136 protein-coding genes and 3 pseudogenes (1 of these 139 only partly in view) are annotated in these 186708 nt (G+C 71.3%); 62 read left to right on the top strand and 77 right to left on the bottom strand.

All coding sequences use genetic code 11. The features are described 5' to 3' along the window. Positions 1-183: 183 nt before the first annotated feature. Positions 184-531 (top strand): VOC family protein, encoded by a 348-nt coding sequence (locus ACZ7DE_RS28470; protein WP_470766060.1) that lies wholly within the window; start codon positions 184-186, stop codon positions 529-531. Between the two features lie 29 nt (positions 532-560). Here the strand turns inward: ACZ7DE_RS28470 and ACZ7DE_RS28465 are convergent. After that, a pseudogene (locus ACZ7DE_RS28465) lies at positions 561-1435 on the bottom strand (IS5 family transposase). A 354-nt stretch (positions 1436-1789) separates the two neighbouring features. Between ACZ7DE_RS28465 and ACZ7DE_RS28460 the strand changes: the two are divergent. Both ACZ7DE_RS28460 and ACZ7DE_RS28455 read left to right on the top strand, forming a co-directional pair. Beyond that, a complete protein-coding gene (locus ACZ7DE_RS28460) occupies positions 1790-2731 on the top strand; it encodes a polysaccharide deacetylase family protein (RefSeq protein ID WP_470766058.1) in 942 nt (313 codons plus the stop codon). 54 nt (positions 2732-2785) lie between these two features. Beyond that, on the top strand, positions 2786-2974 hold the full coding sequence (locus tag ACZ7DE_RS28455) for a hypothetical protein (RefSeq protein WP_470766056.1): 189 nt from the start codon (positions 2786-2788) through the stop codon (positions 2972-2974). Between the two features lie 21 nt (positions 2975-2995). Here the strand turns inward: ACZ7DE_RS28455 and ACZ7DE_RS28450 are convergent, their stop codons facing one another. Together ACZ7DE_RS28450 and ACZ7DE_RS28445 are read right to left on the bottom strand one after the other, a co-directional pair. Next, positions 2996-3667 (bottom strand): ABC transporter, encoded by a 672-nt coding sequence (locus ACZ7DE_RS28450; RefSeq protein ID WP_470766054.1) that lies wholly within the window; start codon positions 3665-3667, stop codon positions 2996-2998. After that, positions 3664-4521: an ATP-binding cassette domain-containing protein gene (locus ACZ7DE_RS28445; RefSeq protein ID WP_470766052.1), complete on the bottom strand. Its 858-nt coding sequence runs from the start codon at positions 4519-4521 to the stop codon at positions 3664-3666. Before ACZ7DE_RS28445 ends, ACZ7DE_RS28450 begins: the two co-directional genes overlap by 4 nt. 152 nt (positions 4522-4673) lie before the next feature. Here ACZ7DE_RS28445 and ACZ7DE_RS28440 point away from each other — a divergent pair, with 152 nt between their 5' ends. The 4 genes from ACZ7DE_RS28440 to ACZ7DE_RS28425 all read left to right on the top strand — a co-directional run bounded on the left by ACZ7DE_RS28440 (position 4674) and on the right by ACZ7DE_RS28425 (position 9899). Beyond that, positions 4674-5375 carry a peptidyl-tRNA hydrolase gene (locus ACZ7DE_RS28440; protein ID WP_470766050.1) on the top strand — a complete coding sequence of 234 codons (702 nt, stop codon included), beginning with the start codon at positions 4674-4676 and terminating at the stop codon, positions 5373-5375. Positions 5376-5541: 166 nt separating this feature from the next. Beyond that, a complete protein-coding gene (locus ACZ7DE_RS28435) occupies positions 5542-6996 on the top strand; it encodes an MbnB/TglH/ChrH family RiPP precursor modification enzyme (RefSeq protein ID WP_470766037.1) in 1455 nt (484 codons plus the stop codon). Positions 6997-7330: 334 nt separating this feature from the next. Beyond that, positions 7331-8107: a DUF4142 domain-containing protein gene (locus tag ACZ7DE_RS28430; protein ID WP_470766019.1), complete on the top strand. Its 777-nt coding sequence runs from the start codon at positions 7331-7333 to the stop codon at positions 8105-8107. Between the two features lie 172 nt (positions 8108-8279). Continuing rightward, positions 8280-9899 carry an alpha/beta hydrolase gene (locus tag ACZ7DE_RS28425; protein ID WP_470766016.1) on the top strand — a complete coding sequence of 540 codons (1620 nt, stop codon included), beginning with the start codon at positions 8280-8282 and terminating at the stop codon, positions 9897-9899. 101 nt (positions 9900-10000) lie between these two features. Here ACZ7DE_RS28425 and hemQ read toward each other — a convergent pair whose 3' ends face one another. Both hemQ and hemG read right to left on the bottom strand, forming a co-directional pair. Beyond that, a complete protein-coding gene (hemQ, locus tag ACZ7DE_RS28420; RefSeq protein WP_470766014.1) occupies positions 10001-10732 on the bottom strand; it encodes a hydrogen peroxide-dependent heme synthase in 732 nt (243 codons plus the stop codon). 5 nt (positions 10733-10737) lie between these two features. Then, positions 10738-12195, bottom strand: a complete 1458-nt coding sequence (gene hemG, locus ACZ7DE_RS28415) for a protoporphyrinogen oxidase (RefSeq protein WP_470766012.1) — start codon at positions 12193-12195, stop codon at positions 10738-10740. A gap of 160 nt (positions 12196-12355) precedes the next feature. Here hemG and ACZ7DE_RS28410 point away from each other — a divergent pair, with 160 nt between their 5' ends. Together ACZ7DE_RS28410 and ACZ7DE_RS28405 are read left to right on the top strand one after the other, a co-directional pair. After that, positions 12356-13360: a DUF4349 domain-containing protein gene (locus tag ACZ7DE_RS28410; RefSeq protein ID WP_470766083.1), complete on the top strand. Its 1005-nt coding sequence runs from the start codon at positions 12356-12358 to the stop codon at positions 13358-13360. 27 nt (positions 13361-13387) lie between these two features. Continuing rightward, the gene (locus ACZ7DE_RS28405; protein WP_470766010.1) at positions 13388-14776 is read left to right on the top strand and encodes an FAD-dependent oxidoreductase; all 1389 of its coding nucleotides are present in this window, start codon (positions 13388-13390) and stop codon (positions 14774-14776) included. A 41-nt stretch (positions 14777-14817) separates the two neighbouring features. On the opposite strand, the gene ACZ7DE_RS28400 is transcribed toward ACZ7DE_RS28405, so the two are convergent. Continuing rightward, a complete protein-coding gene (locus ACZ7DE_RS28400; protein ID WP_470766008.1) occupies positions 14818-15087 on the bottom strand; it encodes a hypothetical protein in 270 nt (89 codons plus the stop codon). A 125-nt stretch (positions 15088-15212) separates the two neighbouring features. On the opposite strand from ACZ7DE_RS28400, the gene ACZ7DE_RS28395 reads away from it, so the two are divergent. Next, a complete protein-coding gene (locus tag ACZ7DE_RS28395; protein ID WP_470766006.1) occupies positions 15213-16025 on the top strand; it encodes a rhomboid family intramembrane serine protease in 813 nt (270 codons plus the stop codon). 7 nt (positions 16026-16032) lie between these two features. On the opposite strand, the gene hemE is transcribed toward ACZ7DE_RS28395, so the two are convergent. Beyond that, on the bottom strand, positions 16033-17100 hold the full coding sequence (gene hemE / locus ACZ7DE_RS28390; RefSeq protein ID WP_470766004.1) for a uroporphyrinogen decarboxylase: 1068 nt from the start codon (positions 17098-17100) through the stop codon (positions 16033-16035). A gap of 384 nt (positions 17101-17484) precedes the next feature. On the opposite strand from hemE, the gene ACZ7DE_RS28385 reads away from it, so the two are divergent. The 5 genes from ACZ7DE_RS28385 (at position 17485) to ACZ7DE_RS28365 (ending at position 24210) form a co-directional block, all read left to right on the top strand. Beyond that, positions 17485-18111 (top strand): DUF3000 domain-containing protein, encoded by a 627-nt coding sequence (locus ACZ7DE_RS28385; RefSeq protein ID WP_470766002.1) that lies wholly within the window; start codon positions 17485-17487, stop codon positions 18109-18111. A gap of 243 nt (positions 18112-18354) precedes the next feature. Beyond that, positions 18355-19014, top strand: coding sequence for a helix-turn-helix transcriptional regulator (locus ACZ7DE_RS28380; RefSeq protein ID WP_470766000.1), 660 nt, complete (start codon positions 18355-18357; stop codon positions 19012-19014). Positions 19015-19137: 123 nt separating this feature from the next. Beyond that, entirely contained in the window at positions 19138-20424 is a 1287-nt protein-coding gene (locus tag ACZ7DE_RS28375) for a ribonuclease D (RefSeq protein ID WP_470765998.1), read from the top strand. A 436-nt stretch (positions 20425-20860) separates the two neighbouring features. After that, complete coding sequence (locus tag ACZ7DE_RS28370) at positions 20861-22081, top strand: thiolase family protein (protein WP_470765996.1); 1221 nt, start codon at positions 20861-20863, stop codon at positions 22079-22081. Then, positions 22078-24210 (top strand): 3-hydroxyacyl-CoA dehydrogenase NAD-binding domain-containing protein, encoded by a 2133-nt coding sequence (locus ACZ7DE_RS28365; protein WP_470765993.1) that lies wholly within the window; start codon positions 22078-22080, stop codon positions 24208-24210. Before ACZ7DE_RS28370 ends, ACZ7DE_RS28365 begins: the two co-directional genes overlap by 4 nt. Before the next feature lie 502 nt (positions 24211-24712). Here ACZ7DE_RS28365 and ACZ7DE_RS28360 read toward each other — a convergent pair. Beyond that, on the bottom strand, positions 24713-25729 hold the full coding sequence (locus ACZ7DE_RS28360) for a DUF8189 domain-containing protein (RefSeq protein ID WP_470765991.1): 1017 nt from the start codon (positions 25727-25729) through the stop codon (positions 24713-24715). A 102-nt stretch (positions 25730-25831) separates the two neighbouring features. On the opposite strand from ACZ7DE_RS28360, the gene ACZ7DE_RS28355 reads away from it, so the two are divergent. Then, the gene (locus ACZ7DE_RS28355; protein ID WP_470765989.1) at positions 25832-26203 is read left to right on the top strand and encodes a PIN domain-containing protein; all 372 of its coding nucleotides are present in this window, start codon (positions 25832-25834) and stop codon (positions 26201-26203) included. Positions 26204-26446: 243 nt separating this feature from the next. Here the strand turns inward: ACZ7DE_RS28355 and ACZ7DE_RS28350 are convergent, their stop codons facing one another. From ACZ7DE_RS28350 to ngcE, 9 genes are all read right to left on the bottom strand, one after another. Further along, the gene (locus ACZ7DE_RS28350) at positions 26447-27970 is read right to left on the bottom strand and encodes an amino acid permease (protein ID WP_470765987.1); all 1524 of its coding nucleotides are present in this window, start codon (positions 27968-27970) and stop codon (positions 26447-26449) included. 157 nt (positions 27971-28127) lie between these two features. Next, positions 28128-30056 (bottom strand): 1-deoxy-D-xylulose-5-phosphate synthase, encoded by a 1929-nt coding sequence (gene dxs / locus ACZ7DE_RS28345; protein ID WP_470766081.1) that lies wholly within the window; start codon positions 30054-30056, stop codon positions 28128-28130. Positions 30057-30248: 192 nt separating this feature from the next. After that, on the bottom strand, positions 30249-31640 hold the full coding sequence (locus ACZ7DE_RS28340) for a sugar ABC transporter permease (protein WP_470765985.1): 1392 nt from the start codon (positions 31638-31640) through the stop codon (positions 30249-30251). Continuing rightward, complete coding sequence (locus ACZ7DE_RS28335; RefSeq protein WP_470765983.1) at positions 31637-32428, bottom strand: ATP-binding cassette domain-containing protein; 792 nt, start codon at positions 32426-32428, stop codon at positions 31637-31639. The genes ACZ7DE_RS28340 and ACZ7DE_RS28335 overlap by 4 nt, the downstream gene beginning before the upstream one ends. Before the next feature lie 260 nt (positions 32429-32688). Next, entirely contained in the window at positions 32689-33789 is a 1101-nt protein-coding gene (locus tag ACZ7DE_RS28330) for a sugar ABC transporter substrate-binding protein (protein ID WP_470765981.1), read from the bottom strand. A gap of 123 nt (positions 33790-33912) precedes the next feature. Then, positions 33913-35112, bottom strand: a complete 1200-nt coding sequence (locus tag ACZ7DE_RS28325; protein ID WP_470765979.1) for an ROK family transcriptional regulator — start codon at positions 35110-35112, stop codon at positions 33913-33915. 319 nt (positions 35113-35431) lie between these two features. Beyond that, complete coding sequence (locus ACZ7DE_RS28320) at positions 35432-36364, bottom strand: carbohydrate ABC transporter permease (RefSeq protein ID WP_470765977.1); 933 nt, start codon at positions 36362-36364, stop codon at positions 35432-35434. A gap of 2 nt (positions 36365-36366) precedes the next feature. After that, a complete protein-coding gene (locus tag ACZ7DE_RS28315; RefSeq protein WP_470765975.1) occupies positions 36367-37293 on the bottom strand; it encodes a carbohydrate ABC transporter permease in 927 nt (308 codons plus the stop codon). Positions 37294-37338: 45 nt separating this feature from the next. Continuing rightward, positions 37339-38802 carry an N-acetylglucosamine/diacetylchitobiose ABC transporter substrate-binding protein gene (gene ngcE, locus ACZ7DE_RS28310; protein ID WP_470765973.1) on the bottom strand — a complete coding sequence of 488 codons (1464 nt, stop codon included), beginning with the start codon at positions 38800-38802 and terminating at the stop codon, positions 37339-37341. A 394-nt stretch (positions 38803-39196) separates the two neighbouring features. Here ngcE and ACZ7DE_RS28305 point away from each other — a divergent pair, with 394 nt between their 5' ends. The 3 genes from ACZ7DE_RS28305 to ACZ7DE_RS28295 all read left to right on the top strand — a co-directional run bounded on the left by ACZ7DE_RS28305 (position 39197) and on the right by ACZ7DE_RS28295 (position 45707). Next, positions 39197-43021: a GH92 family glycosyl hydrolase gene (locus ACZ7DE_RS28305; RefSeq protein ID WP_470765971.1), complete on the top strand. Its 3825-nt coding sequence runs from the start codon at positions 39197-39199 to the stop codon at positions 43019-43021. Between the two features lie 112 nt (positions 43022-43133). Then, positions 43134-43658: a hypothetical protein gene (locus ACZ7DE_RS28300; RefSeq protein ID WP_470765969.1), complete on the top strand. Its 525-nt coding sequence runs from the start codon at positions 43134-43136 to the stop codon at positions 43656-43658. A gap of 54 nt (positions 43659-43712) precedes the next feature. Then, positions 43713-45707: an alpha-glucuronidase gene (locus tag ACZ7DE_RS28295; RefSeq protein ID WP_470765967.1), complete on the top strand. Its 1995-nt coding sequence runs from the start codon at positions 43713-43715 to the stop codon at positions 45705-45707. On the opposite strand, the gene ACZ7DE_RS28290 is transcribed toward ACZ7DE_RS28295, so the two are convergent. The 6 genes from ACZ7DE_RS28290 to ACZ7DE_RS28265 are packed head-to-tail and all read right to left on the bottom strand — an operon-like array spanning position 45704 to position 53581. Next, positions 45704-47752: a beta-galactosidase gene (locus tag ACZ7DE_RS28290; RefSeq protein WP_470765965.1), complete on the bottom strand. Its 2049-nt coding sequence runs from the start codon at positions 47750-47752 to the stop codon at positions 45704-45706. The genes ACZ7DE_RS28295 and ACZ7DE_RS28290 overlap by 4 nt on opposite strands. Beyond that, positions 47749-48432, bottom strand: a complete 684-nt coding sequence (locus ACZ7DE_RS28285) for a hypothetical protein (protein ID WP_470765963.1) — start codon at positions 48430-48432, stop codon at positions 47749-47751. The genes ACZ7DE_RS28290 and ACZ7DE_RS28285 overlap by 4 nt, the downstream gene beginning before the upstream one ends. Before the next feature lie 51 nt (positions 48433-48483). Next, positions 48484-49992, bottom strand: coding sequence for a GH39 family glycosyl hydrolase (locus tag ACZ7DE_RS28280; RefSeq protein ID WP_470765959.1), 1509 nt, complete (start codon positions 49990-49992; stop codon positions 48484-48486). After that, positions 49989-51647 carry an ABC transporter substrate-binding protein gene (locus ACZ7DE_RS28275; RefSeq protein ID WP_470765958.1) on the bottom strand — a complete coding sequence of 553 codons (1659 nt, stop codon included), beginning with the start codon at positions 51645-51647 and terminating at the stop codon, positions 49989-49991. Before ACZ7DE_RS28275 ends, ACZ7DE_RS28280 begins: the two co-directional genes overlap by 4 nt. A gap of 33 nt (positions 51648-51680) precedes the next feature. Further along, complete coding sequence (locus ACZ7DE_RS28270) at positions 51681-52595, bottom strand: carbohydrate ABC transporter permease (RefSeq protein ID WP_470765956.1); 915 nt, start codon at positions 52593-52595, stop codon at positions 51681-51683. Then, positions 52592-53581, bottom strand: a complete 990-nt coding sequence (locus tag ACZ7DE_RS28265; protein WP_470765954.1) for an ABC transporter permease — start codon at positions 53579-53581, stop codon at positions 52592-52594. The genes ACZ7DE_RS28270 and ACZ7DE_RS28265 overlap by 4 nt, the downstream gene beginning before the upstream one ends. Positions 53582-53851: 270 nt before the next feature. Between ACZ7DE_RS28265 and ACZ7DE_RS28260 the strand changes: the two genes are divergently transcribed. Next, positions 53852-54844, top strand: coding sequence for an acetylxylan esterase (locus tag ACZ7DE_RS28260; RefSeq protein ID WP_470765952.1), 993 nt, complete (start codon positions 53852-53854; stop codon positions 54842-54844). Positions 54845-54951: 107 nt separating this feature from the next. On the opposite strand, the gene ACZ7DE_RS28255 is transcribed toward ACZ7DE_RS28260, so the two are convergent. Together ACZ7DE_RS28255 and acnA are read right to left on the bottom strand one after the other, a co-directional pair. After that, entirely contained in the window at positions 54952-56016 is a 1065-nt protein-coding gene (locus tag ACZ7DE_RS28255) for a lytic polysaccharide monooxygenase auxiliary activity family 9 protein (RefSeq protein WP_470765950.1), read from the bottom strand. A gap of 424 nt (positions 56017-56440) precedes the next feature. Beyond that, the gene (gene acnA / locus ACZ7DE_RS28250) at positions 56441-59158 is read right to left on the bottom strand and encodes an aconitate hydratase AcnA (RefSeq protein ID WP_470765948.1); all 2718 of its coding nucleotides are present in this window, start codon (positions 59156-59158) and stop codon (positions 56441-56443) included. 767 nt (positions 59159-59925) lie between these two features. Between acnA and ACZ7DE_RS28245 the strand changes: the two genes are divergently transcribed. The 3 genes from ACZ7DE_RS28245 (at position 59926) to ACZ7DE_RS28235 (ending at position 62286) form a co-directional block, all read left to right on the top strand. Then, entirely contained in the window at positions 59926-60126 is a 201-nt protein-coding gene (locus ACZ7DE_RS28245) for a DUF4236 domain-containing protein (protein WP_389338375.1), read from the top strand. 64 nt (positions 60127-60190) lie between these two features. Next, complete coding sequence (locus ACZ7DE_RS28240; protein ID WP_470765946.1) at positions 60191-61720, top strand: helix-turn-helix domain-containing protein; 1530 nt, start codon at positions 60191-60193, stop codon at positions 61718-61720. A gap of 125 nt (positions 61721-61845) precedes the next feature. Next, the gene (locus tag ACZ7DE_RS28235; RefSeq protein WP_470765944.1) at positions 61846-62286 is read left to right on the top strand and encodes a pyridoxamine 5'-phosphate oxidase family protein; all 441 of its coding nucleotides are present in this window, start codon (positions 61846-61848) and stop codon (positions 62284-62286) included. Positions 62287-62421: 135 nt separating this feature from the next. Here the strand turns inward: ACZ7DE_RS28235 and ACZ7DE_RS28230 are convergent, their stop codons facing one another. From ACZ7DE_RS28230 to ACZ7DE_RS28220, 3 genes are all read right to left on the bottom strand, one after another. Then, positions 62422-63435, bottom strand: coding sequence for a 2-hydroxyacid dehydrogenase (locus tag ACZ7DE_RS28230; RefSeq protein WP_470765942.1), 1014 nt, complete (start codon positions 63433-63435; stop codon positions 62422-62424). Between the two features lie 181 nt (positions 63436-63616). Then, positions 63617-64309: a response regulator gene (locus tag ACZ7DE_RS28225; protein ID WP_470765940.1), complete on the bottom strand. Its 693-nt coding sequence runs from the start codon at positions 64307-64309 to the stop codon at positions 63617-63619. A 227-nt stretch (positions 64310-64536) separates the two neighbouring features. After that, positions 64537-64965, bottom strand: a complete 429-nt coding sequence (locus ACZ7DE_RS28220) for a DUF6299 family protein (protein WP_470765938.1) — start codon at positions 64963-64965, stop codon at positions 64537-64539. Between the two features lie 231 nt (positions 64966-65196). On the opposite strand from ACZ7DE_RS28220, the gene ACZ7DE_RS28215 reads away from it, so the two are divergent. Next, a complete protein-coding gene (locus ACZ7DE_RS28215) occupies positions 65197-65391 on the top strand; it encodes a DUF5999 family protein (RefSeq protein WP_470765936.1) in 195 nt (64 codons plus the stop codon). A 25-nt stretch (positions 65392-65416) separates the two neighbouring features. On the opposite strand, the gene ACZ7DE_RS28210 is transcribed toward ACZ7DE_RS28215, so the two are convergent. Next, on the bottom strand, positions 65417-65854 hold the full coding sequence (locus ACZ7DE_RS28210) for a RidA family protein (RefSeq protein WP_470765934.1): 438 nt from the start codon (positions 65852-65854) through the stop codon (positions 65417-65419). Then, positions 65851-67113: an acyl-CoA dehydrogenase family protein gene (locus ACZ7DE_RS28205; protein WP_470765932.1), complete on the bottom strand. Its 1263-nt coding sequence runs from the start codon at positions 67111-67113 to the stop codon at positions 65851-65853. The genes ACZ7DE_RS28210 and ACZ7DE_RS28205 overlap by 4 nt, the downstream gene beginning before the upstream one ends. A gap of 215 nt (positions 67114-67328) precedes the next feature. Between ACZ7DE_RS28205 and ACZ7DE_RS28200 the strand changes: the two genes are divergently transcribed. Together ACZ7DE_RS28200 and ACZ7DE_RS28195 are read left to right on the top strand one after the other, a co-directional pair. Continuing rightward, positions 67329-68933, top strand: coding sequence for an AMP-binding protein (locus ACZ7DE_RS28200; RefSeq protein ID WP_470765930.1), 1605 nt, complete (start codon positions 67329-67331; stop codon positions 68931-68933). A 15-nt stretch (positions 68934-68948) separates the two neighbouring features. Further along, entirely contained in the window at positions 68949-69761 is an 813-nt protein-coding gene (locus ACZ7DE_RS28195; RefSeq protein WP_470765929.1) for a PaaX family transcriptional regulator, read from the top strand. Positions 69762-69834: 73 nt separating this feature from the next. Here ACZ7DE_RS28195 and ACZ7DE_RS28190 read toward each other — a convergent pair whose 3' ends face one another. Continuing rightward, complete coding sequence (locus tag ACZ7DE_RS28190) at positions 69835-72240, bottom strand: bifunctional salicylyl-CoA 5-hydroxylase/oxidoreductase (RefSeq protein WP_470765927.1); 2406 nt, start codon at positions 72238-72240, stop codon at positions 69835-69837. Further along, the gene (locus ACZ7DE_RS28185; protein ID WP_470765926.1) at positions 72225-73052 is read right to left on the bottom strand and encodes an enoyl-CoA hydratase family protein; all 828 of its coding nucleotides are present in this window, start codon (positions 73050-73052) and stop codon (positions 72225-72227) included. Before ACZ7DE_RS28185 ends, ACZ7DE_RS28190 begins: the two co-directional genes overlap by 16 nt. 291 nt (positions 73053-73343) lie before the next feature. Here ACZ7DE_RS28185 and ACZ7DE_RS28180 point away from each other — a divergent pair, with 291 nt between their 5' ends. Further along, the gene (locus ACZ7DE_RS28180; RefSeq protein WP_470765924.1) at positions 73344-73829 is read left to right on the top strand and encodes an ATP-binding protein; all 486 of its coding nucleotides are present in this window, start codon (positions 73344-73346) and stop codon (positions 73827-73829) included. 110 nt (positions 73830-73939) lie between these two features. Here ACZ7DE_RS28180 and argF read toward each other — a convergent pair whose 3' ends face one another. Together argF and ACZ7DE_RS28170 are read right to left on the bottom strand one after the other, a co-directional pair. Further along, entirely contained in the window at positions 73940-74947 is a 1008-nt protein-coding gene (gene argF, locus ACZ7DE_RS28175) for an ornithine carbamoyltransferase (protein ID WP_470765922.1), read from the bottom strand. A gap of 107 nt (positions 74948-75054) precedes the next feature. Then, complete coding sequence (locus ACZ7DE_RS28170; protein WP_470765921.1) at positions 75055-76278, bottom strand: arginine deiminase; 1224 nt, start codon at positions 76276-76278, stop codon at positions 75055-75057. 161 nt (positions 76279-76439) lie between these two features. Here ACZ7DE_RS28170 and ACZ7DE_RS28165 point away from each other — a divergent pair, with 161 nt between their 5' ends. Together ACZ7DE_RS28165 and ACZ7DE_RS28160 are read left to right on the top strand one after the other, a co-directional pair. Then, on the top strand, positions 76440-77609 hold the full coding sequence (locus ACZ7DE_RS28165) for an SPFH domain-containing protein (protein WP_470765919.1): 1170 nt from the start codon (positions 76440-76442) through the stop codon (positions 77607-77609). Next, complete coding sequence (locus ACZ7DE_RS28160) at positions 77606-78520, top strand: NAD(+)/NADH kinase (protein ID WP_470765917.1); 915 nt, start codon at positions 77606-77608, stop codon at positions 78518-78520. Before ACZ7DE_RS28165 ends, ACZ7DE_RS28160 begins: the two co-directional genes overlap by 4 nt. Before the next feature lie 62 nt (positions 78521-78582). Here the strand turns inward: ACZ7DE_RS28160 and ACZ7DE_RS28155 are convergent, their stop codons facing one another. From ACZ7DE_RS28155 to ACZ7DE_RS28145, 3 genes are all read right to left on the bottom strand, one after another. Continuing rightward, the gene (locus ACZ7DE_RS28155; RefSeq protein ID WP_470765915.1) at positions 78583-81165 is read right to left on the bottom strand and encodes a polynucleotide kinase-phosphatase; all 2583 of its coding nucleotides are present in this window, start codon (positions 81163-81165) and stop codon (positions 78583-78585) included. Further along, complete coding sequence (locus tag ACZ7DE_RS28150) at positions 81162-82658, bottom strand: 3' terminal RNA ribose 2'-O-methyltransferase Hen1 (protein WP_470765913.1); 1497 nt, start codon at positions 82656-82658, stop codon at positions 81162-81164. The genes ACZ7DE_RS28155 and ACZ7DE_RS28150 overlap by 4 nt, the downstream gene beginning before the upstream one ends. Before the next feature lie 341 nt (positions 82659-82999). Continuing rightward, complete coding sequence (locus ACZ7DE_RS28145) at positions 83000-83923, bottom strand: LLM class F420-dependent oxidoreductase (protein WP_470765911.1); 924 nt, start codon at positions 83921-83923, stop codon at positions 83000-83002. A gap of 243 nt (positions 83924-84166) precedes the next feature. Between ACZ7DE_RS28145 and ACZ7DE_RS28140 the strand changes: the two genes are divergently transcribed. Continuing rightward, positions 84167-84349 carry a hypothetical protein gene (locus ACZ7DE_RS28140; RefSeq protein WP_470765909.1) on the top strand — a complete coding sequence of 61 codons (183 nt, stop codon included), beginning with the start codon at positions 84167-84169 and terminating at the stop codon, positions 84347-84349. Between the two features lie 56 nt (positions 84350-84405). Here the strand turns inward: ACZ7DE_RS28140 and ACZ7DE_RS28135 are convergent, their stop codons facing one another. From ACZ7DE_RS28135 to ACZ7DE_RS28115, 5 genes are all read right to left on the bottom strand, one after another. Next, positions 84406-84885 (bottom strand): DUF6099 family protein, encoded by a 480-nt coding sequence (locus ACZ7DE_RS28135; RefSeq protein WP_470765908.1) that lies wholly within the window; start codon positions 84883-84885, stop codon positions 84406-84408. Positions 84886-85091: 206 nt separating this feature from the next. Further along, positions 85092-85421, bottom strand: coding sequence for a nucleotide pyrophosphohydrolase (locus ACZ7DE_RS28130; protein ID WP_470765906.1), 330 nt, complete (start codon positions 85419-85421; stop codon positions 85092-85094). Then, entirely contained in the window at positions 85418-86536 is a 1119-nt protein-coding gene (locus ACZ7DE_RS28125) for an AAA family ATPase (RefSeq protein WP_470766080.1), read from the bottom strand. Before ACZ7DE_RS28125 ends, ACZ7DE_RS28130 begins: the two co-directional genes overlap by 4 nt. A gap of 655 nt (positions 86537-87191) precedes the next feature. Next, complete coding sequence (locus tag ACZ7DE_RS28120) at positions 87192-87587, bottom strand: cell division protein SepF (protein ID WP_470765904.1); 396 nt, start codon at positions 87585-87587, stop codon at positions 87192-87194. A 411-nt stretch (positions 87588-87998) separates the two neighbouring features. Further along, complete coding sequence (locus ACZ7DE_RS28115) at positions 87999-88514, bottom strand: YceI family protein (RefSeq protein ID WP_470765902.1); 516 nt, start codon at positions 88512-88514, stop codon at positions 87999-88001. 115 nt (positions 88515-88629) lie between these two features. On the opposite strand from ACZ7DE_RS28115, the gene ACZ7DE_RS28110 reads away from it, so the two are divergent. Then, positions 88630-89160: a MarR family winged helix-turn-helix transcriptional regulator gene (locus ACZ7DE_RS28110; RefSeq protein WP_470765900.1), complete on the top strand. Its 531-nt coding sequence runs from the start codon at positions 88630-88632 to the stop codon at positions 89158-89160. A gap of 125 nt (positions 89161-89285) precedes the next feature. On the opposite strand, the gene ACZ7DE_RS28105 is transcribed toward ACZ7DE_RS28110, so the two are convergent. After that, positions 89286-90929, bottom strand: a complete 1644-nt coding sequence (locus tag ACZ7DE_RS28105) for an MFS transporter (RefSeq protein ID WP_470765899.1) — start codon at positions 90927-90929, stop codon at positions 89286-89288. A gap of 219 nt (positions 90930-91148) precedes the next feature. On the opposite strand from ACZ7DE_RS28105, the gene ACZ7DE_RS28100 reads away from it, so the two are divergent. Together ACZ7DE_RS28100 and ACZ7DE_RS28095 are read left to right on the top strand one after the other, a co-directional pair. After that, positions 91149-91928: a TetR/AcrR family transcriptional regulator gene (locus ACZ7DE_RS28100; RefSeq protein WP_470765897.1), complete on the top strand. Its 780-nt coding sequence runs from the start codon at positions 91149-91151 to the stop codon at positions 91926-91928. After that, the gene (locus tag ACZ7DE_RS28095) at positions 91928-92716 is read left to right on the top strand and encodes an LmeA family phospholipid-binding protein (protein WP_470765895.1); all 789 of its coding nucleotides are present in this window, start codon (positions 91928-91930) and stop codon (positions 92714-92716) included. Before ACZ7DE_RS28100 ends, ACZ7DE_RS28095 begins: the two co-directional genes overlap by 1 nt. A gap of 53 nt (positions 92717-92769) precedes the next feature. On the opposite strand, the gene ACZ7DE_RS28090 is transcribed toward ACZ7DE_RS28095, so the two are convergent. Continuing rightward, the gene (locus ACZ7DE_RS28090) at positions 92770-93510 is read right to left on the bottom strand and encodes a TetR/AcrR family transcriptional regulator (RefSeq protein ID WP_470765893.1); all 741 of its coding nucleotides are present in this window, start codon (positions 93508-93510) and stop codon (positions 92770-92772) included. A gap of 430 nt (positions 93511-93940) precedes the next feature. Here ACZ7DE_RS28090 and ACZ7DE_RS28085 point away from each other — a divergent pair, with 430 nt between their 5' ends. Continuing rightward, positions 93941-95077 (top strand): phospholipase D-like domain-containing protein, encoded by a 1137-nt coding sequence (locus ACZ7DE_RS28085; RefSeq protein ID WP_470766078.1) that lies wholly within the window; start codon positions 93941-93943, stop codon positions 95075-95077. A gap of 283 nt (positions 95078-95360) precedes the next feature. Here the strand turns inward: ACZ7DE_RS28085 and ACZ7DE_RS28080 are convergent, their stop codons facing one another. Beyond that, entirely contained in the window at positions 95361-95531 is a 171-nt protein-coding gene (locus tag ACZ7DE_RS28080) for a hydrophobic protein (protein ID WP_470765891.1), read from the bottom strand. A 236-nt stretch (positions 95532-95767) separates the two neighbouring features. Here ACZ7DE_RS28080 and ACZ7DE_RS28075 point away from each other — a divergent pair, with 236 nt between their 5' ends. Next, positions 95768-96727 carry a YihY/virulence factor BrkB family protein gene (locus tag ACZ7DE_RS28075; protein ID WP_470765889.1) on the top strand — a complete coding sequence of 320 codons (960 nt, stop codon included), beginning with the start codon at positions 95768-95770 and terminating at the stop codon, positions 96725-96727. A 252-nt stretch (positions 96728-96979) separates the two neighbouring features. Here the strand turns inward: ACZ7DE_RS28075 and ACZ7DE_RS28070 are convergent, their stop codons facing one another. The 4 genes from ACZ7DE_RS28070 to ACZ7DE_RS28055 all read right to left on the bottom strand — a co-directional run bounded on the left by ACZ7DE_RS28070 (position 96980) and on the right by ACZ7DE_RS28055 (position 101963). After that, on the bottom strand, positions 96980-97822 hold the full coding sequence (locus ACZ7DE_RS28070; RefSeq protein WP_470765887.1) for an RNA polymerase sigma factor SigF: 843 nt from the start codon (positions 97820-97822) through the stop codon (positions 96980-96982). 105 nt (positions 97823-97927) lie between these two features. Next, positions 97928-99691, bottom strand: a complete 1764-nt coding sequence (locus ACZ7DE_RS28065) for a thiamine pyrophosphate-dependent enzyme (protein WP_470765885.1) — start codon at positions 99689-99691, stop codon at positions 97928-97930. Positions 99692-99705: 14 nt separating this feature from the next. Beyond that, the gene (locus ACZ7DE_RS28060) at positions 99706-101289 is read right to left on the bottom strand and encodes an FMN-binding glutamate synthase family protein (protein WP_470765883.1); all 1584 of its coding nucleotides are present in this window, start codon (positions 101287-101289) and stop codon (positions 99706-99708) included. A 170-nt stretch (positions 101290-101459) separates the two neighbouring features. Further along, positions 101460-101963, bottom strand: a complete 504-nt coding sequence (locus tag ACZ7DE_RS28055) for a MarR family winged helix-turn-helix transcriptional regulator (protein ID WP_470765881.1) — start codon at positions 101961-101963, stop codon at positions 101460-101462. A 152-nt stretch (positions 101964-102115) separates the two neighbouring features. On the opposite strand from ACZ7DE_RS28055, the gene ACZ7DE_RS28050 reads away from it, so the two are divergent. Next, positions 102116-102703, top strand: coding sequence for an NADPH-dependent F420 reductase (locus ACZ7DE_RS28050; RefSeq protein WP_470765879.1), 588 nt, complete (start codon positions 102116-102118; stop codon positions 102701-102703). 219 nt (positions 102704-102922) lie between these two features. Here ACZ7DE_RS28050 and ACZ7DE_RS28045 read toward each other — a convergent pair whose 3' ends face one another. Beyond that, positions 102923-103552: a TetR/AcrR family transcriptional regulator gene (locus tag ACZ7DE_RS28045; RefSeq protein ID WP_470765877.1), complete on the bottom strand. Its 630-nt coding sequence runs from the start codon at positions 103550-103552 to the stop codon at positions 102923-102925. A gap of 36 nt (positions 103553-103588) precedes the next feature. On the opposite strand from ACZ7DE_RS28045, the gene ACZ7DE_RS28040 reads away from it, so the two are divergent. Continuing rightward, entirely contained in the window at positions 103589-103915 is a 327-nt protein-coding gene (locus ACZ7DE_RS28040; protein ID WP_470765875.1) for a rhodanese-like domain-containing protein, read from the top strand. Positions 103916-104029: 114 nt separating this feature from the next. Here ACZ7DE_RS28040 and ACZ7DE_RS28035 read toward each other — a convergent pair whose 3' ends face one another. Beyond that, a complete protein-coding gene (locus ACZ7DE_RS28035) occupies positions 104030-105349 on the bottom strand; it encodes an MFS transporter (RefSeq protein WP_470765873.1) in 1320 nt (439 codons plus the stop codon). Between the two features lie 733 nt (positions 105350-106082). On the opposite strand from ACZ7DE_RS28035, the gene ACZ7DE_RS28030 reads away from it, so the two are divergent. The 21 genes from ACZ7DE_RS28030 (at position 106083) to ACZ7DE_RS27930 (ending at position 133757) form a co-directional block, all read left to right on the top strand. Then, entirely contained in the window at positions 106083-107561 is a 1479-nt protein-coding gene (locus ACZ7DE_RS28030) for a sugar transferase (RefSeq protein WP_470766076.1), read from the top strand. 76 nt (positions 107562-107637) lie between these two features. Continuing rightward, positions 107638-108954 carry a nucleotide sugar dehydrogenase gene (locus ACZ7DE_RS28025; RefSeq protein ID WP_470765871.1) on the top strand — a complete coding sequence of 439 codons (1317 nt, stop codon included), beginning with the start codon at positions 107638-107640 and terminating at the stop codon, positions 108952-108954. Continuing rightward, positions 108944-110215, top strand: coding sequence for a glycosyltransferase family 4 protein (locus ACZ7DE_RS28020; RefSeq protein WP_470765869.1), 1272 nt, complete (start codon positions 108944-108946; stop codon positions 110213-110215). Before ACZ7DE_RS28025 ends, ACZ7DE_RS28020 begins: the two co-directional genes overlap by 11 nt. Next, complete coding sequence (locus ACZ7DE_RS28015; RefSeq protein ID WP_470765867.1) at positions 110205-111581, top strand: Wzz/FepE/Etk N-terminal domain-containing protein; 1377 nt, start codon at positions 110205-110207, stop codon at positions 111579-111581. Before ACZ7DE_RS28020 ends, ACZ7DE_RS28015 begins: the two co-directional genes overlap by 11 nt. Further along, on the top strand, positions 111578-113131 hold the full coding sequence (locus ACZ7DE_RS28010; RefSeq protein ID WP_470765865.1) for a Wzz/FepE/Etk N-terminal domain-containing protein: 1554 nt from the start codon (positions 111578-111580) through the stop codon (positions 113129-113131). The genes ACZ7DE_RS28015 and ACZ7DE_RS28010 overlap by 4 nt, the downstream gene beginning before the upstream one ends. Positions 113132-113134: 3 nt before the next feature. Then, positions 113135-115060, top strand: coding sequence for an asparagine synthase (glutamine-hydrolyzing) (asnB, locus tag ACZ7DE_RS28005; RefSeq protein WP_470765863.1), 1926 nt, complete (start codon positions 113135-113137; stop codon positions 115058-115060). 25 nt (positions 115061-115085) lie between these two features. Beyond that, entirely contained in the window at positions 115086-117275 is a 2190-nt protein-coding gene (locus ACZ7DE_RS28000; RefSeq protein ID WP_470765861.1) for a bi-domain-containing oxidoreductase, read from the top strand. Beyond that, the gene (locus tag ACZ7DE_RS27995; RefSeq protein ID WP_470765859.1) at positions 117272-119251 is read left to right on the top strand and encodes a heparinase II/III family protein; all 1980 of its coding nucleotides are present in this window, start codon (positions 117272-117274) and stop codon (positions 119249-119251) included. Before ACZ7DE_RS28000 ends, ACZ7DE_RS27995 begins: the two co-directional genes overlap by 4 nt. A gap of 14 nt (positions 119252-119265) precedes the next feature. After that, positions 119266-120789 carry a right-handed parallel beta-helix repeat-containing protein gene (locus tag ACZ7DE_RS27990; protein WP_470765857.1) on the top strand — a complete coding sequence of 508 codons (1524 nt, stop codon included), beginning with the start codon at positions 119266-119268 and terminating at the stop codon, positions 120787-120789. Position 120790: 1 nt separating this feature from the next. After that, positions 120791-122026: an O-antigen ligase domain-containing protein gene (locus ACZ7DE_RS27985; RefSeq protein ID WP_470765855.1), complete on the top strand. Its 1236-nt coding sequence runs from the start codon at positions 120791-120793 to the stop codon at positions 122024-122026. A 2-nt stretch (positions 122027-122028) separates the two neighbouring features. Next, a complete protein-coding gene (locus tag ACZ7DE_RS27980) occupies positions 122029-123303 on the top strand; it encodes a glycosyltransferase (RefSeq protein ID WP_470765853.1) in 1275 nt (424 codons plus the stop codon). Further along, entirely contained in the window at positions 123300-124535 is a 1236-nt protein-coding gene (locus ACZ7DE_RS27975) for a class I SAM-dependent methyltransferase (RefSeq protein ID WP_470765851.1), read from the top strand. The genes ACZ7DE_RS27980 and ACZ7DE_RS27975 overlap by 4 nt, the downstream gene beginning before the upstream one ends. Continuing rightward, a complete protein-coding gene (locus ACZ7DE_RS27970) occupies positions 124532-125359 on the top strand; it encodes a glycosyltransferase family protein (RefSeq protein ID WP_470765850.1) in 828 nt (275 codons plus the stop codon). The genes ACZ7DE_RS27975 and ACZ7DE_RS27970 overlap by 4 nt, the downstream gene beginning before the upstream one ends. Next, on the top strand, positions 125356-126003 hold the full coding sequence (locus ACZ7DE_RS27965) for a PIG-L deacetylase family protein (RefSeq protein ID WP_470765848.1): 648 nt from the start codon (positions 125356-125358) through the stop codon (positions 126001-126003). Before ACZ7DE_RS27970 ends, ACZ7DE_RS27965 begins: the two co-directional genes overlap by 4 nt. A 3-nt stretch (positions 126004-126006) precedes the next feature. Next, positions 126007-127032: an NAD-dependent epimerase/dehydratase family protein gene (locus ACZ7DE_RS27960; protein ID WP_470765846.1), complete on the top strand. Its 1026-nt coding sequence runs from the start codon at positions 126007-126009 to the stop codon at positions 127030-127032. Beyond that, a complete protein-coding gene (locus ACZ7DE_RS27955) occupies positions 127020-128303 on the top strand; it encodes a DUF4910 domain-containing protein (RefSeq protein ID WP_470765844.1) in 1284 nt (427 codons plus the stop codon). The genes ACZ7DE_RS27960 and ACZ7DE_RS27955 overlap by 13 nt, the downstream gene beginning before the upstream one ends. Before the next feature lie 5 nt (positions 128304-128308). Further along, positions 128309-129613 (top strand): hypothetical protein, encoded by a 1305-nt coding sequence (locus ACZ7DE_RS27950; RefSeq protein ID WP_470765842.1) that lies wholly within the window; start codon positions 128309-128311, stop codon positions 129611-129613. Continuing rightward, positions 129610-130557: a glycosyltransferase family 2 protein gene (locus tag ACZ7DE_RS27945; RefSeq protein WP_470765840.1), complete on the top strand. Its 948-nt coding sequence runs from the start codon at positions 129610-129612 to the stop codon at positions 130555-130557. Before ACZ7DE_RS27950 ends, ACZ7DE_RS27945 begins: the two co-directional genes overlap by 4 nt. Continuing rightward, positions 130554-131792, top strand: a complete 1239-nt coding sequence (locus tag ACZ7DE_RS27940) for a polysaccharide pyruvyl transferase family protein (RefSeq protein ID WP_470765838.1) — start codon at positions 130554-130556, stop codon at positions 131790-131792. Before ACZ7DE_RS27945 ends, ACZ7DE_RS27940 begins: the two co-directional genes overlap by 4 nt. A gap of 71 nt (positions 131793-131863) precedes the next feature. Further along, positions 131864-132415 carry a dTDP-4-dehydrorhamnose 3,5-epimerase gene (rfbC, locus tag ACZ7DE_RS27935; protein ID WP_470765836.1) on the top strand — a complete coding sequence of 184 codons (552 nt, stop codon included), beginning with the start codon at positions 131864-131866 and terminating at the stop codon, positions 132413-132415. A gap of 7 nt (positions 132416-132422) precedes the next feature. Next, positions 132423-133757 (top strand): glutamate-1-semialdehyde 2,1-aminomutase, encoded by a 1335-nt coding sequence (locus ACZ7DE_RS27930; protein WP_470765834.1) that lies wholly within the window; start codon positions 132423-132425, stop codon positions 133755-133757. 7 nt (positions 133758-133764) lie between these two features. On the opposite strand, the gene ACZ7DE_RS27925 is transcribed toward ACZ7DE_RS27930, so the two are convergent. From ACZ7DE_RS27925 to ACZ7DE_RS27900, 6 genes are all read right to left on the bottom strand, one after another. Beyond that, a complete protein-coding gene (locus tag ACZ7DE_RS27925) occupies positions 133765-134475 on the bottom strand; it encodes a phosphatase PAP2 family protein (RefSeq protein ID WP_470765832.1) in 711 nt (236 codons plus the stop codon). Then, a complete protein-coding gene (locus ACZ7DE_RS27920; protein ID WP_470765830.1) occupies positions 134472-135281 on the bottom strand; it encodes a hypothetical protein in 810 nt (269 codons plus the stop codon). The genes ACZ7DE_RS27925 and ACZ7DE_RS27920 overlap by 4 nt, the downstream gene beginning before the upstream one ends. 157 nt (positions 135282-135438) lie before the next feature. After that, positions 135439-138336 (bottom strand): non-ribosomal peptide synthetase, encoded by a 2898-nt coding sequence (locus ACZ7DE_RS27915; protein WP_470765828.1) that lies wholly within the window; start codon positions 138334-138336, stop codon positions 135439-135441. A gap of 58 nt (positions 138337-138394) precedes the next feature. Further along, positions 138395-139243, bottom strand: a complete 849-nt coding sequence (locus tag ACZ7DE_RS27910) for a mycofactocin-coupled SDR family oxidoreductase (protein WP_470765826.1) — start codon at positions 139241-139243, stop codon at positions 138395-138397. Continuing rightward, positions 139240-139947: a thioesterase II family protein gene (locus tag ACZ7DE_RS27905; protein ID WP_470765824.1), complete on the bottom strand. Its 708-nt coding sequence runs from the start codon at positions 139945-139947 to the stop codon at positions 139240-139242. Before ACZ7DE_RS27905 ends, ACZ7DE_RS27910 begins: the two co-directional genes overlap by 4 nt. 337 nt (positions 139948-140284) lie before the next feature. Continuing rightward, a complete protein-coding gene (locus tag ACZ7DE_RS27900) occupies positions 140285-140953 on the bottom strand; it encodes an LmbU family transcriptional regulator (protein ID WP_470765821.1) in 669 nt (222 codons plus the stop codon). Positions 140954-141604: 651 nt separating this feature from the next. Between ACZ7DE_RS27900 and ACZ7DE_RS27895 the strand changes: the two genes are divergently transcribed. Continuing rightward, positions 141605-144856 carry a non-ribosomal peptide synthetase gene (locus ACZ7DE_RS27895; protein ID WP_470765819.1) on the top strand — a complete coding sequence of 1084 codons (3252 nt, stop codon included), beginning with the start codon at positions 141605-141607 and terminating at the stop codon, positions 144854-144856. A gap of 557 nt (positions 144857-145413) precedes the next feature. On the opposite strand, the pseudogene ACZ7DE_RS27890 reads toward ACZ7DE_RS27895, so the two are convergent. Continuing rightward, a pseudogene (locus ACZ7DE_RS27890) lies at positions 145414-145602 on the bottom strand (transposase family protein); the annotation flags it as partial. A 172-nt stretch (positions 145603-145774) separates the two neighbouring features. On the opposite strand from ACZ7DE_RS27890, the gene ACZ7DE_RS27885 reads away from it, so the two are divergent. Then, on the top strand, positions 145775-146170 hold the full coding sequence (locus tag ACZ7DE_RS27885) for an NAD(P)-dependent oxidoreductase (protein WP_470765817.1): 396 nt from the start codon (positions 145775-145777) through the stop codon (positions 146168-146170). A 232-nt stretch (positions 146171-146402) separates the two neighbouring features. Beyond that, positions 146403-146512, top strand: a pseudogene (locus tag ACZ7DE_RS27880) (IS5/IS1182 family transposase); the annotation flags it as partial. A gap of 45 nt (positions 146513-146557) precedes the next feature. On the opposite strand, the gene ACZ7DE_RS27875 reads toward ACZ7DE_RS27880, so the two are convergent. From ACZ7DE_RS27875 to ACZ7DE_RS27845, 7 genes are all read right to left on the bottom strand, one after another. Next, entirely contained in the window at positions 146558-148255 is a 1698-nt protein-coding gene (locus ACZ7DE_RS27875) for a carbamoyltransferase N-terminal domain-containing protein (RefSeq protein WP_470765815.1), read from the bottom strand. Between the two features lie 70 nt (positions 148256-148325). After that, positions 148326-151574: an aminotransferase class III-fold pyridoxal phosphate-dependent enzyme gene (locus ACZ7DE_RS27870; RefSeq protein WP_470765813.1), complete on the bottom strand. Its 3249-nt coding sequence runs from the start codon at positions 151572-151574 to the stop codon at positions 148326-148328. 22 nt (positions 151575-151596) lie between these two features. Next, positions 151597-154155, bottom strand: coding sequence for a type I polyketide synthase (locus ACZ7DE_RS27865; protein WP_470765811.1), 2559 nt, complete (start codon positions 154153-154155; stop codon positions 151597-151599). Next, a complete protein-coding gene (locus ACZ7DE_RS27860; RefSeq protein WP_470765808.1) occupies positions 154148-157501 on the bottom strand; it encodes a non-ribosomal peptide synthetase in 3354 nt (1117 codons plus the stop codon). The genes ACZ7DE_RS27865 and ACZ7DE_RS27860 overlap by 8 nt, the downstream gene beginning before the upstream one ends. Before the next feature lie 5 nt (positions 157502-157506). Continuing rightward, positions 157507-158913: an acyltransferase domain-containing protein gene (locus tag ACZ7DE_RS27855; protein WP_470765806.1), complete on the bottom strand. Its 1407-nt coding sequence runs from the start codon at positions 158911-158913 to the stop codon at positions 157507-157509. A 511-nt stretch (positions 158914-159424) separates the two neighbouring features. After that, the gene (locus ACZ7DE_RS27850; RefSeq protein ID WP_470765804.1) at positions 159425-159682 is read right to left on the bottom strand and encodes a phosphopantetheine-binding protein; all 258 of its coding nucleotides are present in this window, start codon (positions 159680-159682) and stop codon (positions 159425-159427) included. Then, complete coding sequence (locus ACZ7DE_RS27845) at positions 159679-159906, bottom strand: MbtH family protein (protein ID WP_470765802.1); 228 nt, start codon at positions 159904-159906, stop codon at positions 159679-159681. The genes ACZ7DE_RS27850 and ACZ7DE_RS27845 overlap by 4 nt, the downstream gene beginning before the upstream one ends. Before the next feature lie 215 nt (positions 159907-160121). Between ACZ7DE_RS27845 and ACZ7DE_RS27840 the strand changes: the two genes are divergently transcribed. Beyond that, positions 160122-161165, top strand: coding sequence for a MupA/Atu3671 family FMN-dependent luciferase-like monooxygenase (locus ACZ7DE_RS27840; RefSeq protein ID WP_470765799.1), 1044 nt, complete (start codon positions 160122-160124; stop codon positions 161163-161165). Positions 161166-161570: 405 nt separating this feature from the next. Here the strand turns inward: ACZ7DE_RS27840 and ACZ7DE_RS27835 are convergent, their stop codons facing one another. The 12 genes from ACZ7DE_RS27835 to ACZ7DE_RS27780 form a co-directional block, all read right to left on the bottom strand. After that, the gene (locus ACZ7DE_RS27835; protein ID WP_470765797.1) at positions 161571-164903 is read right to left on the bottom strand and encodes a non-ribosomal peptide synthetase; all 3333 of its coding nucleotides are present in this window, start codon (positions 164901-164903) and stop codon (positions 161571-161573) included. A gap of 45 nt (positions 164904-164948) precedes the next feature. Continuing rightward, positions 164949-165908, bottom strand: a complete 960-nt coding sequence (locus ACZ7DE_RS27830) for a fatty acid desaturase family protein (RefSeq protein WP_470765795.1) — start codon at positions 165906-165908, stop codon at positions 164949-164951. 339 nt (positions 165909-166247) lie between these two features. Next, on the bottom strand, positions 166248-166481 hold the full coding sequence (locus ACZ7DE_RS27825) for an MbtH family protein (protein ID WP_470765793.1): 234 nt from the start codon (positions 166479-166481) through the stop codon (positions 166248-166250). 248 nt (positions 166482-166729) lie between these two features. Beyond that, positions 166730-167698 carry a TauD/TfdA family dioxygenase gene (locus tag ACZ7DE_RS27820; RefSeq protein ID WP_470765791.1) on the bottom strand — a complete coding sequence of 323 codons (969 nt, stop codon included), beginning with the start codon at positions 167696-167698 and terminating at the stop codon, positions 166730-166732. 129 nt (positions 167699-167827) lie between these two features. Beyond that, positions 167828-171613 carry an amino acid adenylation domain-containing protein gene (locus tag ACZ7DE_RS27815; RefSeq protein ID WP_470765789.1) on the bottom strand — a complete coding sequence of 1262 codons (3786 nt, stop codon included), beginning with the start codon at positions 171611-171613 and terminating at the stop codon, positions 167828-167830. A 19-nt stretch (positions 171614-171632) separates the two neighbouring features. Further along, the gene (locus ACZ7DE_RS27810) at positions 171633-172940 is read right to left on the bottom strand and encodes an MFS transporter (RefSeq protein ID WP_470765787.1); all 1308 of its coding nucleotides are present in this window, start codon (positions 172938-172940) and stop codon (positions 171633-171635) included. Between the two features lie 171 nt (positions 172941-173111). Beyond that, positions 173112-179735 carry an amino acid adenylation domain-containing protein gene (locus tag ACZ7DE_RS27805; protein WP_470765785.1) on the bottom strand — a complete coding sequence of 2208 codons (6624 nt, stop codon included), beginning with the start codon at positions 179733-179735 and terminating at the stop codon, positions 173112-173114. Positions 179736-179993: 258 nt separating this feature from the next. Next, a complete protein-coding gene (locus ACZ7DE_RS27800; RefSeq protein WP_470765783.1) occupies positions 179994-181793 on the bottom strand; it encodes a flavin-containing monooxygenase in 1800 nt (599 codons plus the stop codon). Positions 181794-182331: 538 nt separating this feature from the next. Continuing rightward, positions 182332-183501, bottom strand: a complete 1170-nt coding sequence (locus ACZ7DE_RS27795) for a 2-oxo acid dehydrogenase subunit E2 (RefSeq protein ID WP_470765781.1) — start codon at positions 183499-183501, stop codon at positions 182332-182334. After that, a complete protein-coding gene (locus ACZ7DE_RS27790) occupies positions 183494-184501 on the bottom strand; it encodes an alpha-ketoacid dehydrogenase subunit beta (RefSeq protein WP_470765779.1) in 1008 nt (335 codons plus the stop codon). The genes ACZ7DE_RS27795 and ACZ7DE_RS27790 overlap by 8 nt, the downstream gene beginning before the upstream one ends. 3 nt (positions 184502-184504) lie before the next feature. Further along, the gene (locus ACZ7DE_RS27785) at positions 184505-185422 is read right to left on the bottom strand and encodes a thiamine pyrophosphate-dependent dehydrogenase E1 component subunit alpha (RefSeq protein WP_470765777.1); all 918 of its coding nucleotides are present in this window, start codon (positions 185420-185422) and stop codon (positions 184505-184507) included. Between the two features lie 350 nt (positions 185423-185772). After that, positions 185773-186708, bottom strand: partial view of a C45 family autoproteolytic acyltransferase/hydolase gene (locus ACZ7DE_RS27780; RefSeq protein WP_470765773.1) — the 3' portion only. The gene runs 165 nt beyond the window's last position; 936 of the gene's 1101 nt are visible here — the last part of the coding sequence; the start codon falls outside the window, past its right edge; its stop codon occupies positions 185773-185775.

Genomic DNA, 186708 nt, shown 5'->3' with positions numbered 1-186708 from the left:
CGTCCGACAGTGTCAACTCGGCCTTCGGCCGCCCCGTCCGTGCCATGCAGCAAGCCTATACATCTGAACAGAATTCCTGACTCAGAACACTAGGGCGTGTATCGAAAGTGCGTGCGGCGGCCGGTGTGGCGTAGTACTGCTGGAGAACTTCAACGCCGTTCTGTTGTCACCTTGGAGTTGCCGATGGCCGTTCGCCGTGTCGTACCCAATGTCCAGTCGGAGGCTGCGCAGGAGAGCCGGGATTTCTACGACCTGCTCGGATTCGAGGAGGTCATGAACCACGGCTGGATCATGACGCTCGCGTCCCCGTCCAGTCCGACGGCGCAGATCAGTTTCATGGCCAGTGACAAGACCGCACCAGTCACTCCCGATATGAGCGTCGAAGTAGATGACGTGGACGCGGCCTACGCGGCCATGCGGGAGAGCGGCGCGGAGATCGTTCACCCCCTGCAGGACGAGGAGTGGGGGGTACGCCGGTTCTTCGTGCGTGACCCCAACGGCCGGGTGGTCAACGTGCTGGGCCACCGCTGACGGTCCTCACGGCTACACGGGAATGCGAGTCACAGCCATTCGTTGATGGCCGCGACGAGCACGGTCGCCTCGTAGCGGACGGCGAGTTTTCGTAACGGGTGGCCACCGCCCGATGTCTCTTGAGCCGGCTGATCCCGCACTCCACCGCGTGCCGCTCCCTGTAGTCGATCTTGTCGAACTTCGGTGGGCGGCCACCGCGGGAGCCCAGCTTCTTGCGGTTGCGGACGTGGTCGGCCTTGTCCGGGATGGTGCAGCGGATCCCGCGCCGACGCAGGTAGGCGCGGTTCTTGCGGGAGGCGTACGCCTTGTCGGCGCGCACACGATCGGGCCGGGTGCGGGGCCTTCCCGGCCCGATGCGGGGCACACGGACCTTCTCCAGGACGGGCTCGAACTGCGGGGAGTCCCCGCGCTGCCCGGCCGTGACCACGATCTACATGGGCTTCTGTCCTTGCTCGGTGGCCAGGTGAAGCTTGGTGGTCAGGCCGCCACGCGAGCGTCCGAGGCCGTGGTCGTCCGGCTCGGTGGCGATGCCGCCCGGCGGTTCCTTTTGCAGGTCCCCCTTTTCCTCGCCCCGGCGGCGTGCTGGTGGGCCCGGCAGACAGTGGAGTCGACGTTGAGGTCCCAGGTGATCAGGCCCCTGGCGTCGGCCCGGGCCTGCAATTCGGTGAAGACCCGCTGCCAGGTGCCGTCCCGCTGCCAGCGGCGGAACAGGTCGTACACCCGGCCCCATGGCCCGTACCGCTCCGGAACGTCCCCGCCATGGCGTTCCAGTCCGCGTCCGCCACCGTATGCCGTCGATCAGCTGCCGCCGGGCCCATATCGGCGGCCGACCAGACTTCTTGCCCTTCGGCAGCAGCGGCTCCAGCACCGCCCACTGCGCATCCGTCAGATCTCCACGTGCCACGAACCAGGATCATCGCACTCCAAGATCCACTTTCGATACACGCCCTAGGCCGGGCCGGCGGACCGGTCGGCGTGTCCTGGGCGTCATGTCGGGGGCACGCCAGGGGCGTGGGCAGGGCCCGAGGCAGTCGCAGAGGCGATACGGAGGCAGCTGGCGCGCTCCTGACGTGAGCGCGAGCTCACGAAGATCTCTCCGTGCGGCAGGGACCGGCCTGGGGGGACGAGTCCGGTGACGGTCGGCCTGCGCCGAAGCTCGGCCGTTCACCGGTGCTCGGCGAGAGGCCGGTCGGGTGACAGCGGCGGGCATGCGTCATGGGGCGGCACGGCACCGGCGCGTTCCTCATATCTTCATACGATGATCACCCCCGTATGTCGTCGCCTGGTCGCCCTCTGCGCACTCGGCACCGCCCTCGGAGCCCTCGCCGCGTGCGGCACCCCTCAGCAGTCCCGGGCTTCTCACCCGACCGCCCCCGCCCACTCCTCCGCCGCCCCTTCCCGCTCGCCCGACTCCCCTCCCCGCACCCCCGGCGCCCCTCCTCATACCTCTGCCGTTCCTTCCCACACCCCTGCCGTTCCCTCCCGGCCCCCGACGCTCGCACCTGGTCCGGCCGGTCTCACCCCCGTCTTCCGCAACGCCCCCCGCACCGCCGGCAAGACGGTCGCCCTCACCTTCGACGCGGACATGACCGCAGACCAGGGGGCCCGGGCGGCTGACGGCGAACACTTCGACAACCCCGGGCTGATCGCGGCGCTGCGCCGGATGAAGGTGCCGGCCACCGTGTTCATGACCGGCCGCTGGGCCGAGGAGTACCCGGACCAGGCCCGCTCCGTCGGCCGCGACCCCCTCTTCGAGGTCGCCAACCACTCCTACAGCCACTACGCCTTCACCGATGACTGCTACGGCCTGCCGACCGTCTCCCCGGACCGGATGCGGGCGGATGTGGAAAGGGCGTACACCGCGTTCCGCAAGGCCGGCGTGGCGGACGCGATGCCCTACTTCCGTTTCCCGGGGGGCTGCTACGACCGACGGGCGCTGCGTGCGGTGAGCGGCACGGGCGTGACCGCCGTGCAGTGGGACGTGGTGAGCGGAGACGCCTTCGCGACGGACGCGCAGGCCGTGGCCCGGCAGGTGCTGGACGGTGTGCGGCCCGGCTCGGTGGTCGTCATGCACTGCACCCGCAGCGCCGCCCCGACGACCGAGCAGGCCGTGCGGACGATCGTGCCCGAGCTGCGCCGCCAGGGCTACCGCTTCGTCAAGGTCTCGGAGTTGATCGGAACGGCCGGCGCACCGCGCTGAGTGGTGCGGCGGCGGGTTCGCCGGCCTCGCGCGCGGCTTTCGTACGCTGGAGGCATGAGCGACGACGGTGACCGGGACTACTGCCTGATGGACGCGGCGACACCGCCCAGGGCCGACGGACCGCCCTACGCGGAGTGCGTGCTGTGCAGGAAACCCACCGAACACCCGGAGTCGTACAAGGGAATCACCTTGTGCCCGGTGTGCGAGTGGCAGGAGGCACAGCGGACGGCTTGCTCCGGGTGACCGCTCCAGGTCTCTCCCGCCTCACGGTGATCGGCGGGACGTGAGCGCACAGGCCGTGGCGATCGCGGCGGCGCTCAGAAGTGCCGCCGCGGCCAGGGGCAGGATCGGCGCGTGGACCGTCGCCGTGTGGGAGCCGCCGACCAGACCGCTGACGGCGGCTTGCGCCGGGGAACCGGACACGACCAGCGCCAGCAGCGCCGCCAGCAGCAGTGCGGGGACCGCGCGGCCCGGCGAGCGCAGCACGGGCCAGGCGGTGAGCGCGCCGACGGCCGCGCCGAGCAGGGCACAGGTCAGGACGGCGAGCAGTCCGGCGCCGGCCGCTTCGAGCACGGGAACGCGTTTTTGGTGGTCGCTGCCGACCGGGTCGCTGACGAGCGTGACGATCACCGTCGCGGCCGTGCCGAGCGCGGCGGCCGCCGTCAGCGCGACCAGCACGCAGGCCGCGTGCGCCCGGCCGGGACCGACCGCCGCCGCGACCACGGTGCGGGCGGCCGGGGGCTCGTTGGCTACGCAGATCCGCACCAGCCAGGCCGCGACGGGCAGCAGGAACGCGGCGGCGTAGCCCAGCGAGTCCAGCAGCGGCTGGCCGCCCTGTACGCCGACGCCGAGGAACACGGCGTAGAGGAGGAACGGGGGCAGCCAGCGCTGCGAGCGCACGAGCAGGGCGGTCTGGTAGCGCAGGAGGGCGGTCATCGGCGGCTCTCGTCCGGGCGGACGCCGACCACGTGCCACGGGGGGCGGGCGGTCAGCAGGGCGCGGAGCAGGACGTCGGAGTGGGAGGCGGGGACGGTGAGCCGGTGGGTCCGCTCGGGTGTCTCCTCGGCCAGGACGGCCAGACGCAGCGCCTCCGCGGGCAGGGGGGCGTCGGGGCCGTGCACCTCGACGATCGTGTGCGGGCCGGCGGCGGCAACGGCCGGTTCGGCGTCGGTACGGCGGTGGAGACCGCCGTCGCGCACCGTGTGAGCGGCGTCCGCGGTGCCGGCGAGGCGGCGCGGGTCGTGGTCGACGAAGACGACGGCGGCGCCGGCGGCGGTCCGCTCGGCGACCGCCCGCTCCAGTTCGGCCCGTGCGTCCGTGTCCAGGCCGGTCCACGCCTCGTCCAGGACCAGCAGTTCCGGATCCGCCAGGAGCGCCTGGGCCACGGCGACCTTCTGGCTGCTGCCCTTCGAGAGGCGGTTCATGGGCGTGCCGGCGTAGGCGGCGGCGCCGAAGCGGTCCAGCCACTCGTCCGCGGCTCGCCGGGCCGACGCACGCGGCAGGCCGTGCACCGTGCCGAGGTGGGTGAGGTAACCGGCCGCGGTGAAGGGCAGGGCCGCGGGGAAGCGTTCGGGGACGTAGGCCGTGCGGGGGCGGCCGGTGACTCTGCCCTCCGTGGGGGCGTCGATTCCGGCGATGAGCCGGAGCAGAGTGGACTTGCCGGTGCCGTTGGGGCCCTCGATGCGGGTGAGGCTGCCGGGGGGCAGCTCCAGGTGCACGTTGCGCAGCACCCACGGGCCGCGTAAGCCGTAGCGGCGGCCCACGTCGTCCAGGCGTAGATCGCGTTCCATGGGAGGCATCTTTTCGTATGACGGCCGCTCGCACGACGGCCGCTCCCGCGCCGGCAGCTCCTGCGCCGGCCCGGTCCCGGGAGGGGCCGAGGTGAGCGAACGGGAGCGGACACGCCCCCCGCCGCGCTGAAGCGGTCCAGTAGCCTGCGCCTGTGAGTGAGAGTCCCTTTCAGACCGAGCCGAACCCTCGTGACCAGGCTCCGCAGTTCGTGCTGCCCCTCGTCGTGCGGATGGAGAAGTCCGCGCCCCCCGCCCGTACCGACGCCCTGGAGACGGCCGCTCGTGCCGTGCTCGTCATGCTCGGCGACGAGCGGTCCGTCGGGGACGGCGAGTGGGCGCAGCTCATGCGTGACTGGCAGGACGCCCGGATCCGCAAGGTGGTGCGGCGGGCCCGCGGGGCCGAGTGGCGTCGGGCCGGGGAGTTGCCGGGGATCACGGTCACCGGGAAGTCGGCGGAGGTGCGGGTGTTCCCGCCCGTGCCGCTGGACGGGTGGCCGAAGGAACTGGCGAAGCTGCAGGTCTCCGGAACCGATCTCGACGATCCGGAACAGCCCGCGGACGCCGAGCCGGGTACGGTCGTGCTGTGGATGAGTCCGGATGTGGAGATGTCCGCCGGGAAGGCGATGGCGCAGGCCGGGCACGGCGCGCAACTCGCCTGGTGGGAGCTGTCGGACGAGGAGCGGGCCGCCTGGCGCGAGGCGGGCTTCCCGCTCGCGGTGCGGACCGCGGATCCGCGGCGGTGGCGTGAGCTGACGGCGAGCGGGCTGCCCCTGGTGCGGGACGCGGGGTTCACCGAGATCGCCCCGGGGAGCTGCACCGTGGTCGCCGAGCATCCGGCCCTGCGCGCCCGCTGATCCCTCCCGGCCCCTGCCGGCGCCCCGCCCCTCTTTCGTCTGCTCCGCATCGCCCCCGCGTCCGAACCTCAAATGTTGCTCTGAAGGGCGGGCGCGGGCGGTTCGTCGGACGGCGGCGGGGCCATACCACCCTCACCACGCAGGGGGCACGAAGGAGGCGGGGACCATGATGCGGCTGGGGACGGGGATCGGCTGGCGGCCGGAGATCGCGGACGCCGTGGAGCGGATGCCGGGCATCGACTGGGTCGAGGCCGTCGCCGAGAACGTCTGTCCCGGGCATCTGCCCGACTCTCTGCTGCGGCTGCGCGAGCGCGGCGTCACCGTGGTCCCGCACGGCGTCTCGCTCGGACTCGGCGACGCGGAGCGGCCCGACAAGGGGCGGCTGACCGCACTCGCCGAACGCGCCGAGGCGCTGGGCTCACCGCTGGTCACTGAGCACATCGCCTTCGTCCGGGCGGGCGGTCCGCTGACGGCGTCCCCGAGGCTGGAGGCCGGACACCTGCTGCCAGTGCCGCGCACGCGGGACGCCCTGGACGTGCTGTGCGAGAACGTGCGCATCGCCCAGGACGCGCTGCCCGTGCCGCTCGCCGTCGAGAACATCGCCGCGCTCATCTCGTGGCCGGGCGAGGAGATGACCGAGGGACAGTTCCTGTACGAACTGGCCGACCGCACGGGCGTACGGCTGCTCATCGACGTGGCGAACCTGCACACCAACCACGTCAACCGGGGCGAGGACCCCGCCAAGGCGCTCGCCGAACTGCCCCTGGAGGCCATCGCCTACGTCCATGTCGCGGGCGGCTTCGAGCGGGACGGCGTCTGGCACGACAGCCACGCCCACCCGGTGCCCCGGCCGGTCCTCGACATCCTGACCGACCTCGCGTCCCGGGTGTCCCCGCCGGGAGTGCTGCTGGAGCGCGACGAGAACTTCCCCGAACCTGCCGAACTGGAAAGGGAGTTGGCCGCGATCCGGGAGGCTGTCACGATCGCGGCGGCCGGGACGGCAGAGGGCGCCCGCGCGGGAACGTCGCCGGCCACGGGCGCTCACCGTACGACGCGCGAACGCGACCACCCGGACGCGCAGCACGGCGGGAGGGGCGGACTCGGCGGGACGGGCGGACACCGCGCCCCGGCAGAACGCGCCGCGACGGCGGAACGTGCCGCGGCGGGAACCGAGCCCGCGCCGTCGGCCGGGGAGCCGGAGCGGATCGCCCCCGACGAGGCCGTCCGTCAGCGTCTCGCTCTCGCCCAGGCGGCCCTGCTGTCCGCCCTGGTCGCCGGGACACCGGTTCCCGAGGGTTTCGACCGGGTCCGCCTCGGCGTGCAGGCGCGGGCGCTGGCTGCGAAACGGGCGGACGTGGTGGCGAAGGTGGCGCCGGAACTGCCGCTGATCCTCGGGAACGGCTACCGGGCCGCTTTCATCGCCTACGCCCAGGGGCACCCTATGCGCGGCGGCTACCGGCAGGACGCCCTCGACTTCGCGGAGCAGATGATCGTGGTCGGAAGGGCGGCGCAGGGCCGGTCCCGCCGCGAACTGCGGCGCTGGTGGCTGGACCGCTCGGGCCCCGCACCACGACGGAGGTCGCGGCTGATGCGGGCGGGCCGGTCACTGATCCGGCACTGACACGGCGGGGGCTGACCTTGCACCGACGCCTTCGGGGCCGATCCTGCACCCACGCCTTCGGGACCGACCGGGGCGGCGACGCCCACGGAACGGGTGCTCCGCCCCGAATGTGCCGGGGTTAACACCGCAGTCGCACCACGTGTCCGCCGTAGCCACAGCACCCGTTTGCAGCCAGTTCCTCCCGCTGTGCCCGACACCCTCCTTTCCCCTTTCACCCGGTATGCGGGTGATGCAACCCTTCGCCCCCGTACGGCAGTTGGCGGGGCGGGCGCAGTAATATGCCAGTCCCGTAATCGAAGCGCACTAGTGTGCAGTGCCGCGAGCAGGAGGCACCATGCGCCCGCGACCCCCGATCAAGGGCAGAGGCATCTTCAGTGGCACCGGGCTCATCATCACCGGCCTGGCTGCGACCCTCGCGGCACTGGTCTTCCCGGTCTGGTCCTACTCCGAGCAGCCGGCGCCGGATGCGAACGTGCTGAACGCGGAGGCCGTGGCGACCCAGTACGGGCCGCTGTCCGCGCTGGACCAGGAGTTCGTCACCAAGGTGCGGCTGGCCGGGCTGTGGGAGCTGCCGGCCGGACGGCAGGCGCAGACGAAGGGCACGACCGAAGCCGTACGGACGGCGGGCCGACACCTGGTCGAGGGGCACGCCTTCCTCGACCAGCGGGTGCGCACCGTCGCCTCCCAGCTGGGCCTCACCCTGCCGAACGAGCCCAACGCCCAGCAGCAGAGCTGGCTGGGGGAGCTGGACGCGGCACAGGGAGGGGAGTACGACCGCGCTTTCGCCAACGTCCTGCGCCTCGCGCACGGCCGGGTGTTCTCCGTCGTCGCCCAGGTGCGGGCCGGTACGCGCAACTCACTGGTGCGCGAGCTCGCCGACGACGCCAACACCACCGTGCTGGACCACATCAAGATCCTGGAGGCCACCGGGTACGTCGACTTCGACGCGCTCGCCCAGAACCTGGCCGCCGACAGCGCGCCCTCGGCCACCGGCTCCCCCGGTCCGTCGGCGCCGGCCGCCGACCCGGGGCCGGTCGTGCCGCTCACGGCGTCGCCGTACCCCACGTACACCCTCCCGCCGGCCGCCGCCAGCCCGCCGCCCGGTTCCTGAGCCCGCCTGGCGCGCGGCGAGCAGGACGGGCACGGCCGAGAGGCGGGGCGCGCTCCACCGACGGGGGGCGCACAGGGGGCATTGGCGCCGACACCCGCCGGTGGTGCTTGCCTTCCCGCAAGGCCGAACCAACCATCCCTTGTGTCGCCGCCGTGCACCGAAGGGACACCCGATGCGAGCCGCCGCCCTCCATTCGGCCGCAGGAGCCCTGCTCCTGACCGCCCTGTCCGCAGTCCCGGCGGGCGGTGTCCCGAACGCCCCCGACCACACGGCCGCTCCCGGCCGCGTCGCCGGCCCCGACCGCCACGCCGCCGTCGGCGTGGCGGTCGCCGCCGCGCGGGCCGCGGCGAAGGGCGTCGACTTCGGGGCCTGCTCCGCCGGGAAGGATCTGCCCGGTGCCATGCAGTGCGGCACCGTGGCCGTCCCGCTCGACTACGCCCGCCCCGACGGCAAGCAGATCAAACTGACCGTCAGCAGGGTGCAGGCCACCCATCGGGACCCGCACAACAGCAAGCGGCGGGTGCCACGGCAGGGCGCGCTGGTCTTCAACCCGGGCGGCCCCGGCGGCTCCGGCCTGTACTTTCCGCTGACCGGGCTGCTGCCGGAGTGGAAGCGCATCGGAGGCGCCTACGACCTCGTCGGCTACGACCCGCGCGGCGTCGGCCGCTCGGCGCCCGTGTCCTGCCAGGACCCCAAGCGCTTCTTCAAGGGCCCCTCCCCCGCCCCGACCCACCCTTCGGAGTCGTACAAGCAGGAGCGCATCGCGCAGGCGAAGGCGTACGCGCAGGGTTGCGCGAAGCGGACGGGCAGCGCTCTGCGGCACTACAACTCCCTCAACAACGCCCGCGATCTGGACGTGCTGCGGGCCGCGCTGGGCGAGGAGCGGCTGACGTTCATGGGGGCGTCGTACGGCACCTACTTCGGGGCGTTGTACGCGACGCTGTTCCCCTCGCACGTGCGGCGGATGGTGTTCGACGCGGCCGTGAACCCGGACCCGGCGCAGATCTGGTACCGCAACAACCTCGACCAGTCGGCGGCGTTCGAGAGCCGCTGGACGGACTTCCGGGAGTGGATCGCCGAGCACGACGACGTGTACGGCCTCGGCGACACCGCGCAGAAGGTGCTGACCAGCTATGAGCGGGCCCGGGCCCGGCTGGCCGCGGAGCCGGCCGGCGGGAAGGTGGGGCCGGGCCAGCTCCAGGGCGCGTTCCTGCAGGCCGGGTACTACGACGACTACTGGCCCGCCCGGGCGCAGGCACTGTCGGAGTACCTGAAGGGCGATCCCGAACAACTGATCGCGCAGGCCGGACCGGTGCAGGAGGCCGCCGCCGAGGCGGAGAACGCCAACGCCGTGTACACCGCCGTGGAGTGCAACGACGCGCCCTGGCCGACGGAGTGGAAGGTGTGGAACCGCGACAACACGCGGCTCGCACGCGTCGCCCCGTTCGAGACGTGGGACAACGTGTGGGCGAACCTGCCCTGCGCCTACTGGCCGGCGTCCCGGCAGCAGCCGCTCGACGTGCGGACCGGGCCGGGCGAGCTGCCGCCGGCGCTGATCCTGGCCGCCGAGCGGGACGCGGCCGCGCCCTACGCCGGCGCCCTCGAGATGCACCGGCGGCTGTCGGGCTCGGTGCTGGTGACGGAGCGGGACGCGGGCACCCATGGCATCGCGGGCGGGCCCAACCGGTGCGTCAACGGGCATCTCGACGCGTATCTGCTGGAGGGGCGGCTCCCGTCCCGGCGCGCCGCCTGCGCCGGGCACGCGGAGCCGAAGCCGCTCGCTCCGCGGTGAGGCCGTCGGGGAACCGCGGGCCGTGACGCCCGTCCACCGGTTTCCCGACCGGCTCCCCGCACCAGCCACGCCGGCCGGCCCCCCGGGCCGGCACCCGGCCGTCAGGCCAGTCCGGCGATCAGGTCGGCCACCGACTTGCGACGGCCGGTGTAGAACGGGACCTCCTCGCGGACGTGCATGCGGGCCTCGGAGGCGCGCAGGTGGCGCATGAGGTCGACGATGCGGTACAGCTCGTCGGCCTCGAAGGCCAGGATCCACTCGTAGTCGCCCAGCGAGAACGAGGCGACCGTGTTGGCTCGGACGTCCGGGTAGCCGCGGGCCATCTTGCCGTGGTCGGCGAGCATGCGGCGGCGGTCCTCGTCGGGCAGCAGGTACCAGTCGTAGGAGCGCACGAAGGGGTAGACGCTCACGTAGTCGCGGGGCGTCTCGTCGGCGAGGAACGCCGGGATGTGCGAGCGGTTGAACTCGGCGGGGCGGTGCAGCGCCATGTTCGACCAGACCGGTTCCAGCGCGCGGCCCAGCCTGGTGCGGCGGAAGAGGTTGTACGCCTCCTGCAGCTGGTCGCTGGTCTCCGCGTGCCACCAGATCATGACGTCGGCGTCGGCGCGCAGACCGGAGAGGTCGTACGTGCCGCGGATCGTCACGTCCTTGGCGGCGAGCTGGTCGAACAGCTCCTGGACCTCGTCGGCGTAGCCCGCGCGGTCCTCGGGCAGCACGTCCTTCAGCTTGAAGACGGACCACAGCGTGTAGCGGATGACCTCGTTGAGGTCCTTGGCCAGCTTGCCCTTGTTCGGGATCCTGCCGGGCTCGGTGGTGGAGGCGTCGTCACTCATGGCTCTCATTCTCCCGCGCCGCCGTGCAGACTCTGCACCGGGTTGGCCATGAGCTGCGCCGCGGCGCTCAGGTCGCCGCCGATCTGGTCCACTGCGGCGTACGCGCTCGCGATGCAGGCGGGGATGCCCACTCCGTCGTACGGCGCGCCGCACACCGCGACGCCGGGGAGCTTGGCCACGTGTTCGCGTATGCGGGCCACGCGCGCGTGGTGCCCCACCGGGTACTGGGGCAGGCCGTCCGTCCAGCGGGTGACACGGGTTTCCAGCGGGGTCGCGTCCAGGCCGGTGGCCTCCCGCAGGTCGTGGCGGGAGACGGCGACGAGCCCGGCGTCGTCCCTCCGGAGGATCTCCGTCTCGCCGTGGCGGCCCACCGAGGTGCGCAGCACGACCGTGTCCGGGTCCTCGTCGGCGATCCAGCCCCACTTCTGGGAGGCGAAGGTGGACGCCTTGATGGTGTGTCCGTCGACGGGCGGGACGAGGAAGCCGCTGCCGTCGGGCAGGGTGGCGTCGGCGCGCCGGTAGGCGAGGGTGACGAGGGCCATGGAGGCGTACTCCACCGTGCGCAGCTCGGCGGCGGCCCCGGGGGACTCGGCGGCGAGCAGCGCGGCGGCGGCCGGCGCGGGGACGGCGACGATCACGGCGTCGGCCCGCAGCACCCGCTCCCCCGCGGTGACGCGCCAGCCGCCCGCGGGCTCCCGGCGCAGTCCGGTGACCGGTGCGCGCGTGTGGATCTCGCCTCCGTGCGCCTCGACGGACGCGGCGACCGCGAGCGGCAGGGATCCCACCCCGCCTTGGACGCCCATGAACACGGGCCCGGCCGGCGGGGCGGCCGCCGCCTTGTGCTGGATCTCGCGCACGGCCTCGGTCAGCGAGGTGTGGGTGCGTGCGGCCTGGAAGAGCTGCGGGACGGCCGACCGCATCGAGATCCGGTAGGCGTCCCCGGCGTACACGCCGCCCAGCAGCGGTTCGACGAGGCGGTCGACGACCTCGCGGCCCAGGCGGGCCGCCACGTACTCCCCGACCGCGACGTCCTCCCCGACCTCGGTGGGGGGCAGGTCGGCGTCGCGCTCGACACGGGCGAGGCCCTCGTCGGAGAGCACGCCGGAGAGGGCCGCGGCGGTGCCCGGGACGCCCATGACGTGGCCCTTGGGCATGGGGCGCAGCACGCCGCGGGTCCAGATCGAGGCCGTGGCGGTGGCGGGCGGCTGCAGGCGGTCGGCGAGGCCCGCCTCGCGCGCCAGGGCGACCGCCTCGGGCCGGCGGGCCAGCATCGACTCGGCGCCCAAGTCCACGCGCACGCCCGCGATCTCGCCGGGCAGCAGCTTGCCGCCGACCCGGTCGGACGCCTCCAGCACGGTCACCCGCGCCCCGCGCCGGAGCAGCCGGTGGGCGGCGGCCAGCCCGGCGATTCCGGCTCCGACGACGACTACGTGATGCCCCGTGCCCGTACCCGTTGCGCTCATGACCCCACTCTCTCAGACCCCTGCGACACTCCCGCCGTGCCCCGGTGTCCTGGCCGCGTCCGGACCGTGACCTGTTCGGAACCGGTCGCCGCCAACGTCCCGGCCCGCCCCGGCGTCGAAGGAGGGTCAGGTGGTCACGACCCCCGGGGGGTACATCAAGATGCGTACACGACGCTCCGTAAGAGGATCCGCACGCTCCGCACGACGTTCCGCACGGCCCGTCGGGGCACGGTCCGCCCACGCGCTGGCCGCGGTCGCGCTGGCCGCCGCCCTCGCGCTCACTGGATGCGGCGGCGCCGACGACTCGAGCGCGGGCGCCACGTCCGACAAGGCCGCCGCCGGAGAGGCCGCCGCCGGGGACGCGGGCGCCGACGAGGCGGGCGCGGGCCGGGAGGTGAAGGAGGGCGCGGGCGGCTCGAGGGCGACCGCGGCGCCGAAGCCCGCAGCCGACCGCATCATCCGCACCGCTTCCCTGACCGTGCAGGTCAAGGACGTGCCGAAGGCCTTGGACGAGGCCCGCGCGACCGCCGAGAACGCGGGCGGGTACGTCGGCGACGAGACGACCGTCCGGGACGAGGACGGCGCCGAGCGCACCCGCGTCGTGCTGCGGGTGCCCGTGCAGAAGTACGACGACGTCCTCACCGGCCTCCAGGGCGCGGGCAAACTGCTGGAGCGCACGGCGAAGGCCCAGGACGTCACCGCCGAGGTCGTCGACGTGGACAGCCGCATCGCCTCCCAGCGGGCCAGCGTCGCGCGGGTCCGGGCGCTGATGGACCGGGCCACGAAGCTCAGCGACGTCGTCACCCTGGAGGGCGAGTTGAGCGGCCGGGAGGCCGATCTGGAGGCGCTGCTCGCCCAGCAGGCGTCCCTGAAGGACCGCACGAGCCTGGCGACGGTCACGCTGACCCTGTCGGAGAAGCCGGTGGCGCAGGCCGCCGAGGACGACGACCCGGGGTTCGTGGACGCGCTGGCGGGCGGCTGGGACGCGTTCGTGACGACGCTGCGCTGGATCGCCGTCGCGTTCGGCGCGGTGCTGCCGTTCCTCACGGCCGCCGCGCTGCTCCTGCTGGTGTGGCTGCGGCTGGTGCGGCCGCGGCGGCGGGCGGCGCGGGCCGGCGGGCCCGGAGCCGGCGGTGAAGCGGGAGGCGAGCCCGGGCAGGACTGAACTGGGAGTCCCCCGTAGCGTGTTCGCATGAGCATCGAGCGACTGGTCGTGATCGGCGGCGACGCCGCGGGCATGTCCGCGGCGTCCCAGGCCCGCCGGCTGAAGGGGCCCGAGGAGCTGGAGATCGTCGCCTTCGAGCGCGGCCGCTTCACGTCCTACTCGGCGTGCGGCATTCCGTACTGGGTGGGCGGCGACGTCACCGCGCGGGACGACCTGATCGCGCGCACGCCCGAGGAGCACCGCGCGCGGGACATCGACCTGCGGATGCGCACGGAGGTCAGGGAGATCGACGTCGCCGGGCGGCGGGTACGCGCGCGTGACGCGGGATCCGGGACGGAGTCCTGGACGTCGTACGACAAGCTCGTCATCGCGACGGGGGCCCGGCCGATCCGGCCCGACATGCCGGGCGCCGACGCGGCGGGCGTGCACGGGGTGCAGACCCTGGGCGACGGGCAGGAGCTGCTGGAGACGCTGGCACGCGCGCGTGGCAGGCGGGCCGTGGTCGTGGGGGCCGGCTACATCGGCGTGGAGATGGCCGAGGCGCTCATCAAACGCGGCTACGAGGTGACGGTCGTCAACCGGGGCAGCGAGCCGATGGCGACCCTCGACCCGGACATGGGCCGGCTGGTGCACCGGGCCATGGAGGGGATGGGCATCACCATGGTGAACGACGCCGAGGTCACCGAAGTGCGCACCGACGCGGAGGGCCGGGCCCGGTCGGTGGTGACCGCGGACGCCGAGTATCCGGCGGACGTGGTGGTGCTGGGCATCGGCGTCCGCCCGGAGACCGCTCTCGCGCAGGCCGCCGGGCTGCCCGTGGGCGCGCACGGCGGGCTGCTCACCGACCTGGCGATGCGGGTGCGCGGCCCCGCCGCCGACGGGACCGTCTGGGCCGGCGGCGACTGCGTCGAGGTCCTCGACCTGGTGTCCGGCCAGGAGCGGCACATCGCCCTGGGCACCCATGCCAACAAGCACGGCCAGGTCATCGGCACCAACGTCGGGGGCGGGTACGCCACGTTCCCGGGCGTGGTCGGCACGGCCGTCAGCAAGGTGTGCGACCTGGAGATCGCCCGCACGGGTCTGCGCGAGAAGGACGCGCGCAGGGCGGGCCTGCGGTTCGTGTCGGTCACCGTCGAGTCCACCAGCCGCGCCGGCTACTACCCGGGTGCCTCTCCCATGACGGTGAAGATGCTCGCCGAGCGAAGGACGGGCCGCCTGCTGGGGGTTCAGATCGTGGGACGGGAGGGTGCGGGCAAGCGCGTCGACATCGCGGCGGTGGCCCTGACGGCCCGCATGACGGTGGAACAGATGACGGCCCTGGATCTCGGGTACGCGCCGCCGTTCAGCCCGGTGTGGGACCCGGTGCTGGTGGCCGCCAGGAAGGCCACGGCGAAGGTGCACGGCGGCGCACGATAGGGGGCGGGCCGCGGCCCGCCCCCGGGGTGTTCGTGGTGCGGTTACGCGGTGCCGCTCAGCCGCGGCAGCGCGGAGACCGCCGCTGCGGCGGGCTGTTCCGCCGGCTTCGCGTGCGCCGCGGCCGCCGGCCGCGACCGCAGCCGGTTGCTGACGGCCTCGTCCAGTGTCACCGGCCGCTGCATCTGCGAAGCCAGCCGCCCGGCCTCCTGGCCGAGCCGTGCCACGTCCTCCCAGGGCAGCCGGATCACCAGGGAGAGCTCCGCCTCGCCATCCGGGGTGGCGTGCATCGGGGGAGTAACTCGGTCGTTCATCGCCTGTTCCTCACGTCGTCCCCGCGACCCGCCTTCCTCGTGCCGCGAGCGGTTGACGGTTCATACGCGGTCGTGGGGAACCGCGTTCACCGATTCGCCGAACGGATCGCGGGCAGTACTTCCTTGTGGTCATCCCCGTGCATGACGTGAACCCCGTGCGCCGCACCCCGGTGGTGACGTACGCGCTGATCGCCGCGAACGTCTTCGTGTTCGTGTTCATGCCCGGCCTGTCCGGCTCAGTGGCGGGCGACAGCAGCCTGGCCCAGTCGTGTCATCTGCACGCCTTCCTGCAGCATTACGCGGCCGTGCCCAGCGAGTTGATCCACCATCGGCTTCCGCAGCTCGTGCCCACCGGCGAGGTGCGCGGCGCGGTCTGTCAGCTGGGGCCGCCCGGCTACGACAAGACGCCGGCGCTGAGCGTGCTCACCGCGATGTTCCTGCACGGCGGCTGGCTGCACCTGCTGGGCAACATGCTGTTCCTGCTGATCTTCGGGAACAACATCGAGGACCGCATGGGGCACGTCCGCTTCGCGCTCTTCTATGTCGTCTGCGGGTACGCGGCTTCGTACGGTTTCGCGCTGTTCAACGCGGACTCGACCGATCCGCTGATCGGCGCGTCGGGAGCGGTCGCGGGAGTGCTGGGGGCCTATCTGGTGCTCTATCCGAAGGCCAGGGTGTGGGTCCTCGTCCCGTTCCTGGTGTTCCTCCCGCTGCGACTGCCGGCCTGGCTCGTGCTGGGTTTCTGGTTCGTGCTGCAGGCGGTGTACTCCTCCGGGGAGGGCGTCTCGGGCGCGGGCACCGTGGCGTACGCGGCGCACGTCGTCGGCTTCCTCGCGGGAATGCTGCTCGCCTGGCCGCTCAAGCCGGGCACGCCTCCGCCGCCGGAGCCGCGCGGTCTGCTGTTCGGCAGACGGGCCCGGCCCCGGCACTCGTGGTGAACCCAGGTCAGCGGGCGGTCTGCCTGTGGACGTACTCGACGAGGCGGGTCAGCGCGTCCGGGTCGGTGGACGGCATGACGCCGTGCCCGAGGTTGAAGACGTGGCCCTCGAGGCCGGCGGCCGCGTCGAGCACCTCGCGGGTCTTGGCCTCGACGGCCTCCGTGCCGGCGAACAGGACCGTGGGGTCGAGGTTGCCCTGGAGCGCCTTGCCGGGGCCGATCCGGCGGACGGCCTCGTCGAGCGGGACGCGCCAGTCGACGCCGACGACGTCGGCGCCGGCCTCGCCCATGAGCTTCAGCAGTTCGCCGGTGCCCACGCCGAAGTGGATGCGCGGGACGCCGTAGCCCTCGACCGCGCGGAAGACCTTCGCGGAGGCCGGCAGCACGGAGCGGCGGTAGTCGGCGGGGGCGAGGGCGCCGGCCCAGGAGTCGAAGAGCTGGACGGCGCTCGCGCCGGCCTCGATCTGCACCTTCAGGAAGGCGGCCGTGATCTCGGCGAGACGGTCGAGCAGGTCGGCCCACAGCTCGGGGTCGCCGTACATCATCGCCTTGGCGTTCTCGTACGTGCGGGACGGACCGCCCTCGACGAGGTAGCTCGCGAGGGTGAACGGAGCGCCCGCGAAGCCGATGAGGGGGGTGGCGCCGAGCTCGGCCGTCAGCAGGCCGATGGCCTCGGTGACGTAGGAGACGTCCTCGGGGGTGAGATCGCGCAGCTGGGCGAGATCGGCGCGGGTGCGGACCGGCTTCTCGACGACCGGGCCGACGCCGGGCTTGATGTCGAGGTCGACGCCGATGGCCTTGAGCGGGACGACGATGTCGCTGAAGTAGATCGCCGCGTCCACGTCGTGCCGGCGCACCGGCTGCAGGGTGATCTCGGTGACCAGGTCGGGCCGCATGCAGGACTCGAGCATCCCGACGCCCTCGCGGACCTTGCGGTACTCCGGCAGCGAGCGCCCTGCCTGCCGCATGAACCACACGGGCGTGTGCGGCACCGGCTCGCGCCTGCACGCCTTCAGGAAGGCACTGTCGTACGTCGCTGTCGGCTGCCGGCCCGCGGGGCTCTCGTTCGCGCTCACGACGGCAAGTCTCCCACGGCGCCGGAGGCGGTGCGGCCCGCCCCCGGGGCGCCCGGTCCCGCTTCCTCGTCCGTGCCTTCCGCGCGCTCCACCCTCGCCCCGCGGCCCCTCGGCGGCCTGTCCCCAGCCCTTCACCGACCCCGCCCCGGCCCCTCCGCGCCCGTTCCTCAGCCCCTGCGCGCCCCTTCCGCGGGAAGCCCGCGCCGCCCGCGCACGCCCCCGGCCGTACCTCTTCGGAGCACCGCGGTCCGTGCGCCTGTTCGCCCAGCGCGCACCCGTCCGCGAGCCGCGCGCGGGTGTCTTGCCCTGCGCGAAGGCCCCGTTCCCCTTAATCTTCCCCGCATGGCTGCGGCTCAGGGACGACTGTCGGACGGCGCTGGCGGGATGGATGACGCGAACGAGGGGGACCGGGACAAGAGCCCGTCGGCTCCGCTGCCCTTCCGGGCCGCCGTCGACGCGCTGAGAGCGGCTCGGCTGCGGCCGCAGATCGAGGTCGAGGTGACACCGGCCCCCAAGCGGCTCGCCCCGTTCGCCCACGCACTGGAAGCGACGGTCGTGGACGGCGATCAGGACCTGGCCGACGGCCGGCTGGTGCTGCTGCACGATCCGGCCGGGCACGACGCCTGGCGTGGAACGTTTCGGCTGGTGACCCTCGTGCGCGCCGAGCTGGAGCCGGAGATGGCCGCGGATCCGCTGCTGCCGGAGGTGTGCTGGTCGTGGCTGACGGGCGCGCTCCAGGCGCGCGGGCTGACGTACGGGGAGCCGAGCGGGACCGTCACGCGCGCGAGTTCGCACTACTTCGGCGGGCTGTCGGAGCGCCCGGCGGCCTCGCAGATCGAGATCCGGGCCTCGTGGACGCCGCGTGAGGGCCTCGGCGGAGTCCCGGACTCCGGGGCGCACCTGGCGGCCTGGTGCGATCTGCTGGCGCAGGTGGCGGGGCTGCCGCCGGCCGGGCCGGGGGACGCGTCGGTGGTGACGCTGCCGCAGCGCCGGGGGCCGCAGTCACGTTGACCATCTCTTTGTCGATACGACCATTTTCGGTCCCGTAAGACTCCCACTTAAACCGACTCGATCTTCGGATGATCGATCGCTTGTCCGAATTGCACGTATTGTTACTCACTAGATCGTGATCATTCTCTAAAGGACCCCGGGTCGGCTGCCGAAGACGACTGTGACCTTGAAAGCACGGTTCGTCCCGGCTTCCTCCCCACAAGCCCCCACGAGCCGGCCCCCGTCCCCCACCCAGGAGGCCTGGTGTCCGTTCTCCTCGAGCAGCCCGCAAGCCTGGTCGCCTACCGCCCGAACAAGCCCACCGCCATGGTGGTCGTGGCCGACCCCCGCGTCCGCTCCACCGTCACCCGCCACCTGTGGGCGCTCGGTGTGCGCGACGTCATCGAGGCCTCGTCCATCGCGGAGGCTCGTCCCCGCATCGGCAACCCCCGCGACATCTGCGTCGCCGACGTCCACCTGCCCGACGGCTCCGGCCTCACCCTTCTGTCCGAAACCCGCGCCGCGGGCTGGCCCAACGGGCTCGCCCTCTCCGCGGCCGACGACATCGGCGCCGTGCGCAACGCCCTCGCGGGCGGCGTCAAGGGCTACGTCGTCACCGGCACCCGCACCAACCTCGGGCTCCCCACCCGTCCCGGTGCCGCCCCCCTCGGCTCCGCCGCCCGCCTCCACCGCCGCCCCCCGGGTGCCCCGAGTCACCCGGGTGGCTACCGCGAACTGTCCGGCCGTGAGGTCGAGGTGCTGCGGCTGGTCGCGGAGGGCCAGTCGAACAAGGCCATCGGCGTCTCGATGGGCCTGTCCGCACTGACCGTCAAGAGCCACCTCGCCCGCATCGCCCGCAAGCTCGGCACGGGCGACCGCGCCGGGATGGTCGCGGTCGCCCTGCGGACCGGCATCATCCACTGACCCGCCCGCCCGTCGGCCGATCGCCCCGATCATTCACCGACCTGACTGGTTTACGACCCCCCGGCGCCCGCCGACGGAACGTTCCGTCGGCGGGCGCCGTCCATACACGGATACCCTTGACAGGTGACCGACGCCCAAGAAACCGCAGCAGCCAGTTCACTGCGAACCACCGGAGGCGCCCCTCCGGACGACGGCGGATCTACTGCTTCCGGGGCGCCGACACCTTTGCTCGAACCGCGCGAGGGCATCCCTCCCGTGATCGCCGACGAGGCCTCGCTCGCGGAGGTGATCGCCGCCTTCGCCGCCGGCTCCGGGCCCGTCGCCGTGGACGCCGAGCGCGCCTCCGGTTACCGCTACGGCCAGCGCGCCTATCTGGTGCAGCTACGCCGCGAGGGCGCCGGCAGTGCGCTGATCGACCCGGTGGCCTGCCCCGACCTGTCCGCGCTCGGCGAGGCGCTGTCCGGCGTGGAGTGGGTGCTGCACGCGGCCACCCAGGACCTGCCGTGCCTGCGCGAGATAGGCATGGTGCCGACGCGGCTGTTCGACACCGAGCTGGCCGGACGGCTCGCCGGATTCCCGCGGGTCGGCCTCGGTGCGATGGTCGAGGGCGTGCTGGGCTTCGTACTGGAGAAGGGCCACTCGGCGGTGGACTGGTCGACCCGGCCGCTGCCCGAGCCGTGGCTGCGGTACGCGGCCCTGGACGTCGAGCTCCTGGTCGACCTGCGCGACGCGCTGGAGAAGGAGCTGGACCGGCAGGGCAAGCTGGAGTGGGCCCGGCAGGAGTTCGACGCGATCGCCTCCGCTCCGCCGGCCGAGCCCCGCAAGGACCCGTGGCGTCGCACGTCCGGCATGCACAAGGTGCGTCGGCGGCGGCAGCTGGGCGTCGTGCGCGAGCTGTGGCAGACACGGGACGCCATCGCCCAGCGACGGGACGTCTCACCGGGCAAGGTGCTGTCGGACGCGGCCATCGTCGAGGCGGCGCTCGCCCTGCCGGTGAACGTGCACGCGCTGGCCGCGCTGAACGGGTTCGGGCACCGGATGGGGCGGCGGCAGCTGGAGCAGTGGCAGGCGGCGGTCGACCGGGCGAGGGAGCTGAGCGAGTCGCAGCTGCCGCAGCCGGGACAGCCGGTGGCGGGCCCCCCGCCGCCGCGCGCCTGGGCCGACAAGGATCCCGTGGCGGCGGCCCGGCTGTCCGCGGCGCGGTCGGCCGTGTCGGCGCTGGCCGAGGAGCTGAGCATGCCGCAGGAGAACCTGATCGCTCCGGACGCGGTGCGGCGGCTGTGCTGGGAGCCCCCGGCGGCCGACCTGGACGCGGTGGCCGGTGCGCTCACCGCGTACGGGGCGCGTCCGTGGCAGGTCGAGCAGGTCGCGCCCGTGCTGGTCGCGGCACTGTCCGGCCCGGAGGCCTAGCCGCCCCGGAAACCGGATGCCGGGCCGCCGTAGCGCCTCACGGCGTACGGCGGCCGCCGGAGGACGGCACCCGCCGAGACCGTTTCCCGGTGGGCGGCGCGGGCCCCGGGAAGCGGGACGGCGACGTCGAGATCACGCCAAGATCTTGTGAGGCATGGGGCATGTGCCGGAATCGGTGGATCGTGAAGACGTCGGCGCCGTCGGCGCCGTCGAGGCGGGCCGGCCGGTGCGACTTCGCCCGCGTCCGGGCACCGGACGCCGGGGCACGAGGCGCCACCACTCCGGCCTTTCGGGACGCGTCCGGGTGTGTGACGTTCGCCGCTCCTCCCGGCAGGGGTGTGCAGCTACGTTACCCACAAGTAGCATGGGTCCTGAGCGCGTGCTCAGCGCTTGCGTGTCGCAGCAGTGCCATCCCGCACCCTGGAGGAGAGCCATCGTGCCTCGTACCGTCAGGGACGTCGTCTTCGTAGACGGCGTCCGTACCCCGTTCGGCAAGGCGGGCCCGAAGGGCATCTACCACGAGACCCGGGCCGACGACCTCGTCGTCAAGGCGATCCGGGAGCTGCTGCGCCGCAACCCGGGCCTCGACCCGAAGAAGATCGACGAGGTCGCCATCGCCGCGACCACGCAGATCGGCGACCAGGGCCTGACCATCGGCCGCACCGCCGGCATCCTGGCCGGTCTGCCGACCTCCGTGCCCGGTTACTCCATCGACCGCATGTGCGCGGGCGCCCTGACGGCCGTGACCGCGGTCGCCGGCTCGGTCGCCTTCGGCGCGTACGACGTCGCCATCGCGGGCGGCGTCGAGCACATGGGCCGCCACCCGATGGGTGAGGGCGTGGACCCGAACCCGCGGTTCGTCAGCGAGAAGCTGGTCGACGAGTCCGCCCTGTTCATGGGCATGACCGCGGAGAACCTGCACGACCGCTACCCGCAGATCACCAAGCAGCGCGCCGACGAGTACGCGGTGCGTTCGCAGGAGAAGGCCGCCAAGGCGTACGCCAACGGCAAGATCCAGGCCGACCTGGTGCCGGTCTCGGTGCGCCGCACCAACGCGGAGGCCGGTGAGACGGGCTGGGGCCTGGTCACCGCCGACGAGCCGATGCGTCCGGGAACGACGCTGGAGAGCCTCTCCGGTCTCAAGACCCCGTTCCGTGTGCACGGCCGGGTCACCGCGGGCAACGCGGCCGGTCTGAACGACGGTGCGACCGCGTCCCTGATCGCTTCCGAGGACTTCGCGCGCGAGAACGACCTGCCGGTCAAGATGCGCCTCGTCTCGTACTCCTTCGCGGGCGTCGAGCCCGAGGTCATGGGCTACGGCCCGATCCCGGCCACGGAGAAGGCGCTGGCCCAGGCGGGCCTGTCCATCTCCGACATCGGTCTGTTCGAGATCAACGAGGCCTTCGCCGTCCAGGTCCTGGCCTTCCTCGACCACTACGGCATCGCGGACGACGACGAGCGCGTCAACCAGTACGGCGGCGCGATCGCCTTCGGTCACCCGCTGGCCTCCTCCGGCGTCCGTCTGATGACGCAGCTGGCCCGCCAGTTCGAGGAGCAGCCGCAGGTCCGCTACGGCCTGACCACCATGTGCGTCGGCTTCGGCATGGGCGCGACGGTCATCTGGGAGAACCCGCACTTCGACGGAGGCGACAAGTGAGCACCACCACCGCTGAGCTTCTGAAGGGCGCGGCCGAGCTGTTCCCGGACGAGGTCGTCACCCAGGCCCACGTACGCCACCTGGACCTGCCGTTCGGTGCCGGGCGCTTCGCCCTGATCACGCTCGACAACGGTTTCGACCACACCAAGCCCACCACCTTCGGGCCGCAGTCCCTCGCGAACCTCGACCTCGCGATCGACCAGGTCGAGAAGGAGGCCGCGGCCGGCGAGATCGTCGGTGTCGGCGTCACCGGCAAGCCGTTCATCTTCGCCGTCGGCGCGGACCTCAAGGGCGTCGAGCTCCTCAAGGAGCACAAGGACGCGCTGGCCATCGGCAAGGGCGGCCACGAGGTCTTCAAGCGCCTCGCGGGTCTCGCCGTGCCGACGTTCGCCTACTACAACGGCGCGGCGATGGGCGGTGGCGTCGAGGTCGGGCTGCACTGCTCGTACCGCACGGTGTCCGCGGCGCTGCCGGCCTTCTCGCTGCCCGAGGTCTTCCTCGGTCTGGTTCCCGGCTGGGGCGGCTGCACACTGCTGCCGAACCTGATCGGCGCGGACAAGGCCGTCTCGGTGATCATCGAGAACTCGCTCAACCAGAACAAGCAGCTCAAGGGCGTGCAGGTCTATGAGCTGGGCATCGCCGACGCCCTGTTCGAGGGTGCGGACTTCCTGGAGCAGTCGCTGCTGTGGACGGCGTCCGTCCTCAAGGGCGAGATCGTCGTCGAGCGTCCGGTGATCGACCGCGGCGAGGCCTGGGACCAGGCCGTCGCGCGCGGCCGGTTCGTCGCGGACAGCAAGGTGCACGGGGCGGCCCCGGCCGCCTACCGCGCCCTCGACATCATCGCCGCCGCCAAGAACGGCGACCTCCAGCAGGGCTACGACGCCGAGGACCTCGCGCTCGCCGACCTGATCATGGGCGGTGAACTGCGCTCCGGCATCTACGCGTTCAACCTGGTGCAGAAGCGCGCCAAGCGCCCGGCCGGGGCCCCGGACAAGAACCTGGCCCGTCCGGTCACCAAGGTCGGCGTGGTGGGCGCGGGCCTGATGGCCTCGCAGCTCGCGCTGCTGTTCCTGCGCCGCCTGGAGGTGCCGGTCGTGCTGACCGACATCGACCAGGAGCGCGTCGACAAGGGTGTGGGCTACGTCCACGCCGAGATCGAGAAGCTGCTCGGCAAGGGCCGGATCAACCAGGACAAGGCCAACCGTCTCAAGGCGCTGGTGTCCGGTGTCCTGGACAAGGCCGAGGGCTTCGCCGACGCGGACTTCATCATCGAGGCCGTGTTCGAGGAGATCGGCGTCAAGCAGCAGGTGTTCGCGGAGGTCGAGGCGGTCGCCCCGGCGCACGCGATCCTCGCGACGAACACCTCCTCGCTGTCGGTCTCCGAGATGGCGTCGAAGCTGAAGAACCCCGAGCGGGTCGTGGGCTTCCACTTCTTCAACCCGGTCGCCGTGCTGCCGCTGCTGGAGATCGTCCGCGGCGAGCAGACCGACGACGCCTCCCTGGCCACCGCCTTCGCGGTCGCCAAGAAGCTGAAGAAGACGGCCGTGCTGACGAAGGACGCCCCGGCGTTCGTCGTGAACCGCATCCTGACCCGCTTCATGGGCGAGGTGCAGAACGTCATCGACGAGGGCACCCCGGTCGAGGTCGCGGAGAAGGGCGTGGAGCCGCTCGGCCTGCCGATGTCCCCGCTGGTCCTGCTGGAGCTGGTCGGCCCGGCGATCGGTCTGCACGTCTCGGAGACCCTCAACCGGGCCTTCCCGGACCGCTTCACGGTCTCCCCGAACCTCGCGGCCGTCGTCAAGGCGGGCAAGCGCGGGTTCTACGTCTACGACAGCGGCAAGCCCGAGCTGGACCCCGAGGTCGCCGCGCTCCTGAAGCAGGGCGACAACGTCCTGACCGAGGAGCAGGTGCGGGCCCGCGTCCTGGACGCGGTGGCGCAGGAGATCGGGCTCATGCTCGACGAGGGTGTCGTCGCCGAGGCGCAGGACATCGACCTCTGCCTGATCACGGGCGCCGGCTGGCCCTTCCACCTGGGCGGCATCACGCCGTACCTGGACCGCGAGGGCGTCTCCGAGCGGGTGAACGGCAAGAAGTTCCTGGCACCGGGCGTGGCATCGGTTCCGGCGTAACCGTCATGACCGCTTGCATGCCTCGCGCATGACAGAGGGCCTCCGCTCACCGGCGGAGGCCCTCTGTCATGCGTCGCCCTCGCCGCGGATCAGGTCATCAGCTCGCCCGAGCCGGTCCCCACGGCCCGGCGTACCGGGCAGCGGACACGGACACCCTGTGTCGCCACACGGGCCGCACGCGCCGCACGGCCGCGTCGACGAACCGCCCCGCCACGTCCGCCCCCCGCCACGTGCGCCCCGGCTGCCGGGCCACCGCATCACGCCGACCGCCCTCGGGCCGCCCCTCCGGCCACGTTCACACCGGCCGCCAGGCCCCCTCGACGGCCGGCCAGGCCACGTTCGCCCCGGCCGTCGGGCCGCCCCACCTCAACGGGCCGCCGGCCGCGTCACACGGTCCACCAAGGCGCGTCGACGAACCGCCCCGGCCACGTCCGCCCCGGTCGCCGAGCCGCCGCAGCACGCGGACCCGCCCTCAGGCCACCTCGACGGACCGTCGATCGCGTCATACGGTCCGCCAGGCCGTCAGGGCCAGGCCCGGCTCGTCCTTGCGGCGGGTGAGCTGCAGCGTTCCCGTCGACGGGGACAGGGTCGCCGCGACCACCCGGTCCTCGTGGTCCTTCGTCAGCGCCACCACGGCGTCGGCGGGCAGCGGGGGGCCCGACTCGGTCCACCAGGCGCCCGCCGACTCCCGCTCGGTCGGGTACGCGGCGAAGGCCACGCGGCCGCTCGCGGAGCGCTGGGCGAGCAACGTGCAGTCGTGGCCGTCCAGTTCGGTGCGGATCGCGGCGACCGGGCCGGGGCCGGCGGCCTCCAGCACAGCCACGGGCTCGGCGCCGGGGCGCCAGGCGCACACATCGCCGGAGTCGTCGGTGTAGAAGAGGGTGGTGTGTTCGGGGGAGGTGGCCAGAGCCCGCAGCGTCCCCGGCCGGACCGTCGCCTTCAGGGGCTCCTGGAGCACCGGCGGGGCACCCGGCTCCGTCTGCCGCCAGTGCAGGACCTCGCCGGAGGCGTCCGCGTACGCCTCGACGCAGCCGGACGGCGCCGTCACCGCGACGGGCGACCCCTCGACGCCCTGCCCCTTCAGGTCGCGCCAGGGTTCCCAGCCGCCCTTCTCCTTCTGGGCGATCATGCTCAGTCCGGCGCCGGCGTTGCGGACGAAGACGTGTGCGCGTCCCTGGGCGTCCACGGCGACGGCGGGCGTGCCCGTGCGGCCGCCCTTCTTGTCGGGATGCCCGACGGGCGCCCAGTCCAGCGCGGAGAGCAGGGGACGGAAGTGCGTGGAGTGCACCAGGCCCGTCACCCCCTTGAGCGTGGTCCACCAGGTGGCCAGGTGGGCGTAGTCGTCGGCGCCCTGGCCGACGGCCAGGGCCGGATGCACCTTCTGGTCGCCGCCCACCCTGCGTGAGGCCTCCCAGGTCCCGCCCGGGGTGCGTTCCGCCCGGCACAGGACGGCGTCGTCCGACATCAGATAGACACTGAGCCGCCCGTCGCGGCCGCGTATGAGCCAGTCGCCGTTCACCCGATCACTGTATGACGGCCCCTCGCGGCGCCCGCGCGAGGGGCACGCCTCGGGCCCGCGTGACGGTCTCGTCCGCCGGGCCGTCCGTGCGACCCTGAGCCCATGGACGACGCCCCCGCACTGCTCGTGATCGTCGACGCCGCGAACGTGGTCGGGTCGGTGCCCGACGGGTGGTGGCGGGACCGGCGCGGGGCCGCCGAGCGGTTGCGCGACCGGCTGGCCGCGGACGGGGTGCCGGGGCACGCGGGGCCCGAGGAGATCGTCCTCGTGGTCGAGGGCGCGGCGCGCGGGGTGGAGTCGGTGCCCGGCGTGCGGGTGGAGCCGGCGTCCGGCAGCGGCGACGACCGCATCGTGGAGCTGGTCGCCGAGGCCGGGGGCCGGCCCTGTCTGGTCGTCACCGCCGACCGCGAGCTGCGCCGCCGGGTGACGGAGCTCGGCGCGGACGTGACCGGCCCGCGTTCGGTGCGCGGCTGAGGCGGCGCACCCGGGTGCAGTTCCGAGGCGGCGCACCCAGCACGGTGCTCGGCTGAGGCGGCAGCGGGCGCCGGGCGTCCGGTACAGCTGTTGACGGTGGTCGTGCCCGGCGCGTGGTGATGGTCGGTGCCCGGGGCGGGGCGAGCGGTGCCGGACGGTGCCCGGCGGCGGGACGGGGACGGTACGACGCCACGGCCGGTCCCGCACGCGGCGTGCGGGACCGGCCGTGGCGGCGGGGCGGTGTCAGACGGTGTCGTCACGGCCGGGCCCGGCGGGCCCGCCGACGGCGGCCTCCTCGTGCCGTGCGAGACGGCTGTGCGAGCGGCCGTAGAGGAAGTACACGACGAACCCGACGACCATCCAGATGCCGAACCGCAGCCAGGTCTCGGCGGGCAGGTTGAGCATCAGCCACAGCGAGGCGCAGACCGACAGGATCGGCACGACCGGCACCCACGGGGTGCGGAAGGCGCGGGGCAGGTCGGGGCGGGAGCGGCGCAGGAGGATGACGCCGATCGCGACGACCACGAACGCGAACAGCGTGCCGATGTTCACCAGCTCGGCGAGTTCGCTGAGGCTGGTGAAGCCGGCCAGGATCGCGATGAGCACGCCGAGCAGGATGGTGGGCCGGTGCGGGGTCTTGAACCGCGGGTGGACGTGGGAGAAGAAGCGCGGGAGCAGTCCGTCCCGGCTCATGGCGAAGAACACCCGGGTCTGGCCGAGGAGCAGGATCATGCAGACCGTCGTCAGGCCGACGGCGGCGCCGAAGCTGATGAAGCCCGCGAACCAGGGGTGCCCGGTGGCCTTGAAGGCGTCGGCGAGCGGGGCGCTCACGGACAGCTTGGTGTAGTGCTGCATGCCGGTGACGACGATCGACACCGCGACGTACAGGACCGTGCAGATGATCAGGGAGCCGATGATGCCGCGGGGCATGTCCCGCTGCGGGTTCCTGGTCTCCTCGGCGGCCGTGGCGACGACGTCGAAGCCGATGAAGGCGAAGAAGACGACGGAGGCGGCGGTGAAGATGCCCATCACGCCGAAGTTGGAGGGCGCCCAGCCGAACATCAGCTGGATGAGCGGGGCGTCGAGGCCGCCGCCCGCATCGACGGTCTGCGCCTTGGGGATGAACGGGTCGTAGTTGTCCCCGTGGATGAAGAAGGCGCCCGCGATGATCACGGTCAGGACGACGGTCACCTTGATGGCGACCACGACGGAGGTGACCCGCGCGGAGAGCTTCGTGCCGACCACGAGGATGGCGGTCAGCACCAGGACGAGGGCGGCGGCGAGGATGTCGAAGCCGAAGCCGTCGGCTCCCTCTCTGCCGCTGAGCGCCGCCGGCAGGTGCCAGCCGGCGTTGTCGAGCAACGAGGCGATGTAGCCGGACCAGCCGACGGCCACCACCGCCGTGCCGAGCGCGAACTCCAGGACCAGGTCCCATCCGATGATCCAGGCGGGGAGCTCTCCGAGGGAGGCGTACGAGAAGGTGTACGCCGAGCCGGCCACCGGGACGGTGGAGGCGAACTCGGCGTAGCAGAGCGCGGCGAGCGCGCAGGCCACCCCGGCCGCGACGAAGGCCAGGGCGACGGCGGGACCGGCGTTGTTCTTGGCGACCGTGCCGGTGAGGACGAAAATGCCGGTGCCGATGATGACGCCGACGCCGAAGACGGTCAGATCGAGCGCGGACAAGGATTTCTTGAGCGCGTGCTCTGGTTCCTCGGTATCGAGGATGGACTGCTCGACCTTCTTCGTCCGGAAGAGGGTGCTGCTCACGGGGTACCTCCCACGCTGTGTCGTCCTCGACATGATCGAGAGGGGGCGTAGACCGTATGCCCCGGCGCGGGCCGGTTAACGCGAATGGACCGGTCGCACCACTCTTCACAGTGGCGCAACCGGTCCATCCGGGCGTGTCGGCGGGCCTGCGACGGCGTCAGTCGCGGGCGGACTCCACGGAGTCGACCTCGGCGGCCGCGGCGCTGCCGTACCGCCCGTCGAGCTTGGAGACCAGGCCGGTGACCTGGCGGGCGATGTCGGGGGCGGTGAGCCCGATCTCCGCCATGACCTCGGCGCGGGAGGCGTGGTCGAGGAAGCGCGGCGGGATGCCGAAGTCGCGCAGCGGCACGTCGACGCCCGCGTCGCGCAGGGCCTGGGCGACGGTCGAGCCGACGCCTCCGACGCGGGAGTTGTCCTCGACGGTGACGACCACCCGGTGCCGTTCGGCGAGGGGGGCCATCGCCTCGTCCACGGGCTTGACCCAGCGCGGGTCGACGACCGTGGTGGTGATGCCCTGGCGGTCGAGAAGGGTCGCGATCTCCAGGCACATCGGGGCGAGGGCGCCCACGGAGACCAGGAGCACGTCCGGGGTGTCGGTGCCGCTCTCGCGCAGCACGTCCATGCCGCCGACGCGTCCCACGGCGGGTACGGCCGGACCGACGGCGCCCTTGGAGAAGCGGACGACGGTCGGCGCGTCCTCGACCTCGACGGCCTCGCGCAGCTGGGCGCGGACCTGGTCGGCGTCGCGCGGGGCGGCGAGCCTGAGGCCCGGGACGACCTGCAGGATCGACATGTCCCACATGCCGTTGTGGGAGGCGCCGTCGGTGCCGGTGACGCCGGCCCGGTCCAGGACGAACGTCACACCGCACTTGTGCAGGGCGACGTCCATGAGGACCTGGTCGAAGGCGCGGTTGAGGAAGGTGGCGTACACCGCGAACACGGGGTGCACGCCGCCCGCGGCGAGGCCGGCGGCGGAGACGGCGGCGTGCTGCTCCGCGATGCCGACGTCGTAGACGCGGTCCGGGAAGGCCTTGGCGAACTTGTCGAGGCCGACCGGCTGGAGCATGGCCGCCGTGATGGCGACGATGTCCTCGCGCTCCTTGCCGAGCTCGACCATCTCCTCGCCGAAGACGGACGTCCAGTCGGCGCCGGAGGTGGCGATCGGCAGGCCCGTGTCGGGGTGGATCTTGCCGACCGCGTGGAAGCGGTCGGCCTCGTCCTGGAGGGCCGGCTGGTAGCCGCGGCCCTTCTCGGTGAGGCAGTGCACGATGACCGGGCCGCCGAAGCGCTTGGCGCGGGCGAGGGCGGACTCCAGGGCCTCGATGTCGTGACCGTCGATCGGGCCGACGTACTTCAGGCCGAGGTCCTCGAACATGCCCTGGGGGGCGATGAAGTCCTTCAGGCCCTTCTTGGCGCCGTGCAGGGTCTCGTACAGGGGCCTGCCGACGACGGGGGTGCGCTCCAGCACCTCCTTGGTGCGGGCGAGGAAACGCTCGTAGCCGTCGGTGGTGCGCAGGGTGGCGAGGTGGTTGGCGAGGCCGCCGATGGTGGGCGCGTACGAGCGCTCGTTGTCGTTGACGACGATGACCAGCGGGCGGTCCCCGTCGGCGATGTTGTTCAGCGCCTCCCAGGCCATGCCGCCGGTGAGCGCCCCGTCCCCGATGACGGCGACCACGTGGTCGTCGCGGTCGAGGATCTGGTTGGCCTTGGCGAGGCCGTCCGCCCAGCCGAGGACCGTGGAGGCGTGGCTGTTCTCGATGACGTCGTGCTCGGACTCGGCCTGCGAGGGGTAGCCGGAGAGGCCGCCCTTCATCTTCAGCCGGGAGAAGTCCTGTCGGCCCGTGAGCAGTTTGTGCACGTAGGACTGGTGGCCGGTGTCCCACAGGACCTTGTCCTTGGGGGACTCGAAGACCCGGTGCAGGGCGATGGTGAGCTCGACCACGCCGAGGTTGGGGCCGAGGTGGCCGCCGGTCTTGGAGACGGCGTCGACGAGGAAGGTCCGGATCTCCCCTGCCAGCTGGTCCAGCTCCTCCAGGCTGAGCCGGTCCAGATCGCGCGGTCCCCTGATGCGGGAAAGCAGCGGCACCCGTGCCTCCTTGCAGTAAAAGCTGATCGAGCTGTTGCCGGGCTTGTCGAGTCTAATGTTCCGCCGGGGCGGCCGGAGTCCGGCCCGTGCGTCATAGGTCACGCGAACGGCCGTACCCAGGATCGGCCGCTCCTATGACACGACGGTGCCCGGCATCCGAAGGATGCCGGGCACCTGGGGTCGTGCGCGGGGCTAGCCCCGGCCGGCCGCCTTCTGGCTCTTGCGGGACACCGAGTCGATGACGACGGCGCCGAGCAGAACGCCACCGGTGATCATGTACTGGATCGAGGTGTTCATGTTCAGCAGGTCGAGACCGGTCTGGATGGACTGGATGACCAGCATGCCCAGGAGGGCGGACCAAACGGTGCCGCGGCCGCCGAAGAGGCTGGTGCCGCCGATGACGGCCGCCGCGATGGCGAGCATCAGGGTGTTGCCGCCACCGGCGCTCAGCGACGCGCCCGCGGTCTGGCCCGCGAAGAACATGCCGCCGAGCGCGGCGAAGCCGCCGGAGATGGCGAACACGGTGATCCGGACCATCGGCACGTTGATACCGGCACGGCGGGCGGCCTCGATGCCGCCGCCGACCGCGAACACCTTGCGGCCGTACGTCGTGCGGCGCAGCACGAAGTCCACGATCACCAGCGCCGCCAGGAAGATCACCAGCGCGTTGGAGACGCCGGAGGCGTTGTTCAGCACGGCGGCGGAGACGAACGCGGCGAGGGCGAGCAGACCGACGCGCAGCAGGATCTCGCTGGTCGGACGGAACGGAACGCCCGCGGCCCGGCGGCGACGCTGCTCACCGAAGTTGCCGATCAGGGACAGCCCGACGGCGAGGCCGGCCAGGATCCACGCGCCGATGATGGCCTGGTCCATGAAGAAGGAGTTCTGGCCGAACAGGTGGATGGGGCCGGAGTCCGACGGCAGGTTGATCGTGCCGCTGGAGCCCAGCAGCCACAGCATCAGGCCGTTCCAGCCGAGGAAGCCGGCCAGGGTCACCACGAACGCCGGTACGCCGATCCTGGCGAAGAACCATCCCTGCAGGGCACCCACGGCGATGCCGGTGAGGACCGCCAGGACCAGGGACATCCATGGGTTCATGCCGTGGTCCGTCACGAAGACGGCGAACAGCGCGGACGCCAGACCGCTGACGGAACCGACCGACAGGTCGATCTCGCCGAGCAGCAGCACGAACACCAGGCCGATGGCGAGCATGCCGGTGGCCGACAGGAAGTAGCTGATGTTGGAGAGGTTGTCAGCGCTCAGGAAGCGGTCGTTCTGCAGCTGGAAGATCGTCCAGATGACGATCAGGCCGATGACGACCGGGATCTGGCCCAGCTCACCGCCCTTGACCTTGCGCTTGAACTCGGTGAGGTAGCCCTTGAGGCCCTCCTCGCGGATCAGCAGCCGAGGGTCGACGACGGTGACGGGCGCCGCCGTCGGGTCGTCGGCGGGGGCGACGGTCTCCTGGCCCTCGACCACGCCTTCGGACTTCGTGACCTCGGTCGCCGTCGCGGCCTTCTCGGTCTTGCCGCCCTTCCCGGGCTCCGAGGAGTCGCTCTTCACGGTCTTCGACGTGTCACTCACTTTGCCGCCTCCGCGGTGCGACGCCCCGCACGACGGGTCACGGCGTTGTCCGTGGCACCCGTGATCGCGGCGATGATCTCTTCGTGGCTGGTGTCCTTCACGGGGAAGGAGCCGTTGTTCTTGCCCAGACGCAGGACGGCGACGGTGTCCGCGACCGCCTTGACGTCGGCCATGTTGTGGCTGATGAGGATGACGCCGAGGTCGCGCTCGCGCAGCCGCTCGACCAGGTCGAGGACCTGCGCGGTCTGCTCGACGCCGAGGGCGGCCGTGGGCTCGTCGAGGATGACGACCTTCGGCTCGCCGATCAGGGCGCGGGCGATGGCGACGACCTGGCGCTGACCGCCGGAGAGGCTGGCGATCGGGATGCGCACGCTCGGGATGCGGATGGAGAGCGTGGACAGCAGCTCCCGGGCGTTCTTCTCCATCGTCACCTCGTCGATGACGCCGCGGTGCAGCAGCTCACGTCCGAGGTAGAGGTTGCCGACGACGTCGAGGTTGTCGCACAGGGCGAGGTCCTGGTAGACGGTGGCGACGCCGAGTCCCTGGGCGTCGTGCGGCTTGGTGATGCTGACGGGCTTTCCCTCCCACTCGATGACGCCGTCATCGATGGGGTGGACACCCGCGATCGTCTTGACCAGAGTGGACTTTCCTGCGCCGTTGTCGCCCACCAGGGCGACCACTTCTCCGGCGTGAACCTCCAGCTCGACGTCGGTGAGTGCCTGCACAGCACCGAATCGCTTGGAGACTCCGCGCAACGCCAGCACGGGCGTAGCGGACACGTGAACCATCTCCTTCGCCGCCTGACCGGCGGGGATGCCGCGCGCAAAAGACAGGCGCGGAGGGATGTGGGCGACGCGCGGGTGACGCGGCGTCGACGCACGAGGTTTACAAGATGAACATGCGCGAATCCGCTGCTCTTGGCAACGGTTCCGTCCGGCGCCCGCCCCGGCAGCGGGGTGTGAAGAAGGGACGGGCGCCGGACAGGTCTCGCGGGACCGCGGGGCGGTCGACGGGTCCCGGGGAGCGGTTTCCCCGGGACCGGGTGCCGCTACTGGAGGCCGGCGGCCTTGCAGGCGGCGGCGTACTCGGGGGTGCAGATCTGGGCGACCGTGAACAGGCCGTCCTTGACGACGGTGTCCTTGATGTTGGCCTTGGTGACCGACACCGGGGTCAGCAGCTGCGAGGGGACCTTGTCGCCGGAGCCGCTGGTCGACGTGGCGGTGGCCAGGGACTTGATGTCCTTGCCCTCGAGCAGGTTGACGGCGAGCTGTGCGGCCGTCTCCGCCTCGGGCTTGTAGGCCTTGTAGACCGTGGCGGCCTGGGTGCCGGCGACGATGCGCTGGATGGCCGCGAGCTCCGCGTCCTGACCGGTCAGCGGGATGTTGCTGATCTTCGCACCCTTGAGGGTGTTGGCGATGCCGCCGGCCATGCCGTCGTTGGCGGAGTAGACGCCCGCGATGTTCTTGGCGCCCAGCTGGGTGATGGCCGCGGACATCTTCTGCGCGGCGACGGTGTCCTTCCACAGGCCGGACTGCTCGTAGGCGATGTCGACCTTGCCGTCGAGGACCTTGTGCGCGCCTTCCTTGAACTGGGCGGCGTTCGGGTCGGCGTCGTCGCCGTTGATCATGACGATCTTCGACTTGGTGGTCGCCTTGGCGCCGAGGGCGTCGAGCAGGGCCTGGCCCTGGAGCTCGCCGACCTTGACGTTGTCGAAGGAGACGTAGGCGCTGACCGGGCCCTGGGCGAGGCGGTCGTACGCGACGACCTTGACGCCCTTGTCCACCGCGGACTGGATGGAGGACTTGATCGCCGCGGAGTCCTGGGCGGAGATCACGATGACCTTCACGCCCTTGGTGACCATGTTGCTGACCTGCTGGGCCTGCTTGGCGGGGTCGGCGGCGGCGTTCGCGTACTCGAGCTTGCAGTCGGAGCAGAGCGCCTTGACCTTGGCGTCGAAGTACGGCTTGTCGAACTTCTCGTACCGCGCGGTGACGCTGTCGGGGAGCAGCAGGCCGATGGACTTGTCGCCCGAGCTGCTGCTGCCGGAGTCGCTGCCCTTGTCGTCGCCGGCCTTGCCGCACGCGGCGATCGACAACGCCATGGAGACGGCGGTGGCGCCGATCACGACTCTACGCATCGTTGCGTTCATTTGGGGTGTGCCTCCCTGACAGGGCCGCAACGCTGCGGCCGAGGTGGCTGGAAGTCAACTCGGCCACACGTGCGACGTCAAGAAGTAAATACTTAACGAGATGGCAACGGCGTCATTCGTTCTCTAAGTGAAGGCAGGTGTCGCCGCGGTCAGAGTGCCATCCAAAAGGGTGGAATCGCCCATTTCGCTCAGCGCGAGAGCGAGCGCTCCGAGCACCTCCGCGCGGCCTCCAAGTGCCCCCGGGAGAACGGAGAGTTGACGCGCCGCACTCGGGATCGCATAGCGGCCGACGGACTCTCTGATCGGCCCGAGCACCAGCTCACCGGCCTCGGCGAGATCACCGCCGAGCACCACCCGGCTCGGGTTCAGCAGGTTGCAGAGATTGGCGACTCCACTGCCGATATGTCGGCCGACGTCGGCGATCACCCGACGGCAGCCCGGGTCTCCGTCCCTGGCCAGCCGCACAACGCCTTCCATCGTCAGATCCGTGCCGTGACTGGACTGGAGGAGCGGCAGCACATAGCGCGCGGCCGCGAAGGTCTCCAGGCAGCCCCGGTTTCCGCAGCGGCAGACAGGGCCGGATTCATCAAGTGTAATATGTCCGATTTCTCCTGCAGTTCCGCCGGGCCCGCGATAGATTTTCCCGTCTATCACCAGACCGGCGCCGACACCGCTCGCGACCTTGATGTAAGCAAGATCACGAACGCCCCTCCCGCTGCCCCAGACCATCTCGCCGAGGGCGCCGAGGTTGGCGTCGTTGTCCACGTGTACGGCCACACCGAGCCGGTCTCTCATCTCCTCGGCGGGCCTGGTGCCGATCCAGCCGGGCAGGATGGCGGAGGAACCGAGCGAGCCGGACTCCAGATCGATCGGCCCGGGGACGCCGAGACCGACTCCGGCGACCTTCGTACGATCCACCCCGGTCGCCTCGATCAGGCGGGTGACCAGCTGTTCCGCCCGGTCGAAGCCCTGTGTCGAGGAGGCGTCCACGTCCAGCGGCTCGGCCTCCTCGGCCAGGACCTGGTGGGCCAGGTTGCCGACCGCGACCCGTAGATGGGTATGGCCGAAATCGACGCCGATGACGATGCCGGCGTCACCGCTCAGGCTGACGCTGCGGGCCCGTCGCCCGCCCGCCGAGGTGGGCGTCACCTCGACGGTGCCGCCGTCCTTGAGTTCACGCACGATATTGGAGACGGTCGCTGCGGACAGGCCCGTCGTCCTGGCGATCTCCGCCTGTGTGAGGGACCCGGCCAGACGCACGGCGCGTACGACTCGCTCCAGGTTGGCTCGGTGCAGCGACGACTGCGACCCCGGAGTCTCCACGACGACCTCCCGCGCGCGGGACCGCTTCGATGAGGCCCCGTCTATGTCCAACTAGTGAACTCTAAGCTGAGCCGTTCGGGTCGCCTCCCGTCAAGAGGTTGAACAGTATCCGCCTGCTTGCAGAGAGACACGGAGCGTGGTCGGGCCTCCGTCGCGGGGCGTACGGGGCCGGGTGCGGGGCGTGGCGGAAGCGGCCGGGCGAAGGGCGTCGCGCATTCCACCGCTTCGGCCCATCGCCCCTCACCCACTTGCCGGACGCGGGTCGCCGGATGCGGGGCTCGGGCTCGGGCTCGGGGCGCCGGACGGGAGGCGCGCGTCCCTACTTCAGCGCTCCGGCGGTCAGTCCCTGCACGACCTGCCGCTGGAAGACGATGTACGCGGCCAGGACCGGCAGCATCGCCATCACCAGTCCCGCGAACAGCCCCGACCAGTCACCCTTGTATCCCTGGCTGACGGCCAATTGGACCAGCCCCTGGGTGAGGACGCGCTTGTCGGGGTCGGTGTTGAGGACCGTGGGGAGCATGTACTGGTTCCACTGGCCCAGGAAGTTGAAGATGCCCACGCTGATCAGACCGGGCTTGGCCATGGGCAGCATGATCTGGAAGAACGTACGGCTGTGCGAGGCGCCGTCCACGAAGGCCGCCTCCGCCACCGACGACGGCAGCGTGCGGAAGAAGGCCGTCAGGAAGAACACCGTGAACGGCAGCGAGTACGCGATGTAGACGAGGATCAGGCCGTGGATGGTGTTCAGCAGCCCCATGTTGTTCACGACGTAGAACAGCGGGACCAGCGCCAGCATGACCGGGAAGCTCATGCCGCCGATGAAGAGGAAATAGACGAAACGGTTGCCGGGGAAGTCGAACCGGGCCAGGACGTAGGCCGCCATGGAGCCGAGAGCGAGCGTGCCGATGAGCGAACCGCCCACCACCAGAACGGTGTTGAGGAAGTAGTCGCTCATGTTGGCCTCGGTCCAGGCCCGCGACCAGTTGTCGAAGTGCAGAGTGTCCGGCAGCGACCAGGGCGAGCCGAAGATGGAGCCGTCGTCCTTGAAGGAGGTCATCACCGCCCAGAGCAGGGGCAGTACGACCATGATCGCCCAGATGACCAGGATGCCATGAGAGAAGACGTTGAGGACCTTTCCGTCCGTTTTCTCCTCGGCCGGAGGCTTTCCGGAGGGCAGGTCGATCTTCGTGACGGACGTGCCGGCGCCTGAGCCGGCCGGCAGGGGTGCGGGGGTTTCGGTCGTCTTCATCGTCAGTACTCCAGCCGCTCGCGCCGTCCCAGTCGCAGCACGACCGCGGCGAAGGCCAGCGTCACGACGAGCAGGGCGACACCGATGGTGGTGGCGTAGGCGGCCTGACCGTCACGGAACGCCTTCTGGTACACGTACAGGACCATGACGGTGGTCGAGTAGTCGGGGCCGCCCGGTCCGGTCGTCATGATCTGCACGACCGCGAACGACTCGGCGCCGAGCGCGAGAATGCCCATGTAGACCCAGCCCGACTGCACCGTGTCCCAGAGCAGCGGGAGGGTGACGCGGAAGAACGTCGTGGCCCGGTTCGCGCCGTCGAGCAGCGCGGCCTCATAGAGGTCCGCCGGGATGGAGGCCATGCCGGCGGAGAACAGGACCACGAAGAAACCGACCGTCGACCAGACGAGCACCGCCATCACGCACCACAGCGCGAGGTCCGGGTCGCCGAGCCAGAGGGGCTGGAGACCGTCCAGCCCGACACCGCGCAGGAACGAGTTGATCGCGCCGCTGTCCGGGTTGTACGCGAAGGCGAACAGCAGCGCGACGATGGCGATGGAGAGCACCTGCGGGAAGAAGTAGACGATCTTGTAGAAGGAAGAGCCCCGGACGCCGGAGATCGCCGGGCCGCCCTTCCTCCGCCGTCCACCGACATTGATCATGAAGGCGAGGAACAGCGCCAGGCTGATCGTCACCAGCGGCAGCACGATCGCGAACATCAGGCTGTGCTGCAGGGACTTCCAGAAGATGTCGTCGTCCAGCATCCTGCGGTAATTGCCGAGGCCGACCATCCTGAATTCGGGGCTGAGGCCGGTCCAGTCGGTGAACGAGTAATAGATGGACTGGATGAAGGGCCACACCACGAAGAGCGCGTACAGCCCCAGGGGGGGTGCCAGGAACCCCACGATGAACCGGTACTTGCCGTGCTGCATCGCCACTCCGGTGCTGTGATGGACGCTTCGCCGGGATTCCCGTCGTCACTGGTGCTTGTAATGCTTGATCGTCGTGTCCTTGGCCGTCGCGTCGGCGTAATCCTGGATCTTCTTGATCGCCTCGGCCGGAGTGATCCGGCCGGCCATCATCTCGCCGAGACCGGACACCCCGATCTTCTCCTTCTGCAACTGCACGTACCAGTCCTGCAGTCGGGGATTCACCACGTTCTCACCGGCCTTGTCCAGCGCGGCGACGCCCGATTTCAGCCCGGGAGTGAGGGTGATGCCGTCGGTGCCGCCGTTGTACGCGGTCAGCGACTTGACCTTGGCGGTGAAGTTCCTCGAGGACGCCTCGCCGAGCATGATGCGCAGTTGTTCCATGCCGCCGGCCGTGTTCTTCGCCTTGGCGGGCACGACGAACGGCTCGCCGCCGGAGGCCCAGATGGTGCCGAAGGGCATCCTGTCGGAGGAGTCGATGCCGGTGGGCGCGGAGACCGCCAGGTCGAAGTCCTTCGGGATGACGTTCGCCGACTCGTTCTCGACCCAGGAGCCGTTGGGGATGAACAGCGCCTTGCCCTTGGCCCACGCGGTCTGCGACTGGATGTGGTCCAGCCCCGGGGTGCCCCGCAGGACGTACCCCTTCTTGTAGAGCTCGTAGTACGCCTCGAAGCACGCCTTCACTGCGGGGTGTTTCCAGGCGTTCGGTTCCAGGTTGTCGATGGCGTCGAGGACTTCGCGGCCGCCCACCTTGCCGATCATCGGGTACAGCGAGAAGGGAAGGTAATACGGGTACTTGCCCGCGTATGTCCAGCCCGCAATGCCCTTCTTCTTCGCTTTCGCGCAGACCGCGAGCATCTCGTCCCAGGTCTGCGGATACGTGACGTCGAGCGAGTCCAGGGCCTTCTGCGAGTACCAGACGCCGTAGACGGTGTAGGCGTAGTACATGATCCAGACCGGGTCGCCGTCGAACTGGCCCATCTCGACGATGCCGGGGCGCAGGGTGTCGCGGACCTTCTTGGCCGGGTCGTCGTAGGACGCGGCGTCGAGGAGCGGTGTGAGGTCGGCGAGCTGGTTCTTGCCCACCAGGACGCCCATGTCCATCTGTTCGGCGCCCGAGTTGTCGATGAGGTCGGGCGGGGTGCCCTGGTTGAAACGGGGCTGGAGCGTGGACTGGATCTTCTGGGTGGCCGAGAACCTCACCTTCGCCTTCGGGAAGTCCTTTTCGTAGATCTTCACGGCGTCCTCGGCGTACTCCTTGCCGAAACCGCCGTCGAACAGGACGAATTCCATCTGGGCGGTCTCGTTGACCGCGAGGGGGTTCTTCGCGGTCTTCTTTCCGGCCTTGGCCTTGTCCTCGCCGCCCCCGCCGCTGCTGGCGCAGGCCGACAGAAAGCTCATCGTGGGGACGGAGATCAGGCCGAGCGCCGCCGATCTCCTGATCAGGTCTCTGCGGCCGACAACCGCAGAGCCGCTCGTGTCGGAGCCGTTGTACTCGGAGTGGGATCCCATGCTCAAGTCCTCGCCTTCTCCAGGACTCAGGCGGTGAACCGGATCCTTCCCGGCACCGCGGTCAGGTCAAGCAGGGTCGTGCGGATCGCGCGGTTCGACGGTCTCGACGGGTCTCGACGGGTCTCGACGGTGAATCGCCGACAGGTATAGTCCACTCTCGGCCAATGGGGCAAGATCGAATGCAGGGTTGGCCATGGGTCTTTTCCGAGTTGAGACCTCCCGGAAATATGACCGGCCGGTGGGCGCCTTGCCGGAAAATGGCATGACATGAACCCCGCTCTGACGCAATCAACATCCTTGACATCACCCTCCACTTGCCCACCTACTGATTCCTGCGCAATCAGGAGGACATCGTTGTCCGGGGCGTCGTCCGGCGCGGGGAGGGTGCTCAGCGATGCAGCGTTGGGGACGGTTGCGGGCGGTCGTGGTCACGGCCGTCCTGGTCATGACGGCGGGCGTGCCGGGGTCGGCGGCGGCGCTGCCGACCCCGGTCCCCTTCCCGGCCCGGGGCTTCGCCTCGTCCTTCGAGGCGGGTGATCGCGCCCCCGACTGGCAGAGCGCCGTCGAGACCTCGCCCGACGGCGGCAAGCGCGCCTCGGGAGTCGACGGCGGCTACGGCGGCGGGCTCCCCGGCGACGTGACCGAGCGCATCACGGACGTCCGGGCGAGTGCGGAGAACACGGCCGGCGGCGAGGTGAAGGAGAACCTCGTCGACGGCGAGGCGAGCACCAAGTGGCTCGCCTTCGCCGCCACCGGCTGGGTCGAGTTCGACCTCGACGCCCCGGCGCGGGTAAGCGCTTACGCGCTCACTTCCGCAAATGACGTCGCCGAACGCGATCCCGCCGACTGGACTCTGTCCGGCTCGGCGGACGGCATCGCCTGGACGCGGCTCGACGCACGCTCCGGGGAGGTCTTCGCGGAACGGCTCCAGACCCGCGCCTACCGCCTCGCGGCCCCGGCCGAGTACCGGCACTTCCGGCTGGAGGTCACCAGGAACCGCGGCGCCGGAATCCTGCAACTCGCCGACGTGCGGTTCGGGACGGGCGCGAGCGACGGGCCCGTCCCGCCGGACATGCTCACCGTCGTCGACCGCGGCCCGAGCGGCTCGCCGACCGCGAAGGCCCGGGCCGGCTTCACCGGCCGACGGGCGCTGCGCTACGCGGGCCGGCACACCGCGCCGGGCCGGGCGTTCTCCTACAACAAGGTCTTCGACGTGAACGTCCGGGTGGGCCCACGCACCCGGTTGGCCTACCGGATCTTCCCGGCCATGGCGGACGGCGACCGGGACTACGCCGCCACCCACGTCGGCGTGGACCTGGCCTTCACGGACGGGACCTATCTGAGCGGGCTCGGGGCGAGCGACCAGTACGGCTTCTCCCTGTCGCCCCGCGGGCAGGGCGCGGCGAAGGTGCTGTACGTCAACCAGTGGAACGACGTGGTGTCGGACATCGGGACGGTGGCCGCCGGGAAGACGGTCGACCGGATCCTGCTCGCCTACGACTCCCCCGGCGGGCCCGCGCGGTTCCGGGGCTGGGTGGACGACATCGCGCTGCGCACGGCCGCCCCGGAGCCGAGGAAGGCGCACCTTTCGGACTACGCGGTGACCACCCGCGGCACCCACTCCAGCGGCGGCTTCTCGCGCGGCAACACCTTTCCCGCGACGGCCGTGCCGCACGGCTTCAACTTCTGGACGCCGGTGACGAACGCGTCGTCGCTCGGCTGGCTGTACGACTACGCGCGGGGCAACAACGCGGACAACCTGCCCACGATCCAGGCGTTCGGCGCGAGCCACGAGCCGAGCCCGTGGATGGGCGACCGGCAGACGTTCCAGGTGATGCCGTCCGCCGCGGCCGGCGTCCCGGACACCGGCCGGACGGCCCGGGCGCTGGCGTTCCGGCACGCGAACGAGACGGCTCGCCCGTACTACTACGGGGTGCGTTTCGAGAACGGTCTCAGGGCCGAGATGGCGCCGACCGACCATGCGGCCGCGCTGCGCTTCACCTATCCGGGGTCCGACGCGGGCGTGGTCTTCGACAACGTCACCGAACAGGCGGGACTCACGCTCGATCGGGAAGCGGGGGTGGTGACCGGCTACTCCGACGTGAAGTCGGGACTGTCGGCGGGAGCGACCCGGCTCTTCGTGTACGGCGAGTTCGACGCCCGGGCGACGGACGGGGCGTCGAGCGGGGTGAAGGGATACCTGCGGTTCGACGCAGGGGCCGACCACTCCGTCACCCTGCGCCTGGCGACCTCCCTCATCGGCGTCGCGCAGGCCCGCGACAACCTTCGCCAGGAGATTCCGGAGGGCACCGATTTCGAGACGGTGAAGTCGCGGGCCCAGCAGCAGTGGGACAGGCTTCTGGGCACGGTGGAGGTCGAGGGCGCGAGCCAGGACCGGCTGACGACGCTGTACTCCAGCCTGTACCGGCTGTACCTGTATCCCAACTCCGGTTTCGAGAGGGTCGGCGCGAAGGACCGGTACGCCTCGCCGTTCTCGCCGATGCCGGGTCCCGACACCCCGACGCACACCGGCGCGAAGATCGTGGACGGCAGGGTGTACGTCAACAACGGCTTCTGGGACACCTACCGGACGACCTGGCCGGCCTACGCGCTGCTGACGCCGACGCGGGCCGGCGCGCTGACCGACGGCTTCGTGCAGCAGTACAAGGACGGCGGCTGGACCTCGCGCTGGTCCTCCCCCGGCTACGCCGACCTGATGACCGGCACGTCCTCGGACGTGGCCTTCGCGGATGCCTTCGTCAAGGGCGTGGGCTTCGACGCCGAGACGGCCTACGAGGCAGCGCTGAAGAACGCGACGGTCGTGCCCCCGGCCCCGGGGGTGGGCCGCAAGGGCATGTCGACCTCCCCCTACCTCGGCTACACGAGCACGGCGACGCACGAGGGCCTGTCGTGGGCGCTGGAGGGATATCTCAACGACTACGGCATCGCCCGGATGGGGCAGGCCCTGTACCGGCGGACCGGGCACAAGCGCTATCAGGAGGAGGCCGCCTACTTCCTGAACCGCGCACGGGGTTACGTCCACCTCTTCGACAGCCGGGCCGGGTTCTTCCAGGGCAGGGACGAGAAGGGCGACTGGCGTACGGCGTCCGGGACGTACGACCCGCGGGTGTGGGGCTACGACTACACCGAGACCAACGGCTGGGGCTACGCCTTCACCGCGCCGCAGGACAGCCGGGGCCTGGCCAACCTCTACGGCGGCCGTGACGGTCTGGCCAGGAAGCTCGACGCCTATTTCGCGACCCCGGAAACCGCCTCGCCGGAGTTCGTGGGCTCGTACGGCGGTGTGATCCACGAGATGACCGAGGCGCGGGACGTGCGGATGGGCATGTACGGGCACTCCAACCAGGTCGCCCACCACGCGATCTACATGTACGACGCGGCCGGGCAGCCGTGGAAGGCGCAGGCGAAGGCGCGTGAGGTGCTCGCCCGGCTCTACACCGGCAGCTCCATCGGGCAGGGCTATCACGGTGACGAGGACAACGGCGAGCAGTCGGCCTGGTACCTGTTCTCCGCACTCGGGTTCTACCCGCTGGTGATGGGCAGCGGTGAATACGCGGTCGGATCGCCGCTGTTCACCAAGGCGACCGTGCACCTGGAGAACGGCAGGGACCTGGTGGTGGGAGCGCCGAAGAACAGCGCGAAGAACGTCTACGTCCAGGGCTTGAAGGTCAACGGCCGAGCCTGGAGGTCCACTTCGCTTCCCCACTCCCTCCTGGCCGCGGGCGCGACCCTGGAGTTCGACATGGGACCGCGCCCCTCGGCCTGGGGGACGGGCAAGGACGCCGGTCCGGTCTCCATCACCCGGGACGACAAGGCGCCGACGCCTCGCACGGACGTGCTCAAGGGCGGGGAAGGCGCCCTGTTCGACGACACGTCGGACACGCGGGCAACAATTCCGGGGACGCTCCCCCTGCCGGTCACCGCGCGGAGGAAGGCGGTGCAGTACACCCTGACGTCCGCCGAACACGCCCAGGCTCCCGAAAGCTGGTCCCTGCAGGGGTCCGTCGACGGGCTGACGTGGACCGAGCTGGACCGGCGCGCCGGGCAGACGTTCCGCTGGGACCGGCAGACACGGGCCTTCACGGTCACCCGCCCCGGCACGTACGGGCACTACCGGCTGGTCTTCGGCGGCGAAGGCGGACCGAGCGGTGGCGCGGGAGGTGAACTGCGCCTGGCGGAGGTCGAGTTGTTGTCATGATCTGGTAACCAACAGCGATCGTCCGCTGTACCGGGCGTCACTCGTGATCCAGAATCATCGGGTCGCCCGCGCGCGAACACGGGGCGGTCCGTCACGGAGGGGGAAAGCGGCTATGAGCGTCATCAGACGGTTCACGGGACTGCTCGCGGGTGCGGCGCTGGGAGCGGGGGCGCTCTTCGCGACGGCCGCGCCGGCCCAGGCGTACAGTCCGAACCCGTCGTACCACGCGTACTACTACGACACCGACAACTGCCCGTGCAGCGGCGGCAACCTCACCGACCCGTTCGACAACACGTACTTCGCGAACGACGCCGGCGGCTACGCCGTGAAGATGGAGCTGACGAACTCCGGAGCGTTCGTGGGCAAGGTGGAGTTCCACCCGAACGACGAGAAGCTGTGGGTGTACGACACCGCCAACGACGGCGACACGTACTACGTCAAGGTCAGCTACACGTCCGGCGGCGCCACCCACAACCTGGGCACCTTCAGCCCGCCCGGGACTTCCGCGGTGCTGGACTACGAGGTCGAGGACTTCGACCTCCCGGAAGGCGCCGACGTCGACATCTCCGTGTACGACGACGCGGGGCTCACGGACCTCATCGGCGCCGCGCGCGGTACCGGAGCGGCCGTCGCCTAGGACCTCTCCGGCCGATCAAGCTGCAGGAAGGCGACCGCATCATCCGGAGGGACCATGCCGATCACCGTGCCCGTTCTGCCGGAGGGGATCGACCCCGCCTGGTTGCCGCCGGACGCGTTCCGGGCGCTGGGTGGCCGGCGGACGCTCGTCGACGGTTCGGGACCGCCGGCGGAGACCGTGCACGGTGAAGTGGCGCACGCCTGCGCGCAGTTCGGCGGCGAGGTCGTACGGGGCACCTCAGGTGCCGGGTACGACCTCGTGCTGCGGGTGGCGGACGACGCCGGTGCGGGTCTCGGCGAGGAAGGGTTCGCACTCGAGCGCGCCGACGGTACGACCACCGTCGTCGCGTCCGGTCAACGCGGCCTGCTGTACGGCCTGTTCCACGTCGTACGGCTCGGGGAGGACGCGTTCCGGGGTACACGGCCGCGTGAGGCGCACCGGCCGGCGACGGCTCTGCGGATGCTGGACCACTGGGACAACGTGGCCGTGCATCCGGTCATGGGCCAGGTGGAGCGCGGGTACGCGGGCGGCTCGCTGTTCTGGCGGGACGGCCGGGCCCGCGAGGAGCCCGAGCGCGTCCGTGCGTACGGCAGGCTGCTGGCGGCCTGCGGGGTCAACGCCGTCTGCGTCAACAACGTCAACGTGCACGACGCCGAGGCGCGGCTGCTCACCGACCGGATCGGCGAGGTGGCCGCGATCGCTTGGGCGTTGCGGCCGTACGGGATCCGCACGCATCTGTCGGTGACTTTCGCCGCGCCGGTCGTGCTCGGCGGGCTGGCCGGCGCCGATCCGCTGGACGAGGCGGTGCGCGCCTGGTGGGCCGAGGCCGTGCACGGGGTGTACTCGGCGATCCCGGACTTCGGCGGGTTCGTGGTGAAGGCGGACTCGGAGGGGCAGCCGGGCCCGCACGCCTACGGCCGTTCTCACGCGGACGGCGCGAACATGCTGGCCGCCGCCCTCGCCCCGCACGGCGGCACGGTCCATTGGCGGGCCTTCGTGTACGACCACCGCCAGGACTGGCGGGACCGCTCGACGGACCGGGCGCGGGCCGCCTACGACCATTTCGCCCCGCTGGACGGGGAGTTCGCCGACAACGCGGTGCTCCAGGTGAAGCACGGGCCCATGGACTTCCAGGTGCGCGAGCCGGTCTCGCCGGTGCTCGGCGCGCTGCCGCGCACCCGGGTCGCCGTGGAGGTGCAGGCCACCCAGGAGTACACGGGGCAGCAGCGGCACGTGTGCTGGCTCGGACCGATGTGGAGCGAGGTGCTGCGTTTCCGCCCGGACGGCGAACAGGGCTCCACGGTGGCGGAGTTGTCGCGGGGCGGGCTGGTCGCGGTGTCCAACGTCGGCGACGACCCGTTCTGGACGGGGCATCCGCTGGCTCAGGCGAACCTCTACACCTTCGGCCGGCTCGCCTGGCGACCGGACGCCGACCCGCTGCGGATCCTGGACGAGTGGATCGCGCTCACCTTCCCCTCCGCCCCCGAGCGGCTGGCCACCGGGCTGCGCGCGCTGTTGCGGCCTTCCTGGCAGACCTACGAGAAGTACACCGCCCCGCTGGGCGTCGGCTTCATGGTGCAGCCAGGACATCACTACGGTCCCGCCGTCGACGGCTACGAGTACAGCCCCTGGGGGACGTACCACTTCGCGGACCGGGACGGGATCGGCGTCGACCGCAGCGCGGCGACCGGCACCGGTTACGCGGCGCAGTACGGCAAGCCCTGGTCGGCGCTGTACGAGTCGGCGGCCTCGTGTCCCGACGAGCTGCTGCTGTTCTTCCACCACGTGCCGTACGGGCATCGGCTGAAGAGCGGGAAGACGGTCGTCCAGCACATCTACGACGCGCATTTCGAGGGCGTCGAGGAGGCGGAGGAGGCCCGCCGGGTGTGGGCGGGCCTCTCGGACCTGGTGGAACCGGCGTTGCACGCGCGCGTGGCGGAACGGTACGAGGAGCAGGTGCGCGGCGCACGGGAGTGGCGGGACCAGGTGAACAGCTATTTCCTGCGCAAGTCGGGCATCCCCGACGAGCGGGGGCGCACGATCTACTAAAGCCGAAGGACGACGACGCCCGACGGGTCCAGGGTCAGGGCGTCGCCCCGCTCGAGCCGCTTGCCGGTGAGGAGGTCCGTCGCCGGGGCGTGGGCGGTCAACTCGGTCGGCTCGGTCGCGTGGTTGAGCAGGAAGCACAGACGGGTTCCGTCGGGGGCGACACGGGTGGAGGTCTCCACGGCCCGGTAGCCGGCGTAGGGGCCGATCAGGCCGTGGCGGGAGAGGACGCCGCGCACCACATGGTTCACGCCGGGCTGGTCCAGAGCCGTCGCCACGTACCAGGCCTCTCCGCTGCCGGCGCCGAAACGGTTGCGGGTCACGGCCGGGGTGCCCGCGTAGAAGTCGGCGCCGTACACGGCGACCGGTTCGGCGCCCCGCAACCGGACGATCTCGAAGACCAGACGGGCCTGCGCGGTGAGCTCCCCCAGCCGTACCGGCTGTACGACGTCTTCCGGGCGGGCGTCCCATTCGTCGATACGGATGCCGAGGAGCGGGGCCAGCGGGCCGGGGACGTCGGTGAGGAAGGCGCGGTCGTGTTCGTCGGACCGTGCGGTGAGGAACGTGGCGAGCACGGTGCCGCCGCGCCGGGCCACCCCTTCCAGACTCGTGGCCAGGCCTGCCTTGACCAGGTGGAGCACAGGGGCGAGCACCACGTCGTACGGCGTCAGGTCCGCGGTCACCGGCACGACGTCCACGTCGGCGCCCGCCTCTCGGGCAGCACGGTAGTAGGCGTGTACGACGTCCGGGTAACGGATGAGCCGGGAAGGGCCGTCGGACGTCTCCAGGGCCCACCAGCTGTCCCAGTCGAAGAGAAGGGCGGTGCGGGCGGGGGTTCGGGCGCCGAGGGTGACCCCGCCCAGTCGGCCCAGCTCGGCCCCGAGAAGGGCCACTTCGGTGAAGACCCGGGTGTCGTCACGTCCCGCGTGGCCGATCACCGCGCCGTGGTACTTCTCGCAGGCGCCGCGTGAGGCGCGCATCTGGAAGTAGAGGGCGGCGTCCGCTCCGTGGGCGACGGCCTGCCAGGTCGCGAGGCGAAGCTCGCCGGGCCGGCGCAGGGGGTTGACGTCGCGGCAGGCGGTGGTGGAGGGGGTCTGCTCCATCAGCCAGAAGGGCGCGCCGCCCTTGAGGCCGCGCATCAGGTCGTGGGCGAGGGCAGGACGGGTCGGCGGGGCGTCCAGTGGCGGGTAGTTGTCCCACGAGACGAAGTCGAGGTGGGGCGCCCACCGGTGGTAGTCGAGCGGGCGGTACGCGCCCATGAGGTTGGTGGTGACGGGGGTGTGCGGGTCATGGACGCGGACGGCCTCCTTCTCCGCGATGAAGCAGCCGAGCAGAGCGTCGGTCATGAAGCGCTGGTAGTCGAGGGTGATGCCCTGGAAGGCGGTGTGGTCGGGGCCGCGCCAGTGTTCGGTGAGCGCGCTCGGCGGCTCGATCTGGTCCCAGTCGGTGAAGCGGTGCGACCAGAACGTCGTCCACCACGCGTCGTTGAGGGCGTCGAGCGTGCCGTGCCGCTCCCGAAGCCAGCCGCGGAACGCCTCGGCACACCGGTCGCAGTAACAGGCCCCGCCGTACTCGTTGTTGATGTGCCAGGCGAGCAACGCGGGGTGTCTTGCGTAGCGTTCGGCAAGACGGGCGGCCAGGTCTGTGGACAGCCGCCGGTACGCGGTCGAACTCGGGCAGAAGTTGTGCCGTTGCCCGTACCGGTGACGGCGGCCCTCGAAATCGGTTCGGTTGACCTCGGGGTACTTCTTGGCGAGCCAGGGCGGAACGGCGGCGGTCCCGGTGGCCAGGCAGACCCGGCGGCCCTCGGCGGCGGCCCGGTCGAGGATGCCGTCGAGGGTGGTGAAGTCGTAGACGTCCGCCGCGGGCTGGGTGAGGGACCAGGTGAAGACCCCGACGGTGAGCGTGTCGATGCCCGCTCGCGTGAACAGACGGTGGTCCTCGTCCTGGACGTCCGGCGGCCACTGCTCCGGGTTGTAGTCGCCGCCGTACGGGATCGTGTGGGTGCGTGGGAGCAGGCCGTCGTCTCCGGTGTCGGGCAGGGTCATGCGATGAAGTCCTCCTGGGTCTCGACGATCACCGGGCGGCTCGACTGCAGCAGGGAGAGCAGCAGCGGTGCGGCCAGCAGGGCGGGCAGTGCCTCCGTGAGGAGGGCGGTCGCACCGGCGGCCAGGAGCAGCAGGGAGGCCGCGGCGAGGGTGACGCGTCCGCGCCGCAGCAGGAAGTAGGCGGCCAGGCGGGCGGTGTCGCGGGCGCGGAACGTGAACAGCGAGGTGAGGACGAGCGCGTGGCCGCCCCAGAGCAGGGAGGTCACGCCGACGAGGCCGAGGAGCACCGCCCACCAGGCGGGCAGGCCGGTGGCCGCGAAGTGGGTGAGGCTGACGGCGATCACGGCGAGCCAGGCCGACAGAGGCGTCCAGAGTTTCAGCGCGGGGAGGGTGTTGAGGCGCAGGCCGCGCCCGTAGGCACGGGCCGGGTGCAGATCGGTGAGATCACGGCTGCGGTGGTGCAGGGCGTACAGCGCGGCGGAGGCGGCCGGGCCGAGCGGCAGCAGGCAGAGGGCGGCGAGGGGCAGGTTGGCGGGGTCGGGGCCCAGGGCGAGCAGGCCGGCCAGGCCGGGTGCGGCCGTCGCGAGGAGCAGGGCCTCGACCGTGAGAAGGGTGTGCAGGAGGGCGGCGGCGCGGGAGAGGGGGCCGGACCCGAAACCCACGGTGTGCACGCTGCTCATGGGACCCCTCTGGTGGACGGAATCGGGAACACTTCGACGCGTCTGCCTCGCTCATGACACCGCCCGGCCGAGCAGTCGTCGCTCGTCCCACCAGGGCGGGGTCTCGTCGGCCGCCGGTGTGAGCTCCACGAGGGTGATCTCGTGGCGGGCCAGGGTGAGGCCGAGTTCCACGCGGCCCTCCCGGGCGGACAGCCGTCGGTGGCTGCGGGCCGGCTCGGCGGCCTCGTGCAGGACGTCCAGTTGTCGGGACCGCGGCGATCGGGGGCTGCCCATGTGCCGCCAGGCTGTGTAGGCGTTTCCTCGTTCCTCGTCGACGGTGGACCGGCGGACGAAGACCTCGTGGGCCGCCACCGGCAGCGACAGGCGCAGCGCGTGCCGGTCGGGGCCCGGGGTCTCGCCCGTCGGATCGACGGGCGCCCAGGCCAGGACCGTGATCCCGCCGTCCGGACCGCGGGTGACGAGGTGGTCGTCACCGCGCGCCAGCAGGTCGGACCCCATCCGTGCCATGAAGGCGTACAGGTGGTACGTCGGCTTTCTGACCTGCCGGTGGGTGAGCAGTCCGAACCCGCCGTGGAACAGGGCGGTGGGGACACCGGTTTCCTCGAACACGTCGCTGAACGTCCAGTACGAGAACGAGTCGGCGAGGTCGCCGCCGCGCGCCAGGACGGGGGCGAGGTAGGCGGCGTGGAACGCGGTGTCGTGGATCGGGTTGTCGGGACGGTAGGACGAGTTGAACTCCGTGATGTGCACGGGGAGTTCGGCCAGCCGAGTGCCCTTGAGGCGCTCTCGGGGTGCGGCGAACTGGTCGAGCAGGTCCAAGGCCGGGGCCAGCGTCTGGTGGACGCCGAACGGAACGTGCTGGGCGGGGCCGGAGCTGTACGCGTGCTTCGACACGAAGTCGACCGGCACGTCCCGGCGTTCGGCGAACTCGGCGAACCGGTCCAGCCAGTCGTCGGCGCCCGGGGAGATCGCCGGGCCTCCGACCTGAAGACCGGCGTCCACCTCCTTCACGGTGTGCGCGGTGATCTCGTACAGGCGGTGGTACGCCGTCTCGTCCGCGCCCTGCCAGAAGTCGGGCAGGTTGGGCTCGTTCCACACTTCGACGGGCCAGGTGCGGACCTCGTCGAGGCCGTAGCGGTCGACGAGGTGGACGAGGGTCGCGCGCACCAGGTCGGCCCACTCGCGATGAGAGCGGGGCGGGGTGACGTTGCCGCGCCACCAGAAGACCGTCTGCTCGCCGGAGGCCAGCCCGGCGGGCATGAAGCCGAGTTCCAGGAACGGCCGGACACCGGCTTCGAGGTACGCGTCGAGCACCTGGTCGATGTACGTGAAGGAGTGGTGGACGCGGCGGACGCCGTTGTGGTCGTAGGGGCGGTGCACGCCCATGCCGTCGCTGAGCATGCCATGGCCGCGGATGTGCCGGAAACCGATGTCGCGCCGGATCAGGGCGAGGGACTCCTGGTAGTCGCGTCGAAGGGCGAGCTCGACGCGGCCGGTGCCGACGCAGTGCCGCCAGGCGTCGGGGAGCCTGCCTGCCGGTTCGGCGGGGACGCGGATCACCCGTTCTCCTTCTTGTAGCGTTCGCGCGCCTTGTTGTGCAGGTCGACGAGCCGGTCCATGTTCTTGGCCTTCAGCTCGGTGACGTAGTCGTCCCACTCGGAGAGCGGGCGCTTGCCGAGGGCGAACTTGAGCATGTTCTGGGTGACGTGGTCCCGCAGCGGGGTCTCCCAGAGCGAGGCCTGTTCCTGCTCCACGGACTGCAGGGGATGGGCCGGACCGATGGGGAGTTGTTCACGCTGGGCCATGGCGTCCTGGAACTTCTTCTCGTCCGGGCTGAAGGACGAGGAGACCAGCGCCCAGCTGCCGCCGTAGGTGAAGACTCCGTTGTGGAAGCCGTAGTCCTTCTGCAGATCCTTCGGCGCGGCGGGGTCCGAGCCCATGAGGCTGACGCCAGGCTCCAGCCTGTACCGGCCGCTCGAGTAGGTGTACGTGGTGCCCTGCACGCCCCACTTGGCGAACCGCTGGCCCTCGTCCGAGTACCAGAGCCAGTCGACGAACTGCATCATCGCGACGAAGGTGTCGCTCTGGAGAGCCTTGGTGGAGACCATGACGCCGTTCTCCAGCCGGGCCCCGCCCAACACCACCGGGCCGGCCGGCCCCAGCGGCACCGGCACCATCTCGATCCTCGCGCCCCTGACCTGCTTCTCCAGGTTGTAGCGGTAGTTCTGGACCAGCTCCTGTGGATTGGCGCTGATCGCGAAGGACTTCTCGCCCAGCAGTTTCTGCACGGCTTCGTCGTCGGTCTGGGTGAAGCTCTCGGGGTCCATCAGTTTCTCGGCGACCAGCTTCCTCAGGTACTCCACGACCTGGCGGAATCCGTCCGTGGCGCCGGTGAAGACGAACTCCCCCGCCTTCGCGTCGAAGCTGATGTTGTCGTAGGTCCAGCCGGCCCTCACCCCGTGCGCCTGGCCGAGATAGCTGAGCAACGCGGCTGCCGGGAACGGTGTGTTGGTGCTCCAGCGGTCGGAGAAGGGATAGCGGTCCGGGTATTCGGCCTTGATGGCCTTGAAGACGTCGTGGACCTCGTCCCAGGTCGTGGGCGGAGTCAGGCCGAGCTTGCCGAGGACGTCGGTGCGGAAGGACAACGAGTAGCCGGACTTGACCTTCTCGTGCAGCCCTGGCAGGAGGTAGTACCTGCCGTCGGACTGACGGATGGAATCGAGTTCGGGCTCCAGCTTCCACTTTCTGACCTTGTCCTGGAAGTTGGGCATCAGGTGCACGTACTCGCTCACGGGAAGGATGGCGCCCGACGAGACGAAGGCGACCTCCGACGGGTGGTAGGTCTTGGGGATGAGAAACGGCGCGTCACCTGCCCCGATGAGGACACTGCGCTTCTTCTCGTAGTCGCTCAGCGGGACCGCGATCGGCTTCAGGGTGATCCCGGTACGCCTGGTGAGCTCCTTCCAGAACAGCCAGTCGTCCTTCATCGGATAGACCGGGTTGTTGTTGTGCAGCACCGAGAAGGAAAGCGGCTTCGACGCCTTGAACTGCTGTCCGACGCGGTACTCCTCCATCGCTCCGTTCTGCTTCTTGGAGAGGTCCTTGGTGTCGCCGCCGTCCTCGCCCCCGCTTCCACAGCCGGTGAGGGTGGCGAGGCCGACGAAGCCTGCGGCGGAGAGGATCTGGCGTCGTGACAGCCGGCCTGCGTTCTTCACGGAGACTCCTTTGTTCCGTCAGAGGTGTGGCATTCAGCCCTTGACCGCGCCGAGCGTGACGCCGGAGACGAAGTAGCGCTGGACGAACGGGTACACGCAGAGGATGGGCAGCGCCGTCAGCACGATGGTGACGGCCTGGATGTTCGCCCCGACCTGGCTGAGCTGCTCGGTTCCGGCGCCGGCGTTACCGCCTGTGGTGGCGCCCGAGATCAGGTTGCGCAGATAGACGGTGGCCGGCATGAGCTCGGTCCGGTCCATGTAGAGGTACGCCGAGAACCAGGAGTTCCAGAACGACACCGAATAGAAGAGCACCATGGTCGCGACGACGGCCTTGGACAGCGGCAACACGATTCTCAGCAGGATCCCGTAGGTGTTCAGCCCGTCGATCTGCGCGGCCTCCTCGAGTTCGCTCGGCAGGCTCTCGAAGAAGGCCTTCATCACCAGCAGGTTGAAGACGCTGATCGCGTTGGGCAGGGCGATCGCCCAGACGGAGTTCTTCAGGCCGAGGCTCGTGACCAGGACGTAGTTGGGGATCAGCCCGCCGGTGAAGAACATGGTGAACACGGCGACGCCGACGAGCACCCCTCGCCCTTTGAGGTTCCTCTTCGACAGGACGTAGGCGTAGCACGTGGTCAGGACCATGGCGATGACGGTGGAGACGACCGTGTACAGAACGGTGTTCCCGTAGTTGCGCCAGAACATCGAGTCATGGAAGACGATCTTGTACGTGGTGAGGTTGAACCCCTTGGGCCACAGGGTCACTTCGCCGGTGCGGATCTGACGTTCACCGCTGAGGGACCGGGCGACGATGTTGACGAAGGGGTAGAGGGTCACCAGCACGACGAGCGTGAGGATCACGCCGTTGACGCCCTGGAAGACCCGGTAGCCACGCGTGGGCTGGTGCACCGAGGTACGCGGACGCGGGGCACGCGGGTTGCGGAGGCTCACCACAGACTCGTCCCCACCGTGCGACGCGACACCTGGTTCGCGCTCGTGATCAGCACCAGACCGATGACCGCCTCGAACAGCCCGATCGCGGCGGCGTAGCTGAAGCTGTTGGACTCGACACCGGCTCGGTACAGATAGGTGGAGACCACGTCGGCCGTCGGGTAGGTCAGCGGGTTGTACAGCAGCAGGACCTTCTCGAAGCCGACCGCCATGAACGTGCCGATGTTGAGGATCAGCAGCGTGATCATGGTGGGACGGATGCCGGGCAGGGCGACGTGCCAGATCTGCCGCCAGCGGCTCGCGCCGTCGATCCGGGCGGCCTCGTAGAGGTCCTCGTCGATGGTGGTGAGCGCGGCGAGGTAGAGGATCGTCCCCCAGCCGGCCGTCTGCCAGATCTCCGAGCCCACATAGATCGTGCGGAACCATCCGGGTTCCTGGATGAACCGGACCGGGTCGTGCCCGAGCCGGTCCAGCACGTGGTTGACGGGCCCGTCCGTCGCCAGCATCTGCATGGTGATGCCCGCGACGATCACGATCGACAGGAAGTGGGGAAGGTACGAGATCGACTGCACGAACTTCTTCAGCGAGCGTCTGCGCACCTCGTTGAGCAGCAGCGCCAGGACGACCGGAACGGGAAAACAGAACACCAGAGTGAGCCCGCCGAGCCACAGGGTGTTGCGGAAGACCTGCCAGAACGTGGGGTCGGTCAGGAACATCCGCACATAGCGAAGGCCCACCCACCGCTCCCCGAAGATCGACCCACCCGGTTCGAAGCGGCGGAAGGCGATGACGTTGCCGATCATCGGCAGGTAGCGGAAGAGCAGGAAGAACAGCAGCGGCAGCACGGCCAGCGAGTACAGCTGCCAGTCCCGGCGCAGCGCCCGTCGCCAGCCCCGGCGCGCGGTCGGACGCGCGGGACCGTGGCGGGTCTTCGGCGGCGGGTCCTGGGTTCCTGGGGGCGGGGCCGATCTGGTGGAGGTGCTCATGCTCGGGCCTCCCGGGGCGTCGTTCGAAACGCTGGACTCACCGCGCGTGGTATCGAAACTTTCGTGCCCTTACCGGTAACTCTGCGGCAACGTAAGGGGTCACGGAAAGCGCTGTCAATGGGTGCTGCACCGTGGGCTGGTGAGGCCAGGTGTGGCGTTGGAACACTCCACGGGTGGGGTAGAACCGGGGAGTCGAGTGCTACCGTCGCCCGCAAATTTCTGGATGAGCTACGCAACGATCGATCGCCGCCGACTCTGCGAGGTGCCGCTGTGCCCGCGTTCGACCTGCCGCTGCCGGAACTGGAACGCCATCGCCCCGAGCCCGAGGAGCCCACCGACTTCGACGCGTTCTGGACGGACACCTTGAAGGAGGCAGGACAGCGCGATCCGCTGGTGTCGGTGCATCCCGTCCGAACCGGTCTCCGTCTCGTGCAGACCTGGGACGTGACGTTCCGGGGCTTCGCGGGAGACCCGGTGCGCGCCTGGTTCAGCCGTCCGGCCGACGTGCGCGAACCGCTCCCGGCGGTCGTCGAGTACGTCGGCTACGGGCGCGGCCGCGGTTTTCCGCACGAGCGGCTGACCTGGGTGAACGCGGGCTACGCGCACCTGCTGATGGACAACCGCGGGCAGGGCGACCAGTACGGCGACGGGGGCGTCACCCCTGATCCGCACGCCACGGCGCCCGGTGGCCCCGGGCCGGCCGCCCGCGGCCTGCTCTCAGCGCGGGACTACCACTACCGCCGTCTGATCACGGACGCGGTGCGGGCGGTGACGGCGGTCCGCGCCCTGCCCGGCGTCGACCCCGCCCGGACGGCCGCCGTCGGCAACAGTCAGGGCGGTGGGCTCGCGCTCGCCGTCGCGGGCCTGGTCCCCGACCTCGCCGCCGTCGTCGTCACGGCCCCTTTCCTGTGCGGCATCCGGCGCGCACTCGAGCTCACCGACGCGGGCCCGTACGGGGAGATCGCCGCCTACCTCTCCGTTCATCGCGGCGCGGAGGAAGCCGCTCACCGCACGCTCTCCTACGTGGACGGCGTCTCCTTCGCCCGCCGAGCCCATGCTCCGGCACACTTCGGCACGGGTCTGCGCGACACCGTCTGCCCGCCGAGCGGGGTGTACGCCGCGTTCAACCGCTACGGGGAGCTGACCGGCGGCCCCGATCCCCGCAGGGAGATCCACGCGTATCCGTTCAACGGGCACGAGGGAGGCGAGGGTGAGCAGGTGAGGCGACAACTGCGGTGGCTGCCGGAGCTGCTGGCCGGCTGAGCCCGGCCCGGCGGCGCCGCAGTCCGGGCGGGCTCCCTGCGCATGGCGCCGACCTGGTGGGCGGCCGCAGGGGTCCGCCCACCAGGTCCGCCCGGAGCGACTGCCGCTCAGCCGACCCTGCAGGGAAGGCTTGTGGCGCTGTCACCGCCCGGGCCGGAGACGACGTAGCCGAACGTCGCACTCTGTCCCGGACTCAACGAGCCGTTCCAGTCGGCGTTGTGGACCATCACCGCCTGCCCGGTGTACGTGGCGCTGCCGCTCCACAGGCTGACCACCGACTGGCCCGACGGCAGCGTCCAGTCGACCATCCAGCCGAGCATCGGGACGTCGCCCGAGTTGGTCACGGTCACCTCGGACTGGTAGCCGCCGTTCCAGGTGTTCGTGGTCCTGCGGGTGGCGGTGCAGGTGCCGGGCACGGGCTCGGTGGGGTTTCCGGGCTCGTGGATACCGGTCACCTCGCCGTTCCCCCCGTCGAAGACGACGTCGGAGCAGGAGTAGAAGGTCTCCGCACTGTCCGAGCGCTGCCAGACCATGTAGATGATGTGCCGACCGGACTTGTTCGCCGGGAGCTTGCCGGTCCAGGAGTAGTTGGCCTCGACCGTGCCGGGGCTGCCGTGGAGCGGCGGGTGGTCGACGGAGAGGAAGGGCTGGCTCTCCATGGCGTCCCAGGTGAGGGTCCTGGTCGGGTCGAAGCCGTCCTTCGTGACGTAGACGTAGAACCAACCCGGGTGCGCGGCCCAGGCGTTGTAGGAGAAGTCGACGGTCGCACCCGAGGTGAGGTGGGTGAGCGGCCAGTCGTCGCGGGCCGCGTTGAAACCGGTGAAGTTGGCGTTGCCGCCGCTGCACAGCTGCCCGTCGGGCACGAAGCCGCGCGTGCGGCCGGCGCCGTCGGAGCGCAGCACCGAGAACCAGTTGTAGAACGGCGTGGTACCGCTCACCTGCTGTGCGTTCTTGCAGGCCGGGTTGACGGGCTTGATCTCACCCGTGTCGGTCAGCGCGTCCTGCCAGCACAGGAAGGTACGGCTGCCGGGCTTCATGGGGGTGCCGTGAGCCTCCGCCGTGCCGCCGGCCGTGACGATCAGGCCGAGGGCGGGAACCGTGGCCAGCAGGGCCAGGAGAACGAGGAGCAGGGCTCGGGAGCGTAACCGGGACCTCAAGCTTGGTGTGATCATGACAGATCGCATGGCGAATGAATCCGCCTTCCGTGTACGGACCGTGCGGGTATGGGAGTGCACTGCGGGTGCGGGTGCGGTGCGCGTGCGCTCGGGTGCGCGGGCACGGGACGCGCGAGCGCGCCGGTGCACGTGGGCCGGCGCATGGGCACGCGGCGCAGGGTGCGACGGTGCAGGGTGCGACGGTGCAAGGGTGCGCGAAGCGGGAGCGTTCCCGGGCCCGGGCCCGGCAGGTTCCGGTCTGCCGGGCGCGGGCCGATATGGGAGCGCTCCCACTTCACCTGTGGCGGAAGATAGCGCCGTTCGGCGCACTTGTAAACGGGCGCGACCGGACCGGGACCGTACACGGCTGAGGGCCGCACCCCCGTCACCGGGGATGCGGCCCTCGACTGCCTTGCGGTGCCGCTTTTCTCGGCCTGGCCGCTTACTTGCGGATCAGGCTGCGCAGCACGTACTGCATGATGCCGCCGTTGCGGTAGTAGTCGGCCTCACCGGGGGTGTCGATGCGGACGACCGCGTCGAACTCGACGCCCGTGTCGGTGGTGACCTTGACCGTGCGCGGGGTGGTGCCGTTGTTGAGCTCCTCGACGCCGGTGAAGGAGAAGGTCTCCTCGCCGGTCAGGCCGAGGGACGCGGCGGTGGCGCCCTCCGGGAACTGCAGCGGGAGCACGCCCATGCCGATGAGGTTCGAGCGGTGGATGCGCTCGTACGACTCGGCGATGACGGCCTTGACGCCGAGCAGCGCGGTGCCCTTGGCGGCCCAGTCGCGGGACGAGCCGGAGCCGTACTCCTTGCCGGCCAGCACGACCAGCGGGATGCCCTGCTCGATGTAGTTGCGGGAGGCGTCGTAGATGAACGACACCGGGCCGTCGGCCTGGGTGAAGTCGCGGGTGTAGCCGCCCTCGGTGCCCGGCGCGATCTGGTTGCGCAGGCGGATGTTGGCGAACGTGCCGCGGATCATGACCTCGTGGTTGCCTCGGCGGGAGCCGTAGGAGTTGAAGTCACGACGCTCCACACCGTGCTCGGTGAGGTACTTGCCGGCCGGGGTGTCGGCCTTGATGGCGCCCGCCGGGGAGATGTGGTCGGTGGTGACCGAGTCGCCCAGCTTGGCCAGGACGCGCGCGCCCCTGATGTCGGAGACCGGGGTGGTCTCCATCGTCATGCCCTCGAAGTAGGGGGGCTTGCGGACGTAGGTCGACTCGGCGTCCCACTCGAAGGTGTTGCCGGTCGGGATCGGCAGCGCCTGCCACTGGGCGTCGCCCGCGAAGACGTCCTGGTAGGACTTGTTGAACATGTCCTCGCCGATGGCGTTCGCCACGACGTCGTTGACCTCGGCCTCGGAGGGCCAGATGTCCTTGAGGAAGACCGGGTTGCCGTCCTGGTCGATGCCCAGGGCGTCCTTGGTGATGTCCACCTTCATGGAGCCCGCGAGGGCGTACGCCACGACCAGCGGCGGGGACGCCAGGTAGTTCATCTTGACGTCGGGGTTGATCCGGCCCTCGAAGTTGCGGTTGCCGGAGAGGACCGAGGTGACGGCGAGGTCGTGGTCGTTGACGGCCTTGGAGACCTCCTCCGGCAGCGGGCCGGAGTTGCCGATGCAGGTGGTGCAGCCGTAGCCGACGAGGTTGAAGCCGACCTTGTCGAGGTACGGGGTGAGGCCCGCCTTGTCGAAGTAGTCGGTGACGACCTTCGAACCCGGGGCGAGGGTGGTCTTGACCCACGGCTTGCGGGTCAGGCCCTTCTCCACGGCCTTCTTCGCGACGAGCGCGGCGGCGACCATGACGTACGGGTTGGAGGTGTTGGTGCAGGAGGTGATGGCCGCGACCGTCACCGCGCCGTGGTCGATCTCGTACGTCGAACCGTCGGGGGCGGTCACGGTGACCGGGTTGGACGGGGCGCCGTTCGGGGCGACGGCCGGGGCGTCGGAGGCCGGGAAGGACTCCTGGCCCGCCTCGTCCACGCTGTCGACGTAGTTGCGCACGTCGACCTTGAACTGCTCGGCGGCGTTGGCGAGGACGATGCGGTCCTGCGGGCGCTTCGGGCCGGCGATCGAGGGGACGACCGTCGAGAGGTCGAGCTCGAGCTTCTCGGAGAAGTCCGGCTCGGCCTTCGGGTCCAGCCAGAGGCCCTGCTGCTTGGCGTACGCCTCGACGAGCGCGACCTGCTGCTCGTCGCGGCCGGTCAGGCGCAGGTACTTCAGGGTCTCGTCGTCGATCGGGAAGATCGCGGCGGTGGAGCCGAACTCGGGCGACATGTTGCCGATGGTGGCGCGGTTCGCGAGCGAGGTGGCGGCGACGCCCTCACCGTAGAACTCGACGAACTTGCCGACGACGCCGTGCTTGCGCAGCATCTCGGTGATCGTGAGCACGAGGTCCGTGGCGGTGGTGCCGGCGGGCAGCTCACCGGTGAGCTTGAAGCCGACGACGCGCGGGATGAGCATGGAGACCGGCTGGCCGAGCATCGCGGCCTCGGCCTCGATGCCGCCGACGCCCCAGCCGAGGACGCCGAGGCCGTTGACCATGGTGGTGTGCGAGTCGGTGCCGACGAGGGTGTCGGGGTACGCCTGGCCGTTGCGGACCATGACCGTGCGCGCCAGGTGCTCGATGTTCACCTGGTGGACGATGCCGGTGCCGGGCGGGACGACCTTGAAGTCGTCGAAGGCGGTCTGGCCCCAGCGCAGGAACTGGTAGCGCTCCTTGTTGCGGCCGTACTCCAGCTCGACGTTCTGGGCGAAGGCCTCGTTGGTGCCGAACTTGTCGGCGATGACGGAGTGGTCGATGACCAGCTCGGCCGGGGAGAGCGGGTTGACCTTCGCCGGGTCGCCGCCGAGCTCCTTGACGGCCTCACGCATGGTGGCGAGGTCGACGACACAGGGCACGCCGGTGAAGTCCTGCATGATCACGCGGGCCGGCGTGAACTGGATCTCCTGCGACGGCTGGGCCTGGGAGTCCCAGTTGCCGAGCGCACGGATGTGGTCGGCGGTGATGTTCGCGCCGTCCTCGGTACGGAGCAGGTTCTCCAGCAGCACCTTCAGGCTGTACGGAAGGCGAGCCGAGCCTTCCACCTTGTCCAGCCGGAAGATCTCGTACGACTCGTCGCCCACCTGCAGCGTGCTGCGGGCGTCGAAGCTGTTCGCCGACACGACAGTCTCCTTCATTGATGTGCGCGTACCACCGCATCCTGCCGTCACGCGGGCTTGGCCGAACCGCTGAGGTCAGGCTAAGTTAGGTAACCCTTACCAGGGTGGCGGCTGCGGTGCGCCTTCGGCAGATATCTCGATGTCGAGATAACTCTAGTACATGGGGGCTGAATGGTCATGCCCGGGCTCGCTGTCACCTGCCGCTGAAAGCCGGACCCCCCACGCGCCGGGCCACACCGGCAGCCCCCTGCACCCCGGACCGGGAGCGCCAGGCCACCGACACGGCGCGCTGCTCCCGGTCCACGTCGCGGCGCCGACGGCGGGGACGGCGGCCGGATCGCGGGCACGGACGCCCGAGCACGGACGCGACAGCCCGACCACGGACACGGCCGCCGGGCCACGGACACGGCGACCTGCTCGCGGGCGCAGCGCCGGGAACGGGCACGGCCGCCGGATCACGGCCCCGGCACGCCCCGGCTCTCCCCTTGCAGCTCCCCGACCAGCCCCCGTACGACATCCCGACCCGACTTCCGGCGGACCACGCGCCGGAGACGCCGGACCAGTCGGCGGAGACGCCGGACCAGTCGGCGGAGGCACCTGTCGGCCGGGGCGACCGTCGACGGACACACGGAGCGGCGGCCGCACGGCGCCTTTCACGGCGGTGGCGACGGCGGACGCACGGCAAGGCGGTTCCTGAGCGGGCGTCATGGGGTCGCCGGGCCGGGGTAGACGAGACCGGAGACAGGCAGTTCCCTGACGAAGGAGGCCCGATGCCCCTCACTTTCCGCAAGAGTTTCCGCATCCTCCCCGGTGTGCGACTGAACATCAACCGGCGGTCGTGGTCGATCACCACCGGCGGCGGGTCGCACGGACCGCGCCACACGCACAGCAGCACGGGACGTCGTACGACATCGATGGATTTGCCCGGGCCTTTCGGGTGGCGTCGCACACGTAACGCCAAGCGCCGTTGACGGGCCATCACCCGAACGGACCCCCCGAGAGGCGCCATCTCATATCTGAGATAACCTCAACCCCATGGCAGACGACTACCTCGTACGCATCGGCAAGCTCATCCGTGACGCCCGACAGCACCGGGGCTGGACACAGGCGCAGCTGGCCGAGGCGCTCGGAACCAGCCAGAGTGCCGTCAACCGCATCGAGCGAGGCAACCAAAACATCAGCCTTGAGATGATCGCTCGAATCGGTGAAGCCCTGGACAGCGAGATCGTCTCTCTGGGCTACGCGGGCCCGATGCACCTGCGCGTCGTGGGCGGGCGTCGGCTGTCCGGCGCGATCGACGTGAAGACCAGCAAGAACGCGTGCGTGGCCCTGCTGTGCGCCTCGCTGCTCAACCAGGGGCGCACGGTGCTGCGCCGGGTCGCCCGTATCGAGGAGGTCTACCGCCTGCTCGAGGTCCTGAACTCCATCGGTGTACGGACGCGTTGGATCAACGACGGCGTCGACCTGGAGATCGTGCCGCCGGCCGAGCTGGACATGGCGGCGATCGACGCCGAGGCCGCCGTGCGCACCCGTTCCATCATCATGTTCCTCGGCCCGCTGCTGCACCGTATGGACCACTTCAAGCTGCCGTACGCCGGCGGTTGCGACCTGGGCACGCGGACCATCGAGCCGCACATGATCGCGCTGCGCCGGTTCGGGCTGGAGGTCGCGGCGACGGAGGGGCAGTACCACGCCGTCGTCGACCGTGCCGTCCGCCCGGACCGGCCGATCGTGCTGACCGAGCGCGGGGACACGGTCACCGAGAACGCGCTGCTGGCGGCGGCCCGCTATGACGGCGTCACCGTCATCCGCAACGCTTCCTCGAACTACATGGTCCAGGACCTGTGCTTCTTCCTGGAGGCGCTCGGCGTCCGCGTCGAGGGCATCGGCTCCACCACGCTCACCGTGCACGGCGTGCCGAACATCGACGTCGACGTGGACTACTCCCCCTCCGAGGACCCGGTCGAGGCGATGAGCCTGCTGGCCGCCGCGGTCGTCACGGAGTCGGAACTGACGGTGCGCCGGGTGCCGATCGAGTTCCTGGAGATCGAACTCGCGGTCCTGGAGGAGATGGGTCTCGACCACGACCGGACGCCGGAGTACGCGGCCGACAACGGCCGCACCCGGCTGGTGGACCTCACGGTCCGGCCCTCCAAACTGGAGGCGCCGATCGACAAGATCCACCCGATGCCGTTCCCCGGCCTGAACATCGACAACGTCCCCTTCTTCGCCGCCATCGCGGCCGTCGCCCAGGGCAAGACCCTCATCCATGACTGGGTCTACGACAACCGCGCGATCTACCTGACGGACCTGAACCGGCTCGGCGGGCGGCTCCAGCTGCTCGACCCGCACCGGGTGCTGGTCGAGGGTCCGACGCGCTGGCGGGCGGCCGAGATGATGTGCCCGCCGGCCCTGCGCCCCGCGGTGGTCGTGCTGCTGGCGATGATGGCGGCGGAGGGCACGTCGGTGCTGCGCAACGTGTACGTGATCAACCGCGGCTACGAGGACCTGGCCGAGCGGCTCAACTCCATCGGGGCGCAGATCGAGATCTTCCGCGACATCTGAGTGGGCGGCGCTCGCGCCCGCTGGAGTCGTGGTGGGTGTCGGGTGCGGGGGGGCGGGCGGGGGCCGGGGGAAGAAGGGCCGACCGGCCCTACCCGGCTTCGGGGGGTCGCGCCGAGGATGGTGTGATGCTCGAGAACGACGCCTTTCGCATTCTCGGCCGGCAGGACTGCCTTCGGCTGCTGGCCAAGGCGCCGGTCGGCCGGGTCGTCTACACGCGGCAGGCGCTGCCCGCGGTCCTCCCGGTCAACTTCTCCCTGGACGAGGACGCTGCGGTCCTGCTGTACACCCCGGCCGGCTCCGATCTGGTGCGTGCCATCGACGGGGTCGTGGTCGCCTTCGAGGCGGACGAGTTCACCGCGGCGAACCGGTCCGGCTGGAGCGTCGTCGTCACCGGCCGGGCCAGGGTGGTGACCGACCCCGCCGACCACGAACGGCTCTCGCAGACCGGCCCGCGGTCCTGGATGCCCGTACGGGACGGGGTCTTCGTACGGATCGAGTCCGAGCTGGTCACCGGGCGGGAGATCACTGGGGCGCCCGCAGAAGACCCGACGACCGGGCGGCTCTGACCGCGGACAGGCGCGCGATGGCGACAGGCGTGAGGGCCGGGCTGCCCGACCGCCGGCTGGTTCGGTCGCCGCTGGTTCGCTCGCCGACCGTTCGGTCGCCGGTCCTCTCGCCCGGTGCGGTGGGCGGGGCCGGTCTCAGTCGGCGGGCCGGCGGACGAGCGTGTTGTCGCTGCTCCGGCCCGCGAAGTGGTCCGCGACGTTGGCCGCCGTCGTCTCGGCGATCTGGCCGACGGCGTCCCGGGTGAAGTACGCCTGGTGCGAGGTGACCAGGACGTTGTTGAAGGTCATCAGCCGCGCGAGGCGCTCGTCGGTCATCACCTCCAGGGACTTGTCGAGGAAGAACACCCCGGCCTCCTCCTCGTACACGTCCAGGCCGACCCCGCTGAGCCGTCCGGCGCGCAGGGTCTCCAGCAGGGCGTCGGTGTCCACCAGGCCGCCGCGGCTGGAGTTGATCAGGATGGCGTCGTCCTTCATCAGGGCCAGCCTGCGCGCGTCCACCAGGTGGTGGGTGTCCGGCACCAGCGGGACGTGCAGGCTGACCAGGTCCGCCTCGGCGAACAGCCGCTCGCGCTCGACGTACTCGATGCCCAGGGCCAGACAGTCGGGGTTCTCGGCGACGTCCCAGCCCAGCAGCCGCATCCCGAAGCCGTGCGCGATCCGCGTGAACGCCGCCCCGATCTTTCCGGTGCCCACCACTCCCGCCGTCCGGCCGCGCAGGTCGCGCCCCATCAGCCCGTCGAGCCGGAAGTCGAACTCCCGGGTGCGGTGTGCGGCCCGCACGATCCGGCGGTCGACCGCGAGCGCGAGCGCCCACGCGAACTCGGCGACGGAGTAGGGCGAGTACGACGACACCCGCGCCACCGTCATCCCCAGTTCCTCGGCCGCCGCCAGGTCGATGTTGTTGTAGCCGGTGGCGCGTTGGGCGATCATCCTCGTCCCGCCCTCGGCCAGCGCGCGCAGCACCTCGGCGTCGAGCGTGTCGTTGACGCTGCTGAGCACCACCTCGTGCCCGGCCGCCGTCGGGCTGGTGTCCCGGTTCAGGAACAGACCGAGACAGCGCAGGTCATGCCGGTCCGCGAACTGCCGGACGAACGCCTCGCGCAGCAGCGGCTCCTCGTCCGCGAGGACGCCGTACGCCATGACCTCCACGTGCTCTCCTCCCGCCGGGGTGGTTGGCCGCCCCTCCACCGTAGGCCGGGACGGGGGGGCGGAGGAGGCGACAGGCCCTGCGGACGGCGACCGCGTCACTTGTCGTGGCCCATGCGTGCCGGGCCGCACGGGACGGCATCGGGGACGCTCCCGCCCGGCGGCCCCTGCCGGGGACGAGGGCTCAGTGTCCTTCGGGCCGGAGCCTGTCCTGCGCCTGCGTGGCGATGACCGCGGCCTGGACGCGTCGCTCCACGCCGAGCTTGGCCAGCAGCCGGGAGATGTGGTTCTTCACCGTCTTCTCCGCGAGGTAGAGCCGTCGGCCTATCTGGCGGTTGGTCAGCCCTTCACCGATCAGGGCCAGGATCTCCCGCTCCCGGTCGGTCAGGCCGGGCAGCGCGTCGGGCTCCTCCTGCTTGTGCCGGTCGTTGCGCAGCCGGGTCATCAGCCGGGTGGTGGCGCTGGGGTCGAGCAGCGACTGGCCCGCGGCCACCGTGCGGACCGCCGAGACGAGGTCGGAGCCCTTGATCTGCTTCAGGACGTAACCCGACGCGCCGGCCATGATCGAGTCGAGCAGGGCCTCCTCGTCGTCGAACGAGGTCAGCATCAGGCAGGCCAGCTCCGGCAGGCCCGACCGCAGTTCGCGGCACACGGTCACTCCGTCGCCGTCCGGCAGACGCACGTCGAGCACGGCCACCTGCGGGCGCAGCGCGGGCACCCGTGCCAGCGCCTGCGCCACGGTCCCGGCCTCGCCGACCACGGTGATGTCCGGCTCGTCGTCCAGCAGGTCGCGCACCCCACGCCGCACCACCTCGTGGTCGTCCAACAGGAAGACCCGGATCGGGTTGTCGGGGCCGGGCCGCTCGCTGTCCGCCATCGTCGTCTCCTCGTTCTGCGCCGTCCGTCGGGGGCTCCGGAAAGCGGCGCCCCCTGGGCCTGACCGGTTCCCGCGCCTGTCGGAGATCTTCCGCGATTGCGGGGCGAAGAGCCAGGGCGTCGTCCTACGGCGCGCGCGGCGGCTGAGCGGCCGGGCCGGGCCCGATCGCGGGCCGGCCCGGCCGTCGGCGCCGTCCCTGCGGCGGGAGGGCGCCGGACGTGCCGTGCTCAGGCCTCGGTGAGGGTGACGTCCTGCTTCAGCACCGCGTGGAAGCGGGGCAGGGGAAGGCCGCTCTCGGGGCGGAGCTCCATCAGCGTGGCCTCGACGTGGGCCACTCCGGGGTCGAGGTCGTCCGGGGTGGCCTTGCCGGTGTTCACCCAGCTGTGCTCGGCGCCGTCGCACACCGCGCGCGTGCCGCCGATGCCGTGCTGGGCGCCGTCGGAGCTCTGGCCGACGGAGGAGCTGACGAAGACCGGGCCGGTGTTGCCGACACAGCGGTAGGTGCCCGAGAGCGTGACGGTGCCGTCGGCGGCGATACGGCCGACCGGGTCGACGGTGACGGACTCCGACGGGTCCGCGTGGGCGGTGACCGCCGGGGCGGCCAGCAGCAGCAGGACGGCACCGGCTGCCGCGGACAGGGCGGGGCGCAAGGACATGGGAGAACCTCCTGTTGTGGGGGCCTCCACTGGTACCGGGCGGGCGGGCCCGAGACGGTGATCGTCACTCCTTCGGTGGCGAGTCCGCATCCGTCGTCGACGAACGGTCCTGGACTTGTCCTGGTGCTGTCACGCTTCGGGCCGGTCTCTGGCGACGGACCGCGGGCCGGGCGCATCGTCGTTCCATGCGGACCGGCCGGACGGCCGACTCCGCCGACGTGGAGGTGCGCCATGTGTTCCCACCAGATTCCCAGCGCTTCTGCCGACGCCCACACCGGGCACGTCGTCGCCGCCCACCCCGAGCAGGGCTGGAACCTGCTGTGCGACGGCACGATCGTCTTCGACGACTCGGGTGAGCTGCTGCCCGACGGCCGGATCGTGGACCCGCACCGGGTGACCGTGGCGGGGCTGGCCGCGGCCGCCTGACCCGACGGCGGCTCGCTCGCGGGCGTCAGCGCGACGGGTGCGGCGACTGCCCCTGGGGCGGCGGCGTGTCGAGTACGGCGATCGCGTCGAGCTCGACGAGCGCCTGTTCGTCCCAGAGCCGGACGACTTCGACGACGGCCATGGCCGGGTAGTCCCGGCCCGCCAAGTCCCGCCAGATCCGCCCGAGTTGCGGCGCGTGCGCACGGTAGTCGGCGACGTCGGTGGCGTGGACGGTGACCCGGGCCAGGTCGGCCGCGGTGCCGCCGCAGCCGCGCAGAGCCGTGAGGAGATTCCCCAGGGCGCGGGCGAACTGCTCGGGGAGCGCGTCGCCGACGATCTTCCCCTCGGCGTCGAGCGCGGTCTGCCCCGCCAGGAAGACGATCCGGCCGCCGGTGGCGACGACGGCGTGGGAAAAGCCGGTGGGCGGGGAGAGTTCGGGCGGATTGACCCGCTGGACGGTCACCTGGCCTCCAGATCGGTTCGGTCGGTTCGGTCGGATGAGCCGGTTCGGTCGGATGGGGCGGATGAGTTGAACGGGTTGGACTGCCCGGATCGGTCGGCGCGCTCGGTCCGCTCGGCCTGCTCCGCGTACAACTCCCGTGCGATGATGCCGCGTTGAACCTCGCTGGCCCCCTCGTAGATCCGGGGTGCGCGCACCTCGCGGTAGAGGTGTTCGAGCAGATGGCCGCGGCGCAGCGCCCGCGCGCCGTGGAGCTGGACTGCCGCGTCGACGACGTACTGCGCCGTCTCGGTGGCGAGCAGCTTGGCCATGGCGACCCGTTTGGGGACGTCCGGTTCCCCGTTGTCGTACGCCGTCGCCGCCGCGTGCACCATCAGCCGGGCGGCCTCCGTGCGCAGGGCCATCTCGGCGACTCGGTGGGCGACGCTCTGCAGGTCCATCAGCTTGCCGCCGAACGCGTCGCGTCGGGCGGTGTGGGAGAGGGAGGCGTCGAGGGCGGCCTGTGCCATGCCGACGGCGAAGGCGCCGACGCTGGGACGGAACAGGTCGAGGGTGCCCATGGCGACCCGGAAGCCGCGGTCCACCTCGCCGAGGACGTCGTCCACGGTGACCGGGACGGCGTCGAAGCGGAGCGCGCCGATGGGGTGGGGGGAAAGCATGTCGAGGGCGGAGCCGGTGAGGCCGGGCCGGTCGGCGGGGACGAGGAAGGCGGTGACGCCACGCGCGCGGGCCCCGGGCGTCGTGCGGGCGAAGACCGTGTAGAAGTCGGCTTCGGGGGCGTTGGAGATCCAGCACTTCTCCCCGGTGAGCCGCCAGCCGCCCGCACCGCCGCGGCCCCCCGTGCCGCCTGTGCCGTCCCGCTCGGCCGCCAGTGACAGTGCCGCCGCGTCCGAGCCCGCACCCGGCTCGCTCAGGGCGAACGCGGCCACCGCGCTGCCGTCGGCGACGCGGGACAGCCAGCGCCGCCGTTGGGCGGGGGTGCCGTGGGCGTGCACGGGATGCGCGCCGAGCCCCTGCAGCGCGAGCGCGGTCTCCGCCTCCGTGCAGGCGTACGCGAGGGACTCGCGCATCAGGCAGAGGTCGACGGCGCCGGAGGTGAACAGCCGGGACAGCAGGCCGAGTCGGCCGAGTTCGGCGACGAGCGGGCGGTTGACGCGGCCCGGCTCGCCCTTCTCGGCGAGGGGGCGCAGCCGGTCGGCGGCCAGGACGCGCAGCTCGGCGCACCAGGCGGTCTGTTCCGGTTCGAGCGAGAATGCGGGCATCGCCGGTCCCCTCTGCCGTGCCTGTCCTGCTGCCGTGCCCTTCCTGCCCCGGCCGTGCTCCCCCGGCGCCGGTCGGCCGGTCACGGCTTCCCTCGACGGTATCGCGTACCGTTGACTGTCGTCACCAAGGCGATACGCTCGTTGCGCGACCCCACGACGAAGCCCTCCCGGGCAGCCCAGCCGGAAGTCCATCCAGGCAAGGGGGACGATCGCTGATGAACGTCTCGGCCCACGTCGACACCTTCGCGCGCGACCACCTCCCGCCGCCCGCCCAATGGCCCGAGCTGCGCTTCGATCTGCCCGAGCTGGCCTACCCCGAGCGGGTGAACTGCGCCGTCGAGCTGCTCGCCCACGCCGACCCCGACCGGCCCGTGTTCCACGTTCCCGCCGGACGCTCGTGGACGTACGGGGAGCTGCGCGCCCGCGTGGACCGGATCGCGCATCTGCTGAGCGGCGACCTCGGAGTCGTCCCCGGAAACCGCGTCCTGCTACGCGGGCCCACGACGCCGTGGCTCGCGGCCTGCTGGCTGGCGGTGCTGAAGGCCGGCGCGATCGCGGTCACCGTCCTGGCCCAGCAGCGGCCGAACGAGCTGCGCACCATGTGCGAGATCGCACGGGTGGAGCACGCGTTGTGCGACGTCAGGGCGGTGGACGACCTCGCCAAGGCGGAGATCCGCGGGCTGCGGATCACGACGTTCGGCGGTGACGCCCCCGACGACCTGCTGAACCGGCCGGCGCCGGCAGAGCCGTACCGGGCCGTCGACACCGCGTCCGACGACGTCGCGCTGATCGCCTTCACCTCCGGCACCACCGGCCGCCCGAAGGGCTGTCTGCACTTCCACCGGGACGTGCTGGCGATCGCCGACACCTTCTCGCGCCATGTGCTGAAACCGGTTGCGGACGACGTCTTCGCCGGCAGCCCCCCGCTGGGCTTCACCTTCGGCCTGGGCGGGCTCGTCGTCTTCCCGATGCGGGCCGGGGCGAGCGCGCTGCTCCTCGAACAGGCCGGGCCGCGGCAGCTGCTGCCCGCGATCGCCGCACACGGGGTGAGCGTGCTGTTCACGGCCCCCACCGCCTACCGCGCGATGCTCGACGACCTCGGCGGCCATGACGTCTCGTCGCTGCGGCGCTGTGTCTCGGCAGGTGAGAATCTGCCCGCGGCCACCTGGCGGGCCTGGCACGAGCGGACCGGGCTGCGGCTCATCAACGGCATCGGCGCCACCGAGTTGCTGCACATCTTCATCTCCGCCGCCGACGAGCGCGTCCGGCCCGGCACGACCGGCGTCCCGGTGCCGGGCTGGCACGCGCGCGTGCAGACCGCCGACGGCGTGCCCGTGCCGGACGGCGAGCCCGGACTGCTCGCCGTGCGCGGCCCGGTCGGCTGCCGCTATCTCGCCGACCCGCGACAGGGGCAGTACGTGCGCGACGGCTGGAACGTCACCGGGGACACCTACGTCCGCGAGGCGGACGGCTATTTCCGGTACGTCGCGCGCGCCGACGACATGATCGTCTCGGCCGGGTACAACATCGCGGGCCCCGAGGTGGAGGAGGCGCTGCTGCGCCATCCGGACGTGGTCGAGACGGCGGTCGTGGGACGGCCCGACGAACGCCGGGGCCAGGTGGTCGTCGCGTTCACCGTCCTGCGCGAGGGCGCCCGGCGCGACGCGGAGGCGCTGCGCGCGTTCCTCCGGGAGGAGCTGGCGCCGTACAAGTGTCCGCGCGAGTTCGTGTTCCTGGACGCGCTGCCACGCACCGCGACCGGGAAGCTGCAGAGATTCCGGCTGCGCGCAAGCGGTTGCACCAATGGTGACCAGCAGTGATGCCGAAGACCTAAGATGATCAACGTGTCCGACCAGCCCGCACCTCGGTCTCTCATCGTCACGCTCTACGGCGCGTACGGACGCTTCGCCTCGGGCCCGGTGCCCGTCGCCGAGCTGATCCGGCTGCTCGCCGCGGTCGGCGTCGACGCGCCCTCCGTGCGTTCGTCGGTGTCCCGGCTGAAACGGCGCGGCCTGCTGCTGCCGGCCCGCACGGCACGGGGCGCGGCCGGTTATGAACTCTCCGACGAGGCAAGACAGCTGCTCGACGACGGCGACCGGCGCATCTACTCCACGGCGCCGCCCCCGGACGAGGGCTGGGTGCTGGCGGTGTTCTCAGTGCCGGAGTCGGAGCGGCAGAAGCGGCACGTGCTGCGGTCACGGCTGGCGGGGCTGGGCTTCGGAACGGCCGCCCCCGGGGTGTGGATCGCCCCGGCGCGGCTGCACGACGAGACCCGCCACAGCCTCCAGCGGCTGCGTCTGGACCCGTACGTCGAGCTGTTTCGCGGCGAGCACCTGGGGTTCGCGCCGACCGTCGAGGCGGTCGCCCGCTGGTGGGACCTGGCCGCGATCGCCAAGCAGCACGAGAGCTTCCTCGACCGCCACGCGCCGGTGCTGCACGCCTGGCAGCAGCGGCCGGACACCCCGCCGGAGGCGGCCTACCGCGACTACCTCCTCGCCCTGGACTCCTGGCGCCATCTGCCCTACGCCGACCCCGGCCTGCCCGCCCGCCTGCTGCCGCACGACTGGCCGGGGACCCGTTCCGCCGCCGTGTTCCAGGAGCTGCACGAGCGACTGCGGGACGCGGGAGCACGGTTCGCCGGGGTGTGAACCCCGCCCGGCGCAGGCGCGCGCTCGGGCGGGTGTCCATGTGCCGGTCGGGCTGCCGTCGCCGCGAGGGGCGTCAGCCTCTGAGCTTCAGACGGGGGCCGGGGGCGTCCGTACGACCGGTGCGTGGGGGGCGGCTGCCCGCCCGGTAGGGGGCCGGCCAGTCGGCGCCCGGTCCGGCGTAGCCCTGTTCGGCGGCCGCGTGCAGGGTCCAGTGGGGATCGTAGAGGTGGGGTCGGCCGAGTGCGCAGAGGTCCGTACGGCCCGCCAGGATCAGGGAGTTGACGTCGTCCCAGGAGGAGATCGCGCCGACCGCGATCACCGGGACGCCCGCCTCGTGCCGGATGCGGTCGGCGAACGGCGTCTGGTAGGAGCGTCCGAACTCGACCTGCTCGTCGGCCACCACCTGTCCGCTGGACACGTCGACCGCGTCGACGCCGTGCGCGGCGAAGGCGCGGGCGATCTCGACGGCGTCGTCGGCCGAAGTCCCGCCCGGCGCCCAGTCGGTGGCTGAGATGCGGACGGTCGTCGGCCGTTCCTCCGGCCACACCTCGCGGACCGCGTCGAAGACCTCCAGCGGGAAGCGCAGCCGCTCGGCGACCGAGCCTCCGTAGGCGTCCGTGCGTCGGTTGGTCAGCGGGGAGAGGAAGCCGGACAGCAGGTAGCCGTGCGCGCAGTGCAGTTCGAGCAGGTCGAAGCCGGACCGGGCGGCGCGTCGGGCGGCCGCCGTGAACTGCTCGCGCAGATCGGTCAGTTGGGCCCGGGTGAGCTCGCGGGGCGTCTGGCTGTCCGGCTTGTAGGGCAGCGGGGAGGCGGCGACGAGCGGCCAGTTGCCGTCGGGCAGCGGTTCGTCCATGCCCTGCCACATCAGCTTCGTGGAGCCCTTGCGTCCGGAGTGGCCGAGCTGGACGCCGATCGCGGTCCCCGGCGCCCGTTCGTGGACGAAGTCGGTGATCCGGCGCCAGCCGTCGGCCTGCCGGCCGCTGTAGATGCCGGTGCAGCCGGGTGTGATGCGGCCTTCCGGGGACACGCACACCATCTCGGTCATCACCAGTCCCGCCCCGCCGAGCGCGCGGGCGCCCAGGTGGACGAGGTGGAAGTCGCCGGGGACGCCGTCCACCGCCGAATACATGTCCATGGGTGAGACGACCACCCGATTGCGCAGGGTCAGGCCGCGCATTCGGAAGGGGGTGAACATCGGCGGTGTGCCCGGCGGACAGCCGAACTCCCGTTCCACGGCGTCGGTGAAGTGGGCGTCGCGCAGGCGCAGGTTGTCGTGCGTGACACGGCGGCTGCGGGTGAGCAGGTTGAAGGCGAACCTGCGGGGCGGCTGGTCGAGATGGAGGCCGATGTTCTCGAACCACTCCAGGCTGGCCCGGGCCGCCCGCTGGGTGGAGGCGACGACGGGCCTGCGCTCCTGCTCGTAGGCGGTCGCCGCGCTGTGCGGATCGGGGTGTTCCTCCAGGCAGGCCGCCAGCGCCAGCGCGTCCTCGACGGCGAGCTTGGTGCCGGAGCCGATGGAGAAGTGCGCGGTGTGGGCGGCGTCGCCGAGCAGGACGACGTTGCGATGCGACCAGCGTTCGTTGACGACCGTGCGGAACGTGGTCCAGGTGGACTTGTTGGACCTGAGGGGGCGTCCGCCGAGGGCGTCCGCGAAGATCTTGGCGCAGGCCTCGATCGACTCCCGCTCGGGGAGTTCGTCGAAACCGGCCGCCCGCCAGACCTCTTCCCGCATCTCCACGATGACGGTCGAGGCGTCGGGCGCGTAGGGGTAGCCGTGCAACTGCATCACGCCGTGCTCGGTCTCGGCGATCTCGAAGCGGAAGGCGTCGAAGGCGAAGTCGGCGGCGAGCCAGATGTAGCGGCAGCGGTGGCGGGCCACCCTGGGCCGGAAGACGTGGGCGTACGCCTCACGCGTGGTGCTGTGGACGCCGTCCGCCGCGATGACGAGGTCGTACTCCTCCGACAGCCGTGCGGGGCAGGGCGCCTCGGTGCGAAAGCGCAGGTCGACGCCGAGGGTGCGGCAGCGTTCGTGCAGGATCTCCAGGAGGCGTCTTCTGCCGAGGGCGGCGAAGCCGTGTCCCGTGGAGGTGTGGCGGGCGCCTCGGTGGACGATGTCTATCTCGTCCCAGCGGATGAAGTCCTGTTGGAGCGTCCGGTGGACGACCGGGTCGGCGTGTTCGATGCCGCCGAGGGTTTCGTCGGAGAGGACCACTCCGAAGCCGAAGGTGTCGTCGGGCGCGTTGCGTTCCCAGAGCGTGACGTCGCGGGCCGGGTCGAGGCGTTTGAGCAGCGCCGCCGCGTACAGTCCGCCGGGGCCGCCGCCGATGATCGCGACGCGCAGGGGGCGGTTCGTCGAGGCGGGCGGCTGCGGGGGCGCCGTGGCCGGTCGCGCCCCGCGGCGGGGCCGCTCGTCGGCGCCGCCCTGCGGCCCGGGGAACGACGTCCCCGTGTCGGCTGCCCTTGTCACCGTCCCCTCCATGCGGGAGGGCGCTTGTCCTTGAACGCCGCGTGGAACTCGGCGTAGTCCTCGCCGTTCATCAGCAGCGCCTGGGTGGCGGCGTCCAGCTCCACCGCGGCCGCCAGCGGCATGTCCAGTTCCGCGGTGAGGAGGGCCTTCGTCTGGGCTTGTGCCAGGGCGGGGCCGTCGGCCAGGCGGCGGGCCAGAGCCCGGGCGGCCTCGTCGGCCCGTCCCTCGTCGGTCAGTTCGCTGATCAGGCCGATCCGCTCGGCCTCGGGGGCGCGGACCGGTTCGCCCAGCATGAGCAGCCGGGTGGCGTGCCCGAGGCCGACGACCCGGGGCAGCAGGTAGGCGGCGCCCATGTCGCCGCCGGACAGGCCGACGCGGGTGAAGAGGAACGCGAAGCGGGCGCTCGGGTCGGCGACCCGGAAGTCCGCGGCCAGGGCGAGGACCGCGCCGGCCCCCGCCGCGACCCCGTGCACGGCCGCGATCACCGGGAAGGGGCACTCCCGCAGTGCGCGGACGACCTGGCCGGTCATCCGGTTGAAGTCGAGGAGCTGGGCGGTGTCCATGCCGAGGGTGGCGGCGATGATCTCGTCGACGTCTCCGCCGGAGCAGAAGCCGCGGCCCTCCCCGGCCAGCACCAGGGCGCGCGCCGAGCGCTCCCGGGACAGCTCGGCGAGCAGGTCGCGCAGGTCGGCGTAGGCGCCGAAGGTGAGCGCGTTGAGTTTCTCGGGGCGGGCCAGGGTGACGGTGGCGATGCCGTCGGCGAGCTCGACGTGCAGATGGCACCAGTCGGAGGTGCGGGCGGCGGAGCCGGTGAAGGGACTCATGAGGGCGGCCTCCTCGACGGTCACTCTCGAAGTTATCACTCTCTTCTGACTGTCGTCATGAGTACGCGATAGAGCGGGTGGGAAGAATCGCCGTGTCACCGCACGACATGCCCCCGTCACACACGTCACCGGTCGTCGATAAGGCGGTAACAACGGGATCAGGTGCGCGAGGCGGCCCGTTGTCCCGGGTAAGCCGACCGGCAACGGGGCCGGAGGCCCCGTACGACGCCCGCCGAGCGCTTCTGCCGGAGGCCGCCGTACCATTCCTGAAATTGAAGGCAGGACCGTCTGATGTCGATCACGGGAACCTGCGCCATGAACGGACTCGCCTTGCACGAACGCTCCGCCGACACCCCCGCCTCGTGGCGGATCGCGCTGCCGCACTCCGCCGCGGCCGTGCCGGTGGCCCGTGCCCTGGTCCGTACGGCGTTGGCCGAGCTGAAGCACGGGGCGGACATTGACACGGCGGAGCTGCTCACGGCGGAGCTGGTGGCCAACGCCGTGGAGCACACCGCGGGGGACGCCCCGATAGAGCTGGTGGTGGAGCTGCGGCCGACCGGCTGCCAGGTCGAGGTGCACGACGCGGACCCCGAGCCGCCCGGCGACCTGACCCGCCCGTCCGGGGCGGAGCCCGACCCCTGGCAGGAGCACGGGCGCGGGCTGCTGCTGATCCGCGCCCTCAGCTCGTCCTGCGGGCACCGGCCCACGGAGCAGGGCAAGGCGGTGTGGTTCAGGCTGGCCGCGGTCCCGCAGCAGCGCGGGCCCCGGCCGGCGTGAGCCCGGCCGAGGCGGCCTGAGCCCGGGAGACGCGGCCCGGTCGGCCCGGGAGGGGCCGGCCCAGGAGTGGCGGAGCCAGGAGGGCGGCCGCCCAGGAGCGGCCCGGGCTCTCAGGCGAGAGTGGCGACCAGCACGGCCTTGATCGTGTGCAGCCGGTTCTCCGCCTCGTCGAAGACGATGGAGTGGGCCGACTCGAAGACCTCGTCGGTGACCTCCAGACAGTCCAGGCCGTGCCGCTCGTGGATCTCGCGGCCGACCTTGGTGCCGAGGTCGTGGAAGGCCGGAAGGCAGTGCAGGAACTTGACGTCGGGGTTGCCGGTGGCGCGCAGGACGTCCATGGTCACCGCGTAGGGGCCGAGGGCGGCGATCCGCTCGTCCCAGACGTCCTTGGGCTCGCCCATGGACACCCACACGTCGGTGGCGACGAAGTCGGCGCCGAGCACGCCCTCGGCCAGGGACTCGGTGAGGGTGACGCGGGCGCCGCCCGCCTCGGCGAGCTCGCGGGCGCGGTCGACGACCTCCTGGGCGGGCCAGTAGGCCTTGGGGGCGACGATCCGTACGTCCATGCCCAGCAGGGCGCCGGTGATCAGGTAGGAGTTGCCCATGTTGAAGCGGGCGTCGCCGAGGTAGGCGAAGGCGATCTCGTTCAGGGGCTTGGCGCTGTGCTCGGTCATCGTGAGCACGTCGGCGAGCATCTGGGTGGGATGCCAGTCGTCGGTGAGGCCGTTGTAGACCGGGACGCCCGCGTGGGCGGCGAGCTCCTCGACCTTGTGCTGGCTGTCGCCGCGGTACTCGATGCCGTCGTACATCCGGCCCAGCACGCGCGCGGTGTCCTTCACCGACTCCTTGTGGCCGATCTGCGAGCCGGACGGGTCGAGGTAGGTGGTCGACGCGCCCTGGTCGGCGGCGGCGACCTCGAACGCGCAGCGGGTGCGCGTCGAGGTCTTCTCGAAGATCAGCGCAATGTTCTTCCCGCGCAGGAGCTGGACCTCGGTCCCGGCCTTCTTGGCGGCCTTCAGCTCGGCGGCCAGCGCGACCAGGCCGCGGAACTCCTCCTCGGTGAAGTCCAGCTCCTTGAGGAAGTGGCGGCCGGCGAGGGCGGTCGGGGCTGTCGCCATGGGGGCGCTCCAGAGATGCGGTGAGAACTGCGGTGAACGGTTGCTGCCAGGGCAGGATCTCGGAAGTCTATACGACGCTCAGCATTTTTATACAGACGCGCGTACGCCTATACGGCACTCCGTTCGACCGGGCAGCTCATGCAGCGCGGACCGCCCCTCCCCCGGCCCAGCTCGCTGCCCGGGATCTCGATCACTTCGATGCCCTGTTTGCGCAGGTGGGTGTTGGTGGTGACGTTGCGCTCGTAGGCGACGACGACACCCGGCTCCACGGCCAGCACGTTGCAGCCGTCGTCCCACTGCTCGCGTTCGGCCGCGTGGACGTCCTGGGTGGCGGTGAGCACGCGGATCTCGCTGAGTCCGAGTGCGGCGGCGATCGCGCGGTGCATGTGCTCCGGCGGATGGTCGGTGACCTTCAGCTCCTTCTCCCCGACGCCCGGCTCGATGGTGTACGAGCGGAGCATGCCGAGGCCCGCGTACTGGGTGAAGACGTCGGCGTCGACCATCGTCATCACGGTGTCCAGGTGCATGAAGGCACGCCGCTTCGGCATGTCGAGGGCGACGATGGTCTCGGCCGAGCCCGCCGCGAACAGCTTGTGGGCGAGCATCTCGACGGCCTGCGGGGTGGTGCGCTCGCTCATGCCGATCAGCACGGCGCCGTTCCCGATGACGAGGACGTCACCGCCCTCGATGGTGGACGGATAGTCGGCCTGCCCCTCCGACCAGACGCGGAACGTTTCGCCGCGGAAGAGCGGGTGGTGGCGGTAGATCGCCTCGAAGTGGACCGTCTCGCGCTGCCGGGCCGGCCAGCGCATGGCGTTGATGGCGACGCCGTCGTAGATCCAGGCGGAGGTGTCCCGGGTGAAGAGGTGGTTGGGGAGCGGGTCGAGGAGGAAGTCGTCGAGTTCCATGACGTGGAAGCGCACGGAGGTCGGCTCGGTGTGCGCCTCCAGGAACTCCCGCTTGGTCATGCCGCCGACCAGGGCCTCGGCCAGCTCGGGGGCGGGGAGGGTCTCGAACGCGGCGCGGAGGTGGTCGGTGGCGAGCACCCCGTACTCCTTCTCGTCGAAGACGCGGTCCAGGACGAGCGCCCGCGCCGCCGGGGTCTCCAGGGCCTCGGTGAGCAGGTCGCCGAAGAGGTGGACGGCGACGCCGCGGTCGCGGAGCACGTCGGCGAACCCGTCGTGCTCGGCGCGCGCCCGGCGCACCCACAGCACGTCGTCGAAGAGAAGGGCGTCCTTGTTGCTGGGGGTGAGCCTTTTGAGCTCGAGATCGGGCCGGTGCAGGATGACGCGGCGCAGCCGCCCGGCCTCGGAGTCGACATGGAATCCCATGACTCCATCCTGACCACCGCGGACCGCCTTCACCCCCTACTGGACCGTTTCCGCACGAGCTTGTTCCGCTCCCCCTTCTCGTCCCCTTGACGACAAAGGGAGGGGTGGCTATCGTTTTCTTATCGTCGTAGTGACGAAAAACAGAACGAGGGGGGTCTCTCATGGCCGACATCACCCGGCGCCTGGGCTGGCGCCATCTGCGCGGCGCACCGACGGCGCACGTGCGCCACCACCGCTCCGGCAAGCTGGCGCACGACGGGCCGGGCCTCAGCTTCTGGTTCCGCTCGCTGAGCGCCGCGCTCTCCGAAGTGCCGGTCGACGACCGCGAGCTGGCCATGACCTTCCACGCCCGCACGGTGGACTTCCAGGACGTGACCGTGCAGGCCACGGTGACGTACCGGATCAGCGACCCGGCGGCGGCCGCCGCCCGCCTCGACTTCTCCATCGACCCGGACACCGGGGTGTGGCGCGGCGCCCCGCTGGAGCAGCTCGGCACCCTGCTGACGGAGACGGCGCAGCAGCACGCGCTGGACGTCCTCGCCCGCACACCGCTGTCGTCGGCACTGGTCGACGGTGTGACGGCGGTGCGGGAGCGGGTCGCGGCGGGGCTGGCGGCCGAGCCGCGGCTGCCGTCCACGGGCATCGAGATCGTGGCCGTCCGGGTCGTCGCGCTACGCCCGGAACCGGAGGTGGAACGGGCGCTGCGCACCCCGGCGCGCGAGCAGATCCAGCAGGAGGCCGACCGGGCGACCTACGAGCGGCGGGCGGTGGCCGTCGAGCGGGAGCGGACGATCGCCGAGAACGAACTGGCCAGCAAGATCGAACTGGCCCGCCGTGAGGAGCAGTTGGTCGAGCAGCGGGGCACCAACACCCGCCGCGAGGCGGAGGAGAACGCGTCCGCCGACAAGGTGCGCGCCGAGGCGGAGGCCCAGCGCTCGGTGCGGCTCGCGGAGGCGGAGGCCGCCCGGTCGGTGAAGCTCGCCGAGGCCGAGGCCGCGAAGCAGGTGCGGCTGGCGGAGGCGGAGGCCCAGCGCACGGAGCGGCTGACCGAGGCGGAGGCGGCGCGCACGGTGCGGCTCGCGGAGGCGGAAGCGGCCCGTTCGGTGCAGCTCGCCCGCGCCGAAGCGCAGGCGGCGCGCGAGGTCGGCGATGCGCGGGCCCAGGCCCAGGCGGCCTGGCTGCGGGTGCACGGGGACGTCGACGTGGCGACCCTGCACGCCCTCACCGGGACACGGCTCGCGGAGAACCTTCCGCAGATCGACAGCGTGACGATCTCGCCCGACGTCCTGACCGGTCTGCTGTCGAGGCTCGGCGCCGGGGATCGGGGATGAGTCTCGCCCCGCGGGCCGTGCTGGTCCATCGCACCACGGAGTACGAGGAGTTGGTGGCCCGGCACGGCACGCACGGCCAGGCCGCCTTCTTCCTGTCCTCGCGGGGCCGGGACATCGAGGAGATCGCCGAGCGGCACCGGCGCACGCGGCGCGCCCTGGCCGAGGTGACCGCCGCGATTCCACTGACCTGGCGTCAGACTCGGGTGGAGCGCGCCGACTTGGACCGGTTCCTGTTCGCCCCCGAGGACGTGGTGGTCGTCGTCGGCCAGGACGGTCTGGTGGCGAACGTCGCCAAGTACCTGGCCGGTCAGCCGGTGGTGGGCGTCGACACCGACCCGGGACGCAATCCGGGCGTCCTGGTGCGCCACCGGCCTGCCGACGCGCGCACCCTCCTGCCCTCCGCCCTCGCGGCCGGCACCGGCGCGACGGAACTGACCATGGTCGAGGCCGTCGCCGACGACACCCAGCGGCTGCTGGCGCTCAACGAGATCTACCTGGGCGCCGCCGGCCACCAGACCGCCCGGTACCGCCTGGGCCTCGACGACGACGGGGGTGTCGTCGAGGCCCAGGCCTCGTCCGGGGTGCTGGTGGGCACCGGCACGGGGGCGACCGGCTGGATCCGGTCGGTGTGGCAGGAGCGGGGCGGCGGCAGGACGGACGGTGACCTGCGGCTGCCGGGCCCGACGGAGGAACGGCTGGTGTGGTTCGTACGGGAGGCGTGGCCCTCCCCCACCACCGGCACCTCGCTGGTGGCGGGCGAGCTCGCGGCCGGCGGACGCCTGACCCTCACCGTCGAGTCGGAGCGCCTCATCGCCTTCGGCGACGGGATCGAGACCGACGCGGTGGAACTGACCTGGGGCCAGCGCGTCCGGGTGGGGGTCTGCGAGCAGCGTCTGCGGCTGGTGGGGTGAGCGGCGCACGGTCCGCGCGGGCGGCGCGGACCGTGCCGGGGGGGGCGGCAGGCCCCGAGGGCTCACAACCGGGGGTCCACCGGCTCCGACTCCAGCGCCAGCACTCCGAACACCACCTCGTGGACCCGCCACAGGGGCTCGCCCTCGGCGAGGCGGTCCAGGGCCTCCAGACCCAGGGTGTACTCGCGGATCGCCAGCGACCGTTTGTGGTTGAGGAAACGGCCGCGCAGCCGGGCGAGGTTGTCGGGGCGGGTGTACTCCGGGCCGTAGATGATCCGCAGGTACTCGCGGCCCCGGCACTTGACGCCGGGCTGGACCATGCGCCCCTCCCCGTCGCGGACCACCGCGCCCAGCGGCTTGACGACCATGCCCTCGCCGCCCCGGCCCGTCATCTCCAGCCACCAGTCGACGCCCGCCCGGACCGACTCGGGGTCGGCCGTGTCGACGTACAGGCGCCGGGTGGTCTGGAGCAGGCCGGTGCTGTCGTGCTCCACCAGGCGGTCCAGCAGTGCCAGTTGCTCGTCGTGGGGCAGCGCCGCGAGGCTGCGGCCCTGGACGGCGAGGATCTGGAACGGCGCCAGCCGAACGCCCTCCAGACCGTCCGTCGGCCAGCAGTAGCGGCGGTAGGCCTGCGTGAACGCGGCCGCGTCGGAGGCGCGTTCACGCTGACGGGCCAAGAGGTCCGCGACGTCGACTCCCCTTGCCGCCGCGCCCTCCAAGGCGGACAGGGCGCCCGGGAATGCGGCGCCGGCCGCGGCGCCCACGGCCGCGTACTGGGAGCGCAGGAGGCCCGACGCCTTCAGCGACCACGGCAGCAGCTCGGCGTCCAGCAGCAGCCAGTCCACCGTGCCGGAGGCGCTGCCGGGTGCGGCCAGGTCCGTCCAGAGGCCCGCCTCGTCCACCGCCGCGCGCACGCGCCCGAGGATCTCCTCCGTCACCGCCTCGTCGTCGAAGAACGGGCGGCCCGTGCGGGTGTAGAGGGAGCCGGTGGGGCCGTCCACGCCGAATCGCCTGCGTGCCGCTTCCGCGTCCCGGCACACCAGGACCACCGCCCGCGAGCCCATGTGCTTCTCCTCGCACACGACCCGGGCGACGCCGTCCCGCGCGTACTGCGCGAACGCCTCCGCCGGGTGCTCCAGGTAGCCGTCCACCCGGCTGGTCGCCGTGGGGGCCATCGTCGGCGGGAGGTACGGCAGCAGTCGCGGGTCTATCGCGAAGCGGCTCATCACCTCGAGGGCCGCGGCCGCGTTCTCCTCGCGGATCGAGATACGGCTGTGGCCTTCGTAGCGGGTTTCCACGACGCGTCGGCCGTGGACGTCGGCGAGGTCGAGCGGACGACCGTCGCGTCCGCCCGGCGCCCGCGACTTCAGCGGCTTGGCCGGCTCGTACCAGACCTGCTCGGCGGGGACGTCGACCAGCTCGCGCTCCGGCCAGCGCAGCGCGGTGAGCCTGCCGCCGAACACGGCGCCGGTGTCCAGGCAGATGGTGTTGTTCAGCCAGGTCGCCTCGGGCACGGGGGTGTGGCCGTAGACGACCGCCGCGCGGCCGCGGTAGTCCTCCGCCCACGGGTAGCGCACCGGCAGGCCGAACTCGTCGGTCTCGCCGGTGGTGTCGCCGTAGAGCGCGTGCGAGCGGACGCGTCCGGAGGTGCGGCCGTGGTACTTCTCCGGCAGGCCGGCGTGGCACACCACCAGCCTGCCGCCGTCGAGGACGTAGTGGCTGACCAGTGAGTCGATGAACGTCCGCACCTCGGCGCGGAACTCGTCGCTCTCCCCCTCCATCTGCTCGATGGTCTCGGCGAGTCCGTGGGTGTGCTGGACGTTGCGGCCCTTGAGGTAACGGCCGTACTTGTTCTCGTGGTTGCCGGGGACGCACAGGGCGTTGCCCGACGCCACCATCGACATCACGCGGCGCAGCACGGCCGGGCTGTCCGGGCCCCGGTCGACCAGGTCGCCGACGAAGACGGCCTGGCGGCCCTCCCGGTGGACGCCGTCCTCGTAGCCCAACTTTTCCAGCAGGGACTCGAGTTCGGACGAGCAGCCGTGGATGTCGCCGATGATGTCGAACGGGCCGGTGAGGTGGGTCAGGTCGTTGAAGCGCTTCTCGGTGACGACCGAGGCGTTCTCGACCTCCTCGACGCCCCGCAGGACGTGCACCTTGCGGAAGCCCTCGCGCTCCAGGTGGCGCAGGGAGCGGCGCAGTTCGCGGGTGTGGCGCTGGATGACGCGGCGGGGCATGTCGGCGCGGTCGCTGCGGGCCGCGTTGCGCTCGGCGCACACCTCCTCCGGCACGTCCAGCACGATGGCGATGGGCAGCACGTCGTACTGCTTCGCCAGGTCGATCAGCTGACGGCGGGCGTCCTGCTGCACGCTGGTCGCGTCGACCACCGTGCGGCGGCCGGCCGCGAGCCGCTTGCCGGCGATGTAGTGCAGGACGTCGAAGGCGTCCCGGGTCGCGCTCTGGTCGTTCTCGTCGTCGGAGACCAGCCCTCGGCAGAAGTCGGAGGAGATGACCTCGGTGGGCTTGAAGTGGCGTCGGGCGAAGGTGGACTTGCCGGAGCCGGACGCGCCGACGAGGACGACGAGGGACAGGTCGGTGACGGGCAGCGCACGCCCCTGCTTCGTGGACTCCTGGGTCTCGGTCATGCCGCCTTCGCCTCCTTCTCGTTCCCGTTCTCGCTCTCGTTCCTCACGCCGGCCGTGCTCAGTTCGAAGACGGCCATCTGGGTGGGCGGGCCGACCTCCGGGTCGTCCGGGCCCACGGGCACGAACCCGACCTCGTAGCCGTGCCGTTCGGCGACCGCGGCCGCCCAGGCGCGGAACTCCTGCCGGGTCCACTCGAAGCGGTGGTCGCCGTGCCGGACGTGGCCGGCCGGGAGGCTCTCCCAGCGGACGTTGTACTCGACGTTCGGAGTCGTCACCAGGACCGTGCGCGGGCGGGCCGAGCCGAACACCGCGTACTCCAGGGCGGGCAGTCTGGGCAGGTCTAGGTGCTCGATCACCTCGCTCAGCACGGCGGCGTCATAGCCCTTGAGCCGGGTGTCGGTGTACGCCAGCGAGCCCTGCACGAGCCGCACGCGCGAGGCCTGCCGCTCCCCCATGCGGTCCAGCTTCAGACGGCGCGAGGCGATGGTGAGGGCGCGCATCGACACGTCGACGCCGACCACCTCGGTGAAGCTCGGGTTCTTCAGCAGCGCCTGCACCAACTGGCCCTGGCCGCAGCCGAGGTCGAGGACCCGGGCGGCGCCGGCCCGCGTCAGCGCGGCGAGGATGGCGTCGCGGCGCAGCACGGCGAGGGGGGTCGGCTTCTCCTCCGTCTCGGCCTCCGTCGCGACGGCGTTGTCGATCTCCTCGACCTCGCTGTCGTCGGCCTCGGCGAGCCGGAGGAGCTCCAGCCGCTCCATCGCCTGCCGGGTCAGCGACCAGCGGCGGGACAGGAACCGGCTCGTGATCAGTTTCTGCTCGGGGTGGGCGGGCAGCCAGCCCTCACCCGCGCGCAGCAGCTTGTCGACCTCGTCGGGGGACACCCAGTAGTGCTTGGCGTCGTCGAGGACGGGCAGCAGGACGTACAGGTGACGCAGGGTCTCGGCGACGGTGAGCGTCTCCGATTCCAGCACCAGGCTCACATAGCGCGACGCGCCCCACTCCGGGAACCGCGCGTCGAGGGCCACCGGTTCGGCGCTCACCCGCCAGCCGAGCGGCTCGAAGAGGGCGCGTACCAGACCGGGGCCGCCGCGGGCCGGCAGCGCGGGCACCTCGACGCGCAACGGCCGTGCCTGAGCGGGGAGTTCGGGTTTCGCCGCGCACACACCGCGCATCGCGCTGGAGAACACGTTGCCCAGCGCGACCGCGAGGAGCGAGGAGGCCGCGTACGGGCGGTCGTTGACGTACTGGGCGAGGGCCGCGTCGGGTGCGCCGCCACGGCCCTTGCCCTTGCCGCGCCGGACCAGCGCCACGGCGTCCACCTCCAACAGCAGCGCCGCCGTGCAGCGCTCGGCGTCCGCCTCGGGATACAGGACGTGGGCCTTGCCGTAGGAGGTGGAGAACGCCTGCGATTTCTCGGGGTGCTTGTGCAGCAGGAAGCCGAGGTCGGTGGCGGGGCGTTCTGGGGTGCCTGTGGTGCCGATGGTCAGGAACACGGTGGTTGCCTTGGAAGAGGTGGGATGGGAGCGGGAGCGCCGACGGAGCGCCCGCGCGCTCCTCCAACCTACCGAGAACAGTTCGACGGCACCCGGGATTTTCCGGGCCGGTGACGCGCGTCCGCGCTGGTCAGATGCGCGGGCGGCGGGCCGGTCGGGTCGCTCCGGCCGACGGGCGAGGACCCTGAGCAGCCGCTGCGGGTGTGCCCTCTCGGGGGGGGATCCGGTGCCGCGTGTCCCCTGCCGTTCCGCCGCGTTCCGGGGAAGCCATCCCTCCGGTCTCAGCCGTGTCACAGGGGATCGCCGCCGCTCGGCGCGCCCCGCCCCCGCCGCCTTCGCGCTCAGGACAGCTGTGCCTGCACCTCGGCGGAGATGAGCTCCAGGTGGTCCAGGTCGTGCAGGTCGAGAACCTGGAGGTACATCCGCCGGGAGCCGGTCTCGGCGTAGCGGCCGATCTTGTCGACGACCTCGGCCGGGGAGCCGGCCAGTCCGTTGGTCTTCAGCTCGTCGACCTCGCGGCCGATCGCGGCCGCGCGCCGGGCGAGCTCCCGGTCGTCCTTGCCGACGCAGACCACGAGGACGTTGGAGAAGGTGATCGCGTCGGCCTCGCGGCCGATCTCCGCCGCCGCGTCCCGCACCCGGCCGAACTGGCGCTCGCTGTCCTCGGGCGAGCCGAACGGCATGTTGAACTCGTCCGCGAACCGGGCGGCCAGCCGCGGCGTGCGGGTCGCGCCCGTGCCGCCGATCAGCACGGGGATCTTCGTCTGCGCGGGCTTGGGCAGCGCGGGCGAGTCGGTGAGCTCGTAGTACGACCCGTGGAAGTCGAAGGTCTTGCCGGGCTCCGTGGCCCACAGCCCGGTGACGATCTCCAGCTGCTCCTCCAGCCGGCCGATCTTCTCCTTCGGGAAGGGGATGCCGTACGCGGTGTGCTCCTCCTCGAACCAGCCCGCGCCCAGGCCCAGTTCGACGCGTCCGCCGGACATCTGGTCCACCTGCGCGACCTGGATCGCGAGGACGCCGGGCAGCCGGAAGGTGCCGGCGGTCATCAGCGTGCCGAGGCGTATGCGCTTGGTCTCGCGGGCCAGGCCGGCAAGGGTGATCCAGGCGTCCGTGGGGCCCGGAAGGCCGCTCACGTCGCCCATCTTCAGGTAGTGGTCGGACCGGAAGAAGGCGCCGAACCCGAGGTCCTCGGTGGCCTTCGCCACGGTGAGGAGGGTGTCGTAGGTCGCGCCCTGCTGGGGCTCGGTGAAGATACGAAGATCCATACCTCCATCCTGCACGCCGGCCGTCCCGTCAACCCCACCGGTCCCCCGGTCCCCGTCCGTCCCCGGTCGGGTGAAAAAACGTCCGTGCCGTGCATGGGGGGTTGCCCGGGCCGGTGACCGGCTCCCGTGGTGATCGTTGGCCGGGGTGGAGCCGGACCGCCCGGCGCCCGCGCCCGGCAGGTCAGCGCCGGGACGTCACCCGCAGCGGCCCTCTTCGCGGGGGCCGGGGCCGAGGAGGCCGTCATGTCCGAAGAGACCGTGCCACAGCAGGGCGGAGCCGCCGCGGCCCCGCCGAAGGGGTTGCTGCAGCAGATGGAGGAGTTGATGGCGGCGCTGAACGCGGACCTCTCGGCGCTGGACGCCGACCTCCGGTCGACCGGGACCTCCCGACGGACGCCCGCGACCGGAGAGGGCGCCGCGGGCTGAGCACACGGGGCGAGCCTCCCGGCGGGAGTCCTCACCGCTCCTGGCTCGCCGGCCTCTCATCTCTCCGGCAGGGCCCCTTCTCTCTCCTCCCGTTCCTCTCTCGCCGCCAGTTTGCGCAGCATCTCCAGGACCCGGTCCCTGGACTCGTCCGCCGCGTCGATGGCCTCCATGCACTGCCAGTACGTGCCCTGGTCGTCCACCGAGCTCGCCAGGCCGACCAGGGCGATGCCCACCTCGCCGAGCAGGCCGCCCAGGTCGAGCAGGGCCTGGCGGGCGTCGTCCAGCGCGGTGAGCCGGGCGGCCAGGAGATCCCCCGGATCGAGGTCCGGCGAGCCCAGCACACCGCAGCCTCTGCCCGCCAGTTCCGTCAGTCCCAGCGCCTCGCCCCGCAGTTCGGGCGGGCCCGAGACGGCGAGGCGGCTGCCGATCGCCTGCGCCAGGGCCTGCGCCTGCCAGACCTCCGTGAGGATCTCCGCCCGTTCGCCGCTGCCCGCGAGCGCGCGCCTGCTGGTCAGGATGAGCCGCACCGCGTCCATGGCCGCCCCCGTCTGTCCCGACGTGCTGCCAGCACGTCCGCCCGAACATGCCTGTTCACTACCCAGAGTGAGGGTCCGCGGGGCGAAAAGCCAGAGGAAGACCGAAATCTGTGGACAACAAATCGATTTCGGTCCGCCTTTCGACTGCGGAGAGTGAAAGCGGATCGCGCGACTCCCGTTCGGCGCTCGGCCGCGCGCCCGGCACGCTACGGTGCCGGGAACCTGCGTTCGTTGCGGTCGATCTTCGCGTCCAGCGCCGTCAACGGGTCGATGCCCAGCACCTCGCACAGTTGCAGCAGATAGGCGAGCACATCGGCGACCTCGTCCGTCACCCGGTGGGCGGTGTCCGGGTCGTCCATCACGCGCGCCGACTCCTCCGGCGTCAACCACTGGAAGATCTCGACCAGTTCGGACGCCTCCACGCTGAGCGCGGAGACGAGGTTCTTGGGGGTGTGGAAGGGCTGCCAGTTCCGCGCGGCCGCGAACTCGGCCAGTCTGCGCTGCAGCTTCGCCACGTCGAGGTGTTGTTCTGTCACGGACCCAGGTGTACCACCGTCACCCCCTCGGTCCAGGCGGCCCAGGTTCCGTCGCTGACCGCGCCGACGCAGCGGATGTGGCCGCGCTCGGCCATCCGCACGGCCAGCCGCAGGAGTTCGGCGCGCTGCCGTGCGTCGAGGCCGCGGTCCAGGCCGTCGGCGAGCAGGGTCAGGGTCTGCATGGCGGCAGGCACCTCGCCGGCCGGGTCCACGTCGAGGACGCCGGGCCCGGTGAGCAGCACCAGTGCGAGGGCGACGTAGCGCAGCTCGCCGTATCCCAGCCTGGCGAGTTCCGTCCGTCCGCCGTCGGCGCGGTCCAGCACCGCGCGGACCGTGCCGTCGGGCAGCGGCTCGGCGCGCAGATCGACGACCGGCCCGCTGGAGCCGGCGGACAGCGCGGCCACCAGGTGCGCATGTCGGCGACCGCACTCCTCGCGGGTGCGCCAGAGCACGTCGGCGAGGTTGTCGCAGCCGGCGAGCAGCCGGCCGGAGCCGGTGGGCACGGGGGCGCCCATCCAGTCGGGCTGTGGATCGCAGGCAAACACCGACCGGAGCGCGACCACCATCTGTTCGGCGGCGGCCAGCACCTGCCGCTGTCCGTCGGTCTTGCCGGCCACGCGCAGCGGCAGCAGCGCGGTGCCGAGCCGGTCGTCGGGCAGGGGGGCCCGCGTCATCGGCGCGGGTCCGCCGGTGTGCCAGGCGGCCTGCACCGTGCGGCGCCCGGGATCGCGCAGGGCGGTCTCCAGCAGGACGACTCCTCCCGCGCTCAGCCGCTCCCCCACGATGCGCAGTTCGGGTTCGGCCTGCACGGCGACGTCGAGCCGGACCGGCCCGCCGGGCCCGTCGGCCGTGCACCCGATGCGGAATCCCCGGCGGTGCTGGGCGTCCGGCCGCGCCCCCTGCGGCACACACGCGACCGGATCGGGGAACACCTCGCCCAGCCGGGCCCCGCCGCCGAGCCGCGCCAGCGCCTCGTACGCGCGCAGCGCACTGCTCTTGCCGCTCCCGCTGGCCCCGACGAACAGGGTCACGGCGCCCAGCGAGAAGCGCGCCCGCCGGTGCCCCGCGAACGCCGAGAGCCGCAACTCGGTGACACAGGGCCGCACGTACCGCACCGGAACGGACTCGCTGCGGGGGCCCTTCCCGGAGGGGGACGACTGCTCGCCCACGGGCGGGGCCTGAGCCGGGAACGCGGGCGAGGGCTCCCCGTGCGGAGCCGCGTCGGACGCAGGGCGGGACGAGCCCGTGGGGCCGGGGAACGGCCCGGAGCCGGAGAGGGGCGTGGGAGGGACGGCCGGGGAGGGCCGCACCTGCGCGGTTCCCCGGCGCGAAGGGCCTGGTGAGGGGGCGCGCGTCGCCTGCGCGTGCGGCTCGGGCCCCGGCAACGGGCCGGGGTCCGCCCCGCACAGGGCGCATCGCGGCGACCGCGAGGCCGGTGCGCTGCCGGGTGTCGCCGCGGGGATCGCGCCGCCGGACGGGGCCCGATGGTCCTCGGCGGACGGCGCCTGCGGGGGAACGGTGGACGGGGTTTGCCCGAGGGGCGGACCGCCGAGCGCGGAAGGGGGTAAGGCCGAGGAGGAGGGCGAAGGGGAGGGCGAGGAGGTGGAGGGCATGTCCGGACGGTAGGACTCCGCTGCCAGGCGAACCGTTCCGCCCCGGCAAGCTTCCTACGATCGGGCGACCGGGACCGCCACCGCGGGCGGGACGGGCGCTCGCACGGAGCGAAGCCCGCCCGGCCGCGGTCCCTCGAAGCGGTCGCCCGCCCGCGTCTCAGAGCCCGGGCGTGCCGGCCGCTTCCATGATCCCGCTCACCTCGGTGCCCGGCGGGGTGAGGAGGAAGACGTTGCGGTCCACGCGGTGCATGCCGCTGGCCAGACCGAAGACGACCCCGGTGGAGAAGTCCAGGACGCGCTTGGCGGTGTCGGTCTCCGCGCCCGTCAGGTCGAGCAGCACCGGAATGCCCGCCATCAGCGTCTCGGCGACCTCGCGGGCGTCCGCGAAGACGTTGACCCGCAACACGACGAAGCGGCGCCTGGTCTCCGTCTCGGCGTCAGGGAGCGAGCGGTGGTCCACCGCCGACGGCCACGCGTCCCGGCCGCGCAACGGAACGACCTGAGCGAGCCCTTCCCACTGTTCATCGGTGACGTCGTAACGGTTCACCGGCATCCCCCGAACTGACTCGCCTTCAATGCGTGCACCAGCCAATTCTTACGCCAAGTCACCCGTTCGGCCCAACAGCGACACGGTCCGCCACCGCACGGGCTCGCCGGGCGGCGGTTTCCCGCCCCCGGCGCACGGGAGCCACACCTCCGCGTGCACCGTGTCCACCAGCCCTGATGGCGTCGCGAAACCGTGTACGGGCCAAGGCGCGCCGCCGGTCGCACCCGGCCGAAAGCCGGGGCGGGTGGTGACCGCGTTCCGGCGGGTCGCCCCGGTCCGGGTCCGCCGGGGCGGGGAAGGCGCGCGGCGGGGCGGCCGGGCGGGAGAGCGCCGAAGCCCCCGACCCCGGCCGGTCCGGCGGGACGTCACTGTGCTGCGCGGGAAGCGGAGCGGGGCTGTGCGGGGCGGCGCCGGTGGTCAGGCCGCGCCGCGCGTGAAGAGGAGCGTGGCGGTGACGGTGGTCAGGCCGCGGATCATGCCCAGTTGGTTCCAGCCCAGTCCGAACTCACTCCGGTCCACGGTGAATTCGGCGTCCAGGGTGAGCGCGTCGGAGTCCGCCCGGGTGAGCTGCGCGGTGAACGACTCCGGCCGGCTGATGCCGCGCACGGTCAGCTGACCGGACACCTTCACGGTCTTGTCGGCGGCGAGTTCGGCGGTGCGCACGACGAAGGTGATCTCGGGGTGGTGGTCGGCGTCGAAGAAGTCCGCGCCCCGCAGATGCGCGTCGCGCTTGGCGTTCTTGGTGTCGAGGGAGGCCACGTCCAGGGTCAGGACGCCGGTGGCGGTTCCGTCCGGACCGACCTCCCCTGCACCGCTCACGGCGGCGAAGACGCCCTTGACGGTGACCAGGTTCCACATCGTCCTGTGCTTCAGGGCGACGGTCGAGCCGCCCGCGTCGAGTTGCCACAGTCCGGTCTGCACGGCGACGGTCATGGCCGTCCTCCTCGATGGTCCAAATTTGGATGATGCCGACGCGACCACGCTAGCGGGTAATCCAATTCTGAACAACAAAGTGATGCAAATTTGGACTACGGATACACTCGAAGCTATGGCAGACCCCGCTGAAACCCCCGCCGACCTGCCCCCCTGTCCGTCCGCGCAGGGCGCCGGAACCGGCCTGCTGCCGCCCGAGCTGCGCGGCTGGATGCTGCTGCTCGCCGCGACGGGGGCGGTCGAACAGCGACTGCGGTCGGTGGTCAAGGATCGGCTGGACGTCTCGCACGACGAGTTCCTGGTGCTGTGCCTGCTCGCCGAACAGCCCCGCGAGGGCCTGCGCATGACCCGCGTCGCGGAACTGCTGGGCCGCCCCAAGACCCGTCTGACCTATCAGGTGGCCTGCCTCCAGCACGCCGGTCTCGTCACCCGCAAGACGGTCTGCGGCGACAAGCGCGGCGTCGAGGTGGCCCTCACCGACAAGGCCCGCCGTCTGCTGCGGGAGGCCTCCGCGACGCTCGCCGAGACCGTCACCGAGGCGCTGGACCAGGTCATGGGACCCGAGCAGTGCGCCGCACTGAGCGGGCTGCTGCCGGAGGCGGCGGTGCGAACGCAGGCGGAGCCGGAATCGGCCGCGGGGGCGTGAACTCCCTTCAGGGCTGCGGGCAGGGCCGTACCCGGTAAGGCGGCCGCGGGTCGCACATCGCGGTCGCCCTACCGGGTACGGGTGTACGCCTGGGCCTGCCGGGTGTCGGTGTACGCCTGGTCGCCCTACCGGGCGTCGGTGTACGCCTCGGCGTCGTCCTCGGTCCTCGTGGCCGTGGCCTCCGTCTGCCGTGCCTCCGTCTGCCGTGACTCCGCCGCCGCGGCGGCCTTGCGACCGGGCAGGACCGCAAGGACGATCAGGGTGCCGGCGGCCATGATGATCCCGCCGACCAGGCTGGTCCGGGCGACACCCTGGGCGAACGCCTCGTGGACGGCCTCGACGAGGGCCTGCGCCTGCTGCACCCCGCCGTCGGGGCTCTTCGCGACCTGCTCGGCGACCGCCAGGCCGCCGCCCACCGAGTCCTTGGCGGTGTCCAGCGCCGCGGCCGGAAGCCTGTTGCCGACCAGGTCGGTCAACTCGTCGCGGTACGCGGTGCCGAGGAGCGAGCCGAGGATCGCGATGCCGAGCGAGCCGCCCAGCTCCAGCGCGGTGTCGTTGGCGCCGCCGCCGACGCCCAGCTCGTCCTCCGGAAAGGAGCCCATGATCGTGTCGGTGGCCGGGGACACGCTCAGGCCGATGGCGAAGCCCAGCATCATCAAGGGGGCGAGGAAGTCCGGGTACGTGGAGCCGGTCTCGATCCGAGTGAGCAGCAGGACGCCCGCGGTGCCGATCGCCATGCCGGCCACGACCATCGCCTTCACGCCCAGCTTCGGGGTCAGCCGCCCGGTCACCGCGGCGCCGACGAAGACGGCCCCGGCCAGCGGCAGCAGCCGGACACCGGTTTCCAGCGCGTTGTAGCCGAGCACGAACTGCAGGAACTGCGTGGCGTAGTAGAGCGCGCCGAAGGTGCCGAAGAAGAAGAACAGCACGGCGAGCATCGAACCGCTGAAGGGCCGCAGCCGGAACTTGCGCACGTCCAGCATGGGGTGCGGGTGCCGCAGCTCCCAGGCCACGAAGGCCACCAGGCCGACGCCTGCGACGACGGCGGCGGCGATCGGACCGGCGCCCCAGCCGAAGTGCGGTCCCTCGATCGTCGCGTAGACCAGCGAGCCGACGGAGACGATCGACAGCAGACCGCCGACGTAGTCGATGCGGCCCATGCCGGCCGCCTTGGACGGCGGGACCAGGGCGAGCGCGCCGACGACGGCGAGGACGGCGATCGGGACGTTGATCAGGAAGGTCGAACCCCAGGCGTGGTCCTCCAGCAGCCAGCCGGCGACCAGCGGCCCGACGGCGATGGCGAGGCCCGACGTGGCCGTCCAGGCCGTGATGGCCTTGGCCCGCTCCCGCCGCGGGAAGACCGCCACCAGCAGGGACAGCGTGGCCGGCATGACGACCGCGGCGCCGACGCCCATGATCGCGCGAGCCGTGATGACCAGGCTGGTCTCGTCCACCAGGCTGCCCATGACCGAGCCCGCGGCGAAGACCACCAGACCGGTGACGAGCGCTCCGCGACGGCTGTACTTGTCGCCGATCGAGCCCAGCACCAGCATCAGCGCGGCGTAGGGGACCGTGTAGCCGTCGATCACCCACTGCAGGTCACTGCTGCTCAGGCCCAGGTCGATGGTCATGTCCGGCGCGGCCACGATCAGCGACGTGTTCGCCATCACCACGATCAGCAGGCTCAGGCAGAGCACGAGCAGTGCCCACCAGCGCCTGGCGTACGGCTCCGTCATCTTCTCGACGGGTGTCTTGGCAAGGAAAGGCATGAAGGGCTCCTGGCTCCCGGGGAAACGAATTAATTGCCCATGGATGTGCAGACTAGTTTATTGCCCAATGGTGTGCAAATATCGCCGGTGAGTGCCCGGGCAGACGACTCCGGCTGCCCCGCGGCTCCAGTTCCCCGGCGCCGCGCCCTCGCAAGACTCGGCAAGCCGCCGGCATGCCCCGCAAGCCCCACAAGCCCCGCCGGCCCCCGAGGAGGCGAATTGACCGGCCGCTCGGCCCCGCCCGTCCCGCAGCGCCGGGCCGGAGCCGCCTCACGCGCCACCCGCGCCCGCATCCTGGACGCGGCCCTGCGCGAACTGGGCCGCGACCCCGACAGCGGCCTCGCCGCGATCGCCGAGGCCGCGGGCGTGTGCCGTCGTACGGTCTACGTCCACTTCGCCGGCCGTTCCGCGCTCATCGAGGGCCTGGCCGCCGACGCGGCGGAGGCGATACGCACGGCGGTCGCCGCCGCCGGGACTCCGGCCGCCGACCGGGCATCGACTCCTGAACGGAACTCGGCAGCCGAACCGGTTTCGAGATCCGACAAGGCCCCAACTCCTCCCGGTGCAGCCGAACATGACGGACCGTCCGTGACGGTGCCCGACGCGACGAGTGCCCTGGCACGCTTCGTTCTCACCCTGTGGCCGGTCGGCGACCGCTACCGCACGCTCGTCGGTCTGGCCCGCCAGAACCTCGGGGCCGCTCGGGCCAGTGAGCTTCTCGCCCCCGCCCGGGACACGGTGATAGGGATCCTCGTCCACGGCAGACGCCAGGGCGTCTTCCAGACCGCCGTCCCGCCCGGCCCGCTCAGCCGGGCCATCGAGGCCCACCTGCTGGCCCTCCTCGCCGCCGTGAACACCGGCGGCTGGGCCGACGACGGCACCCACGCCGCCGTCTCCGCCCTGATCGCCGCGGGCGTCGACAGCGACACCGCGACCTCGACGGTCCGCCGCGTGCGCACGACGGACAGGACGGCGCCACCTTCCGTGAAGGAGAGTTGATGCACCCCGACCAGTACGCATACGAGACCGACGCGCCCGGTGCCTCCGGGCCGCCCCGCGGCCGACGCCGACGCCGACCGGCCGCCGCCACCGTCGCCCTGGCCGTCCTGGCGGCGCTGATCCTCGTCCCCGTCACGGTGGACCGGCTCGTGACGGCGCGTGTGGAGTCCCGTACCGCGAAGGCGTTCCAGGAGGGCATGGACACCCCCGGGGAGCCGGACGTCCACGTGCGCGACTTCCCCGTTCTGGCCCAGGTGGCCTCCGGCACCCTGCGGCGAGTGGACGTCACCGCCCACGACATCCCCGCCGACGGGACGGCCCGGCCGCTGCCCGTGTCCGAACTCGACCTACGGATGGAGGGACTGACCGAGTCCGACGACGACGGCGCGGCCCGGGCACGCTCGGCCGAGGCGACCGCCCGGCTGTCCTACCCGGACGTGTCCGAGGCCCTCGGACTGGAGGTGTCCAGGGGCAACGGCCCGTCCCGCGTGAGCGCGGCCATCCGGCTGCCCCTCGGGGGCGGGCGGGTCACGGTCACGACGACGGTCTCGGTGGTGTCCGGCAACCGCATCGCGTTCCGCGACCTCCAGGTCGGCGGCAGCACCCTGCCCGGCGCCGGGGAAGCGCTGCTGAACCGGGTCTTCGCGCAGCCGATCCAGCTGCGCAGCATCCCCGAAGGCCTGCACCTGCGTTCCGTCACCACCACCGCGACCGGCCTCGACGCCCGCTTCACGGGCACGTCCGTCACCTTCCGCCCCGACGACGAGTCGTCGCCCCGCAACACCTGAGGCCGCGATCGCGGCGGATCTCGAGTCCGGGAGGCCCCAAGCTCCAGTACGGCTCAGGATCCGGGGCGTCCCGGTTCCGTAGGGTTCGTCGCGGCGTCGGACGTGGCAGCGTCCGCTTCCGCTTTCTCCACTGCGTTCACTGCCTCCGCTGCCGGTGTTTTCGCGGTCGCGGCCGCCGCGGTCACGACGTCGTCGACGACGCGCCGAGCCCGGTCCTGCGGTACGCCCGCCGCGACGAGCGTGGCGACGGCGGTGCGCGTTCCGTCGTCCTCCAGCGCGCCGGAGTTGACCTCCTCCAGCAGCGCGATGTGCATCCCCTCCAGGCCGGCGCTCAGCACTGCGGGAGGCAGCTGCGTGTGGAAGACGCCGTCCCGCTGCCCTCGCGCCAGGATGGCCGTGGCCTCGTGACGGGCGGGGGCGAGGATGCCGGCCACCCGGTCGAGGCCCAGGTCGCGCTGGGCCAGCGCGAGGAGCATGCGGTAGCGGTCGCCCACCGGCCAGATCGAGTACACGAAGTGCGCGAGCGCCCGCTCGGCCGGCTCGTCGGGCCGTACGGCGACCTCCAGCACGCCCCGCAGCACCTCGGACGCCTCCTCGGCGAGCGCCTCCAGCAACGCCGCCCGCCCGGGAAAGTGACCGAAGAGCGTGCGCCGTACGACTCCGGAGGCCCGTGCGATCTCCTCCAGGGTGACGTCCGGGTTCCGGCCGAGCTCCTGCCGGGCCGTGGCCAGGATGCGAGCCCGGTTGGACCGCGAATTGCGCCGCTGCGGCTCGCGGGCCACGGAGTGGGACACGGGAAACCTCGGTGGTTCGGAACGGACGAACGGGCGCCCATTGTGGCGGATCTTCCGCGCCGGGGCGACCCGGGAGGCCGAGGGAGCGCCCCGGCTTCCCGCCGGCCGGCCGGGCGCGCGGTGGCTCGACGGTGTTCCGCACCGGGGCAGGGACGTGGGAGCGGCCCGTCGTCGTGTTCGGTCCCGGAAGACGGCTGGAGTGCCGCGGCGTCGGCCGGGAATGTGGTTGTGCGGGCTCGCCCCAGCAGCCCGCGTTCCGTCCTCATGGCCCGGTGGGAGATTCGGCGTGACACTCAGCGGCATACCTGCACCCCAGACGCACGACAGCGCGCCCGGCGCGGGAGCGGGCGCGGACGCGAGCGCGGATGCGGACGCGAGCGCGGATGCGGCCTCGGGCGCGGACGCGGACGCGGCGGCGCGCAAGCAGCGCCTGCGCCGTCGTCTGGAGCGGCTGATCGGCGTCGCCGCCACCGAAGGCAATGCCCTGGTGCCCCTGCGCAACGGCGACGAGATCTTCCCGGCGATGCTCGGGGCGATCCGTTCGGCTCGGCACACCATCGACATGATGACGTTCGTGTACTGGCGGGGTCAGATCGCCCACGACTTCGCCGAGGCGCTGGCCGACCGCGCCCGCGCGGGGGTGCGCGTGCGACTGCTGCTCGACGGGTTCGGCGCCAAGGAGATCGAGGGACGTCTGCTGCAGCTCATGAGCGACGCGGGCGTTCAGGTTGCCTGGTTCCGCAAGCCCGCGTGGCTGTCGCCGTTCAAGCAGAATCACCGCTGCCACCGCAAGGCCCTCATCGTCGACGAGCACACCGCCTTCACCGGCGGCGTCGGCATCGCGGAGGAATGGTGCGGCGATGCGCGCAACCCCGCCGAGTGGAGAGACACCCACGTCCAGGTGCGCGGTCCGGCCGTCGACGGCATCGCCGCCGCGTTCGCGCAGAACTGGGCGGAGTGCCACCAGGAACTCTTCGACGACCGCGACCGGTTCACGGAGCACCCGCAGGCCGGCTCGTCGGTGGTGCAGGTCGTCCGCGGCTCGGCGAGCATCGGCTGGCAGGACATGCAGACCCTCGTCCGGGTCATGCTCAGCTCCGCCGAGGAGCGCTTCCGGCTGGCCACCGCCTACTTCGCTCCGGACACCTACTTCATCGACCTGCTGTGCGAAACCGCTCGTCGTGGCGTGCGCGTCGAGATCCTTCTGCCCGGCCCGCACACCGACCAGCGCGCCTGCCAGCTCGCCGGCCAACACCACTACACGCGCCTGTTGCAGGCCGGTGTGCACATCCGTCAGTACCAGCCGACCATGATGCACGCCAAGATCATCACCGTGGACTCGGTCGCCTCCCTCATCGGGTCGACCAACTTCAACCGGCGCTCCATGGACCACGACGAGGAGGTGATGCTCGCCGTCCTGGACGAGGAGTTCACCGCCTCGCTCGACCGGGACTACGACGCCGACCTGAAGCGCAGTGCGGAAATCGACCTGACGCGATGGAGACGGCGAGCCATGGTGCAACGCGCGAAGGAAGCCGCGGTCACCCCGATCCGGCGCTTCCTGTGAGCCGTCCGGCGACTCCTGCGCAATAAGGTACTTTCTCCTGACACCCCTGGCGTCCCTGGCGCTTCACCGAGGTACAGGAGATTCCCCCTGATACGGCTCGGCTTTCTCCTCGCGCGGCACGGGTTCCTCCTCGCAGGTGCGGGATTCCCTCGTACGGCGGCACGGCAATTCCCGTCCTCATATACGCTCTCGCGCGCTCGGCCGTCTTCACGTCCGGCATGCGCACGGGGCCCGGCCGCCAAGGCGGCCGGGCCCCGTGTCGAGGGCGTGCGTGCTGGTCAGGTCACCATCGGTACCAACGGCCCCGACCGCCACCTGCGTTGGTGGAACGCATGACGAAGCCGAGAAGCCACAGCACCAGGACTATGACGGCGACCCACCAGAGAATCTTGACGGCGAATCCGGCGCCGAAGAGCAGCAGTGCGAGAAGAAGAACCAGTAGCAGGGGAACCATATTTATCAACCTCCTGCACCCTCGTGTGCCCTGCGATTCCGATGCCATTCACCGAAACTGCTCTGTTTGTGAAGGGAATTCCGGGGGATGCCCGTGAGGTCGGGGAAAAGACAAAGGGCGCCTTCAAGCGGTAACCATGCCTTCTCCACCGAGAAGCGCGGAAGACGCCTGTGCGGCCGGATTACGGGAAGACCCTTTGCGGGGGCTCGAGGACGAAGAGTGAGGGCATCGGCGCCATGGACGCTGCAGACGGTCACACGGTTCGGTGGCGGGCGGCGCTGCGGCGGACGCCGGTGGCCGTCTGGGACGACGACATCACGGACTGGGCCGCCGCCCTGACCTACTACGCGGTTCTGGCGCTGTTCCCGTTGCTGCTGGTGATCCTCTCGATCCTCGGCCTGGCCATGCCCACCGCGAAGCCGGAGGTCATCGACCGCTTGGCGCAGGCCGTCCCGGCCGCGTCCCGGCCTCTGCTGCTCAGCACCCTGCGGCAGATGGCCGAACAGTCGACGACGGCATGGACGTTGATCTTCGTCGGAGGGACGGGAGCCCTGTGGTCGGGGTGCAGCTATCTGAGCGTCTTCCGCCGGGCGTTGCACGCCATGCACCGGACCGACGCGGACCGGCCGGTCTGGCGTACGGCTCCGCGCATCGTCGCCACGGCTCTCGTCCTGGTCGCCCTGCTCCTCACCTCGACGCTCGCGCTGCTGCTCACCGGCAGCCTGGCCCGGCGTCTGGGCCACGCGCTGAGCATGGGCACCGGGCCCCAGGCCGCCTGGGACGCACTGCGGTGGCCGGTCATGGCCGCAGTCGCCGTCGCCCTGGTGCTCGTTCTGTACCGGTCGGGGCCGGCGTCCTCCCGTCCCGTCGGACGGATGGCGCCGGGCGGCGCCCTCGCGGTGGTACTCCTGCTGGCCGTCTCGCTCGGATTCGCCCTCTACACCTCACACGTCAGCACCTACGACCGTCTGTACGGTTCGCTGGCCGGCGTCGTGGTCTTCCTGGTCTGGCTGTGGCTGTCCAACCTGGCTCTTCTGGTCGGCGCCCAGTTCAACGTGGAGCTGGCAAAGCCTGCGGACCGGGAACGAGCCCCCGTGCACGGGGAACCGGCTTCCGCGGCCGGGGAACGAGCTTCTGCGGCCGGGGAACGGGCCGGGGCAGCCGATGTTCCCTCACCTGCGGCTGACCGGCCGTGACCTCCGGACGAAGCGGACGCCCCGGAGGCCGTGGGGGGGCCACTTCGTCCGGAGACGACGAGGGTCCGCCCCGACGAGCGACCGCTCCGACGAGGGTCCGCTCCGGTGTGCGGCAGGGCGCGTGATGCCCCACAGACAGCGCGGTGCCCCGTCGGCCAACTGCCGACGGGGCACCGTACAAGGATCAGCGTGTTCAGGATCCGGGGACCGGGGACCGGGATCGCCGTCGCCCTCGGCGGGTCGCGGGACGGGTCAGCGGGTGCTGAGCATGCCCTCGCGCAGCCGGGCCAGGAGGCGCGTGATCAGACGCGAGACGTGCATCTGCGAGACGCCGAGGCGCTCGCCGATCTGGGCCTGGGTGAGTTCGTCGACGAAGCGCCAGTGGATGATCTGGCGGTCGCGTTCGTCCAGCTCGGCGATCATCGGTGCGAGGGCGTGGAAGTCCTCGACCAGTCCGAGGGCCGCATCCTCGTTGCCGATGAAGTCGGCCAGAGCGGCCTCGCCGTCCTCGCTGCCGCTGATCGCGGCGTCCAGCGAAGCCGACTTGTACCCGTTCGAGGCCAGCTGGGCCTCGACGACCTCGTCCTCCGGGAGGCTCATCAGCTCCGACAGTTCCTTGACCGTCGGCGTCCGGCCCAGTCGGCTGCGCAGTTCCTCGTTGGCGCGCGCCAGTTGGACGCGGGCCTCCTGCAGACGCCGGGGCACGTGCACGGCCCAGGAGGTGTCACGGAAGAAGCGCTTGATCTCGCCGACGATGTAGGGGACGGCGAAGGTGGCGAACTCCACCTCGCGGGACAGTTCGAAGCGGTCGATCGCCTTGATCAGGCCGATCATGCCGACCTGGACGATGTCCTCCATCTCCTCCGGACCGCGGCTGCGGAACCGGCCGGCCGCGTAGCGGACGAGGGACATGTTCATCTCGATCAGCGTGTTGCGCGCGTACTGGTGCTCGGGCGTGCCCTCTTCCACCACCGCGAGCTGGTCGAAGAACAGCTTCGACAGCTCGCGGGCGTCCTTCGGAGCGACCTTGGACGGGTCGGCGATCTCCGGAACGCCCACCGTCTTCTGAGCGGTCCGCACGGTGGTCGTCGTCATGATGCGCCTCCCGGTCGATCGGTCTAGTCTGCGCCGGTCCATCGTCCGACAAGCACGCGGCTACCCCGGACCCGGACCGGCATTCCTCGAATTTTCGCATTGTTCTCAGCGGGCGCCCGGCTCCCCGTGGCTCTGTACGACCTCCTTCACCTTGGCGACCGCGAAACCCCAGCCCTGCTCGACCGTCGGTTTCGCGGGGACGGCGATCTCCTCGGGGTTGGTGAGGACGTCGAGCAGCACCGGGCCCTCGGTGCCGAACGCCCGGCGCACGCCGTCCTCGAGTTCGGCGGGGTCGGTCACGCGAATGCCGGTGATGCCCATGGCCTCGGCGACGGCGGCGAAGTCGGGATTGTCGAGGACGGTGCCGAACTCCGGCAGCCCGGCCTGCTCCTGTTCGAGTTTCACCATGCCCAGCCGCCGGTTGTCGAAGACGACGAGCTTGACGGGAAGGCGGTACGTCTTCAGGGTCATGAGGTCGCCGAGAAGCATGCTCAGCCCGCCGTCGCCGCAGAAGGCCACCACCTGGCGGTCCCGATCCAGGCACTGTGCGCCCAGCGCCTGCGGCATCGCGTTGGCCATGGAGCCGAGGTTGTAGGAGCCGAGAAGGCGTCGCTCACCGCGCATCTCGACGAAACGCGAGAGCCACACCGTGGCCATGCCCGTGTCGGAGGTGAAGACGGCGTCGTCGGCCGCGACGCGGTCCACGACGGCGGCCAGCGCCTCGGGGCGGATGTCGTGTGCACGGTTGTCCAGCGCGGAGCGGACCCGGCCCACGATCCCCTTGTCGTGCGCGGGATCGGCGAGCCTGGCCTGACCGTCGCGCCATCGGTCGTAGCGTGCGCGCGCCTTCTCGAGGTGTGAGCGGTCGCGGGCCCCCTCGGTCCCGGCGGGCGGGGCGGCGAGGTGGCTCAGGAGGTCGCGCACGGTGGCGCCCGCGTCGCCCACGAGGCCGACGTCGACCGGTACCCGGCGTCCGATGTGGGTGGCCTCCGTGTCCACCTGGATGACGGTCCGGCCCTCGGGATACCAGTCCCGGTAGGGGAAGTCGGTGCCGAGCAGCAGGAGGGTGTCCGCGTCCTGGAAGGCCGCCGCGGCGGCGGGGTTGCCGATCAGCCCCGTCTGGCCGACCTGGAAGGGATTGCCGGGGCCCTCGAAGCCCGCCTTGGCCTTGAGGGTGAGCACCATCGGTGCGGCCAGGCGGTCGGCGAGGGTGAGGACGTCCTCGCGAGCGGCGCGGGCGCCTTCCCCCACGAGCAGGGTGACGCGTTCGGAGCGGTCGAGGAGTTCCGCGGCGCGACGGACGGCGGATTCGTCCGGCCGGCTCACCGGGGCGTTCAGCGAGAACCGGGCCGGCCGGTCGGCGGTCAGCTCCTGTTCGCCCAGGTCGCCGGGCACGGTGAGGACGGCGACGCCCTTGCGGCCCAGTGCGGTGCGCACGGCCGTCTCCAGCATCTGCGGGAGCTGGTCGGGAGAGGTGACCGTCGCCCGGAAGGCGGCCACGTCGCTGAACAGCGCGTCGTTGTCGACCTCCTGGAAGTAGTCGCTGCCGAGTTCGGCGAGCGGCACCTGTCCGGCGATCGCCAGTACCGGGGCGTGGCTCTTGGCCGCGTCGTACAGCCCGTTGAGAAGGTGGACGGACCCCGGTCCGACCGTGCCCATGCACACGCCGAGGGTCCCGGTGAGCTGTGACTGGGCGCTCGCGGCGAACGCCGCCGCCTCCTCGTGCCGGCATCCCACCCAGTCGAGGCCCTCCGTGGTGCGGATGGCGTCCGTCACGGGGTTGAGCGCGTCTCCCACGACGCCGAACACTTGGCGCACGCCGAGTTCGCTCAACGCGTCCACGATGACGCGGGCAACAGTACGGGCCACTTTGATCCTCCAGGTCATACGGTGAAACGGTCGGGGTCGGCGGCCTTCCAGTCGGCCGCCCACGAGGCCGGGGGCTCGGCGAGCAACTGCCCCGGCTCAAGCCACTCGTACAGTTCCTCGTAGGAACGTTCGGTGCAGGGGTCGATGCGCCGGTGGAGCATGTGCGGACGCAGCTCCGCGGGGTCGGTGACGCCCATGGACGCCATGATCTGCAGCGCGCCGGTCACGGTGGCCTCCTGGTAGCGCCGGACGCGCGGTGTCTTGTCCCCCACGTCGAGGGCGCGGGCCCGGCGCGGGTCCTGGGTCGTGACGCCCGTGGGGCAGGTGTTGGTGTGGCACCGCTGCGCCTGGATGCAGCCGACGGCGAACATCATCGCCCGGGCGGCGTTGCCGTAGTCGGCGCCCTGCACCATGCGTTTGACCAGGTCGGCGCCGGTGGCGATCTTGCCGCTCGCCCCGATCCGGACCCGATCGCGCAGCCCCGCGCCGACGAGGGCGTTGTGCACCGTGAGCAGGCCCTCGGTGAGCGGGGCGCCCACGTGGTCCGCGAACTCCAGCGGCGCCGCTCCGGTCCCGCCCTCGGCTCCGTCCACCACGATGAAGTCGGGCGTCGTTCCCTCGTCCAGCATGGCCTTGCACACGGCGAGGAACTGTCGGCGCGACCCCACGCAGAGCTTGAAGCCGGCGGGTTTGCCGCCGGACAGCTCCCGCATGCGGGCGATGAAGCGGACGAGTTCGCGCGGGGTCGAGAACACCCGGTGGTACGGCGGGGAGACGACCGTCCGCCCTTCCGGCACCTCCCGGACCCGGGCGATCTCCGCGTTGACCTTGGCGCCCGGCAGCACCCCGCCGATACCGGGCTTGGCCCCCTGCGACAGTTTCAGGGACACGCACTTGACGTGCTCGTGCGCGGCCTTGTCCGCGAACTCGGCCGCGTCGAAGTCGCCTTCCGCGGTGCGGCAGCCGAAGTAGCCGGTGCCGATCTCCCAGACCAGGTCGCCCCCCGGCCGCAGGTGGTACTCCGACAGGCCGCCCTCTCCGGTGTCGTGGGCGAAGCCTCCGGCCGCGGCGCCCCCGTTGAGCGCGAGGATCGCGTTGGCCGACAGCGAGCCGAAGCTCATCGCCGACACGTTCAGCAGCGCCATGTCGTAGGGGCGGGCGCAGTCCGGACCGCCGACGCGCACCCGCGGCGGCGTCTCCGGCACCGGGCAGGGCGCCATGGAGGGAACGAGGAACTCGTGCCCGGGCTGGTACACGTCCCGTTCGGTGCCGAACGGCTCCTCCGCGTCGGTGCCCTTGGCACGCTCGTACACGATGCTGCGCACGTCCCGGTCGAAGGGGCGCCCGTCGTAATTCCGCTCGATGAAGTACTGCTGGAGCTCCGGACGTATCCGCTCCAGGAGGAAGCGGGCGTGCCCCAGGACGGGATAGTTGCGCAGCACCGAGTGCCGACGCTGCAGCAGGTCCCAGGCGCCCAGCAGGCCCAGGAGCGCGAGCGGGAGGGCGGCGAACAGCCAGTAGGGCGAGCCCCCGGCCGCGGCCACGCCCGCGGCGACGGCGGCGACCCAGGTCAGGACGATGATTCCCACGCGTGTCACTCCACGCACCTTGCCCGGCGACCGCACTCCATGCCCTCGGCCCGCTCAAGAGACGTCAAAGTGCCGAGCGACGGCCCGGCCACACGGCCGCGCGAACCGGCGCCTCGCCCCCTCCCCCTCACCCGCACCCGCACCCGCACCCGGGGGGCCACGAGCGGAGAGGCCCCGTCCTAGGAAGCGCCCTTGGCCCTGCGGGGCGGGGCGACCGGGACCGTCGCGCGCAGGTGGCCGCTGGTGATGTCCATGATGTCGGCGAGCTGGGCGAGCTGCTCGGGGGTGAGGAGGTCCACGAAGCCCTCCCGGACCGTGGCCAGGTGGCCGGGGGCCGCGGATTCGAGGACCTGGCGGCCCTTGTCGGTGAGGATCGCGAGCACCCCGCGCTCGTCCTCGGGGTCGGTCTCGCGGCGCAGCAGTCCGGCCTTCTCCAACTGGGCGACCTGGTAGGTCATTCCGCTGCGCGAGAAGACCATCCGCTCGGCCAGCTCGGTCATGCGGTGCCGCCGCCCCGGGCTCGCGTGGATGCGGGTGAGGATCTCGTACTGGACCCGGCTGACTCCGCCCGCCTCGCTGAGCTGGGCCTCGACCACGCGGGCGATCAGGCTCGCGGTCGTGAGGAAACCGTTCCAGGCGCGCATCTCGGTCTCGTCCAGCCAGCGGGGCTCGTGTTCGGTCATGGCGTCACCCTACCCATTTACTTCGAACTCGAAGCTCTTGCTTCGAACTCGAAGCAAGGCTAGGGTCCTTCTCATCGCCGCGAAGCTTCGAATTCGAAGCATCCGGCGGCGACGCATGGCCATGCCTACCCGGCCCTATCCCAGGAGCAGTTGTGAAGATCAGCATCATCGGCGCGGGCAACGTCGGTTCCGTCCTCGCCCGGCGGTTCGCCGAGAACGGCCACGAGGTCGCCACCGCCGGCTCCGCCACCGACCCGGCCCAGGTCGCCGCCGACGCCGAGGCCGCCGAAGTCACCGTGCTCGCGGTGCCCTTCGCGGTGGTCGCGCAGCTGGACCCGCGGGTGAAGGCCGCCCTGTCGGGCAAGGCCGTCATCGACGCCACCAACCCCCTGGCCGCCGACTTCATGTCGCTGACCGTGGGACACACCACCTCGGGCGGCGAGCAGAACGCCGCGGCGCTGCCCGGCGCCCGTGTGGTCAAGGCCTTCAACACGGCCATGGCCGCCACCATGGAGACCGGCCGGATCGGTGACGTCCCGCTGCTCCTGCCGGTGGCCGGCGACGACGACCTCGCCCGGAAGACGGCGCTCGGGCTCGCCGCCGAACTGGGCTTCGACGCTGTCGACGCGGGCCCGCTGAGCAACGCCCGCTACACCGAGCCCGCCGTCGAGCTGCTGATCCAGCTCGCCTACGGCCAGGGCCTCGGCCCGGGCATCGGCTTCACGTTGGCCCGCGCCTGAACACGGCATGCGGCGCAACGAGACGCCGAGGGCATGGCGCGCACCCTGCCCGGAACGTCATTGGGCGGGTCCGCGACCGTCACACCCTGACCTCCGGAGGACGGTTCACTCGGGCCGGCCCCGCCGCACACACGGCGGAGCCGGCCCGAGCGCGCCTCGGCTCCTCCGCGGTGGCCGCCCGCCGTCCGGCCGATGACCGGGCCGCGCCCTCACGCGGCCCTACGGGCCGGGGGGTCGCGTCGCCGAGCGGGCCAGGCGGACGAGCCCGGCTCGCATCCGTTCCTCGCCGAGTTCCGGCAGGAGCGCGCACACGTGTTCGGCGGCGAGGGCGGCGAGCAGGGCGTGGGCGGCATGCTCGGGGTCCGGCGCGCCCTCCAGCAGGATCGCTACGTGGCGATGCCAGAACCGGTACGCCCCGATCCGGTACCGGGCGCCGACCGCGGCCGTCTCCGAGGTGCGGATGAGCGTCAGGTTCTCCAGCAGGTAGTCGAAATAGGCGTCGACGAACGCGACGAGCCGCTCGGCGGCGCCGGCTCCGGGGCCGAGCGGCGGAGGCCCGAACAGGATCGCCTCCTGCAGTACGCGCTCCCGGGCGTCGAGGAGCGCGGCGGCCAGCCCGGACTTGTCGCCGAAACGGCGGTACAGGGTGCCCTTGCCGACGTCGGCGGCCTCGGCCACCTGGTCCATCGAGACCGCCTCCACCCCGTGCTCGGCGAACAGACGGGCGGCCGCCTCCAGCACGGCGGCACGGTTGCGCGCCGACCGCGCCTGCTCCTTCGGAGGCGGAGTGCGCAGGAGTTCCAGCAGCATTGCAGAATCGGACTGCAGTCCGTTATCGTCGTGAACCACAAACGGACTATAGTCCGATTCTTGAAAGGTTGTGGCATGACGGCACTCATCACACGAGACGAGCTGAAGGCGGCCATGGACGCGGGCGGCGTGACCGTCGTCGACACACTGGGCGGCGAGTACTACGCCAAGCAGCACCTGCCCGGCGCGCTCCCGCTGGCCCCGGGCGACGTCGACGCCCAGGCCCCCGTCCTGCTCCCCGACCGCGCCGCCGCGATCGTCACCTACTGCTCCAACCCCGCGTGCGCCAACAGCGGACAGGTCGCCGCCCGGCTCACCAGCCTCGGTTACACCAATGTCCGCAAGTACCGCGAGGGCATCCAGGACTGGGCGGAGGCCGGCCTCCCCACCGAATCCGCCTGACGCCCACCCAGGGGGAGGGCGGGGCGAGAACCCGGCCCCGCCCTCCCCCGGCGGACCCGCATCCCCCGCGCTGAAGGAACGGGACGGTCGACGACACCCCCGTCCAGCCGGTCGTCAGCGTCGGACGTCGGTGTCCTCGCCGCGGCTCTCCCCTCGCGGCGCCGGCGCGTCGGCGGGCGTCGTCCGCGGGGGTTGTATGACCGTCCGCTCGGGGTGGCGCTGCCGGACGGGAGTGAAAGCGGCGGCCACGACCACCGCCAGGAAGACGCCGGCCACCGCGGTCAGCGGTCCCCGTGTGCCCAGCCGGCCCGCCGACGCGGCGAGCAGGGCGGCGCCGAGGGGCGCGAGGCTGCCGTGGATCGTCCAGAACGCGGAGGTGACCCGCCCGAGCAGATGGTCCGGCGTGACCTGCTGCCGCAGGGACATGGAGCAGACGCCCGCCAGCGCCATGCCGAAGGAGTACACACAGATCGTCACGGCCGCCACGGACACCTGCCGGGTGCCGCCCAGCACCAGCACCGACGCCGAGCACAGGCTCATCGCGCCGAGCCAGCAGCGGCCGAACCCCCAGGAGCGGCGCAGCCTGGCGGCCGCGGCCGCGGCCACGCAGGTGCCGAGCCCGGCCAGCGCGAGGACGTAGCCCACCGTGCGTTCGCCCCGCCCCAGCCCGTGCCGCAGGTGGTAGATGAACACGTCGGTCATACCCAGGCCGAGGAAGGTGGTGACGGTCAGCAGCGCGGTGAGCGCCCGCAGCACCGGCGTACGCCACAGAAACGCGGCGCCGATCCGGAAACCGGAGCGCAGGTCCTGCGTACCGGCCGTCTCTCCCCCGGCCTCGCCCTCCGACGGCCGCGCGGTGGGCCTGAGCCTGACGAACGCCAGCCCCACGAGGGAGATCCCGAAGCTGCCCGCATTGATGGCGACGGCGGCCGTCGGGCCGAAGAATCCGGCCACCACTCCGGCCAGGGCCGGGCCGGCGATGTAGGCGATCGCGCTCGTCGCCCCCAGCCGGCCGTTCGCTGCGACGATCTGCTCCTTGTCGACGAGGTTCGCCACCGCGGTGACGTATGTGATTTTGAACAGCGTCTCGAAGGCCGATGCCGGCGCCATGACCGCGTACAGCAGCCAGACCTGCGGACTCAGGGCCCAGCAGACCGGAATCACGCCGTACAGCACCAGCCGGGCGGCGTCGCACAGCATCAGCAGACGCCGCCGGTCGAAGCGGTCGGCCCACGCGCCGCCCACCAGACCGGTGAGCAGCGAGGCGGCGCCCGCGACAGCCGTGAGCAACCCCATCTGCGCCGCCGACCCGGTGGTGTGCAGCACCAGCAGCGGAAGCGCCACCAGCGAGAAGGCGTTGCCGACCTCGGACAGCGCCTGCACCGCCCAGAAGACGGAGAAGTCCCGATGGGACCGGAGCGAACGCGCGCACATACCAGGGCCCCTTCCGTCGGCGGAGCCGCGCCGCCCCCGGCCGCCGGTCTTGCCCCCCGGGCATGACCAGCGGAAAGACATAACTGACGTATCGTCAGAAACATGCGTTGCGTGGGCGTCGCCCGAGTTGATCGCGGAAGGACTGCCCCAACTCGCTGATCACCAAAGCCCGGAGACCGCGCCCGGAGGCCGGGTGAGCTGCTTGAGCACGCAACGACGGGAAGGCGTCCACGGGTGGTCATCGGCCAGTGGATGTTGACTCAAAGCTTGAACACAAATTACACACATCCTCTCTTCATACCGGCCCCGATGGTCTAGATTGACCGTGCTTCAGCTGTTCGAAGCCGAGGCGACCCGTAATGATCTATAGGTCCGGCGCTACGGACAGCAGCAGTCGCGTCCCCGGCGCCAGACGTGGGGGTGATCAGTTCTTGGAGCCCGGCAAGGGGCCTTGGGTGCGGGGAGCACACGGGGTTTCGACAGGGGTTCCCACACACCTCGAGCATCCGGCCGGACATGCGAGTCCGCTGCCGCCAGGGTGGGTTGTTCGAGTAGCTCTCTAATCGCCGGACAGTCATGCGCGGGAGGCGGGGGCCTCCCCAGGGGAGGAACAGCGCGGCGCGGGAGGCGGGGGCCTCCCCAGGGGCGGAACAGTGCGGGAGGCGGGGGCCTCCCGGGGGGAGGAACAGTGTTGGGCGAACACGTCGAACCGCTGGGGGATCTGGGGGGTTCTGTGCGGCAAGGGGGCCTGGTGTCCCCTTTTCCGCCGCCGCCCGGGCGTCTGGCGGACAGCGCGATCAGCCGGCCCGCGATCGACTGGGAGCAGCGGTACAGACGTACCGTGATCACCAGCGACACCGTGGCGACCGCCTTCGTGGTGGCGGCGATCGGAAACTTCTTCGGGGCCCGGGACGCGGCCAACTGGCATGAGAAATGGGGCATTCTCGCCTTCGGCACCGAACTGCTGGTGCTGGGGGCGCTTGCGGTGAGCCGGGCCTGGACTCCGGCCGTACTCGGCCAGGGCGCCGAGGAATTCCGCCGGCTCGGCCGCTCGCTGTTCGCGGCGACCGTCGTGCTGGCGCTCGGCGGAATCGCCCTCACGTCGCGCAACATCAAGCTCTGGATCTTCGTCGCGATCCCCGCGATCGCGCTCGTCACCATGACCGCGCGGTATCTGCTGCGCCTCTGGCTGCACAGACAGCGCAAGGAAGGGCGGTGCCTGAGACCGGTGCTCGCTGCCGGGAGCCCGGCCACCGTGCGCGACCTGATCACCCGGACCCGCAAGTTCCCGCACCTCGGCTGGCGGGTGGACGCGGTGTGCACGACGGACGGTCTCGGGCTCGACGGCGACCAACTGGACGGAGTGCCGGTCGTCGGCCGGCTGGCCGACGTCGCCCGCCACGTCCGCCGCGACGGCTACCGGGTCGTCGCCGTCACACCGGACCCGCACTGGTCACCGGACCGGCTGCAGCGGCTGGCCTGGAACCTCGAGGGCAGCGACGCCGAAATGGTCGTCGCCCCCGTGCTGATGGAGGTGGCCGGCCCGCGGCTGCACATCGACGCGGTGCTCGGGATCCCGCTGCTGCGGGTCAGCATGCCGACCTTCACCGGGGGCCGCCGGGCGGTCAAGGAAGTCGTCGACCGGCTGGGCGCGGCCATCCTGCTGATGCTGTTCGCGCCGCTGATGGTGTTCGTCGGGCTGCTCGTACTGGTGGACAGCCGGGGCGGGGCGTTCTACCGCCAGCGCAGGGTTGGCAAGGACGGCCGCGAGTTCACCATCCTCAAGTTCCGCACCATGGTCGCCGGGGCCGACCGGGCACGCGCCGAGCTCGCCGACCGCAACGAGGGCGCCGGCCTGCTGTTCAAGCTCCGCCGGGATCCGCGGGTGACCCGGGTGGGCACAGTGCTGCGCCGGTACTCGCTCGACGAACTCCCGCAGCTTTTCAACGTGCTCACCGGATCGATGTCGCTCGTCGGTCCGCGGCCCCCGCTGCCGGAGGAGTCCGCCGCGTACGGCCCGGACATCCGGCGGCGACTGCTGGTCAAGCCCGGACTCACCGGCCTGTGGCAGATCAGCGGACGCAGCGACCTGTCGTGGGAGGAGGCGATCCGGCTGGACCTGCGGTACGTGGAGGACTGGTCGCTCGCCCTGGACACAGTGATCTTGTGGAAGACGCTGCGTGCGGTGCTCTACGGGCAGGGGGCCTACTGATGCGCGGGGGGCGTCGACGTTCGGGCGACGCGCGGACCGCAGGCCGCAAGGGCCTGCCTGGGGGGAGGAACGGGTCATGAGAGTCAGCGTTTTCGGGCTCGGCTACGTGGGCTGCGTGTCGGCCGCGTGCCTGGCCAGCATGGGGCACGAGGTCATCGGGGTGGACGTCAACCAGGTGAAGGTCGACCTGGTGAACGACGGCAAGGCCCCGGTGGTCGAGGAGCGGATCGGTGAGCTCATAGCCGAGGTCGTGCAGAGCGGAGCGTTGCGCGCCACCGGCGACGTCCGCGAGGCGATCATGGGCAGTGAGGTGTCGCTGGTCTGCGTGGGCACGCCGTCGGAGCCCAACGGCAGCCTGTGCACCACGTACTTGGAGCGGGTCACCGAGCAGATGGGCGCCGCGCTGGCCGAGCGGGGCGGGCGGCACACCGTGGTGTTCCGCAGCACCATGCTCCCGGGCACCTGCCTGAACCTGCTGGTGCCGATCCTGGAGAAGTACGTCGGCGGCACGGCCGGCGTGGACATCGGGGTCGCGGTCAACCCGGAGTTCCTGCGCGAGGGCACGAGCGTGCGGGACTTCTTCGACCCGCCCAAGACCGTCATCGGCGAGCTCGACCAGGCGAGCGGCGACGCGGTGCGGGCGCTGTACGACGGCCTGCCCGGCGAGGTGTTCCGGGTGCCGATCCCGACGGCCGAGGCGATCAAGTACGCGGACAACGCGTTCCACGGCCTCAAGATCGGCTTCGCCAACGAGCTGGGCGCGGTGTGCCAGGCGCTCGGGGTGGACTCGCACCAGGTGATGGACGTGTTCCTGGCCGACCGCAAGCTGAACATCAGCCCCGCCTATCTGCGGCCCGGCTTCGCCTTCGGCGGCTCCTGCCTGCCCAAGGACCTGCGCAGCCTGGTCCACGCGGCGCAGCGGGCCGACGTCTCGGTGCCCATCCTCGCCCACGTGCTGCCCTCCAACTCCGACCATCTGCAACGCGCGGTGGAGCTGGTCGAGCGCACCGGCAAGCGCCGGGCGGGCCTGTTCGGGCTGTCGTTCAAGCCCGGCACCGACGACCTCCGCGAGAGCCCGCTCGTCGAGCTGGCGGAAAGACTCTTCGGCAAGGGGTACGACCTGAAGATCTACGACGCCAACGTGAGCCTGTCCCGGCTGCTCGGCGCGAACCGCGAGTACATCGAGACCCGGCTGCCGCACCTCGCGCAACTGCTGGCGGATTCCGTCGAGGAGGTGCTCGAGCACGCCGAGGTGTGCCTGGTCGGGACCAGGGATCCGGCCGTGCTGGCGGCGCTGCCCCACGGCGACGGCACGGTGATCGTCGACCTGATCCGCCTTCCCGACGCCGAGACGCGCCAGGCCGAACCCGGGTACGTGGGCCTTGCCTGGTGACGCGACCGGCGGCGCCCGGCCGGCCCGGCGCGCGCTGATCCTCGTGGAGAACCTGTCGGTGCCGTTCGACCGGCGGGTGTGGCAGGAGTGCACGACGCTGCGCGACGCGGGCTGGGACGTGCACGTCATCTGTCCCCAGGGGAGCAAACGGGACACGGAGCCGGAGGCGGAGATCGACGGGGTGCGGATCCACCGCTACCCGTTGCGCGCGGCCACCGGAGGGCCGTCCGGCTATCTGCGGGAGTACGGATCGGCGTTGTGGCACACCGTCAGGCTGGCCCGGAAGGTCGGCCCGGTCGACGTGGTCCACGCCTGCAACCCGCCCGACCTGCTGTTCCTGCCGGCCCTGTGGATGAAGCGGCGCGGAGCGCGGTTCGTCTTCGACCAGCACGACCTGGTACCCGAGCTGTACCTCTCCCGGTTCGCCCGCGGCGAGGACCTGCTCTACCGCGCCGTGTGCGCACTGGAACGGATGACCTACCGGGCGGCGGACGTCGTCCTGGCCACGAACGAGAGCTACCGGGACGTCGCGGTGCGCCGCGGCGGCCGGCGGGCGTCGGACGTCTTCGTGGTGCGCAGCGCGCCCGACACCGACCGGTTCCGTCCCGTGCCGCCCGAGCCGGAGCTGAAGCGCGGCAAGCCTCATCTGCTGTGCTATCTCGGCGTCATGGGCCCGCAGGACGGCGTCGACTACGCGTTGCGGGCTCTCGCGAAGCTGCGCGACGAGTTCGGGCGGACCGACTGGCATGCGGTGTTCGTCGGCGCCGGCGACACCTTCGACGCGATGGTGGAGCTGTCCCGGCGGCTCGGCCTCTCGGAGCAGGTGGAGTTCACCGGGCGCATCCCGGACGCCGACCTGGTGCGCTACCTGTCCACCGCGGACGTGTGCCTCTCCCCCGACCCGCACAATCCGCTCAACGACGTGTCGACCATGAACAAGGTCCTCGAGTACATGGTGATGGGCCGGCCGATCGTCTCGTTCGACCTGCGGGAGGCGCGGGTCTCCGCGGGTGACGCGGCCGTCTACGCGCCCGCCAACGACGAGGCCGAGTTCGCGAAGCTCGTCGCAATGCTGCTGGACGATCCGCAGAAGCGGGCCCGGATGGGCGAGATCGGTCAGGAGCGGATCGGCGGTCCGCTCTCCTGGCGGAACTCCCAGCGCTCGCTGCTGGCCGCCTACGCCGCCGCCTGCCGTGACCGGGCTCCGGTGACCGCGCGCGACCCGGACCCGGCAGGGGAAGGCCGCACCTTTGAGCGATGACACGATACGCCTGGTCACCATCGGGCGGATTATCCGTCGGCGCTGGCGGCTGCTCACCATGTTCGCCCTGGTGGGCGCGCTCGTCGGATACGGCGCCTCCCTGCTGTTCCCGCCGCGCTACACGACCTCGGCATCGGTGCTGCTGCCGGGGACGTGGGAGGAGCGCGAGCTGCTGACGCAGACGGAGGTGGCGACCAGTTCGGTGGTGGTCGACCGCGCAGCCGCCACGCTCGGCTGGACCGGGGTGAGCGGCAGCGACCTGCGGGATCAGGTCAGCGCCAAGGCCACCGACGGGAACATCATCAAGATCTCCGGCACGGCCGACACCCCGGAGCGTGCACAACGGCTCTCCGACCAGGTGGCCAAGGAGTTCGTCTCCTACGCCACCCGGATCGCGAGCGACAGCGCCGACCCGGAGGCGGCGAAGGAGCTCGCCGCGCTTCGGCAGTCGGTGGAGGACACCAACCGCCGCATCAGCAAGCTGGCCGACGCGACCGATCCCGGGCAGACGGTGGAGAGCGTGCAGACCCGCACCGAGCTGGAGAAGCTGCGCACCGCGCTGCGGGAGGCCATCAGCACCATCAAGCAGGCCGACCCGGTCGACGACGAGGCGAAGAACATGGTCGTCATGGGGTCGGCGGCCCGGCCGACCGGCGAGGCGCCGCCGACGAGGACGCAGCTCATCGCCGGCGGAGCGCTGCTGTTCCTCCTGTTCGCGGTCATCGGCCATCTCACGGCCGCGCGGATGAGCCGCCGGCTGCGCGGCGAACCGGAGATCGCCGCGGCGCTGGGCTCGGCGCTGCTGGGTACCGTCGACGTACCCGTCGAACGGCTCACGCACCGGCCGGAGGGCCGTGGCCCGCGGGCCTGGACGCGCCGGCTGTTGGGTCTCGACGTCCGGTGGGACATCCCGGCCCCGCAGACGTCCGGCGACGAGGCCAGCAGGCAGATCCGCTACCGGCGGGTGTGCTCCCGCCTCCGGGACCAGCGGCCGGCGCCGAAGCGGCTGCTGGTCGTCTTCCCCGAAGGGGACGAGATCGCCCGCCGGGCCGCCGGACAGTTCGTCGTCGAGGCCGGGAGCGATCCGGTGCTGCGCGCGGTGGCGGTCTCGGTGTCCCGCCCGATGGTGCCGGACCGCGGCCACGAGTCCGGCGCCCTGGTCGTGGTCAGCGTCGGCAGCTGGACCGCGGCGGAGCTCGCCGGCGTCGCCGAGGCGTGTGCGGACGCCAAGCACGCGGTCCTCGGCGTCGTCCTCGCCGGTCCGGTCCGTGCGACGCGGTCCGCCGACCACCCGCGGCATGCCGCCGTACCGGCGCTCGCGAGCTTCGACGGCGAACTGGACGAAGCGACAGGAGCCACAGGGTGACAACGAGTACGACCGCGGAGTCGTCGGCCGCCGCCCCGCTGCTGGATCTCCAGGCTCTGGTGGCGGCGGTGCGCAGGCGGCGCCGTGTCTGGTCGTCCCTCGCGCTGCTGGGGCTGCTCGTCGGCGCGGCGGTGGCGTTCCTGCTGCCGCAGCCGCCGACCGCGGTGACCAAGGTTCTGGTCGCGCACGAGGAGGACCAGCCGAACGACCCCGGAACGCTGATCCGCACCGACGTCGCACTGCTGCAGACCACACGGATCGCCGACCGGGCCCTGAAGTCCCTCGGGTCCCGGGAGAAGGCCGGCGACTTCATGCAGGACTACAGCGGTACCGGTCTGACCAACAACGTGCTGCAGATCACCGTCACCGGTGACAGCGACGCGGAAGCGGTCGCCCGCGCCAAGGCGTTGGCCGACGCGTTCGTCGCGGACCATGTGAAGCGGATACAGGAGGCCTCGAAGGCCGAGGCCAAGGCCCTGCTCGACCAGCGTGACCAGCTGAAGGCCCAACTGGCCCAGGTCAACAAGGCGATCGGGGACGGAACCGAGTCGAGCGGGCCGGGGTCGTCGGCGGACCTGGAGTCCCTCTACGCCCGCCGGGCCGAACTCACCTCGCAGATCACCGATTTCAGCCAACGGGCCGCGGAGGCGAGCATCGGCACGCCCCGGCTCGTCGCCGGCACGCAGATCGTGGACGCCCCGTACGCGGTGCGGCACTCCCTGCCCAAGGCCGCTGCCACCGACGCCGCGATCGGGCTCTTCCTCGGGCTCTTCCTCGGGCTCGCGGTGGCCGCGGTCGGCGCGGTGGTGGCGGACCGCCCGGTCCTGCGTCGGGAGATCGCCGCGAACCTCGGGGCCTCGGTCATCGTCGAGCTGCCCCACCGGCCGGGCGGGCGATGGCAGCGCCGCCGGGTCCGGGCGGCACGCGAACGGCTCACCACGTCCCTGGCCCGGACCGTGCGCGGCTCCACGGAACCCGTGTCGCTGCTGGAGCTGGGCTGCGCGCGCAACACGAGCGTGATCGCCCTGGACCTCGCCAGGGCACTGGCGGCGGAGGGGCCGGTGGTCGTCGTCGACGGTCTGCCCGGCCGACAGCTCGCCGGCCGCCGCCCGAAGCCGGGGGACCCGGCCGTGGTCACCGGCGAGCGTGCCGCGGCCGTGCCGCCCGAGGAGCGCCGGCTCGGCGTCGGCTCGGTGGCGCCCGGCGCGGCGTGGACCGACCTCCAGTACCTCGGCACCCGGACCGTGCTCGTCGTGCGTGCCGGGCACGGCAGCGCCGCGTGGCTGCACACCGTGGCACGGCAGCTCGCGGACCAGCGCATCGCGGTGATCGGTGTGGTGCTGATCGACCCCGACCCGCGGGACCGGACCGACGGCACGCTGTGGAACGGGCTGCACACCGCGCTGCGCGGCCACAGCGAGCGGCCGGTCCGGCAGAACGCCGGGGGTGCCTCCCACGCCGTTCAGGCAGTGGGGGAAGGACGGCGGGGGACGGAGCGGCCGCCGATGTGGGCGGCACGGGTCCCGGACAGCGACCAGGAGGCGCGGTAGCACATGTGTGGCATCGCAGGCACTTACCGATGGCCGGACGGGAAGGTCGTGACCGACCGGCTCACCGAGACCCTCGCCCACCGCGGTCCGGACGGGGCGGGCCGCTACGGTCACCCCCTCGGCGACGGCGAGGTGCAGCTCGGGCACCGCCGGCTGGCCATCGTCGACCTGTCCGAGACCGGTGCCCAGCCGATGGTCTCCGGCGGCCTCGTCCTGACCTACAACGGCGAGTTGTACAACGCGCCCGAGCTGCGTGCCGAGCTGGCGGCCGCCGGGGTGCGCTTCCGCGGTACCTCCGACACCGAGGTGCTGCTCGAGGCTTGGCGCCGCTGGGGCACGGACTGCCTGCCCCGGCTGCGCGGCATGTTCGCGTTCGGGATCTTCGACGAGCGCACCGGTGAGCTGGTGCTCGCCCGCGACCAGCTCGGCATCAAGCCGCTGTTCCTGCTCCGGCGGGGCGAGGGTCTGGTGTTCGCATCCGAGCTCAAGGCGCTCGCCGCCGTGACCGGCGGATCGCTGCAGGTGGATCACGGGGCGCTGGTGGCCTCGCTGCTGTACTACTGGGTGCCGGACTCGCGGTGCGCGTTCCGCGAGGCGGAGAAACTGCCGCCGGGGAGCTGGCTGCGGTGCCGGCCCGACGGCCGGGTGGAGCGCGGCCGGTTCTGGAACCTGCGGGACGTCGCCGCCGAGGGCGCGGAGCGCGCCCGCGGCGGCGAGCAGCCCGATCTCGCCGCCGTCGTCGAGGAGTCGACCCGGCGTCATCTGCTCTCCGACGTGCCCGTGGCGACCTTCCTGTCCGGCGGTCTCGACTCCAGTTACCTGACCGCGCTGGCGGCCCGCGACCGGCCCGGCATCTCCGCCTACACGATCGGGTTCCGCGCCGAGGACGCCAGGTTCGAGGCGATGCCGGACGACCTGCGCTACGCCCGGCAGGTGGCCGAGCGGTTCGGCGTCGACCTGCACGAGATCGAGATCGCTCCGAACGTGCTCGACCTGCTGCCGCAGATGACGTACCACCTGGACGAGCCGATCGGCGACCCCGCCGCGATCAACACCTTCCTGATCTGCTCGGCGGCCCGGGAGGCCGGGGTCAAGGTGATGCTCTCGGGGATGGGCGCCGACGAGCTGTTCGCCGGGTACCGCAAGCACCTGGCCAACTTGCTCGCGCTGCGCTACCAGCGCGTCCCGCGGCCGCTGCGGCGCGTCCTGTCAGGGGGCGTGGACCGGCTGCCGGTCGCGACGGCCCGCCGGGGCTACCGGTCGGTGCGCTTCGCGAAGCGGTTCCTCTCCTTCGCCGAGCTGCCGGAGGAGACCGCGTTCCGGCGCAGCTACACCATGTACGACCAGGACGAGCTGCTCGCCCTGCTCGATCCCGACCTGGCCGGGACGGTCGACGACGTGCTGACCGAGCACGCGGACGTCTACCGGGACAACGACCTCGACGACTTCGTCAACCGCATGTGCCTGGGCGACGCCCGGATGTTCCTGCCGGGCCTGAACCTCGCCTACACGGACCGGTCGAGCATGGCCGCGTCGACCGAGGTGCGGGTGCCGTACGTGGACGTCGAGGTGGTCAAGGCGGCGTTCACCGTGCCCGGCGACCGCAAGATCGTCGGACGGCAGGGCAAGGCCGTCCTCAAGGAGGCGGCGACCTCGGTCCTGCCCCGGGAGATCGTCTACCGGCCCAAGGGCCTGTTCAGCGCCCCGCTGCGGGCCTGGATGAGCCGGGACCTGGCACCGCTGGTGCGCGAGGTGGTCAACGACGGCGAGCTCGTCCGTTCCGGGTTCCTGCGCCGCGACGCGTTGGCGCGCATGGTCGCCGAGGACGCCGCCGGGCAGCAGGACTTCTCCAAACATCTGTGGCATGTGCTGACCCTCGAGTACTGGTATCGCGGCGCGACCTCCGGGTCCGGCCAGAACTCTCCCTGACGGCGTAGAGACAAGAGGACTTCGGGTGAAACAGGTCGTGCAGAACTACAAGAGCGGTGAGCTGGCGCTGCTGGACGTGCCGGTGCCGGGGTGCAAGCCGGGCGGTGTGCTGGTCCGCACCGCCTACTCGCTCATATCCACCGGGACCGAGCTCATGAAGGTGTCCGAGGCCGGCATGTCGATGCTCGGCAAGGCCCGCTCCCGGCCGGACCAGGTGGCCAAGGTCGTGCAGAGCGTGGCCACCAACGGGGTGCCCGCCACCTACCGCAAGGTGATGGGCAAGCTGGACTCCTACACCCCGCTGGGCTACTCGCTGTGCGGGGTGGTCGAGCAGGTCGGCGCCGGCATCGACGATGTGAAGGTCGGCGACCTCGTGGCCTGCGCCGGCAACGAGCACGCGTTGCACGCCGAGCTCAACTGGGTGCCGAAGAACCTCTACGCCCCGGTGCCCGACGGCCTCGCGCCGCGGGACGCGGCCTTCGGGACCGTCGGGTCGATCGCGATGCAGGGCGTCCGCCAGGGCGAGCCACAGCTCGGCGAGGTGGCGCTGGTCATCGGCCTCGGGCTGATCGGGCAGCTGGTGGTGCAGTTGCTGACCGCCTCGGGCGTCCGTGTCGTCGGGGTCGACCCCGACCCGGCGCGCTGCGAGCTCGCCGAGCGGCTGGGGGCCGCGGCCTGCGGCGACCCCGCGTCCGCGGCCGTGGAGGCCGCCGTCGCCGAACTCACCGACGGTCACGGCGTGGACCAGGTGTACCTGGCCGCCGGCGGCGGCAGCAACCAGCCCGTCGAGCTGGCCGCCCGGCTCTGCCGGGACCGCGGCCGGGTCGTCGACATCGGCAAGTGCCGCCTGGACCTGCCGTGGAACGCGTACTACGAGAAGGAGCTCGACGTCCGGTTCTCCCGCAGCTACGGCCCCGGGCGCTACGACCCGGAGTACGAGCTCGAGGGGCGGGACTACCCGATCGGCTACGTGCGCTGGACCGAGCGCCGCAACCTGGCGTGCTTCCTCGATCTCGTCGCCCGCGGCCGCGTCGACGTGGAGCCGCTGGTCTCCCACGTCGCCGACTTCGACGCCGCCGTCGAGACGTACCAGAGTCTGAAGGACGGCGGACTGAAGGCCGTGGCCGTGCTGTTCCGGTACCCCGGACACGCGGCCGAGGCCGCAGCCGAGGCCCCGGTGGTGGCCGTGCCCGCGGTGAAGCGACCCGGCGGCGGGGTGTCCGCGCCGGTCCGGGCCGCCAGGACGCCGGTGCGGCTGGCGTTCGTCGGCGCGGGGAACTACGCGACGTCGATGCTGTTGCCGCACCTGGCACAGCGCGACGGCGTCGAACTGTCGACGGTCGTCACCACGACGGCGCTGTCCGCGGCCAACGCGCAGCGCAAGTTCGGCTTCGCCGAGGCGACCACCGATCTCGACGCCGTGCTCGGCGACAAGTCCATCGACGCGGTGTTCGTGGTCACCCGGCACAGCTCGCACGCCGAACTGACCCGAAAGGCGCTGCTGGCCGGCAAGAGCGTGTTCGTGGAGAAGCCGCTGGCACTCACCGAGGACGAGTTGGCCGGCGTGCTCGCGGCGGTCGAGGAGTCCGGCAACGACCGGCTGCAGGTGGGCTTCAACCGCCGGTTCGCGCCGCTGCTGCAGGAGGCCAGGAAGCGGTTCGGCGCCCGGACCGGGCCGGCGAGTCTGCGCTACCTGGTCAACGCGGGCCGGCTGGCGCACGGCAGCTGGTACCTCCAACAGGGCGCCGAGGGCTCGCGGTTCGCGGGCGAGGGCGGGCACTTCATCGACACGGCGAGCTGGCTGCTCGAGGCCGACCCGGTCTCGGTGTACGCGGTCGCCGCGTCCGGCAACGAGGACCTGCAGGTCGTGCTGCGCTACCCGGACGAGTCCACCGCCACCATCAGCTACGTCACCACCGGCGCGCCCGGCTTCCCCAAGGAGACGCTGGACCTCGTCGCGGACGGCAAGGTGCTGCGGCTCGACGACTTCGTCCGTGCCTCGGTGTACGACCGCAAGCGGTGGGTCAGTTCGCGGCTGCCCAAGGCCCGGGACAAGGGACAGTCGGCCGAACTGGCCGCGTTCGTCAAGGCCGTGCGGACCGGCGGGCCGATGCCGGTGCCGCTGGAGTCCCTGGTCGCCACCACGGCGGCCACCCTCGCCGTGCAGGCCGGCCTGGCCGGCGGCGTGCCGGTGACGTTGGCGGGGGCGCGATGACCGTGAACTCGGGGAGTCCGGGCTGGTACCTGCGGCGGCTGTCCCGGATGGGACCGCAGGAGGTCGGCGGCCGGGTGCGCGACGCGGTGCGCAGGCGGCGGTGGCGGTCGGCGCGTCGTCCCGACTGCCCGAGCGTGACCGGCGCGCGGTTCACCGCGGTGCTGCCCGCCGGGGCGATCGCCGCGGTGCCGCCGGACGCCGCGAAACGTCTCGTCGCCGAGGCGGACCGGCTGATGGCAGGGCACGCCGAGTACTTCGGGGTGGACCGCGACGACCTGGTCGACCCGGACTGGTGGTACGACCCGAAGACCGGGCGGCGGGCTCCGTGGGGCTACGCCTTCGACGTGCCGTACCGCGACGAGGACGCCGTCGGGGACATCAAGCAGATCTGGGAGCTGTCCCGGCATCAGTACCTGACCGTGCTCGCCGCCGCCTACGCGGTCACCGGGAACGAGCGGTACGCCGAACGCGTGGCCGAGCACCTGCGGTCCTGGTGGGCGGGCAACGCGCCGCTGCGCGGAGTGCACTGGACCAGCGGCATCGAGTTGGGGATCCGGCTGCTGTCCTGGGTGTGGATCCGCCGGCTGCTCGACGGCTGGCCGGGCGCGGCCGACCTGTTCGAGGACAACCCGGTGGCGCGGAACCAGATCTGGCACCACCAGCGCTGGCTGGCCGCCTTCCCCAGCCGGGGGTCCTCGGCCAACAACCACGTCATCGCCGAGGCCTCCGGGCAGTTCGCCGCGGCCTGCGCGTTCGGGTGGTTCCCCTCCTCGGCGCGCTGGCGGGCCGACGCGCTGCGCTCGCTGGAGCGGGAGCTGCGCAGCAACACCTTCGGCTCCGGCCTCAACCGTGAACTGGCCACCGAGTATCACGGACTGGTGCTGGAGCTCGGCCTGGCCGCGGTGGCCGAGGCGGATGCCGCGGGCGTGCCCGTCCCCGCGTCGGTGCGGCTGGTGCTGCTGCGGATGACCGACGCGCTCGCGGCCGTCGTGGACAGCCGGCTGCGGCCGCCGCGCCAGGGGGATGCGGACGACGGGCACGGTCTGGTCGTGGACGGTGCGGGCACCGACCGCTGGGGCTCGCTGCTGGCCACCGGGGACGCCGTGTTCGGCCGGCTCGCCTGGTGGCCGACCGTGACCGGCACCGATGTGCGCACGCCGCTGCTGGCCGCGCTCGTCCGGCCGTACTCGAAGAGTGGAACCGCACCGGCGGTGTCCCGCCCGGCGAGCAGGCCGTCCCACTTCGCCGACGCGGGCATGACCATCCTGCGTGGTCCGGCGGGCATCTGGTGCCGCTGCGACGGTGGTCCCCACGGGTTCCTGTCCATCGCCGCGCACGGCCACGCGGACGCGCTGTCCGTGGAGGTCCGGCACGACGGGGTCGACGTGCTCGCCGACCCGGGCACGTTCTGCTACCACGGGCAGCCCGAGTGGCGGCAGTACTTCCGGTCGACCCTCGGCCACAACACCCTGCAGCTGGACGGCGCCGACCAGTCCGTCTCCGGCGGGCCGTTCCTGTGGACCCGGCACGCCCGCAGCCGCGTCCTGGTCGCGGACACGTCCGACGCCGCCGACGGGGGGACGGCCCGCTGGTGCGCCGAGCACGACGGCTACCGGCCCTCCGTGCACCGCCGTCGGGTGGAGCTGACGGCCGCGACGCAGGAGCTGAGGGTCGTCGACGAGGTGCGCGGCCCGCGCCGCGCCGTGCGCCTGGCCTTCCACCTCGGTCCGTCGATCGCCGCGGACCTGGCGGGCAGCCGGGCGGCGCTCACCTGGACCCGGGACGGCGTGGACCGCTCCGCGACGCTCGACCTGCCCGGGCAGCTGAGCTGGCGGGCGCATCGCGGCGAGAGCGACCCGCCGCTGGGCTGGTACTCCGCAGGCTTCGGGCGCAAGGAACCCGCCACCACGCTGGTCGGCACCGGCTTCATCGATGGCGCGGAGGGTTTCACCACCGTGCTCAGGTTCCACGGTTAGGGAGGGGAGGGCGCGTGGTGATCAAGTGGCGGCACCGGGCGTTGTCGGCTGCACCGCTGGCGCTGGCCCTGCTGGCGGCGACCGGCTGTGACAGAGGCACGACGGACGCGACGCCGAAGCCGACCGCTGCGCCCTCCGCGTCCGTGGCCCGAGTGTGCGCCAAGCCCGCCGCCGGCCCGGCGAAGGCCCCGGCGGGCGCGGTGACGGTCGACCCCGCGGTGCCCGGTGACCTGGCCGCGAAGACCGAGAGCAGTCCCCCGCACACCACCTTCTGGCTCCGGCCGGGCACGCACACGCTCATGTCGGACCGCTACGACCAGGTGATCCCCAAGGAAGGGGACGTCTACGTCGGGGCGCCGGGCGCGGTGCTCGACGGCCGGAAGAGCAACCACTACGCGTTCGGCGGCGCCGCCCGGGACGTCACCATCCGCCACCTGACGGTGCAGAGGTTCGTCGCGCCCCGTGACGAGGGCGTGGTCAACCACGACTCGGCCGACGGGTGGGTGATCGAGCACGCGACGATCCGGAACAACTCCGGCGCCGGGCTGATGGCCGGCGCCCGCCAGCAGGTCCGCGCCAGCTGCCTGCGCGACAACGGCCAGTACGGCATGAACGCGTACAAGGCCGCCGACGGCATCAGCGGCCTGGTGGTCGAGGGCAACGAGATCGTGGGCAACAACACGGACGACTGGGAGCGGCAGCGGCCGGACTGCGGGTGCAGCGGAGGCGTCAAGTTCTGGGCCGTCAACGGTGCGGACGTGCGCGGCAACTGGGTGCACGACAACCGCGGAACCGGGCTGTGGGCGGACACCAACAACAACGACTTCCTCGTCGAGGACAACCTGATCGAGGACAACGACGGTGCCGCGCTGATCTACGAGATCAGCTACAACGCGGTCATACGGAAGAACACGATCCGGCGGAACAACTGGGTCGAGGGCCGCGGTTACGCGGCCGCCGGCGACACCTTCCCGTTCGCGACCGTCTACCTCTCCGAGTCCGGGGGCGAACCACGGATCCGCGCCCGCACGAAGAAGATCGAGATCTATCGGAACGTGCTGGAGAACAACTGGTCCGGGATCACCCTGTGGGAGAACGCCGACCGGTTCTGCAACAGCCCGGCCAACACCTCGTCCGGCGACTGCACGTTGCTGGTGAAGGACACCGACCGCTGTGTGCAGCCCGCGATCGCCGGCGGACCGCTCTACTCCGACTGCCGGTGGAAGACCCAGCGGGTGGACATCCACGACAACCGCTTCGTGCTGGACAAGTCCGTCGTCGACTGCACGGCGAAGTGCGACCGGATGGGGGTGCTGTCCAACTACGGCACCTATCCGGACTGGTCGCCGTACCAGGGCGAGCGGGTGGCCGAGGCGATCACCGGCGAACAGCACAACCGCTGGCACGACAACGTCTACGTCGGACCGTGGACCTTCGTCGTCCACGACGCGAGCCGGACGGTCGGCTTCAAGAAGTGGCAGGACACCCCGTACCGGCAGGACGCGGGCAGCACCTTCCGCGCGAAGGCCGGTGGTTGAGATGGGCACGGACCACACGTCGAAGATCGTCGGGACGGTCTGGGGGCTGCTCGTCCTCAACACCCTCGGCTCCGCCGGGGCGAGGACCATCGTCCCGCTGCCCCGCTCCCTCATCCAGATGGTCACCATGGGCGCGCTGGTCGCCGCGTTCGCACTGGCGCTCGTGGTCAACCCCCGGGTGCGCATCCGGGCCAGCGCCTACGTGTTCCTGCTCACCCTGCTGCTGGTGCCGAGCCTGATCTCCAGCGTGCACCAGGGGGCCGGGCTCGGCGCGCTGTTCCGCTGCGTCCGGCTGGCGCTCTTCGTCGGCACACTGTGGCTGCTCAGCCGTTGGTGGGACGGCGGCCCGACGTTCGTCCGGCACCACATCCGGATGTACTTCGCGGTGCTCGGGTCGGTGGCCGCCGGCCTGGTCGTCTCACCGGGCGCCGCCCTGCCCGACCTCTACGGCGGGCGGCTGGTGGGCGCGTTGTGGCCGCTCACCCCGCCGCAGATCGGACAGTACGCCGCGGTGATCATCGGGCTCACCGTGCTGCTCGTCCTGGGCCGCCGGACCGACCGGACCAGCGCGGCGGTGGTCATCGTGCCCTCCCTCGCCCTGCTCGCGCTGACCCATACCCGGACGGCCACGCTCGGCCTGATCATCGCGCTGGTGCTGGCGATCACCTCCCTCGTCCTGACCAGCGCCGCCGCCCGCCGGCTCTTCTCCTGGGCGGTGCTGTGCGCAGCGGTGGCGGCGGTGGGGTTCAGCTCCGCTCTCCAGGCGTGGTTCCTGCGCGGGCAGAGCCAGGAGAACTTCGCCAGCCTCACCGGCCGGGCCAAGGTCTGGCACGCCCTGCTGGCGGCGCCCCGGACGGCAACGGAGCACCTGTTCGGCACGGGCCTGGGCGACAAGTCGTTCGGCGGGCTCCCGATCGACAACAGCTGGCTGGCGGTCTACAACGAGCAGGGCGTGACCGGCATCGCCCTGGTGGCGGCGATCATCATCGTGCTGGGCGGCGTGGCGTTGCTGCGGCCGCCGTCGCTGTCGAGGGCCTGCGCGATCTTCCTGATCAGCTACTGCGCGATCGCGTCGTACACCGAGGCCGGGCTGGGCGACGCCTCGCCCTATCTGCTGCACCTGGCCGTGGCCGCCTCGCTGCTGGCGGCGCCCGCCGAGGAGGCCGCTCCCCTGCCGGTGCCCGAAGCCCCGCGGCGACACGTCCCGCGCTGGGCCCAGAGAACGGAGGTGACCTGAGCATGCACGTCCTCGTGGTGCACAACCGCTACGCCTCGGCGCAGCCGAGCGGGGAGAACAAGGTCGTCGACCAGGAGGTGGCGCTGCTGCGCGGGGCCGGCCACCGGGTCGACGTGTTCGAGCGGCGCAGCGACGACATCGCCGCCCGGTCGCTGCCGGGCAAGGTCGCGGTGCCGCTGCTGGTGCCGTGGAACCCGGCGGTGCGCACGGAGCTCGCCGCGAAGCTCCGCGCCGAGCGACCGGACGTGGTGCACGTCCACAACGTCTTCCCGCTCCTGTCGCCGGCGGTGCTCGCCGCCTGCGCCGACGCGGGCGTGCCCGCCGTCGCCACGCTGCACAACTACACCCAGGTCTGCCCGCCCGGCACGCTCCAGCGGGACGGCCGGCCGTGCACGGAATGCGTGGGGTCCGCTCCACTGCCCGCCGTCCGGCACGGCTGCTACCGCAACTCCCGGCTGGCGACGGTGCCGCTCGCGGTCAGTCTGTCGGTCAACCGGCGGCGGTGGTGGTCCGGCGTGGAGCGGTTCTTCTGCATCTCCGCGGCGCAGCGCGACGTCCTGGCAAGCGCCGGCATGCCGGCCGAACGGCTGGCGGTGAAGCACAACTTCGTGCCGGAGCCGGGCGTCCGCCGGGCGGGCGCCGGCGAGCACCTGCTCTTCCTCGGCCGGCTCGCGGAGGCCAAGGGTGTGCGGCTGCTCATGGCCGCGTGGGACGAGATCGCCGCCGGCGGCGGGCTGGGCGTGCCGCTGGTGATCGCCGGCACGGGGCCGCTGGAGCCGGAGGTGACCGCGTGGGCGGCGGGCCGGGACGACGTGCGGTACGTCGGCCTGTATGACACGGCGCAGTGCCGGCAGGCCATCGCACGGTCGTCCGCCGTGCTGGCTCCCTCGACATGGCTGGAGGCGTTCGGCCTGGTGGTCGTGGAGGCGATGGCGGCCGGGGTCCCGGTCGTCGCCGCCGGTCACGGCGCCTTCGTCGAACTCGTCGAGGACGGGGTGACCGGGCTGCTGCACCGGCCGGGCGAGGCCGCCTCGCTCGCGACCTGCATACGCCGGATCGCGTCCGAACAGGACCGCAACCGGGAGATGGGCCAGGCGGCCCGACGCCGTTACGAGCAGGGGTTCAGCCCGGCCGTCGGCCTCGAGCGCCTGGTGGAGGGGTACCGCTCCGCGATCGCGGGTCGGTCCGGCGGCGGGGACGGCCCGACGCCGGTAGGGGACAACAGCACTGGCTCGCGCTGGGGGCACCTGCGCGAGCGGGATGGGGGCAGTAGATGACACGATGCCGACTCTGCGGCTCGACGGCGCTGGCGAGCGTCGTCGACCTCGGGGCGACCCCGCCGTGCGAGAGCTTTCTCGCAGCGGACCAACTGGACCGGCCGGAGCCCGCGTACCCGCTGCACCTGCGGGTCTGCACCGACTGCTGGCTCGCGCAGATCCCGCCGCTGATCACGCCGGAGGAGACGTTCAAGGAGTACGCGTACTTCTCCTCCTACTCGACCTCCTGGGTGGAGCACGCGCGCACGTTCGTCGACGGCGCCGTACAGCGGCTGGGGCTCGGCGCCGACGCCTTCGTGGTCGAGGTCGCGAGCAACGACGGGTACCTGCTGAGGCACGTGGTGGACCGGGGGATCCGCTGCCTGGGCATCGAGCCCTCGGTGAACGTCGGCGCCGCGGCGCGGGACGCCGGGGTGCCCACGCTCACGGAGTTCCTGTCCCCGGACACCGGCTCGGCGGTCCGCGCCGAGCACGGCCCGGCGGACCTGGTCGTCGCCAACAACGTGTACGCGCACATCCCCGACGTGGTCGGGTTCACCCAGGGGCTGCGCGCCCTGGTCGCCGACGACGGCTGGGTCTCCATCGAGGTGCAGCACCTGCTGACCCTGATCGAGGAGAACCAGTACGACACGATCTACCACGAGCACTTCCAGTACTACACGGTCGCGTCGGCGATCCGGGCGCTGTCGAGCGGCGGACTCGCGCTCGTGGACGTCGAGCTGCTGCCCACGCACGGCGGCTCCATCCGGCTGTGGGCCCGGCCGGCCGAGGTGGCCGGCGAGCCGACCGGGCGGGTGGCCGACGTGCTGGCCCGGGAGAAGGCCGCCGGGTTGCAGGAGCTGTCCGGGTACACCGAGTTCTCCGCCCGGGTGGCCAAGGTGCGCAGGGACCTGCTGCGGTTTCTCGTCGAGGCGGCCGAGCGCGGCGAGACGGTCGTCGGCTACGGCGCCCCGGGCAAGGGCAACACCCTGCTCAACCACTGCGGCATCCGGCCCGACCTGCTCGCGTACACGGTCGACCGCAACCCCTACAAGCACGGCAGGTTCACGCCGGGCACCCGCATCCCGATCCTGCCGCCCGAGCAGATCGCCGCCGACCGGCCCGACTACGTCCTCGTCCTCCCGTGGAACCTGCGGGACGAGCTGGTCGAGCAGCTGTCCTTCGTGCACGACTGGGGCGGCCGACTCGTCTTTCCCATACCGGAACTGAGCATTGTCGAGGTCAAGCGGTGAAGGTCGTACTGTTCTGCGGCGGCTACGGGATGCGGATGCGCAACGGAGCCTCCGACGACGTGCCCAAGCCGATGGCGATGGTCGGTCCGCGGCCGCTGATCTGGCACGTCATGCGCTACTACGCGCACTTCGGGCACACGGAGTTCATCCTGTGCCTCGGGTACGGCGCGCACCACATCAAGGACTTCTTCCTCAACTACGAGGAGACGACGTCCAACGACTTCGTGCTGCGGGGCGGGCGGACCGAGCTGCTGTCCACCGACATCGCCTCCTGGACGATCACGTTCGTGCAGACCGGCATCGAGTCGCCGATCGGGGAGCGGCTGCGCCGGGTGCGGCACCACCTGGACGGCGACGAGATGTTCCTCGCCAACTACGCCGACGTGCTCACCGACGCTCCGCTGCCGGAGATGATCGACCGGTTCGCCCGGCGCGACGCCGGTGCGTCGATGATGGTGGTGCCGCCGCAGTCCTCGTTCCACTGCGTGGACCTGGGCGACGACGGCCTGGTGGGGGGCATCACCGCGGTGAGCGACATGCCGCTGTGGGAGAACGGCGGCTACTTCGTGCTCCGCCAGGAGATCTTCGACCACATCCCGGAGGGTGGGGACCTGGTCGCCGACGGATGCGCCGAACTGGCCAAGCGCGGCCGGCTGGTGGCGCACCAGCACCGCGGCTTCTGGAAGCCGACCGACACCGTGAAGGAGCGGGCCGCGCTCGACGACTCCTACGCCCGGGGCGACCGCCCGTGGGCCGTGTGGGAACGGGACGGCGCGGCGGTGAGCGCGACCGGCGCCAGGGACGGCTCCGGAGCCAGGGCGTGATCCGGCTCGGCGCCGGGCGCCTGGACCGGATCGTCGCGGTGGGCGCGCACTGCGACGACATCGCCATCGGCGCCGGCGGCACGCTGCTGACGCTGTGCCTCGCGCGGCCGGGTGTCCGCGTCGACGCGCTGGTGCTCTCCGGCGGCGGCACCGACCGGGAGCAGGAGGAGCGGGCCGCGCTCGCCGCCTTCTGCCCGGGCGCCGACCTGCGGCTGACCGTGCTCAAGCTGCCGGACGGCCGGATGCCCGTGCACTGGGACGAGGCCAAGGCCGCGGTCGAGGAGCTGCGCGGACAGACCGAGCCGGACCTGATCCTCGCCCCGCGTACCGACGACGCGCACCAGGACCACCGTGGCCTGGCGCAGCTGATACCCACCGCGTTCCGCGACCACATGGTCCTGGGCTACGAGATCGTCAAGTGGGACGGCGATCTCGGCCGTCCGGCGGCGTACCAGCCGCTGTCGCCGGAGATCGCCGAACGCAAGGTGCGGCTGCTGCAGGAGCACTACCCCTCGCAGCGGCACCGGCCCTGGTACGACCGGGAGGCCTTCCTCGGGCTGGCGAGGATCCGCGGCATCGAATGCCACGCGCGCTACGCCGAGGCGTTCGCCGTCACCAAACTCACTCTCGACCTGGGGGAATGAACCTTGCGCGTACTGCTGACCGGACACCAGGGCTACCTGGGCACCGTGATGGCCCCCGTCCTGGCGGCCGCCGGGCACGAAGTGGTCGGCCTTGACGCCGGCCTGTTCGCCGACTGCGTGCTGGGCCCGCCGCCCGCGGACCCGCCGGGCCCGCGGGTGGACCTGCGCGACGTCACGGCGGACCACGTGGCCGGGGTGGACGCCGTGATCCACCTGGCCGCGCTCTCCAACGACCCGCTGGGATCGCTGGCGCCGGAACTCACCTACGACATCAACCACCACGCGTCCGTGCGGCTGGCCCGGCTGGCCCGCGACGCCGGAGTGCGGCGCTTCCTGTACGCGTCGACCTGCTCGGTCTACGGCGCCGCCGGCGGCGACGACCTGGTGGCCGAGGACGCCCCGCTGCGCCCGGTGACGCCGTACGCGGAGTCCAAGGTGCGGGTGGAGGACGACCTGCACGCGCTGGCCGACGGCGACTTCAGCCCGGTGTACATGCGCAACGCCACCGCCTTCGGCTACTCCCCCAGGCTGCGCGCCGACATCGTGCTGAACAACCTGGTGGGCCACGCGCTCCTGTCCGGCGAGGTCCTCGTGCTCTCCGACGGCACGCCCTGGCGTCCGCTGGTGCACGCCGCCGACATCGCACGGGCGTTCGCGGCCGCGCTGACCGCGCCGCGCGAAGCGGTGCACGACCGGGCGTTCAACATCGGCAGCGAGATCAACAACGTCACGGTCGCCGAGATCGCCGAGCAGGTCGCCGAGGCGGTGTCCGGCGCGAAGGTGGTGATCACCGGGGAGAACGGCGCCGATCCGCGGTCGTACCGGGTGGACTTCTCCCGGTTCCGTGCCGCGATTCCCGGCTTCGACTGCGAGTGGACGGTGAAGCAGGGCGCGCTCGAACTCGCCGACGCCTACCGCGAACACGGCCTGACCCGGGAGGACTTCGAGCGACGCTTCACCCGGCTGGCCGTGCTGCGCGCGGCGTCCGACGCCGGCGCCGTCGACGACACCCTGCGGTGGCGCCGGTGACCGCGCCCGGCGAAGAGATGTACGCGCTGGTGGAGCGGTTGTACCCGCTGTGCCGGAGCATCACCGGCGACGGCGTGCGCGCCACCCTGGAGATCGTCGGCGAGTACGTCCCGCTGCAGGTGCACGAGGTGCCGACCGGGACCCAGGTGCTCGACTGGACGGTGCCGCAGGAGTGGAACATCCGGGACGCGTACGTCGCCGACTCCGCCGGCCGGCGGGTCGTCGACTTCGCCGCGTCCAGCCTGCACGTGCTCGGCTACAGCGTGCCGGTGTCGGCGACGATGCCGCTGGCCGAGCTGCGCGAACATCTGCACACCCTGCCGGACCATCCGTCCTGGGTGCCGTACCGCACCAGCTACTACCAGCCGGAATGGGGGTTCTGCCTGGCCCAGGAGACCCTGGACGCGCTGCCGGACGGCGAGTACGAGGTGCGCATCGACTCCACGCTCGCCGACGGACACCTCACCTACGCCGAGCACGTGGTCCCGGGGCAGGTCACCGACGAGGTGATCGTCTCCTGCCACGTCTGCCACCCGTCGCTGGCCAACGACAACCTGGCCGGCATCGCGGTGGCGACGTTCCTGGCCCGGGCGCTGGCGGAGGAAACGCCGTACTACACCTACCGGTTCATCTACGCGCCCGGCACCATCGGGGCGATCACCTGGCTGGCCCGCAACGCGGAGCGGGTGGACCGGGTCAAGCACGGGCTGGTGCTGGCCTGCGCCGGCGACCCGGGCCGGCTGACGTACAAGCAGAGCCGGCGCGGCGACGCGGAGATCGACCGGGTGATGCGGCACGTGCTGGCGGCGTCCGAACGCCCGCACCACGTCACCGAGTTCACTCCGTACGGTTACGACGAGCGGCAGTACTGCTCGCCCGGGTTCGATCTCGGCGTGGGCTCGCTCAGCCGGACCCCGTACGCCGGCTACCCCGAGTACCACACCTCGGCGGACGACCTGGACTTCGTCCGCCCGGAGGCGATGGCGGACACCCTCGCCGTCTGCCGTGAGGCGTTCGCCGTGCTCGACCGCAACCGGCGCTATGTCAACCTCAGCCCCTACGGCGAACCGCAGCTGGGCCGGCGCGGGTTGTACGACTCGCTCGGCGGGCGCAGCGACGCGAAGCAGGCCCAGATGGCCATGCTCTGGGTGCTCAGCCTCTCCGACGGCGACCACAGTCTGCTGGACGTCGCCGAGCGGTCCGGGCTGCCGTTCGACGCCGTCGCCGCGGCGGCCGCCGCCCTGCACGGCGCCGAACTGATCAAGGCGTGACGCCGATGAGCACCGAGGGGGAGAGGACGACGGCGTCGGCGGCCCCGGCCGGACGCGCCCGGCAGACCGCCAAGCGGGCCATGGCCGGCCGGCTGTCCTGGGGACTGGCCGACCAGGCGGCCTCCAGCGTGAGCAACTTCGCGGTGGGGATCTACGTGGCCCGCTCGCTCGGGGTGACCGCCTTCGGCGTGTTCAGCCTCGCCTGGTTGACCTACGGCGTGGTGCTCAACGTCTCCCGCGGACTGGCCACCGATCCGCTCGTGGTGCGCTTCAGCGGCGTGCCGGGCGCGTCCTGGCGCGGTGCGGTGGGCCGGTCGACGGGTACCGCACTCGGCGTCGGCGCCGCCCTCGGCGTGGTGTGTCTGATCGCCGGGCTCGGCCTCGGCGGCCCCGTGGGGCCCGCGTTCGCCGCCCTCGGGGTCGTGTTGCCGGGGCTGCTGCTCCAGGACGCCTGGCGGTTCTCGTTCTTCGCCGCCGGCGACGGGCGGAAGGCGTTCGTCAACGACGTCGTGTGGGGCGTCGCACTCGTCCCGGCCATGGTGGTGGCCGCCCGTGTGGGCACGGTGGCCGCCTTCGTGCTCGCCTGGGGCACGTCCGCCGCGGTGGCGGCGGGATACGGCTGGGTCCAGTCCCGTATCCGGCCCCGGACGGCCGAGGCGCGCGGCTGGCTTCGCGAGCAGCGCGATCTCGGCTACCGGTACCTCGTCGAGAACGTCAGCCTCAGCGGCGCGAGCCAGCTGCGGGCGTACGGGCTCGGCGCGATCGTCGGGGTCGGCGCGGTGGGCGCGGTGCGGGGCGCCGAGCTCCTGCTCGGCCCGTTCCTGGCGGTGCTCATGGGGCTTTCGCTGGTCACCGTCCCGGAGGCGGCACGGGTGCTCCGGCAGGCCCCGCACCGGCTCGGCAGGTTCTGCCTCCTGCTGGGAGGCGGGCAGGCCGTCGGCGCGCTGCTCTGGGGCGCGGCGCTGCTGCTGATGCCCGGCCGCCTGGGCGAGCTGGTGCTCGGCGATGTCTGGCACGCCGCCTCGGAACTCATCGTGCCGGTCACCCTCGGCGTCGCGGGCGCGGGACTCGGCACCGGCGCGGCGGCCGGGCTGCGCGCGCTCGGCGCGGCCCGGCGCAGCCTGCGCTGCCAGCTGTTCGCCTCCGCCTGCTATGTCGGCGGCGGGCTCGGCGGGGCGGCCGCCGCCGGCACGGTCGGCTCGGCCTGGGGCGTCGCCGCCGCGACCATCAGCGGCTCGGCCCTGTGGTGGCTGCACCTGCGGTCCGCCCTGCGCGAGCGCAATCCCATTCCCGAAGTGAGGACCTCATGACCGCCCAACCCAGGCTGAGCATCGGCCTGCCCGTGTACAACGGCGAGGAGTACCTCGCCGAATCGCTCGACGCCCTGCTCGGTCAGACCTATGAGGACTTCGAGCTGGTCATCTCCGACAACGCGTCGACCGACGGGACACAGGAGATCTGCCGCAAGTACGCCGCGCGGGACTCGCGCATCCGGTACCTCCGGCTGCCCCGGAACATCGGCGCCGCGCCGAACCACAACCACGTGTTCACCGAGTGCCGCGGCGAGCTGTTCAAGTGGGCCTCGCACGACGACCTGTACGCCCGTGACCTGCTGCGGCGCTGCGTGGAGACGCTGGACGAGCGGCCGGACGTGATCCTCGCGCACTCCGGCCAGGCGGTCATCGACGGCGACGGCCGGGTGAAGGTCCCGTACGAGTACGGGCTCGCCACCGACTCGCCGCACGCCCCGGAGCGCTTCCGCAGCCTGCTGTTCGAGCCCGGCGGCGACGACTTCTACGGGGTGATGCGGGCCGACGTGCTGCGCCGGGTGAAGCCGCACGACAGCTACCACCACGCGGACCGCACGTTCGTCGCCGAGATCACCCTGCACGGCCCCTTCCACCAGGTCCCGGAGCTGCTGTACTTCCGCCGCGACCACCCCACCCGCGCCGAGCGGGCGAACCCTTCCAAGCGCTCCCGGTGCGTCAACCTGGACCCGCGCCGGGCAGGCCCGCTGCACCCGACGCCCCGGCTGCTCGCCGAGTACGTCTGGGGCTTCGTCTCGGCGATCCGGCGGGCGCCGTTGTCCCCGGCCGACCGGCGCGCCTGCTACCGCCACCTGGCCGCGTGGATGACCAGCCGGGTCCGGCCGGGCGCCGGCGAGCGGGTCGAGGACCGCGCCCCGGTCGACCCGGGCCGGCTCACCGTCTCCGTCGACGACCTCGTCGCCGGCCGCGAGGGGAGGCGGGCATGACCTCCGGGGACGAATCTCCGGTGCGCGTCGGGGTGTTCGGCCTGCTCGGCTCCGGCAACCTGGGCAACGACGGGTCGCTCGAGGCCGTCCTCGGGTACCTGCGCGCCGAGCACCCGGAGGCGGTCGTGGACGCGCTGTGCGGCGGACCCGAGACCGTCTCGGCCCGGTACGGGATCCCCGCCACGCGGCTGCACTGGTACCGCGGGGAGTACCGGACGGCGTCGGGTGCGGGCGCGATCGCGGCGAAGGGGCTGGGCAAACTCGTCGACGCCTTCCGCACCGCCGCCTGGGTGCGCCGGCACGACGTGGTGATCGTGCCGGGCATGGGCGTCCTGGAGGCCACGCTGCCGCTGCGGCCGTGGGGCTTCCCGTACTCGCTGTTCCTGCTCTGCGCGAGCGGTCGGCTGTTCGGCGCCCGGGTCGCGCTGGTCGGCGTCGGCGCCGCCCCGATCGGCGACCGGCCGACCCGGACCCTGGTGCGCTGGTCGGCGCGGCTGGCCGCCTACCGGTCGTACCGGGACGCCCAGTCCCGTGACGCCATGCGGGAGATGGGCGTGGACACGGCGCGCGACGAGGTCTACCCGGACCTCGCGTTCGCCCTGCCGGCGCCGTCGGGGAGCGCGCCCGCGGGCCCGCCGGGCCAGGTCTGCGTGGGCGTCATGGACTTCCACGGCGGCAACGACGACCGTGCCCGGGCCGAGGAGATCCACCGGCGCTACCTCGACGGGACGACCCGCTTCGTCCGCGCGCTGGTCGAGGACGGCAGGCCGGTACGGCTGCTCACCGGCGACGCATGCGACGCGGCCGTGGTCGCCGCGATCCTCGACGCGGTGGACTCGCCGCTGGTCACCGCCGCCGAGGCGGCCTCGCTGGCCGACCTGATGAAGGAGACGTCGGCCGCCGACGCCGTGGTGGCGACCCGCTACCACAACCTGGTCTGCGCGTTGAAGGCCGGAACGCCGACGCTCGCGCTCAGTTATGCGGCGAAGAGCGACGCCCTCATGGCGCAGATGGGTCTTGGCGCGTACTGCCACCCGGCCCGCGAGGTCGACGCCGACCGGCTGCTGGAGCAGTTCCGGGCGCTGGAGCTCGGATCGGCGGAGCTGCGGCGGACCCTCGCCGAGCGGAACCTGGCCGCCGCCCGGCGACTCGAGCACCAGTTCAGCGCCTTGACCGCGGCGCTGCTCCCGGCGACCGACCACGCCCACGCGCACGCCGTGCGGGAGGCTCCATGAACGCGCCCGGGACGAAGGCGACCGGCACCGAGGCGCCCGAAACGAAAGCGCCCGAAACGAAAGCGACGCGTATGAAAGCGACCGAGGTCCCGGCGATCGCCGGCGCATACCTGTTCGAGCCGACGCCGTACGCAGACGAGCGCGGCTTCTTCTGCCGCACCTTCGACGCCGACGTGGTCCGCTCGGTGGGCCTCGACCCGGACTCCTTCGTCCAGGACAGCCTGTCCCGCTCGGTCCGGGGCGTGCTGCGCGGCCTGCACCTGCGCTCCGGCGCCGGCGAGGCCAAGCTGGTGCGGTGCTCGTACGGGAGGATCTTCGACGTCGTCGTGGACCTGCGGACGGACTCGCCGACCTACCGCAACCGGGCCTTCTTCGAGCTGTCCGACCAGACGCAGGCGACCCTGTACATCCCGGCGGGGTGCGCGCACGGCTTCCAGGCGCTGACCGAGACCGCCGACACCTCCTACCGGATCGACCGCCCGCACGACCCGTCCGAGGACGTGACGATCGCCTTCGACGACCCGGAGCTCGCCATCCCCTGGCCGCTGCCGGTCACATCGATGTCCCAGCGGGACCGGGAGGCGCCAAGCCTCGCCGAGGTCCTGAAGCACCAGGAGAGTTGAGGCCGCAGTGGACACCGAAGACACCGGAGAACTCCTTCTGCCCCGGTCGCGGAGGGCGAACGAGCGGCTGCACGCCCTGATCCCCGGGGGCGCGCACACCTACGCCAAGGGCGACGACCAGTACCCCGAGGACCTGGCCCCGGTCATCAGCCACGGCCGCGGCGCCCATGTGTGGGACGTCGACGGCAACCGCTACATCGAGTACGGCTCCGGACTGCGGTCGGTCAGCCTCGGCCACGCCCACCCGCGCGTGACCGAGGCGGTGCGGCGGGAACTCGACCGCGGCAGCAACTTCGTCCGGCCGTCCATCGTGGAGGTCGACGCCGCGGAACGGTTCCTGGCCACGGTGCCGACCGCCGAGATGGTGAAGTTCGCGAAGAACGGCTCCGACGCCACGACCGCCGCGGTGCGCCTCGCCCGCGCCGCCACCGGGCGCGCACGGGTGGCCCTCTGCGCCGACCATCCGTTCTTCTCCGTCGACGACTGGTTCATCGGCACCACGGCGATGTCCGCCGGTGTTCCGGACGCGACCAACGAGCTCACCGTGACGTTCCCCTACGGGGACCTCGCCGCCACGGAGGAGCTGCTCACCCGCTACCAGGGCGAGGTCGCCTGTCTGATCCTCGAACCGGCCACCCACACCGAGCCGCCGCCCGGGTACCTCGGGGGCCTGCGCGAACTGGCCGACCGGCACGGCTGCGTTCTGGTCTTCGACGAGATGATCACCGGCTTCCGCTGGTCCGAGGCGGGCGCCCAGGGCCTGTACGGCGTCGTCCCCGACCTCTCCACGTTCGGCAAGGCGCTGGGCAACGGATTCGCGGTCTCCGCGCTGGCCGGGCGTCGCGAGCTGATGGAGTGGGGCGGGCTGCGTCACTCCGGCGACCGGGTGTTCCTGCTGTCCACCACGCACGGTGCGGAGACGCACTCCCTGGCGGCCGCGATGGCCGTGCTCACCACCTACGTCGAGGAAGGCGTCACCGCGCGGCTGCACGCCCTCGGCGAGCGGTTGGCCGCCGGTGTCCGCGACGCCGCGGCCGCCATGGGCGTCGGCGACCACGTCGTCGTCCGGGGCCGGGCCAGCAACCTGGTCTACGCCACCCTCGACGAGAACGGGCAGCCGTCGCAGGAGTACCGCACCCTGTTCCTGCGCCGGCTCCTCGCGGGCGGGGTGCTGGCCCCGTCGTTCGTGGTGAGCAGCGCGCTCAACGACTCCGACATCGATCACACCGTCGACGTGGTGGCCCAGGCCTGTGCGGTGTACCGCAAGGCACTGGACGCCGCCGACCCGACCCCGTGGCTGGCCGGACGACCGGTGAAGCCCGTGTTCCGCCACCGGGCGTGACGGGCCGTCAGCGAGGCTCGGGGTGCCGCCGACCGGCGTCGGCGGTCCGGTCGGCCTGCCGATCGGCATCGGCCGGCCGGTCGGCCGCCCGGTCGACCAGCCAGGCGGTCGCCGGGACCACCGCCATCGCGGTGCACCAGCCGCCGAGGACGTCGGTCGGGTAGTGCGCGCCCAGGACGACCTGCGCCCATCCCATGGCGGCGCCGGCGACCAGCGCCGCGGCGAGCACGAGTGACGTGCCGGCCGTCCTGCCGAGGCCGAGCCGGCCGGTCGCGAGCAGCGCCACAACGAAGGCGAGCGCGGTGAGGAAGGCGGTGTGCCCGCTGGGGTAGGACAGGTTGCCGTCGCCGTGGATGGTGCGTCCCACCAGGGACTTGAGAAGCGTCGCCGTCCCCACGGCCGCGCCGACGCCGGCCACGACGAGCACCGCCGCGCGAGGATGCCGGAGCACCAGGCAGCCCGTCACGGTGACCACGACCAGCGTCGCCGCTCCCACCGGCTCCCCCAGGAAGTCCGTGGCCAGGGCGACGTACCGCCACGGCGGCCGCACACTGTCCGCCGTCGGCCGGACGATCCACCCGTCCACCGTGCCGGGCTCGCTGTGGCCGGCGTACAGGATCCCGAGCCCGACGACCACCAGCGCGGCCAGGACCGCGGCCGGCCCGAGCCACCCGCGCACCGCCGATGGCAGCACCGGAGCCGCGGACGGGCCACTCACCCGCCCACCGGGTCCGGGGCCTCGTGGACGTCCACGACTTCCACATCCACGACCCGGTGCGCCGGCTTCGTCAGTTCCAAGCCGGCGAGGTGCTTCTTGAGCCTTTTGGCCATGGGAAGGTAGGTCGCAAGAGTGAGCCCGCCGGAAACAACGGCCCCGACGACGGGGATGGCTTTCGAGACGGTCTTCGCGAAGGTTTGCTTCGTCATCTGAACGCCGAGATAGGCCGCGACCTTTTTCACGATCGGATAGATGACGCCCTGGGTGAGTGCCTTCTGCGGCAGCTTCTTGGCGACCTGCTTCGACATCAGTCCCGCGAGCTTGCCCACGGCGGCGTTCGCCGACTGGGTTCCGAACATCACGCCGAAGAAGAGCGTGAGCACTCCCATGGTCGCGTCGTCCAGGTCATCGCCGTCGCCGGAGAACAGGTCGGGCCAGCTGTAGAGGTAGGCGAGTTTCTGCGCGATACGCAGCATGTGACCGAAGTACTGGGCCAGATCGGCGGGCACAGTGGCGGGAAGGGACATGAAACCAGGTATCCCGGCAGCCGCGGAGAGTGCGCTGACCTTGGTGGTCTCGTACCGGATGGAGTCGTTGGCCGCCCTGTCCAGAACCTCGAGAGGGATGCCCGCAGCCGCAGGGCTCTCTTCCACCGCCCTGCGGATTTCGTCCTCGGAGCAATAGCGGGCCAGCGCCTTTCGGAGATAGGCGTCCCTGTTGATACGGACACCCGGAAGCCTCGCGGCGCCCGCCAGCACTACGGAGAAGCGCGACTCCGGGTCCTCGATCACTGTGCTCTTGGCCATGGCAGGAACCTATAGCAACCGGGAGACGCCATCCCCCCGAATCGGTCTATTCAGGCCGCGGGGCCGGCCGCGGGGCTCACGCACCACTCCGCCCTCGGGCGACCGAGCTGCGTCGGCCCGGACTTGAGCCCCTGTGGGCCCAGGTCACCACCGCCGTTCAGTTCCGCGCGCCACCAGTGGCAGCCGGGGCGTCGGAAGCGAGCGTGATCCGCTCCCTGACCAGCTGGACGAACTGTCGTGCGAAGGAGTTCTGGTAGAAATCCCGCACGGCTATCTTCGGCGCGCCGAGCTCCTTGACCTCGGCCAGTACGCGGACGACCAGGAGCGAGTTGCCGCCCAGCGCGAAGAAGTTGTCCTCGGGGCCCACCTGCGTACCCAGGTGCCGGCTCCAGACGTCCAGCAGGTCACGCTCCAGCCGGTCGGCGGACCCGGTCTCGACGGGATCCGGGGACTCCGCCACGGCCGGCCGAGCGGCAGTCGGTGCGGGGAGCCGTGCGACATCGACCTTCCCGTTGATCGTCAAAGGGATGGCATCGAGTTCCGTGACCGTTGCCGGGACCATGTAGTCGGGCAGCAGCTGCCTGGCATGCTCCGCGACCATGGCCACTGTCGTGCCCCTCTTGAGCACCACGTAGGCGTCCAGCCGGTCGACTGCTCGATCGCCACTCTCGTCGCGGTGGACGACGACGGCCGCCCCGGAGACCGACGGCGCTCCGAGCAGGACGTTGCGGATCTCGTCCGGCTCGATCCGGAACCCGCGGATCTTCACCTGGCTGTCGATCCTGCCCAGGTGTTCCAGGCGCCCGTCGGGCCTCATGCGGCCCTTGTCGCCACTGCGGTAGATCCGCTCGCCGGTCACCGGGTCGATGACGAAACGTCGCGCCGTGAGCTCCGGCTGCCCCTGGTAGTGACGGGCGACTCCAGCCCCGCCGACCCAGATCTCGCCCGCCGCCCCCACCGGCAGAACCTCTCCTCGCGGTCCACGTACGGACACCGACCAGCCGGGGAGCGCCGGGCCCACCGACCGGCTCCCCCGCAGAGCCGCCTGAGGCGTCACGGTCTGCGCCGTCACGTGCACGGTGGTCTCCGTGATCCCGAACATGTTGACCAGACGGCACTCCGCCTGCGGGTGGCGGGCGAACCAGGGCAGCAGTTCACGGGTGTCCAGCGGCTCACCGCCGAAGATCACCAGGCGCACCGCGAGCTCGGCGGGCGATTCCCGGTCCTGTGCGACGAGCGGCAGGAACGCGGAGGGCGTCTGGTTGAGCACGGTGACGCGCCGTTCGGCGAGCAGTGCGTGGAACTCCCCCGTGTCCCGCGTGATCCAGAAGGGCACCACCACGAGTTGCCCGCCGGTCAGCAGACAGCCCCAGATCTCCCAGACGGAGAAGTCGAACGCGCTGGAGTGGAACATCGTCCAGACGTCGTCCGCGCCGAGCCCGAAGTCCTCGGCCGTGCCGTCGACCAGGGCCAGTACGTTGCGGTGCGGGACGACGACGCCCTTGGGCCGCCCCGTGGATCCGGACGTGTAGATGATGTAGGCGGGGTCGTTCTCGTCGCAGGGTGCGGTCCGGCCGCGGGAGACGCTCCGCTCGCCGAGCCGGAGCAGTTCCTCGGGTGGCACGGACCGAACGCCCTCGACGACCGGGAACATGTCGGCTGCTGCGACGACGACACGCACCCCGGCGCTGCCGACCGTGTAACGCAGGCGCTCGTGCGGGTACTCGACGTCCATGGGTACGTAGGCGCAGCCGGACTTGAGTATCGCGAGCAAGGTGACGACGAGGGTCGCGTCGCGCTCCAGGCACACGCCGACCATGCTCCCCGGCACCGCCCCCGAGGAGCGCAGCCCCTCGGCCATGAGTTCGGCCTGCTCATCGAGCTGGCGATAGGTCAGAGTGCGGGTGCCGTCCGTGACGCCGACCGCGTCCGGACGGCGGCGTACCACGTCCTCGAAGCGCCCGTGGACGGTCGAAGCGGCCGTGGGGGTCGCGGCGACCGCAGGAGTCGCTCCCCGCCGCACGATGTCCGCGGCCCGTTCGGCCGGCATCAGGGGGGCAGCCGACAGCGGCAGTTCTTCCCCTGACTCGCCCAGACCCGCCAACCACTGTGCGGCATGCGCCACTTGCTCGGTGAAGGCGCGCGCGATCCACGGATCGACCGCACCCTCGTCGTACCAGCAGGTGCCGCTCCAGGACCCGTCCGGGCGCTGCTCGGCCTGGAGTGTGAGGGGGAAGACGGGCGCGAGGCAGGGGTAGTACTGCCGTGCGTCGTCCCACTCGCCGAAGACCATGCCCACAGGAATCGCGAGGCCACCCCCGAGTTCTGTCGCCGGTTCACCGGCCGGCTCCGGTGTCTCGGGCCCACCAGCGAGGAAACCGGCGACGGACATGGTCTCGTCGTACTTGAGGACATACTTGGACCACGCGTCCGGTCCTGCCGCGTCGGGATCGAGCAGGGCGATCTGCGGTGTCTCCTCGGCGTCGTACCGGGCCAGGACGATGGCGGTCGCGGAAATCAGCAGCTTCTGGTCCACCGGTTTTTCGCAGACCCTCGTGGAGAAGGGGGCCGCGCCGACGAGACCGCGGCGCTCGAGGTCACCGAGGCCCCACTCCGGCCCCGCGAGGGGGGCGGCCCCCGCCCCGCTCGTTTCACGCGCGGTGCCATGGCGGCCTGCCAAGGGCAGGGAACCGCCGGTGAGGAATCCGGCCAAGTCGCTCAGTGCCGCCCGGGACAGGGCGTCACGGGCGGCGACCAGCACCAGATCGGCGACGTCGTCCGTATGCCGCACGAGCGTGATGCGCAGCCGCGGACCGGAGGTGGCGCGCAGCGGTCGGCGGGCTTCCTGTTCCGCGTACTGCTGCGCCGCCGGCGCCGCCGAGCGCTCCCGGGTGCGCCGTTCCCACAGCACGCCTTCGGCGAGTTCGCCGACCTGTTCCAACCGTCGCCGAAGCTCACCGCTGCTGGGCGGCTGCGGGCACCTGACCGTCAAGCTGTGGCACATGGCGGCCCGCTCGTGGCACTGCAGCGGCACGGACCAGTGGGCTGTCGCCATCGGAGAACTCCTGTCGGTGCGCCAAGAAGGGTGCGGGGAACACGGCGGCCGACGCGGGTCAGCGCGCGGTGAAACCCCCGTCGACCGTCAGTACGCTGCCGGTCACTTGAGGGGAATCGTCACCGGCGAGCCAGAGGGCCGCGCCGGCGATGTCGGATGGAGCGATGAGCGAGTTCATCGGCTGCGCCTGGACGAACACCCTCTCGTGGTCTTCCACGGCCACGTCCAGGGAGCGAGCGATCTCGGACAGCATCCGGCCGTCGACCACCGGGTCGTCCGCGACGGAGCCCGGGCAGAGGGCGTTGACCCGGACCTGGTGCGGCCCGTAGTCGAGAGCCGCGGCCTTGGTCAGCCCTATCAGCCCGTGCTTGGCGGCGACATACCCCGCGAAGTGCCGGTAGCCGACCAGACCGGCGGTGGACGAGACGTTGATGACGCTGCCCCGCCGCTGAGCGATCATCGTCGGCGCCACGGCTTTGATCATGCGCCACGCGCCGGAGAGGTCGACGTCGATCATCAGACGCCACTCGTCCTCGGTGATCTCGTGGACGGCTTTTCCCGAAGGGGCGGCTATGCCCGCGTTGTTGACGAGGACATCGATACGGCCGAAGCGGTCGAGCGCCTTCTCGACAGCCGGCGTGACACTGCCGCGTACGTCGACGGACTCCGCCAGCACCGCCGCGCCGCGCTCCTCGCAGAGCTTGGCGGTGTGCGTGAGCTGACCGCTCGTCGACAGGGGGTAGGGGACGCCGCCGATGTCCTCGCCCACGTCGAGCAGAACGAGGTCGGCTCCCTCTTCCGCGAACCGCAGCGCACAGGCGCGTCCCAGGCCACGGCCCGCCCCGGTGATCACCGCGGTCCTGCCCTCCAGGGCCGCACCCGCGGCGCTCTTCCTGTCGCGCGTCATGTGCGGGCGCCTCGCGCCACGGCGCCGATGACAGCGAGCAGATCCTGTTCTCTCTCGGTCAGATACATGTGTCCGCCCGCGAGTTCCTTCAGCTCGAACGGCCCGGTGGTCGCCGCCTCCCAGGTCGCGCACTGCGCCCGGCTCACCAGGGCGTCGTCCGTCCCGCGCAGGGCGGTGACAGGCAGCGTCAACGGCTCGTCCGAAACGGGTCGGTACTCCTCGTGCAGGGCCACGTCCGCCCGTAGCAAGGGAAGCAGCACCTCCCGCAGGTCGGGGTCGTCGAGTGCCGCGTGCCGGTACCCGGCGAGCTCCGCGACCCGCTCCACGAAGGTGTCGTCGTCGAGTTCCGCGGTCCGCCCGGTGCGACCGCTCCGGGGACCGGGGGACCCGCTCACGAAGAGGTGCTCCACCGCGGTGAAGCCCTGCGCCTGGAGTTCACGAGCCGTCTCGTAGGCGAGCACGGCGCCGAGACTGTGCCCGAAGAGCGCCACTCGTTCCGCCCCGCCGACGAGTTGGAGCGCGGCGCCGGCAAGGTCCTTGGCCGCCTCCGCGGCGTCCCTGTACGGGTCGTCCAGGAAACGCTCCTCCCGGCCGGGCATCTGCAACGGGACGATCCGAAGACCCTGCTCACCGCCGTTCGGCCAGGCCCTGTAGAAGCCGGCGCCGCTCCCGGCGAAGGGTACGCACAACAGTGACAGGGTCATTTATGTTCCTCATACTTGGAATGCAATTCGCCCAACAGCGCCTTCATCATCATGGACACCGGTTGAACACGTCCAGACAAATGAGGAATCCTGGTTTGTGTTGCCGGTGAAAACCGTGTCCCGCCGGCGGGACAAGCGGACTCTGCGCCGGGCGCCAGGTTCGTTCTTCAGGATATTCTGCGGCGAATCCATTCGAGGACGCCGAAGGCTTTTACCTGCGCCTGGCCGACGGCCAGTGACGACATTCGCCGTGGCTCGCTTTCAGGACGGTACCGGCGGCCACCGCACGTCGGGAAGGCACCAAGGAGGTCGCCCGACGTGCGACGGCGTCATCGCCTCAGGATCCGCCGGCAGCCCGCCGCAGTATCTCCATCGCCCAGGTCTCGACCGGCGCGCCTTCCTTCCTGGCAGCGGTCCGGATCTGTGCCAGGATTTCGGCCGGGAGTTCAATGTGCAGCAGGCCCGCTTCGGGCGAGGGGTCGGCATCGCGCCGGTCCGGACCCGAGCCGGATCCGGTCGCGGCGGGCTCGACCTGCTCCGAAGCCGAACCGGCCTCGGCGGGACCGACTTTGTCCAGCTCAGCGCGGCTCTCAGACTCGGTCACCTCGCTCTGCCGCGCGCGGAGGCTGCTACGAACCTCCCCGCGAAGCTTGTTTCTGCTCCAGCCCATCGCTTCCGCTTTCCTCAGCCAGTAGTCCTGTTCCGGCTGATCGAGCGCCACCACTTCAAGGTGATGACTGAAGCTCAGATTCTGCCGCCTGCGGGTCAGCGGGAACTTGCGCGCGACCCACGTGTAGTTACGAAGCGTCTGGTAGCTGAGCGACGTCCGCTTGACGGCTTCGTGGTAACGGTCCTGGAACTCGGATTCGCCATAAACCAGCCAGTCGGCGACCCACCAGGTAGAAGAGTCCGCGAAAGAGAGCAGTCCGGTCCCGACTTGCTCCCACATATTGAGGCTCTGCCTGGATGTGAACGACAAGCCGGACTTGTGGAACTGCACGCCCATACTCAGCAGCTGTCCCGCAGTGCTTGCCGTTGCAACATTCCGCGCAGTTGTCTCGTTTGTCCTCTTTGTTAGGATAGCAGTGCGCAACGATCCCCCGTTGGTTGATGCTTTCGCCTGTATTGGCCAACCGTAACAGTTGGACGTCATCCACGGCGTAATTGTGCGCGACATGCGGGCCGGCCGCTACGACACGGGGACGGGTCGACTGCCGCCCGCACTCACATATCGCTACTGGCTCAGGATCGACACGAGCGCGAGAGCTCACGCGGGTCGAGGAGCCGTTCATCGATAAGAGGTTTTCTTTAAGCAAAATCCCTCTGGCACCGACTCCCCCATTTACATCACCCATTTCTGCGCCGCTCCGTGCCGCCCATCGGACAATTCGCCATGTTCCCGGCCGATCGGTGCGATAGTGCGTCTGCGTCCTGGCGGTGTCTCGCCGGCGAGACACGTGAGCGGAGCGAACTACCCCCGCCAGGGCTGGATATCACCCCGGAGAGGCGTCATGTTCGGGTCCGGCGAGTGAGACCGTCCGGCACACGCTCGAACGATTGCGTTGATCGAGCCTGAAAATAAGGTGCTACCGGAGGAACGGCCGATCGATAGGGGAGGGCTTCCGTGCCCCGAATACGTCACACACATGGGCTGGACATGCCGGATCTTGAGGGTGACAGTCTCGCGGGCAAGCGTCGTTCGCGTATGGTTCCCGCCTCATCACCGCAGCGCAGGATGTACTTCTCCTCGGTGATGCGACCGAACAACTCGTCCGACGTCTGGAGGCCGGTTCTCACCGTCGGTGGAGACCTCTCGACAGACAGGCTGGAGCGCGCGCTTCAGGTGCTGCGCAGCAGGCACGAGGCGCTTCGAACCACATTCCTGGAGCGCGGCGGCGAAGTCTTTCAAGTGGTGCACGACGAGGACGGCGACGCCACGCAGCCGGTCAGAATCGACCTCGTGGAGGCCGAGGGCGACTCGCAGGACGAGCGCCGAGCGTGGGCGGACGCCGAGGCCAGGAGGTTCGTCGACCTCCCGTTCGACATTTCGTCGGGCCCGCTCTGGCGAACGTCGGTGATACGGATATCGCCGAGCCTCCACCTGGTGGTCTTCGCGTTCCACCACATCATCACGGACGAAATTTCCGGGAAGGTGTTCGCCGAAGAACTCGGTCTTGCCTACGCAGACCCACACGCGCCCGCCTTCGCGGTGCCGGCCGCACAGTACGCCGACTTCTGCCTGACGGAGAACGCCTCCAAGGTGGATGAGGCCGCCCTGGACTACTGGCGTGGCCAGCTGGCAGGTATTCAGCCGGCGTCGATGCCCGAGGACGGAGAGGACAGCCCCGGCAGAATGATCGGAGCGAGGTTGCCGATCGCCGTCCCGCAGAATGTGGTGACAGAATTCGAAGAATTCTGCCGGGCTCGCTCGGTGACCCCGTTCGCCGGCCTGCTGTCCGTATACTTCGTTCTGCTGCAACGTTGGGCGGGAACGAGCGACATATCGGTCGGAACGCAGACGCTCGGCCGACCGAGCGCAGAACTCTTCGGAACGATCGGATTCTTCTCCAATACGGTGGCACTGCGCTGCCAGGTGGATTCGGCACTGACCTTCGATCAGCTTCTCGATCTCGTGAGCGAAACGATTCACGACGCACTGGACTACCAGGACGTTCCGTTCGAGGTGGTGGTGGGCGCACTGGCTCCCGAGCGTGATGCCGACCGCAACCCCCTGTTCCAGGCTGCCATCACCTATGGCATGCTCGACCTGAGCGACGTATGGGCACTCGAAGATCTCCAGGTGACGCTCCTGCCGGAGCCTGCGGAATTGTCGGGGCTTCAGTTCGACCTGTCGCTGGACGTACAGCGACTGGCAGGCGAAGTCTCACTCAACGTCGAATTCAACCGCCAGCGGTTCTCCGAGGCCGCCATGCAGCGGTTCGCCGAGGCCTACGGCGACCTGCTGGTCTCACTCAGCCGGCAACCCGATGTCGCGCTCGGCAGCATCCCGCTGCTCGACCAGTCCGCACTCACGGAAACGCTGGCGCTCGGCGCGAGCGGTGAACCGGAGGGCGGCCGTACTCCCTCGGAACCCACGTCCACGTGGGACCTTTTCGAACTGACCGCGGCCACCGTGCCCGAACGGGAGGCAGTCGTCGCGGACGGCGCGCGGCTCACCTTCGCCGAACTGGCCGGCCGGGCACGGACAATGGCCGCGGGCCTCGAGGCTCGCGGCGTGCGGACCGGCACCATGGTGGGAATCTGCCTGGACAGGCGCAGCGATCTGATCGTCGCGATGCTCGCCACCTGGTGCGCGGGCGGCGCCTTCCTGCTGCTGGATCCGCAACAGCCCGAGTTCCGCCGCCGCCTGCTCCTCAAGGAGGCGGGCATCGCTCTCGTCATCGCGGACGAGGCGTTCGCCGAGGTGGAGGCCGTCTCGGCGGCCGCCCTCCTGGCGGACGCGGAGAAGACCTCCGGAGACGATCCGGCCGACGGCGGCTTCGCGCGTCGCCCGGCCGCCGCTCCGGCCTACGTGGTCTTCACACCGGGTTCCACAGGACAGCCGAGGGGTGTGGTCATCGATCAGGCGAGCCTTCTCGCGCTCGCCACCACCCAACTGGCGCCGCTGTACGCACGGTTGCCCGAAGGCCGTCAGGTGAATGTCGGTGCGCTGAGTTCCCTGACCTCCGGCGTGTTCGTCAACCATTGTCTCGGCATGATCGCCTTCGGGCACCGGTTGCTGCTGATCGACGAAGAGGAGCGAACGGACCCGTATCAGCTCCTCGCCCGTGGAACGGATCCCGAAACGGCGATCGATGTGCTCGACTGTGCAAGCGGCTCGCTGGAAATGCTGGTCGACGACGGCCTCCTGACGCTCCCGCACCCGCCGAAGATCGTGGTGATCGGTGGCGAGAGCCCGTCCGACCGGCTGTGGCGGCGCCTGCACGACCAACCCGGGCTGCTCGCGTTCCACGCGTACGGCCTCAACGAGTGCACCGTCGAGTCGGCCAGGGCGGAGATTCGCGAACACCCGAAGCCGGTGGCCGGGCGCGCGGCCGGTACGTCCCGGATCTACGTCGTCGACGACCAGTTGCAGTTGCTGCCGCCCACGTTCGTCGGGGAGATCTGCGTCGGTGGACTCGGCGTGGCCCAGGGGTATGCGGGACAGCCGGCGCACACCAGCGAGCGATTCGTGGCCGACCCCTTCAGCCCTGTCCCCGGACAGCGCATGTACCGCACCGGCGACAGGGGCCGACTGCGTCCCGACGGGCAGTTGGAGCTGTGGGGGCGCGTCGACGACCAGGTCAAGATCCGCGGCCTGCGCATGGAGCCGGCTGAGGTGGAGGGCGTGCTGCTCGGGCACCCCGCCATCGCCCACGCCGCGGTCGTGGCGACCGGGGCCGGCACCCGCATGGCCGAACTGGTGGCGTACGTCGTGCCCGGCGACGGAGGCCAGGACGCGCTGACGCCCGCCACCGTCCGGGAGTTCCTGCGCGGCAGGCTCCCTTCCGCGCTGTTGCCCGACCGGGTGCAGGTTCTCGCCGCTCTTCCGACCACGCCCGACGGGAAGGTGGACCGCAGGACGCTGTCGGGCGGCGCGCCGTCGAGCACCGTGCCGGACACCGTCCGAAACGTCTCGGCGTCCGCCGACCCCCGTGAAGGGCAGCTGTGCCAGATCGTGGCCGAGGTGATCGGCGTTCCGCAGGCGGGCGTCGACGACAACTTCTTCGATCTGGGCGGCGATTCGCTGCTCGCCATGATCGTCATCGGTCGGGTGCGCGCCGTCATGGGCCGTGAGCTGAGGCTGCGGGCGTTCTTCGAAGAGCGGTCGATCGGGGAGCTCGCGGCCCAGCTCGGTGCCGAGGCCGTCGCGCCCCGGCCCGTGCTGGGCAGGAGAGCGGACTCATGACGGTGGCGAGGCGTTCGTACGCAGAGGGCGTTTGATCTGGGCAGTGTGTCGTTCATGCCTTGGGCGCCCTGGAGGGCCTTGCCGTCCACGCTCCACGCGGTCGGCTCCCCCATCTCCTCAAGCGCCGTCTCGCCCTCGGCCGGCGCGGCCTGCTCCAGCAGCCGGCGACAGATGATCTCGGCGCCGGGGTGTGCGGCGAGCCAGGCGGCGAGCGTCTCGCTGGTGGGGTCGGGCAACAGGTCGATGGGGGTGGAGGTCTCAACGTCGACCAGGATGGTTCCGTAGGTGCGCGAGCAACGGAAGGCGAAGTCGTCGACTCCCAGCACCCGTGGGCTCCGGGCGGGAACATCGGGTGCGTGCAGCTGGCCGAGCAGCCGGGCCCGGCCGGTGGGTACAGCCGGCGAGCGGCACAGCCGTATACCCGGCCGGCCGCCCGCGGCGAGCGCAACGGACTTCCACAACGCCTTCACGCCGGGCCCGGCACGGGCGTAACGCGTGGTCAGGCCCTCCACCTGCTCGACGAAGGTGCGCCGTCCGCAGCCAGCGGCGTCGCAGAAGAATCGCCGGACCTTCAGCTTCACCACCACGCTGCACCCGCCGACCGGGTACGCGGCGAGCCGTCGTCCGTATCGGCTGTGCACCCGGCGCGAGACGGTGGCGCAGTCCGGACACGTCAACTCCGGTACGACGCCGTGGGCTTCGGTCACAACCACCCCGCCCGCCTCGGGCAACCGGTCCAGCACCATCCCCACGGCATCCGGGAACAGCACGTCCTTCAACGCGGACAGAACCCTCATGGCCAGGCATTCCCGCAGCCCATCACGACGCTGCCGAGGGCCAGTATTTACCCATTGACGGCGGATTGAGCATCCTGCGATTCCCCAGGGGGAGGCACTCCCGGGCGGCGCGCACGCTCGTGTGGCGCTGGAAAGTCATCCACGGACCCGGCTCATCGTCATCGGCGGTGCCGGCAGCCTGGAGATCGAGCCCGGAGTCGTACGGGCCGACTCCGACGAACTCCTGCACGAAACCCTCGACGAGATCGGCCTGCCGAGGGAGTACGCCGCCGCGGTGCGTGGCCACCGCGACGCCCTGAACGTCCTGCGCACCTCCAACCGGCTGTGGACCTACTTCAGCCCCGCGGAGGGCATCGCACCCGGCGAACGCACGGGCCGGTTCCGAATCGGTGGCGACCAGCCGGTACTCGACGCGGAAGGGCGCAGCCGTATCTCCATGGAGGACGCCGCCGTCGCCCTTGTCGACGAGGTCGAACTGCCGCGCTTCGTCCAACGCCGCTTCACCATCGGCTACTGACCGACGCCAACGGACCACGGCCGCATCTGTCGGATGGCTCCGAGTGTGCGCCGCCGCGCCGGTAGGACCGGAAAATCACGGAAGTGCGTTCGATATCCGCATGGGAAGTCCATGAACTTCCCATGCGGAATATCGTGGCCGTTCACAGACGCCGAGAACTACGTGACCGTGACCGTCACGAAATGCCGACCAGACCCGATTTCACGCATCCTCGTCACCGCGGCTTTCACGTTCCCGCGACTACGAGACCCTCACCACCCGCTCCGAAGCCGTCATCCACATCGCCTCGGTCACGACCTCGCCAAGCGCATGACGGACGAAACGACACCCGCCTGGCGAGGAGCCTGCCACGGCATGAACGACCAACTGCCCAGATCTGGCGCCCAGTCAGAACGACGAGTCTTCCCGCCGGTACAGGACGCCCTCGCTCCACACCAGGTCGAGCTGGCCCCACTCGATCGCTGAGGCGACGTCGGGGAAGAAGCTGCGGCCGTTGTAGTTCGCGCTCGTGTTGCACAGGACCGGTATGCCGCTGCACTTGTAGTACTCGCGCAGGATGGCGTGCAGGTTCGGGTCGTCGGAGGCGTTGACGGTCTGCAGCCGTGCGGTGCCGTCCAGGTGCATGACGGCCGGGACTCGGTCGATCCACTCGGGACGGACCCAGTGTTCGAACAGCATGTACGGGTCCGGCGTGCCCGGGTTGAAGACGGTCGGGGCATGCTCTTCGAGGCAGATGGGCGCGACCGGCCGGTAGTGCTCCCGGCTCTTCACGTCGTTCAGGAGCCTCTTCATCGACGCCTCGACCGCTGATGCGATGATGCTGCGTCCGCCGAGCGCGCGGGGTCCCAGTTCAGCACGGCCGTCGAGCACGACCGCGGGCTGGCCTGTGGTGTACAGGATCTGCGCCAGTTCCTCCGGCGTGCAGGGCGACGTGCTCCAGCCGCGCGGCACGTCCGGCGTCGGTTCGAGAGCCGGGCCCAGCCGGGGGCCCCACTGGATCGGCCGGAGCCCGGAGCCGCCGGCCGCGGCCAGGCAGGCCGTGCCGATGGCGACGCCGGAGTCGTCCGGGAACGGCGGCACCCACATGGCCTTGATCGTCGGGTGGGAGCGCAGGGCGCTGTTCCACTTGATGTTCAGCGCGCAGCCGCCGGCGAAGCACAGGTTCCAGGCGCCGCCGCCCTTCCACGCCTGGATCTTCTTGGTCACCCGGTCGATCAGCAGTTCCTCGAGGAAGGCGTGGACGCTGGCCAGTACGTCCTCGTCGGAGATCCCGAGCGCGGCGGTGCGGGCCTGCACGGCGGAGAGGAACTGGTGCACGTAGGCGTGCGACGGCTCACCGGTGCTGCCGCACCCGATGATGGCCCGCCGGTACTCCCGCACCCGCGGCGAGTCGGCGTCGAAGAACTCGAAGAACTCCTCGCGGAAGATCTGCTTGATCCGCTCCCGCGAGGTGCCCAGGGCGATGTACGCCATCATCTTCCCGGCCACGGAGAGGTCGTCGACGTTCTTCGACTTGTTCTGCCGCTTGAACGGGCCCCAGTACTGCGAGGTCATCGAGTAGGTGTGGCCGATGAGCGGGAACGCCTCGCCGCCGGCCTCGATCCGGCCGTCGGCGTCCACGCAGTACAGCCGCGGGAAGCAGCCGCCGTCCCAGACCAGCACCATCGAGGGCTCGCCGCGGCGCGCGAACGGGCTGGTGCAGTAGGCCGAGGCCAGGTGGCCGGCGACGTGGACGTAGCTGTCGTAGTCCAGCGCCTGGCCGCCGATCACGATCCGGCCGCGGTGGCCCGGCAGCGCCGGGTCGGGCACCAGGTCGGTCTCCCGGTAGGGGGCGACCAGGACCTCGGTCCGGATCCCGCCGGCGAGCACCTTGACGCGGCCGTCGGCGGCGCCGTCCCAGCCGTCCAACGCCCACGTGCCGACGTCGCCGACCTTGAGGCCGAACTTGTCCATGACGCCGACCAGGTCGTCGAGTTCGTCGACGTTGCTGTACCGGGCGCCGTTGGCGATCTTCTGCATCTCGACGTTGAACACCAGACGGTCCTCGTCGAGGATCGCGATGCCGCCGCTTTGCGTGAGTTTCAAGCCTGCCGTGATCATGGTCTTTCGGCTCCCGTTTGTCCGAGGGCTGTCGTGGTCGTGTCCGGGGTGGTGCTCAGAGGTCGTCATGGTCGGGCCGGTCCAGTTGGGCCAGTGGGCGCTCGCCGTGCGCGACCAGGCCGGCGAGCAGGTTCTGGTAGCGGCGCGCGACGTCGGCGGTGAGGTCGGGGGCGACGACGTCCGTCGCGATCTCGAAGTCGCACCGGAAGCCGTCCGCGCCCTCGATGATGTTCAGCGCCAGGGGGTGGCCGGTGTGAGTGATCGGCAGCGGGTCGGCCTCCGACACCGTGAGCCCGTCCATCGGGGGCGGCGACACTCGGCGGTAGAACGAGATGGACGTCGCGAGCAGGTCGGCGCGCAAGCCGCTTCCGGGCGTGAGCTCCGTGATCAGGTCGGCGAAGGGGTGGTCCTGGGTCTCGAGCCCGGTCACGAGGTGTTCCATGACGTCGGCCACGTAGTCCGCGGCCAGGACGTCCGCCGTCCGTCGCAGACGCAGCGGCAGCAGGTTCGAGCAGTACCCGACCACCTGGTCCAGCTCCGGCGGGCGGCGGGCGGCCAGGACCGGGACGACGATGTCGTCCTGCCCCGTCACCTGGTGCAGCACGGCGCCCCAGGCCGCGATCAGGTAGGCGAACACTGTCGCGCCCTGCTCTCGGGCGGTGCCGCGCATCCGGTCGCAGAACTCGGAGTCGAGCCGGACGCTGTGCCGCACCGCCCGGTAGGGGAAGGGCCCGGACGTTCCGGACCCGGGCAGCTCCGGAGCCGCCGCGCCCTGGAGCAGAGTGCGCCAGTAGTCCCGGTGCTCGGCGGCGTCGGGGCCGCCGACTACGCGCTCGTGCCACGCGACGTAGTCCCGGAACTGCGCCGCGGGCGGCAGCAGGGGCCTGACATCCTGACAGCCGGCGTTGTACAGCGCGACGAGGTCGTCGACCAGGACGCTGAACGACCAGCCGTCCACCGCGGCGTGCGCCCCGGAGATCAGCAGCAGATGGCGCTCCGGAGCGGTCTGCACGATCGCGGCGCGGAACACCGGCCCGGCCGCGAGATCGAGCCGCTGCTCGGCCCAGGACTGCCGGAAGCGGTCGAGGTCCTCGTCATCCGGGCAGACGTGTTCGGTCAGAACCTCGTCCAGCACCGTCTCCGCGGCAGGATGCACGACGAGCGTCACGCCGTCGGCAGCGAGCGTGGTCCGCAAGGTCTCGTGCCGCGCGACCAGGCCCTGCACGGCGCCGCGCAGCGCGTCCCGGTCCAGCCGGCCGTCCAGCCAGAAGCCGACGGACATCTGATATGCCGGCACACCGCCCTCGTCCAGTGCCGCCTGCTGCCGCTGCGCGAGGGTGCTGCGCGGCGCGGGCGGCGACACCACGGCCCCGGCCGGGGCCGCCCGGCCGGCGCCGAGCACACCGTGCTCCCGCAGCTCGGTGATCGAGTCGCGGACCGCTGCCCGGATGTGGTCGAGGTCGGCCTGCTCGTGCGCGGTGGACAGGAAGAAGTTGCGCAGCTCCCAGACGAACACGCCGCGGTCGAGCAGGTTGAGGTACAGGGGGTCCATGTTCTGTTCGTGCTCGAACCGGAAGAACGAGGAGAACCGGCGGACCTCGATCGGCACGTCGAGGTCGCGGAAGTCGGCGCTCAGCCGGTCGACGAACACCTCGGTCTTGCGATCGAGGTCCCGCTGCAGGGCCGGGCCCTCGCTGCGAAGGCGGTTCACAACCGCTCGGGCCGCCACCATGGTCATCGGATGCTGACTGAACGTGCCGGCGAAGAAGGTGGACTCCGTGGTCGGGCGGGAGCCGTCGCCGAAGTCCCACACGCCGCCGTCGATCGTGTCCATGATCCCGCCCCGGCCGGCGATCACACCGATCGGCATGCCGCCGCCGATGATCTTGCCGTACGTGGCCAGGTCGGCCTCGATGCCGTAGAGCCCCTGGACACCGGCCGGGTGGCAGCGGAAACCGGTCACCATCTCGTCGAAGATCAGCTTCGTGCCGTGCCGCCGGGTGATCTCCCGAACCCTGCGCAGGAACTCTGGGTTCTGCACTCCGGGGGTGCGGAGGGTCACCGGCTCGGTCATCACCGCGGCGAGCCGCGGACCGTGCCTGTCGATGAACTCCAGGGCCTCCTCGGTGCCGAATTCGAGCACGTGCACGTTCTCCACCGCGCGCGCCGGGATGCCCGAGGTGATCGGCCGGGTGCTCCGCACGCCGTTCTCGGAGGAGGCCGCGGCGAGCACGCTGTCCGCGTGACCGTGGTAGGCGGTGGAGAAGACCACGACGTCGTCGCGGCCGGTCGCGGTCCGGGCGATGCGCAGGGCGGTCATGACCGCTTCGGTGCCGGTGTTCAGGAAGGCGACCCGCTCCATGCCGGTGAGTTCGATCAGGCCGGCGGCGACCTCCTCGACCACCTCGGTGCGCGGGGCGATGACGAAGCCGAGGTCCAGTCGCTCGCGCAGGGCCGTCATGACGGCGGGCGGGTTGTGCCCGAGGAGGTGGACGCCCCAACCCAGGGTGAGGTCGACGTACTCGTTGCCGTCGATGTCCCACAGCCGCGCGCCTTGCCCGCGTTCGGCGACGATCGGGTACAGCATCTCCTTGGTCGTCGGCCGGAAGCCGATGGACGAGCGGCTGTCGGCGATCAGCGGGCGGAACCGCTGGGCGAACTCCTTCGAGCCCTTCGTCCTGCTGCCGAACCGCTCGGCCAGGACCTTGAGATACCGGACACGCTCTTCCGACTCCACGAGGCCGGCTCCGCCGCGCGCACCGGGTGCGAGCGGGGCGGCCGGCCGTGATGGGGCCGGTCGCCCTGCCGGACGGGCCGCGGGCGCCGGTTCGACGACGACCGGTCCGGCGCCCGGGGCGGCACCGCCCGCCAGGAGTTCGAGCTGGCTTCGCATGACGGCGAGCTGTTCGGTGATCAGCCGCTCGACCGCCGTCGTGGCTCCGGGCGCCGACACGGTGTCGGCGGAAACGGGTGCCGCCGGCACGGGTGCGAGGGTCTGCGGCACGTCGACGGCCGCGGTGATCACAGCACCGGTGGCCGGGGGCGCCGCGGCCTCCGGCGACGTCGTGGCCGACGCGTTCGCCGCCAGGTGCGCCGCCAGCGCGGCAGGCGTCTGGATGTCGCCGAACAGCTGCCGGAGCGAGACCTTGCGGCCGAAGCGTTCCTCGACCAGCCGCAGCATGCCGAGCAGCGCCATCGAGTCCGCACCGAGTTCGGTGAACGAGACGTCCGGATCCAGCGCGTCCGGCCGGATGTCGAAATAGCCGCCGACCAGCGCGACGACCTCTGGGAGCAGTGGCTCCACGGTGTTCTCCTCGTGGTTCACGTCAGCCCACCCGGTCCAGGTGCGCCGCCAGGCGGTCGATCGTCGGGTTCTTCAGCAGATCGATCGTCGGCAGGGGGACGCCGAGCTCCGTCCCGATCCGGCGGGCGAGCCGCACGGCGAGCACCGAGTCGTCGTTGATGTCGAAGATGCTCCGGTCGTAGCGGTCGACCTCGGTGCGCAGCACCTCGGTCCACAGCTTCGCCAGCAGCCGCTTCAGCTCCTCGCCGCGCGGCGGGCCGGCGGGGGCCGCCGGCGGCGCCTGGTCCGGTTCGTCCAGTCGCAGCCTGCTGCGATACAGCGGATGTGCCGGCAGCGGGACCCGGTGGGGCTCCTGGCCGGACCAGTCCGACCAGTCCACCGGGACACCCGCGGTCCACAGTCGGCCCGCGTCGTGGAGCAGCCGCGCCACCGGCGACGGCTCGGAGCCGCCGTCCGGGGCGAACTCCTCCGGCAGCGGTTCGGCCGGGGTTCCGATGACGACCACCGTCGCCCCGTCCGCAGTCCGGCCCCCGAAGGCCTCGGCCAGCCGGCCGCCCTCCCACACGTCCCGAGTCCAGTGCAGCGGGTCGAGGGCTCGCGACTCGGGCAGCTCGCCGCCCACGACGGCCGACAGGACCGGGACGCGCGGGACCCGCGGCCGCACCTCCGGCGGGCCGTCGAGCAGCCCGGCCCGCCAGGACAGCAGGGCCAGCGCCTCGGTCTCGTCGAGGACCCCGCTGCAGCAGGCCGCGAGGACTTCACCGGCTCCGGCGCCGCCGACGGCGTCGGGCCGCGCGCCGGATTCGGCCCACAGCGTCGCGAGCACCAGTCCGGCGGTCACCCGCGCGGCCGGCGGACTCTGCGCGCGGATCAGGGCGCTGTCGATGGACCGCTGCGCGATGTCGGCCACGGCCGGCACTCGCTCGGCCAGCACCCGGAAATCCTCGACCGGGACCTCGCCGAACAGGAACGACACGGACGGGGCGGCCTCCGCCGTCGGCGCCGCCGCGGCCCCGGCGGCGATCGCCCGCAGTCCGGCCACGGCGGTGGCGTGGTCGTCCGCGACGACCACGCGGCGATGCGCGAACCCGCGCCGGCCGGCCCGCAGCGTGTAGTCGGCGTCGGCGAGGTCGGGGGCGTCCGGCCGCGCCAGCGCGTCGGCCAGCCGGCCTGCCAGCTCGCGCAGCGCCCGGTCGCTCTTGGCGCTCACCGCGAGCAGCCGGGGACCGGCGTCCGGCGTCGGCCGCGCGGGCAGCGGTGGCGCCTCCTCCAGCACGACGTGCACGTTGGTGCCGCCGATGGCGAACGAGCTGACCGCGGCCCGCCGCGGGGTCGGGCCCGGCTGCCATGCCGTCGGCAGCGCATTGATGTGGAACGGGCTGTCGGCCAGCTCGATCTGCGGGTTGGGCCGGGTGAAGGTCGGGTGGCCGGGGATCTCCCGGTGCCGCAGGGCCAGCACCGCCTTGATGAACCCGGTGATCCCGGCGGCGGCGGCCAGGTGCCCGACATTCGCCTTGACCGAGCCCAGCGCGCACTGTCCGGGCTGGGCTCCGCCGTCGACGAAGGCTTCGCTGAGAGCGGTGAACTCGATGGGGTCGCCCAGGGCGGTCGCGGTCCCGTGCGCCTCGACGTACGTGATGGTGTCGCTGTCCACCCCGGCGACCGCGTGCGCCTCGCCGATCACCGCCCGCTGCCCTTCGACGCTCGGGGCGGTGTAGCCGATCTTGTCGGACCCGTCGTTGTTGACCGCCGACCCCTTCAGCACGGCCAGGATCCGGTCGCCGTCCTCGATCGCCTCGGCCAGCCGCTTCAGGGCCACCAGGCCGACGCCGTCGCCGAACGTGGTGCCGTCGGCGTCCGCGTCGAAGGGACGGCACCGGCCGTCCGGGGAGAACATCATCCCCTCGCGGTACACATAGCCCGGATACGGGTTGGCGATCACCGAGACGCCGCCGGCCAGCGCGATGTCGCACTCCCCCGCGATCAGGCTCTGCGCGGCCACGTGCACCGCGACCAACGATGTCGAACAGGCGGTCTGCACGGCGACGCTCGGCCCCTTCAGGCCCAGCTTGTAGGAGATCCGCGTGGTCAGATAGTCCTTGTCGTTGGCGACCATGAGCTCGATGCCGTCGTAGGTCAGCAGGTCGCAGGACCGGGCCACGACGTTCGTCAGGTACGTGTTCATCGCCGCGCCGGCGAACACCCCGACCGCCTGGCCGTCGGCCCCGCCGGAGTAGCCGATGGTGTCGAGCAGTTCCCACGCGACCTCCAGCATGATCCGCTGCTGGGGATCGATCAGCTTCGCCTCGCGCCGGGTATAGCCGAAGAACTCGGGGTCGAAGTCGAAGGCGTCGGGCAGGACGGCCGCTCGCCGGACGTAACGCGGATCGCGGAGTACCCGCTCGGGCACACCGGCCGCGAGGAGTTCGTCGTCGGTGTAGGTGGTCAGCAGCTCGTCCCCGGCCCGCAGCCGGCTCCAGAGCGCGTCCACGTCGGGGGCGCCGGGAAACCGGCCGCACATCCCGATCACTGCCACGTCGTTCGACCGGATCGTCACGTCGATCTCGTCGGCGTCAGGCATTGCGCCCTCCCCGCTCCCGGGCCCGCAGGCGCGCGTCGCGGACCGTGTCGTCCGCCAGTCGGATGCGTCGGCTCGACGTCCGATCCCGGTCGCGGCCCCCGCCTCCGCCGAGGTCGGCGGGCCCGGCATCGGCACGGCCGAGTCGCGCGGCCAGACTGGCCACGGTCGGATAGCGGAACAGCTCGGACCCCTTCAACGGCGGGTCCGCGGCGTCGCCGACGAGCAGTTCGTAGGCTTGCAGCAGCAGCATGGAGTTGCCGCCGAGATCGAAGAAGTTGTCCTCGCGGCCGATGTCCTGGCGCTGCAGCACCTGCTGCCACACGGCCGTCACCCGGCGCTCGCGGTCGCTCGGCGCCCCGGCGACGCCGGTTCGAGCGGCCGCGCTCGCGAACTGCTCGGCCAGTCGCGCGCGGTCGACCTTCTGACCGGCGTCGAGCGGGAACACGTCGAAGAACCCGATCGCGGTGGGCACCATGTAAGGCGGCAGCGTGGAACGCAACTCCGCTCTCAGGGCGCTTTCCGTCAAGTTCCACCCCGGCTCGGGAATCACGCAGGCGACGAGGCGGCTGTCGTCGACGCCCGCGCCGACGGCCAGCGCCGTCGACGTTCTGACACCGGGCACCTTGTCCAGCTGGGCTTCCACGCCTTCCAGCTCGACCCGGAACCCGCTGATCGTCACCTGGTTGTCGACACGTCCCAGGATTTCCAGTTGCCCCCGGGTGTTGACCCGCGCCAGGTCGCCGGTGCGGTACAGCCGGCCCTGCGGCTCGAGCGGGCTGTCGAGGAAGCGTTCCTTCGTCAGCTGCGACTGGTTGACGTAGCCCCGGCCGACGCACTGTCCGCCGATGTGCAGTTCGCCGGTGAACTCCGGCGGCACGGGCTGCCCGTGTTCGTCGAGGACGTGGACCCGGGCGTTCGCCAGCGGGAGTCCGACGGGCACGCCGGCTCCCACACAGTCTTCGGGCCCCACGGGCTGCGCAGTGGCCCAGACCGTGGTCTCGGCCGGGCCGTACACGTTCCACAGCGTCCCGCACCACTCGCGGACGGTCCGGGCGAGCGGCGCGGGCAGAGGCTCGCCACACGAGAAGACGTGCCTCAGCGCCAGACCCTCGGCCCCGGTCCGCCGGACCACGGCGGCCCAGCCGTGCAGGGCGGAGGGGGTCTGGACCATGTGTGTGACCCGTTCCTCGACGAGCAGCCTGTGGAAGAGGTCGGGCGATCGGGCCGCCCCCGACGGCACGACGACCAGGCACGCCCCGGCCAGCAAGGTGCCCCACAGCGACAGATCGGAACCGGCCGGGTGGAAGTACGCCCCGACCGCGGTCTCGTCGATGACGACGTGCTCGCGCATCGACTCCAGCAGCGTCAGGACGTTGCCGTGCTCGATGTCGATCCCCTGGGGCGTCCCGGTCGAGCCGGAGGTGTAGACGGTGTGGGCCACGTCGCCGGCGCGCGGCAGATCGCCGGGCTCGCCGGCCGGCGGCAGCTCGGTCTCCGGCATGACCAGGACCGGCACCGCGGCACCGTCCAGCAGACCGGCCAGGTCCGGCTGGGTGAGCACCACGTGCGCTCCGCTGTCCTCGAGCACCGACCGGCACCAAGCCACGGGACAGGACGGGTCCAGGACCACGTGGGCCGCCTGGGCCCGCTGGACCGCGACGATCGCGGCCACGGTGTCGAGGGAGGGCTCGAGCAGGAGGGCGACCCGGCTGCCCGGCCCGACGCCCTCCGCCCGCAGCCGGGCCGTCCAGCGCCCGGCCAGCTCGTCGAGCTCGGCATACGTGAGCTCGTCTCCGTCGCAGCGCACTGCCGTTCGATGGGCGTGCTGCTCCGCGGCCTGCCGGAAGCGGGCCGCCAAGCTGTCGTCCGACGCGAGGGACACCGGCACGGGGTGCCGGTCGACGCCGTGCCCGGCCTCGCTCAGAACCGGCAGATCCGCCACACTGCGGTCAGGGCCGGCGACCGCGGCCCGCAACAGCGTCGTGTAGTGCTCAGCGGCACGGCCGGCCGCGGCGGCGGAGAAGACGGACTTGCGGTACTTGAGCACTCCGACGAGCCGGTCGCCGTCGTGGACGACCTCCAGCGTGAGCTCGAGCTGGTCGTCCTGCTTGTCCAGCGGGAACGGCGCCGCGGTCAGTCCGGCCCAGGCGGCCGGGGACGCGCCCTCGTCGGCCACGTGGAGGGCGGCGTGAGCCGGATGCCGACCGGACTTCTGATAGATGAACATCGTCTGGAAGATCGGATTGCGGCCGTCGGACCGGCGCGGCGCCAGCTCGCTGACGAGCAGTTCGAACGGATAGTCCTGGTGCTCGAACGCCTCGGCGACGGTCCGGCGGGTTTGGCCGAGCTGCTCGCGGAACGAGACCGCGTCGCTCAGGTCTGCACGCAGCACGACGGGGTTCATGAAGTTCCCGACGCATTCGGCCAGCGCCGGGTCGGTACGGCCGGCGAACGGGCTTCCGACGAGCACGTCACGCCGGCCGGTGTAGCGGCCGACCAGGACCTGAAAGGCCGTCAGCAATACCACGTAGGGCGTGACCGCTTCCGCCTTGGCCAGCTCGAGCACGTCCGCGGCGAGGTTCGCGGGGATGGGGAACATGAGCGAACCGCCGCCGTCGGCGTCCGCCGGGTCCAGATCGAACCGGGGCCACTCGGCCGGCTCCAACTGACCGGACAGCTGGGCGTGCCAGTAGGCGCGGGCACGGGCGCCCCGTTCGTCGGCGATCAGCTCACGCTGATACACGACGAAGTCGCTGTACGGCTTGTTGCGCGCGGACAGCCCCGCCGGACGCCGTTCGACCTCGGCGGCGTAGAGCTGCTCGAGTTCGGCCAGCATGGTGCCGAGCGACCAGAAGTCGCACACCACATGGTGGGCTGCCAGCAGAACGACCGCTTCTCCGGGCGCCACCCGGTATGTCCGCGCTCGAATGGGCGACCCGGTCACGAGGGCGAACGGCTCGCGATAGGCGGCACGCACCGCCTCCTGGAGTTCTCCTTCAGTCCACTGATGCGCGTCCAGCTCGGCGTAGTCGGGTTCGAGCCAGCCGTGAACGGTCTGACGGCCCGCGGGGACGTCCCCGTCCCCGGCGCCCGCCCGGCTGAAGGTGGTGCGCAGCGCCGCGTGCCGCCCGACGAGCGACTGCAGCGCGCGGCGGAACGCGGCGGAGTCGAATCCGCCGGTGAACCGGGCGGTGAGGGCGACGTTGTAGGACGCGCTGTCCGGGTCCATCTGATGCAGCATCAACAGTGAGCTCTGCGCGTACGAGAGCGGATGCTCGGTGCGCGCCTGTCCGGCCCGTTCCCGAAGCGCCGCCTCCAGCTTCTTCCGGAGGTCGTAGTCAGTCATGCGTGTCACTCCTCGGTCGATCCGACGGGGGTGGAAGCGGCTGGGCCTGCCCACAGAGGCAGGAGGGCGTGCAATTGGTCCTCGGTCAGCGTGTCGAGCGAGGCCAGCAGCCGCTCCGCCTCCTCGGGCGAGAGCTGGTCCGGCCCGCCCGCCTCCTCACCGGTCCCCGCCCCGAGCTCGAGCCCGAAGACCTCGACGACCGGCCGGCCGGCGTCGTCGACGACCGAGACGTCGACGACCTCTCGCGCCGTCCCACCCACCCGGTGCCGGACCACCGCGACTCCAGATCCGGCAGCGCCCGCCGACTCGTGGATCACGACCCGCTCGATCCGGAACGGCAGCTCGGCGGACGGCGCCGGAGCCGGCCGATCCGCTCCCGGCCGATCACCGGCCGCCCGCCCCATCGCACGGAACGGCGCGTGGTACCTCACCCAGTCGACCGGAATCCCCGCCTCCTCCAACCGAGTCAGGTGCTCCAAGACCGTCACCGAATCCGGTGTCCGAGGCGACAACCCCGCCAGCCAGAGCTCACTCCCGCCGCTCTGCGCCCGGCCGGCCGTGGTCAGCGTCCGTCCGGGCCCCACCTCCAGGAAGACCGTGCAACCGCCGTCCATCAGTGCCCGGAGTCCCGCCATGAACCTGACCGGTGAGGTGAGCTGCCGGCCCCAGTACTCCGCGCCGAGCTCCCCGCCCGCGGCCCAACCCCCGGTGAGGTTCAGCGCCAGCGGCACGGCCGGGGCCCGGTGCCGGATCCGGCCCGCCGCCGCGACCAGCTCCGGGACGGCCGGGGCGACCAGCGTCGAGTGGAAGGCGTGGGTGGTCTCCAGCGGGATCGTCAGCCAGCCTCGCCGCTCGAACGCCGCCACCAACTCCCCCATCGCTGTGTCGGTCCCCGAGACGACGATCCGCTCCGGGGCGTTGTACGCGGCCACCGACGCCGCGCCGCCGTGTGCCGCGACCAGGCGTTCCAGCTCCGCCGGGTCAGGACCGCCCACGGCGACCATCCGGCCGGCGCCGGGCACGGCCGCGAAGGCCCGGCCGCGGGCGCTGACGAGTTCGAGTCCTTCCTCGACGCCGAACACCCCCGCCACACAGGCAGCCGCGTATTCGCCGAGGCTGTGGCCGACCACCGCGTCCGGCCGCACCCCGCACGAGGTCCAGAACTCCGCCAACGCGACCTGCAGCAGAAAGACCGCGGGCTGGAGCAGCTCGGCCCGGGTCTGGGCGGCCGGGTCGGCGAACACGTCGAGCGGACCGACGCCGGTGAGCCGGCGGAACTGATCGGCGTGCCGGTCGACGCCCGCGCGGAACAACGGGTGCTCGCGATGGAGCTCGACGCCCATGCCGACGTACTCGGAGCTCTGCCCCGGAAACAGGAACCCGGTCCACGGCCGGGTTCCGGCCGCCGTCACGAGGTCCCCCCGCGCCGCAGCACCGGCAGGGTGTCATCCGGTCGCAGGATCCAGGAGAAATGCATCCGTCGCTGCGCCGACGACGCGGCGACCGTTCGGGAATGACCTCCGGTCGAGGGATCACCGTCTGAATCCGACGTGACCTGAAGATTGTTGTACGGCATTCCGGGCACGAAGGAACTCCAGCCGATCTGTCAAGTCTGGAAAAAGTCAGCGACGTGAGCCCGCGACGGCATCCAACGTGCTGGAATGGGATGACGCCGAATTCCAGAAGAGGTCGAAGCGCCGTAGGCCGAGGGCGCTGTCACCGAACCACGAACATATGGCCCGGGAAACCGTCCACCGCAAGGTGACATCGGCTCGATGTCTTGCCGGCGAGACAGGCTTTCCGTCTCAGCCTTCCTGATGCTGATGCGACGTACCTGGCACGAGGAATCGAACCACAGAGCCCGGTCGGCGGGGTAGCGGCGGATCCCCGTTCCGTCCCGAAGCCACGCGCGTCACGACCTGGTCAGGACGCCTCGCCGACCAGTTCGCTCAGCACGTCGCTGAGGTCGCTGAGCAATGGGTTCTTGAGGATGATGCCCGTGATCCGGGATATCCCGAGCTCCTGGCGGAGCGCCTGGCCGAGGCGGACGGCGATGATGGAGTTGCCGCCGACGGCCAGGAAGTCGTCGCCGACGCCGATGTCGGGATTCCCCAGAAGCTCCCGCACCTTGCCGACCACCAGCTCGTCCATGGGGTTACGGAACCCGCTGTCGACCGTCACTTGACCACCTCTCGCACTTGTTCGGTCAGCTCTCGCAGGCCGGCAGGCCGCATGTCCGACCAGTGTGCGGACACGTATTCCAGACAGTTCGCCCGCGTGTCCGCGTCGTGCGCGACCGACCAGCCGGCGGGCACGGCACGGATCGCCGGCCACAGCGAGTACTGCTCCTCGCCGTTGACCAGGACCAGATGAACGCCTTCCTCGTCTTCGAACGGATTGGCCACGGCTCTCCTGTGTGAACGAAACCTGATTTCCCGAAGGACGTTTCCATCGTGGGCGTGTCTCGCCGGCGAGACAACACTCCGTCGGCCGTTATCCACCGCGGTCCGCGGTGAGTGTGTCCGCGAAGAACGAGGGTGCTATGAATCAGGAGCGGGCGCATTTACCGACCGATATTCGCCACACCCTCCGAACCCGTATCCGCTGGGGAGAACGCACAATGGATCTCAGCCTGTTCTATTTCGCCAACGACAGCGGAGGCGCCGAGGCCGACCGGTACCGGTTGTTGCTCGAAGGCGCCCGCTTCGCCGACGAGAACGGCTTGGCGGCGGTGTGGACCCCGGAACGCCATTTCCACCCCTTCGGTGGGACCTATCCGAACCCCTCGGTGACCAGTGCGGCGATCGCCGCGACCACGGAGCGTGTCAAGATCCGGGCGGGCAGCGTCGTGGCACCGTTGCACCACGCGCTGCGGATCGCCGAGGAGTGGTCTGTCGTGGACAACATCTCCCGGGGCCGAGTCGGGGTGTCCTTCGCCTCCGGCTGGCACGCCGTCGACTTCGCCCTGAATCCGGCCGCCTACAAGGACCGCCGGACGGAGATGTACGAGCGGATCGAGCAGGTGCGTGCCCTGTGGCGCGGCGAGGCGATCGAGGTCACCGATGGCGCGGGGAACCTGGTGAAGGTGCGGTCGTTCCCGCCGCCGGTCCAGACCGACCTGCCGATCTGGGTCGCCAGTGTCGGCGACGTCGAGACCTTCCGGAGCGCCGGCCGGATCGGAGCCGGGCTCCTCACCCACCTGCTCGGCCAGAGTCCCGAACAGCTGGCGCACAACATCGCCGAGTACCGGAAGGCCGCGGCCGACGCCGGCTGGCCGGGCCACGTCGCGGTGATGGTGCACACGTACCTCGGCGAGGACACCGACAGGGTCCGAGAGTTGGTCCGGCCTTCGCTGAGCGACTACATGCGCAGCTCACTCGGGCTCATCCTGACGTCGGACCTCAGCACCGGGGATCTGGAGCCGGACGAGATCGACATGCTCGTCGAGCGGGCCTTCGAGCACTACTTCGACAACGTCGGCCTGCTCGGCTCGGTCGACAAGGGCGAGCAGGTCGTGGCGCGGCTCGCGGAGCTCGGCGTGGACGAGATCGCGTGTCTCATCGACTTCGGACTGCCGACGGACGAGGTCATGACCGGCTTGACCTATCTCAAGCGGCTGCAGGACGCGTGCGGCGCCGACGCGCCCGACCAGCGCACGATCTGACCCTGGTCCTTCCCATGCCGCCGCGGTCGCCCGGCCAGGGTGCGGATCCACCGTGCCCGCGCCGGGGCCGACCCGCCGAAGTGCCGGCTGTCGGCCGAGTGGCCGACCCGCGCCGAGGCCAACTCCTGCTCCAGCTCGGCGAACTGGCCATCGGACGGTTTGGGAGGTTTCGGCGGTCCCGCCGAGGCGAGAGCGTCCATCCCACCCTCCCGCCAGGCACGGCGCCGGCGTTCCACCGACCGCTCACTCACCCGCAGATCCTTCGCGATGAACACGGTCTTCTCATGGCGAGCGAACCGCTCGCCTGCCTCGTACCGGATCCGACGCCGAGGAAGCCGGTCGCGCCCGTCAGCCGGCCCGCCTGCGGTGCTCCCTCCCGGGGACGGGCCCCGGGAGGGCCCCGGATCAGGCGGGTGTCGACGCGGCGAGGTCGACGCGGTGGGCCAGCTCCTCCACCGTCGTCGCCGCGAACAGGGTGATCAGTGGCAGGTCCACGCCGAAAGCTCGGCGCAGTGCGAACAGGACCCGCACCGTCAGCATGCTGTCTCCGCCGAGCTGGAAGAAGTCGTCCTCGGCGGTGACCACGTCGGCCCCCAGCGCCTCTGACCAGATCCGCGCCACGCGCTCCTGCGTGGCGGTGGCGAACCCGGCGGCAGGCCGCTCGACCGCATCCGCCACGGGCGCCGGAGCGGGCAGGGCCTTGCGGTCGTGCTTGCCGTTCGCGTTCACAGGCATCCGTTCGAGCAGCGTGATGGTGGACGGCACCATGTAGTACGGCAGTTGGGTGCGCAGGTACTGCAGAAGAGCGACCGGGTCGGGGCTGCGTCCCGCTCGCGGCTCGACATAGCCGGCCAGGCGCCGCTCACCCAGGGCGTCCTCCCGGACGATCACGGCGGCGTCCTGGGCGTCCGGGTGCTGGCCGAGCACCGACTCGACCTCCTCCAGCTCGATCCGGAACCCGCGCAGCTTGACCTGCCGGTCCACCCGGCCCAGCACCTCCACGTCACCCGTGGGAAGCATCCGCGCCAGGTCGCCGGTGTTGTACAGGCGGGCTCCCGGCCTCTCCGAGAAGGGGTGCGCGAGGAACCGCTCGGCGGTGAGCTCGGGGCGCCCCACGTAGCCGCGGGCCAGGGCCAGGCCGCCGACGTAGAGGGTGCCGTTCACTCCAATGGGCACCGGCTGGAGCCGGTTGTCGAGCACGTAGAACTGGGTGTTGGGCAGCGGGCGTCCGATCGGCACCGGCTCCTCGTCACCGCGCTCGGGCATCGGAGTCTCGAACAGGCTGCTGTCCACGGTCGATTCGGTGACGCCGTACGAGTTGACCAGACGGGTGCGGGGAGGACACAGCTTCGCCAGGTTCCAGTAGTCCTGCATGAACCAGATGTCCGCGCCGACGGCCAGCACCTTGAAGTTGTCCAGCATCCGCCCCTGCTCGGCCACATGGGCGCTGAGCCGGCGGATGACGACCGGGACGAGGTCGGCGAAGTCGATCCGCTCCCGCTGGAGCAGCGTGTACAGCCGCGCCGGATCCAGCAGCGCCTCACGGTGGCAGAGCACCAGCGTGCCGCCGGAGCACAGCGCGCGGACCATGTCGCCGGTGAACACGTCGAAGGCGATGTTCGCGGCCTGGAGATGCCGGCGCACCACCGTGCCCAGGCCGTAGACCCGCTCCCAGGAGCGGAAGGCGCTCATCAGGGCGCCATGGGTGAGCATCGCCCCCTTGGCCCGGCCGGTCGAGCCCGAGGTGTACACGAGGAACGCCAGGTTGTCCGCGTTCGGTTCGGCGGGCCGCACCGGCGGGACGGCGGCCGGCTCGTCCTGCGCCGCAACGGCGCCCTCGGCGAGCCAGTCGTCGACGTAGCCGACGCTGACCCCTTCGGTGAGCCCGGGTACCGAGGCCACCACGTCGTGGCGGGTCAGGAGCAGGCGTACGGAGGCGTCCGAGAGCACGTAGCTCAGGCGGTCCACCGGGTGGGCCGGATCCAGCGGCACGTACGCGCCGCCCGCCTTGAGGACGCCGAGCAGGGCCGCCACCGAGTCGGGGCAGCGCGGCGCGCAGAGCCCCACCCGGGACTCCGGGCCGACGCCGAGCGCGCGCAGCCGGGCGGCGATGATCCCGGCCCGCCGGTCGAGTTCGCGATAGCTGACCCGGTCCTCTCCGTCCACCACGGCCACGGCGTCGGGGGTGGCGCGGACGTGCTCCTCGAACAGGTGGTGCACACACGTGTCGGGGGCGACCTCGACGGAGACCAGGTTGTCCCGGTTCAGAAGCTCGGCCCGCTCCGGCTCCGAGAGCAGCGGCAGCAGGGACAGCGGCAGATCGGAGTCCGCCACGGCGCCGAGCAACAGCCGTTCGAAATGGGCGGCCATCCGCTCGATGGTGGCGTCGGCGAACAGGTCGACGTTGAACTCCCATTCGCAGCGCAGCCGGTCGCCCTCGTCGACGACATGCAGGCTCAGGTCGTACAGCGCCGTGGTCCGGCCTTCGCCCTCGAACGGGCTGACGCGCAGCCCCTCCGGTTCCGGTGCGGGCCGCGGGGCGTCGTGCAGCGACAGCGTCGTCTGGAACAGCGGGGCGCGGCTGAGGTCGCGCTCCGGGCGTACCTCCTCGAGCACGCGCGCGAAGGGAACGTCCTGATGGGCGAAGTCCGCCAGGCACGCCTGCCGGGTACGTGCGAGCAGCTCACGGAAGGTCGGGTCGCCCGACAGGTCCGTGCGCAGGGCCAGCGTGTTCGCCATGGGACCGACGAGCGGTTCGGTCTCCGGCCGGTCACGGCCGGCCACGGACGTGCCCACGACGATGTCGTCCTGGCCCGAATAGCGGTGCAGCAGGGCCGTGTATCCGGCGAGCAGCGTCACGAACGGGCCGGCGTCCGCGGTGCTGCCCAATTCCCTGAGCCCGGCGGTCAGTTCGGCGGGCAGGGTGAAGGACCGGGTCCGGCCCGCGTACGTCTGCTCGGTCGGCCGGGTGCGGTCGGTCGGCAGCCGCAGACTGGGCAGCTCGCCGCTGAACCGCTCACGCCAGTGCGCCAGCCCGTGCGCCACCCGGTTCGCCGCACCGCCCGTGAACTGCTCGCGCTGCCAGTGGGCGTAGTCGGCGTACTGGACGGCGAGCGGCGGCAGCGGATCGGCGCCGCCGGTGCGGAAGGCGTCGTACAGGCGGCAGAACTCGTCCGTCAGCACCGTCATCGACCAGTCGTCGGCGACGATGCGGTGCAGGTTGATCAGCGCGACGGTTTCCCGCTCGGTGAGCGCCACCAGCGTCACCCTCAGCAGCGGACCCCGGCCGAGGTCGAACGGCGCCGGCGCGTCCTGGGCTGCGAGCCGCCGCGCCTGCTCCTCGGCGTCGTCCGCGCCGCGCAGGTCGACGACCCGGGGCTCCCAGACGTGGGCGTCCACCGGGGCGATGGTCTGCGCCGGCTCGCCGTCGACCGAGGGACAGGTGGTCCGCAGGGTCTCGTGCCGCCGCACCAGGGCTTGGAAGGCCCGCACCGCCGTGTCCAGGTCCGCCGGACCCGACAGCCGCAGCGCGTACGGCAGGTTGTACGCCGCGTTCCCGGAGCCGAGCTGGTCCAGGAACCACAGGCGCTGCTGTGCGAAGGACAAGGGGGCGCCCGTGCCCGCCGGGCGCCCGGTGATCCCGCCCGGCGCCGCCGCGGTGCGCTCCTCAGGCCGCCGCGTGTGCAGGGCGTTCTGGGCGGGGGACTGCTCGCGCAGCCGCTCCGAGGTGTCACTCATGCCGTCCTACCTTCGTGAGTGCGTCCCATGCATGCGCGACGTGTGCTACTCGGCACGGGTGCCGGCCTGTGCACGGGCCTTCCGGCCGTTGGCGGCGGCCTCCCTGGCGATGGCGCGGAAGAACTGCGGATAGCTGGGAGAGGTGTGCTTCGCGTACGACAGCGTCAGGTCGTGGCGCTCGCGGAGCTGGTTGATCGGGACGACCATGGCCGCGTGGTGCTCGATGTGCAGGTTGTTGCCGTTGGTGTACCAGGTGCTGAACCAACTGCCGGTGATGGAGCGGGTGTTGGTCAGCACGTCGGTGCTGTAGTTGTCGCACATGATGTGCTCGGGCAGTTCGACCAGGAAGTGCAGGGGCACCGCGACCAGCAAGGGCAACAGCCACACCCACAGCACCGGTTCGCCCTGGCCGAGCGCGGTGAGCGCGACGGCCGCGAGGATCGGCAGGCTGAACAGCCGGTATTCGGCGATTACTTCACGCTTGCGGGCCGGTGCTATCTGGCCGGAGCCGTAGGTCCAGGAACCGGTCCAGGCGCGCACGACGTCCGCGACCGCGCCACCCAGCCGGCCGAAGGCCAGGGCCTCGCGGACCAGCGCCCCCCAGGTGACGGGCTGACGCGAGTCGAAGCCGAAGAACTCCGAGTCCTGGTCGGTGCCCAGATGGCGGTGGTGCTGCAGATGCAGGACGCGGTAATGGCTGTACGAAACCAGCATGGGCACGCCCAGCGGGACGCCGGCGATCCGGTGCAGGCGGGCGCGCCGGAATGCCGAGTGGTGCAGGCACTGGTGTTGCAGTTCCAGCCAGTGTGCGTACATCGCGCCGATCAATAGGACACCCAGCACCCGCAGCGGCCACAGCCCGGTCAGCAGCGCGAGCGCCACGCCGAGCGCCCAAAGGGCGTACGCGACAAAGAGTTTGAAGATGAACGTCCGCTCGTCGACGGCGTTCACCTTGGCCCGTCGGAACAGGCCCTGTGGCGACGCCGTGCTTGCGTCGGAAGTCATTCTTGGCACCTTCCCCTGTGGCAGCCTCCCGCGAGATCGCTGCGGCAGTCGGGCAGGCATCAGCGACTTCGTGTGGATGAGGCACGAAGTTTGGAAGTGGCGCCCTTCGGCCCCCGAAAGACGGCGGAGGGAGGGCGGGTGGATGAAGAAGTGTCGAGCACTCCGCTTGCGTGGCAAGGCGAGGCAACGCGGCGGCTCGTCGGGATACGCGCCGCGGCTGTGGTGCGGTCAGGCCTTTTCGCCGGCCGGGTCGCCGTGCGCATCGCCGAGGTCTCGGAGCACTGGATTCTTGAAGATGATGCGGACAGTGCGGGGTATTCCAAGTTTTTCGCTCAGGAACTACCCGAGGCGGATGGTGCGCGGTTCATCGCCCATCGCCCTGATCAGGCTGGCCGGCCTCATGTCCGTCCAGTGCGCGGAAACGTATTCAAGGCAGTTCTTGCGAGTTTCCTGGCCGTACACCACTCTCCAGCCGGCCGGTACCGCGCTGAAGGCGGGCCACAGCGAATGCTGGTTCTCGTCGTTCACCAGAACCAGGCATGCGCCTTCTTCGTCGTCGAACGGATTTGCCACGGATTCTCCCGATGAATCGATCAAACGGCCGTCAGCGTAACAGTGACGATAACCAGCCGTCACCGTTGCGACAGCTGAATAATTTGCCTCGCATGGGGCATGTCTCGCCGGCGAGACACCGGCGTCGATGTAATGGGATATCGCTATTCCTGATCGCCGCCGGAACGAAGGCAGGCGGCGATGGCGGCGCGGCGAACTGCTGCCTGCCGCGCCACCCAGGTGGTCCGCGCCGAGAGCTCGAACCGAGCTCAGCTCACGGCAGGCACGGCCTCGCCGGTCATGTCGCCGAGCGCCACCACGATCTTCCGCGGCCCGGTGAAGGGACTGCGCGAGTGCGCGACCAGCATGTTGTCGATGACGAGGACGTCACCCTCCTGCCAGGAGAAGGCGACCGATTCCCGGTCCATCAGGTCGCGGACCTCGTCCACCAGGGCGTCGTCGATGACGGTGCCGTCGCCCCAGTAGACGTTGCGCGGCATCCCCTGATCGCCGCAGATCTCCAGCAGCGAGGAGCGCGTTTCCGGGTCCAGCGACGACGGGTGGTGCAGCGCCAGCTGGTTGAAGAACACGGACTCGCCGGTCGTCGGGTGGCGCAGCACCGCCTCGGCCTGACGCGAGGTCCGCAGGCCTCCGTCCGGCGTCCACTCGAAGCTCGTCCCCTCCGCGGCGCACTTGCGCTCGACCTCGGCGGGATCGTCGGTGCCGAAGAAGCGCGACCATCTGACGTCGACGCCTTCGATGAAGTTGCGGACATAACGGAGCTTCTTGGTGGCGAAGAGCTCGGCCAGCTCCGGACGCATCCGGGCGAGAACCGTCCGGCAGTCGACGATCGGCGTCTGACCACCGGACTGCGGGGCCACGATGCACGAGAAGAACTGCCGCATCGGCCACTGCGGCAGATGCGAACTCTCGTTGTGGAACAGGATCGAGAGGTCTTCCGGATACGGCGTCGACTTGTATACGCGGGCCGACTCGCCCTCTCGAGGAAGGTCCCCGTATTCAGGGAAGAGGGTGCCGCAAATCGCCGAGGCGGCCTGTTCGAACTTCTCCACCGAACCGGCGTGGAACCCCCGGAGCAGGACCGCGCCGTGCCGCAGCAGCCGTGCTTCGAGTTCTTCCCGGTTCGCGCGCAGCCAGCCGGGCAGGTCGACGCCGGGACCGGCCGGCGTGATGAGGACGGGGGTCGATGGCGACTCCGGCAGGAAGCCGATGTTCACCGAATCTCCGCTGGGTTTCCGCACCTGCCGCCGAGTCGCGCCCAGAAGGGAGCGCGGTCCCGGTGTCCTGGAGGTCGCGTCGTTCATGTCCTGGTCCTCATTTCCTCGGCGGTGAACCCGTGCTCTGTGTCATGCGTCGATCTCCCGTTGGATCAGCTCGGCGAGTTCCTCCACCGCGGGCTGTCGCATGATGCCGTGGTGGGTCGTTGCCACCGAGGCGAAGCCGAGCTCAGGCCCGACCACCGATCCCCAGCCCCACGTACGGTCCGGATCCTGCGGCTCGTCGGCCGGCTCGGCGCGCACCAGCAGCACCGGGAAGTCGGCTCGGCCGAGTTCGGCCTGCTCCTGCACGAAGTAGCGGTCCAGAGCCGTCATGTTGGTCATGTAGACGTCCAGCAGGTTCCGCAGCTCCGCCTCACCGGAGTCGGGAGGCAGCCGCCCGACGTCCTGCAGGGCCTTGAGCAGTTCCCGATGACCGAGATGACCGAGCGGCCCCTCCGGCAGGTCCAGTTGGTAGTGGAAGGCGAAGCGGCGCAGGAGGTGGTCGGCTGGCTGCCGCGCCAGGGCGCTCTCCGCGTCACCGGGGACGCCGCAGTTGACGATGATCAGCTGCGCCACCTCGCGCCCGGAACGGCGCAGCGCCTGGGCCGTGGCGTAGGCCATGATGCCGCCGAAGCACCAGCCGATGATCACGGGAGCGGCATCGCCGACGGCCGCGATGTTCGCCGCGTACTCCTCGGCCATGGCCGCGAAATCGTCCTGTGGCGGCCTGCCGTGCAGACCCCAGGCCTCGATGCCGTAGACCGACCGGTCCGCCGGTATCAGCCGGGCCAGTTCCCAGTAGCTGAGCGTGTTGCCGCCGCCGGGGTGGACGCAGAAGACCGGGGCCTGCTCATGCGGTCCGCGGGCGGCGCGCAGCGGGACCAGGTTGGAGTCCTGGACGTCGCTCCTGCGCACCTGCTCCGCCATCGCCGCGACGGTCGGGGCGCTGAACACCGCGGACATCGGCAGGCGCAGGCCGAAGGCGTTGTTGATCTGGGCCATGAGCTTGATCGCACGCAGGGACTGTCCCCCGAACTCGAAGAAGTCCGCGTCGGGGGAGGAGATGTCCTGGTCGAGGATCGAGGACCAGATCGCCAGCAGACGCTGTTCCACCGAGTCGCGCGGTCGGCCGGCCCGGGCCTTCGGCGGAGCGATCGGTGCGAGGGCGCGGCGGTCGAGCTTGCCGTTGCGGGTCAGCGGGAAGCGCTCCAGCACCTGCCAGCCGGTCGGCACGAGGGCGACCGGGAGGTGCAGACCCACGGCTGCCCGCACGTCCTCGACGCAGATGTCCACTCCCCCGGCGGCGGTGAGGTAGGCGTCCAGGTGCGTGACGAGTCCGTCGGCGTCCGCGCGCGCCACGACCGCCGCGGCGCCGACGCCGGGCCGATCCGCCAGCAGCGTCTCGATCTCGCCGAGCTGTACGCGGTATCCGCGCAGCTTCACCTGGTCGTCGATCCGGCCGAGGATCTCGATGCCGTTGCCGGGCACCAGGCGGCCGAGGTCACCGGTCCGGTGGGCGTCCGCGGTGTTCGCCGTACCGAAGCCCGACCCGCCTTCGCGCAGCCGGGCGAGGTAGCCGAGGCCCACGCCGGGCCCGCTGATCAGCACCTCACCGGGGCACCAGGGCGGCAGCGCGGCACCCGCGGCGTCGACCACCGTCAGGACGTTCGCCCCGAGGCCGGAGCCCACCGGGATCGAGGAACAGCGTTCGTCGATCGAGGCGTCCAGCGGGAGGCATGCGGCGCCCACCGTCGACTCGGTCGGGCCGTAGTGGTTGTACAGACGCAAGGACGGCGCGATCTCTCGCAGCCGCTCGTACAACGGACGCGGAAGCAGTTCGCCGCCGAGCACGAGCACCTCGCTCGGCAGAAGCGCGAGCGGATCGGCAGCCTCGGCCAGCAGCGCCGAGAGGTGCGAGGGGACCAGCTTCATCGCGGCCGCGGGGCTCCCCCGGAACCACTCGGTGAGAGCCGCGGGGCTCGTGGCGGTCTCGGTGGGGATGAGCTGGACGCAGCCACCGCCGGCCAGGGTCGGGAAGACCGCCGTGTAGGCCAGGTCGGCGGCGAGGGTGGAGACCGCCGCGAACTCGGCGCCCTCGGACAGGGCGAGCGTCTCGCCGATCGCCGAGGCGTAGTGCGACAGCTGCTCGTGCCCGATGACGACGCCCTTGGGAAGCCCCGAGGTGCCCGACGTGAAGATCACATAGGCGGCGCCCGTGGCCGCCGCGCCGGAAGTCACCGCGCGCCCCGGGGCGACGACCGCGTCGGTCGTGCACACGGTGCGGACGGAGGCCTGGTGGGCGGCCTTCGGATCGGGGGTGAGCAGCAGCGCGGGGTCGGCCTCCCGCAGGATCGTCTCGATCCGCTGCTGCGGCCACGTGGGGTCGAGGGGGACGAACGCCGCGCCGGCGAGCCAGACGCCGAGCATCGCGACGACCGTGTCCGCCGAGGCGGGAACGAACAGCGCGACCCGCTGCCCGGCCCGCACGCCGTGCTCGCGCAGCAGGTGCGCCACCGCGTCCGCGCCCTGCGCCGCGTCCCGGTAGGACACGACGGTCTCGCCGCAGCGCAGCGCGGGCCGCGCGGGCGTGCGCTCCGCCTGCGCGAGGAAGCGGTCGAGCACCGAGGCGTACGACGCACGGGGCCGGGCCTCGGCGTTCGGCGCGGTCGGCGCGGTGAGGCGCAGGCCGCCGACGGCGCGCTCCGTGCCGCCGGACAGCAGATCGGTCAGCTGATGTCCGAACGCCTCGGCCACGAGGTCCAGGTCGGCCTGGGCGACGCGGCCCGCGCCGCCGACGAAGGTCAGGCGCAGACTCCGCGACCCGCGCACGCAGTCGAGGTGCAGCGCACCAGGAGCTTCGTGGGCGGACGCACCGGCCGAGAGTTCCTCGGCCCACCGGTCCAGGCGGTGCCGGTACGAGAGCGGGCGGACGTCCGCCGCATGGTGTGCGGAGGCCACGGTCCCCGGGTCGATCCGGTTCTCGATGGCCGCTACGGAGCGGAGCGCGTCCTGCGACGCCTGGAGCGCGTCGGCGACCGGGGTGTCCGCGCCGATATCCAGCCGCACCGGTACCGGACGCTCCAACAGGCCGAGCACGTTCTCCAGGCCTTCCGTGGACCGGCCGTCGGCCAGCACCAGCACATGGTCGTCGGCGTCGCGGCAGTACCGGCCGTACAGCGAGCGCCAGAGAGCCAGCAGCACCGCCGCCTCGCTCACGCCACACCGTCCGGTGAGTCCGTCCAGCCGTTCCAGAGCCGGCCCCTCGACGACGGCCGAGGCGCTGACCGGCTCGGCGCCCGTGTCCCGGAGGGCGACGGGGGTGAGGAAGGGCAGCGCCGAGGACGGCTTCGACGACTGCCGCGCCACATCCTCGGCCACCGGCGGCTGCGCCGACTCCTCCAGCACTTCGCCGAGCCAGGCGGCGACATCGGCGTACTGCAGCACCGTCTCCCCGGCCGCGGCGGCCGCGTCCTCCAGCAGCAGGCCGACAAGCCGGGTCCAGGAGGCGTCGTCGACGCTCAGCCGCGGCAGGGTGAGAACCATCCGCGTGCCGTCCGGACCGAGTTCGTGCTCGACGGTCAGCGCGCCGGCGCGGAACACGGTGCGATCCGTTCCCGACTGCTCGATCGCGACCGGGCCCACCGGATCCACGACCTGGACGAGCGTGGGCAGCCCCGCGAACTCGGTGTACCGCGTACGCAGGCTCTCGTGCGTCGCGACCGCCGTCGCGATCCGGGCCTCCAGGTCCGGCGCCGGTATCCGTGTGGCGGTGCGGACGGTGCGCACCGCCGTGCTCCGGGCCTCGCCCAACCGGGCGAGCTGTTGCGGGGAGAGCTGATAGCCCTCCTCCTGCCAGGTCTCGACGCTCGTCATGATGTCTGCTCCTGAATGGTCATGCGGGCTCCGGCGCGGCGGCCGAGTCGGAATCGGTGGCGTGCGCCTCGAGGCGGCGTACCGTGCGCACGGGCGAGAACAGCAGGGCCAGGGAGGCCAGGAACGTCCCGCTCGCGGCCAGCACGATCGCCGTCCGCAGCCCGGTTCCGGAGGCGAGCGCACCGCCGAGCAGCGAGCCGAGCGAGAACGCGCCCAGCGCGCAGGTACGGGCCGTCGCGTTCACCCGCCCGAGCAGCTCGTCCGGGGTGGAGACCTGCCGGAAGCTGATCACCGTCACGTTGAAGACGGGAACGCTGAACTGGACGACGAAGGAGGAGACCGCGACGACGGCGATCGCCGCCAGTGAGTGGCCGTGCACGGCCGCGAGGACGAGATATCCCAGCCCGGGCAGCGCCATCGTCAGGATCAGTGTCGGGCCGACGCCGAACCGTCCGGTCAGTGGGCCGACCAGGAGGACGCCGACCAAGGCGCCGACGCTGCCGACCGCGACGATCAGGCCGACCTGCTTCGAGCCCATGTCGAGCTCCCGCAGCAGATAGAGGAAGAACACCGACATCAGGGCGCCGGAGAACAGGTTGATGATCAGCGCGGCCGTGGTGAACCAGCGCAGCAGCGGGTGCCGCACGATCGCGGCGAATCCCTCACGGATCGAGGCCCGCACCGAGAGGGTCTGCGCCCCGGGCTGAGGCTTCGGCGCCTCGTCGGCCGGCAGTCCCGCCACCGTGAAGAAGGACAGGGCGTAGCTCGCCGCGTCCACCGCGATCGCCACCGGGGCGCTGAGCGCGCTGATCAGCAGGCCCGCCGCGCCCGGGCCGACGACCTGCGCCATCGAGTCCGACAGTTCCAGCTTCGCGTTCGCCTCGCCGAGCCGGTCCCGGCCGATCAGACCGGGCGTGTAGGACTGGTGGGCGAGGTCGAAGAACACGGTCATCACGCCGACGACGAAGACCACGACGAAGAGCTGCCCGATGTTCAGCACATCGAGCCAGTGCGCGACGGGGATCCAGGCGAGGGCCGCGGCACGCACGACATCGGCGACGATCATCACGGACCGGCGCGCCCGGCGGTCCAGCATCACGCCGACGAAGAGGCCGAAGAGCAGGAACGGCAGCGTCTCGAGGGCGACGAGCACGCCGGCTTCCATCGGCGTCGCGTGGAGCAGCAGGACCGCGGTCAGCGGCATCGCGACGTAGGTGATCTGGGAACCGAAGAGCGAGGCCGACTGACCCGTCCACAGCAGCGCGAAGTTCCGCTGGCGGAACAGCGAAGCCGGCTTCTTGCCGGCGCTCACGGTGTCCTCGCTCATGAGCGCCGCACCGCCTGACGGATCTCGGTTCCCGGTCGGGAACGCGGGGTCTCGGCGCGTTGGTCCATCACTGTCTTCCTATCGAGTCGAATTCGCCGCACGGGTGATCGGGGAGGTGCCGGGTGCTGCGGGGGGCGTGCCTGGACTCCCGGGCACTCGGTCACGTGTGGCTCAGCCGAGCGGCTGCTCCGGCGGGAGACCGGGGCGGGCCAGCACCCGCCGCCTGCCGGGGCCGAGCGCCGGCCGGGTCGTCGAGCGGTCAGGGTTCGCGTTGCGTTGAGCCGGTTCCGGGACTTCCACCTTGCCGATGGGCTGGTCGGGTTCGGCAGTCAGCTCCGCGACCAGCAGGCTGAGCCGCTCGGCCCAGGTCTGGACCGTGTGGTGGTCGAACAGGTCGGTGGCGTACGCGATGATCCCCGTGATGCCGGTCGGTCGCCCGTCCGGCTCGTACGACCCCCGCAGCAGGAAGTTCAGGTCGAACTTGGGGGATTCGTGTTCCGGGATCTCGAACTCGCCGACGTCGAGTCCGGGGAGGTCGAAGGCTGCCTCGGGGTTGGTGTCGTAGGACAGCATGACCTGGAAGAGGGGGTGGCGTGCCGCGGTCCGGGGTGGGGCGATGATCTCCACCAGGCGTTCGAGGGGGAGGTCCTGGTTCTCGAAGGCGGCGAGGTCTGTCTCCCGTACCCGGGTCAGGAGTTCGGTGAAGGTGGGGTCGCCGGAGACGTCGGTGCGCAGGACGAGGGTGTTGAGGAAGAAGCCGACCAGGTCGTGAAGGACTTCCTCGGTGCGTCCGGCGACCGGCGTGCCGAGCGGGATGTCGGTGTCGCCGGTGAGCCGGGACAGCAGGACGGCGAGGGCGGCCTGGACCACCATGAACGGGGTCACGCCCGTCCGTCTGGCCAACTCCGTGACACGGGTGTGGACTTCGGCGTCGATGGTGACGGGGACCCGGGCGCCGTGCCGGGCGGGGGTGGCGGGGCGCGGCCGGTCGAAGGGCAGGTTGAGTTCCACCGGCAGTGCGGCCAGGGCGTCGCGCCAGAAGGCGGACTGGCGGGCTGCCGTGCCGGCGGGGTCGTTCTCGGAGCCGAGCAGATCGCGCTGCCACAGGGCGTAATCGGCGTACTGGACCGGGAGTTCGGTCCAGGCCGGGGTGGTGCCGGCGAGCCGTGCGGTGTAGGCGGTGGCGAGGTCGTTGCCCAGGGGCCCGACCGACCAGCCGTCGCAGGCGATGTGGTGGACCAGGAGCACCAGGACGTGTTCGTCCGGCCCGGTGCTGAAGAGCTGTGCCCGTAGCGGGATTTCGCCGGCGAGGTCGAACACATGTCCGGCGGCCTGGATCACCAGGTCGGTCACCTGCTCGTCGTCGGTGTCCGTCCATGTCAGCGGCAGCGTGACCGCGTCGGCGGGCACGATCTGCTGGACGGGTTCGCCGTCGATGACGGGGAAGACGGTCCGCAGGCTCTCGTGCCGGCCCACCACGTCGGCCAGTGCCGCCGCCAGCGCCTGCCGGTCCAACGCCCCGGACAGGCGCAACACCAACGGCATGTTGTACGCCGCGCTCGGTCCCGCCAACTGACCGATGATCCACAACCGCTGCTGCGCGAACGACAACGGCAGCGACTCCGGACGAGCCCCGGCCACGAGCGCCGGACGGGAGGGTCCCGCCTCGCCCAGCGCACCGGCCAGGGCGGCGACCGTGGGGGCCTCGAACAACGCGCGGATGGTGATCTCCAGGCCGAGCAGGGCGCGGACGCGGGCGACCAGCCGGGTCGCGAGAAGGGAGTGCCCGCCGAGTTCGAAGAAGTGGTCGTCGACGCCGACACCGGGCAGACCCAGCACCTCGGCGAACGCCGCACACAGCATCTCCTCCCGCACGGTCGTCGGAGCGCGGTGAGTCGAGGCGACCGCATAGTCCGGTTCGGGCAGGGCCTTGCGGTCCAGCTTGCCGTTGGCGGTCAACGGCAGCCGGTCCAGGACCAGGACCGCGGCCGGCACCATGTAGTCCGGAAGCGGCCCCGCGGCATGCCGGCGCAACATGCCGGGCAACTGCGCGATCTGTTCCGGGGACTGACCCGGGGCGGGTACCACATAGCCGACCAGACGCTTGTCACCGGGGATGTCCTCGCGGACCACCGCCACGGCCCGGGCGATACCGGGATACCGGGCCAGCACCGCCTCGACCTCCCCGATCTCGATCCGGAACCCCCGGATCTTCACCTGGTCGTCGGCCCGGCCGACGAACTCGAGGGTCCCGTCCGCCCGCCACCGCGCCAGGTCCCCGGTCCGGTACATCCGCTCGCCGGGCGCATCGAACGGGCACGCCACGAACCGCTCCGCGGTCAGTGCGGGACGGTTCAGGTAGCCACGCGCCAGACCGGCACCCGTCACGTACAACTCGCCCGTCACACCGGGGGCCACCGGTTCCAGGCCGTCGTCGAGCACGAACACCCGCATGTTGAAGGTGGGTCCGCCGAGTATCGGCCGCGGTGTGGATCGCGGCTCGGCGAAGACCTGGTAGACCGTGCACTCCGTGGGCCCGTAGAAGCTGAAGCTGCGGGTGCCCTCACCGAGCGATCCGAGCCACTCCCAGAGCGAGTCGGGCACGGCCTCGCCACCGACCACGAGCAGTGCCGGAGTACGGCGGCCGTTGTCGAACAGGCCTTCGGACACAGCGGCGGCCATGTGCGTGGGGGTCAGCTCCAGGAAGTCGACGTCGTGTGCGTCCAGCCAGGTCGCGAGGAGGCCGATGTCGGAGAGCACCTCCGTGCTCACGACGTGCAGCTCGTGCCCCTCCAGCAGGCACGACAGCTGGTCCCACACCGCGTCGAAGGATATGGAGGTGGTCAGCGCGACCCGCAGCGGGCGACTGTCCGACAGATCGGCGGCGCAGGCGAAGACCGACTCACGGTGAACGGTGATGAAGTTGGTGATGCTGTGGTGCGGTACCGCCACGCCCTTGGGAGTTCCGGTGGAGCCGGAGGTGTAGATGACGTAGGCAGGATGGGCGGGGGTCAGCGGGCCGGTGCGCTCGATGTCGGTCGGGTCGTGACTCCAGGCCGGGTGTGCGGTCAGCTCTTCCTGGGTGGCGGCGTCGTCCAGGACCAGAAGGGGTGCGTCGGCCGGCAGCCGTGCCACGGTGGCCCGGAGCGTCACCACGTACGACGGCTTCGCGTCCTCGATCATGAACCGGACCCGTTCCTCCGGGTATTCGGTGTCGATCGGGAGATACGCCGCGCCCGCCTTGAGTACGCCGAGCATCGCCACGACGAGATCGATCGACCGTGGCAGTGCCATGCCCACGATGTCCTCGGGGCCGACCCCGTACTCGATCAGGTGGTGCGCGAGCCGGTTGGCGCGGGCGTTGAGCTCGCCGTAGGTCAAGGTGGTGCCGTCGAAGACGACCGCGGTGGCCTCGGGGGTGCGGGCGGCCTGGTCCTGGAAGAGCGCCGGCAGGGTCGTGGGCGGGACGGAACGGGAGGTGTCGTTCCAGGTGTGCAGCACCTTCTCCTGCTCCGCGGCCGAGAGCACCGGGACCTGGTCGACCCGCTGGTCCGGACCGGTGGCCAGGGTGTCGAGGACACGGGTGAAGCGTTCGGCGAGCTGCTCGATGCTCGCGTGGTCGAACAGGTCGACGGCGTAGAAGACCTCGCCGGTCATTCCGGCGGGCCGGCCGTGCTCGTCGAAGCGTTCGCTCAGGTCGAAGGAGAGGTCGAACTTCGCCGGGGTGTCCTCGTCGGGCAGGACGCTCGTGCGCAGGCCGGGCAGTTGGAGCACGGGATCGGCGTTGTTCTGGAGCGCGAGCGCGACCTGGAACAGCGGATGGCGAGCCATGGAGCGGGCCGGGGCCAGCTCCTCGACCAGGCGTTCGAACGGTACGTCCTGGTGCGCCAACGCGTCGAGCGCCTGCTCCCGCACCCGGGCGAGCAGTTCGCCGAAGGACGGACCGCCGGACACGTCCGTGCGCAGGACGAGGGTGTTGACGAAGAACCCGACGAGGTCGTCGAGCGCGGTGTCGGTGCGCCCGGCCGTCGGGGTTCCGATCACGATGTCCTGGCCGGCGCCGAGCCGGGAGAGCAGCACGGCCAACGCGGCCTGGAGCACCATGAAGACCGTCGCGCCCTCGTCCCGGGCCAGTTCGGCGACCCGGGCGTGCAGCAGCGCGGGGATCTCCAGCGTCACGCTCCCGCCCTGATGCGTGGCCACCGCGGGGCGGGCACGGTCGACGGGCAGCGGCAGTTCCTCCGGTATGTCGGCCAACGCATCGCGCCAGTAGGCCAGTTGCCTGCTCAGCAGGCTCTCGGGGTCCGTCGCCTCGCCGAGCAGTTCACGCTGCCAGAGCGTGTAGTCCGCGTACTGGACCGGCAGCGGCGCCCATCCCGGTTCCTCGCCGGCCAGGCGCGCTGTGTACGCCACCGAGAGGTCCCGGGCCAGCGGCGCCAGCGACCAGCCGTCACCGGCGATGTGGTGCACGAGCAGCACCAGCACGTGTTCGTCCGCACCGGCTTCGAACAGCCAGGCGCGGAACGGCACTTCGGCCGCGAGGTCGAAGCAGTGGCGCTCCGCGTCGGCGACCGGAGCGGTCACGCCGGACGGCCCGATCCGGTCGGCCGGTACCACGGTGAGCACCTCGTCGAGCTCCTCGACCGGCACCACCCGCTGGTACGGCCGTCCCTCGACCGACGGGAAGAGCGTGCGCAGCACCTCGTGGCGCCCGAGGACATCCCGCAACGCCGTGTCCAGCGCACCGGTGTGGATCGCACCGGAAAGCCTGATGACCGCCGGGATGTTGTAGGTGGCGCTCGGTCCCTCCAACTCGTGCAGGAACCACAACCGCTGCTGCGCGGACGACAACGGCAGCGGCTCCGGACGATCCGCGGTCACCAGCGCCGGACGCGAGGGGCCCGCCCCGGCCAGCGCCTTGGCCAGGGCGGCGATGTTGGGGGCTTCGAACAGCGTACGGATGCCGAGTTCGACCCCGAGCAGGGCGCGGATGCGGGCGACCAGCCGGGTCGCGAGCAGGGAGTGGCCGCCGAGAAGGAAGAAGTTGTCGTCGACGCCGACGGTGGACAGCTCCAGGTTCAGCACCTTGGCGAACGCGGCGCACAGGATCTCCTCCTGGACGGTCGTCGGAGCACGGCGGGCGGGCACGACGGCATGGTCCGGTGCGGGCAGGGCCTCGTGGTCCGGTTGCCCGTGATCCGTCAGCGGCAGCCGGTCCAGGACCACGACCGCGGCCGGCACCACGTGCGCGGGCAGCAGCCCGGCAGCGTGCTCGCGCAGGATCGCGGGCAGCCGTTGGGTGACTGCCGGGTCGAGGCCGGGGCCGGGCACCACGTAGCCGACCAGACGCTTGTCGCCCGGGATGTCCTCGCGGGCGACGATCGTGGCCTCGGCGATGCCGGGATACCCCGCGAGTACCGCCTCGACCTCGCCGAGTTCGCTGCGGAACCCGCGGGTCTGCGTCTGGTGGTCGGCCGGGCCGATGGGCTGGTCGGGGTCGGAGGTCAGTTCTCCGAGCAGATGGTTGAGCCGCTCGGCCAGTGCCTGGACCGTGTGGTGGTCGAACAGGTCGGTGGCGTACTCGAGAATCCCCTTGATGCCGGTCGGCTGTCCCTCCGGACCGAACCGCTCCTCGAACTCGAAGTTGAGGTCGAATTTGGCTGTTTCGTGTCCGGGGATCGCGAATTCGCCGGTCTTGAGTCCGGGGAGGTCGAAGGCGGCTTCGGTGTTGCTGTCGAAGGACAGCATGACCTGGAAGAGGGGGTGGCGTGCCGCGGTCCGTGGTGGGGCGATGATCTCGACGAGGTATTCGAAGGGGAGGTCCTGGTTCTCGAAGGCGGCGAGGTCTGTCTCCCGTACCCGGGTCAGGAGTTGGGCGAAGGTGGGGTCGCCGGAGACGTCGGTGCGCAGGACCAGGGTGTTGAGGAAGAAGCCGACCATGTCGTGCAGGGCTTCTTCGGTGCGTCCGGCGACCGGTGTGCCGAGCGGGATGTCGGTGCCGCCTCCGAGTCGGGACAGCAGGACGGCCAGGGCGGCCTGGACGACCATGAACGGTGTCACGCCGGCCTGTCGGGCCAGCTCCGTGATGCGGGTGTGGACTTCCGCGTCGATGGTGACGGGTACCTGGGCGCCGCGCTGGGCGGCCGTCGCGGGGCGTCGCCGGTCGAAGGGCAGGTCCAGTTCGACGGGGAGTCCGGCCAGTGCGTCGCGCCAGAAGGCGGACTGGCGGGCGACGGCGCTGGTGGGGTCGTTCTCGGAGCCGAGCAGGTCGCGCTGCCACAGGGTGTAGTCGGCGTACTGGACCGGGAGTTCGGTCCAGGCCGGGGCCATGCCGGCGAGCCGGCCCGCGTAGGCGGTGGCGAGGTCCTTGCCCAGGGGCCCGACCGACCAGCCGTCGCAGGCGATGTGGTGCACCAGCAGCACCAGGACGTGTTCGTCCGGCCGGGTGGAGAAGCCGCTCACCCGCAGCGGGATCTCGGTGGCGAGGTCGAAGACGTGTCCGGCGGCCTGGACCGCGAGGTCGGTCACCTGCTCGTCGTCGGTGTCCGTCCATGTCAGCGGCAGCGTGACCGCGTCGGCGGGCACGATCTGCTGGACGGGTTCGCCGTCGATGACCGGGAAGACGGTCCGCAGGCTCTCGTGCCGGCCCACCACGTCGGCCAGTGCCGCCGCCAGCGCCTGCCGGTCCAACGCCCCGGACAGACGCAACACCAACGGCATGTTGTACGCCGCGCTCGGCCCCGCCAACTGACCGATGATCCACAACCGCTGCTGCGCAAACGACAACGGAATCATGCAGGCTACCTCGCTGTTTCCGACCGCTACGATTCGCGATCCGCAGCCGATGGCTCAGGCGCCGAAATCACCGGCCAGGCATCGGGCCGCAGCGGGATCGGGAGCCGTTATGTCGGCAGAATCAATTGGCAAAGGGAAAACGGAGTTGTATCGACTTCGCGAGGCTAGCAGGCGGCACTCGCCAGGGTGAATGAGTCCCGGGCACCACTCGACGGAGCCCGGGAGGACTGTCTCGCCGGCGAGACGGGGCAAGCGGCTTCACTTGTCCGAACGGAGGAATTCCAGCCCGTCGAACTCCCCGCTGCCACGCCATTCCTGAAGGTGCCGGAAGAAGCCCAGGCCATCAGGGAACTCGTATTCGTCCCAAAGGGAATGCGGACCGAGATCCATTCCCTCGTTGTTGGAGTATCCGGGGGTGCATTCCGTGCCCAGGAACGTGCGCCACTCCGGATCGACTCCGACGTTGCTCATCCAGGCGTCCTCCGCCTGCCGGGTGAGTTCGACGACGTCGGCCCCCGTGGTGACCGCGTGCGCGACGACGGCGGCGACGGTCTTGGCCGCCTCGGACAGGTTGTGCGAGAGGTTGGAGAACCGCGTCCCGCCCGTGAGCGACTGAACGAGGAACGCGTTCGGAAACCCGTGCACATGGAGTCCGTGCATCGTGCGCATGCCGTCGGTCCAGTGCTCCGACAGTCGCCTGCCGTCCCTGCCGACGGGGTCGAATCCGGCGCGCCGGGTGGGCGCGGTGCCGACCTCGAATCCCGACGCGTAGACGATGCAGTCCACCTCGTACTCGGTACCGTCCACCACGACACCTCGCGGCGTGATCCGCTCGACCCCCTTGCCGTCCGTGTCGACGAGACGGACCGTCGGCTCGTTGTAGGCGTCCAAATACTCGTCGTGGAAGGTCAGGCGCTTGCACGGAAGGTAGTACCAGGGCTTGAGGAGTTCCGCGGTCCGTGCGTCCTTGACCGTCTCCTCCACCCGGGCGTGGAGCCGGCCCATCTTCTCGATGTCCGCGTAGTACGCGCCGCGAATCTCCTCGGACGTGTCCGAGTCCGGCTGCGAGCCCTCTCCGGCGTTGCGCCACATCCTGGCCATGGCGGTCCAGCCGTCATTGATCAGATCCTCGGCCGGCTGCTCGGCCGACGTCATGTTGGCCGCGTAGTTGTCCAGCCAGCGCTGCTGCCATCCAGGCGTGGCTATCTGCGCGAACCACTCCGGGTCGATCGGCCGGTTGTTGCGGACTTCGATGACGGAAGGCGTGCGCTGGAACACGAACAGTTCCTGGCATGCGGTGGCCAGGTGAGGGACGCACTGCACCGCGGTGGCGCCGGTGCCGATGATCGCCACCCGCTTGTCCCGCAGGTTGCCCAGCGGTCCGCCGACCGGGTCGCCGGTGTAGGCGTAGTCCCATCGGCTCGCGTGGAAGGTGTGGCCCGCGAAGGTCTCGATGCCCGGGATGCCGGGGAGCTTCGGCACGGACAGGTGGCCCAGCCCCATGATCACGAACTGGGCGGTGAACTCGTCACCGCGGTCGGTCCGCACCGTCCACAGCCGGGCGGACTCGTCCCAGTCCAGGCCGGCGACCCGGGTGTGGAAGAGCGCCTTCTCGTACAACCCGTACTGCTTGCCGATGCGTTGGCAGTGCTCCAGGATCTCCGGGCCGCGCACGTACCACTCGGTGGGCACGTAGCCGGTCTCCTCCAGCAACGGCAGGTAGATCATGGACGCGATGTCGCACTGGGCGCCCGGGTACCTGTTCCAGTACCAGGTTCCGCCGAAGTCGCCGCCGGTGTCGACGATCCTGACGTCGGAGACCCCCGCCTCCTTGAGGTGGGCGCCCGTCATCAGGCCGGCGAACCCCCCGCCGATGACCGCGACCGTGACGTGGTCGCGGTACGGCTCGCGCTCGATGCGATCGGTGAAGGGGTCCTCGTTCATGTGCGCGAACCCGCCACTGAGGGTCAGGTATTGGTCGATGCCGTCCGGCCGCAGTCTCTTGGCCCGCTCGGCAGCGACCTTCGCCATGTGCTCCGACACCTTGTGCCTGGACATAGAAGTCTCTCCTCCGAATGCATTTCTCCGGCCGCCCGGCCAGCACCTGGAATGTGTCGTGGTCGGTACTCGACGAGGCCCGTGGGTCTGTCTCGCCGGCGAGACAGACCCATGGCTGTTTCAAGATCGGTTCGAGGTGGGTGGCGGGCCGCGTGTCGGCGCGCTGAGCAGAGCCGAGCTCTGGTGGGACGAGGGTTCTCACGCCAAATCGCCGGAACTGGAGCCCCGTTGCTGCTTGAGTCTGCCATCCCCGAGGCCGGGTTGTCCGCGATCGGGGACCGGGTTCGTCGCCGGCGGCAGGGCCGCGCGTCGAGGTCACCCGCGAGGTGTCGTCGGGTCTGCCGGCCAGGCCGGGCAGCCGGGCGTCCCGGCGAGCGCCGCGCCGCGGCAGAACAGGATCGGGTCGGCGGTGCAGCCGGCCGCGATCCCGGTCCGTGGACCCGCCGACGCCGGGTCGTCGGCCGCTGGGTAGGCGGCGTGCAGCGCGCGGAGGTCCACAGGGGCGTCGAAGAGCGGCAGTGGCTTGCTCGTCCTCCCGTCAGCCCGCGAGCCCGGCGATGGCGTCGGCGTTCTCCAGGTCCTGCTTCACCGCGGTGAGGAAGCGGACCGCGTCGCGGCCGTTGAGATAACGGTGGTCGTAGGTGGCCGCGACCGTGGTGACCGGCCGGGCGAACGGCACACCGTCCTCGGTCAGCGCGACTTCGCTCCGCTCGGCGCACAAGGTCACGACGCAGGTGCGGCCCGGATGGACGATCGGCGCGGCCAGGACGATGTCCGGATCGTTGTGCAGCGAGAGGGTGATGGCCTCGTCGGCGAACGCGTCCTCGCGGAAGTTCTGCCGCAGGGCGCTGACTCGGAAGTCCATGAGGTCGTCGGCCAGGTCGGCGATCGGACGGCGGGCGGCGTCCTTGAGGACCGGGATGAACAGGCCGGTCCCGACGTCGACGGTGACCCCGACGTTGGCGGCCGACGCGAGGGTGAGGGTGTGGTCCGCACCGGACGTGGCGAAGAACAGCGGGAAGTCGGCGTGGCGAGCGGCAATGGCCTTGACCAGCAGCTCGACCAGGCCGTATGGGGCGCCGCCGCGGGTGGCGCGGAACGCTGTCAGGTCGACCGCGATCGCGGCGAAGGCGGCCGGGATGGTGCGGTGCGCCTCGCTGACGACGGCGGCCACCGCGCGCTGGCGCGGACTGAGGCTGACGACGACGGCGTCCGCGGACGCCGCGGCCTCCCCAGCATCCACGGACGCCGCCCCCTGGTCCATGAACTCCTGGTCGATGAGCCGCTGGACGTCGGAGGCCTTCACCACCCGCTTGCCGAGCGTGCGCAGTTGCTCGGTCCGGATGCCGTGATCCTGGGCGAGGGTGCGCGCGGCGTCGCTGAGGACCGGGTCCGGGCCGCCGTCGTGGTCGTCGGCCTCGCCCTCGGGTGCGGTGGTCACGACGGCGGCCGCCAGGTAGTCGTCCCGTTCCTGGCGGCTGTCGAACAGCAGCCCCACGGGCCGCCCGAACTCGCAGTGCGCTCCGGCCTCGACGAGCCGGTGGAGGACGCCGTCCGCGTCCGCGACGAGTTCCTCCAGGGCCTTGGCGGTCTCGACCTCGGCGACGACCGCGTCCGCGGACACCGCGGCGCCGTCGTCGACCGTCCAGCCGACCAGGACGCAGCCCTCGTCGTTGTTGTTGAACTTCGGCAGCAGCAGTTCACGCATGCAACGCCTCCCAGATGGCGCGGTGGATGTCAGAAGCTTGGGGGAGCACGGCCTGTTCCAGGTGTGCGGCGGTCGGGATCACCTCGGCCTCGGCGCTGCACAGCACGACCGGACGCCGCAGCCGGCCCCACAGCCGCTCATAGACGCGCGCGGCGACCTCCGAGCCCCAGGTGCCGCCGGCGGCGCAGTCCTCGACCAGGCAGACGACCTCGGCGCCGGCCAGGGCGGGCAGCAGTGGCTCCACGTCGAACGGGTACAACCGAGTCGGAACGATCACCTCGCAGGTGATCTCGTGCTCGGCGAACAGCGTGCCGGCCGCCGCCAGCGCCCGCCGGGCCACGCCGCCGGGCACGATGATCACGCAGTCGGCCGCGTCGTCGCCGTCCGACGCCCGCAGCCGCGCCGGGCCGCCGGCGCCGAACGGGAAGTCGGCGACGAACGGCCCGTCCGTCCCCGGCTCGTGCATCGGCTGCGTGTAGAGCACCTTGTCCTCGAACAGGACGGCCGGCTCGCCGGCGGCGAGCAGGCCGTCCAGCAGCGCCGTGCTGTCGTGGAACGGCGAGATCTCGTGCACCGACAGGTGCGGCACGCCGATGAAGTGCTTCTGCAGGCTCTGGCTGTGGGTCGGGCCGTACCCGCGCCGCCCGCCGGTGGGACAGCGTACGATCACCGGGACCTCGACGCGGCGGCCGTACATCGCGACCGACTTGGCCGCGAAGTTCACGATCTGGTCGAAGGCCAAGGTGGCGAAGTCGCCGAACATGATCTCGACGATGGCGCGCCCGCCGGACAGCGCCAGCCCGTTGGCCACGCCCACCAGCGACTGCTCGCTGATGGGCGTGCTCAGGACCCGGTCGGGGTAGCCCGACGACAGCCCTTTGGTGATCTTGAAGGCGCCGCCGTACGGATCGGCGACGTCCTCCCCCAGCAGGAACAGATCGGGGTCGGCGGCGAAGGCCGCGTGCAGTGCCCGGTTCAGGTTCTCAGCGACACGCTCCATGGCTCAGCCCCTCTCCCACACCGAGGCGGGACGGGCCAGGACCCGGTCCACGGCCTCGGCGATCCGCGTCCGCTGCTCGTCCTCGACCTTGGCGAACAGATCGGGGTCCAGGCGCCGATAGGTCTCGTGCCAGTCGTGCTCCCGCTCGGCGGCGACCTCGGCGGCGGAGCGCGTGTCGTCGCCCTTGCTGTGCGGGCCGAGGCGGTGGGTCGCGAACTCCACGACGGACGGCCCGCCGCCGGTGCGCGTCCGTTCGACCACCGGTGCCAGGCGCGCGCGGATCGCGGCGACGTCCCTGCCGGTCACGGGCACATGGGCGATTCCGAACGCCGCGGCGCGCCCGGCGATGTCGCCGGCCATGGCGCGCTCGGTGGGCGTGGTCTGCGCGATGCCGTTGTTCTCCACGACCACCAGCAGCGGCAGCCGCCACAGCGCGGCCAGGTTCAACGCCTCGTAAACGGCGCCCTCGCCCCAGGTGCCGTCGCCGATGTAGGCCACGGCGATCCCGGGCCGGCCGGTCCGCTGGAACCACAAGGCCGTGCCCACGGCCACCGGCAGGCTCTCGCCCTGCACCCCGGTGGACAGGTAGGTGCCCCGGAAGATGTGCTGGCTGCCGCCGACACCCGAACAGACGGCGCCCTCGCGGCCGGTCATCTCGGCCAGCAGGCCCTCGGGGTCGTCGAAGCGGGCCAGGTAGTGCCCGTGGCCGCGGTGGTTGCTGAACACGAAGTCGTCCGGGGCCAGCAGCGGCCCCAGGGCCACCGGCACGTACTCCTGGCCGAGGCAGGTGTGCGTGGTGCCGTTCAGCAGCCCGCGCGCGAACAGGTCCAGGACGGTCTGCTCGAAGTGCCTGATCATCAGCAGGCTGGAGAGGTCGTCGACGTCGATCCCGGCGACGCCGACGGCAGTTCCTTCTTTCATGACAGGCCCCCTTCCGGAAACGCTTCTGGCGCGTGTTCCTCGAGGACTGTCGTGAGCTGATGCTCGTGGTTCACAAGGACGACGGATCGCCCGTTCACGTCGTCGAGCACGTTCATGTTCCCGCCCGTCGGGGTTCGAAAAGATCAAGATGAGGTCGCATGAGTCATGTCTGCGTGGATGGTCAACGCTCGGCCGTGTCCGTTTCCTTGTGGATTCCAGGTGGGTGCGTTCGCACAGCGGCCGAGGATCACGTGGCAGTCAGTTCCGCCTGGCGGTGCTGCGCCGACTGCGGCGTGCGGGTCCTCGCCCAGGTCCGCCGAGCAGGGACCGGCATCTCGGCACCCTCGACGTCACCCCGCATCGTCTGCGCCCGCTCGGGGAATGCCGGCAGTGCAGCAGTCCGGGTCCGTAAAGGTGAACTCCCTGGTGACAGATGTGGCGGGATCACCCGGCCTGATGTACAACTGGCCGCTCCCCGGCAGTGCGACGGCAGCAGCGACGGTGCGCTCGTACCGGATGTCACCGGTTCCGACAACTCGGATGGGAGGGACCGAGAGCAGAGCGAAATGCTCCTCCACCCCTGCGGCCGGTGCCATCGCGGCGAGACCGGCGCGGCACGCCTCCAGCCTTCGGCGTGAGGAGTTCCGCGCGAAGACGTTGATCTCGTCGAAGGGTTCGAACTCGGGGTGGAGGAAGTGGTTGGTGTGCTCGGCCTGTTGGGCTTCGAGGCACCGGAACCGGCCGTCCAGAGCCTCCACCCAGACCGCTTTGCCCGCGTCGCAGAGCATGAACGACCGTGAGCTGGCCAACGGGAGACCGCGGAGGCACTCGACCGCCTCATCGACGGTGGCAGCGGAGTCCAACACGTGGCGAATGGCCAGGTACGGCGGGACTCCGGGTTTCCAGTCGCCGCCGAGGACCAGGTTGAGGCCCACGGCCAGGCCGTCGCTGTTGACCCCCAGATAGCCGAGCAGGCCCGCGAAACTGAGCACCAGGGCCCGGCGCGGGGAACCTGTGAGTCGGACGTCGAGGACGCTGATCTGATCGTCCAGGTCGCCGTTGAGGTCCACCGTCTGGGCCAGGACCGGATGGGAACCGGCCTTGGCGTAGGTGGTGCAGTCGCCTCGCGCCGGGATCCTCCGGTAGCCCAGGATCTCCCGGCGCAGTTGCAGCAGCAGCGCCTGGTCGCGGTGGATTCCGATCCCGTCGGCGAGTCCGGTGATCTCCTCGGCCAGCCGTGGCAGCTCTGCCGTGATCACCTTGTCGAACGCGGACAGCACCGGTTC

This window comes from Streptomyces sp. NPDC037083, from assembly GCF_055606485.1.
Note: the sequence above shows the minus strand (reverse complement) of the source record. Positions and strands in the feature narration are given on the sequence as shown.

Bases quoted from the DNA above. Each gene is read 5' to 3' on its own strand.
- ACZ7DE_RS28470 (WP_470766060.1), top strand. From the start codon at position 184: ATGGCCGTTCGCCGTGTCGTACCCAATGTCCAGTCGGAGGCTGCGCAG.
- ACZ7DE_RS28460 (WP_470766058.1), top strand. From the start codon at position 1,790: ATGATCACCCCCGTATGTCGTCGCCTGGTCGCCCTCTGCGCACTCGGC.
- ACZ7DE_RS28455 (WP_470766056.1), top strand. From the start codon at position 2,786: ATGAGCGACGACGGTGACCGGGACTACTGCCTGATGGACGCGGCGACA.
- ACZ7DE_RS28450 (WP_470766054.1), bottom strand. From the start codon at position 3,667: ATGACCGCCCTCCTGCGCTACCAGACCGCCCTGCTCGTGCGCTCGCAG.
- ACZ7DE_RS28445 (WP_470766052.1), bottom strand. From the start codon at position 4,521: ATGGAACGCGATCTACGCCTGGACGACGTGGGCCGCCGCTACGGCTTA.
- ACZ7DE_RS28435 (WP_470766037.1), top strand. From the start codon at position 5,542: ATGATGCGGCTGGGGACGGGGATCGGCTGGCGGCCGGAGATCGCGGAC.
- ACZ7DE_RS28430 (WP_470766019.1), top strand. From the start codon at position 7,331: ATGCGCCCGCGACCCCCGATCAAGGGCAGAGGCATCTTCAGTGGCACC.
- ACZ7DE_RS28425 (WP_470766016.1), top strand. From the start codon at position 8,280: ATGCGAGCCGCCGCCCTCCATTCGGCCGCAGGAGCCCTGCTCCTGACC.
- hemQ (WP_470766014.1), bottom strand. From the start codon at position 10,732: ATGAGTGACGACGCCTCCACCACCGAGCCCGGCAGGATCCCGAACAAG.
- hemG (WP_470766012.1), bottom strand. From the start codon at position 12,195: ATGAGCGCAACGGGTACGGGCACGGGGCATCACGTAGTCGTCGTCGGA.
- ACZ7DE_RS28410 (WP_470766083.1), top strand. From the start codon at position 12,356: ATGCGTACACGACGCTCCGTAAGAGGATCCGCACGCTCCGCACGACGT.
- ACZ7DE_RS28405 (WP_470766010.1), top strand. From the start codon at position 13,388: ATGAGCATCGAGCGACTGGTCGTGATCGGCGGCGACGCCGCGGGCATG.
- ACZ7DE_RS28400 (WP_470766008.1), bottom strand. From the start codon at position 15,087: ATGAACGACCGAGTTACTCCCCCGATGCACGCCACCCCGGATGGCGAG.
- ACZ7DE_RS28385 (WP_470766002.1), top strand. From the start codon at position 17,485: ATGGATGACGCGAACGAGGGGGACCGGGACAAGAGCCCGTCGGCTCCG.
- ACZ7DE_RS28355 (WP_470765989.1), top strand. From the start codon at position 25,832: ATGGACGACGCCCCCGCACTGCTCGTGATCGTCGACGCCGCGAACGTG.
- ACZ7DE_RS28335 (WP_470765983.1), bottom strand. From the start codon at position 32,428: ATGGTTCACGTGTCCGCTACGCCCGTGCTGGCGTTGCGCGGAGTCTCC.
- ACZ7DE_RS28330 (WP_470765981.1), bottom strand. From the start codon at position 33,789: ATGAACGCAACGATGCGTAGAGTCGTGATCGGCGCCACCGCCGTCTCC.
- ACZ7DE_RS28320 (WP_470765977.1), bottom strand. From the start codon at position 36,364: ATGAAGACGACCGAAACCCCCGCACCCCTGCCGGCCGGCTCAGGCGCC.
- ACZ7DE_RS28315 (WP_470765975.1), bottom strand. From the start codon at position 37,293: ATGCAGCACGGCAAGTACCGGTTCATCGTGGGGTTCCTGGCACCCCCC.
- ngcE (WP_470765973.1), bottom strand. From the start codon at position 38,802: ATGGGATCCCACTCCGAGTACAACGGCTCCGACACGAGCGGCTCTGCG.
- ACZ7DE_RS28305 (WP_470765971.1), top strand. From the start codon at position 39,197: ATGCAGCGTTGGGGACGGTTGCGGGCGGTCGTGGTCACGGCCGTCCTG.
- ACZ7DE_RS28300 (WP_470765969.1), top strand. From the start codon at position 43,134: ATGAGCGTCATCAGACGGTTCACGGGACTGCTCGCGGGTGCGGCGCTG.
- ACZ7DE_RS28295 (WP_470765967.1), top strand. From the start codon at position 43,713: ATGCCGATCACCGTGCCCGTTCTGCCGGAGGGGATCGACCCCGCCTGG.
- ACZ7DE_RS28290 (WP_470765965.1), bottom strand. From the start codon at position 47,752: ATGACCCTGCCCGACACCGGAGACGACGGCCTGCTCCCACGCACCCAC.
- ACZ7DE_RS28285 (WP_470765963.1), bottom strand. From the start codon at position 48,432: ATGAGCAGCGTGCACACCGTGGGTTTCGGGTCCGGCCCCCTCTCCCGC.
- ACZ7DE_RS28265 (WP_470765954.1), bottom strand. From the start codon at position 53,581: ATGAGCACCTCCACCAGATCGGCCCCGCCCCCAGGAACCCAGGACCCG.
- ACZ7DE_RS28255 (WP_470765950.1), bottom strand. From the start codon at position 56,016: ATGATCACACCAAGCTTGAGGTCCCGGTTACGCTCCCGAGCCCTGCTC.
- ACZ7DE_RS28245 (WP_389338375.1), top strand. From the start codon at position 59,926: ATGCCCCTCACTTTCCGCAAGAGTTTCCGCATCCTCCCCGGTGTGCGA.
- ACZ7DE_RS28240 (WP_470765946.1), top strand. From the start codon at position 60,191: ATGGCAGACGACTACCTCGTACGCATCGGCAAGCTCATCCGTGACGCC.
- ACZ7DE_RS28235 (WP_470765944.1), top strand. From the start codon at position 61,846: ATGCTCGAGAACGACGCCTTTCGCATTCTCGGCCGGCAGGACTGCCTT.
- ACZ7DE_RS28225 (WP_470765940.1), bottom strand. From the start codon at position 64,309: ATGGCGGACAGCGAGCGGCCCGGCCCCGACAACCCGATCCGGGTCTTC.
- ACZ7DE_RS28220 (WP_470765938.1), bottom strand. From the start codon at position 64,965: ATGTCCTTGCGCCCCGCCCTGTCCGCGGCAGCCGGTGCCGTCCTGCTG.
- ACZ7DE_RS28215 (WP_470765936.1), top strand. From the start codon at position 65,197: ATGTGTTCCCACCAGATTCCCAGCGCTTCTGCCGACGCCCACACCGGG.
- ACZ7DE_RS28205 (WP_470765932.1), bottom strand. From the start codon at position 67,113: ATGCCCGCATTCTCGCTCGAACCGGAACAGACCGCCTGGTGCGCCGAG.
- ACZ7DE_RS28200 (WP_470765930.1), top strand. From the start codon at position 67,329: ATGAACGTCTCGGCCCACGTCGACACCTTCGCGCGCGACCACCTCCCG.
- ACZ7DE_RS28195 (WP_470765929.1), top strand. From the start codon at position 68,949: ATGATCAACGTGTCCGACCAGCCCGCACCTCGGTCTCTCATCGTCACG.
- ACZ7DE_RS28190 (WP_470765927.1), bottom strand. From the start codon at position 72,240: ATGGAGGGGACGGTGACAAGGGCAGCCGACACGGGGACGTCGTTCCCC.
- ACZ7DE_RS28185 (WP_470765926.1), bottom strand. From the start codon at position 73,052: ATGAGTCCCTTCACCGGCTCCGCCGCCCGCACCTCCGACTGGTGCCAT.
- ACZ7DE_RS28180 (WP_470765924.1), top strand. From the start codon at position 73,344: ATGTCGATCACGGGAACCTGCGCCATGAACGGACTCGCCTTGCACGAA.
- argF (WP_470765922.1), bottom strand. From the start codon at position 74,947: ATGGCGACAGCCCCGACCGCCCTCGCCGGCCGCCACTTCCTCAAGGAG.
- ACZ7DE_RS28170 (WP_470765921.1), bottom strand. From the start codon at position 76,278: ATGGGATTCCATGTCGACTCCGAGGCCGGGCGGCTGCGCCGCGTCATC.
- ACZ7DE_RS28165 (WP_470765919.1), top strand. From the start codon at position 76,440: ATGGCCGACATCACCCGGCGCCTGGGCTGGCGCCATCTGCGCGGCGCA.
- ACZ7DE_RS28160 (WP_470765917.1), top strand. From the start codon at position 77,606: ATGAGTCTCGCCCCGCGGGCCGTGCTGGTCCATCGCACCACGGAGTAC.
- ACZ7DE_RS28155 (WP_470765915.1), bottom strand. From the start codon at position 81,165: ATGACCGAGACCCAGGAGTCCACGAAGCAGGGGCGTGCGCTGCCCGTC.
- ACZ7DE_RS28145 (WP_470765911.1), bottom strand. From the start codon at position 83,923: ATGGATCTTCGTATCTTCACCGAGCCCCAGCAGGGCGCGACCTACGAC.
- ACZ7DE_RS28140 (WP_470765909.1), top strand. From the start codon at position 84,167: ATGTCCGAAGAGACCGTGCCACAGCAGGGCGGAGCCGCCGCGGCCCCG.
- ACZ7DE_RS28135 (WP_470765908.1), bottom strand. From the start codon at position 84,885: ATGGACGCGGTGCGGCTCATCCTGACCAGCAGGCGCGCGCTCGCGGGC.
- ACZ7DE_RS28120 (WP_470765904.1), bottom strand. From the start codon at position 87,587: ATGCCGGTGAACCGTTACGACGTCACCGATGAACAGTGGGAAGGGCTC.
- ACZ7DE_RS28115 (WP_470765902.1), bottom strand. From the start codon at position 88,514: ATGACCGTCGCCGTGCAGACCGGACTGTGGCAACTCGACGCGGGCGGC.
- ACZ7DE_RS28110 (WP_470765900.1), top strand. From the start codon at position 88,630: ATGGCAGACCCCGCTGAAACCCCCGCCGACCTGCCCCCCTGTCCGTCC.
- ACZ7DE_RS28105 (WP_470765899.1), bottom strand. From the start codon at position 90,929: ATGCCTTTCCTTGCCAAGACACCCGTCGAGAAGATGACGGAGCCGTAC.
- ACZ7DE_RS28095 (WP_470765895.1), top strand. From the start codon at position 91,928: ATGCACCCCGACCAGTACGCATACGAGACCGACGCGCCCGGTGCCTCC.
- ACZ7DE_RS28080 (WP_470765891.1), bottom strand. From the start codon at position 95,531: ATGGTTCCCCTGCTACTGGTTCTTCTTCTCGCACTGCTGCTCTTCGGC.
- ACZ7DE_RS28075 (WP_470765889.1), top strand. From the start codon at position 95,768: ATGGACGCTGCAGACGGTCACACGGTTCGGTGGCGGGCGGCGCTGCGG.
- ACZ7DE_RS28070 (WP_470765887.1), bottom strand. From the start codon at position 97,822: ATGACGACGACCACCGTGCGGACCGCTCAGAAGACGGTGGGCGTTCCG.
- ACZ7DE_RS28055 (WP_470765881.1), bottom strand. From the start codon at position 101,963: ATGACCGAACACGAGCCCCGCTGGCTGGACGAGACCGAGATGCGCGCC.
- ACZ7DE_RS28040 (WP_470765875.1), top strand. From the start codon at position 103,589: ATGACGGCACTCATCACACGAGACGAGCTGAAGGCGGCCATGGACGCG.
- ACZ7DE_RS28035 (WP_470765873.1), bottom strand. From the start codon at position 105,349: ATGTGCGCGCGTTCGCTCCGGTCCCATCGGGACTTCTCCGTCTTCTGG.
- ACZ7DE_RS28025 (WP_470765871.1), top strand. From the start codon at position 107,638: ATGAGAGTCAGCGTTTTCGGGCTCGGCTACGTGGGCTGCGTGTCGGCC.
- asnB (WP_470765863.1), top strand. From the start codon at position 113,135: ATGTGTGGCATCGCAGGCACTTACCGATGGCCGGACGGGAAGGTCGTG.
- ACZ7DE_RS27995 (WP_470765859.1), top strand. From the start codon at position 117,272: ATGACCGTGAACTCGGGGAGTCCGGGCTGGTACCTGCGGCGGCTGTCC.
- ACZ7DE_RS27985 (WP_470765855.1), top strand. From the start codon at position 120,791: ATGGGCACGGACCACACGTCGAAGATCGTCGGGACGGTCTGGGGGCTG.
- ACZ7DE_RS27980 (WP_470765853.1), top strand. From the start codon at position 122,029: ATGCACGTCCTCGTGGTGCACAACCGCTACGCCTCGGCGCAGCCGAGC.
- ACZ7DE_RS27975 (WP_470765851.1), top strand. From the start codon at position 123,300: ATGACACGATGCCGACTCTGCGGCTCGACGGCGCTGGCGAGCGTCGTC.
- ACZ7DE_RS27950 (WP_470765842.1), top strand. From the start codon at position 128,309: ATGAGCACCGAGGGGGAGAGGACGACGGCGTCGGCGGCCCCGGCCGGA.
- ACZ7DE_RS27945 (WP_470765840.1), top strand. From the start codon at position 129,610: ATGACCGCCCAACCCAGGCTGAGCATCGGCCTGCCCGTGTACAACGGC.
- ACZ7DE_RS27940 (WP_470765838.1), top strand. From the start codon at position 130,554: ATGACCTCCGGGGACGAATCTCCGGTGCGCGTCGGGGTGTTCGGCCTG.
- rfbC (WP_470765836.1), top strand. From the start codon at position 131,864: ATGAAAGCGACCGAGGTCCCGGCGATCGCCGGCGCATACCTGTTCGAG.
- ACZ7DE_RS27920 (WP_470765830.1), bottom strand. From the start codon at position 135,281: ATGGCCAAGAGCACAGTGATCGAGGACCCGGAGTCGCGCTTCTCCGTA.
- ACZ7DE_RS27915 (WP_470765828.1), bottom strand. From the start codon at position 138,336: ATGGCGACAGCCCACTGGTCCGTGCCGCTGCAGTGCCACGAGCGGGCC.
- ACZ7DE_RS27910 (WP_470765826.1), bottom strand. From the start codon at position 139,243: ATGACGCGCGACAGGAAGAGCGCCGCGGGTGCGGCCCTGGAGGGCAGG.
- ACZ7DE_RS27905 (WP_470765824.1), bottom strand. From the start codon at position 139,947: ATGACCCTGTCACTGTTGTGCGTACCCTTCGCCGGGAGCGGCGCCGGC.
- ACZ7DE_RS27900 (WP_470765821.1), bottom strand. From the start codon at position 140,953: ATGGGCGTGCAGTTCCACAAGTCCGGCTTGTCGTTCACATCCAGGCAG.
- ACZ7DE_RS27895 (WP_470765819.1), top strand. From the start codon at position 141,605: ATGCCGGATCTTGAGGGTGACAGTCTCGCGGGCAAGCGTCGTTCGCGT.
- ACZ7DE_RS27865 (WP_470765811.1), bottom strand. From the start codon at position 154,155: ATGCCTGACGCCGACGAGATCGACGTGACGATCCGGTCGAACGACGTG.
- ACZ7DE_RS27860 (WP_470765808.1), bottom strand. From the start codon at position 157,501: ATGACTGACTACGACCTCCGGAAGAAGCTGGAGGCGGCGCTTCGGGAA.
- ACZ7DE_RS27840 (WP_470765799.1), top strand. From the start codon at position 160,122: ATGGATCTCAGCCTGTTCTATTTCGCCAACGACAGCGGAGGCGCCGAG.
- ACZ7DE_RS27835 (WP_470765797.1), bottom strand. From the start codon at position 164,903: ATGAGTGACACCTCGGAGCGGCTGCGCGAGCAGTCCCCCGCCCAGAAC.
- ACZ7DE_RS27830 (WP_470765795.1), bottom strand. From the start codon at position 165,908: ATGACTTCCGACGCAAGCACGGCGTCGCCACAGGGCCTGTTCCGACGG.
- ACZ7DE_RS27815 (WP_470765789.1), bottom strand. From the start codon at position 171,613: ATGACGAGCGTCGAGACCTGGCAGGAGGAGGGCTATCAGCTCTCCCCG.
- ACZ7DE_RS27810 (WP_470765787.1), bottom strand. From the start codon at position 172,940: ATGAGCGAGGACACCGTGAGCGCCGGCAAGAAGCCGGCTTCGCTGTTC.
- ACZ7DE_RS27805 (WP_470765785.1), bottom strand. From the start codon at position 179,735: ATGATTCCGTTGTCGTTTGCGCAGCAGCGGTTGTGGATCATCGGTCAG.
- ACZ7DE_RS27800 (WP_470765783.1), bottom strand. From the start codon at position 181,793: ATGTCCAGGCACAAGGTGTCGGAGCACATGGCGAAGGTCGCTGCCGAG.
- ACZ7DE_RS27795 (WP_470765781.1), bottom strand. From the start codon at position 183,501: ATGCGTGAACTGCTGCTGCCGAAGTTCAACAACAACGACGAGGGCTGC.
- ACZ7DE_RS27790 (WP_470765779.1), bottom strand. From the start codon at position 184,501: ATGGAGCGTGTCGCTGAGAACCTGAACCGGGCACTGCACGCGGCCTTC.
- ACZ7DE_RS27785 (WP_470765777.1), bottom strand. From the start codon at position 185,422: ATGAAAGAAGGAACTGCCGTCGGCGTCGCCGGGATCGACGTCGACGAC.